Source organism: Xanthomonas nasturtii, from assembly GCF_023337365.3.
Taxonomy (GTDB): Bacteria; Pseudomonadota; Gammaproteobacteria; order Xanthomonadales; family Xanthomonadaceae; genus Xanthomonas; species Xanthomonas nasturtii.
The window spans coordinates 2,927,529-3,158,214 of the sequence record NZ_CP142084.2; the positions used below are offsets into that span (position 1 = coordinate 2,927,529).

191 protein-coding genes, 2 tRNA genes, 3 other RNA genes and 7 pseudogenes (2 of these 203 only partly in view) are annotated in these 230,686 nt (G+C 64.6%); 77 read left to right on the forward strand and 126 right to left on the reverse strand.

What is annotated here, in order from left to right:
• The 5 genes in view from M3O59_RS12745 to M3O59_RS12765 are tightly spaced (at most 26 nt apart) and all read right to left on the reverse strand, a layout consistent with a single transcriptional unit that may run on beyond the window.
• Positions 1-3,635, reverse strand: partial view of a PilC/PilY family type IV pilus protein gene (locus tag M3O59_RS12745; protein ID WP_147308571.1) — the 5' portion only. Its footprint begins 142 nt before the window's first position; only the first 3,635 of its 3,777 coding nucleotides appear in the window; the start codon lies at positions 3,633-3,635; its stop codon lies beyond the left edge, outside the window.
• Positions 3,636-3,644: 9 nt separating this feature from the next.
• On the reverse strand, positions 3,645-4,175 hold the full coding sequence (locus tag M3O59_RS12750; protein ID WP_116906745.1) for a pilus assembly PilX family protein: 531 nt from the start codon (positions 4,173-4,175) through the stop codon (positions 3,645-3,647).
• Positions 4,172-5,137, reverse strand: a complete 966-nt coding sequence (locus M3O59_RS12755) for a PilW family protein (protein ID WP_116906748.1) — start codon at positions 5,135-5,137, stop codon at positions 4,172-4,174. The genes M3O59_RS12750 and M3O59_RS12755 overlap by 4 nt, the downstream gene beginning before the upstream one ends.
• A gap of 26 nt (positions 5,138-5,163) precedes the next feature.
• Positions 5,164-5,682, reverse strand: coding sequence for a type IV pilus modification protein PilV (pilV, locus tag M3O59_RS12760; RefSeq protein WP_116906744.1), 519 nt, complete (start codon positions 5,680-5,682; stop codon positions 5,164-5,166).
• On the reverse strand, positions 5,679-6,221 hold the full coding sequence (locus M3O59_RS12765; protein ID WP_116906743.1) for a GspH/FimT family pseudopilin: 543 nt from the start codon (positions 6,219-6,221) through the stop codon (positions 5,679-5,681). The genes pilV and M3O59_RS12765 overlap by 4 nt, the downstream gene beginning before the upstream one ends.
• Before the next feature lie 139 nt (positions 6,222-6,360).
• On the opposite strand from M3O59_RS12765, the gene M3O59_RS12770 reads away from it, so the two are divergent.
• Positions 6,361-7,398: a sensor histidine kinase gene (locus M3O59_RS12770; protein ID WP_116906742.1), complete on the forward strand. Its 1,038-nt coding sequence runs from the start codon at positions 6,361-6,363 to the stop codon at positions 7,396-7,398.
• A 7-nt stretch (positions 7,399-7,405) separates the two neighbouring features.
• Here the strand turns inward: M3O59_RS12770 and ppnN are convergent, their stop codons facing one another.
• The 5 genes from ppnN to grxD all read right to left on the reverse strand — a co-directional run bounded on the left by ppnN (position 7,406) and on the right by grxD (position 14,418).
• A complete protein-coding gene (ppnN, locus tag M3O59_RS12775) occupies positions 7,406-8,791 on the reverse strand; it encodes a nucleotide 5'-monophosphate nucleosidase PpnN (protein ID WP_116906741.1) in 1,386 nt (461 codons plus the stop codon).
• Positions 8,792-8,897: 106 nt separating this feature from the next.
• Complete coding sequence (locus tag M3O59_RS12780) at positions 8,898-12,143, reverse strand: TonB-dependent receptor (protein WP_116906740.1); 3,246 nt, start codon at positions 12,141-12,143, stop codon at positions 8,898-8,900.
• Between the two features lie 618 nt (positions 12,144-12,761).
• Complete coding sequence (locus tag M3O59_RS12785) at positions 12,762-13,361, reverse strand: YhgN family NAAT transporter (protein ID WP_064633195.1); 600 nt, start codon at positions 13,359-13,361, stop codon at positions 12,762-12,764.
• Complete coding sequence (locus M3O59_RS12790) at positions 13,358-14,101, reverse strand: SDR family NAD(P)-dependent oxidoreductase (RefSeq protein WP_116906739.1); 744 nt, start codon at positions 14,099-14,101, stop codon at positions 13,358-13,360. Before M3O59_RS12790 ends, M3O59_RS12785 begins: the two co-directional genes overlap by 4 nt.
• The gene (gene grxD, locus M3O59_RS12795) at positions 14,098-14,418 is read right to left on the reverse strand and encodes a Grx4 family monothiol glutaredoxin (protein ID WP_064633191.1); all 321 of its coding nucleotides are present in this window, start codon (positions 14,416-14,418) and stop codon (positions 14,098-14,100) included. Before grxD ends, M3O59_RS12790 begins: the two co-directional genes overlap by 4 nt.
• Before the next feature lie 121 nt (positions 14,419-14,539).
• On the opposite strand from grxD, the gene M3O59_RS12800 reads away from it, so the two are divergent.
• Positions 14,540-15,118 carry a superoxide dismutase gene (locus tag M3O59_RS12800; protein ID WP_116906738.1) on the forward strand — a complete coding sequence of 193 codons (579 nt, stop codon included), beginning with the start codon at positions 14,540-14,542 and terminating at the stop codon, positions 15,116-15,118.
• 246 nt (positions 15,119-15,364) lie between these two features.
• Here M3O59_RS12800 and M3O59_RS12805 read toward each other — a convergent pair whose 3' ends face one another.
• Together M3O59_RS12805 and purE are read right to left on the reverse strand one after the other, a co-directional pair.
• Positions 15,365-16,510 carry a 5-(carboxyamino)imidazole ribonucleotide synthase gene (locus tag M3O59_RS12805; RefSeq protein WP_064633187.1) on the reverse strand — a complete coding sequence of 382 codons (1,146 nt, stop codon included), beginning with the start codon at positions 16,508-16,510 and terminating at the stop codon, positions 15,365-15,367.
• Entirely contained in the window at positions 16,507-17,010 is a 504-nt protein-coding gene (gene purE / locus M3O59_RS12810; protein WP_116906737.1) for a 5-(carboxyamino)imidazole ribonucleotide mutase, read from the reverse strand. The genes M3O59_RS12805 and purE overlap by 4 nt, the downstream gene beginning before the upstream one ends.
• Positions 17,011-17,068: 58 nt before the next feature.
• Here purE and M3O59_RS12815 point away from each other — a divergent pair, with 58 nt between their 5' ends.
• The 3 genes from M3O59_RS12815 (at position 17,069) to M3O59_RS12825 (ending at position 19,340) form a co-directional block, all read left to right on the forward strand.
• Positions 17,069-17,338: a Trm112 family protein gene (locus M3O59_RS12815; RefSeq protein ID WP_064633183.1), complete on the forward strand. Its 270-nt coding sequence runs from the start codon at positions 17,069-17,071 to the stop codon at positions 17,336-17,338.
• Positions 17,339-17,352: 14 nt separating this feature from the next.
• Positions 17,353-18,219: a carboxylating nicotinate-nucleotide diphosphorylase gene (gene nadC / locus M3O59_RS12820; protein ID WP_116906736.1), complete on the forward strand. Its 867-nt coding sequence runs from the start codon at positions 17,353-17,355 to the stop codon at positions 18,217-18,219.
• Between the two features lie 62 nt (positions 18,220-18,281).
• The gene (locus M3O59_RS12825; RefSeq protein ID WP_116906735.1) at positions 18,282-19,340 is read left to right on the forward strand and encodes a DUF2272 domain-containing protein; all 1,059 of its coding nucleotides are present in this window, start codon (positions 18,282-18,284) and stop codon (positions 19,338-19,340) included.
• 221 nt (positions 19,341-19,561) lie between these two features.
• Here M3O59_RS12825 and M3O59_RS12830 read toward each other — a convergent pair whose 3' ends face one another.
• From M3O59_RS12830 to tpiA, 26 genes are all read right to left on the reverse strand, one after another.
• Positions 19,562-20,920, reverse strand: coding sequence for an IS5 family transposase (locus M3O59_RS12830; protein ID WP_249061114.1), 1,359 nt, complete (start codon positions 20,918-20,920; stop codon positions 19,562-19,564).
• Between the two features lie 548 nt (positions 20,921-21,468).
• Entirely contained in the window at positions 21,469-23,583 is a 2,115-nt protein-coding gene (gene pnp, locus M3O59_RS12835) for a polyribonucleotide nucleotidyltransferase (RefSeq protein ID WP_064633861.1), read from the reverse strand.
• Between the two features lie 169 nt (positions 23,584-23,752).
• The gene (rpsO, locus tag M3O59_RS12840) at positions 23,753-24,013 is read right to left on the reverse strand and encodes a 30S ribosomal protein S15 (protein WP_005991399.1); all 261 of its coding nucleotides are present in this window, start codon (positions 24,011-24,013) and stop codon (positions 23,753-23,755) included.
• Between the two features lie 156 nt (positions 24,014-24,169).
• Complete coding sequence (gene truB / locus M3O59_RS12845) at positions 24,170-25,096, reverse strand: tRNA pseudouridine(55) synthase TruB (RefSeq protein ID WP_116906571.1); 927 nt, start codon at positions 25,094-25,096, stop codon at positions 24,170-24,172.
• 79 nt (positions 25,097-25,175) lie between these two features.
• A complete protein-coding gene (gene rbfA / locus M3O59_RS12850) occupies positions 25,176-25,568 on the reverse strand; it encodes a 30S ribosome-binding factor RbfA (protein WP_116906570.1) in 393 nt (130 codons plus the stop codon).
• Positions 25,569-25,684: 116 nt separating this feature from the next.
• Entirely contained in the window at positions 25,685-28,396 is a 2,712-nt protein-coding gene (gene infB, locus M3O59_RS12855; protein WP_181920639.1) for a translation initiation factor IF-2, read from the reverse strand.
• A gap of 95 nt (positions 28,397-28,491) precedes the next feature.
• Positions 28,492-30,003 (reverse strand): transcription termination factor NusA, encoded by a 1,512-nt coding sequence (gene nusA, locus M3O59_RS12860; protein ID WP_064633856.1) that lies wholly within the window; start codon positions 30,001-30,003, stop codon positions 28,492-28,494.
• 4 nt (positions 30,004-30,007) lie between these two features.
• On the reverse strand, positions 30,008-30,598 hold the full coding sequence (rimP, locus tag M3O59_RS12865) for a ribosome maturation factor RimP (protein WP_064633853.1): 591 nt from the start codon (positions 30,596-30,598) through the stop codon (positions 30,008-30,010).
• A gap of 197 nt (positions 30,599-30,795) precedes the next feature.
• Positions 30,796-30,872: transfer RNA gene (locus tag M3O59_RS12870), tRNA-Met, on the reverse strand.
• A 203-nt stretch (positions 30,873-31,075) separates the two neighbouring features.
• Complete coding sequence (gene nuoN, locus M3O59_RS12875) at positions 31,076-32,536, reverse strand: NADH-quinone oxidoreductase subunit NuoN (protein WP_116906572.1); 1,461 nt, start codon at positions 32,534-32,536, stop codon at positions 31,076-31,078.
• Between the two features lie 36 nt (positions 32,537-32,572).
• Entirely contained in the window at positions 32,573-34,075 is a 1,503-nt protein-coding gene (locus tag M3O59_RS12880; RefSeq protein WP_064633850.1) for an NADH-quinone oxidoreductase subunit M, read from the reverse strand.
• 20 nt (positions 34,076-34,095) lie between these two features.
• Complete coding sequence (gene nuoL / locus M3O59_RS12885) at positions 34,096-36,255, reverse strand: NADH-quinone oxidoreductase subunit L (RefSeq protein WP_116906568.1); 2,160 nt, start codon at positions 36,253-36,255, stop codon at positions 34,096-34,098.
• A 7-nt stretch (positions 36,256-36,262) separates the two neighbouring features.
• Complete coding sequence (gene nuoK / locus M3O59_RS12890; RefSeq protein WP_005914274.1) at positions 36,263-36,568, reverse strand: NADH-quinone oxidoreductase subunit NuoK; 306 nt, start codon at positions 36,566-36,568, stop codon at positions 36,263-36,265.
• Positions 36,565-37,227 carry an NADH-quinone oxidoreductase subunit J gene (locus M3O59_RS12895; RefSeq protein WP_181920640.1) on the reverse strand — a complete coding sequence of 221 codons (663 nt, stop codon included), beginning with the start codon at positions 37,225-37,227 and terminating at the stop codon, positions 36,565-36,567. The genes nuoK and M3O59_RS12895 overlap by 4 nt, the downstream gene beginning before the upstream one ends.
• 4 nt (positions 37,228-37,231) lie before the next feature.
• Positions 37,232-37,720, reverse strand: coding sequence for an NADH-quinone oxidoreductase subunit NuoI (nuoI, locus tag M3O59_RS12900; RefSeq protein ID WP_002810206.1), 489 nt, complete (start codon positions 37,718-37,720; stop codon positions 37,232-37,234).
• Positions 37,721-37,723: 3 nt separating this feature from the next.
• A complete protein-coding gene (gene nuoH / locus M3O59_RS12905) occupies positions 37,724-38,815 on the reverse strand; it encodes an NADH-quinone oxidoreductase subunit NuoH (protein WP_064633846.1) in 1,092 nt (363 codons plus the stop codon).
• Positions 38,812-41,046: an NADH-quinone oxidoreductase subunit NuoG gene (nuoG, locus tag M3O59_RS12910; protein WP_116906567.1), complete on the reverse strand. Its 2,235-nt coding sequence runs from the start codon at positions 41,044-41,046 to the stop codon at positions 38,812-38,814. Before nuoG ends, nuoH begins: the two co-directional genes overlap by 4 nt.
• Positions 41,043-42,377 carry an NADH-quinone oxidoreductase subunit NuoF gene (gene nuoF, locus M3O59_RS12915; protein ID WP_011259746.1) on the reverse strand — a complete coding sequence of 445 codons (1,335 nt, stop codon included), beginning with the start codon at positions 42,375-42,377 and terminating at the stop codon, positions 41,043-41,045. The genes nuoG and nuoF overlap by 4 nt, the downstream gene beginning before the upstream one ends.
• A 3-nt stretch (positions 42,378-42,380) precedes the next feature.
• Positions 42,381-42,908 (reverse strand): NADH-quinone oxidoreductase subunit NuoE, encoded by a 528-nt coding sequence (nuoE, locus tag M3O59_RS12920; protein WP_116906566.1) that lies wholly within the window; start codon positions 42,906-42,908, stop codon positions 42,381-42,383.
• Positions 42,905-44,212: an NADH-quinone oxidoreductase subunit D gene (locus M3O59_RS12925; protein WP_064633843.1), complete on the reverse strand. Its 1,308-nt coding sequence runs from the start codon at positions 44,210-44,212 to the stop codon at positions 42,905-42,907. The genes nuoE and M3O59_RS12925 overlap by 4 nt, the downstream gene beginning before the upstream one ends.
• Positions 44,209-44,961, reverse strand: a complete 753-nt coding sequence (locus M3O59_RS12930) for an NADH-quinone oxidoreductase subunit C (RefSeq protein ID WP_116906565.1) — start codon at positions 44,959-44,961, stop codon at positions 44,209-44,211. The genes M3O59_RS12925 and M3O59_RS12930 overlap by 4 nt, the downstream gene beginning before the upstream one ends.
• Positions 44,962-44,997: 36 nt before the next feature.
• Positions 44,998-45,552 (reverse strand): NuoB/complex I 20 kDa subunit family protein, encoded by a 555-nt coding sequence (locus M3O59_RS12935; RefSeq protein WP_010371165.1) that lies wholly within the window; start codon positions 45,550-45,552, stop codon positions 44,998-45,000.
• Positions 45,543-45,899 (reverse strand): NADH-quinone oxidoreductase subunit A, encoded by a 357-nt coding sequence (locus M3O59_RS12940; RefSeq protein ID WP_003485539.1) that lies wholly within the window; start codon positions 45,897-45,899, stop codon positions 45,543-45,545. The genes M3O59_RS12935 and M3O59_RS12940 overlap by 10 nt, the downstream gene beginning before the upstream one ends.
• A 102-nt stretch (positions 45,900-46,001) precedes the next feature.
• Positions 46,002-46,086, reverse strand: a tRNA-Leu gene (locus M3O59_RS12945).
• Between the two features lie 49 nt (positions 46,087-46,135).
• On the reverse strand, positions 46,136-46,609 hold the full coding sequence (gene secG, locus M3O59_RS12950; RefSeq protein ID WP_116906564.1) for a preprotein translocase subunit SecG: 474 nt from the start codon (positions 46,607-46,609) through the stop codon (positions 46,136-46,138).
• A 33-nt stretch (positions 46,610-46,642) separates the two neighbouring features.
• Positions 46,643-47,398, reverse strand: a complete 756-nt coding sequence (gene tpiA / locus M3O59_RS12955) for a triose-phosphate isomerase (RefSeq protein ID WP_116906563.1) — start codon at positions 47,396-47,398, stop codon at positions 46,643-46,645.
• Positions 47,399-47,510: 112 nt separating this feature from the next.
• Here tpiA and M3O59_RS12960 point away from each other — a divergent pair, with 112 nt between their 5' ends.
• Together M3O59_RS12960 and M3O59_RS12965 are read left to right on the forward strand one after the other, a co-directional pair.
• Entirely contained in the window at positions 47,511-48,311 is an 801-nt protein-coding gene (locus M3O59_RS12960; protein WP_116906562.1) for an SDR family NAD(P)-dependent oxidoreductase, read from the forward strand.
• A 95-nt stretch (positions 48,312-48,406) separates the two neighbouring features.
• Positions 48,407-49,804: a hypothetical protein gene (locus tag M3O59_RS12965; protein WP_116906561.1), complete on the forward strand. Its 1,398-nt coding sequence runs from the start codon at positions 48,407-48,409 to the stop codon at positions 49,802-49,804.
• A 51-nt stretch (positions 49,805-49,855) separates the two neighbouring features.
• Here M3O59_RS12965 and M3O59_RS12970 read toward each other — a convergent pair whose 3' ends face one another.
• From M3O59_RS12970 to M3O59_RS12980, 3 genes and pseudogenes are all read right to left on the reverse strand, one after another.
• Positions 49,856-50,284, reverse strand: a complete 429-nt coding sequence (locus M3O59_RS12970; RefSeq protein WP_116906560.1) for a group I truncated hemoglobin — start codon at positions 50,282-50,284, stop codon at positions 49,856-49,858.
• Complete coding sequence (locus M3O59_RS12975; RefSeq protein WP_116906559.1) at positions 50,284-51,156, reverse strand: DUF3034 family protein; 873 nt, start codon at positions 51,154-51,156, stop codon at positions 50,284-50,286. The genes M3O59_RS12970 and M3O59_RS12975 overlap by 1 nt, the downstream gene beginning before the upstream one ends.
• A pseudogene (locus M3O59_RS12980) lies at positions 51,153-53,030 on the reverse strand (putative bifunctional diguanylate cyclase/phosphodiesterase); the annotation flags it as partial. The gene M3O59_RS12975 and the pseudogene M3O59_RS12980, both read right to left, overlap by 4 nt.
• A 100-nt stretch (positions 53,031-53,130) precedes the next feature.
• Here M3O59_RS12980 and M3O59_RS12985 point away from each other — a divergent pair.
• The gene (locus tag M3O59_RS12985) at positions 53,131-54,141 is read left to right on the forward strand and encodes an IS630 family transposase (protein ID WP_082925906.1); all 1,011 of its coding nucleotides are present in this window, start codon (positions 53,131-53,133) and stop codon (positions 54,139-54,141) included.
• Here the strand turns inward: M3O59_RS12985 and M3O59_RS12990 are convergent.
• From M3O59_RS12990 to accD, 5 genes and pseudogenes are all read right to left on the reverse strand, one after another.
• Positions 54,137-54,628 (reverse strand): annotated as a pseudogene (locus M3O59_RS12990) (sensor histidine kinase N-terminal domain-containing protein); the annotation flags it as partial. The gene M3O59_RS12985 and the pseudogene M3O59_RS12990 sit on opposite strands and share 5 nt — an antisense overlap.
• Positions 54,625-55,287: a methylamine utilization protein gene (locus M3O59_RS12995; protein ID WP_372367097.1), complete on the reverse strand. Its 663-nt coding sequence runs from the start codon at positions 55,285-55,287 to the stop codon at positions 54,625-54,627. The gene M3O59_RS12995 and the pseudogene M3O59_RS12990, both read right to left, overlap by 4 nt.
• Before the next feature lie 233 nt (positions 55,288-55,520).
• On the reverse strand, positions 55,521-56,459 hold the full coding sequence (locus tag M3O59_RS13000) for an isopenicillin N synthase family dioxygenase (protein WP_064633822.1): 939 nt from the start codon (positions 56,457-56,459) through the stop codon (positions 55,521-55,523).
• A gap of 124 nt (positions 56,460-56,583) precedes the next feature.
• A complete protein-coding gene (glmM, locus tag M3O59_RS13005) occupies positions 56,584-57,933 on the reverse strand; it encodes a phosphoglucosamine mutase (RefSeq protein ID WP_116907000.1) in 1,350 nt (449 codons plus the stop codon).
• Positions 57,934-58,066: 133 nt separating this feature from the next.
• Positions 58,067-58,951 (reverse strand): acetyl-CoA carboxylase, carboxyltransferase subunit beta, encoded by an 885-nt coding sequence (gene accD / locus M3O59_RS13010; protein ID WP_064633818.1) that lies wholly within the window; start codon positions 58,949-58,951, stop codon positions 58,067-58,069.
• Between the two features lie 452 nt (positions 58,952-59,403).
• Here accD and M3O59_RS13015 point away from each other — a divergent pair, with 452 nt between their 5' ends.
• Positions 59,404-60,324, forward strand: a complete 921-nt coding sequence (locus M3O59_RS13015) for an IS110 family RNA-guided transposase (RefSeq protein WP_373418974.1) — start codon at positions 59,404-59,406, stop codon at positions 60,322-60,324.
• A gap of 152 nt (positions 60,325-60,476) precedes the next feature.
• Here M3O59_RS13015 and trpA read toward each other — a convergent pair whose 3' ends face one another.
• The 3 genes from trpA to trpB are packed head-to-tail and all read right to left on the reverse strand — an operon-like array spanning position 60,477 to position 63,021.
• Complete coding sequence (gene trpA, locus M3O59_RS13020) at positions 60,477-61,295, reverse strand: tryptophan synthase subunit alpha (RefSeq protein WP_116906388.1); 819 nt, start codon at positions 61,293-61,295, stop codon at positions 60,477-60,479.
• Positions 61,292-61,807: a hypothetical protein gene (locus tag M3O59_RS13025; RefSeq protein WP_249047029.1), complete on the reverse strand. Its 516-nt coding sequence runs from the start codon at positions 61,805-61,807 to the stop codon at positions 61,292-61,294. Before M3O59_RS13025 ends, trpA begins: the two co-directional genes overlap by 4 nt.
• The gene (gene trpB, locus M3O59_RS13030; protein ID WP_116906386.1) at positions 61,804-63,021 is read right to left on the reverse strand and encodes a tryptophan synthase subunit beta; all 1,218 of its coding nucleotides are present in this window, start codon (positions 63,019-63,021) and stop codon (positions 61,804-61,806) included. The genes M3O59_RS13025 and trpB overlap by 4 nt, the downstream gene beginning before the upstream one ends.
• A 105-nt stretch (positions 63,022-63,126) precedes the next feature.
• Between trpB and M3O59_RS13035 the strand changes: the two genes are divergently transcribed.
• Positions 63,127-64,065, forward strand: a complete 939-nt coding sequence (locus M3O59_RS13035) for a LysR family transcriptional regulator (protein WP_249047028.1) — start codon at positions 63,127-63,129, stop codon at positions 64,063-64,065.
• 152 nt (positions 64,066-64,217) lie between these two features.
• On the opposite strand, the gene M3O59_RS13040 is transcribed toward M3O59_RS13035, so the two are convergent.
• The 8 genes from M3O59_RS13040 to prmB form a co-directional block, all read right to left on the reverse strand.
• The gene (locus M3O59_RS13040; protein WP_249047027.1) at positions 64,218-64,886 is read right to left on the reverse strand and encodes a phosphoribosylanthranilate isomerase; all 669 of its coding nucleotides are present in this window, start codon (positions 64,884-64,886) and stop codon (positions 64,218-64,220) included.
• On the reverse strand, positions 64,883-65,656 hold the full coding sequence (truA, locus tag M3O59_RS13045; protein WP_064634124.1) for a tRNA pseudouridine(38-40) synthase TruA: 774 nt from the start codon (positions 65,654-65,656) through the stop codon (positions 64,883-64,885). Before truA ends, M3O59_RS13040 begins: the two co-directional genes overlap by 4 nt.
• A 173-nt stretch (positions 65,657-65,829) precedes the next feature.
• Positions 65,830-66,237: a VOC family protein gene (locus tag M3O59_RS13050; RefSeq protein ID WP_116906384.1), complete on the reverse strand. Its 408-nt coding sequence runs from the start codon at positions 66,235-66,237 to the stop codon at positions 65,830-65,832.
• Positions 66,234-68,186 carry a type IV pilus assembly protein FimV gene (locus tag M3O59_RS13055; protein WP_457853302.1) on the reverse strand — a complete coding sequence of 651 codons (1,953 nt, stop codon included), beginning with the start codon at positions 68,184-68,186 and terminating at the stop codon, positions 66,234-66,236. Before M3O59_RS13055 ends, M3O59_RS13050 begins: the two co-directional genes overlap by 4 nt.
• 200 nt (positions 68,187-68,386) lie before the next feature.
• Positions 68,387-69,412, reverse strand: coding sequence for an aspartate-semialdehyde dehydrogenase (locus M3O59_RS13060; protein WP_064634127.1), 1,026 nt, complete (start codon positions 69,410-69,412; stop codon positions 68,387-68,389).
• Between the two features lie 85 nt (positions 69,413-69,497).
• Entirely contained in the window at positions 69,498-70,571 is a 1,074-nt protein-coding gene (locus M3O59_RS13065) for a 2-hydroxyacid dehydrogenase (RefSeq protein WP_116906382.1), read from the reverse strand.
• A complete protein-coding gene (gene aroC, locus M3O59_RS13070; protein ID WP_116906381.1) occupies positions 70,564-71,667 on the reverse strand; it encodes a chorismate synthase in 1,104 nt (367 codons plus the stop codon). Before aroC ends, M3O59_RS13065 begins: the two co-directional genes overlap by 8 nt.
• Before the next feature lie 10 nt (positions 71,668-71,677).
• Positions 71,678-72,604: a 50S ribosomal protein L3 N(5)-glutamine methyltransferase gene (gene prmB, locus M3O59_RS13075; RefSeq protein WP_116906380.1), complete on the reverse strand. Its 927-nt coding sequence runs from the start codon at positions 72,602-72,604 to the stop codon at positions 71,678-71,680.
• An 80-nt stretch (positions 72,605-72,684) separates the two neighbouring features.
• Between prmB and M3O59_RS13080 the strand changes: the two genes are divergently transcribed.
• Both M3O59_RS13080 and asd read left to right on the forward strand, forming a co-directional pair.
• On the forward strand, positions 72,685-73,335 hold the full coding sequence (locus M3O59_RS13080) for an SCO family protein (RefSeq protein ID WP_064634131.1): 651 nt from the start codon (positions 72,685-72,687) through the stop codon (positions 73,333-73,335).
• A complete protein-coding gene (gene asd / locus M3O59_RS13085) occupies positions 73,332-74,180 on the forward strand; it encodes an archaetidylserine decarboxylase (RefSeq protein ID WP_116906379.1) in 849 nt (282 codons plus the stop codon). Before M3O59_RS13080 ends, asd begins: the two co-directional genes overlap by 4 nt.
• Positions 74,181-74,548: 368 nt before the next feature.
• On the opposite strand, the gene M3O59_RS13090 is transcribed toward asd, so the two are convergent.
• Entirely contained in the window at positions 74,549-76,132 is a 1,584-nt protein-coding gene (locus M3O59_RS13090; RefSeq protein ID WP_064634133.1) for a transglycosylase SLT domain-containing protein, read from the reverse strand.
• 294 nt (positions 76,133-76,426) lie between these two features.
• Here M3O59_RS13090 and M3O59_RS13095 point away from each other — a divergent pair, with 294 nt between their 5' ends.
• The 3 genes from M3O59_RS13095 to M3O59_RS13105 are packed head-to-tail and all read left to right on the forward strand — an operon-like array spanning position 76,427 to position 78,477.
• Complete coding sequence (locus M3O59_RS13095) at positions 76,427-77,932, forward strand: helicase HerA-like domain-containing protein (RefSeq protein ID WP_116906378.1); 1,506 nt, start codon at positions 76,427-76,429, stop codon at positions 77,930-77,932.
• Between the two features lie 24 nt (positions 77,933-77,956).
• Positions 77,957-78,199, forward strand: a complete 243-nt coding sequence (locus tag M3O59_RS13100; RefSeq protein ID WP_147308532.1) for a hypothetical protein — start codon at positions 77,957-77,959, stop codon at positions 78,197-78,199.
• Entirely contained in the window at positions 78,181-78,477 is a 297-nt protein-coding gene (locus M3O59_RS13105) for a hypothetical protein (RefSeq protein ID WP_116906377.1), read from the forward strand. Before M3O59_RS13100 ends, M3O59_RS13105 begins: the two co-directional genes overlap by 19 nt.
• Before the next feature lie 202 nt (positions 78,478-78,679).
• Here the strand turns inward: M3O59_RS13105 and nudK are convergent, their stop codons facing one another.
• A complete protein-coding gene (gene nudK, locus M3O59_RS13110; RefSeq protein WP_116906376.1) occupies positions 78,680-79,279 on the reverse strand; it encodes a GDP-mannose pyrophosphatase NudK in 600 nt (199 codons plus the stop codon).
• Positions 79,280-79,701: 422 nt separating this feature from the next.
• On the opposite strand from nudK, the gene M3O59_RS13115 reads away from it, so the two are divergent.
• Positions 79,702-80,976: a DUF4013 domain-containing protein gene (locus M3O59_RS13115; RefSeq protein WP_116906375.1), complete on the forward strand. Its 1,275-nt coding sequence runs from the start codon at positions 79,702-79,704 to the stop codon at positions 80,974-80,976.
• A 60-nt stretch (positions 80,977-81,036) separates the two neighbouring features.
• A non-coding RNA gene (locus tag M3O59_RS13120) (sX9 sRNA) lies at positions 81,037-81,113 on the forward strand.
• Between the two features lie 242 nt (positions 81,114-81,355).
• Here the strand turns inward: M3O59_RS13120 and M3O59_RS13125 are convergent.
• Entirely contained in the window at positions 81,356-82,822 is a 1,467-nt protein-coding gene (locus M3O59_RS13125) for a rhomboid family intramembrane serine protease (RefSeq protein WP_064634138.1), read from the reverse strand.
• 108 nt (positions 82,823-82,930) lie between these two features.
• Between M3O59_RS13125 and greB the strand changes: the two genes are divergently transcribed.
• On the forward strand, positions 82,931-83,437 hold the full coding sequence (greB, locus tag M3O59_RS13130; RefSeq protein WP_116906374.1) for a transcription elongation factor GreB: 507 nt from the start codon (positions 82,931-82,933) through the stop codon (positions 83,435-83,437).
• 154 nt (positions 83,438-83,591) lie between these two features.
• Here greB and rimO read toward each other — a convergent pair whose 3' ends face one another.
• Positions 83,592-84,965 (reverse strand): 30S ribosomal protein S12 methylthiotransferase RimO, encoded by a 1,374-nt coding sequence (rimO, locus tag M3O59_RS13135; RefSeq protein ID WP_116906373.1) that lies wholly within the window; start codon positions 84,963-84,965, stop codon positions 83,592-83,594.
• A 183-nt stretch (positions 84,966-85,148) separates the two neighbouring features.
• Between rimO and M3O59_RS13140 the strand changes: the two genes are divergently transcribed.
• The 4 genes from M3O59_RS13140 to M3O59_RS13155 all read left to right on the forward strand — a co-directional run bounded on the left by M3O59_RS13140 (position 85,149) and on the right by M3O59_RS13155 (position 87,006).
• Positions 85,149-85,811 carry a dienelactone hydrolase family protein gene (locus M3O59_RS13140; protein ID WP_116906372.1) on the forward strand — a complete coding sequence of 221 codons (663 nt, stop codon included), beginning with the start codon at positions 85,149-85,151 and terminating at the stop codon, positions 85,809-85,811.
• On the forward strand, positions 85,808-86,245 hold the full coding sequence (locus M3O59_RS13145) for an HIT domain-containing protein (protein ID WP_064634142.1): 438 nt from the start codon (positions 85,808-85,810) through the stop codon (positions 86,243-86,245). Before M3O59_RS13140 ends, M3O59_RS13145 begins: the two co-directional genes overlap by 4 nt.
• Positions 86,246-86,272: 27 nt before the next feature.
• Positions 86,273-86,440 carry a LiaI-LiaF-like domain-containing protein gene (locus M3O59_RS13150; protein ID WP_005994260.1) on the forward strand — a complete coding sequence of 56 codons (168 nt, stop codon included), beginning with the start codon at positions 86,273-86,275 and terminating at the stop codon, positions 86,438-86,440.
• A gap of 380 nt (positions 86,441-86,820) precedes the next feature.
• A complete protein-coding gene (locus M3O59_RS13155) occupies positions 86,821-87,006 on the forward strand; it encodes a LiaF transmembrane domain-containing protein (protein ID WP_064634143.1) in 186 nt (61 codons plus the stop codon).
• Between the two features lie 161 nt (positions 87,007-87,167).
• Here M3O59_RS13155 and dcd read toward each other — a convergent pair whose 3' ends face one another.
• Both dcd and apbC read right to left on the reverse strand, forming a co-directional pair.
• Positions 87,168-87,737: a dCTP deaminase gene (gene dcd, locus M3O59_RS13160; RefSeq protein ID WP_055850006.1), complete on the reverse strand. Its 570-nt coding sequence runs from the start codon at positions 87,735-87,737 to the stop codon at positions 87,168-87,170.
• 96 nt (positions 87,738-87,833) lie between these two features.
• Positions 87,834-88,685 carry an iron-sulfur cluster carrier protein ApbC gene (gene apbC, locus M3O59_RS13165; protein WP_064634144.1) on the reverse strand — a complete coding sequence of 284 codons (852 nt, stop codon included), beginning with the start codon at positions 88,683-88,685 and terminating at the stop codon, positions 87,834-87,836.
• A 332-nt stretch (positions 88,686-89,017) separates the two neighbouring features.
• On the opposite strand from apbC, the gene M3O59_RS13170 reads away from it, so the two are divergent.
• The 5 genes from M3O59_RS13170 (at position 89,018) to M3O59_RS13190 (ending at position 102,418) form a co-directional block, all read left to right on the forward strand.
• The gene (locus M3O59_RS13170; protein ID WP_116906371.1) at positions 89,018-92,008 is read left to right on the forward strand and encodes a TonB-dependent receptor plug domain-containing protein; all 2,991 of its coding nucleotides are present in this window, start codon (positions 89,018-89,020) and stop codon (positions 92,006-92,008) included.
• A 365-nt stretch (positions 92,009-92,373) separates the two neighbouring features.
• Positions 92,374-95,424, forward strand: coding sequence for a TonB-dependent receptor (locus M3O59_RS13175; protein ID WP_116906370.1), 3,051 nt, complete (start codon positions 92,374-92,376; stop codon positions 95,422-95,424).
• A gap of 202 nt (positions 95,425-95,626) precedes the next feature.
• Entirely contained in the window at positions 95,627-97,768 is a 2,142-nt protein-coding gene (locus M3O59_RS13180; RefSeq protein WP_116906369.1) for a M13 family metallopeptidase, read from the forward strand.
• A gap of 368 nt (positions 97,769-98,136) precedes the next feature.
• Positions 98,137-100,233 carry a M13 family metallopeptidase gene (locus M3O59_RS13185; protein ID WP_116906368.1) on the forward strand — a complete coding sequence of 699 codons (2,097 nt, stop codon included), beginning with the start codon at positions 98,137-98,139 and terminating at the stop codon, positions 100,231-100,233.
• 169 nt (positions 100,234-100,402) lie between these two features.
• Complete coding sequence (locus tag M3O59_RS13190; RefSeq protein WP_116906367.1) at positions 100,403-102,418, forward strand: M13 family metallopeptidase; 2,016 nt, start codon at positions 100,403-100,405, stop codon at positions 102,416-102,418.
• Positions 102,419-102,621: 203 nt separating this feature from the next.
• On the opposite strand, the gene M3O59_RS13195 is transcribed toward M3O59_RS13190, so the two are convergent.
• The 7 genes from M3O59_RS13195 to M3O59_RS13225 all read right to left on the reverse strand — a co-directional run bounded on the left by M3O59_RS13195 (position 102,622) and on the right by M3O59_RS13225 (position 109,905).
• The gene (locus tag M3O59_RS13195; RefSeq protein ID WP_064632743.1) at positions 102,622-103,320 is read right to left on the reverse strand and encodes a rhomboid family intramembrane serine protease; all 699 of its coding nucleotides are present in this window, start codon (positions 103,318-103,320) and stop codon (positions 102,622-102,624) included.
• A gap of 40 nt (positions 103,321-103,360) precedes the next feature.
• Positions 103,361-103,768, reverse strand: a complete 408-nt coding sequence (locus M3O59_RS13200) for an MGMT family protein (protein WP_064632824.1) — start codon at positions 103,766-103,768, stop codon at positions 103,361-103,363.
• 100 nt (positions 103,769-103,868) lie between these two features.
• Positions 103,869-104,789: an IS110 family RNA-guided transposase gene (locus tag M3O59_RS13205; protein WP_249061058.1), complete on the reverse strand. Its 921-nt coding sequence runs from the start codon at positions 104,787-104,789 to the stop codon at positions 103,869-103,871.
• Positions 104,790-105,326: 537 nt separating this feature from the next.
• Positions 105,327-106,697, reverse strand: coding sequence for a glutathione-disulfide reductase (gorA, locus tag M3O59_RS13210; protein WP_116906230.1), 1,371 nt, complete (start codon positions 106,695-106,697; stop codon positions 105,327-105,329).
• Positions 106,694-107,944: an NAD(P)/FAD-dependent oxidoreductase gene (locus tag M3O59_RS13215; protein WP_249046279.1), complete on the reverse strand. Its 1,251-nt coding sequence runs from the start codon at positions 107,942-107,944 to the stop codon at positions 106,694-106,696. The genes gorA and M3O59_RS13215 overlap by 4 nt, the downstream gene beginning before the upstream one ends.
• Positions 107,945-107,951: 7 nt before the next feature.
• Positions 107,952-109,196, reverse strand: a complete 1,245-nt coding sequence (locus tag M3O59_RS13220; RefSeq protein ID WP_116906232.1) for a DUF418 domain-containing protein — start codon at positions 109,194-109,196, stop codon at positions 107,952-107,954.
• A gap of 229 nt (positions 109,197-109,425) precedes the next feature.
• A complete protein-coding gene (locus tag M3O59_RS13225; protein WP_064632751.1) occupies positions 109,426-109,905 on the reverse strand; it encodes an FKBP-type peptidyl-prolyl cis-trans isomerase in 480 nt (159 codons plus the stop codon).
• A gap of 109 nt (positions 109,906-110,014) precedes the next feature.
• Here M3O59_RS13225 and M3O59_RS13230 point away from each other — a divergent pair, with 109 nt between their 5' ends.
• Complete coding sequence (locus tag M3O59_RS13230; RefSeq protein WP_064632826.1) at positions 110,015-110,557, forward strand: C40 family peptidase; 543 nt, start codon at positions 110,015-110,017, stop codon at positions 110,555-110,557.
• Between the two features lie 109 nt (positions 110,558-110,666).
• Positions 110,667-111,416 (forward strand): C40 family peptidase, encoded by a 750-nt coding sequence (locus tag M3O59_RS13235; RefSeq protein WP_249047022.1) that lies wholly within the window; start codon positions 110,667-110,669, stop codon positions 111,414-111,416.
• 431 nt (positions 111,417-111,847) lie between these two features.
• Here the strand turns inward: M3O59_RS13235 and M3O59_RS13240 are convergent, their stop codons facing one another.
• From M3O59_RS13240 to M3O59_RS13250, 3 genes are all read right to left on the reverse strand, one after another.
• On the reverse strand, positions 111,848-112,339 hold the full coding sequence (locus M3O59_RS13240; RefSeq protein WP_064632756.1) for an acyl-CoA thioesterase: 492 nt from the start codon (positions 112,337-112,339) through the stop codon (positions 111,848-111,850).
• A 243-nt stretch (positions 112,340-112,582) separates the two neighbouring features.
• Complete coding sequence (locus M3O59_RS13245; RefSeq protein WP_147308520.1) at positions 112,583-113,419, reverse strand: class I SAM-dependent methyltransferase; 837 nt, start codon at positions 113,417-113,419, stop codon at positions 112,583-112,585.
• A 7-nt stretch (positions 113,420-113,426) separates the two neighbouring features.
• Positions 113,427-114,767 carry a dicarboxylate/amino acid:cation symporter gene (locus M3O59_RS13250; protein WP_249054677.1) on the reverse strand — a complete coding sequence of 447 codons (1,341 nt, stop codon included), beginning with the start codon at positions 114,765-114,767 and terminating at the stop codon, positions 113,427-113,429.
• Between the two features lie 143 nt (positions 114,768-114,910).
• On the opposite strand from M3O59_RS13250, the gene M3O59_RS13255 reads away from it, so the two are divergent.
• From M3O59_RS13255 to M3O59_RS13275, 5 genes are all read left to right on the forward strand, one after another.
• A complete protein-coding gene (locus M3O59_RS13255) occupies positions 114,911-116,617 on the forward strand; it encodes an alkaline phosphatase (protein WP_249046283.1) in 1,707 nt (568 codons plus the stop codon).
• A 139-nt stretch (positions 116,618-116,756) separates the two neighbouring features.
• Positions 116,757-118,061: a tRNA lysidine(34) synthetase TilS gene (gene tilS / locus M3O59_RS13260; protein ID WP_116906236.1), complete on the forward strand. Its 1,305-nt coding sequence runs from the start codon at positions 116,757-116,759 to the stop codon at positions 118,059-118,061.
• A gap of 31 nt (positions 118,062-118,092) precedes the next feature.
• Positions 118,093-118,353 carry an exodeoxyribonuclease VII small subunit gene (locus M3O59_RS13265; RefSeq protein WP_064632765.1) on the forward strand — a complete coding sequence of 87 codons (261 nt, stop codon included), beginning with the start codon at positions 118,093-118,095 and terminating at the stop codon, positions 118,351-118,353.
• 1 nt (position 118,354) lies between these two features.
• Positions 118,355-119,230, forward strand: coding sequence for a polyprenyl synthetase family protein (locus M3O59_RS13270; protein WP_116906237.1), 876 nt, complete (start codon positions 118,355-118,357; stop codon positions 119,228-119,230).
• Positions 119,231-119,691: 461 nt separating this feature from the next.
• The gene (locus M3O59_RS13275) at positions 119,692-120,789 is read left to right on the forward strand and encodes a M35 family metallo-endopeptidase (protein ID WP_064632770.1); all 1,098 of its coding nucleotides are present in this window, start codon (positions 119,692-119,694) and stop codon (positions 120,787-120,789) included.
• A gap of 66 nt (positions 120,790-120,855) precedes the next feature.
• Here the strand turns inward: M3O59_RS13275 and M3O59_RS13280 are convergent, their stop codons facing one another.
• Together M3O59_RS13280 and pmbA are read right to left on the reverse strand one after the other, a co-directional pair.
• On the reverse strand, positions 120,856-121,245 hold the full coding sequence (locus tag M3O59_RS13280; protein WP_064632772.1) for a DUF4870 domain-containing protein: 390 nt from the start codon (positions 121,243-121,245) through the stop codon (positions 120,856-120,858).
• A gap of 227 nt (positions 121,246-121,472) precedes the next feature.
• Positions 121,473-122,840: a metalloprotease PmbA gene (gene pmbA / locus M3O59_RS13285; RefSeq protein ID WP_116906239.1), complete on the reverse strand. Its 1,368-nt coding sequence runs from the start codon at positions 122,838-122,840 to the stop codon at positions 121,473-121,475.
• A gap of 201 nt (positions 122,841-123,041) precedes the next feature.
• On the opposite strand from pmbA, the gene yjgA reads away from it, so the two are divergent.
• The gene (gene yjgA / locus M3O59_RS13290; RefSeq protein WP_064632776.1) at positions 123,042-123,620 is read left to right on the forward strand and encodes a ribosome biogenesis factor YjgA; all 579 of its coding nucleotides are present in this window, start codon (positions 123,042-123,044) and stop codon (positions 123,618-123,620) included.
• A gap of 256 nt (positions 123,621-123,876) precedes the next feature.
• On the opposite strand, the gene tldD is transcribed toward yjgA, so the two are convergent.
• Positions 123,877-125,322 carry a metalloprotease TldD gene (gene tldD / locus M3O59_RS13295; protein ID WP_064632779.1) on the reverse strand — a complete coding sequence of 482 codons (1,446 nt, stop codon included), beginning with the start codon at positions 125,320-125,322 and terminating at the stop codon, positions 123,877-123,879.
• A 97-nt stretch (positions 125,323-125,419) separates the two neighbouring features.
• On the opposite strand from tldD, the gene M3O59_RS13300 reads away from it, so the two are divergent.
• The gene (locus tag M3O59_RS13300; protein ID WP_249047018.1) at positions 125,420-126,169 is read left to right on the forward strand and encodes a DUF6065 family protein; all 750 of its coding nucleotides are present in this window, start codon (positions 125,420-125,422) and stop codon (positions 126,167-126,169) included.
• A 120-nt stretch (positions 126,170-126,289) separates the two neighbouring features.
• Here M3O59_RS13300 and M3O59_RS13305 read toward each other — a convergent pair whose 3' ends face one another.
• From M3O59_RS13305 to M3O59_RS13315, 3 genes are all read right to left on the reverse strand, one after another.
• Positions 126,290-130,216 (reverse strand): YhdP family protein, encoded by a 3,927-nt coding sequence (locus M3O59_RS13305; RefSeq protein WP_249047017.1) that lies wholly within the window; start codon positions 130,214-130,216, stop codon positions 126,290-126,292.
• Between the two features lie 141 nt (positions 130,217-130,357).
• On the reverse strand, positions 130,358-131,857 hold the full coding sequence (gene rng, locus M3O59_RS13310) for a ribonuclease G (RefSeq protein WP_064632783.1): 1,500 nt from the start codon (positions 131,855-131,857) through the stop codon (positions 130,358-130,360).
• The gene (locus tag M3O59_RS13315; protein ID WP_064632831.1) at positions 131,857-132,429 is read right to left on the reverse strand and encodes a Maf-like protein; all 573 of its coding nucleotides are present in this window, start codon (positions 132,427-132,429) and stop codon (positions 131,857-131,859) included. Before M3O59_RS13315 ends, rng begins: the two co-directional genes overlap by 1 nt.
• Positions 132,430-132,579: 150 nt before the next feature.
• Between M3O59_RS13315 and M3O59_RS13320 the strand changes: the two genes are divergently transcribed.
• On the forward strand, positions 132,580-133,314 hold the full coding sequence (locus M3O59_RS13320; protein ID WP_064632786.1) for an SIMPL domain-containing protein: 735 nt from the start codon (positions 132,580-132,582) through the stop codon (positions 133,312-133,314).
• 368 nt (positions 133,315-133,682) lie between these two features.
• Positions 133,683-134,357, forward strand: a complete 675-nt coding sequence (locus M3O59_RS13325) for an energy transducer TonB (protein ID WP_373419015.1) — start codon at positions 133,683-133,685, stop codon at positions 134,355-134,357.
• Positions 134,358-134,568: 211 nt separating this feature from the next.
• On the opposite strand, the gene rlmH is transcribed toward M3O59_RS13325, so the two are convergent.
• On the reverse strand, positions 134,569-135,039 hold the full coding sequence (rlmH, locus tag M3O59_RS13330; protein WP_064632790.1) for a 23S rRNA (pseudouridine(1915)-N(3))-methyltransferase RlmH: 471 nt from the start codon (positions 135,037-135,039) through the stop codon (positions 134,569-134,571).
• 121 nt (positions 135,040-135,160) lie between these two features.
• Between rlmH and M3O59_RS13335 the strand changes: the two genes are divergently transcribed.
• Both M3O59_RS13335 and M3O59_RS13340 read left to right on the forward strand, forming a co-directional pair.
• Entirely contained in the window at positions 135,161-135,316 is a 156-nt protein-coding gene (locus M3O59_RS13335; RefSeq protein WP_372368174.1) for a twin-arginine translocation signal domain-containing protein, read from the forward strand.
• Positions 135,317-135,352: 36 nt separating this feature from the next.
• Positions 135,353-135,877 carry an alkaline phosphatase PhoX gene (locus tag M3O59_RS13340; RefSeq protein WP_373419016.1) on the forward strand — a complete coding sequence of 175 codons (525 nt, stop codon included), beginning with the start codon at positions 135,353-135,355 and terminating at the stop codon, positions 135,875-135,877.
• Here the strand turns inward: M3O59_RS13340 and M3O59_RS13345 are convergent.
• The 7 genes from M3O59_RS13345 to M3O59_RS13375 form a co-directional block, all read right to left on the reverse strand.
• Positions 135,828-136,970, reverse strand: coding sequence for a J domain-containing protein (locus tag M3O59_RS13345; RefSeq protein WP_116906243.1), 1,143 nt, complete (start codon positions 136,968-136,970; stop codon positions 135,828-135,830). The genes M3O59_RS13340 and M3O59_RS13345 overlap by 50 nt on opposite strands.
• Positions 136,971-136,980: 10 nt before the next feature.
• Positions 136,981-137,391: a ribosome silencing factor gene (rsfS, locus tag M3O59_RS13350; RefSeq protein WP_064632795.1), complete on the reverse strand. Its 411-nt coding sequence runs from the start codon at positions 137,389-137,391 to the stop codon at positions 136,981-136,983.
• 56 nt (positions 137,392-137,447) lie between these two features.
• Positions 137,448-138,134 carry a nicotinate-nucleotide adenylyltransferase gene (gene nadD, locus M3O59_RS13355; protein ID WP_249047030.1) on the reverse strand — a complete coding sequence of 229 codons (687 nt, stop codon included), beginning with the start codon at positions 138,132-138,134 and terminating at the stop codon, positions 137,448-137,450.
• A gap of 146 nt (positions 138,135-138,280) precedes the next feature.
• Positions 138,281-139,309, reverse strand: coding sequence for a DNA polymerase III subunit delta (holA, locus tag M3O59_RS13360; RefSeq protein ID WP_064632800.1), 1,029 nt, complete (start codon positions 139,307-139,309; stop codon positions 138,281-138,283).
• 20 nt (positions 139,310-139,329) lie between these two features.
• The gene (locus M3O59_RS13365; protein WP_064632802.1) at positions 139,330-139,971 is read right to left on the reverse strand and encodes an LPS-assembly lipoprotein LptE; all 642 of its coding nucleotides are present in this window, start codon (positions 139,969-139,971) and stop codon (positions 139,330-139,332) included.
• A gap of 575 nt (positions 139,972-140,546) precedes the next feature.
• Positions 140,547-143,189, reverse strand: a complete 2,643-nt coding sequence (leuS, locus tag M3O59_RS13370; RefSeq protein WP_249047016.1) for a leucine--tRNA ligase — start codon at positions 143,187-143,189, stop codon at positions 140,547-140,549.
• Positions 143,190-143,261: 72 nt separating this feature from the next.
• Positions 143,262-143,873 (reverse strand): DUF998 domain-containing protein, encoded by a 612-nt coding sequence (locus M3O59_RS13375; protein ID WP_116906246.1) that lies wholly within the window; start codon positions 143,871-143,873, stop codon positions 143,262-143,264.
• Positions 143,874-144,078: 205 nt separating this feature from the next.
• Between M3O59_RS13375 and trxA the strand changes: the two genes are divergently transcribed.
• From trxA to M3O59_RS13395, 4 genes are all read left to right on the forward strand, one after another.
• On the forward strand, positions 144,079-144,939 hold the full coding sequence (gene trxA, locus M3O59_RS13380) for a thioredoxin (protein WP_064632810.1): 861 nt from the start codon (positions 144,079-144,081) through the stop codon (positions 144,937-144,939).
• Between the two features lie 222 nt (positions 144,940-145,161).
• Complete coding sequence (locus tag M3O59_RS13385) at positions 145,162-145,611, forward strand: DUF4442 domain-containing protein (protein WP_064632812.1); 450 nt, start codon at positions 145,162-145,164, stop codon at positions 145,609-145,611.
• A 179-nt stretch (positions 145,612-145,790) separates the two neighbouring features.
• Positions 145,791-146,033 (forward strand): DUF378 domain-containing protein, encoded by a 243-nt coding sequence (locus tag M3O59_RS13390; protein ID WP_064632815.1) that lies wholly within the window; start codon positions 145,791-145,793, stop codon positions 146,031-146,033.
• 138 nt (positions 146,034-146,171) lie between these two features.
• Positions 146,172-147,077 (forward strand): peptidylprolyl isomerase, encoded by a 906-nt coding sequence (locus M3O59_RS13395; protein WP_116906253.1) that lies wholly within the window; start codon positions 146,172-146,174, stop codon positions 147,075-147,077.
• 31 nt (positions 147,078-147,108) lie between these two features.
• Here the strand turns inward: M3O59_RS13395 and M3O59_RS13400 are convergent, their stop codons facing one another.
• On the reverse strand, positions 147,109-147,996 hold the full coding sequence (locus tag M3O59_RS13400) for a DMT family transporter (RefSeq protein ID WP_064632819.1): 888 nt from the start codon (positions 147,994-147,996) through the stop codon (positions 147,109-147,111).
• A gap of 170 nt (positions 147,997-148,166) precedes the next feature.
• On the opposite strand from M3O59_RS13400, the gene M3O59_RS13405 reads away from it, so the two are divergent.
• Together M3O59_RS13405 and M3O59_RS13410 are read left to right on the forward strand one after the other, a co-directional pair.
• On the forward strand, positions 148,167-149,159 hold the full coding sequence (locus M3O59_RS13405) for a LysR substrate-binding domain-containing protein (protein ID WP_116906247.1): 993 nt from the start codon (positions 148,167-148,169) through the stop codon (positions 149,157-149,159).
• A 533-nt stretch (positions 149,160-149,692) separates the two neighbouring features.
• Entirely contained in the window at positions 149,693-150,613 is a 921-nt protein-coding gene (locus M3O59_RS13410; RefSeq protein ID WP_249062522.1) for an IS110 family RNA-guided transposase, read from the forward strand.
• A gap of 61 nt (positions 150,614-150,674) precedes the next feature.
• Here M3O59_RS13410 and M3O59_RS13415 read toward each other — a convergent pair.
• The 3 genes and pseudogenes from M3O59_RS13415 to M3O59_RS13425 all read right to left on the reverse strand — a co-directional run.
• Positions 150,675-150,899, reverse strand: a pseudogene (locus M3O59_RS13415) (IS5-like element ISCARN85 family transposase); the annotation flags it as partial.
• On the reverse strand, positions 150,896-151,957 hold the full coding sequence (locus M3O59_RS13420) for an IS630 family transposase (protein ID WP_330462187.1): 1,062 nt from the start codon (positions 151,955-151,957) through the stop codon (positions 150,896-150,898). The gene M3O59_RS13420 and the pseudogene M3O59_RS13415, both read right to left, overlap by 4 nt.
• A gap of 48 nt (positions 151,958-152,005) precedes the next feature.
• Positions 152,006-152,547: pseudogene (locus M3O59_RS13425) on the reverse strand (IS5 family transposase); the annotation flags it as partial.
• 353 nt (positions 152,548-152,900) lie between these two features.
• Here M3O59_RS13425 and M3O59_RS13430 point away from each other — a divergent pair.
• The 3 genes from M3O59_RS13430 to M3O59_RS13440 all read left to right on the forward strand — a co-directional run bounded on the left by M3O59_RS13430 (position 152,901) and on the right by M3O59_RS13440 (position 155,039).
• Positions 152,901-153,215, forward strand: a complete 315-nt coding sequence (locus M3O59_RS13430) for a metalloregulator ArsR/SmtB family transcription factor (RefSeq protein WP_064634723.1) — start codon at positions 152,901-152,903, stop codon at positions 153,213-153,215.
• Between the two features lie 117 nt (positions 153,216-153,332).
• Entirely contained in the window at positions 153,333-154,667 is a 1,335-nt protein-coding gene (locus tag M3O59_RS13435) for a DUF2867 domain-containing protein (protein WP_249047195.1), read from the forward strand.
• Positions 154,668-154,745: 78 nt separating this feature from the next.
• Positions 154,746-155,039 carry a hypothetical protein gene (locus M3O59_RS13440; protein WP_064634722.1) on the forward strand — a complete coding sequence of 98 codons (294 nt, stop codon included), beginning with the start codon at positions 154,746-154,748 and terminating at the stop codon, positions 155,037-155,039.
• Between the two features lie 119 nt (positions 155,040-155,158).
• Here M3O59_RS13440 and M3O59_RS13445 read toward each other — a convergent pair.
• The 3 genes from M3O59_RS13445 to M3O59_RS13455 all read right to left on the reverse strand — a co-directional run bounded on the left by M3O59_RS13445 (position 155,159) and on the right by M3O59_RS13455 (position 156,602).
• Positions 155,159-155,234: non-coding RNA, sX9 sRNA (locus M3O59_RS13445), on the reverse strand.
• A 160-nt stretch (positions 155,235-155,394) separates the two neighbouring features.
• Complete coding sequence (locus tag M3O59_RS13450; protein WP_116906249.1) at positions 155,395-156,207, reverse strand: DUF4349 domain-containing protein; 813 nt, start codon at positions 156,205-156,207, stop codon at positions 155,395-155,397.
• Positions 156,204-156,602 (reverse strand): GFA family protein, encoded by a 399-nt coding sequence (locus tag M3O59_RS13455; RefSeq protein ID WP_116906250.1) that lies wholly within the window; start codon positions 156,600-156,602, stop codon positions 156,204-156,206. The genes M3O59_RS13450 and M3O59_RS13455 overlap by 4 nt, the downstream gene beginning before the upstream one ends.
• A gap of 339 nt (positions 156,603-156,941) precedes the next feature.
• Between M3O59_RS13455 and M3O59_RS13460 the strand changes: the two genes are divergently transcribed.
• Both M3O59_RS13460 and M3O59_RS13465 read left to right on the forward strand, forming a co-directional pair.
• The gene (locus M3O59_RS13460) at positions 156,942-158,747 is read left to right on the forward strand and encodes a DUF885 domain-containing protein (RefSeq protein WP_064634719.1); all 1,806 of its coding nucleotides are present in this window, start codon (positions 156,942-156,944) and stop codon (positions 158,745-158,747) included.
• Between the two features lie 324 nt (positions 158,748-159,071).
• The gene (locus M3O59_RS13465; RefSeq protein WP_373418975.1) at positions 159,072-159,992 is read left to right on the forward strand and encodes an IS110 family RNA-guided transposase; all 921 of its coding nucleotides are present in this window, start codon (positions 159,072-159,074) and stop codon (positions 159,990-159,992) included.
• A 339-nt stretch (positions 159,993-160,331) separates the two neighbouring features.
• Here M3O59_RS13465 and M3O59_RS13470 read toward each other — a convergent pair whose 3' ends face one another.
• The 5 genes from M3O59_RS13470 to rraA all read right to left on the reverse strand — a co-directional run bounded on the left by M3O59_RS13470 (position 160,332) and on the right by rraA (position 166,878).
• On the reverse strand, positions 160,332-162,164 hold the full coding sequence (locus M3O59_RS13470) for an ABC transporter ATP-binding protein (protein WP_249054424.1): 1,833 nt from the start codon (positions 162,162-162,164) through the stop codon (positions 160,332-160,334).
• Positions 162,165-162,367: 203 nt separating this feature from the next.
• Positions 162,368-162,964 carry a plasmid pRiA4b ORF-3 family protein gene (locus M3O59_RS13475; RefSeq protein WP_249054423.1) on the reverse strand — a complete coding sequence of 199 codons (597 nt, stop codon included), beginning with the start codon at positions 162,962-162,964 and terminating at the stop codon, positions 162,368-162,370.
• 332 nt (positions 162,965-163,296) lie between these two features.
• Entirely contained in the window at positions 163,297-164,562 is a 1,266-nt protein-coding gene (locus M3O59_RS13480) for a cation:proton antiporter (protein WP_064630685.1), read from the reverse strand.
• Between the two features lie 196 nt (positions 164,563-164,758).
• Entirely contained in the window at positions 164,759-166,354 is a 1,596-nt protein-coding gene (locus M3O59_RS13485) for a serine hydrolase (protein WP_181920489.1), read from the reverse strand.
• A 23-nt stretch (positions 166,355-166,377) separates the two neighbouring features.
• Positions 166,378-166,878 carry a ribonuclease E activity regulator RraA gene (gene rraA / locus M3O59_RS13490; RefSeq protein ID WP_064630558.1) on the reverse strand — a complete coding sequence of 167 codons (501 nt, stop codon included), beginning with the start codon at positions 166,876-166,878 and terminating at the stop codon, positions 166,378-166,380.
• 412 nt (positions 166,879-167,290) lie between these two features.
• Between rraA and M3O59_RS13495 the strand changes: the two genes are divergently transcribed.
• Together M3O59_RS13495 and M3O59_RS13500 are read left to right on the forward strand one after the other, a co-directional pair.
• Complete coding sequence (locus tag M3O59_RS13495) at positions 167,291-168,124, forward strand: DUF72 domain-containing protein (protein ID WP_064630560.1); 834 nt, start codon at positions 167,291-167,293, stop codon at positions 168,122-168,124.
• A 349-nt stretch (positions 168,125-168,473) separates the two neighbouring features.
• On the forward strand, positions 168,474-169,421 hold the full coding sequence (locus tag M3O59_RS13500) for a DMT family transporter (protein ID WP_116905397.1): 948 nt from the start codon (positions 168,474-168,476) through the stop codon (positions 169,419-169,421).
• Between the two features lie 29 nt (positions 169,422-169,450).
• On the opposite strand, the gene M3O59_RS13505 is transcribed toward M3O59_RS13500, so the two are convergent.
• The 4 genes from M3O59_RS13505 to M3O59_RS13520 form a co-directional block, all read right to left on the reverse strand.
• A complete protein-coding gene (locus tag M3O59_RS13505; protein WP_116905398.1) occupies positions 169,451-170,521 on the reverse strand; it encodes a GGDEF domain-containing protein in 1,071 nt (356 codons plus the stop codon).
• A gap of 276 nt (positions 170,522-170,797) precedes the next feature.
• Entirely contained in the window at positions 170,798-171,520 is a 723-nt protein-coding gene (locus M3O59_RS13510; RefSeq protein ID WP_064630566.1) for a pseudouridine synthase, read from the reverse strand.
• 141 nt (positions 171,521-171,661) lie between these two features.
• Positions 171,662-174,070, reverse strand: coding sequence for a putative bifunctional diguanylate cyclase/phosphodiesterase (locus M3O59_RS13515; protein WP_147308461.1), 2,409 nt, complete (start codon positions 174,068-174,070; stop codon positions 171,662-171,664).
• A 264-nt stretch (positions 174,071-174,334) separates the two neighbouring features.
• Positions 174,335-176,263 carry a DEAD/DEAH box helicase gene (locus tag M3O59_RS13520; RefSeq protein ID WP_064630568.1) on the reverse strand — a complete coding sequence of 643 codons (1,929 nt, stop codon included), beginning with the start codon at positions 176,261-176,263 and terminating at the stop codon, positions 174,335-174,337.
• Between the two features lie 172 nt (positions 176,264-176,435).
• Here M3O59_RS13520 and M3O59_RS13525 point away from each other — a divergent pair, with 172 nt between their 5' ends.
• From M3O59_RS13525 to M3O59_RS13540, 4 genes are read left to right on the forward strand one after another with little or no spacing between them, the layout of a single operon-like run.
• Positions 176,436-176,933, forward strand: coding sequence for a sigma-70 family RNA polymerase sigma factor (locus M3O59_RS13525; protein WP_116905399.1), 498 nt, complete (start codon positions 176,436-176,438; stop codon positions 176,931-176,933).
• Positions 176,934-176,962: 29 nt separating this feature from the next.
• Positions 176,963-177,619 (forward strand): hypothetical protein, encoded by a 657-nt coding sequence (locus M3O59_RS13530; RefSeq protein WP_116905452.1) that lies wholly within the window; start codon positions 176,963-176,965, stop codon positions 177,617-177,619.
• Positions 177,620-177,655: 36 nt separating this feature from the next.
• Positions 177,656-177,898, forward strand: coding sequence for an RNA-binding S4 domain-containing protein (locus M3O59_RS13535; protein WP_116905400.1), 243 nt, complete (start codon positions 177,656-177,658; stop codon positions 177,896-177,898).
• Positions 177,895-178,215: a hypothetical protein gene (locus M3O59_RS13540; RefSeq protein WP_116905401.1), complete on the forward strand. Its 321-nt coding sequence runs from the start codon at positions 177,895-177,897 to the stop codon at positions 178,213-178,215. The genes M3O59_RS13535 and M3O59_RS13540 overlap by 4 nt, the downstream gene beginning before the upstream one ends.
• A 26-nt stretch (positions 178,216-178,241) precedes the next feature.
• Here the strand turns inward: M3O59_RS13540 and M3O59_RS13545 are convergent, their stop codons facing one another.
• The 4 genes from M3O59_RS13545 to M3O59_RS13560 form a co-directional block, all read right to left on the reverse strand.
• Positions 178,242-178,643, reverse strand: a complete 402-nt coding sequence (locus M3O59_RS13545) for an MAPEG family protein (protein WP_116905402.1) — start codon at positions 178,641-178,643, stop codon at positions 178,242-178,244.
• 25 nt (positions 178,644-178,668) lie between these two features.
• A complete protein-coding gene (locus tag M3O59_RS13550; protein WP_116905403.1) occupies positions 178,669-179,220 on the reverse strand; it encodes a DUF4019 domain-containing protein in 552 nt (183 codons plus the stop codon).
• Between the two features lie 173 nt (positions 179,221-179,393).
• Complete coding sequence (locus M3O59_RS13555) at positions 179,394-179,648, reverse strand: hypothetical protein (RefSeq protein ID WP_064630581.1); 255 nt, start codon at positions 179,646-179,648, stop codon at positions 179,394-179,396.
• A 76-nt stretch (positions 179,649-179,724) separates the two neighbouring features.
• Positions 179,725-180,984, reverse strand: a complete 1,260-nt coding sequence (locus tag M3O59_RS13560; protein ID WP_116905404.1) for a COG3904 family protein — start codon at positions 180,982-180,984, stop codon at positions 179,725-179,727.
• Positions 180,985-181,251: 267 nt separating this feature from the next.
• Between M3O59_RS13560 and M3O59_RS13565 the strand changes: the two genes are divergently transcribed.
• The 4 genes from M3O59_RS13565 (at position 181,252) to M3O59_RS13580 (ending at position 186,133) form a co-directional block, all read left to right on the forward strand.
• On the forward strand, positions 181,252-182,715 hold the full coding sequence (locus M3O59_RS13565) for a DNA-3-methyladenine glycosylase 2 (protein WP_116905405.1): 1,464 nt from the start codon (positions 181,252-181,254) through the stop codon (positions 182,713-182,715).
• Complete coding sequence (locus tag M3O59_RS13570; RefSeq protein ID WP_116905406.1) at positions 182,712-183,257, forward strand: methylated-DNA--[protein]-cysteine S-methyltransferase; 546 nt, start codon at positions 182,712-182,714, stop codon at positions 183,255-183,257. Before M3O59_RS13565 ends, M3O59_RS13570 begins: the two co-directional genes overlap by 4 nt.
• A gap of 36 nt (positions 183,258-183,293) precedes the next feature.
• On the forward strand, positions 183,294-184,610 hold the full coding sequence (locus M3O59_RS13575; protein WP_116905407.1) for an alkaline phosphatase family protein: 1,317 nt from the start codon (positions 183,294-183,296) through the stop codon (positions 184,608-184,610).
• 134 nt (positions 184,611-184,744) lie between these two features.
• The gene (locus M3O59_RS13580; protein ID WP_147308462.1) at positions 184,745-186,133 is read left to right on the forward strand and encodes a chloride channel protein; all 1,389 of its coding nucleotides are present in this window, start codon (positions 184,745-184,747) and stop codon (positions 186,131-186,133) included.
• Positions 186,134-186,235: 102 nt separating this feature from the next.
• Here M3O59_RS13580 and M3O59_RS13585 read toward each other — a convergent pair whose 3' ends face one another.
• Positions 186,236-186,418, reverse strand: a complete 183-nt coding sequence (locus M3O59_RS13585; RefSeq protein ID WP_008571876.1) for a 30S ribosomal protein THX — start codon at positions 186,416-186,418, stop codon at positions 186,236-186,238.
• A 301-nt stretch (positions 186,419-186,719) separates the two neighbouring features.
• A complete protein-coding gene (locus M3O59_RS13590) occupies positions 186,720-187,130 on the reverse strand; it encodes a MerC domain-containing protein (RefSeq protein WP_064630591.1) in 411 nt (136 codons plus the stop codon).
• 163 nt (positions 187,131-187,293) lie between these two features.
• On the opposite strand from M3O59_RS13590, the gene M3O59_RS13595 reads away from it, so the two are divergent.
• From M3O59_RS13595 to M3O59_RS13620, 6 genes are all read left to right on the forward strand, one after another.
• Positions 187,294-189,360, forward strand: a complete 2,067-nt coding sequence (locus tag M3O59_RS13595; RefSeq protein WP_116905408.1) for a TonB-dependent receptor — start codon at positions 187,294-187,296, stop codon at positions 189,358-189,360.
• Between the two features lie 390 nt (positions 189,361-189,750).
• Positions 189,751-192,132, forward strand: a complete 2,382-nt coding sequence (locus M3O59_RS13600) for a TonB-dependent receptor (protein WP_116905409.1) — start codon at positions 189,751-189,753, stop codon at positions 192,130-192,132.
• Between the two features lie 877 nt (positions 192,133-193,009).
• Entirely contained in the window at positions 193,010-194,791 is a 1,782-nt protein-coding gene (locus M3O59_RS13605) for a S8 family peptidase (RefSeq protein WP_181920496.1), read from the forward strand.
• Between the two features lies 1 nt (position 194,792).
• The gene (locus M3O59_RS13610) at positions 194,793-195,407 is read left to right on the forward strand and encodes a hypothetical protein (protein WP_116905411.1); all 615 of its coding nucleotides are present in this window, start codon (positions 194,793-194,795) and stop codon (positions 195,405-195,407) included.
• Positions 195,408-195,658: 251 nt separating this feature from the next.
• A complete protein-coding gene (locus M3O59_RS13615) occupies positions 195,659-197,443 on the forward strand; it encodes a S8 family peptidase (protein WP_249054421.1) in 1,785 nt (594 codons plus the stop codon).
• Position 197,444: 1 nt separating this feature from the next.
• Positions 197,445-198,041 carry a potassium-transporting ATPase subunit C gene (locus M3O59_RS13620; RefSeq protein WP_064630604.1) on the forward strand — a complete coding sequence of 199 codons (597 nt, stop codon included), beginning with the start codon at positions 197,445-197,447 and terminating at the stop codon, positions 198,039-198,041.
• 219 nt (positions 198,042-198,260) lie between these two features.
• On the opposite strand, the gene M3O59_RS13625 is transcribed toward M3O59_RS13620, so the two are convergent.
• Entirely contained in the window at positions 198,261-198,461 is a 201-nt protein-coding gene (locus M3O59_RS13625) for a hypothetical protein (protein WP_064630606.1), read from the reverse strand.
• Between the two features lie 305 nt (positions 198,462-198,766).
• On the opposite strand from M3O59_RS13625, the gene M3O59_RS13630 reads away from it, so the two are divergent.
• Together M3O59_RS13630 and M3O59_RS13635 are read left to right on the forward strand one after the other, a co-directional pair.
• A complete protein-coding gene (locus M3O59_RS13630; protein WP_373419017.1) occupies positions 198,767-198,880 on the forward strand; it encodes a hypothetical protein in 114 nt (37 codons plus the stop codon).
• A pseudogene (locus tag M3O59_RS13635) lies at positions 198,850-199,135 on the forward strand (helix-turn-helix transcriptional regulator); the annotation flags it as partial. The gene M3O59_RS13630 and the pseudogene M3O59_RS13635, both read left to right, overlap by 31 nt.
• 140 nt (positions 199,136-199,275) lie before the next feature.
• Here the strand turns inward: M3O59_RS13635 and M3O59_RS13640 are convergent.
• Complete coding sequence (locus tag M3O59_RS13640) at positions 199,276-199,749, reverse strand: (R)-mandelonitrile lyase (RefSeq protein ID WP_064630612.1); 474 nt, start codon at positions 199,747-199,749, stop codon at positions 199,276-199,278.
• A 413-nt stretch (positions 199,750-200,162) separates the two neighbouring features.
• On the opposite strand from M3O59_RS13640, the gene M3O59_RS13645 reads away from it, so the two are divergent.
• Positions 200,163-200,239: non-coding RNA, sX9 sRNA (locus M3O59_RS13645), on the forward strand.
• A gap of 3 nt (positions 200,240-200,242) precedes the next feature.
• Here M3O59_RS13645 and M3O59_RS13650 read toward each other — a convergent pair.
• Genes M3O59_RS13650 through M3O59_RS13665 form a run of 4 tightly spaced genes read right to left on the reverse strand, consistent with a single transcriptional unit; the run spans position 200,243 to position 206,797 of the window.
• The gene (locus M3O59_RS13650) at positions 200,243-200,914 is read right to left on the reverse strand and encodes a TetR/AcrR family transcriptional regulator (RefSeq protein WP_064630614.1); all 672 of its coding nucleotides are present in this window, start codon (positions 200,912-200,914) and stop codon (positions 200,243-200,245) included.
• On the reverse strand, positions 200,907-202,412 hold the full coding sequence (locus M3O59_RS13655; protein ID WP_064630616.1) for an efflux transporter outer membrane subunit: 1,506 nt from the start codon (positions 202,410-202,412) through the stop codon (positions 200,907-200,909). The genes M3O59_RS13650 and M3O59_RS13655 overlap by 8 nt, the downstream gene beginning before the upstream one ends.
• Position 202,413: 1 nt before the next feature.
• Positions 202,414-205,557 carry an efflux RND transporter permease subunit gene (locus M3O59_RS13660; protein ID WP_064630618.1) on the reverse strand — a complete coding sequence of 1,048 codons (3,144 nt, stop codon included), beginning with the start codon at positions 205,555-205,557 and terminating at the stop codon, positions 202,414-202,416.
• Positions 205,558-205,573: 16 nt separating this feature from the next.
• Positions 205,574-206,797, reverse strand: coding sequence for an efflux RND transporter periplasmic adaptor subunit (locus M3O59_RS13665; RefSeq protein WP_116905413.1), 1,224 nt, complete (start codon positions 206,795-206,797; stop codon positions 205,574-205,576).
• Between the two features lie 130 nt (positions 206,798-206,927).
• On the opposite strand from M3O59_RS13665, the gene M3O59_RS13670 reads away from it, so the two are divergent.
• Entirely contained in the window at positions 206,928-207,548 is a 621-nt protein-coding gene (locus M3O59_RS13670; protein ID WP_064630622.1) for a TetR/AcrR family transcriptional regulator, read from the forward strand.
• A gap of 111 nt (positions 207,549-207,659) precedes the next feature.
• Here M3O59_RS13670 and M3O59_RS13675 read toward each other — a convergent pair whose 3' ends face one another.
• From M3O59_RS13675 to creB, 9 genes are all read right to left on the reverse strand, one after another.
• Complete coding sequence (locus M3O59_RS13675) at positions 207,660-208,154, reverse strand: transcriptional repressor (protein ID WP_064630624.1); 495 nt, start codon at positions 208,152-208,154, stop codon at positions 207,660-207,662.
• Between the two features lie 15 nt (positions 208,155-208,169).
• Entirely contained in the window at positions 208,170-209,573 is a 1,404-nt protein-coding gene (gltX, locus tag M3O59_RS13680; RefSeq protein WP_116905414.1) for a glutamate--tRNA ligase, read from the reverse strand.
• Positions 209,574-209,641: 68 nt separating this feature from the next.
• Positions 209,642-210,733, reverse strand: a complete 1,092-nt coding sequence (locus M3O59_RS13685; RefSeq protein WP_064630628.1) for a DUF3616 domain-containing protein — start codon at positions 210,731-210,733, stop codon at positions 209,642-209,644.
• A gap of 168 nt (positions 210,734-210,901) precedes the next feature.
• Positions 210,902-211,786, reverse strand: coding sequence for a carbon-nitrogen hydrolase family protein (locus M3O59_RS13690; RefSeq protein WP_064630630.1), 885 nt, complete (start codon positions 211,784-211,786; stop codon positions 210,902-210,904).
• A gap of 47 nt (positions 211,787-211,833) precedes the next feature.
• Positions 211,834-212,445: a GNAT family N-acetyltransferase gene (locus tag M3O59_RS13695; protein WP_064630632.1), complete on the reverse strand. Its 612-nt coding sequence runs from the start codon at positions 212,443-212,445 to the stop codon at positions 211,834-211,836.
• A 34-nt stretch (positions 212,446-212,479) separates the two neighbouring features.
• On the reverse strand, positions 212,480-212,902 hold the full coding sequence (locus M3O59_RS13700) for a hypothetical protein (protein WP_116905415.1): 423 nt from the start codon (positions 212,900-212,902) through the stop codon (positions 212,480-212,482).
• A gap of 7 nt (positions 212,903-212,909) precedes the next feature.
• Entirely contained in the window at positions 212,910-214,229 is a 1,320-nt protein-coding gene (gene creD / locus M3O59_RS13705; protein ID WP_116905416.1) for a cell envelope integrity protein CreD, read from the reverse strand.
• Between the two features lie 428 nt (positions 214,230-214,657).
• Positions 214,658-216,118, reverse strand: coding sequence for a two-component system sensor histidine kinase CreC (creC, locus tag M3O59_RS13710; RefSeq protein ID WP_116905417.1), 1,461 nt, complete (start codon positions 216,116-216,118; stop codon positions 214,658-214,660).
• A 48-nt stretch (positions 216,119-216,166) separates the two neighbouring features.
• A complete protein-coding gene (gene creB / locus M3O59_RS13715; protein WP_181920490.1) occupies positions 216,167-216,871 on the reverse strand; it encodes a two-component system response regulator CreB in 705 nt (234 codons plus the stop codon).
• Between the two features lie 202 nt (positions 216,872-217,073).
• Between creB and M3O59_RS13720 the strand changes: the two genes are divergently transcribed.
• The 3 genes from M3O59_RS13720 to mfd all read left to right on the forward strand — a co-directional run bounded on the left by M3O59_RS13720 (position 217,074) and on the right by mfd (position 222,931).
• Positions 217,074-217,982 (forward strand): 23S rRNA (adenine(2030)-N(6))-methyltransferase RlmJ, encoded by a 909-nt coding sequence (locus M3O59_RS13720; protein WP_064630640.1) that lies wholly within the window; start codon positions 217,074-217,076, stop codon positions 217,980-217,982.
• Positions 217,983-218,361: 379 nt separating this feature from the next.
• Positions 218,362-218,904: a GNAT family N-acetyltransferase gene (locus M3O59_RS13725; RefSeq protein ID WP_047697449.1), complete on the forward strand. Its 543-nt coding sequence runs from the start codon at positions 218,362-218,364 to the stop codon at positions 218,902-218,904.
• Between the two features lie 562 nt (positions 218,905-219,466).
• Positions 219,467-222,931: a transcription-repair coupling factor gene (gene mfd, locus M3O59_RS13730; protein WP_116905419.1), complete on the forward strand. Its 3,465-nt coding sequence runs from the start codon at positions 219,467-219,469 to the stop codon at positions 222,929-222,931.
• Between the two features lie 66 nt (positions 222,932-222,997).
• On the opposite strand, the pseudogene M3O59_RS13735 reads toward mfd, so the two are convergent.
• Positions 222,998-223,731 (reverse strand): annotated as a pseudogene (locus M3O59_RS13735) (hypothetical protein).
• Positions 223,691-226,834, reverse strand: a pseudogene (locus tag M3O59_RS21155) (hypothetical protein); the annotation flags it as partial. The pseudogenes M3O59_RS13735 and M3O59_RS21155, both read right to left, overlap by 41 nt.
• 664 nt (positions 226,835-227,498) lie before the next feature.
• On the opposite strand from M3O59_RS21155, the gene M3O59_RS13745 reads away from it, so the two are divergent.
• The 3 genes from M3O59_RS13745 to M3O59_RS13755 form a co-directional block, all read left to right on the forward strand.
• Positions 227,499-227,828, forward strand: a complete 330-nt coding sequence (locus M3O59_RS13745) for an STAS domain-containing protein (protein WP_116905422.1) — start codon at positions 227,499-227,501, stop codon at positions 227,826-227,828.
• 18 nt (positions 227,829-227,846) lie between these two features.
• A complete protein-coding gene (locus M3O59_RS13750; RefSeq protein ID WP_116905423.1) occupies positions 227,847-229,850 on the forward strand; it encodes a chemotaxis protein CheA in 2,004 nt (667 codons plus the stop codon).
• A gap of 68 nt (positions 229,851-229,918) precedes the next feature.
• A protein-coding gene (locus M3O59_RS13755; RefSeq protein ID WP_147308465.1) for a methyl-accepting chemotaxis protein crosses the window boundary here: on the forward strand, positions 229,919-230,686 show its beginning. The gene runs 1,389 nt beyond the window's last position; the window shows 768 of its 2,157 coding nt (coding positions 1-768); its start codon is at positions 229,919-229,921; its stop codon lies off the right edge, out of view.

The window sequence follows — 230,686 nt, forward strand, 5'->3', positions numbered from 1 at the left end:
CCAAGATTGACCGAGCCGACTGGTATCTTACTTCCATAGCCTGCAGTCAACGTGTCGTCGTCAAACCTGCCGTTGCCATTGACATCGAAGTACGAAACCCTAGTGCTAGTACCGGTGAACGCATCCAGGGAGTTCAAGTATCCTGCGCCATCAGGTGTACATGCACTCGCAGTCGGTATTGCGCTGGAGAATGTAAGAACATCACGACGAAGCTGCGCCCCACTTACCACTCTTTCCCCCTCAGCCAGCTGATTAGGAGGGGTCAGAAGATCGACATACCATCCTTTCGAAGTAGTAGGCAAAACAGCATTTGGTTCAAATGAGCGCCTTGTTCCATCGATCAAAAGCAATGTGCGTGACGTCAGATTAGCTCCATCACCAGAACGGCGTTTTACGGTTCCGTCCTCCACAAAGCCATAGATGCTCTGGACAGCCCTACTGGTCATGTCGCCTGTCGTCATCAGTCGACCAGTACCAAAAAATATCCAGGTCTTGAATGTCGTTGGATGCATTGCAATTGTGATACCACCGGTGATCGGCTGCCGCTCGGCGGGGTTCGCCCCCGTGTAGGTGGCGCTAAAGATCGGAGCACTCCCGGACACGCCCCACCTAGCCGTTGTCGCTGCAGACAGATCGAACTTCCAAACGTTTCCAAGCAGGTCGCCCGCATAAACATAATCAACGGTGCCGCTACCATCCGAATCCCAACCAACTGGCTCGGACAATCCATTTGAATCGGCGCTATCGGTTACAGCGGAGCCAACATTGGTATCGATCTTTTTGATCAGAGCACCCGTATTAATGTCGTAAAGGAAAAGAACGGCACGGCCATTTGTACTATTGACGCCATTGCTTACGACAATGGCCGCACTACCATCATTTAGCTTGGCTATGAAAGGCTTTCCTTGTACAAGTCCCATATCAGCATCATTTCTTCCGACTTCCCATTTGAAGTTACTCACACCGAAGGTGGCCGGGTTCGTAACGTCGAGAGAAAAAACACCCTTCCCCCCCTTCCCAAGGGCGCCAAACAAGAGGTTCTTATTCGGAGTTTGGGTACGGTCGGAAACAATAATCGGCCCATCGACAAAAAACCGATGACCATAATCCGGGCGACTTAGAGACCCCAACTCACTCCAATTAATACTATTGGGAATAAATCCAAACAGCTCTACACCATTTTCAGCATTAAACGCATGCAACATGCCATCATTAGCACCTACATAGAGCGTATTTGTATCTTTGACATACGCAGGGGAAGAACTGACCACATCGCCAAGAAGATGAACTCGGTTACGCAAAGTGCCCTGATTTTGTAGCTCAAGCGAGCGATTACCTGCTAGGTATGCTGCATTGTCTGCCCCTGTTACGGGATAATTACTTACCCCCGTTCTAGTCAGATCCGCAATTTGCTGCGTAGTAGCCGCGGCGGGAAATATAAGCCCGGCGGCTCCATCCGAAGTAAAAACCTTCCTATTATTTACAGGAATGTTTTGAGACGCGGCCCAGCTCGCTGCAGTGGCAATTCGACTGTTGGTAATTGCGTACGACGCCAACTCACCCGACCAAACACCCGATACGTAAGTGGCTTGATAGAGACGGGTATCTGCATTGACCGATGTTGAATTTGCGGAAACATTTGAGAACGAGCCTGTCCGCTGTACGACGGCATCCAATGCTGCCCGCAGGCCACGAGTAAACTGATCTGGATCGCTTGCAGCAACGAATCTACCACGCCCATTCACCGAGGCATGCCACAAGTCATCTATGGTCGTGACCGTATTGGCGGTGGGAGCCCCCCAAGAGCGCGTTCCATCAGTGAGACCAGGAAGGTCGGTATTTGGGTTAAGTCTACCCTTCAGTCCAATTGAAATACCAAAAGTCACCATATGCTGCCAGAACCCGGGGTCGGCCGCCGTAGTCGGGACGATGTTACTCATATCCGTACGTAAATCTTGCTTCCAATAACGCATGGCGACGTCTGCGAGCGTGTTGGAGGACTCGTCACTATAAGGTGCAACAGCTTTGTACGTATAGGTCGGGGAGTTTGGATCCGGTCGAGCAATAGCAGCGCCGTCAGTTCCATCCTGATTTCCACCGGAACTGAAGTTGTCATCCCCGTTCCAGTACCCATCAGTTGTCAGGATCGTAAAATTTTGACGACACTGCAGTTGATTCGACCCTGTTTCCGGACCATATGGACCATTTGCGCTATCATTAGAATAATATAATCCGGCATTATTGAGCGCACTACGAAGCGGCGTACCATCACGGGCGGTGGCACCAAAAAGCCGATTAAACCAACGTGCACGATTATTATTTGCCCCAGAGACCCCCCTGGGGTTATCAAACAAGCCCTGATTGTAAGCAACGGGAATCGGCACCGACTGAGTCGGCCAATTGCCGGTCGCATTATCCCCATTGCGACCCCAAATGGTCCTAAAGCCGACGCGCACATCCGATCCCAGCCCATTAAACGCTGCCGCCGCACCACCTTTTGCAGTCTTCGTACGTGTACGGTAATACGAGTACCATGTGGCAAAGTTTGACCGCTCAGCTGCCACGTTCCGGCCAGTTGGCGTTGCGTACGTACAGTTTCGCCATCCCCAGCCAGACGTCGTAGTATCACAACCCGCTGATTGCTCACCGTTATTGTCGTTAGAAATATTATAACTATATCCGACGGAAACACCTGAATAGTTTGAGCCTCCGTAGATCAATACACTGTATGCGCCAGCCTGCGGGGTTGCAAACGTGCAAGTCTCGGAATTTCCTTCATTCGCTTCACTACAATCAGCTGAATTCGTCCTTGCCTGCGCATTCCGCCTAACGTACAGATCCGCGCACCTCAAATCCCTGCCACAAGACACGGTACTCCGCACGCTTATGATTAAATTTGTTGCATTGGCCGGCACATTTATAGAATAATAATTGCTACTTGCAAAATTAGCGCGCAAGCCGCTGACCAGTACGCCGTTAGTAGAGGATGTGGTAACTACGCCTTCGAGACGCTCACTTCGTACGATACTGTCATTTGTCAAAATTTGATAGCGATAATACTGCCTAACATCTGAAAGGTCAGTAGCATTACTTTTAGGCATATAGAATGTCTGGGTCGATCCACTTAGATCCACCGTTGGACTAGTCGTATCTGCCTCAGTATTTTGAACAAAAAAAGCGCTACTGTACGCGGATTCCATGGTTGTTCCGCCAGCTAATGGAGCACCGGTCGAGTCTACCCAAGGCCTATAATCCGTGTTTGGATTGTAGTATATCGTGTTTGTAACATAATTCTGGTCATAAATTGCATTTGCCCTGACATCTGTCGTCAGGAAACTATTATCTCGAGATGTATTATCACCTGTTGGTGAGCTAGTGACATTGCCCCCGCTCATATTCGTAATATCCGGGTTATACATATAGCGCCACTCCATTGATCCCGAGTCGTCAAGAACAAACAGGAGATTGGGCGGAACACGAGCAGCCGTTGTAAGCGGCGATGTTGGCAACGTGATGCCGGCATTTACTGGAATAGCGAGCAGGGTGGCAAAATAGGCACACGCGACCGGCGTGGCTCGTGAAAGCAAGCGCCGCCAAACGGAAACAGGCTGGCGTCCAGATTGAATAGCTGACATGACGCCCCCTTATTGAACAATATAATTAGTTTGCAACATCACTGTTGCCCGACCGTCTGTGGCGGCTAATGCAGTAACTCGGAAGCGCGGCGCAAGGCACTGTCCATCCAGCGGAAACTTGCGATCGCAGCCCGGCCATGTCGGCGCTTCGCCCATGTACTCAATAATGTACCGGGCATTTGGTGTTGGGATTGCGTCTTCAGCAAGATTATTTGTGGCACTTCGCCATCCGTTGAAGCTGGTATCCAGCCACCGATCTGCAGCGGCAGCAACAGGGATAGCACATATCCCGTTTGCACAGCCGCTTGATGGCACCGAACTGACTGCCGTGGCATTTGCAAGCGCCTCACCTTGTCGTAGTGCAGATTCCGCCGCCTGAAAACCCAGACTACGATCGTAGAGATTTGCGCTCATACGCTCTTCCAGCGTGGTCGTACGCAACACTGCCAGGCCAAGCAATGTCATCAGCAGGAGAAGGATCAAAACGACAATCAGCGATGCTCCACTCTGATGCGATATAGGATAGATACCCCTATTCATGGGTTGCGATTCCGTAAACTAACGATGTGAATCAACTGGCGCTCAATCCCACCCTCAGCACCTACCGACCCTTCGGCATTTGAAATACTCAATGTGATGCGTGCTGCCGTTACATTTGCCCAGTCGCTCACACTTAGAGCACTGGCGGCCTGATAACTAGCTTTTCCATTCACAAGGTAGAGCAGGCCAAGATTTTTTACACCCTCCGCAACCTCTTGCGTTGTAACAGTTCCATTTGCTGTCGCGACTTGTTGAAACAGGGCTGGTCCACCAGTACCGTTCCCGATGTACCAACGCGATGCATGCAACCTCACCAGCACGGAGTTTGGAGCGGTATACGCAAACTTCGTCCCGGCACTACAATCAAGAGGCACGCCCAAGCCCAACGTGCAGTTACCCGGTGTTCCTGCCAAACCGTGCGATATATCCTTCCCGCTAACAGCGGAAACCTGGAAGATCGAAGCCTGCCTTGCGTTACACACTACTGCAATGTCGCCCACACCAATTCCGTGACTGGCGACGTTAACGGTAAACGTACCGGCCGCCGTGTCGTGGGTAGTGATGGTAGTGACATTTTCGTCTGCTGCAAATAACTGCACGGCCTCAGTGCCATCAACACGCTGCGCCGCCGATGTTCCCGTAGCAAGATCGACGATTGACTGACTTGAAGAATAGCCCTGAAATGCATCACCCCATCGATTTATATTACTCCACCAACTTGCATTATAATTATTCAAAACATTCGAGATAGGCAAGTTATTGACACAGGGATTTCCTGCTGCTTCACGAACGTCGCGCGCCATCAATTCGAACGCTGTACGAACTCCCTCCTGAACCCGACCAAGACTTTCAGTTGCGCGATACGTTCGACTATTCGAAAGAAAAATTCCGATTGCAGCCCCCACCACAAGCAACCCAAGGACCATTGCTAGCATCAACTCTATCAAACTGAAGCCTGACACGCAGGTCCTCCTTATCGAACTCGCGCTCATAGCTGCACCTTGGTAGAAAAAACTTCTGCGTTGGAACCTTGCGCTATTACACCTGCTGCTGCATTAGTGGCGCGACTATCGTTCCAACGCAGAGAGATTTTGCATATATCACTTGCACAATCGATCTTTCCACATACATCAGTATCCGAGGCCCCTTCCACTCCAAGTGTGCTGCGCCACCCCTTTATCCAGGCAGCCTGATCGAGGGCAGCCAATGAACCGGAACCATTGGTTGTACACAGAAAATCGGCGGTGTTGTATGCCCCGGCAAGCGCTGCCTGACGGTTTGCGCGCATTGCGTCCAGAACGGTATAGGTTGAGATAACAGCCTGACTACGTTCAAGCGAGCTTTGACTATTGCGCAGCGCCGTAGCTTGCATCGCGGCAATGCCAAGCAGTCCAATCGCCATAATCAAGACTGAAATCATCACCTCGATCAGAGTGGCCCCTGTCTCACATCTGGCGTTATACACAGACCCACGTGAAGCGTTTTGATTGACGCTTGAAATGATCATTTGCAATTTCCGGCCTGCTTCTTCACCAACATACGAGTACCACTGACCAAACTGACGACTCGAGTATTTTCCGCAGGACGTGTCGTATCAATACAGAACGTTATAGCTGCCTTGGAAAGCAAGCCATCTGCTGCTCGCGCCAATCCATCAGAACCGAATGTAACGGCGGACACATCAGCCGCCACCTTTACCGATGCAGGACCAGCGACGTCGCCAAGCACTTCTCCGTCGCCATCGACCCGAGTTATCCAGCGGTTCCAAGTCATAGCCCCGGAGCAGTTCACTCCATCACTCGACGCACAGAGACTCACCTTACGATTGAGTCGAATTGATTCGGATCGAGCATGTTGCAGCGATGCCACCATGGAATTAGCCTGAGTGGTCAAGCGGCTGCTGTTGATGAGGGAATTGAAACTTGGCGCTGCAATCGCTGCCAGAATAGCGAGGACGGCGATAGTCACAAGCAGCTCTATCAACGTGAATCCACTCGCAAGCGATGCGAGCATATGAGACTTGCGGCGAAAACCGGAAAGATGCATCGGAGATCCCCATCCCCATAGTGACGACGTCTACAGTAAAGCCCAGGAGCGCACGAGCACAGCAACTGCCGACGGGCGGTTAGACTGCCAGCGCGAACGGCTGGCCAGTCGCGAACCAATTACCTGCCAAGTGAACAGTATGCTGAACTCTTCAGCCTCAACCGCCCCTGACGTTATTGCACCATTGGACCTTCTCTTGCAGCCACGCGTAATCGCGTCGGTAATTATGACCGGAGAGATGCTAGCTGCCGTCCTCGCCCTGGCTCCCGGCATTCGGGAGAACCGGTGGATCTATTTTGGGCTGACCTCACTCTTGATTCAGTGGATAAGCATATTGACGCTTGCAACACTGCATGCTTTGCGACATCGATTGCAACCGTTGCGGCCGAACACGATCGCGAACCTCTCACTTGCCGCGCTACTTGCAGTAACTGGAGTTGCCTGCTTCTTGGTCTGGGTACTCTTCGGAAATTTATTGAGCACTGTTGGTGGCAGCTGGTGGGCCTTGTGGCTGCAGGTGAACGGGATTGCACTCGCTGTCGGCTTACTGGGTCTAATGGCATTTCAGAACCACTGGAGAGCTCAACAGATGGCGATCCGCGCGAAACAGGCCGAGCTCGACGCCTTGCAGGCAAGAATTCACCCACACTTCCTATTCAACACGTTGAACACAGGCGCAGCCTTGGTACATCAGCGTCCGGAAGCTGCCGAACGCCTTCTACTAGATCTATCGGATCTCTTCCGCGCAGCGCTTGCTGGCCCAAGCCAAATTCTGCTTGAGCAGGAGCTATCCCTGACAAGACGTTACTTGGAAATTGAGCAGTTACGATTCGGCTCACGCCTAAATGTAAAATGGCAACTGCCGTCACCACTGCCGCTCGTGCTCCTACCCACGCTTGGCATCCAGACGCTCGCCGAGAATGCCATCCGTCACGGCGTGGAGCCGGCGACTGAAGGAGGTACTGTAACCTTGTCCGTTGCCACAACCAGCGGCCAGTTGCAGATTCAGATCACCAACAGCTTGCCAAGTGCATCGTCAGTCAGTAGTAGCGGCCACCACATCGGATTAAACGCAGTGCGTAGCCGGGTTGAGCAGCTGACAAACGGAATTGGAAGAGTTCATACGGAGATAAAAGATGGTCGGCACTTTGCGACCATCCATTTGCCATACGCATGAGTCAGTTCTAAGTCACCACCCGATAACAAGGCCGGTAATCCCCCGAGATCTTCATCCGGCGCTGTTCGACAAAGCCGCGCAGGAGTTCGTCCAGAGCCTGCATGATGTCGGGGTCTCCGTGGATCTCGAAGGGGCCGAATTCCTCGATGCGGCGCATGCCGTCTTCCTTCACGTTGCCGGCGACGATGCCGGAGAAGGCGCGGCGCAGGTCGGCGGCTAGTGCTGGTGCCAGGCGGCCGTGGTGCAGGTCCAGGGCGGCCATGGCTTGGTGGCTGGGCTCGAACGGCTGCTGGTACTCGAGCGGGATGTGCACGGACCAGTTGAAGTAATACGAGTCCTTTTGGTCCTTGCGGTGCGCGCGCACCTCGTGGATGCCTTCGGCCATGCGGCGCGCGACGGCGACCGGGTCGCCGACGATGATCTCGTAACGGGAGGCGGCGGCATCGCCCAGGGTCAGGCGGATGAAGCGGTCGATCTGCTCGAAGTACAGCGCGGCGATGGTCGGGCCGGTCAGGATCAGCGGGAACGGCAGAGCTGCATTTTCCTCGCGCAGCAGGATGCCGAGCAGGTAGAGAATTTCTTCCGCAGTGCCGACGCCGCCCGGGAACACCAGGATGCCGTGACCGATGCGGACGAAGGCTTCGAGGCGCTTCTCGATGTCCGGCATGATCACCAGGTGGTTGACGATCGGGTTCGGCGATTCGGCGGCGATGATGCCGGGCTCGGTGACGCCGATGTAGCGGGTGTGATGCTTGCGTTGCTTGGCATGCGCAATGGTGGCGCCCTTCATCGGGCCCTTCATCGCGCCCGGGCCGCAACCGGTGCAGATATCCAGCCCACGCAGGCCGAGCTCGTAGCCTACTTGCTTGGTGTAGAGGTATTCGTCGCGCGAGATGGAATGGCCACCCCAGCACACGACCAGATTGGGGTCGGACGGCTGCAGGATGCGCGCATTGCGCAACTGGCCGAACACTGCATTGGTGATGCCTTCGCTGGTGTCGAGATCGGCGCGCTGTGCTTCGAGCTCGATGGCCATGTACGCAAGGTCGCGCACGACGGCAAACAACAGCTCGGCCACGCCGCGGATGATCTCGCCATCGACGAAGGCCATCGCCGGTGCGTTGCTCAGATCGATGCGGATGCCGCGGTCCTGCTGGTTCACCTGGATATCGAAATCCGGGTACAGATCGCGCGCAGCGCGCGGGTCGTCCGAGGCACTGCCACTGGTGAGCACGGCCAGCGCGCAACGGCGCAACAACTCGTGCATGCCGCCGCTGGATGCATCGCGCAAGCGGGCCACTTCCGCCTTGGACAGCACGTCCAGGCCACCGCGCGGATAAATCCGCGCATCCACCACCGGCAGCGCCCGTGCTGCCGTACTGCTGAGTTCCATAGCTTGCTCCTGTCGTGTCTGCGCGACTTTAGCGTACTCACCCGCACAAAAGAAAACGGCCGGGAGACCCCGGCCGTTTTTGCAAACCTCGACACGCTAGCCAGCGTTAGAACTGGTAGCGGAAGCCCAGCTGCAGCGCCCAGCGGGAGATGCCACGATCGTCGTAGACCGTGGACTGGTCCGGCGTATTGAAGCGGTAGACGTACTTGCCAGTAGCCGCATCGACGCCGCCGTATTCCACCACACCACGCATGCCCGGGAAACCGTACTCCTCGACACGGCCCCACTTCTTGTTGAGCAGGTTGCCCACGTTCATGACGTCAAGCCAGAGGGAGGCCTTGTTGCCCTTGAAGAAGCCGGGAATTTCCTGCTCGATATGCAGGTCGAACTGGTTGATCCAGGAGTTACGTGCGCCATTGCGTTCGGCGACCTGACCACGACGCGCGGCCAGATATTCGTTGCCTTCGATGTAGTTCCAGAACGCCTGCTCTTCTCGAGCGGTACCGAACAACACATCGCCACGGCCGGCGGGGATATACAACAGGTCGTTCAAGCGACCGTCGCCATTGGCGTCGTTGTCGAACGCATAGCTGTACGGGCGACCATTGCGGCCCTGGTAAATCAGGCCCAACTTGGTTTCATAGTCGCCGAAGAAAGCATGCTTCCAGTTCAAGGTGCCGAGAATGCTGTTCTTCACTTCGTACGCAGCGGTCGAGGCGACGTTTTCGTTAGCCTGGAAGACCGCATTGTTGCCCAACTGCGAACCCGAGGTCGAACTGGTCAGGCCGCTGACTTCGTCGGCATCGGTGTAGGTGTAGTACAGGCCCCACGACCAATCGCCACCATTGAAAGGCTTGTTCAGACCGACGGTGAAGCTCTCGCTGCCGCCCTTATCTGTAGGACGCGCAATGATCGCATCGTTGAAGCGAGGATCGCGCGAGCCGCGAGCGTCAACCGACGAACCGGTGCCACGCAGACATGCTGACGGAGCGCCCGCACCTGTCGGATTGCGGCCGTCGTCCAGCCAGCAAGCCGGATTCAAGCCCGGGGTATTCCAGTACAGATTACGGCCGTCCTGGCCCACTCGGGTGGTATTGCCCAGATTGAGCTGCTGGTAATAAATCGCTTCGTTGACCTGGGTTACCACCGCTTCGGCCGACGCTACGATCCCGTACCAAGGCAGTTCGGTATCGAATGCTAAGTTGGCCTTCCATACCGACGGCTGACCCAGCTTGCTGTCGACGAAGTCGACGGACTGCGTAGCGCCATTCAACGAACCATTACCGATCGGCTGGTTATTGATGTCAGGCGTGAAGCGGATGCCATTGGTGTTCACCAGCGTCTGGCTGGAGAAGTTGTAATCCGTGTAAGCCAGACCGGTGTTGGAGTACGGATTGGACAACCACACGGTTGCCGCAGCACCCTGGAACAGGCCCACGCCGCCGCGCAACTGGGTGGGGCGATCGCTGTCGAAGGTGTAATTGAAACCGAAGCGCGGCTCGAACAACCCATTCCCGTCGATGGTCTGGTCGTTGCGGAAGCCGAACAGCGTCGACGCGGTTGCGTTGTAGGCCGGGCTGTTCTTGACCATCGGCTCGTCATAACGCACACCGAACGTCAGCGTCAGGTTGTTGTTGACGGCCCAGGTATCCTGCAAGAACACGCCGACATTGCGCATGCCCCAGTTCGCCGCGATGTCGTCGATGTTGCCGCTGTTGGAGCGCGAATAACGGTAGTTCAGCGGGCGATTGGCGGCGTAGTCGGCAATCGAGTTGAACGTGTAGGAACCGAAAACACGCTGACCAAACAGATTGAACAGGTCGTTGTCTTCATAGTCGAAGCCGAACTTGACGGTGTGGTCGTTCAAGAACAACGTGCCCGCAAAGAAGGCATTCCACGTTTCGGTGCGCAGTTCGTTGGCCTGGGTGCTCTGCTCGGTGCCCAGATTGACGGTGTTGTTGCCGATACGCACCGCTACGGCCGGCAGCTGCGAGGCCGCAGTGCGCACAGCGGAGTAGTCGCGGTACGACACCTTGGCTTCCGTGGAGAACGTGTCCGTCCAGTCACTGAAAAGCTGCGCCGTGTACGTCTTGAGGCTGAAATCACGGACGTAGTGAAACGAATTCAGCGACAACGCCTGATTGCCGAAACCATTGAGATTGGCGGTGCTCTGCTCGCTCTCGCCGTAACGAAACGACGCACGGTGCTTGTCGGAGATATTCCAGTCGAGCTTGAAGCCCTTCTCTTCCGAGTCCGAATCCAATGCCGGCAGTGCCAAGGTTCCAGGATCGAAGCCATAGACATTGCGCGAGATGTCGATGATCTGATCGACCTGCGCCTGCGAGATACCGACGATATTGCTCTCGCCCGACCCCAGGGGACCGTAGCCGGAAGCGCCGGTGAACACGCCCTTGCCCTTGTACTTTTCGTAGTTGGCGAAGAAGAACAGCTTGTCCTTGATCACCGGGCCGCCCAGGGTCAAACCGTACGTGGTTTCGTTGTCAAACAGCTGCGGACGGATGTCGTTCTGGTTCTTGCCAGACCAATCGTTCTCGCGATAGGTGCCGTAGACCGAGCCGTGGAATTCGTTGGTGCCGGACTTGGTGACGGCATTGATTACGCCGCCGGTGGCGCCGGTGATGGTCACGTCGTAGTTCGCTACGTCGACCGAGATTTCGTCGATGACATCCATCGAAAATGGCTGACGCGGAGTAGGCAGACCGTTGGATTCAAGGCCGAACGCATCGTTGGTGCTGATACCGTCAACGCGAATCAGGTTGAAGCGCGGATTCTGGCCGCCCACCGAAATCTCGTTACGCGCCTTGTCGGTCTGCGCCACACGCGGATCCAGACGCACGTAGTCCTGCAGATTGCGGTTGATCGACGGCAGCGATTCGATCTGCTCGCGGGTCACGTTGGTGCCGGTACCCATCTTGTTGGCGCTGAACAGTGCCGAGCCGTAATCGCCGCCGATGGCCTGCACAGCACCCAGCGTGGTGACGTCACCGCCCAGGGATGCGTCGACGCTGTTGACCTGATTGAGGTTGAGATATACGCCCTCTTCGGTCTTCGTGCCTTCACCCGACTTGGTAATCGTGATCGTATACGGCCCGCCCACACGCAAGCCGCGCGCGCTGTAGCGTCCGCTGGCATCGGTGGTGGCGCGGCTGACCGTGCCGGATTCGACGTGGGTGATCGTCACTTCGGCATTCGGCACCGGCTGGCCGCCGCTGCTGGTGACCAAACCAGCGACGCCGGCGGAGGTGCTCTGGGCAAAGACAGGGGCAGCAGCGAGTGCGGCGACCAGGCCAAGCGTCAGCTTGGACATGCGAAGACAGCGGGGGTGGGTCATTTCGGTAGCCTCGATACAGGTTGGGCAGTGACAAAAAGGCGCAGTCAGCCCAACCGTTCCCGGGGTGGGCTGCCGATGATCTGGGGTCCCTTGCCGCGCGGCTGGTTGCTGCCGCAACGGTTAACAACAGATTAACACGCTAAGGCCTGATTGTGACGGCGGTGTGACAAACTTCGCGCACTGCAACATGAACTGCGCATGTGAAGGCGTAAGCGCCAGATTGCGCAAGGTCGTAGCAGGAGGGAGACGTGTGTCGCGACTTGAGCCGGCTGCTTGGCCGGGAAGCGGGTTCGGCCTTTTAGCGCAAATCGATTGGTCCATTGCCTGTACGCCGTAGCTGTGGACGCCGCATGTCGAACCAGATTGCGAAGATGACACTTCGCTTCAACCCGGCTGCGATGAGGGAGGCCATCAAGAACGGTAGCCAGCGCCGGTACCTGCGTCATCTGCGGCATGCATCTGCAAGCCCCAGCATGCTGCCTCAATCTCGCTGTGACACTCCCGCACTGGGTGCGAATCGCACCAGGGCAGCGAGCACGGGACGCAGACCAATCCAACTGCTGCAAGGCACCGGCCGCATGCCGTGGAACCCGAAGCAGCCCTCCTCCTGCAGCTACCCTAGATCGACACCGGCAGCTTGAAATACGTCCCCAGCCCGTCCAGGAACATCTGCACCGAAATCGCCACCAGCAGCATGCCCATCAGGCGCTCGATGGCCGTCAGTGCGCGGTGTCCCAGCAGTTTGTACAGCAACGGTGCGGAGGCCAGGATCGACGAGGCGCCGATCCAGGCGATCATCAACGCCAGACTCCAGTCCCAGAGCCGCGTGGGCTCGTTGCTGCCCATCAGCATCACGGCAGCCATGCCGGACGGGCCGGCCACCAACGGGATAGCCAGCGGCACGATGAAGGGCTCGCCATCGGGGATTTCGCCCATCAGGCCTTCCGGCCGCGGGAAGATCATGCGGATGCCGATCAGGAACAGCACGATGCCGCCGGCGATCGCTACCGACTCCTGGCGCAGGTGCATCAGCTCCAGCGCGTACTTGCCGCCCCACAGGAACGCCATCAGCACGACCAAGGCGATCAACAGTTCGCGCGCAAGCACGAAACGCTGGCGCTTGGGCGGCAGCGGCTTGAGCACGCTGAGAAACACCGGGATGTTGCCGAGCGGGTCCAGGATCAGGAACAGCAGCAGCGCCGCAGAGAGAATGGTCATGCTGAAGGGCTCCAGATCACACCGCGATGCGCCACACCGGCATCCGACAACAGGCTGACGCACGCTGGGGCGTAACGCGCGGCGTCGACCGCGTCGCTGTCTTCCTGATGCGTGAAGGCGCGTGCGCGTAGTGCGGTGCGCATCGGGCCGGGTCGCAGGCCGCTGACACGGACCGGGCCAGCAGCAGTTTCATGGTGCAGGCTGGTGATCAGACCACGCTGCGCATGCTGGGCGGCGCCATACGCGCCCCAATAGGCCTGGCCAACGCGCGCGGGGTCGTCGACTACAAATACCACCGCCGCGTCTTGCTGTTGCCGCAACAGCGGCAGGCAAGCTTGCGTAAGCCACGCACGCGCAGTGAGGTTGACATGCACGCTGCGTGCGAAATCCGCAGGCGCGGCGAGTTCGGCCGGGGTCAGGCCGGCAAAGTCGGCAGCGCAGTGCAGCAGGCCATGCAGGCCACCGAGCTCGGACTGCAGTCGCTGTGCAAGCGCGGCGTAGTCGTCGGGCGTGGCGCCGGCAAGATCCAGCGGATACAGCAAAGGCTCCGGCCCCAGCGCGGCGACTGCGTCGTAAACGCGCTCCAGCGGGCGCAGCTTGCGGCCAAGCAAGACCACCGTGGCGCCTGCAGTAGCGCAGGTCTGCGCCGCGGCGGCGCCAAGACCGCCGGCGGCGCCGCTGATCAGCACTACGCGGCCAGCCAAGGCAGCGGTCTCTGACTGCAGCTGCGCAGAACTCACGGCTGGTACGCCTCGCTGACAATGCGCTTGAGCTCGCCGGCTTCGAACAGTTCCAGCGTGATGTCGCAGCCGCCGATCAGCTCGCCATGGATGAACAATTGCGGGAACGTCGGCCAGTTGGAGTAGCGCGGCAGATTCGCGCGCACTTCGGGTTCTTCCAGCACGTTGATTGTGCGCAGCTGGTCGGCGCCGGCAGCCACCAGGGCCTGCACGGCGCGACTGGAAAACTCGCACATCGGGAACTGCGGGGTGCCTTTCATGAACAGCACGATGGGGTGTTGTTCGACTTCGGCCTGGATCCGTTCCATCACCGGCATTGGACTCTCCTGACTGGGAGCGGCAGGCCCGACCGCCGGGTCGGATAGACTTCCGCAAAGGCGCGCATTGTAAGCCTTCGGCGCGACCTGTCGCCGCCCTCCCTTCGCTGCCACTGACATCATGCCGATCGAACACGTTGCACTGCCCTATTCCCGCGCCGCCCTGGAGCCGCATCTGTCGTCGGCAACGTTGGAGGCGCATCACGGCGTCTGTCACCGCAGCGAGGTCGAACGGCTCAACGCGCGCATCGAAGCCAGCGAGTTTGCCGAGCTGACGCTGGAGGAGATCATCGCGCAGGCGCAGGGCACGTTGTTTCAGCTCGCCGCGCAGGTGTGGAACCACAATTTCTATTGGCAGTGCCTGCGACCGCGCGGCGGCGGCGAGCCGCTTGGACGGCTGGCCGACGGCATCGCCACATCGTTCGGCGATTTCGTGCACTTCAAGCAGGAATTCAATCGCGTGGCCTTGGGCACTTTCGGCTCGGGCTGGGTATGGCTGGTGCAGCGCCCGGACGGCACGCTGGCGGTGGTCGCCACGCCCAACGCCTCCACGCCGCTCACCGGGCCAGACACCCCGCTGCTCGCCTGCGACATCTGGGAGCACGCCTATTACCTGGACTACCAGCAGGATCGCGCGCAGTACCTGGACGCGTTCTGGAAACTGATCAATTGGGATTTTGTGGCAAGCCGGCTGGGCTGAGCGCTCGCACGCTCGCAGAAGATGAGACGTTGCTCACATGCTGCGACGTTTCGGCCCAGCACCAATGCAGTCTTCCGGCTCGTCGACGGAACGCAGGGACGATGAGCGACGCGCTGCGTAACCGGCTGGGCGGCGACGAGCGAGGGCTCGTTGCCGTGTCTAGCGTCTCAAACGCAGCACATCCGGCGCCATCGCAGCCACCAGGCCACCCAGCGCTGAAACGCTGTCGTCAGCGCGCTATGCGCATCACGCTTCGTTCAAGCGCGCAACCACCGGCCGAACTTGCGCATCGCGCTGCAGCGCTGTGCCTGCGTCGCTCACTGCCGCCGCGAGCGCCTGCGCCGTCTCCGCGCGCAGTGTTGCGTGTCCCACCTTGCGTCCGTCGCGCGCCTGCTTGCCGTAGTCGTGCCAATGCCCGCCGGGCACCGCCAGAAACGCCGCGGCGTCCGGCATCGCACCCAGCCAGTTGAGCATGCAGGCCTGGCCGCGCATCGCCGTGCTGCCCAACGGCAAGCCAAGCACAGCCCGCACATGATTTTCGAACTGCGAGGTCTCGGCGCCTTCGATGGTCCAATGGCCGGAGTTGTGCACGCGCGGCGCCATTTCGTTGGCCAGCAGCTCACCGTCGCGCACGAACAATTCGAGCGCAAACACACCCACATAGCCGAGTTTTTCCGCCACCGCACGCGCATGCGCTTCGGCCAAGGTCTGCAGTGCCGCATCCACCCGTGCCGGCGCAAGGCTGGCCGACAGCACGCCGTCCACGTGCCAGTTTTCGGTCAAGGGCCAGGCGCGGAATTCGCCATCGCGCCCGCGTACCGCGACCACGCTGACCTCGCGCTGGAACGGCACGAAGGCTTCCACGATCAATCCGACCTTGGCCGCCTGCGCGCCCAGTGCGTCCCACGCTGCATCGGCATCGGCAAGCGTCTTGATGCGGAACTGGCCCTTGCCGTCGTAGCCGAAACGACGCGTCTTGAGCACGCACGGCGTGCCGATGCGCGCGAGCGCCGCGTCCAGACCGGCGCGGTCGTCGATCGCTGCGAACTCCGGCACCGGGATGCCGAGTTCGCGGAACAAGGTTTTTTCGCTGAGCCGGTCCTGCGCAACCGCAAGCGCAGCCGGACTTGGAAACACCGGCACCTGCGTGGCGAGCTGCTGCGCGCTGGTGGCCGGCACATTTTCAAAATCGAAGGTGATCACATCCACCTGCGCGGCGAACGCGGCAAGTGCGGCGGCATCATCAAACGCGCCGACCTGCAGCGGCGCCACCTGTGCCGCGCAGGCATCAGCCGCCGGGTCGAACACCGCAAAGCGCACGCCGAGCGGCGCACCGGCCAGCACCAGCATGCGCGCCAGCTGGCCGCCACCAAGAATGCCGACGGTGCTCATTGGCGCGGGTCGTCGCTGGCCATGACATCGTCGGTCTGCTTGGCGCGGAACTGCGCCAGCGCCTGCCCGATCTGCGCCTGCTCGGGTGCCAGCATGGCCGCGGCGAACAACGCCGCATTCGCTGCGCCCGCATTGCCGATGGCAAAGGTGGCCACCGGAATCCCGGCCGGCATCTGTACGATCGACAGCAGCGAATCCATGCCGTTGAGCGCCTTGGACTGCACCGGCACGCCAAGCACCGGCACCGCGGTCTTGGCGGCCAGCATGCCCGGCAGATGCGCCGCGCCGCCGGCGCCGGCAATGATCGCGCGCAGGCCGCGTTCGCCAGCCTGCTCGGCATAGGTGAACAACACATCCGGCGTGCGATGCGCCGAGACCACCTTGACTTCGTACGGCACGCCCAGCGCGTCGAGCTTCTGAGCTGCGTGTTGCATGGTGTCCCAATCCGAACGGGAGCCCATCACGATGCCGACCAGCGGCGCGGAGTGGTTGGAGGTCATGGCCCTGCCCTGCGGTAAAGACGTATTCTAGCCAATCTCCACGCAAGACAAGACTTCGATGGATCGCAAACTGCTCGACCTGCTGTGCTCGCCCGACACCCGCCAGCCGCTTTCGCTGCTCGACGGCAAGGGCCTGGAGGCACTCAACACCGCCATCGCTGGCGGAACCCTGCAGCGCGCCGATGGCACCGCACAGACCCAGCCACTGCGCGAAGCGCTGATTACCCGCGACCGCAAGCAGATCTTCCGCGTCGACGATGGCATTCCGGTGCTGCTGGCCGAAGAGGCCATTGCCACCACGCATATCGCCGACTTCCCCGAAAAGTGAGCCCGCCCGTGTGCATGAGCGTGCCGGACGCGCCGCCTGCCGAATCGATTGAGGCCGATGTGGCGCGCGCGCTGGCCGAAGACGTCGGCAGCGGCGATGTCACCGCCGCGCTGCTGCCCGACCAGGCCGACAGCGCCTACCTGCTGTGCAAGCAGGATGCGGTGATCGCCGGCCGGCCCTGGTTCGATGCCACGCATCGCGCGCTGGACCCGCAGGTGCGCATCGACTGGCAGGTGCACGAAGGCCAGCACGTCAACGCAAGCACGGTGCTGGCGCTGCTGCAGGGCCGCAGCCGCAGCCTGGTCAGTGCCGAACGTACCTCGCTCAATTTCATGCAGACGCTGTCGGCCACGGCCACCACCACCGCTGCGTATGTGGCTGCAGTGGCCGGCACGCACACCCGCATCCTGGACACGCGCAAGACGCTTCCGGGTCTGCGCGCCGCGCAGAAATACGCCGTACGCTGCGGCGGTGGCGACAATCACCGCATCGGCCTGTTCGACACGGTGATGCTCAAGGAAAACCACATCCGCGCCGCCGGATCGTTGAGCGCGGCGGTGCATGCCGCACGCGTGCAGCAACCGCAGCTGCCGCTGGTGGTCGAAGTGGAAACGCTGGAGCAGCTGGGCGAAGCATTGCAGGTCGGTTGCACGCGCATCCTGATCGACGACTTCGACCAGGCCATGCGCCGCGAGGCCGTGCGTATCGTTGCCGCCCTACCGAGCGAACAGCGCATTCCGCTGGAGGTCTCCGGCAGCGTGGATCTGGCCGGCATTCGCGCGATTGCCGAAGACGGCGTGGACTGCATTTCCATCGGCGGGCTCACCAAGCACGTGCAGGCGGTGGATCTGTCGCTCAAACTCGGCCCGCCGCCGGCTTGATTTCACGCATGTACGCAGGCAGCTCTGTCAGCCTGCTGCGATTGTTCTGTGCAGGACCTGCGATGACCGTAAAACCTTGGCCGTGGCTCTGCCTATTGTTGGCAGGATGGGGAAGCAGCGCAGCAGCTGCAGAAGTCTGCGATATGCCGCCGCGGTTCGGCACCAGTCCCGCCGCGATCGCCATCGTGCGCAGTGCCTGCAACGAGCACCGTTTGTGGCAGCACCCGTTTATCGATGCCAAGGGCCGTCTTGCCAGCCTGGGCGTGACCGAAGCCGAGTCGGGTTATCTCGCCGATCACGGTGTGGTGGCCTGGCAGCGCGTTGCAGGCTATTGGCGCGACAGCGGCACACTTGCCTCGATGGGCGGCCGCCCCGGTGCATCGAGCTGCGCGGCACTGGATGGAACCCGCTACACCACCAGCGACTGCCGCGCATTTCTGATCGACAACCCGTGGTCGGCCGCTTTCATTTCCTGGGTGATGACACAGTCCGGGCTGAGCGGTTTTCATCGCTCCGCACGCCATCTGGATTACATCCGCAGCGCCTACAACGACGGCGCCACCGGCCCTTACCAGTTCACCGATCCGGCAGTCGAAAAACCCGCGCCCGGTGACATGCTGTGTCTGCTGCGCGGCCGCAGCGTGGCGCTGGGCTACGCGGGTCTGAAGGCTACGCTGGGTGGCAGCGCACCGATGCCGTGGCAATCGCACTGCGATGTGGTGGTGGCCGCCAACGTCGGTGGCGATCGCACGCTGTATCTGATCGGCGGCAACGTATTCAATACGGTGATGATGCGCAAGATGCCGTTGGATCGCGCCGGCCGCGTGGTATTGCCGACGCCGCAATCGGATAGCAATCAGGATCAGAACGAAGACAGCCTGGGCATTGCAAGCGAATGCACGCCGGCACACGAAGAACTCTGCGATTTCAATCGTCGCGATTGGGCCGCACTGCTGAAACTGCGGCCTGATGCGGCAATGGTCGCACCGCCACCGACGGCGCCGCTGCCGGCACCCGGCACCACGCCCGCAGAACAAACGATGCCGCCAGGCTTTCCACGCGTCGTGCCGCCGCGCCCGGAAACGCAACCTGCGCCGACGCAGCAACAGCAGCCTGAGTAAAGCCGGGTTCAAAGCCCCTCTCCAGCGGGAGAGGGGTTGGGGTGAGGGTACGGGGCGAAGCCCTTTTTCGCTCCCACTCCATGTGGCTTTGCACGCAGCTTCATCCGGCGCTGCGCGCCCCCTTCTTCCGAGATGAGCAGGAATCAAAGCCCTTCACCTGCAGGAGATGGGTGGGGTGAGGATGCAGGCGAAGCCACTTAGTCGCCCCTGAAAAATCCCCTTCAAGCACCAAAGGTCAGCGGCGACCGGTGCACCAGGCTCAAGGATGCCCCTGCCATCGCCTGCAACCAGGCACGCAAAAAGGCGATCCAGCGCATCAGCCAGCGCAGGTTGTAGCCGGCGGCGCAGCCGAGCACGTGTAGTGCATCGCCTTGGGCACCCTTTAGATAGCAGCGATTCAAGCGGCAGTCCTGTTTCAGATGTCCAATCACCGGCTCCACCGCTTGCCGGCGTTTGATCCAGCTCCATTGCCGTCGTGTCAGCGTCTTGGCCTTGCCGCGATGCAGGATCTGCACGCCATCTACCTCACGTCCGCGATACCCCAGGTCCACGATCGCTACCTGCGGGGTCACATTCACATCCTGCAGCAACCCACGCGTCTGCTCCAGCTGCTCGGCCAACGTATCGCCGTCGTAAGGATTGCCGGGAAAACTGCGCGCGCCCACGATCAAGCCTTTGCGCGCACTCACCGCAATGCCGACCTTGACGCCAAATTCGTAAGGTGTCCTCGCCTTGCCCTTGCTCATGCATTCCACTTCCGGCGCATGCAGGGCGTAGAGCTTTTGCTTGTCCTTGGGGCGTTGTGTCAACACCCGTTGTGCGCGTTCCAGCCAGACACTGATGCGCTCACGCACCAAGGGGTCCAGCTTGCGTTGCAGATCGCGTAATACGCGTCCCAGGAGCGTGCGTTGGCGTCGCAGCACCTTGTGCATGCGCTTGAACTGGCGCGCATGCGCATAGCGCCCGGCCTTGCGGCTCAAGACCGGGCCTTGCCGCGCATAGGTCTGTCGTAGTGCGATGCCGTGGCGCTTGGCCAGCAGCACCAGCTTCTTGCGCGCCACCTCCAGCAGCCGGCTGTCGGTGGGATGGGCGATCGCCTTTTCCTGCACGGTGGTGTCCACGATCACCCGCGACAACTCGCGTGCATCCACCGCCTTCATCGCATGCGCGGTGTTGATCGTGTGCGCCAATAGCTCTTCCATGCCCGCTTCGCCCAGACGCTGTCGCCAACGTGTCAGGGAACTGGGATCGCACGGCAAGCAGGTCTGGAATACCACCTCGCCGGTGAAGAACTGCCAGTACGGATTTTCCAGCCAGCGCGCGCATACGGCCTCGTCGGACAGGTCGTAGGCGTGCTTGAGGTAGAGCAGCCCGGCGATCAGACGCATCGGCAGGCCGGGCCGTCCGCCGCTGGCAGTTGTGGCCGGCAATCGCGGCAATAGCGCCTGCTCCAACGCACTCCACGGCAGCCGATGGCTCAGCTGAACCAGTGGATGGCGCAGGTCGATCTGGTTTTCCAGACGCGAACGAAACAACTCATCGGCAGGCAACTGCTCGGCGGCAGGACGGCGTGTACGCATGGGCGAAAACTGCCAGAAACCAGCGCGTACAGTAACGAAAACTGGCAGTTCCAGCACGCCGAAAATGCGGGGGACGCCCTGCAATGGATGTGGTTTGGGGGTTTTTCAGGGGCGACCACTTACATTTCGAACATCACAAGGCTTTGCACGTACCCTCATCCACCCCTTTGGGGCACCTTCTCCCGCAGGGAGAAGGAATCAAAGCCCCTCTCCTGCGGGAGGGGTTGGGGTGAGGGTACGGGGCGAAGCCCTTTTTCGCTCCCACTCCATGTGGCTTTGCACGCAGCTTCATCCGGCGCTGCGCGCCACCTTCTTCCGAGATGAACAGGAATCAAAGCCCTTCACCTGCAGGAGATGGGTGGGGTGAGGATGCAGGCGAAGCCACTTACATTTCGAACATCACAAGGCTTTGCACGTACCCTCATCCGCCCCTTTGGGGCACCTTTTCCCGCAGGGAGAAGGAATCAAGCGCACAACAAAAAAGCGGGCCGAAGCCCGCTCTTTCGTCATGCATCACGCGTCACGCGTGATGCATCAGCCAGCAGCGATTACTCGGCCGAAGCCGGCACGCCCTCGCCTTCTTCCACTGCCTTGATCGACAGACGGATACGGCCCTGCTTGTCCACTTCCAGCACCTTGACGCGCACCAGATCGCCTTCCTTCAGCTTGTCGCCGACCTTCTCCACGCGCTCGCTGGAAATCTGCGAGACGTGCACCAGGCCATCCTTGCCCGGCAGGATGGTGACGAACGCGCCGAAGTCCATGATCTTGGCGACCTTGCCTTCGTAGATGCGGCCCGGCTCCACGTCCGAGGTGATCTGCTCGATACGCGACTTGGCAGCTTGCGCGGCGATCGCGTTGACCGAGGCGATGATGATCGTGCCGTCGTCCTGGATGTCGATCTGCGTACCGGTTTCCTTGGTGATCGCCTGGATGGTCGAGCCACCCTTGCCGATCACTTCGCGGATCTTGTCCGGGTGGATCTTAATGGTCAGCAGGCGCGGCGCGTAGTCGCTCAGTTCCTGACGCGGGGTGGTCAGGGCATGCGCCATCTCGCCCAGGATGTGCAGACGGCCGGCCTTGGCCTGCTGCAATGCCTGCTTCATGATCTCTTCGGTGATGCCTTCGATCTTGATATCCATCTGCAGCGCGGACACGCCTTCGGCGGTACCGGCCACCTTGAAGTCCATGTCGCCGAGGTGATCTTCGTCACCCAGGATGTCGGAGAGCACGACAAAGTCGTTGCCTTCCTTCACCAGACCCATCGCGATACCTGCGACCGGCGCCTTGATCGGCACACCGGCATCCATCAGCGCCAACGAGCTGCCGCAGACCGATGCCATCGACGAGGAACCGTTCGATTCGGTGATTTCCGAGACCACGCGGATGGTGTACGGGAATTCTTCCAGACTCGGCATCACGGCGAGCACGCCGCGCTTGGCCAGACGGCCGTGGCCGATTTCGCGGCGCTTCGGCGCACCGAAACGACCACACTCGCCCACCGAGTACGGAGGGAAGTTGTAGTGGAACAGGAAGTTCTCTTTGTACTCGCCCGAGACGGCGTCGATGACCTGACCGTCGCGTGCGGTGCCGAGCGTGGTGATCACGATCGCCTGCGTTTCGCCACGGGTGAACAGTGCCGAGCCGTGGGTACGCGGCAACACGCCGGCCTTGGCGCTGATCGGGCGCACGGTATCCAGTGCACGGCCGTCGATACGCACCTTGGTGCTCAGCACCGAGCCACGCATGGTCTGGTATTCCAGCTCGCCGAATTCCTTGGCCAGATCACCGGAAGCCCAGCCTTCGATCGTGGCACGCGGCGCCAGCGAACCCAGCACGTCCTTCTTGATGGCCGAAATCGCATCGCGGCGCTGCAGCTTGTCACGCACCTGGAAAGCCGACGCGAGCTGCTCGCCCACCGCTTCCTTCAGCGCGGCGATCATGCCCTCGTTCTTCGCCGGGGCCACCCAATCGGACGGCTTGGTGCCGGCTTCGACGGTCAGCTCGTTGATGATATTGATGACCTTCTGCATCTCGCGATGGCCGAACGTCACTGCGCCCAGCATCACTTCTTCCGACAGCAGCTCGGCTTCGGACTCGACCATCAGCACCGCATTTGCGGTACCGGCCACGACCAGCTCCAGCTGCGAATCCTTCAGCTCGGTCACGGTCGGGTTGAGGATGTATTCGCCATTCTTGTAACCGACCTTCGCCGCAGCGATCGGGCCGTTGAACGGGGTGCCGGCCAGCGACAGCGCGGCCGATGCACCGATCAGCGCGGCGATATCGCCGTCGATGTCCGGGTTCATCGACATCACGGTGGCGATGATCTGCACTTCGTTCTTGTAGTCCTCCGGGAACAGCGGACGGATCGGGCGATCGATCAGGCGCGAGATCAACGTTTCCTTCTCGGTCGCGCGTCCTTCGCGCTTGAAGAAGCCGCCCGGGATGCGGCCGCCGGCATAGAACTTCTCCTGATAATCGACCGTCAGGGGGAAGAAGTCCTGCCCTTCGCGCGCGCTCTTGGCGGCGACGGCGGTGACCAGCAGTACGGTGTCGTCGAACTTGACGATGACGGCGCCGCCTGCCTGGCGAGCGATTTCGCCCGTCTCAAGAGTGACGGTGTGCTTGCCGTACTGGAAGGTTTTGGTGATTTTTGCCACGGAGGTTTTTTCCCTTAGGTGTTGCTGTCTGCGTTGGACCGTCGTCGACCCATGCCGAGAACGGGCGGCCGGGAGGCTCCGGCCCAAGAATGCGTGTTGCCAGTAACGTAGTGCGATTGACCAAAAACAAAACCGCGGCGCATCGCTGCGCCGCGGCGGTAGGACTCGATTAGCGGCGCAGGCCGAGCTTCTCGATCAAGGACTTGTAACGATCGTTGTCCTTCTTCTTCAGGTAGTCGAGCAGGCTGCGGCGACGGTTGACCATCTGCAGCAGGCCACGACGGCTGTGGTGATCCTTCTTGTGGGTCTTGAAGTGACCGGTCAGCAGCTCGATGCGCGCGGTCAGCAGAGCGACCTGCACTTCCGGCGAACCGGTGTCCTGGGCGCTGCGCTTGTTGTCTTCAATAACTTTCTGGGTGTCGACAGACATGATGTTTTCTCGATAGATGCGTGGTCGACAGGAACGTGCGTGACGCACCGCCGGACTCGCCGTTTGCTCAGGATGAGCGCGCTTGGCGCTGAGGTGCCCCGATCGGGGCCGCGAAATTGTACCGTCGCGCGGCCCAGGGAACAAGTTGACAAAATCTTAACGGCCCAAACTTTCGTTCAGACCATTGAACAACCGCTGCGGCGACAGGCGCCCGTCCGCATCCACCAGGCCCAGGCCCGAAGGGCTTCCGTCGGGTCCGAACACGGCCACCTGGCCCACCGGAAACGCAGCATCGCGCAAGCGTTGCCCCATGCGGAAACGGGCCGCATGGGTCTGATCGAGCACAATCCGCGCAAAATCGACCAGGCCGGCTTCGATCGGCAGCAATAGATCCCGCGGCTCGGTGCCCGCGTCCAGCGCTGCCGACAGTGCCTCCAGTGTGATCATCTGCGGAGCGCGAAACGGCTCCACCCACAGCCGGCGCAGCGATGCGATGTGCGCGCCGCAACCCAGCACCTCGCCCAGATCGCGCGCCAGGCTACGGATATAGGTGCCCGAGCCGCAGGTCACCCGCAGTTGCAGACGCGGCGCGTTGTAACCGAGCACCTCGATCGCCTGCACATCGACCTCGCGCACCGGCGCCTCGATCACCTCGCCACGCCGGGCCTTGGCATACAGCGGCTCACCGCCCTGCTTGAGCGCGGAATAGATCGGCGCCTGCTGTTGAATGCGACCGATAAACGAAGCCAAGGCCGCGCGCAATGCGTCTTCGCTCAGCGCAGGCACCACACGCTCGCGCAGCGGCTCGCCATCGGCGTCGTCGGTATCGGTGGTGACGCCCAGTACCACCTCGGCGTCGTACGCCTTGGCCGAACCAAGCAGCAAGCCGGCAATCTTGGTCGCCTCGCCCAGGCACAACGGCAGCAAGCCGGTGGCCAGCGGGTCCAGGCTGCCGGTGTGGCCGCCCTTTTCCGCACGCAATAACCGGCGCGCGGCCTGCAACGCAGTGTTGGAACTGAGCCCGGCCGGCTTGTCCAGCAACAGGATGCCGTGCAACGGGCGATAGACGATGCGGGGTTTCAAAAGATCGGTGCTCGAATCGGGCGCCGTGGGCGCCCGCGGGAATCAGGGCCGCAGCAGAGGCGGCAGGCCGTCACAGCGCTTAGCGCTGTTCGGCATCTTCGTCGCTGGATGCGGCCTCGGGGCCAATGTCGTCCAGGTCACGCAGCAGGTTGTCGATGCGCTCGCCGCGATCGACCGAATCGTCGTAATGGAAGTGCAGCTCGGGCACATGACGCAGCTTCATCGCGCGTGCCAACTGCGTGCGCAGCTGCCCGGCGATTTCCTTGAGCCCCTTGACCGCTTCGACCGAGCGTTCCTGTTGCAGCGCGGTGACGAACACCTTGGCATGCGCCAGGTCCCGAGTGATTTCGACATCGGAAACGCTGACCGACGGCAAGCCGTGGTCGCGCACGGCCGCGTGCACAATCGTGCCGAGGTCGCGACGCACCTGCGCAGCGACGCGGTCGGTGCGATGGAATGATTTGGTTGGCATGGCCTGGAACCTTTTGGTTCAGGACCCGGAACCGGAGACCGGGAACCCGGAAGAGCAAGCGCCTTCGCTTTCGCTTCTCCCGGGTTCCCGGTCCCCGGTCCCGGGTCCCGTCTTCGTTACAGCGTGCGGGCGACTTCGATACGCTCGAAGCACTCGATCTGGTCGCCGGCCTTGACGTCGTTGTAGGCCTTCACGCCGATACCGCATTCGGTACCGTTGCGCACTTCGTCGACGTTTTCCTTGAAGCGACGCAGCGATTCCAGCTCGCCCTCGAACACCACGACGCTGTCGCGGAGCACGCGGATCGGCTTGCTGCGCTTCACCACACCTTCGATGATCATGCAGCCTGCGACCGCGCCGAACTTGGAGCTGCGGAACACATCGCGAACCTGCGCAATACCGATGATCTCTTCGCGGATTTCCACACCGAGCAGACCGGACGCCACCTGCTTCACCTGGTCGATCACGTCATAGATAATCGAGAAGTAACGCAGATCGATACCGTTGGACTCGACGATCTTGCGCGCCGAAGCATCTGCACGCACGTTGAAGCCGATGATCGTGGCCTTGGAAGCCGCCGCCGAATTCGCATCGGATTCGGTAATGCCGCCCACGCCGGAGTGGATCACGTTGATGCGGATGTCGTCGTTGGACAACGCCACCAGCGACTGCTTGAGCGCTTCCACCGAACCCTGCACGTCGGCCTTGATCACCAGGTTCAACACCTGCTGACCATCACCCTTGCCCATCTGGGCCAGGATGTCTTCCATGCGGTTGCTGGCCGAGGCGACCAGACGCGACTCGCGGCGCTTGGTTTCGCGCTGCTGCGCCACGTCCTTGGCCAGACGCTCGTCGTCGACGACCACGAAGTCGTCGCCGGCTTCCGGCACGCCGGACAAGCCAAGCACCTGCACCGGAATCGACGGGCCCGCCGAGGCCGGCTGATGGCCGGTTTCGTCGAACAGCGCACGCACGCGGCCGTACTGAATGCCGCACACCAGGTAGTCGCCACGCTTCAGCGCACCCTGCTGCACCAGCACCGTCGCGACCGGGCCGCGGCCCTTGTCCAGCGAGGATTCGATGACGGTACCGCTGGCGCGGCCATCGGCCACTGCCTTGAGTTCCAGCACTTCGGCCTGCAGCGAAATCGCATCCAGCAGCGTGTCCACACCGGTACCGAGCTTGGCCGACACTTCGATGAACTGGGTGTCGCCACCGAAGTCTTCGGCCACCACGTTTTCGGCCAGCAGCTCGTTCTTGACCCGCAGCGGATCCGCGCCGGCCTTGTCGATCTTGTTGACTGCCACGATCAACGGAACGCCTGCCGCCTTGGCATGCGCCACCGCTTCCTTGGTCTGCGGCATCACCCCATCGTCTGCTGCAACGACCAGCACCACGATGTCGGTGATCTTGGCGCCGCGGGCACGCATCGAGGTAAACGCGGCATGGCCGGGCGTATCCAGGAAGCTGATGACGCCGCGGTTGGTTTCGACGTGGTAGGCACCGATGTGCTGGGTGATGCCGCCGGCTTCACCCGAAGCGATCTTGGTGCGACGGATGTAATCCAGCAGCGAGGTCTTGCCGTGATCGACGTGACCCATGATGGTGACCACCGGCGGACGCGAGGTGGTGTCGCCCTGCGCGTCTTCGGCATGCGCCAGCAGCGCGTCCTCGAAGTCGGCATTGTCGGCACGCACAGCCTTGTGGCCGAGTTCTTCGGTCACCAGCGAGGCGGTGTCGTGATCGATGCTCTGGGTGATGGTCGCCATGACGCCCATCTTGAACAGCGCCTTGACCACGTCGCCGCCCTTGAGCGCGAGCTTCTGCGCCAGGTCTGCAACGGTAATGGTCTCGCCGATCGCCACTTCACGCACCACTGGCGCGGTAGGACGTTCGAACCCGTGCGGCCCGCTGTTGGCCTGATTGCCACGGCCGTTGTCGTTGCCACGGCGCGAGGACGACGAACCGGGACGACCGGTCGGCTTGCCACGCACATTGGAACGACGCGCGCGATCGGCCGCGGACAGATGCAACTGCCCGGCGAAGCGCTTGGTCGCATCGTCGTCTTCGACACCGGCGACCATGACGTGCGAACCGCGCGTCTTGTGCTTGGCGGCATTGTTGTTACGGTCGTCCGGACGTGCCGGCGTTGCCGGACGCGAGGCCGGCGATGCGCCTGCCGGACGGGACGGACGCGGCGCGGAGGGTGACGACGGCGCGCGTGCAGCAGGCGCTGCTGCAGACGGCGTCGGCGCGGCAGCCACCGGGGCCGGCGCACTGGCAGCCGCAGCGGCTTCCTCGGCAGCCTTGCGCTCGGCTTCTGCACGATCCTTGGCAGCCTGCTCTTCTTCGCGCTTGCGTTGAATCGCTTCGTCGCGCACGCGGTCGCTTTCAGCCAGCGCCTGCTGCTCGTCGAGATTGCGCTGACGCGAGGCGGCGAGCTTGGCCAGGATGTCTGCGCGCTCCTCGTCCGGCGTCATCGGCGCGGCGCGGCCGCTGCCCTCGTTTTCGGATTTCACGTAGGTGCGCTTCTGCCGCACTTCCACGTTGACCGTGGTTTTGGTGCGACCGGCACTGACCGTCACTTCCTGCAGCTTGCGCCGATTGAGTGTGATCTTCTTGGCTGCTTCGCTCGCCGCTTCGGCGGGCGTGTCGGCCTTGCCATGCGTGCGACGCAGGAAGCCAAGCAGTTTCATCTTCTCGGTGCTGGTCACGACCTGGTCGGGACCGCTGAACTTCATTCCGGCCTCGGCCAGTTGAACCAGCAGTTTATCGACCGGCGTATTGACCAGTTCGGCAAGCTTGCGGATGGTGGTTTGCTGCGACATTCGGATCCTATGATCTGGTTGGCGCCCCCTCGCCCAGAGCAAGGGAAGCGCTGATTCTAAGCCCTGATGGGGTCAGGGCGCGGTTCATTGCCGGCTCATTCGCCGCGCTCCAAACGGGCGATCTCCTCGGCGCGGGCTGCCAGGATCAGCGCGGCGGCGCGCTCCTGGGTCAGACCCTCGATGCCGAAGTCGACGATCTCGTCCGCGGCCAGGTCCGACAAGTCCTCGCTGGTGCGCACGCCGTGCTCGGCCAGAGCAAAGGCCGTCTCCTCGTCCATCCCCTCCAGCGCCAGCAGGTCCTCGGTGGGCTGAGTTCCTTCCAGGCCTTCTTCTTCGGCCAGCGCGGCGTTGAGCAACGCATCGCGGGCACGGGCGCGCAGTTCTTCGACGATGTCTTCGTCGAAGCCTTCCACCGCCAGCAACTCGCCGACCGGCACGTAGGCGATTTCTTCGACCGTGCTGAAGCCTTCGGACACCAGGATTGCGGAAATTTCTTCGTCCACTTCCAGGCGATCCATGAACAGCTGGCGCGCTGCTGCCTGCTCGGCCTCGGACTTGGCGGCCACCTGGTCGGCGGTCATCACGTTGAGCTGCCACCCGGTCAGGCGGCTGGCCAGACGCACGTTCTGGCCGCCCTTGCCGATCGCCTGGGCCAGGCGGTCTTCTGCCACGGCCAGATCCATCGAGTGCTTGTCTTCATCGACGATGATCGACTGCACTTCGGCCGGCGCCATCGCATTGATCACGAAATTGGCCGGGTTCTCGTTCCACAACACGATATCCACGCGCTCGCCATTGAGCTCGTTGGACACCGCCTGCACGCGTGAACCGCGCATGCCGATGCACGCGCCGATGGGATCGGTGCGGGTGTCGTGTGCAATCACCGCAATCTTGGCACGGTCGCCCGGATCGCGTGCGCAGGCCTTGATCTCGACCAGGCCCTGGCCCACTTCCGGCACTTCGAGCTTGAACAGTTCGATCATGAATTCCGGCGCGGCGCGGCTGATGAACAGCTGCGGGCCACGCGGCTCGGAACGCACTTCGGCCAGATAACCGCGCACGCGGTCGCCCGGGCGCAACACGTCGCGCGGAATGCCCTTGTCCTTCGGAATGAAGGCTTCGGCATTGCCGCCCAGGTCCACAAAGATGTTGCCGCGCTCTGCGCGCTTGACCACACCGGTGATCAGCTCGCCCACGCGATCGTTCCACGCATCCACCACCTGCTGACGCTCGGCCTCGCGCACACGCTGCACGATCACCTGCTTGGCGGCCTGCGCGGCGATACGACCGAAGTCGGGGTTTTCAATCTGTTCTTCGATGTAGTCGCCCACATCCACGCCGTCGGCTTCCTCGATGGCATCCATCAGACGCACCTGGCGGTCCGGCGATTCCATCACTACATCGTCGGCCACCACTTCCCAACGACGGTAGGTTTCGTAGTTACCGTCCTTGTGATCGATGGTGACGCGTGCCAGCACGTCCTGGTCGGGATAGCGCTTCTTCGCTGCGGAAGCCAGCGCGGCCTCGATCGCATCGAAGATCACTTCGCGCGGCACGCCTTTCTCGTTGGCGACCGCATCCACTACCAGCAAAAGTTCCTTGCTCATTTCGTCACTCCGCGCGCGGCTTGCCAGCCGCCGACTCATTGGATGGTTTCTTCTTCTCGTGCCCGGGTTTTTTCGGGCCGGGCTTATTCGGTTTCTGCGGTGCCAGGCCCAACGCGACCCAGTCGGGCAGAATGCGCGCCTTGTCGATATTGTCGAAGGCGATCTGCACGTCTTTGCCATCGACCGCAAACACTACGGCGCCGGCCTCGGCATCGATGCGCAGGATCGGGCCCTGGAAGCGGCGCCGACCGTCCTGGGCCAGCTTCAATACGATCTTTGCGGATTCGCCGGCATGGCGCGCGAACTGTTCCAGCGTGAACAGCGGACGGTCCACACCCGGCGAAGAGACTTCCAGGGTGTAGTTGCCGCTGATCGGGTCTTCGACATCGAGCTGGGCCGACACTTCACGGCTCACACGCTCGCAGTCGTCGACGTTGATGACACGCTCGGGCTGCTCGGCCAGCGGCACATCGATGTACAGGCGCAATGTGGCGCCACCTGGGGCAGGAAGATATTCCACGCCCAGCAGTTCCAAGCCCAGGGACTCAACCGTTGGACTCAGCAGATTCGCGATTTCGGTCGCTTTTTCGCTCACAGACTGCCCTGATCAGATGATTGCCAGTAGAACCCCGGCAACCGGCAGCAAACTTTCCGGTTCCGGAAAAAACAAGGGGCCCGATGGGCCCCTTGCGTGAAAAAAGCCCGACCTCTCAGGGTCGGCGTAAAGACGGGAACATGCGTCCTTACGATCCAAGAAGTTGAATTACTGCGATAAAGCAACAATTCGAAACTTGGTAGCGGGGGCAGGATTTGAACCTGCGACCTTCGGGTTATGAGCCCGACGAGCTGCCAGACTGCTCCACCCCGCAGCAGAAGCGGAATTATGAAGAACTTGAGCGGCAATTGCAAGCCCTAGTTTTTCATCTGTTGAACAGCGTGGCGGCTGTTCAACGTCGCGGCGAATGATAACCGCAATGCAACAAAAACGAAATAGTAAATGCAGCTTTATTTTAGTCCAGTGCCGCACACGTGGCGTGGAGCACCGCCAGACCTAGGACCGGTCTGCCTTTACTTAAGCAAGGCCAGCGAACGCGCGCTGGCACCACACCATGATCGGGCTCCAGGCCAGGCCAAGGGCCAGCAAGGCCAGCGCATTGACGCCAAGCACGGCGCCCAGCACGCGGTCGTTGTTGGCCGGCAAAGGCTCGCCCACCGGCTCGTCGAAGTACATGACCTTGATGACACGCAGGTAGTAGTACGCACCGATCACAGCGCAAATCACGCCGACCAGCGCCAGCCACAACATGTCGCCCTTCACCGCCGCACCCAGCACTGCCAGCTTGGTCCAGAAGCCAAGGAACGGCGGGATGCCTGCAAGCGAGGCCATGATGCACAGCACCAGCCCTGCCATCCACGGGTTACGCGCATTGAGTCCCTTGAAGTCGTCGATGTTCTCCGCCTCGAACCCATTGCGCGACAGCGCGATGATGGCGCCGAACGACGCGGTGGACATGATGGTGTAGCTGACCGCGTAGAACATTGCCGCCGCATAGCCTTCTTCGCCACCGCCGGCAACGCCCATCAGCAGGAAGCCGATGTGCGAAACGGTCGAGTACGCGAGCATGCGCTTTAGATTGCTCTGCGCAATGGCCATCAGGTTGCCCACCACCAACGACAGTGCCGACAGACCGCCGATCAGCAGATGCCACTGTGGCGACAGCGGCCCCATGCCGACTTCCAGCAGGCGATACGCCATACCGAATGCCGCGAGCTTGGGCGCCGAACTGATGAACAGCGCGATTGGCGCGGGCGCGCCCTGGTACACGTCGGGCAGCCACATGTGGAACGGCGCAGCGCCCAGCTTGAAGGCAACACCGGCGATCATGAAGATGGTGCCGGTCAGCAACAGCGTGCGCTCCTTGGAGCCCTCGATCGCATCGTGGATGCCGGCCAGGCTGAGGGTGCCGGTCGCGCCGTACACCAGCGACATGCCGTACAGCAGCAGACCCGATGCCAGCGAACCGAGCACGAAATACTTCATTGCCGCTTCGGTGGCCAGACCATTGTCGCGGTTGGATGCGACCAACGCGTAGGAGCACAGCGCAAGCAGCTCAAGACCCAGATAGACCATCAGCAGGCTACCGGCCGACGCCAGCAGCATCATGCCCGCAGTGGCGAACAGCACCAACACCGGAATTTCGCCCTGGTAGAGATTGCGCTCGCGCAGGTAGGTCCAGCCATAGACCAGGCTCAGCCCGCTGACCAGCACGATCACGGTCTTCATGACATCGGCCGCAGTGTCGCGAACGAACATGCCGCTGAAGATGTCGCCCTGCCCGCCCGTGCCGGTCGCCAGCAACACCAGCACCACGGCAAGGACGGCAACGGAGAACAGGTGGGTCCAGACCTTGTTCCGCTGGCTCACGAACAGGTCGAGCATCAGCAGTGCGAAGGCGCCGCCGATCAGCACCAGCTCCGGTACGAGCGGAGCCAAGTCAGCGGTGGTCAACGGCGCGAGCGTTGGCGTGGTCATCATCAAATCCTGAAAATCAAAACGTACGGCAAGCGGTCAAAGCTTGGTCGCGGCAATCTGGGTAGCCAGCTTGGCGATCGATGGTTCCATCAGATCGGTCAGCGGCTTCGGATACAGGCCCAGGGCCAGCACGCCGGCAGCGAACACCCCCAGGACGAATGCTTCACGGCCATTGATGTCCTTCAGCTCGGCCACGTGTGCGTTGGCCACTTCACCGAAGAACACGCGCTTGTAGAGCCACAGCGTGTAAGCGGCGGTGATCACCAGCGTGGTCGCCGCAGCGAAGGCAACCAAGGGATGCTTCTGGAAGCTGGCCAGGATCACCATGAATTCGCCAACGAAGCCGCTGGTGCCAGGCAGGCCGGCATTGGCCATGAAGAACAGCATGGCGAAGGTGGCGAACCACGGCATCACGTTTACCACGCCGCCGTAGTCGGCGATGCGACGGGTGTGCATGCGGTCGTAGAGCACGCCGATGCAGGAGAACATCGCACCGGACACGAAGCCGTGCGAAATCATCTGCACCATCGCACCCTGCAGGCCGAGGCGCGCAGCGTCGGTGCTGCCGTACTCGCGCACCAGGGTGAAGGCGATGAACGTACCGAGCGTGACGAAGCCCATGTGCGCGATGGACGAATACGCCACCAGCTTCTTCATGTCTTCCTGCACCAGCGCCACCAGGCCGACATAGACCACCGCGATCAGCGACAGCGCGATGACCAGCCAGGCGAACTCGTGGCTGGCGTCCGGCACGATCGGCAGATTGAAACGCAGGAAACCGTAGCCGCCGATCTTCAGCGCGATCGCCGCCAGGATCACCGAACCGGCGGTCGGCGCCTCGACGTGGGCATCCGGCAACCAGGTGTGCACCGGGAACATCGGCACCTTGACCGCAAACGCGATCAGGAACGCGAAGAAGATCCAGGTCTGTTCCTTGGCGGTGAGCTGCAGCGCATACAGGTCTGCCAGCTGGAAGCTGCCACCCTTCAGATACAGATACACCAGGCCGACCAGCATCAGCACCGAGCCGAGGAAGGTGTACAGGAAGAACTTCATCGCCGCGTAGATGCGCCGCGGACCGCCCCAGACACCGATGATCAGGAACATCGGGATCAGCATGGCTTCGAAGAACACGTAGAACAACATCGCGTCGGTGGCGGCAAAGATGCCGACCGTGACGCCTTCCAGGATCAGGAAGGCGGCGACGTATTGATTGACGCGCTTGTCGATCGAGCGCCAGGCACCGATCAGGGCCAGCACCGTCACCAGCGTGGTCAGCACGATCAACGCGACCGCGATGCCATCCACGCCCAGGTTGTAGCCGATGTTGTAGGCCGGGATCCATGCGTGCAGTTCGATGAACTGCAGGGCGTCATTGGCGGTGTCGTAGCCCAGCAGCGGCAGACTCAGCGCAAAGGTCGCCACCGCCACCGCCAACGATGCCCACCGGGCGGTTTCGGCGTTGCGTAACGCAAGGATCAGGGCGCCGCCGATAATCGGCAGCCAGATCAAGATAGACAGTAAAGGCCAGTTCGACACGTTTTCTTATTCCGTACAGGTCAACGCCAGAAATGCATCAGTACCGCCAACAAGGCGATCAAACCGATGATCATTGCGAAGGCGTAGTGATAGAGGAAACCGGATTGCGTGCGACGCAGCAGATTTGCAGCCAGGTCGATCAGTCGGGCAGAACCATTGACGACCACGCCGTCGACCACATGGGTGTCGATTGCGCGTGACGCCTTGCCAAGGACAACGCCACCACCGGCGAAGCCATTGATCCACAGCTTGTCGAAGCCGTATTTGTTTTCCAGCAACCACACGATCGGCGCGAATGCCTTGCGCGATTTGGTGGCCAGGTCGGGCTTCCACAGGTAGAACAGCGCGGCCAGCAGCAAACCTGCGACCGTCAGGAAGAAAGGTGCAGCGGTCATGCCGTGCAACGCGAACGCAACCGGACCGTGGAATTCTTCAGCCAGCGCACCGACGGTGTCGCGTGCCGGGTCGTAGAAGTCGACGATGCCGGTGAAGAACGAGACGGCCTGGCCCTTGAGCGCGTGCGCCGCATGGTGACCCTGCCAATCGGTGCCGAACAGCATCGGACCAATGGTGAAGAAGCCGATCGCCACCGACGGAATCGCCAACAGGATCAATGGCAGCGTCACCACCCACTTCGATTCGTGCGGTTCGTGGGCACCGTGATGACCATGGCCGTGGTCGTCGTGGCCGTGCGTATCGTGTGCATGTACGTCGTGCGCGTGGACCTGCGCTTCGGCATCGGTGTGCGCGCTGTCGTGATGTGCATGCGTGTCGTGCGCATGGGCATCGCGGAAACGCTCCTTGCCGTGGAAGGTCAGGAACAGCAGGCGGAAGCTGTAGAAGCTGGTGACCAGCACGCCGCCGAGCACTGCCCAGTAGCCATACGTCGCGATCCAGCTATGCGATTCGTGCGCATGGTGTGCGGCTGCCTCGATGATGGTGTCCTTGGAGTAGAAGCCGGAGAAGAACGGCGTACCCACCAGCGCCAGGGTGCCGATCACGCTGGTCCAGTACGTCACCTTCATGTACTTGCGCAGGCCTCCCATCTTGCGCATGTCCTGCTCATGGTGCATGCCGATGATGACCGAGCCGGCAGCCAGGAACAGCAGCGCCTTGAAGAAGGCGTGCGTCATCAGATGGAACACCGCCGCCGAATATGCCGACACGCCCAGTGCAACGGTCATGTAGCCCAGCTGCGACAGCGTGGAATACGCAACCACACGCTTGATGTCGTTCTGCACGATGCCGATCAGGCCGGTGAAGAAGGCCGTGGTCGCACCGATGAACAGGATGAAGTTCAACGCGGTTTCCGACAGCTCGAACAGCGGGGACATGCGCGCGACCATGAAGATGCCGGCAGTCACCATCGTCGCAGCATGGATCAGCGCCGAGATCGGCGTCGGTCCTTCCATCGAGTCCGGCAGCCACACGTGCAACGGCACCTGCGCCGACTTGCCCATCGCGCCAATGAACAGGCAGATGCAGATCAGCGTCATCACGCTCCATTCGTGGCCGGCGAACAGCTGCACCTTGGCATTGGCCATGGTGGTCGCGTTGGCGAACACGGTGGAGTAATCCAGCGAGCCGAACCACAGCAACACGCCAGCAATGCCCAGGATGAAGCCGAAGTCGCCGACGCGGTTGACCAGGAACGCCTTCATGTTGGCGAACACCGCGGTCGGGCGCTTGAACCAGAAACCGATCAGCAGGTAAGACACCAGGCCCACCGCTTCCCAGCCGAAGAACAGCTGCAGGAAGTTGTTGCTCATCACCAGCGTGAGCATGGCGAAGGTAAACAGCGAGATGTAGCTGAAGAAGCGCTGGTAGCCCGGATCTTCTTCCATGTAGCCGATGGTGTAGATGTGCACCAATAGCGACACGAAGGTCACCACCACCATCATCATCGCGGTCAGGCGGTCGACCATGAAGCCGACATGCGCCGAATAATTACCGACATCGAAGAAGGTGTAGAGATTCTGGTTGAACGGGCTGGCGCCCTGCTCCACCAGCTGATACAGCGTCAGGCACGACAACACGCAGCTGACCGCCACACCGAGGATGGTGACGTACTGCGCGCCCTTGCGGCCCACCTGGCGCCCGAACAGGCCGGCGATGATGCTGCCGACCAGCGGTGCAAGCACCACAGCGATCAGCAGACTCTTGGAGAGAGTGATTTCCATCTACAGGTCAGCCCTTCAACGTATCGACTTCGGCCACATTGATCGTGCGGCGCGTGCGGAACAGAGTCACCAGGATCGCGAGGCCGATTGCAGCCTCCGCAGCGGCAACCGTCAGAATGAAGAACACGAACAACTGACCGGCGGTGTCGCCGAGCTCGCGCGAGAACGCGATGAAGTTGACGTTGACCGACAGCAGCATCAACTCGATCGACATCAGCAACACGATGACGTTCTTGCGGTTGAGGAAGATGCCGGCCAGGGAGATGCAGAACAGCACCGCACCCAGTCCAAGCAGGTGGCCCAAGGTAATCAAGACTTCGCCTCCTGTCCGTCGGCCGCATCGCGCTTCGGCGCAACCTGTACCGGCTTTTCAACCGCCATTTTGACCATGCGCAGACGGTCGCCCGCCTTCACGCGCGACTGCTCGCCGGCATTCTGCAGCTTGATGCCGGTGCGCTTGCGCAAGGTCAGCATCACCGCAGCCACCACGGCCACAGTCAGGATCACCGCGGCAAATTCGAATGGCAGCAGGAACTCGGTGTACAGGCTCTTGGCCAGCCAGGTCAGGTTCGAACTGTCGGCGGCTTGCGCCGCTGCGTTGTCAGCCGGGAACGGCGTGGCGCTGCGCGACTTGACGCCGATCAAGGTGACCATCTGCGCCAGCATGGCGACCGCCACGATCACTCCGAGCGGCATGTACTTGACCCAACCCTCGCGCAGGCGGCTGGTGTCGATGTCCAGCATCATCACCACGAACAGGAACAGCACCATCACTGCGCCGACGTAGACCAGCACCAGCGTGACGCCGAGGAATTCGGCACCAACCAGCAACCAGATGCATGCCATCGAGAAGAAAGTGAGGATCAGGCACAACACGGCATATACCGGGTTACGCACGCTGATCACCGCACCGGCGGACACGACCGCGACGGCGGAGAAGGCGTAAAAAGCAATAGTGACCCAGTCCATCATGACCTCAACGGAAGGCGGCATCGGCAGCGCGACGCTCGGCGATCTCGGTTTCGAACCGGTCTCCGATCGCCAGCAGCTGCGGCTTGTTGACAATATTCTCGCCACGCTTCTCGAAGTGATACTCGAGGATGTGCGTTTCGACGATCGAGTCCACCGGGCAGCTTTCCTCGCAGAAGCCGCAGAAGATGCACTTGAACAGGTCGATATCGTAGCGCGTGGTGCGGCGTGAGCCATCTTCGCGCTTGGCCGAGTCGATGGTGATCGCCAGCGCCGGGCACACTGCCTCGCACAGCTTGCAGGCGATGCAACGCTCTTCCCCATTGGGATAGCGGCGCAGCGCGTGCAGGCCACGGAACCGTGGCGACTGTGGGAATTTCTCCATCGGATACAGCACGGTGTACTTGGGCTTGAACGTGTATTTCAACGTCAGCCACAAGCCGCCAAGCAGTTCGAGCAGCAACAGGCTCTTGAAGTAATGGGTGATCTTGTTCATCAATTACACGCCCTTCTGGATCACGCCGTAAAACACCATCAACGCCGTCACTGCGATCCATACGATCGTGAGCGGAATGAACACCTTCCAGCCCAGACGCATGATCTGGTCGTAGCGGTAGCGCGGGAAGCTGGCACGGAACCAGATGTAGGCGCTGGCGAAGAAGAACACCTTCAAAAGCAGCCACGGCCAGCCGCCGGTCCACAACCAGTCAATCCACGGCGATATATCCGCGTTGACCCAGCCCTGGATCGGGCTCAGCCAGCCGCCGAGGAAGAAGATCGAGATCAGGAAGCTGACCAGGATCATGTTGGCGTATTCGGCCAGGAAGAACAGCGCGAATGCACCACCCGAATATTCGACCATGTGGCCGGCAACGATTTCCGATTCGCCTTCCACGACGTCGAACGGCGCGCGGTTGGTTTCGGCGACGCCGGACACCCAGTACACGATGAACAACGGAAACAGCGGAATCAGGAACCAGTCGAAGAAGCCGGAGCTGCCTGCCTGCGCGAACACGATCTGGCTCAGGTTGACGCTGCCCGAGGCGATCATCACGCCGACAAGCGCAAAGCCCATCGCAATTTCGTAACTGACCACCTGCGCTGCAGAGCGCATCGCACCCAGGAAGGCGTACTTCGAGTTGGATGCCCAACCGGCGAGGATGATGCCGTACACGCCCAGCGAAGTCATCGCCAGCAGATACAGCAAACCGACGTTGGCGTTGGACAACACCAGCTTCGCATCGAACGGCACCACCGACCATGCGGCAAACGCAGGCGCCAGGGTCAGCAACGGCGCGATGATGAACATCGCCTTGTGCGCGCTGCTGGGTTGCACGATCTCCTTGAACAGGAGTTTGAACACGTCGGCGAAGGCCTGGAAGATGCCCATGCCCACGTACATCGGCCCGTGGCGCACGTGCATCCAACCGATCAGCTTGCGCTCCCAGACGACGTAGAAGGCCACCGACACGATCACCGGCACGGTGATCAGCAGGATCTTCAACACCGACCAGAGCACCACGCCGCCATCGCCCAGCCCCAGAAACCACTGGTGCAAAGGGTCGACCAGGTTCAACAGCAATTCGTTCATGCAGCCACCACCGTTACACGACCGGCACCGAGCGGCGCGGTTGCGCCATGGCCGGATTCGATCCACACCGTGCCCGGTGCGACGCGCTTGTCCAGCACCACCGGCAGCGTTGCCTTACCGGCATCGGTACCGACCTTGACCATCTGACCTGCCTGGACCTGCAACTGCGCAGCCTGCTCCGGATGCAGCGTCACGCACGGCGCACGGTTGAGCGGGTGCGATTGCAGCGCAGCGGCGCGACGGACGACTGCATCGGTGCGGTAGATCGCTGCAGTCGCAGCGACTTCCAACCCGTTGCTGGCGGCCGTTGGTTGCGCCGACGCCGTCGGGGTCACACTGCGGTTCTGCATGCCGGCGCGCAGGCCGACCAGATCGATGAACTCGAAACCCCGCAGGCCCAGCTCGCCACCAAGTGCACGCAGCACGCGCCAGCCTTCCCGTGCTTCGACCGGCAATCGGCCTGCAGCACGTGCGGTTTGCACGCGACCGTCGAGATTGGTCAGCGATGCATCGATTTCCGGCAACGCGCCGATCGGCAGGATCACATCGGCCACATCGCGCGTCGAGGCACAAGCGAACTGGCTGAAGGCAACGACCTTGGCACCGGCCAGCGCGCTGCGTGCAGCGGCCGCATCGGCAAAGTCCAGGCCCGGCTCGATGCCATACAGCACATAGGCCTGACGCGGCTGAGCGAACATTTCAGCCACGTCGCGCGCAGCGGGCAGCACGCCCTGCGAGACCAGACCGACAGCGTTGGCGCCCTGCGGGATGCGGCACAGCGATGCCCCGGTTGCGGCGGCAAAAGCGCGTGCAGCTGCACGCAGTGCGGCAGCCTGCGGATGATTTTCGACCAGCGCACCGACCACGATCACAGCGCGGCTTGCCGCCTTGACCGCATCGTGCAGCGTGACGTCGTCCAGGGCGCCAGCCAACTGCGACGGCGCCACCACGGCCCGACTGGCCTGGGTGAAGGCGAAATCGAAATCGACCGGGTTGACCGAGTGAATCTGGGTGCGGTTCTGGATGTGCGCCTTGCGCAGACGTGCATGAAGCAACGGCAGCTCGTGACGCACGTTGGTGCCGAACAACACGACCACGTCGGCTTGTTCGATCTCGGCCAGCGGCGTGGCGAATGCTTCGGCCACCGCAGCGTCGGAGAAATCGCGATTGAGCAGACGGTGGTCCAGATTGCCGCTGCCCAGCCCTTCGGCCAGACGCGCGAGCAATGCACCCTCCTCGTTGGAGGTGGACGGGTGCACCAGCACGCCGAGCTGATCGCCGGCGTTGTCACGCAGGATCTGCGTGGCGGCAGCCAGACCCTCGGTCCAGCTCACCTCGGTCCATTCACCGTTGACCTTCTTCAGGGGCTTGATCGCACGGTCTTCGGCGTACAGACCCTGATGCGAATAACGGTCGCGATCGGACAGCCAGCATTCGTTGACTGCCTCGTTCTCGCGCGGCACGGTGCGCAGCACTTCGCCGCGACGCACATGCAGGAACAGGTTCGAGCCCATCGCATCGTGATAACCGAGCGATTCGCGTGCCATCAATTCCCACGGACGCGCACGGAACTGGAACACCTTGTTGGTCAGCGCACCGACCGGGCAGACGTCGATGACGTTGCCGGAAATTTCGGTGGTCAGCGGCTTGCCGTCGTAGGTGCCGATCTGCAGATTTTCGCCGCGATACATGCCGCCCAGCTCGTAGGTGCCGGCGATGTCTGCGGTGAAACGCACACAGCGGGTGCACTGGATGCAGCGGGTCATTTCGGTAGCGACCAGCGGGCCGATGTCTTCGTCCGGCACCACGCGCTTGCGCTCGTTGAAGCGGCTCACCGAACGGCCGTAGCCGAGCGAAACGTCCTGCAGCTCGCACTCGCCGCCCTGATCGCAGATCGGGCAGTCCAGCGGGTGGTTGATCAGCAGGAATTCCATCACGCTGCGCTGGTACTTCAGCGCCTTTTCGCTACGCGTGGTGACCTTCATGCCATCCATCACCGGCGTGGCGCAGGCAGGCGACGGCTTGGGTGACTTTTCTACATCGACCAGGCACATGCGGCAGTTGGCCGCGATCGGCAGCTTCTCGTGGTAGCAGAAGCGCGGGATCGGGATGCCGGCCTTGTCGGCCGCCTGGATGATCATCGATCCCTTCGGCACCACCAGGGACTGCCCGTCGATCTCGACGGTGACATGGTCCGGTGGGACGTTCGGGTTCACTGGTTGGGCGCTCATGCAGCCACTCCGACTTGCGTATCGACGATCGAACGACCGTTGACGATGTAGTACTCGAACTCGTCCCAGAACTGGCGCAGGAAGCCCTGAATCGGCCATGCCGCCGCTTCACCGAACGCACAGATGGTGTGCCCTTCGATCTGGCCGGCAACCGTGCGCAGCTGGTGCAGGTCTTCCATCGTGGCCTTGCCGGCAACGATGCGCTCCAGCACGCGGTGCATCCAGCCGGTGCCCTCGCGGCACGGGGTGCACTGGCCGCAGGATTCCTTGTGGAAGAACTGCGAGATGCGGCACGCGAAACGCACGCAGCAGACGCTGTCGTCCAGTACCACGATGGCGCCCGAACCCAGACCGGTGCCCAGCGCACGCAGGGTGTCGTAATCCATCTGCAGGCCAGCGACCTGGTCGGCCTTCAATACCGGCATCGACACGCCGCCGGGCACCACGCCCTTGAGCTTGCGACCCGGACGCAGGCCACCGGCCATTTCCAGCAATTCGTCGAAGGTGGTGCCGAGCGGCACTTCGAAATTGCCGCCCTTCTGCACGCAACCGGAGACCGAGAAAATTTTCGGGCCGCCGTTCTTGGTCTTGCTCAAACCGAGGAACCACTCCGGGCCATTACGAATGATCGCCGGCACCGACGCATAGGTCTCGGTGTTGTTGATGGTGGTCGGCTTGCCGTACAGGCCGAAGTTCGCCGGGAACGGCGGCTTGTAGCGCGGCTGGCCCTTCTTGCCTTCCAGCGATTCCATCAATGCGGTTTCTTCGCCGCAGATATAGGCGCCAGCGCCCAGCGCACCGTAGATATCGATATCCACGCCGCTGCCGAGAATGTTCTTGCCCAGCCAGCCGTTGGCGTACGCATCGGCCAGTGCCAGCTCGAAGTTTTCGAACGGCTCGTGGTGGAACTCGCCACGCAGGTAGTTGTAGCCCACCGTCGAGCCAGTGGCGTAGCAGGCGATGGCCATGCCCTCCACCACCGAATGCGGGTTGTAACGCAGGATGTCGCGGTCCTTGCAGGTGCCCGGCTCGGATTCGTCCGAATTGCACAGGATGTACTTCTGCATCGTGCCCTTGGGCATGAACGACCACTTCAGCCCGGTCGGGAAGCCTGCGCCGCCACGGCCGCGCAGGTTCGATGCCTTGACCATTTCGATGACGTCGGCCGGCGCGATCTTCTCTTCGAGGATCTTGCGCAGCGCGGCGTAGCCACCGGTTTTCAGATAGCTCTCATACGACCACGGGGTGTCGTAATGCAGGGTCGTATAGACGACCTGATGCGGCAGCGGCGCCGGACCGACCGGGCCTGAGGGTGCGTGATGATGTGCCATGTCTTATTCCAGCCCGTCCAGCAGCGCGTCGACCTTCTCTTTCGTCAGGTGCTCGTGATAGTGGCCGTTGATGACCATCATCGGCGCTGCAGAGCAGGCCGCCAGGCACTCTTCTTCGCGCTTGAGGTAGACGCGGCCATCGGCCGTCGACTGCCCCAGCTTGCAACCCAGTTTCTTTTCCGCATGCGCCAACAGATCTTCGGCGCCATTGAGCCAGCAACTGATGTTGGTGCAGAACGCCACGTTGTGGCGGCCGACGCGCTCGGTCTCGAACATCGAGTAGAAGCTGGCGACCTCGTAGGCCCACACTGGCGGCAGTTCCAGGTACTTGGCCACACCGACGATCAATTCGTCGGTCAACCAACCCTGGTTCTGCTCCTGTGCAGCATGCAGGCCCTGCAGCACCGCCGAACGCTTGCGATCGGGCGGAAACTTGGCTATCCAATGGTCGATGTGCGCGCGCGTCTTGTCGCTCAGCACCACCTGCGGATCGACGTCGCGCGCCGCTTCGAAATTACCCGTCGCCTTCATCGGTCAACCTCACCGAAAACCAAATCGTAAGTACCGATCATCGCCACGACGTCGGCCAGCAAATAGCCACGCACCACGGCGTCCATCGACGACAGATGCGCAAAACCCGGCGCGCGCAGATGCACGCGGAACGGCTTGTTGGCGCCATCGGACATCAGGTAGCACCCGAACTCGCCCTTGGGCGCTTCGACCGCGCTATAGGTTTCCCCGGCCGGCACGCAGTAGCCTTCGCTGAACAGCTTGAAGTGATGGATCAGCGCTTCCATGTCGTCCTTCATGCCTTCGCGGCTTGGCGGAGCGACCTTGAAATTGGTGACCATGACCGGGCCCGGATTGGCCTTCAGCCACTTCACGCATTGCTTGATGATGCGGTTGGATTCGCGCATCTCGGCCACGCGCACCAGGTAACGGTCGTAGCAGTCGCCGTTGGTGCCGACCGGGACATCGAACTCCACCGCATCGTATTTGGCGTACGGCTGCTTCTTGCGCAGATCCCACTCGATACCGGAACCACGCAGCATCGGACCGGTCATGCCCCAGGCACGCGCCAGATCAGGGCTGATGATGCCGACATCGACGGTACGCTGTTTCCAGATACGATTATCGGTCAGCAGCGTTTCGTATTCATCCACGCGCGACGGAAAGGTGTTGGTGAAGTCTTCGAGGAAGTCCAGCATCGATCCTTCGCGCGCCGCATTGAGCTTCTTCAGCGCCCCGCCCTTGTGCCAGCGCGACTCCTTGTACCTCGGCATGCGATCGGGCAGATCGCGGTACACGCCACCGGGACGATAATAGGCTGCGTGCATGCGCGCGCCACTGACCGCCTCGTAGACGTCCATCAATTCTTCGCGCTCGCGGAATGCATACAGCATCACCGCCATCGCACCCAGATCGAGCGCGTTGGAGCCCACCCACATCAGGTGGTTCTTGATGCGGGTGATCTCGTCGAACATGGTGCGGATGTACTGCGCACGCTCGGGCGCTTCGATGCCCATCAGGGACTCGATCGCGCGGACGTAGGCGTGTTCGTTGCACATCATCGACACGTAATCCAGGCGATCCATGTACGGAACCGACTGGTTGAACGGCTTGGATTCGGCCAACTTCTCGGTGCCACGGTGCAGCAGCCCGATATGCGGATCGGCGCGCACCACGGTCTCGCCATCCATTTCCAGGATCAGGCGCAGCACGCCGTGCGCCGCAGGATGCTGCGGGCCGAAGTTCATCGTGTAATTGCGGATTTCCTGCTTGCTTTCGGCAGGATTGCTCGCGAAGGCATCGGTTGCCTGGCGGAACTCACTCACTTGGCAGTCTCCGACTTGCCCACTTCACCGGCGGCAGTCTCATAACGGGCATCGTCGCGAATCACGCGCGGCACGCCGACGCGCGGCTCGACCGAGGTCACCGGCTCATACACCACGCGTTTGCGCTCATCGTCGTAACGCACTTCGACGTTGCCGATCAGCGGGAAATCCTTGCGGAACGGATGGCCGACGAATCCGTAGTCGGTCAGGATGCGGCGCAGATCCGGGTGGCCATCGAACACGATGCCGAACAGGTCGAAGGCTTCGCGTTCGAACCAGTTCACGCCCGGCCAGATATCGGTCAACGAGGCCACCACCGGCACCTGCTCGTCCGGTGCGTAGCAACGCACGCGCAGACGCTGGTTGTGCTGGTAGGAAATCAGCTGCGCGACCACTGCGAAGCGCTGCCTGGGCATGTGCTGCGGCTGCGCGCCAGTGGAACTTTCCTGGCTGGGAAATTCGCCCCAGGCGAAACGACCGACGGCCTTGCCCTCGACGCCGCGACTGAAGCCCTGCGACGACACGTCGGCGGTATCCCACTCGTCGCTGCCGTAGCCCAGGTAATCGACGCCGCACAGGTCGCTGAGCTGTTCGAAACCGAGCTCATCGCGCAGCGCCAGACAGGTGGCGTGCCAATCGGCCGCAGCGACTTCCAGCGTCACTTCGCCGCGCGGCAATGCCACGGCGATCTGCGCAGCGGCGAAACGTGCCGCAAGTCGGTCAGTGAAGGAGGATGCTTGCTCTGCCATGGGGGCTTGGCTGCTCTCGGTAGAAGAAGACGGGTGTCAGCGCGCGATGGTCTGGGTACGCCAGATCTTCTTCTGCAGCTGCAAGATGCCGTAGACCAGCGCCTCGGCGGTCGGCGGGCAACCGGGAACGTAGATGTCCACCGGCACGATGCGGTCGCAACCGCGCACCACCGAATACGAATAGTGATAGTAGCCGCCGCCATTGGCGCAACTACCCATCGAGATGACCCACTTCGGGTCCGGCATCTGGTCGTAGACCTTGCGCAGCGCAGGGGCCATCTTGTTGACCAGCGTGCCGGCCACGATCATCACGTCGGACTGGCGCGGCGACGGGCGGAACACCACGCCGTAACGGTCCAGATCCAGGCGCGATGCGCCGGCGTGCATCATCTCGACCGCACAACAGGCCAGACCGAAGGTCATCGGCCACATCGAGCCGGTGCGCGCCCAGTTCAGCAGCGCATCGACGCTGGTGGTCACGTAGCCCTTTTCGAGCAACGGGTTTTCGCCTTCCGGGCGCAGGATGTCTTCCACCCGGCCTTCCGGCATCGGGTTGGTCATCAGACGATCCAGGGTCTGAATCACTCCCATTCCAGCGCTCCCTTCTTCCACACGTAGATAAAGCCGAGGAACAACATGCCGACGAACAGACCCATGGTGACCAGCGAACGTGCGCCGATCTCCATGAACACCTGCGTCCACGGCACGATGAAAATGATTTCCAGATCGAACACGATGAACTGGATCGCGATCAGGTAGTAGCGCACATCGAACTTCATGCGCGCGTCTTCGAAGGCTTCGAAGCCACACTCGTAAGGCGAGAGCTTGCGCGGGTCCGGACTACGCGGACCGAGGAATCGACCGACCAACATCAGCACGATGCCGATACCGGTGGCGACGATCAGAAACAGCAGACTCGGCAAATATTCGGCCAGCACAGCGATTCTCTCTTGCCTCTGCCCGCACGCGCCGCGTGCCGGCATGGGGTATGGACAGGCCCCGCGCGCGACAAGCAATGCGCAGGAACTGCAGCCAAACAATGGTGCCCAAGAGGGGACTCGAACCCCTACGACCTAAGTCGCTACCACCTCAAGGTAGTGCGTCTACCAATTCCGCCACCTGGGCATACGTTGCGCCGCTGGGCATCCCAGTGCGCAGCGTATTGTAACCGGCTTCAGCGTTTTTGTGCTGCTTCTGAAGCGTTTTCTTCGCTTGCCGCAGGCGCCGGCTGCGCCGGTGCGGACTGCACCGGTGCCGCTGCCGGTGCAGCGGCAGGAGCCGGATGCGACGGAGCGGTCGGAACGCCACCGGCAGCCGGAGCCTGCGGCAGCGGCTGGGTCAGCTCGCCGGCAGCAGCCGGAGCCGGCGTTGCCGCCTGCGACATCACGCCCAGGTTCTGGTCGGTAGGACGGGCGCCGTGCGTGGCGTACCACGCCATGAACAGGCTGATGCTGAAAAACACCACGGCCAGCCATTTGGTCGACTTGGACAGGAAGTTCGACGCACCCTGCGAACCGAACACGGTGCCCGAGGCGCCGGCACCGAAGCCGGACCCGGCCGCCGCACCTGCACCACGCTGCATCAGGATCAGCGCAATCATCGCCAGGGCGACCAGCACGTAGACCACATTGAGGATCAACATCAGCATTTCGAAATCCGTCCCCGGACAAAACTTAATGGGTTAGCAAGCAGCCGCCGCGCGTGCGATGGCCAGGAAATCTTCGGCAACCAGTGATGCGCCTCCGACCAGCCCGCCATCGACATCGGGCTGCGCGAACAGCTCGCCGGCGTTATCGGGCTTGACACTGCCCCCGTACAGGATGGGCAACGAATCGGCAATTCTAGCATCCGCCTTCGCGACTTCGCCACGCAGGAAGGCGTGCACGGCCTGGGCCTGCTCCGGGCTGGCGGTGCGGCCGGTGCCAATGGCCCAGATCGGTTCGTAGGCCAGCACTGCGCCCGCGAAACCGTCACTGCCAACCAGCGCCAGGACCGGTTCGAGCTGGGCACGTAGGATTGCCTCAGTCTGGCCGGCTTCACGCTGTTCCAGCGATTCGCCCACGCACAGCACCGGAATCAGCCCGGCATGCATGGCGGCGGCGAACTTGCGCGCCACCAGCTCGCTGCTCTCGTGGTGATACTGGCGGCGCTCGGAATGGCCGACCAGCCCATAGCCGGCACCGACATCGACCAGCATCGAGGCCGATACCTCGCCGGTATAGGCGCCCTTTTCGTTGCTACTGACGTCCTGGGCTCCGAACGACAGGTGATGTGCCTCGAAATCCTCGATCAGATCACCGAGGTAAGGCAGTGGCGGCAGGATGACGACGTCGACACCCTCCAGGGGCATGTGCGCGGCGACCTGGGCCACCAGTTCGGTGGCGAAGGCGCGGCTGCCATGCAGCTTCCAATTTCCAGCTACGATCTTTCGACGCATCAGGCGCAGGTTCCTGAGTTGAAGACAGCCGACAGAATAGCCCATGCCCTGCCGGCAACCGGCACACTTCTGTCCGCCGCATGTCCCACTCCTTCCCAAACAGGAACCTGCCATGTCCGTTTCACCTGTCTTTGCGCTGATCACCGGCGCTTCCAGCGGCATCGGCCGCGAGATTGCGCGGGCCTACGCCAGACGCGGCGTGCCACTGATCCTGACCGCGCGCCGGGTGGACCGGCTGCAGGCATTGGCCGAGGAATTGCGCAGCGCGGTGCGGGTGGAAGTGCTGCCGGCCGATCTGGCCGACCCTTCCGCGGCCGCAGCGCTGGCGGCGCAGATCCAGCGCAATGAATGGACCGTGGGCACCCTGGTCAACAACGCCGGTTACGGCGTGCCGGGCCGTTATCTGCACAGCGACTGGGCCACGCATGCGCGCTTTCTGCAGGTGATGGTGGGCGCGGTGTGCGAGCTGACCTGGCGGCTGTTGCCGATGATCCGCGCCAGCGGCCAGGGACGTATTCTCAATGTGGCGTCGTTCGCGGCGCTGACGCCAAGCGCCGATGGGCAGACCCTGTATGCGGCCAGCAAGAGCTTCATGCTGCGCTTCAGCGAATCGTTGGCGCTGGAAAACGCCGATTGCGGCGTCAAGGTCTGCGCGCTTTGCCCCGGCTTTGCATGGTCGGAATTCCACGATGTCACCGGCACGCGCGAGGCAATGTCCACCCTGCCCGCCTGGACCTGGCTGCAGGCCGACGCAGTAGCCGACTATGGAATCGCCGCACTGGAACGCGGCCAGGTGCTGGCTGTGCCGGGCTGGCGCTATCGGCTGGTCAATGCAGCGCTGCGCCTGCTGCCGCATGCATTTGCATTACGCCTGATGGCGCGCGGCTCGCATCGGGTGCGACCGCTGGAGTAAGCGCACCAAGAACTCATAAGTAAGAGATGCCGAAGCGACGTGCGCGGCCCGAAGGCCGCCGCGTGACATCACCATCCAGGACAAGACCAAAAACAATGACCAGTTTCGACACCGCACCAGTGCATGCACCAGCGGCAACACGCAATGATTCACAGGCACTTCCATTCATTGTTGCTGCAGCAATTCTTTTCACAGTCCAACTGATCATTGATGCGAGGGAATTTACAGGCGATGCTGGCGCTTACTGGGCACTAAGCTCAGCGATCATCGACGGCACCTTCCCGCAAACAATCAGGGGCTACGCCTACCCGCTCCTGCTGACCCCTTTCAGGCTTGTCTTCGATCACTCACAGCCGGCAGGGCTACTATTTCTAAAAATAGGGCAATCGATCGGATATGCCTACGCATTTTCCATATTAATCCCGAATCTCTACAGGTCGATATTTGGCGCAAAGCTCTCTACAGCAAGCAGACTCATCCCATCGATCTTGATTGCATCAGTATTCCCAGGGTTGATTTCCTATCCCCTGAGCGATGCACCATCACTTGGATTGATGGCACTGGCCCTGTACATCACGGTGAAGTCGATCAGGTCAAAGTCATTCTATGGGTTGTTCGCAGCGGGAGCGATCTGCTATCTGACATACAACATCAGAACCATCTATCTGTTTTCATTCATTGCCCTCGCTATCGTTGTCACAACGTTTTTTGCCAAGGACATTCAGCGCAGGGCTGCTGCGCTCACGATCTTTTTAGCGGGCTCGCTGCTGAGCGCTTTGCCGCAGATGGCAATCAACTACACACACCATGCCACTGTGTCGCCGCTTTTGGTGACCGATGTCCGCGGCGCATCACTTTTTGCCAGGCAGCTGACTTGGGGCATGGTCGTTGACAGGTATGAGACCTACATTGACCCCGGCACCGGAAAGGCAACTCCGACCTTTTACGCCAACAAGCGCGGCGCGGCGGTACTGCAGAAGAATGGCGGATTTATCGCCAACCAGTCTTTCACGAAGATATTGACGATGATGGCGAACCACCCAGTCACTTTCGCTCAAATCTATTTGCGCCACATCGCCTCAGCGCTCGATGCCAGGGATGGAGAAGTTTATACAAAGCAACCATCAGCCGATAAAAATCCACGCTCGGTCCTTTTTCTCATCATCGTCACCTTTGGCATCACTCAGTTGGGAAAGGCGATCTTTTTTGCGTCATCCCAAGCGTCAGTGAGTGCCAGGATGCTACACACCTTGACCTTGCTCGCGCCTTGCATTGCCATCATTCCTGGCGCAATCGAGACTCGATTTTTTCTCCCCCTCTATTGCCTGGCTTATTGCGCATTGGCTTTTCAACAAATCAGCAGAAGGGCACTCGTCGTCCAACTGGGGATCGCGGCGATCCTGACGGCAGGCATTTATTCCTTCGCTGCCGACTCCGTTAAAAGTCCGATTCATGCCCGCCCCGAGTCATACGTCCTCGGCAACCCCGGTTGAGTTGGCCATGATTGCCAGGCAACGCGCAGCACCGCACTCGTTTGATGCCACTCAGTGATTGACGATCTCTCCGTGCATCGTGGCCAGCCGTGCCAACAAGCGGTTCTGGGTGCGACGCGGAATCTTGCGCTGGTCCATTGCCCAGTTCAGATCTTCGACCAGGGCGTTGAAGTCGCCTTCGCGGATGGACAGGTGCGCGTGCGCCTGCTGCATCGATTTGACGGTGTCCGGGCAGGGACCGTCGGCGATGTGGCAAAACTTCTGTATCAGGCGCTCGTTGAGCATGACGATATTGACGCGTGCGAATGTGTCGACGATGCGCTGGTCGTCGGCGATGCGCGAGAGCATGGTTTCCACCAGGGCTTCGATGCCGGCCTGCCCGCCCAGTTCGTCGTATAGCGTCTGGCGCGGCTGGGTGGTGGCGCAGGCGCCTGTCAGGCCCAGCATGCACAGCAAGGACCAGCGCAGCCATCGGTTCATCAGAACGCCACCTGCAGGGAGAGATAAGGGCCGCGCTGGTCGGTCAGCGTGGCGATATCGCCAAGATCGGCCCAGGCAGCAGTCAGCGAGACGTGCTTGCTGGGGAACCAGGCAACGAATGCATCTGCCCACGCCTGCTCGCGCGCGAAGCCGAGGTTGTCCGGTTTGCCCCGATATTCCACACCCACCGCCCAGGACGGCGACAGCACGACGGCGGCGCTGACTTCGGGAACCAGACGATAGCTGTTGCGGCGGTCGCCACCGAAACCGAGCAGGCCGGTCTGGTTGGCGCGCGTGGCGCGCACTGTGCCGTTGAGCAACAGTTGATACCCGCCCGCGCCCTGCAGCAGCAAGCGGCTAGCACTGATGTAGACGTCGGTACCGTGATCGTCGCGCGCACCGATCGCCAACGGCAAGCTGCCGTCGCGCAGGCGTTTGTATTGCACGCCCACACTGACCTGCGGTCCGCGCCCGTAGACCAGGTCGCCATACACGCGCAGCTTGGCGCCAAAGACATCCTGGCCGAGCGCATTCCACGGCAATGCCAGGCGATCCTGCAGCGTGCCCAGGTCCAGACGCTGGCGGGCCAGCGACAACTCCAGCCGGTTGCCCACCGTCAGCGCAGCGCCCTGCACATCGAGCCGGTAGTCGCCGCTATCCACATGCGTGGCAAAGACAATCGTGCCGAGTTCGTCGCGCGTGCCATAGCCGGACAACGTGGCCGACGGCACGATGCCGCCGCCGCTGCTGCCTTCGATCATCGAGACGCCGCCAGTGGCGAGCAGACGGCCGTCGCCGGCCATTGCGTGCAATGGCGCGAACGCGCCAGCAACTGCCGCAGCGCTCAATACGACACGCCAACCCGGGCTCATTGCTGCACGCCTGCGTGTGCCGTCGAGGTCATGCCGAGTTGGCGCATGCACCACGCCACCAGCGGCGCTTCTTCCAGTGGCGGCGAGTACAGATAGCCCTGCACCATGTCGCAGCCATAGCCGCGCAACAGCGCCAGTGCCGTTGTGTTTTCCACGCCTTCGGCGATCACGCTCAGGCCCAGGTTATGCCCCAGATCGATCGTGCTGCGGACGATAAAGGCATCGTCGGTGCCTTCAGCCAACTGCATGACGAAACTCTTGTCGATCTTCAATTCGTTCACCGGCATGCGCTTGAGTTGGGCCAACGAGGAATAGCCGGTGCCGAAGTCGTCGATGGACAAACGCACGCCCACGCTGCGCAACTGATGCAGCATATGCAGCGCAAATTCCACATCGCGCATCAAGGCACTTTCGGTCAATTCCAGCGTGACCGAGTGCGCCGGCACGGCGTGGTGCTCCAGGCGGCCACGCACGAAGTCGGGCAAGCCGGGGTCGGACAGATCGAGCGCAGACAGGTTGATCGCCATGCCCAGCTCCAGCCCCTGCTTGCGCCACTGCGCCTGGCAGCGCAGCGCCTCATCCAGCACGTACCGGCTGAGCGGATAGATCACGCCGGAGTGTTCGGCGAGCGGGATGAATTCGTCCGGGCCGATCGGCCCGAGTACCGGGTGATGCCAGCGCACCAGCACTTCGACCTGTTCCACCTGATCGCTGCGCAGACAGATCTTGGGCTGGAAGCGCAAGGTGAGCTCGTTGCCGCCGATGGCCTGACGCAGATCGCCGGTGAGGCGCAGACGCCGCAGATGCTGCTCGTCCTGGCCCATGCGGTACACGCTGGCACCGATGGTGGTTGTGGTGCCAACCTGCCTGCGTGCGATATCGGCGCGGCGCAACAAGGTATCCGGGTCGGCGCCATGCTCGGGAATCAAGGCGATGCCGATGCTGGCTTCGAGCTGGATGCGCGCCTGCGGCAATACCAATGGGCGGCGCAGCTGCTGCAGCAGGCGCTGCGCATCCTGCTGCACGCTGGCTGCATCGGCTTGGGCAACGACCACCATGAATTCATCGCTACCCAGCCGGCCGACCAGGTTGGGCTCTTGTACGACATCGACGAGCCGGCACCCGGCTTCCACCAGCACCTGGTCGGCAAAGTCGTGGCCCAGGCTGTCGTTGAGTTCCTTGAAGCGCTCCAGATCCAGGATCAGCACCGCGGCGGTACCGCCGGAGGCCACGGTCTGTTCCACCACCTCCTTCAACCGCTCCAGTAACCAGATGCGGTTGGGCAAGCCGGTCAAGGCGTCGTGCCGCGCCTGATGCAGGATGTGCTGCTCGCGACTGGCGATCTGGTGCTGCATGTGTCCGAAGCTGTCGGCCAGCTCGGCCAGTTCGCGGCCGGGCGGCACCTGCACCGCGGTGTCGTAATCGCCGCGCTGGATGCGCCGTGCGGCCTGCACCAGTTGCGCGACCGGCTTGCTCACGCTGCGCGCCAAGAAGATCGCCACGCCCAGCGCAGCCACGGTTGCCAGGCCGGCGAGCAGCAGGATGCGCAGTTTGAGGATGCGATACGGCGCAACGGCGCGATCCAGCGATGCCTGCAAGGCCACCCGCACGTGGCTGTCGCCCTGGATCGATTGCAACCTGATCAGATAGCGCGACTCGCCCAGCGTCAACGGGATCGATGCCGCCTGCACTTTCTCGGCTGCGGGCAGTTGTTGCGCAAACTCGGCGCGCGCCGGCGCCTCCAGGGTGGAGGCCAGCACGCGCATTGGTGGGCCGTCGGTAAAAAAGGTGGCATCCAGCCCGGTGGTGCTGCGGAAATCCTGCGCCAGGCTATCGCCGGATTCGTTGCCGATCGCGATCCAGCCGACCCGGCTAGTCCACTGAATCATTGAAATCGGATGCATGATCCCCAGTTAGTGTGTCATGCAAAGAACGAAGCTGACGATCCAACAGCGTGCTGAATTGGAGGCGGTGATGCGCAAGCGTCACGGCAACGCCGCTTTGGTGCGCCGCGCGCGGTGTGTTGTGCTTTGGAGCGATGGAGAACGTCGAGTCCACATACGCACTAAGCTTGCCTGCAACGACGCATTCGTCTCGAAGTGGACGGCGGCGTTTGAGGCGCAAGGACTGGCCGGGCTGGTGTCGGTGCATCCTGGGCGTGCGCCGAAGATACCGACGGCCAAGCTGGAAGCGCGTGTGCTCAACCGCACGCTCAAGCACAAGCCCAAAGACGGTTCGACGCACTGGAGCAGTCGCAAGCTGGCTGCCGAGCTGGGCAATGTGTCGTTCTCGGCCGTCCAGCGCATTTGGCGCAAACACGGCGTGCGTCCGCATCGGTTGGACACCCACATGGTCTCCAACGACCCGGAGTTTGAGACCAAGGCCGCAGACGTGATCGGCCTGTACCTGGACCCGCCTGCGCACGCGGTGGTCTTCTGCGTGGACGAAAAGACCGCGATCCAGGCGCTGGACCGCAAGGACCGGATGCTTGCATTGGCACCCGGACGCGCGCAAAGCCACGGATTCGAATACAAGCGTAATGGCACACTGAGCCTGTTCGCCGCGCTCAATACGGGCACTGGCGAAGTGCTGGGCAAAACGGCAGCTCGTCACACCAGCGAGCAGTTCGTGACCTTCCTCGAAGAGGTTGTCGCCAGTCAGTCCAACGGCCGGGACATCCATGTCATCTGCGATAACGTCAGCAGCCACAAGACGCCGCTCGTGCATGCGTTCCTGGCCGAGTACCCCCGCGTTCATATGCACTACACCCCCACCTACTCGTCATGGCTGAACCAGGTCGAGAACTGGTTCGCCCGCATCCAGCGTGATGTCATCACACGCGGGGTTTTCTCCTCAGTCAAAGACCTCGATAAGAAGCTCATGCGCTACATCCGCCAGTACAACAAAAACCCAAAACCGCTGAAATGGACCTTCGCTGATCCAACTCGACGCATCACATCCGATTCCTCGGATTCAGTGCACTAGGCGCCAGCACCTGCACCACCGCAAGCCGCACGATGTGCTCATCGAGTGCCACCACCCCCACTGCGTGTCCGTCGCGCTGGGCCTGTTGCAGCAACGCCTGCACCGCACGCAATTGTTCGGCCTGCGGCAGATCGGCCAGGCCGGTCAAAAATTCGCCATCCGGCGACAGCAGCAATGCAGTCTGTGCCGACATGCGCGCGGCATGATTGCGCAAGGCCGATTGCATGGTGGGCACGTCGCCACTGGCCACGGCGGCGCGGAAGCCGAAGTCGTCGGCCAGTACCGATGCCGACTGCAGCAACTGTTCGTCGCGACGCACGTTGATGCGTTGCCAGACCCGCTCGCCGATCTCCAGATCTTCGCCAAGCTGCGCCTTGACGCTGCGTTCGGTCGCCAGCTGCACGGCAATGAACGTCAGCGCCTGGGTGGCAAGCACGACCAGGACCAGCAAGGCGGCGATGCGGGTATGCAGGCGCATGGCCTTCATGGGCGCGGCTTTTTCGGGTCGGCGTTGCGGAACTTGTCCTGCAGCGCGCGCACGCGCGCATCCGGCGGTGCCACGGCGGGTGCGGCGCCAGTGGTCTGCAAGGTGACGCGGCGCTGCACGGCATCGCGCGCGATCACCAGTGGCTCGCTGCTCGCGGCGCCCTTGATGCGCGGATGCCAGACGCGCAGCGTGTAATTGCCCGCAGGCGCCTCGATCTGGGCGCGACCATCGCTGCCGCTCTTGCCGAAATACGGCGTCTCCAGCACCACGATGTACCCGAGCATCCAGTCGTGGATATTGCAGCCCACGGTCACCAGGCCAGCCTGATCGAACCGGACCGGCGTCGCGGTAGTGCCTTGGAACAGCGGCAATTCGAAGCGTTTGGCCGGAGAGAACGAATAGACCTGATGGCGGATCTGGTCGTTGTTCGGAAAGCGCACCAGGGTGCCGGCGCGCACCGCCAGCACCGCAGGCACGAACTGCGAGTTGACCTGATCCATTTCCACGGTCTTGGCTGCACCCGGCGGCGCAGCAGGCCGCGCCGGCTCCAGGCTCACGACCGCATCGACCAGCACCCCACCGGCATCGGCGACGGTCACGCCGACCGACGCGGCCGTCACTGGCCCTGCGGCTGCATACGCCAGCAGTACGCACGTCACACTTACTCGTTTGAACCACCGCATCCGTACGCGCCCCCACCTCGTGCAATCGGCAGCGGGCGCCAGGCGAGTCCGACGTCGCGCTAGAGATCAGACTGGGTTATCGGCGCGAGTGAACGCAAGCTTTAACCAGACGCGAGCGGAATTTCATGAGTGGTTGTGTGGCAATTGTCACCACCGTTGTTGCGAGCGCGGCTATTCGCTGCGCGCAACGCGCCCCATTACGCACTGGATTACTTCAGCTTGATCTCGCGTAGGCGCTCTTCCAGGAAGCCATGCGCCGTGATCGGCGCAGGATAACGGCTGGGGTTGTCGGCGGTGATACACGACGGCAACACGTCGATGAGGAAATCCGGATTGGGGTGCAGGAAGAACGGCACCGAATAGCGTGGCTGGCGCGCCTGCTCGCCCGGAGGATTGACCACGCGGTGGATGGTGGACGGATACACGTGGTTGGTGAGGCGTTGCAGCATGTCGCCGATATTGACCACGATGGTGTCGGCATCCGCCGTGAACGGCACCCACTCGCCGTCGTTGGAGCGCACTTCCAGGCCGGCCGCACTGGCGCCGACCAGCAGGGTGATGAAGTTGATGTCGCCATGCGCACCGGCACGCACGTTGGGGATGTCGTCGCTGGTGATCGGCGGGTAGTGGATCGGCCGCAGGATCGAGTTGCCGTTGTTGGTCTTGTCGACGAAATAGTCCTGCGGCAGGCCGATATGCAGCGCCAGCGCCGACAGCACGCGCGAACCGAGTTGATCGAGCTGCTGATACAGCTGATAGCCGCGCTCGCGGAAACCCGGCACTTCGCTGGGCCACAGATTCGGCGCCATCACCGCACGGTACGGCGAGTCGTCCGGGATCTCGCGACCGATATGCCAGAACTCCTTCAAGTCGAAGTGCTTGGAATCCTTGGCGGTTTCCACACCGAACGCGGTGTAGCCGCGCGCGCCGCCGCTGCCTTCCACGTGATAGCGGCGCTTGACCTCTTCCGGCAACGCGAAGAACGCCTTGAACACCTCGTAGGCGGCATCGATGTCGGCCTGGGCGATGCCGTGATTGCGGATGCCGGCAAAGCCCCACTGCCGATAGGCCGCTCCGATCTCGGCGACGAAGGCGTCGCGGTCGGTGTCGAAACGGGTGATGTCCAGGGTGGGGATGCGCGCGCTCATACGGATGTCTGCAGTCGAAGTCGAAAAGGTCGAGAGAAAGCCCGCCGCTCAGATCAGCAGGCGATACAACAGGTAGAACGTCGCAGCCTTGGCGATGACCACGCAGACGCCAATGACGATTGACTCACGCCGCGTCACGCACCGCACCTGAGAGTCGGTCGAGTGTGTCCTGCATCAGGCCGGCGTCGTCGGCTTCCACGGTCACGCGCACCACCGGCTCGGTGCCGGACGGGCGCAGAAACGCGCGGCCGCGACCCTGGACAGCGGCTTGCGCCTGCTGCAACGCCTGCTGCACGTTGGCCGCTTCCACGATGGCCTTGGCCGCGCCGCCGTCCAGGCGCACGTTGACGGTCTTCTGCGGCACCTTGCTCAGGCTGCCGAGCGCCTGGCGCAGGCTGTGGCCATCGCGGCTCAGCGCTTCGAGCACCTGCAACGCACTGACGATGCCATCGCCGGTGGTGGCGCGGTCCAGGCACAGCAGATGGCCGGAGGTTTCGCCACCCAGCGTCCCGCGGCCTTCGACCAGCGCCTGATGCACATAGCGGTCGCCGACCTTGGCACGCTGGAACGGGATGTTCAGCGCCGCCAGCGCCTGTTCCAGGCCGTAGTTGGTCATCAAGGTGCCGACCACGGTGCCGGTGAGCCGGCCACTGGCCTGCCAGGAGCGGGCAAGCACATACAGCAGATCGTCGCCATCGACCGGGTTGCCCTGGTCGTCGGCCATCAGCACGCGGTCGCCGTCGCCATCGAAGGCGATGCCCAGATGCGCACCGCTCTCGCGCACCTTGGCGGCGAGATTGTCGATATGCGTCGAGCCGACGCCGGCATTGATGTTGAGCCCATCCGGCGCGGCACCGATGACAACCACCTCGGCGCCCAGCTCACGGAACAGCATCGGTGCAATGTGATAGGTGGCGCCGTGCGCGCAGTCCAGTACCATCTTCAGGCCGTGCAGGGTGAAGCCACGCGCCACGCTGGCCTTGCAGAATTCGATGTAGCGGCCGATCGCATCGCGGGTGCGGATGGCCTTGCCCAGACGCTCGGATTCCACGGTATGGAATGGCTCGTCCAGTGCCGCTTCGATCGCCGCTTCCGTGGCGTCGTCGAGCTTCTCGCCTTCGGCGGAGAAGAACTTGATGCCGTTGTCGTAATGCGGATTGTGCGAAGCGCTGATGACCACGCCCGCGTCGGCGCGCAGTGTGTTGGTCAGGAACGCGATGGCCGGGGTCGGCATCGGGCCGATCAGCTGCACGTCGGCACCAGCGGCGACCAGGCCGGCTTCCAGCGCCGCTTCGAACATGTAGCCGGAAATGCGGGTGTCCTTGCCGATCAGCACCAACGGGCGCTTGCTGCGGCCCTGGGTGAGCACGCGGCCGAGCGCATTGCCCAGGCGCAGCACGAAATCGGCCGAAATCACGCCCTGCCCGACCCGACCGCGAATGCCGTCGGTGCCGAAATATTTGCGAGCGCTCATGGAGCCGGGACCGGGGACCGGGGACCCGGGATCCGGGAGGAGCAGACGCAGCGGCGAAGCGGTCTGTGCCAGGCCGCGCTTTTCCCGGGTCCCCGGTCCCCGGTCCCGGGTCCCGCCAGCATCACCATCACCCTCACGCCACCGCCTCCTGCGGATGCGGCTGGCGCATCATCATCGCGGTGAGATCGGCGATGCGGTCGCGCATGTCGCGGCGGTCGCAGATCTGGTCGATGGCGCCGTGATCGAGCAGGAACTCGGAGCGCTGGAAGCCTTCCGGCAACGTCTCGCGCACGGTCTGCTCGATCACGCGCGGGCCGGCAAAGCCGATCAACGCATGCGGCTCGGCGATGTTGATATCGCCCAGCATCGCGAACGAGGCCGAGACGCCACCGGTGGTGGGATGGGTCAGCACCGAGATGTACGGCAGGCCGGCTTCGCGCAGGCGGCCGAGCGCCGCGGAGGTCTTGGCCATCTGCATCAACGAGAACAGCCCTTCCTGCATGCGCGCCCCGCCGCTGGCGGAGAAGCACACGAACGGGCAGCCCACTTCCAGCGCCACTTCGGCCGCGCGCGCAAAGCGCTCGCCGACCACCGAGCCCATCGAGCCGCCCATGAAGGCGAAGTCGAATGCGGCGGCAACCAGCGGGTTGCCCTTGAGCGTGCCGCGCATGGCGATCAGCGCGTCGTATTCGCCGCTGGCCTTCTGGCTGGCCTTGATGCGCTCGCCGTAGCGCTTCTGGTCCTTGAACTTGAGCACGTCCACCGGCCCGAGCTGGGCGGCGATTTCGGTGGTCGCGGTCTCCGGGTCGAACAGCGAGTTCAGGCGCGCGCGGGCGCGGATCGCCATGTGGTGGTCGCACTTCGGGCACACCTCGAGGTTTTCTTCGAGCTCCGGGCCGTACAGCGCGCTACCGCAGTTGCTGCACTTTTCCCACAGCCCCTCGGGGACGCTGCGCTTCTTGGCCGGGGTGTTCTCGGTGCGGATGCCGGAGGGCATCAATTTGCTGAGCCAGCTCATGCGTGTATGACAATCCATGCAGGGCGGCCTAGCGGGCCGCAGAGGGGCGACAGTCTAACGCAGCGCCCCAGGGTGGTGCAGCGCGCGCCGGACATGGCAGGTTGCCGTTGTGGCACAGCGTTGTGGTGCAGGCTGTTGAGCGATGTGAAGCAGGTTGGCTTGCTGTGGGGCGCTGCTTGTTCCATGGCCGTCGACACGTTCGCTCAGCACGACGCGGCTTCGCCCGTACCCTCACCCCAACCCCTTATCTCTTGGCGATCTGCCAGATTAGGTGTCGAGAGCCGGCGTGGTCGACCGATAACCCACAGGTCTAAACAACCGCGGGAGAGCGAGGTCGCCACGCCGGGATCTCCTGGCAAACGCCCGAACAGTTGCTGGAGTTGGCACTCGTAACGATCAGGCTGGGCAGCCCAGGAGAGCTCTCGACCCTTGGAGCATAGCGGAGTTTTTCCATGGCATACGGCGTAGGTATCGATGTCAGCAAGCAGTGGTTGGATGTGCATGTGCATGGCTGCAAAGGCGAACGGCGCTTCCCCAACACGGCGGCAGGTCTGCGCCAGCTGCGCAGCTGGCTGGGACACATGGAGCTGCACCAGGTGGTGCTGGAGGCCACGGGCGGCTACGAACTGGCAGCGCTGGATGCGCTGCATGTGGCCGGCCTGCCGGTGGCGCGTGTGAACCCTCGCCAGGCGCGTGACTTTGCCAAGGCCATCGGCCAACTGGCCAAGACCGACACATTGGATGCGCGTGTGCTGGCGCAGATGGCGATGGTGGTATCACTCACGCCCTACCAGCCGCTGGAAGGCTGGCGCCGTCAGCTGCGCGAGTACCAGCAGCGCCGCACGCAGGTGTTGGCGACGGTGCAGCAGGAGCGCCAGCGGCTGTCTCAACTGACCGATGTGTGGCTGCGCAAGCGGGCGCAGGCCGGCGTGCGGCAATGGCAAAAAGAGCTGGCGGAGCTAGATGCGCGCATCGCCCAACAGGTGGCTGCACGAGCCGAGCTGGAGGTGCTGGTCCAGGTCAAGGGCGTCGGCCCGGTGCTGGTCGCGACCTTGGCGGCGCAGCTGCCCGAGCTGGGCCGTCTCACCGGCAAGGCGATCGCCAAACTGGTCGGGGTGGCGCCGCTGGCACGCGACAGCGGCACGTTGCGCGGTGCCCGCAGCATCTGGGGAGGACGCGCCTGCGTGCGGCAAGTGCTGTACATGGCGGCGCTGGTGGCGGTGCGCTTCAACCCGGCCCTGCGCGAGTTTTACCAGCGGCTACGCACGCAGGGCAAAGCGGGCAAGGTCGCCCTCGTGGCGGCGATGCGCAAATTATTGGTCATCCTCAACGCCAAGATGCGAGATCAACTGGCGGCTAGCGCCGCCAGTTGATCAAGACAGTTGCTCTCCCGCAGGAGAGGGGCTTTGATTGCGTCTCTCATCGGACATCGTCCTTCTATGCGGGGGAGAAGCTGCCACGCAGGGGCGGATGAGGGTGCCGGCGTAGCCACATGCATCCACGCGAGAGAACCCTTGATCTGGTCTCAGGGGTGATCCAGCGCCTGGCGTAACGGGGCCAGGAACGCCTCCGCGCGCTCGCGCGCACTGCGGACGTCGTCGGCTTCGGCCAGGGCCGCGACCAGGGCGCTGCCTACCACCACGCCGTCGGCATCCACGGCCATGGCCTTGGCGCTGGAGGCGTCCTTGATGCCGAAGCCGGCCACCACCGGTGCGCCGGCACGCTGGCGCAACTGACGCAGGCGGTCGCTGGCGGCATGGGTGTCGAGCAGGTTGGAGGCGCCGGTGACGCCGGCAAAGCTGACGTAGTAAAGGTAGCCCTGCGCCGTGCTGCACAACATGTCCAGGCGCTGCTCGCTGGTGGTCGGCGATGCCAGCGCAATCAGCGCCAGCCCGACCTCGCTGAAGATGTGGCGGGTTTCGTCCGCCTCTTCGGGCGGCAGGTCGACCAGCAGCAGGCCGTCCACGCCGGCGGCGACGGCGGCTTCGGCAAACCGCCGCGTGCCGTGGATCTCGATCGGGTTGAGGTAGCCCATCAACACCACCGGGGTAGTGGCGTCTTCGCGACGGAACTCGTGCACCGCTTCCAGCACATAGGCCAGGCCGGCACCGCGGCCCAGCGCGCGCTCGGAGCTGCGCTGGATGGTGGGTCCGTCGGCCATGGGGTCGGAGAACGGCACGCCCAGTTCGATCACATCGGCACCGGCACGCACCAGCGCATGCATCACCGGCACCGTGGCTTCCAGCGAGGGGTCGCCAGCGGTGATGAAGGGAATGAGTGCCTTGCGGCCGGAGTGGCGTAGCGCGTCAAACCGCGCGGCGATGCGGCCGGGCAGACGGCTCATGCGCCCCCCTCCACCAACTGCACGGCGTCCCAGGTTCCCCAATACATCGCTCTCACGCTGCCTTCTCCCGTTTCATAGCGAACCGCGAACCCGCTGTGCGGGTCGCACCAAGTCAAATAACGATCGTTGCCGCCAGCGTCGCCGTCGTGATGCGGTTCGGCGCGATAGCCTGCCGGCAGACGCGCACGCGCCGCAGCTTCGCTATCGCCGATGGCGATGCCGAACGGACCAAGCGTTCCGGCGTCGGTGACGTCGAAGCGGACGACGCGCCCGTCCTGCAGCATCATCGACACGCCGGCGGGAAGCAGCCCCGCCTCCACGTAGTCGCAGTGTTCGATCGGGCCGGAATTGAAGCGCTTCCAGGCCGCTTGCGGCGCAAGCTCGGCAAAGCGCTGGCCCACGCGCACCGGGCCACTGCGATCCAGCGCGGGCGCCGCCGCGGCGACGGCCAGCGCAGACGCAGACAGCAGCATGAAGCCACCGACCAGGCTGCGCATGCGCCGTTCGATCACAGCGCCAGCCCTTCGCGCGCGGCGATGGTGTGCACGTCCTTGTCGCCACGCCCGGACAGATTGCACAGCACCAGCGCGTCCTTGGGCAGCTCGCGCGCCAGCTTGATCGACTGCGCCACCGCATGGCTGGACTCGAGCGCCGCCAGAATGCCTTCGGTATGCGCCAGCAGATGGAAGGCGGCCATCGCCTCGTCGTCGGTGATGCCCTGATACACCGCACGGCCGCTGTCGGACAGGAACGAATGCTCCGGGCCCACGCCGGGGTAATCCAGGCCGGCGGAGATCGAGTGGGTTTCGGTGATCTGGCCGTCGTCGTCGCAGATCACGTAGGTGCGGTTGCCGTGCAGCACGCCGGGGCGCCCGGCGGCGATCGATGCCGCGTGGCGACCGGTGGCGATGCCGTCGCCGGCCGCTTCGGCGCCGTAGATCTTCACGCCGGGGTCGTTGAGGAAGGCATGGAACAGGCCGATCGCATTGCTGCCGCCGCCGACGCAGGCGCTGATCGCATCCGGCAGCCGGCCGTAGTCCTGCAGCATCTGTTCGCGCGCTTCGCGTCCGACGATCGCATTGAAGTCGCGCACCATGCGCGGATACGGGTCGGGCCCGGCCACGGTACCGATGATGTAGAAGGTGTCGCGCACATTGGTCACCCAGTCGCGCATCGCTTCGTTGAGCGCGTCCTTGAGCGTGGCCGAGCCGGAGGTCACCGGGATCACCGTCGCGCCCAGCAGCTTCATGCGGTAGACGTTGATCTTCTGCCGCTCGATATCGGTGGCGCCCATGTAGACCACGCATTCCAGGCCCAGGCGCGCTGCGACCGTGGCGCTGGCCACGCCGTGCTGGCCGGCGCCGGTCTCGGCGATGATGCGGGTCTTGCCCATGCGGCTGGCCAACAGCGCCTGGCCGATGGTGTTGTTGATCTTGTGCGCGCCGGTGTGGTTCAGGTCTTCGCGCTTGAGCAGGATCTGCGCCCCGCCCACTTCGCGGCTGAGCCGCTCGGCGTGGTAGATCGGGCTGGGCCGGCCGACGTAATGCTTGAGGTCCTTGTCGTACTCGGCGATGAAACTCGGATCCTGGCGCGCCTGGTCGTAGGCGGCCGCCAGTTCCTGCAGCGGGCCGATCAAGGTTTCGGCGACGAACCGGCCGCCGAACTTGCCGAAGTGGCCGGCAGCATCCGGATAGGCGTGAAAGTCACTGATGGGCTGGGCCGACATGGGAATCCTCTGCAGCGATGTGTCATACGAGAGGCGCTACTTTAGCGCAGCCGCGGGGTGCGATAAATCGATAAGATTGCCGCAACCTGTGACCTGGAATCACACATGAGTGTTTCACTTCCCCCGCTGGCGGCACTGCGCGCGTTCGAATCTGCCGCGCGCCTGCAAAGCGTCAGCCGCGCCGCCCAGGAACTGCATGTGACCCACGGCGCCATCAGCCGGCACGTGCGTTCGCTTGAACAGGTGCTGGGCACCGCGCTGTTCGCCCGCCAAGGCCGCGGCCTGGTGTTGACCGCGGCCGGCGTCCGCCTGCGCGATGCCACCGGCGAAGGCTTCGGGGTCATCGGCCAGACCTGGGCGGCGCTGCAGCGCCCGGCCGCCGAGTCGCCGCTGGTGCTGGGGTGTTCCGGCAGCCTGCTGGCGCGCTGGGTCATCCCGCGCCTGGGCCTGCTGCAGCACGACCTGCCGGACCTGCGCCTGCACCTGTCAGCCAGCGAACAGGCACCCGGCCCGGATCTGGACGGCCTGGATGCCGCCCTGTTGCTGGACACCCCGCCGTGGCCAAGCGAGTGGCAGGTGCATGCGCTGGGCGTGGAATGGATCGGCCCGGTGCTGAGCCCGCAGTTGGCAGCGACATTGCGGATCGACAGCAACGCACCGGCCACGCTGGGCGATCACGCCCTGCTGCATACCCGCTCGCGCCCGCAGGCCTGGCCGGAATGGGCGCAGGCGCATGGTCTGGCACCCGAGACCTTGCGCTTCGGTACGGAATTCGAACACCTGGTGTATCTGCTGGAGGCCGCTGCTGCGGGCCTGGGGATCGCGATCGCACCGCAGCCGCTGGTGGCGGCGGATCTGGCGGCCGGGCGTCTGCTGGCGCCATGGGGATTCACTGCCACCCACGGCCGCTGGGTGCTGTGCGCCGCAAAGCGCAACCCTGACCCACGCATCGAGCGGCTGGCGGGCTGGTTACGTGGTGCACTGGCCGAAGATCAATTGCCGACGCAGGCTCCGGACACTGCGCGCGTGCCAGCGCAGCCATAAGCAAACGCGGCATTTTAGGAACAAACGGATGAGTAATTGGTAGCCGGGAAAACGAGCAATCAAGAACAATTTATGGCGGTATAGAGCCTTCTACAGCAACGGAGCGAGCAGCGAGCTCCGATTCCCCAATCACGATTCCCAATTCCCGAAACTCACGACATCTCGTGACAATCCGCCCGCCGCACTTCTTCGACGAACTTGCGCATCTTGTGCCCGTCCTTGATGCCGGGCGCCAGCTCCACACCGCTGGAGACATCCACCCCCCAGGGCAAGGTGGCCACGATGGCGTCGAACACGTTGTCGGCGTTGATGCCGCCGGCCAGCAGAAACGGGCGATGCAGTCCAGTGGGCAAACGTGACCAATCGAAGGTCTTGCCGGTGCCGCCGCCCGCTCCCGGCGCATGGCTGTCGAACAGGAAACCGGCGGTATTCGGGTAAGCCAATTGCAGGGTGCGCGCATTGGCATCTTCGCCATTCACCCCGGTGTTGCCCATCGGCACTGCCTTGAGATACGGCAGATTGAAGCTGCGGCAGAAGGCGTCGTCTTCTTCGCCGTGGAATTGCAGCAAGGTCGGGCGCACGGTGCGCACCACTTCGCGCACTTCTTCCTTGGAGTTGTTGCGGAACAACGCCACCACATCGACCATCGGGGCGGTCGCCTGGCGCATGGCGCGCGCCTCGGCCGGTGCCACGCGCCGCGGACTGCCATGCGCAAAAATGAAACCTACCGCGTCCACACCCAGCTCGCCGGCCAGCCGGATATCGCCGGCGCGGGTCATGCCACAGAACTTGATACGGGTGCGGTACAGCGATCGATTCATTGGGTCACCTCAGCAGGCAGATGCCACTCTGCAGGATACAGAGGCCCGATAAATACCAGACCTTGTGGCGGCGCTGTCGGCCCGGCAACTGTGCGGTCGCGCCCAGCGAGCAACGTCGCGACCCAGTCAGCCGGCTGCTCGCCGGTTCCGACCAAAATCAGCGAGCCCACAATATTCCGCACCATGTGATGAAGGAATGCATTGGCCTGGACCTGCACCTCCACCACTTCGCCGATGCGCTGCACGTGAATGGCCTGCAGGTTACGGCGCGCGTGCAAGGCCTGGCACTGCACGCTACGGAACGCGCTGAAGTCGTTCTCGCCCAGCAAGGCCTGCGCTGCCGCATGCATGGCATCGGCATCGAGCGGGCGACGCTCCCAACTCAAGGTCTGCCGGTACAGCGCCGGGCGAATCTGCCGATTGAGCAGGCGATAGCGATAACGACGCGCGCGCGCGGAAAAACGCGCGTGGAAATCCTCTGCCGCCGGCACGCACCAGCGCACCGCGATCGCCGGTGGCAGCCGCGCGGTGGTGCCCAGCATCCAGCCACGCGGTTCGCGGCGCGCATCGCTGTCGAAATGCACCACCTGGCATTCGCCATGCACGCCCGCGTCGGTCCGCCCGGCGCAGACCACCTGCACCGGCGCATCGGCAACCGAGGACAACGCCGCCTGCAGGCTCGCCTGCACGCTCGGCCCGCCATGCTCGCCCAATTGCTGCCAGCCCTGAAACTCGCTGCCGTCGTACTCCACGCCCAGCGCGTAACGCATCGGTACCTGCCTGTCTGTGAATCGATGAAATCCGCGCACCGGCCGTGCCGGCCACGCCATCGCAGGCGCCGGTCGGCACGCCCCCGCCGCTGCGGAGAAACGCAAGTGTACGAGCAGCCCGCTGCGATGCCGAGCAGCGGCGACGCGCGTGCAGCCGGCGCGCAGCCGTGTGGTCAGTCGTTGGATGCGAGGCTGCGTTCGGACCACACGGCCAGCGTGGTGCCGCCGGGCTCGCGGAAATGAAAGCGGCTGCCGCCGGGGAAGCCGAACACCGGCTTGACGATCTCCCCGCCGGCAGCCTGCACGCGGCCGAGGACCGGCGCCAGGTCGTCGGCATACAGCACCACCAACGGGCCACCTTCGGCCGGCACTGGTGCAACTGCCCGGTAGAAGCCACCGTCCAGGCGGCCGTCGTTGAAGGCCAGGTAATCCGGCCCATAGGCCTGGAATTGCCAGCCGAACACCGTTTCGAAAAACGCGCGGCTGGCGTCCGGGTCGACCGAGGCGAATTCCAGGTAGTCGATCCGACGCTCGCGTGCGGCGTTTTCGTGCGGAGCGAGGCGGTCGATGGCCGGGCTCATGCCAGACGTTCCAGCAGCTCGGCGGCTTCGGCGCGGGTGGCCTCATCGCCAGTGGCGGCGACTTCCAGCAGCAGGCCGCGCGCGGTGTCCTTGTCGCCCAGGTCCATGTAGGCCACCGCCAGTTCCAGACGATCGCGTCCGGCCGAGGCGAATTCCCGGCTGGCCGAGGTGCTGGGCGCAGCAACCGGCGCTGCAGGCGCGTAGTCGAAATCCAGGCTGTTCTGCGTGGATACTGATGCGGGTGGAGCAGCAGAAGGATCTTCGCTCGGCGTGGGTGCGAGGTCTGCGTGGCTCGGCTGCAACGCGTCGGGCGCCGGGTACGGCGAGGGCTCGTCAACGGGCGCGGTGTGCTGCGGCTCGGCCGCTAGCACCGGTGGCGCGGCCCGCAGCGCGCGCCAATCGTCGCTATTGAGCACCACTGGCGCAGCAGCCGGCTCGGCCAGTAGCGGCTCGCGACGCAGCACCCCGGATAAAGGTTGTTGCACTTCATGGGAGCGCTCGTCGTCGCGCAGGTCGGCCTGTTCGAATTCGCTCTCGTGCACCACGTCGCGTTCGCTGGGCTCGGTGGCGTGTTCTTCTTGCGGCTCGGCGGCCCGCCCCGGTGCGCCAGGCGGCACGAAGTCGAACTGCCGGCGTGGCAACGGCGGCAGCGGCGAAGGCTTGCGACGACGCGCGGCCAGCCACGCCACCACCGCAACGACGATCAACACCAGCCCGCCGATCAACCACAACGGGAAACCGCCGCCCTGTTGCGCAGCCGCCGGCGTTTCCGACAGACGCTTCTGCGCGGCCGCCAGATCGGTGTCCTTCATCGCGATCAGCGCTTGCTGTTGCTGCTTGAGCTTTTCCAGGTCGGCCACGCGGGTGCGCAGATCCTGCAATTCCGCATCGCGGGTGGCGATGTCTTCCTTGGCCTGTTGCAACTGTTGATTGGCCGCCATCTCGCCCTCGCCTTCGGCACTGGTACCGGACGTGGCGCCGGCGGTGTTGGTCTGACTCGCCACTGCAGGGGCGATTTCGAGCCGCGCACCGGCACCGGCCGCAGCGGCAGGCGCTGCGGGCGATGGCGTTGCAGCGGCGGTGGCGCCGGCTTCGGCCGGTTGCGGCACTGCCGAACGCGCCTGCCGCCATTGGGTGGCCTGCTCGCGCACCATCACCGCGGCTTCGGCGGCGCCGACCTGCGCCAGCGTGTCTTCCTGCGGGGTACGCAGCACTGCACCCTGCTTCAGGCGGTTGATGTTGCCGTTGATGAAGGCGTCCGGATTGGTGCGCAGCAAGGCCAGCATGGTCTGGTCCAGCGAATGTCCGCTGGAACGCGCCACCACCGCGGCGATCTCCGACAAGGTTTGACCCGAGCGCACTGCCGGTAATGCATCGCCGGCCGGCGTGGCAGACGCCGCCGACGCAGTGGCGGTTGCACGCGTCGCAGGTTCGGCTCTGGGGTTGTCTTGTGCGGCGCGGTCGGCGCGCGGCGCGACCGCCGGCTCGCGCGCAATGGCGTTGCTGGCACCGGCGCGCGGCGCTTCGATGGCCGGCTCGGCGATTGCGGCAGCGGTGTTGGGCGTGTCCACCAATGCGGAATATTCGCGCACCAGCCGGCCCTGGCCCCATTCGACTTCGATCAGGAAGTTGATCGCCGGCTGGTCGACCACCTGGCTGCTGGTCACGCGGATCACCGCACGCCCGCGCGCGTCCTGCGCGAACTGGAACTGCAGATTGCTGACCAGGCCTCGCGGACGTTCCAGACCGACCCGCGCGAACGTGGTGGCCGATGCCAGCGCAACGCGCGCCTTGTCGAGCTCGCCCGGCTCGTTGGAGATGACCGGAATCTCGGCCACCAGCGGCTGCCCGGGCTTGGACAACACCCGGATGTCGCCCAACCCCAATGCCATGGCAGCGCCGCTGCATGCCATCAGCAGCAACGCACCTATCCCTTGTATCGGACGCATCGCGCCCCCGCCCCTATGTTTCATGCGCATCAATATAGCCGCTGGATGAGCGAAAAAGTCGGGCACCCCGTGCAGAGCGCACAAGCCGTCGCAATGCGACATCCATGCGTCAGGTCATCGGTAGGAGCGCGCCTGTGCGCGATGGGGCTTCACCGGGAGAGCCTCATCGCGCGCAAGCGCGCTCCTACACAGCCGACGGATCAACCTTCCTGTGCGACCAGTTCGGCCAGTTGCACGGCGTTGAGCGCAGCGCCCTTGCGGATGTTGTCGGAGACGATCCACAGATTCAGACCACGCGGGTGCGAGAGGTCCTCGCGGATGCGGCCGACGAACACTGCATCCTTGCCGGAGGCATGTGTGACCGGGGTCGGATAGCCGCCGGGCTTGCGCTCGTCCACCACTTCCACGCCGGGCGAGGCTGCGAGCAGCGCGCGCGCCGCGTCGACGGTGATCTTGTCGCGGGTTTCGATCGCCACCGCTTCGGAGTGGCCGTAGAACACCGGCACGCGCACTGCCGTCGGGTTCACCTGGATGCTGTCGTCGCCGAGGATCTTGCGGGTTTCCCACACCAGCTTCATCTCTTCCTTGGTGTAGCCGTTGTCCTGGAAGTCGTCGATGTGCGGGATCAGGTTGAAGGCGATCTGCACCGGGAAGCGCTGTGGGTCGATTTCCTGGAAGCTCAGCAGCTCGCTGGTCTGCTTGCCCAGTTCTTCCATCGCCGAACGCCCGCCGCCGGACACCGACTGGTAGGTCGCCACGTTGATGCGCTCGATGCCGTAGGTGCGGTGGATCGGGCCCAACGCCACCAGCATCTGCATGGTCGAGCAATTGGGGTTGGCCACGATGCCGCGCGGGCGCTGCTTGAGCGCTTCCGGGTTCACTTCGGAGACCACCAGCGGCACGTCGTCGTCGTAACGGAACGCTGAGGAATTATCGATCACCACCGCACCGGCCGCGGCGAACTTGGGGCCGTATTCCTTGGACACGCTGCCGCCTGCGGAGAACAGCGCGATGTCCACGCCGGTGGGGTCGAAGTCGGCCAGATCCAGCACATCGACCTTGCCGCCATTGAATTCCACCTGCCCGCCGGCCGAACGCGACGACGCCAGCGCGTACAGGGTGGCGACCGGGAAATTGCGCTCGGCCAGGATGCTCAGCATGGTCTCGCCGACAGCGCCGGTGGCGCCCACGACCGCGACGTTGAAACGACGGCTTTCGTTGCTCATGAGGTTTGTCTTTATCGAAAAGGGGAAAAGAGGAAGCACTGCGCGCTGGGTTCGGGGAACCTCCAAAGCTGGCCGCGGAGGTTCCCTATCGTTTGGTCCAGATGGTGCCGGTAACGCCGGTTTTTTTCGCGGCCGCACCGGTGCCGCCCTGTTTGGCAGCGGCCATCGCGTCGGCATTGAGCGCGCTCGGCGGATGGCCGGCATTGGGGCCTTGGCCCAGCGCGGCGATCAGGTTGTCCACTGCCAGCTGCACCATGGCACGGCGCGTGGCCAGGCTGGCACTGCCGATATGCGGGGTGAGCACCACGTTGCGCAAGGCCAGCAACTCGGGACGTACTGCAGGTTCGCCCTCGTAGACATCCAGGCCGGCACCGGCCAGGCGCCCATTGGCCAACGCATCGGCCAGCGCCAGCTCATCGACGAGGCCGCCGCGCGCGATGTTCACCAGCGTGGCGGTGGCGCGCATCTTGCCCAGCGCCGCCGCATCGATGATGTGGTGCGACTGCTTGGTGTACGGCAGCACCAGCACCAGGTGATCGGACTGCGCCAGCAAGGTGTCGAAATCCACGTAACGCGCACCCACCGCCTGTTCGGTGGCGGCCGGCAGCTGGCTGCGGTTGTGATACAGCACGCGCATGCCGAAGCCGTGCGCACCGCGGCGTGCGATGCCCTGCCCGATCCGGCCCATGCCCAGGATGCCGAGCGTGCTGCCGTGGATATCGGCGCCGAGCATGGTCTTGAACGACCACTGCCCCCACTGCCCGTCGCGCAGCCAGCGCTCGGCTTCGGTGATGCGGCGCGCGGTGGCCATCAGCAACGCGAAGCCGAGATCGGCGGAGGTTTCGGTGAGCACATCGGGCGTGTTGCTGGCCAGGATGCCGGCCGCACTCAGTGCATCCAGATCCAGATTGTTGTAGCCCACGCCGACATTGGCGATGGCGCGCAGCTGTGGCGCCGCCGCGATTTCGGCCGCGCCGATACGCTCGTTGAGGGTGATCAGGGCACCGTCCAGCGATGCCAGTTGCGCGGCCAGGTCGGCCGGCGAATACGCGCTGGCGCGCTGCGTGGTGGTCAGCTCGAAATGCTCGCCCAACTGCGCCACGACATCGTCGAACAGCGGCTGGCTGACCCACACCTTGGCGCGCCGCGACTCAGACATCGATCTGACCGGGAATTCGGGGCGACACCTCGCCGACATCGCCGCACTGGGCGCGATGACGCAAGGCCTGGTCCATCAACACCAGCGCCGTCATCGCTTCGGCGATCGGGGTGGCGCGGATGCCCACGCAGGGGTCGTGCCGGCCGGTGGTGATCACATCGACCACGCTGCCGTCGGCATCCACCGTGGCGCCAGGCAGGCGCAGGCTGGAGGTGGGCTTGAGCACCATCGAGGCGGTGATCGCCTGGCCGGTGGAGATGCCGCCCAGAATGCCGCCGGCATGGTTGCTGAGAAAGCCTTCCGGGGTGATCAGGTCGCGGTGTTCGGTGCCCTTCTGCGCCGCGCTGGCGAAGCCGTCGCCGATCTCCACGCCCTTGACCGCATTGATGCTCATCAAGGCGGCAGCCAGTTCGGCATCGAGCTTGCCGTAGATCGGCTCGCCCCAGCCTGCCGGCACGCCGCCGGCCACCACGTCCACGCGTGCGCCGACCGAATCGCCGGACTTGCGCAGCGCATCCATGTAGCTTTCCAGCTCCGGCACCTGCGCGGCATGCGGCCAGAAGAACGGGTTGTCTTCCACCGCATCCCAGTCGAAACCGGTTGGGCGGATTTCGCCCAGCTGCGCTAGAAACCCGCGCACCAGCACGCCGTAGCGCTGCTTGAGCCACTTCTTGGCGATGACGCCGGCAGCCACACGCATGGTGGTTTCGCGCGCCGACGAACGTCCGCCACCGCGGGGGTCGCGGATGCCGTACTTCTGCCAATAGGTGTAATCCGCATGGCCGGGGCGGAACTGCTGGGCGATGTTGCTGTAGTCCTTGCTGCGCTGATCGGTGTTGCGGATCAGCAGCCCGATCGGCGTGCCGGTGGTGCGGCCTTCGTACACGCCGGACAGGATCTCGATGGCGTCGGCCTCGCGGCGCGCGGAGGTGTGCCGGCTCTTGCCGGAGGCACGCCGTTGCAGATCGTGGGTGAATTCTTCCGGCGCGATTTCCAGGCCGGGCGGGCACCCGTCGACGACGCAGCCGATGGCCGGCCCGTGCGATTCGCCGAAGGTGGTGACGGTGAACAGCTTGCCGAACGAATTGGCACTCATGCGCGCAGGCTCATCGCTGCGCGGCCAGCCCGGCGATGCGTGCGCCGTGTGCGATCAACTCGCGGCATTCCACCGCGAAGATGCCCATCTGCCCGACCTTGAACTCGACCCAGGCCAGATCCAGTTCCGGCAGCAGCTTGATCAGATGCTGCTCGGATTCGCCCACCTCGCAGATCAGCAGGCCGTCTTCGCTGAGGTGCTGCGGCGCATCGCGCAGGATCTTCAGCACCAGGTCAAGACCGTCGTCGCCCGCACGCAGGCCGAGCTCGGGCTCGTAGGAATACTCCTGCGGCAGCGCGTCGGTCTCGTCGTTGGTGACGTACGGCGGGTTGGTGACGATCAGGTCGTACTGGCGGCCCACCAGGCCGGTGAACAGGTCCGACTTGAGCAAGGTGACGTTATCGGCATGCAGCCGCGCCTTGTTTTCGGCAGCCAGCGCCAGTGCGTCATCGCTGATGTCCACCCCATCCACATCCCAGTGCAGGTTGTAGTGGCCCATCGCAATGGCAATGCAGCCCGAGCCGGTGCACAGGTCCAGCGCGCGGGTGACTTCGCGGCCGCCCAGCCAGGGCTCGAAGCCGGCTTCGATCAGCTCGGCGATCGGCGAGCGCGGCACCAGGGCGCGCGCATCGCTCTTGAAGTTCAAGCCGGCAAACCAGGCCTCGCCGGTGAGATACGCCGCCGGCACGCGCTCGCTGATGCGGCGCTCGAACAAGCCCAGCACCTGCTCTTTTTCCGAGCGCAGCAGACGCGCCTGGCCGTAGGCCGGGCCCAGATCGTGCGGCAGATGCAGGCTGTGCAGCACCAGCTGGGTGGCTTCGTCCAGCGCGTTGTCGTAGCTGTGGCCGAACGTCAGACCGGCTGCGTTGAAACGGCTGGTGCCGTAGCGGATCAGGTCGATGATGGTGTGCAGTTCGTCGGCCGCGGCGGCAGTCATGGCAACAACTAAAGAAGATGTGGCCCCCGATTATAGAGGTCGGATCGGTATCATGAGCGTCCGTTGCACTGGAAACCGCCATGTTCAATCGCAATACCGGCATCGTACTGCTGGTGGCGCTGGCCGCCGGCCTGGGGTTGTTGCTGGGCCAGAAGTTCTTCGGCGGTGCGCCCCGCTCGCCCTGGCCGCCTACCCAGACCATCACGTTGTACCCGCAGCCTCGCCCCCTGCCGCAGTTCAGCCTGCGCCAATCCGATGGCACCCAGCTGGTGTCTGGCGAACTGAAGGGGCATTGGACGCTGGTGTTCCTCGGCTTCACCTTCTGCCCGGATGTCTGCCCGACCACGCTGACCGACTTGGCCGTGGCGCAACAGCAATGGGAAAGCATTCCGGATGGCTTGCGCCCGCGCGTGTTGTTCGTCTCGGTGGACCCGCAGCGCGACCTGCCCGCACGGCTGGGCGAGTATGCCCACGCTTTCCACAAGGACACGCTGGCGGCCACCGCAGACGTGCCGGCGCTGGAGCGCTTTGCCACTGCGCTGGGCTTGGTGTTCCAGAAAGTGCCGGGCAAGAACTTCGATCAGAACCCCAACGACTACAGCATGGATCATTCGGCCGGCATTGCCGTGCTCGATCCGCAAGGCCGCCTGGCCGGCCTGATCCGTCCGCCGCTCGACCCGAAGGCAATTGCCGCCGATCTCCAACAGCTGACCAAGGTAACCGCACCGTGAGTCTCGTCACTTCCCTGACCTATGTGCTGCCGCACCGGTTGCTGTCTTCGCTGGCGCGCGCGCTGGCCTATTCCGATACGCCGTCCACCAAGCAGTGGCTGATCGACACGGTGACGCGCAAGTTCGGCGTGGATCTGAGCGAAGCGCAGCAGCCTGACCCGCGCGCCTACCCCACCTTCAATGCGTTTTTCACCCGCGCCTTGAAGCCCGGCGCACGCGTACCCGATGCCGACCCTGCTGCCCTGCTGATGCCGGCCGACGGCCGCGTCAGCCAGCTCGGCCCGATCGAAAACGGCCGCATTTTCCAGGCCAAGGGGCAGTCGTTCACCGCCGCCGAGTTGCTCGGCGATGAAGCGGCCGCAGTGCCGTTCAACAACGGCCTGTTCGCCACCGTATACCTGTCGCCCAAGGACTATCACCGCGTGCACATGCCGTGGACCGGCACCCTGCGCGAAACCGTGCACGTGCCCGGCCGGCTGTTCAGCGTGGGCCCGGATGCCGTGCGCAATGTGCCGCGGCTGTTCGCGCGTAACGAGCGCCTGGTGTGTCACTTCGACACCGAGTTCGGCCCGATGGCGTCGGTCATGGTGGGTGCGCTGCTGGTGTCCGGCGTGGAAACGGTCTGGAGCGGCGTGGAGATTCCGCGCTATGGCGATCGCATCACGCGCAAGGATTACCGCGGCAAGGGCATCGTGTTGGAACGGTTTGCGGAGATGGCCAGGTTTAACTACGGCTCGACCGTGATCGTGTTGCTGCCGCCGGGTGTGGCCACGCTCGATGGTGCACTTGCTGCCGAGACATCGGTGCGGCTGGGGCAAGCGCTTGCGCGTCGTCAGGTGAGCTGATCGTCGCGGCGCGCTGACAATACCCGCTGCGATACGTATGACGACAGCGCTGTGTCGTGGCGGGTCTTCCCGTGATTGGGCGTTCTCGATAACGCGCCGCGCACCAGCGCGTTTCACGCCAAATGCGGCGATCGGCAATTGCGGCTAGCGATGCCGGATGCAGCGATGCCTTTGCAGGAGCGGGCTTGGCCGCCATGAGGCCTTCCCGATGACGTTTCGTGCGCAGGCGCGTTTCGCGCTCCCAGCCTCCGATTCAAGGCGCGCCCGCTTACCCCGGAGCTACCGGGACGGCGTCATTGCGGCCGGGGCCGCTCCTACCGGAGTCAGGCCCAGCCCGCAGCTCGCCAAGAAGCTACCACGCGCGCAAGTCAGCGATCGCAGCCCGCCAGCTTGATGCTCTGCCCCCGCTTGAGCGCATACGACGGTGCCTTCAAGCCATTGGCCTTGGCCAGCTGCTTGATCTCGCACTGGTACTTGTTCGCGACGCGGCCGAGCGTGTCGCCCTTGGCGATGGTGTAGCTGCGCACCTGCCTGGCCTTGGGCTTGGCGACGGCCGGCTGGCCGGTGGCCACGGTGGTCGGCACGCCGGCCATCTGGCTGACATCGCCCACCGCCACGCTGGGCACGTACTCGGGGGCGCTGCTGCTACGGACGATTGCGCTGTTGAGATCGGCCGTGATCAGGGTCCGCGCCAGGTCCGCACGCGGGCCGCTGACGCAGTAACGCGTGTACAGGCTGGCGATGCGGTTGGTGGCATTGATGACGGTGCCGGCCGGAATCCAGCCGTCGGATTCGTAACGCGGGTTGAGGTTGCGCAACGCGCGCATATAACCGTCGCGCGTGCCCATGCTGCCCAGGCAGATGGTGAGTTCGTAGATGGTGGTAGACTTGGCCAGCTTGAGCGTGGCCGGCTGCGCGTCGAGCTTGGCGAAATCCACGCCGTACTGGCGCGGGTGCAGGAAGATCCAGGCCGCGGCGATCACCATCGGCACATAGTCCTTGGTTTCGGCCGGGAACTGGTTGTAGACGTCCTGCTCCCAGAAGCCGCGCCCACCGGTCTGCGTGAACACGCGCGCGGCGCGGCCTTCACCGCCGTTGTAGGCGGCCAGTGCCAGCTCGATGTTGCGATTGAGCCCGGCCATGCGCTCGTTGAGGTATGCGGCGCTGGCTTCGGCAGCGCTGCGTGCATCGAAGCGGGTGTCGAAGCCGGTGCCGTCCGGGCCCAGCCCGAAGCGACGCCCGGTGGCCGGCATGAACTGCATCAGCCCGGCCGCGCCAGCGCGCGAGCTGGCGTGCACCTTGCCATTGGATTCCTTGGCCATGATGCCGAACAGCAGCGCCTCGGGCAGGCCGCGCTTCTGCCATTCCGGCCACATCACCCCGCGCAGGTTGCTGTAGTTTTCGTAGCTGGTCAGCAGCGCCGGACGCATGTCGGTGAGCCAGCGGCGGATACCGGCCTGCACGGCCGGGTTGTACTGCACCATCTTGTCGAACTCGTGGCGCTGGTCGTTGAGCAGCGTGGCGGCGCGTGCGGCCTCGGGCACGCCGTTCGCTGCCGGGCCGAGATGGTCCGGGTCGGCTTGCAGCAGGGTGTCGTCGTCTTCCGGATCTTCAGCGGCCGGCGCCTCCGCATCGGCGCGCGCCTTGAGCAGACGCTTGTAGGTGGCCAGCTGATTGGCGACCAGGCAACCGCGCTGCTTGATGCAGGCGTCGATGACGTCTTCCATGTCCTCCAGTGCGGCATCGCCTTCGGCGGTGCCCTTGGGGTCGGAGTTGTTCACCAGCACCAGCGCATCGCGGTAACGCTTTTCGGCGGCGGCCATGCGGGCATCAAGCACGGCAGCCTTCTCCGTGTCGCGTTTGGAAATGGCGTGGGCGGCGGGGACGACAGACATCAGCGCCACCACAGCCAGGACAGGCCATGGGCGCAAAACAAAATGAGCGAGCGGCATCGGAGACAGTGCAGCGGAAAGGCAGGCAGGGTAGCCGCCGGGGCGACACCGGGGCAAGGCGGCGGGGTCGCCGGGGTCAGTGGGCCGTTAGCTTGGTCGGGCGACCGCTGCCCGCAGCCGCTGTGGATCGGCTGGCCGCGGCGATGGCGTGACCGGGCCTGCGGCAATACCGCGGCGTGCGCATTTGCGGCTGGTTCGATCCAGGCCGCTGCGCCGCAACCTGCTGATTTACCCACCGGCCTTGCCCGCCGGGATTGGCCGCTAGAATCCGCACTTTCCCACCGGATCTGCGCAATGGCCTCGTTCCCGCTCGGCAAACGCGTCACCGACGACATCGCGGTGATGCTGGAAGGACGCTTCGGCAACCGCCACGGGCTGGTGGCCGGCGCCACCGGCACCGGCAAGACCGTGACCCTGATGACCCTGGCCGAAGGCTTTTCGCGACTGGGCGTGCCGGTGTTCCTGGCCGACGTGAAGGGCGACGTGGCCGGGCTGGCCGTGGCCGGCAATGGCGCGCCCGGCGTGTTGCAGCGCGCAACGGAAGTGGGCATCGCCGACTACGCGCCAGCCGCCAGCCCGGTGGTGTTCTGGGACCTGTACGGCCAGCTCGGCCACCCGGTGCGCACCACCGTCAGCGAGATGGGCCCCACCCTGCTCGCGCGCATTCTGGAACTCAACGACACCCAGTCCGGCGTGCTCGACATCGTGTTCAAGCTGGCCGACGACCGCGGCTTGCTGCTGTTGGACCTGGACGACCTGCGCGCGCTGCTCGCGCTGGTGGTGGAAGAGCGCAAGGAGCTCTCCACCAGTTACGGATTGGTATCGGCGCAGTCGGTGGCCGCCATCCAGCGCGCCTTGCTGCGCCTGTCGCAGGACGGCGGCGAACAGTTCTTCGGCGAGCCGGCGCTGGAACTGGCGGAACTGATGCGCGTGGCGCCCGATGGCCGCGGCGTGATCGGCATCCTGGCGGCCAATCAACTGGTGCTCAAGCCGAAGCTGTATTCCACCTTCCTGCTATGGCTGCTGTCGGAACTGTTCGAAAGCCTGCCCGAGGTGGGCGACCTGGACCAGCCCAAGCTGGTGTTCGTCTTCGACGAGGCGCATTTGCTGTTCGACGATGCGCCGGCGGCGCTGGTCCAGCGCATCGAGCAGGTGGTGCGGTTGATCCGCTCCAAGGGTGTGGGCATCTATTTCTGCTCGCAGTTTCCCGACGACATCCCGGACAACATCCTCGGCCAGCTCGGCAACCGCGTGCAGCATGCGTTGCGTGCCTACACCCCGCGCGACCAGAAGGCGGTCAAGACCGCAGCGCAGACCTTTGCCGGCAATCCCAAGCTCAATGTCGCCACTGCCATTTCCAGCCTGGGCACCGGCGAGGCGCTGGTGTCGCCACTGCAGGGCAAGGGCGTGCCGGCGCCGGTGCAACAGACCGTGATTGCGCCGCCGCGTTGCCGCATGGGTGCGATCACCGCGCCCGAACGCGCCCAGGTCCGCGCCGCCAGCCCGGTGGGCACGCGTTACGACACCGCCATCAATCGCGAATCGGCTTCCGAACTGCTCGCGCGCCGCGTCGAAAAAGTGGCCGAACACAGCGCCTCACCACCCGCCCGCACCCGCGAAGACGACGACGCGCAGGACAGCGGCTTCGGCCAGGCAGTCAAGGACGCGGTGTTCGGCACCGGGCGTCGCCAGGGCATGCTGGAAACGATGGCCAAGCAGACCTCGCGCACGGTGGGCAACAAGATCGGCCAGCAGATCGTGCGCGGGATTTTCGGCAGTATTTTTGGTGGGAAGCGCTGAGTGCAACACTCAAGAGGAAGCGCCATGAGCAAGGATGCAGTGAAGACCCTACCGTCCTGCACGATCGCCATCGCGGTTGTCGTCGCAAGCACGGCCTTAGCTGAACAAACAAACCCGAGTGATCTATGGCCTCTACAGCGTCAGCAGCTGCTGACCGGTACGTACACAGGGCAGCTCAGACCCTATACGCAAGGCTGCCTGATTGTCAGCGCCGAGCTCTTTCTCTCGATGCCGACTCCAAACAGAAAATGCAGCGCTATAGGTTGAAAACCTTCTGCATCGCTGGCGGCCAACTGAATGAACCACCGCGGACGATTACCGGTTCCTGGAACATGGACGAGACGAGCGGCAGCTGTCTGATACTCAACTTCATGGACGTCAACGATCCGATGGTCGGACCGAACATTTACGGGTTTGTCGTGGAAGAGGCCCCTCTCTCTTCAGACCACGAACGCCCCACTTTCCTTCTCGCTCAGGACGGCCATAACTGCCACAGTGGCAGATCACCAGAATACGACGACAAGGTGCTTAAGAGAGCGCGCTGATTACTGCTCGCATTCTTAAATTCGCGCGAAGAGCTGCAGGAATGATAAGCGGGATTTTTAGTGGCTTGGCCGTTACGGCTGCGCCCTGCAGCCCGCCTGCGCGGTGGCATGCAGGACGCTTGATTTCGTAGCTTTTGCCGGCTGCAACGCAGTGAACACACCTTCCGGCACTGCCCGCGCTCAAGGGATGTTCATATGCCGCCTACCCCAGCACGTCATGCAACTTGGCGTACTGCAGCAACATGATCGTCTTGGCATCGGCGATTTCGCCGGCAGCAATCATCGCCAGCGCAGCGTCGAGCGACAGCTCCAGCACCTCGATCTCCTCGCCGTCTTCTTCGACCCCGCCACCGTCGCTCACCTTGTCGGCGTCGAAGTATTCGCCGACGAAGAAATACAGGCGCTCCGTGACCGAACCCGGGCTCATGAAGGCCTCGAACACCTTGCGCACATTGTCGATGCGGTAGCCGGTTTCCTCTTCGGTTTCCTTGCGAATGCAGGTCTGCGGATCATCCATATCCAGCAGGCCGGCGCAGGCTTCGATCAGCATGCCGTCCGCATTGCCATTGAGTAGCGTCGGCAGGCGGAACTGACGGGTCAACATCACCGTCTGTTTGACGCGGCTGTAGAGCAGGATGGTGGCGCCATTGCCGCGGTCATACGCCTCGCGCGAGAGAGTCTGCCAGCGGCCATCCTTGCGCTGGAAATCGAAGGTGACCTTGCGCAGCACGTACCAGTTGTCTGACAGCACATCGAAGCTGCGAATGCGAACCTGCGGGGTGTCGGCGACTGATGGATTCAAGCAAAACTCCTTGCGATGGTTGGGGGGAGAAGGCCGCGCCCTCGCGATGCCACGCAAGCGCGTACCGCCTGCAGCGAGGTCGCCACAGGGCGGGCAACCGACCGGTAGCGAACCATATGTTCTGCACAGGAGTCCATGTGCGCGGCCGTTGGTCATGATGGCCCACCACCCGCCCGTCGCAATCAGCGCAATCAGCGGAAGGCATGCACCTGTCGGCACCATCGCGTGTCCTCGGACGGCCGCCCATGCAGGCCCTGCTTCCGCCGGTCGACCGAGATCCTGGCAGCGCCGCTGAAGGCGTGCGTGCCGCAGACCACTGACCTCGCCCAATTCCAGCTCGCCGCAAGCAGACGCGACATTCCAATTGCGCCCGCCCGCGCATCGCTCCACAATCCCTTCACATCACACGCTTGGGGAGCGTCATGGAAGACCGTTTTCGCGCACGCAAGGTTGCCGCGCATGCTGCGCCTGCACCGTTCTGGACCCGCATTCCGGCGATCGCCACCTATCCGCTACGCGGCTCGGCGCTGTATGCGCTGATCGCGCTGACGCTGTGCAGTGCGCTGCTGGTGTTGCCGGGCATCCTCAAACTCGTGGTCATGGGCGTGCTGGGCATGGCGACCTACACCTACGCGTTCGACATCCTTCGGCATACCGCCGATGGCCAGCCCGATGCGCCCCGGCTCGGGTATGACAGCTTCGACAGCGCGGTATTGCGCCTGATCCTGCTGGCGTTCGCGCTGGGCATCGTGATCGGCGTTGCCGCCGCGCTCGCAGGTAAATTCGGGCTGACCATCGCCTATCTGGGCGCCATGCTGTTGTTGCCCGGCATGCTGATCTCCCTTGCCATCGACGGCAGCCTGCGCCGGGCGCTCAACCCGGCGGTTTCGATCGATATGGCGCTGCGTATCGGCTGGCCGTATCTGGCCGCCTACGGCCTGCTGTATGTGATCCAGGGCAGCGGCACGGCGGCGGTCTTTGTCGCACTCAAGTACCTGCCCCCGCTGGTGCGCGAGGCAGCGGTGATGATGACCTCGATCTGGACCCTGTTCGCCAGTTTTCATCTGCTCGGGTATCTGGTGTACCAATACCACGAAGAGCTGGGATACGTGCCCAGCGGCGGTGCCGCGCACGAACGCGCCGACCCGGACCAGCGCCTGCTCGACGAGGCCGAGCAGTACGTGCGCGACGGTCATTCCGCAGAGGCGTTCCAGGCCTTGCGCGGTGCAGTCCGCTCGCGCGCGGTGAGCCTGGCAGTCCACGAGCTGTATCAACGCCTGCTACGCCAGCATCACAGCAACGACGAGCTACGCGAGCATACCCGGCAATACATCAACCGCTTGCTGCAGGAAAAGCAGGAGCGCCGCGCACTCGCGTTGCAGCGCGAAGCGCTCGACAGCGACCCCACATTCACTCCGCTCCTGCCCGAACACGCCACGCTGCTCGCCGAGCGCGCCAAGATGGCCGGGCAGTTTCAACTCGCGACCGATGGGCTGCTGGCCGCCATCGCCGGCTGGCCGCGCGATCCGATGCTGCCGAGCTGGTCGCTGGATGCAGGCCTGATGCTCGCCGAGCGTTTCGGCCGCGATGCGCAGGCACGGGCCATCCTGCAAAACGCCGCGGAGCATTGCGACGATGCCGCGCAACGGACAAAGCTGGACGCAGCGTTACGGGCGGTGGCGATCCAACCGGCTTGACGCTGCTAACAAGCCGACTGTGCTCACCGCCAGGCGGAAGCGACCGATGCTCGGTGCGGCGTGGACCACTCGTAGATTTCGGTTCCTTCGCGCCGTACACACTTCAGCTGACGACTGCTCGCTACGTTTTGTTAGCCGCTCCTGGCGCATCTCACAAAATTCCGCCGTAGCCGCAAGCCGGCGGGCGGCCCGCACTCAGCACCGGTTTGACGCGCATCACCAAGCACCTCCACAGCCGCAAGGGGGGCGTGGCCTGCTCTCAGAACGGCTAAATTCCACTCTCACCGAGCAGCGCTCGATGGGTTTGGCTAACGGCTCTTGATGCGGCTTCAAACGCCCGACATCGACACCCCGGAGACCACACGCACACGCGGCGCCTTCAGCCATTTTCGAGCAAGAAGCGCGCCTTGACCGCCTGCCCCTGCTCCGGAAATTGATCGCGCACCAGCTGCAACACCCGCGTGCGCTGTTCGTCGGCCTGCAGTTCGCCGTGCCGTAACGCCAGCACAAACCAGTGCTGCGCCAGCTCGGAACGCGGCGCATCGATGCCGCACTCCTTCAACGAACGCTCGGCATCGGCCAGCAGCCCGTTACGCAGGCACGCGTCGATCAACGCCATGCGTGCCGGCAGCGCAACGGCAATCCCGTCCTTGCTCAATTCTGCTGCTACGCCCAGCTGGACGCGTGTCTGTTGCGCGCTATGGCTGGCCAGGTGCAGCAGCGTCTGCGCGTGGCGCAGGGCTTCCTGCGTGCGCCCGGCGTTGCGCGCAACCCGATAGCGGGCCAGCGCGACATCGGCACTGTGCGGGGTCTCGCTGGCCAGCTCGGCGAGCAGCCGCTCGGCTTCAAGGTTCTCCATGCGGCCCAGATGGCGCTGCGCACGCTCCCAGCGGTCGTCCACCTGTGCGGCGAGGTCTTCGTCCATGAAGGCCGGGCGGGTTTGCCGCACCGCCACCAGCAACGCGCCGAGCAGCGCACCGCTGATCAACCCGCCGGCATGCGCTTCGAACGCGACAGCGCCGTTATCGCTACCCAGCAGGCTGTACAGCTCCCAGCCCAGCCACAGGGGCAGCAGCAAGATCGCCGGGCCGCGTGCGTAATTGAACACCACGAAAAACCAATAGAAAAACCGCACCCGGCGCCGCCCCCAGACCACGCAGAACGCTCCCATCAAGGCGGCAATGGCACCGGACGCGCCCAGCCCGCCACCGGGCTCGCCCCAGCGCCACCACAGACTTGCTGCGCTGGCGCCAAACCCGCCCAGCAGATACAGCAACAGGAACCAGCCGCTGCCGATCGCCCCTTCCAGCAAGGTACCCAGCGCCAGCAGAAACAGCATGTTGCCGAGCAGATGATCGAAGCTGCCATGCAGGAAGGTGGCGCTCAGCATGCGTGCCGGCGACCACTCCGAACTGCGTTGCAGATGACGCAGCGTGAACACCTTGGACAGGCGGGCATCGTAGGGCGCACGCAGGCCGCGCCATTCGCGCATCTGCGCTTCGTCCTTGAACAGCGTGCCGCCGCGCAAGACCTGCGCAAAGGCGACATCGTGCATCGTCAGATGCGCCAGATACGCGATGCGCTGCGGCGCTGGAACGCTGTCCGGCTTGCCCTGCCGCGCGGCACGCAGTCTGGGATCGGTGGTCTGCGCCAGATAGCGCGCGTGCGCCTGCGCCTCCAGCGTGCCCAGCCCGGACTCGACGTAGTAATGCACGGCGTTGTCGACCAGCCCGTCGTCCTTGCGCTGATAGCCCAGATAGACCGCGACATTGACCAGCACCAACAGCAGCGTCACCCAGGGAATGTTCTGGCGCGACCAGGGTTTGTGCAGCGGCATGAGCAACATGACGACATCCGTGTCCGAGAATGGCGCAAAGCTTCGCCGGGCGGCGGCAGATGCGCAAGCAGCCCGTGCGCGCTAGCATCGCGCCCCCCGCTGTCCGACACACCGCCCATGAGCCGCTGGCGCCCACCTGCCGAAAAAAGCACTGCGCTGATCACGCCCGAGGGCCATGCCCGCCTCAAGGCCGAGCTGGAAGACCTGTGGCGCGTGCGGCGGCCCGAGGTGGTCCGCGCCCTGGCTGCGGCCGCCGCGGAAGGCGACCGCTCGGAAAATGCGGAGTACACCTATCGCAAAAAGCAGCTTGGCGAGATCGACCGCCGCGTGCGCTACCTGAGCAAGCGCCTGGAAGCGTTGCGCGTGGTGGACACCGCACCCACTGACCCGCAGGCGGTGTTTTTCGGTGCGCAGGTGGAGCTGGAAGATGCCGATAGCGGCGAGCTGTTGCGCTATCGCATCGTCGGCTCGGACGAAACCGACGCTGGCCTGGGCTGGATCAGCATCGATTCGCCGTTGGCGCGCGCGCTGCTGAAAAAACGCGTGGACGACGAGCTCGACGCGCAGCTGCCGTCTGGCAAGCACAGCTTCGTGGTGGTGTCGGTGGATTACACCGGCCAGTAGCCGTGTGATCGCATTCCGCTGACGCTCGGCGGCCGGGGTCAGGATGACCTTGGCGCGTGCAGGAGCGCACTTGTGCGCGATGGAGCGTTATCGATAACGCCTCATCGCGCACAAGTGCGCTCCTACCGAGCGACGCGTACGAACCAGCGGCCAGTCACACCATCTGCAGATTCAACGACCGCCCTTGCTGGATCGCGCCATTGGCCGGCAGCCCATCGCCGAACAGGTCGTGCTCGTCGCTGTCGGTGATTTCCACCTCGACCAGGTCGCCCACCTTCAACTGGAGCTCGCCGCCGTTCTGGATATGCACCAGGCCATCGATTTCCGGTGCATCGGCGCGTGAGCGTGCCACTGCGATATCGTCTTCGATCAGGTCGACCAGGCATTGCTGCACGCTGCCAATCTTGGCCTCCAGGCGCAACGCGGAAATCTCCGCCTGCTTGGCCATGAAACGCGCCAGCCGCTCCTGCTTCACTTCTTCCGGCACCGGGTCCGGCAATGCGTTGGCGCTGGCGCCGTCCACCGGCGAATACGCGAAGGCACCGACGCGGTCGAGTTGCGCCTGATCCAGGAAGTCCAGCAAGGACTCGAATTCGGCATCGGTCTCGCCGGGAAAGCCGACGATAAAGGTCGAACGCACGGTGATCTCCGGGCACATCGCCTTCCAGCGCTGCACACGTTCCAGGGTTTTTTCCACCGCACCCGGGCGCTTCATCAACTTGAGGATGCGCGGGCTGGCGTGCTGGAACGGGATGTCCAGATACGGCAACAGCTTGCCTTCGGCCATCAGCGGAATCACATCGTCCACGTGCGGATACGGGTAGACGTAATGCAGGCGCGTCCACACGCCCAGTTCCGACAAGCCTTCGCACAACGCCTTCATGCGGGTCTGGTACATGCGGTCGCGCCAGGGACGCTCGGCGTACTTCAGATCCACGCCGTAGGCGGAGGTGTCCTGCGAGACCACCAGCAGTTCCTTGACCCCGCCACGCACCAGCCGTTCGGCTTCGCGCAGCACTTCATCCACCGGGCGCGAGACAAGATCGCCGCGCATTGAGGGAATGATGCAGAAGCTGCAGCGGTGATTGCAGCCTTCGGAAATCTTGAGATACGCGTAATGGCGCGGCGTCAGCTTGATGCCGTAGTCCGGCACCAGGTCCACGAACGGGTCGTGACGCGGCGGCAAGGCGGCGTGCACCGCTTCCATCACGCTTTGGTAGTCCTGTGGGCCGGACACCGCCAGCACCTGCGGGTAGGCCTCGCGGATCTGCTCGGGGCGTTTGCCCAGGCAACCAGTGACGATGACCTTGCCGTTGGCGTTCATCGCCTCGCCGATGGCGTCCAGTGACTCGGTCACCGCCGAATCGATGAAGCCGCAGGTGTTGACCACCACCACGTCGGCGGCGTCGTAGCTGGGCACGATGTCGTAGCCCTCCACGCGCAGCTGGGTGAGGATGCGTTCGGAATCGACGAGCGCCTTCGGGCAGCCAAGGCTGACGAAGCCGACTTTGGGGTTCAGCTGGGACATGGAAGCAGGGGCCTGGGAAACGGAGCGGCCTGGGGCCTGGGCAGGGTCAATTATAGCGGCGTGCGGGCAGCGCTCTGAACCGCCGCGCCTCGTCAGCCAGGTCGGCTTTGCAAAACCCTCACTTTTCACACTGCCGGTCCGGTCGATAATGCGCGCCTCCCCCGCTGCACATCAGGAATTCCCATGGGTCACTGGACCACGCTCGACACCCCCGACGGCCAGGTTGCCGCCTGGCACGCAACGCCCGCTTCCAGCCCGCGTGGGGGCCTGGTGGTAATTCAGGAGATCTTCGGCGTCAACGAACATATCCGCGCGGTGGCCGATGACTACGCCGCACGCGGCTACGAAGTACTGGCACCGGCCTTCTTCGATCTGGAAGAAAAAGACGTGCAGCTGCCCTACGACCAGGAAAGCGTCCAGCGCGGTCTGGCCCTGGCCAATGCGGTGGGCCTGGAGCGCGCGGTGGAGGTGGTGAAATCCGCCGCCACGCTGTTGACCCGCGCCGGCAAGGTGGGCACGGTGGGCTATTGCTGGGGTGGCTCGGTGGCGCTGCTGTCGGCCATCCGTCTGGGCCTGCCTTCGGTGAGCTATTACGGCGGCCGCAATACCCAGCTGCTGGACGAAACCCCCAAGGCGCCAGTGATGTTCCACTTCGGCGAACGCGACGCCAGCATCCCGCCCGAGGCGATCCAGGCCCACCGCGAAAAACTGCCGCAGATGGAGACCTTTGTTTACCCGACCGGGCACGCCTTCAACCGCAGCATCGACCCCACCCACTACGATGCCGACAGCGCCGAGCGTGCATTGGAACGCACCCTGGGCTTTTTTGCAGCGCATCTGGGATGAGTGCGCCCGCATCCAGCCCCGCTGCAGCGGGCGAATTCCAGCTCGATGCGCGGCTGGCCGCCGACAGTGTGTTCGTCGCCGACGGCCCGCTGTCGCAGGTGCGGCTGATGGACGATGCGCGCTTCCCGTGGCTGGTGCTGGTGCCGCGGGTGGCCGATGTCAGCGAGTGGATCGATCTGGATGGCGGCCAGCAGCGTCTGTTGCTGGCCGAAATCAACCAGCTCTCGCAGCTGCTGCGCCGCGAACCTGCGGTGAGCAAGCTCAATATCGGTGCGCTGGGCAATATCGTGCAGCAGCTGCACGTGCATCTGGTCGGCCGCCATCCCGGCGATGCGGCCTGGCCCGGCCCGGTCTGGGGCAGCGGCAGTGCGCAGCGCTTTGCGCCCGAGACGCTGCAACGGCATGTCGCTGCGTGGGCGCAGCGGCTACGATAGGCGCCTGTCTTTCAACCAGTCTTCCGCATGAAATCCAATGTCGTCGCCGCGCTGATCCTGATCCTTGTGGGCCTGTTGTTTCTGGCCAACAACCTGGGCTGGACCAATCTCAGCCTGGGCAAGCTGATCGCCACCTGGTGGCCGGCCGCGCTGGTGGCCTGCGGCATCGGCATGCTGTTCGGGCGCGGAAAATAGGCGCGGCCGGGAAACGGGATTTGGGATTCGCAACAGCGGCGCCTAGGTGCTGATGGCTAGCGTGACCGTTCTGCGGCGGCGACATGGCGCCTGCCCTTCTCCCCTCGGGAGAAGGTGCCCCGAAGGGGCGGATGAGGGTACGGGCGAAGCCTCGTGCATTCGACGAAGCGTTCTGATCCAACACTATTTCCTGATATTGCAACGACCATGACCATCGCGTCCGTGGTCGTTACCGCGTTCGCCATGATGACGAAGCACGATCAATGCGCACCCGCCAGCAGCGCGACATGACGACTGTCACCCGCAACTGTTGACTTCCGGCACCTGATCGGCGGGGCCATCGCGCGCAGCATGGCCTCACACCCAACGAGGACGCCGCCATGCATTACCGACTGACTTCCGGCCTGTTTTTGATCGTCATGAGCGGAATGTTCCTGCGCAACAATCTTGGCCTGAGCCGCATCGACCTGGGCGACGGGATTGCGGCGTGGTGGCCCTTGTTGGTCATCTGGGCCGGCGTCCACCAGCTGATGTGGCGCCGCAAACCGGTCCTGGCAATCAACTGAGCTGCGGGCCAGAAGCGCTGGCGATAGCGACCCCGCATGCTGTGTGCAATGCAGGCGCGCGACGCATCCCGTGCACCGCACACCCTTGACATGGCCTCATCGCATCACGGCCCTGTTGCAGCCGGGCGCCGACGCGCTTGCGTCGACACCCATGCATCGCATCACGTGCGCGGCAGGGTCACGCCGGTCTGGCCCTGGTACTTGCCGCCGCGATCCTTGTACGAGGTCTCGCACACCTCATCGGATTGGAAGAACAACATCTGCGCCACGCCTTCGTTGGCGTAGATGCGCGCCGGCAACGGCGTGGTGTTACTGAATTCCAGCGTCACGTGACCTTCCCACTCCGGCTCCAGCGGGGTCACGTTGACGATGATGCCGCAGCGCGCGTAAGTGCTCTTGCCCAGGCACACCACCAGGGTGTCGCGCGGGATGCGGAAATATTCCACCGTGCGCGCCAGCGCGAAGCTGTTCGGCGGAATGATGCAGACATCCGATTCGACATCGACAAAACTGCCCGGATCGAAGTGCTTCGGATCCACGATCGTCGAGTTGATGTTGGTGAAGATCTTGAACTCGCGTGAGCAACGCACGTCGTAGCCGTAGCTGGAGGTGCCGAAGCTGACGATGCGCTGCCCGGCAGCGTCGTGCTTGATCTGGCCGGGCTCGAACGGCTCGATCATCGCGTGCTGCTCGGCCATGCGCTTGATCCAGCGGTCGCTCTTGATGCTCATGCGGTGTTCCTTGAAGACGGAAGGCGGCGGGCCGAGCGGCCCGCGCGAAGACGGCGAATTCTAGCAAGCGGCCGGCATCGACGGCCGGCCGGCGTATTACAGCAGCGATGCCGAAATCGGAATGCTGGCGCGCGGCCGCTTGCCCAGTTCCTCGGCCAGGCGCGTGGCAGCGGCCAGATAGGCCTGCGCCGCTGCCGACGCTGGCGCGGCCACCACGATGGGCTGGCCGGCATCGCCCTGCTCGCGGATCGCGATCTCCAGCGGCAACGACCCCAGCAACGGCACGCCGTACTGCGCGGCCATGCGCTCGCCGCCGCCTTCGCCGAACAGATGCTCGCGATGGCCGCAGTTGCTGCAGGTATGCACCGCCATGTTTTCGACGATGCCGAGCACCGGCACCTCGACCTTTTCGAACATCTTCAAGGCCTTGCGCGCATCCAGGGTGGCGATGTCCTGCGGTGTGGTGACGATCACCGCACCGGCCACCGGGATCTTTTGCGACAGGGTCAGCTGGATATCGCCGGTGCCGGGTGGCAGATCGATCAGCAGGTAGTCCAGGTCGTCCCACAGGGTGTCGTTGAACAGCTGGGTCAGGGCGGACGTCGCCATCGGCCCGCGCCAGATCATCGGGGTGTCCTGATCCACCAACAGGCCGATCGACATCGCCTCGATCCCGAACGCGCGCAAGGGCTCGATCGACTTGTTGTCCGGGCTGTCCGGTCGCCCGCTCAGGCCCAGCATCGCCGGCACGCTGGGGCCATAGATATCGGCATCCAGCACGCCCACCCGCGCACCCAGCTGGCGCAGCGCCAGCGCCAGGTTTACCGCAGTGGTGGACTTGCCCACCCCGCCCTTGCCCGAGCCCACCGCAATGACATTGCGGATGCGCGGATGCGGGGCGAGCGCGCCCTGCACTGCATGTGCGGCAATTCTGCGTTCGCCGCTCATGCGTCGCGGCCCCGGGTTGCACCCGCGGCGGCGCGCACGTGCTGTTTCAACTTCATCGCCATTGTCTACCCGTTTCATCGTATGCAGCACGCAGCCACTGCCTGACCGTGCGCTTGCGAAGCGGTGCAGTTTACCGGCTCGTGTCCAAATCGCCGTACATGCCCGGCTCTACCGCGATATCCAGTCTCGATGCACGCGCGTGTCAAACACCGACATATTTCACAATTGTGGACACAAGATTAAGGGATTGTTACGTTAGAGATTCAGTTCAGCTAGCGCTCAGCGAGCCCAGCCGTTACCCCGAATCGTCAGTACAGGAATCCGCAAAGATCATGTCGAGTCGTCTCCCGCAACGCACCCGTCGTCATCGTTTGAGCGCCGCCTTGTTGGCCGCGCTGGTCGCACCGGCCGGCCACGTTGCCGCGCAATCGGAAAATGGCGTCGCCCCCGGCACCACCGATCTGGACAAGGTCACCGTCACCGGCTCGCGCATTGCGCGTACCGGTTTCGTCACCCCCTCCCCGGTCACCGCAATCACCTCCGAAGAAATCCGCGCCACCGGCGCGACCACCATCAGCGACCTGATGGCACGCATGCCGGCGCTGGCGCCGAGCTACACCCTGGGCAATTCCACCCGCTTCATCGGTACCGCCGGCCTGGGCCTACTCGACCTGCGCGGCATGGGCGTGGACCGCACGCTGGTGCTGGTCAACGGCCGCCGCCATGTGGGCTCAAGCCCGGGCTCGACCGCGGTGGACGTCAACACCATTCCGGTGGAATGGGTCGAGCGCGTGGAAGTCATTACCGGTGGTGCGTCGGCCGTTTACGGCGCCGATGCGGTGGCCGGCGTGGTCAACTTCATCCTCAAGAAATCGTTCACCGGCTTCGAGACCCGCGCACAGACAGGCCTGGCCGATGAAGGCAATTACAACCGCTCGTTTGCAAGCTTCTCTGCCGGCACCGACTTTGCGCAAGGCCGCGGCAACATCGCCATCTCGGGCGAATACAGCAAGCAGGATCGCTTCGGCCGCGGTAACCGCGCCATCGGCCGCGAGTACCTGGTCAGCGTGCAGAACCCCAGCTTCGATCCGAGCCGCCCGCCAAGCGAGAGCAACCCGCAGACCGTGCTCAGCGGCCCGGGCGGCAACCACGGCACATCCTACGGCGGCACCTTCAACCTGGGCACGTTCGACTTCCGCAACCCCGCCACGTACGGCAACCGTTATCTGTTCAACGACGACGGCAGCTTCCGCCGCAACCGTTACAACGGCACCGTGGTGAGCAACACCTCGTGCGTGGATTGCGATTTTGCCGACCTCAACGCGGTGGCCGACCTGCAGCCCGGCTTCGACCGCAAGAGCGTCAATACCATGATCAACTTCGAGCTCAGCGAAACCCATCGCGTGTTCTTCGAAGGCAAGTACAGCGAAACCGATTCGGAATTCTTCGGCCAGCCGGCATTCGACAGCTCGCTGCGCGTGCGCCGCCAGAACCCGTATGTCAGCCCCGAACTGGGCGCGCTGATGGATTCGCGCGGCGCCACGCAGATCCTGATGAACCGCTTCAACGTCGATGCCGGCCGCCGTGGTGAAAACATCGAGCGCAAGACCTACCGCGCGGTGCTCGGTGCCGAAGGCAACGTCACCGACAACTGGACCTACGACGTGTCTGCCAACTACGGCAAGACCACGGTGGACCGCCTCAACCTCAACAACCGCATCAACGAGCGCTGGCAGGCCGGCATCGATGCCGCGCGCGATGCCAACGGCAATATCGTTTGCCGCACCACCCTGGATCCAAGCGCGATCAACCCCAACACCAACCGCGTGTATTCGGCACTGGCGCGCGAAGGCTGCGTGCCCTTCAGCATTTTCGGCAACGGTGCGGTCACCCCGGAAGCGGCTGCGTGGTTCAACACCACCGCGCGCTCGCAGGCCAAGATCCAGCAAACCGTGTTCAGCGCCTCGGTGGCTAATAGCAACCTGCTGTCGCTGCCGGCCGGCGACATCGGCATCGCCGGCGGCGTGGAATACCGCAAGGAGCAAAGCGAGGAAGTCACCGACCCATTGGCCGCATCGGGCGTGACCTTCCTCAACGCCATCCCCAACAGCGGCGGCGAATACAACGTCAAGGAAGTCTTCGTCGAAAGCACCATTCCACTGCTGGCCGGCCTGCCGGGCGTGGACCGGTTGGCGCTGGATGTGGCGGGCCGTTACTCGGACTACAGCAGCATCGGCTCGACCAAGACCTGGAACATCGGCCTGGACTGGACCATCATCCCGTCGCTGCGGTTGCGCGGCACGCTGGCGCAGGCGGTGCGTGCGCCCAGCATCGGCGAGTTGTACGACTCGCAGAGCGAAAACTTCGCCACCATCAACGACCCCTGCAACTACCTGCCCACCAATACCAATCGTCCGGGCACGGCCGGCGATGTCGGGTTGCGTCAGGCCAATTGCAGTGCGCTGGGCGTGCCGGTCGGCTGGATCGACACCTACACCGCCAGCCGCCCCGGCGTGAGCGGCGGCAACCCGAAATTGAAGCCGGAGCGCGCGCGCAGCCTGTCCTACGGCCTGGTCTGGCAGCCGGAGTTCTTCGAAGGCTTCGGCATGTCGATCGACTACTGGCGCATCGATCTGCGCGATGCCATCGGCGCCGTGACGGCCGAAACCAATGCGACGCGTTGCGTGGATAACCCCGGCGGCATCGGCAACAGCTTCTGCGGCTTCGTGCAGCGCGCACCGCTGGGCGGCTTCACCGACCCGCAGGGCCGCATCTATCCCGAGCACAGCATCATCGGCTGGCAGGCGCTCAACGAAAACCTCGCCCGTTCGCGGCGCGTGGGCGTGGATCTGGAAATGGATTACCGTTTCCAGATTGGCCAAGGCAACACCGTGCTGCGCTTTGTCGGCACCCGCCTGATCCAGTCGCGCGAGTGGGTATTCCAGGACTTTCCGCAGGAATACGACGAGTACGTGACCTACGTGACCGACCCACGCTGGCGCGCGCAGTTCCAGACCAAATACAACTGGAACGAATGGCGCGCCTCATGGGACATGAACTACGTGGACGGCAACCTACGCGTGACCCCGGAAAGCTACAACAGCAACCCGGGCTCGGCCAGCCCGATCAAGAACGGTTCGTACGTCTACCACAACTTCCAGTTCGGCTATCAATTCCCCGGCTCGAAGATCGACGTCTACCTGGGCATCGACAACGCCTTCGACAAGGATCCGCCGCGTAACTACTTCGGCTCGGACCTCAACTCCGCGTTGTACGACAACGTGGGCCGGTTCTTCTATCTGGGGACGACCGTGAAATTCTGATAGCTGCGTGAGCGTAGAAAGAGCCCCGCGTGTCGGGGCTTTTTTTTTGCGGGTTCGGCGAGCCTGGGACATTTATCCGCCTCTGCATAAAGCAGATGGCGGTCGAGCTAGCTTGGTTGAGCTGGCTGCAATCTTTATCGAACGTAACCATTAACTCGAACATGCAGTCGAGGTTGTTTGTTTGCATGTGCGCCCGGCCGGGATTCTGTGCCGACTTCCTCGCTTCCTGTGCGGATTTCCATTATTTCATTAACAAATCGTTGTAAATGCTTGCACTGCCGCGCAGACATTCATTACGTTCGGGTTAAGGCCATCCGACTCCCCGATGACCGCCCCTTATCCGCACTCCAGTTGAAAGGTCAGGAATGAGCAATCAGTTTCGTCGCCAGGTCCTCAAGCGCACCGCCCTTGCCGTCGTGCTCGGTGCTTGCCTAGCCAACGGCGCGGTCTATGCGCAGAGCACCACCGGCAGCATCTACGGCAGCGCTCCCTCCGAAGCGGGCAGCACCATTGTCGTACAGAGCGACACCGGCCTCAGCCGCACCATCACCATCGACGCCACTGGCCGCTATAACCTGGGCTCGCTGCCGGTGGGCGCCTACACCGTCACCCTGAAGCGCGGCGACCAAGTCGTCGATACCCGCACGAACGTGCAGCTGCGCGTCGGCTCGGGCACCGAAGTCTCGTTCGCTGGCGCAAGTGCTTCCGGCAGCAACGCAGATGCAACCACGCTCGGTGCCATCACGGTGACGGCCGCAAACGCACCGAAGATCGATGTCAGCTCCACGTCGTCACGTTCGGTCATCACTTCCCAGCAGCTTGCGATCCTGCCACTTGGACGCAGCGCCGAAGCAATCGCGCTGCTGGCACCAGGGGCCGTCGCAGGCAGCGGCGCGTTCGATAACGGCTCGCGTTCGGTCGTGTCGTTCGGCGGCGCAGGCGTCACCGAAAATGCGTACTACATCAACGGATTCAATGTCAGTAATCCGCTCAGCAACCTGGGTGGCGTGAGCTTGCCGTATGGCGCCATCGACCAGCAGGAAACCTACACCGGCGGTTACAGCGCGCGCTACGGTCGCTCGACTGGCGGCGTGATCAATCAGGTGGGCAAGCGCGGCACCAACGAATGGCACTTCGGCGCTCAGGCCGTGTGGGAGCCCAAGGCACTGGCAAGCTCGCCCGAAAACGTGCGCTTCCCCAACAACACGCTGCCAGCAGATTTCGAATACACCAATCCCGACCAGCCTGGAACGCTTTACCGTAGCCGCAAGGACGACGCAGCCAACCGTACTGTCTATAGCGCTTACGCGGGCGGACCGCTGATCCAAGACAAGTTGTTCGTGTTTGTTGCCGGCGAATCCGACAAGACCGATGGCGTGTCCACCAACTCCAGCGCAGCAAGCGTCCTGGGGCGGAACAACTACTCCTACAGCGCGCCGAAGTTCTACGGCAAGATCGACTGGAACATCAACGACAGCAACATCCTGGAATACACCCGCATCGAAAGCACCGATCGTCGCGCGGGCTACTACACCGATTTCGACTACGACACCTTGTCCGGCGGTGGTCGTAGCGGGACATTCGCCGATGCCTACAAGATCAAGGACCGTTACGACATCTTCAAGTACACCGGTTATCTCACCGATGACCTGACCTTGAACGCCACCTGGGGCCGTAGCCGCCAGGACAATCTGCAGAGCAATCCGTACGTCTCCAACCTGCCTTACCTGCAGAATGTGACCAATCAGGATCCTGCACTGACCGGCGGTGCGCCGATTACCAACGATCAGGCAAGCAGCCGCACCAAGGCCGATCGCCCACAGAACAAGACCCGCAGCCTGCGGCTTGAACTCGAATACCGGCTCGGTGACCACGACCTGACCGCTGGCGTGGACAACATGTATTTCAATGCGTCTGACGAGGGTGTTCGCACCACTGGGCCTGGATACCAGTGGTTGTTCGCACGGCAGTCCAACCCGGCTGTCGACATCCGTCCTAGTCTGGGTGTCGGCCCATCGGGCGGCAATGGCTACTATGCGCAGCGCCGTATCTTCACCACGACCACCAGCATGGCCGTCGAGCAGAAGGCGTACTACCTGGAAGACCGCTGGCAGGTCAGCGACAAGTGGCTGGTCCTGCTGGGCATCCGCAACGACAAGTTCACCAACTTCAATAGTGCCGGCGCTCCGTACGTTGACAGTGGCGACCAATGGGCACCACGTCTGGGCGTGAGCTGGGATGTGTTCGGCGATTCGTCGCTGAAGCTGTATGCCAACCTCGGGCGTTACTACCTGGCGCTGCCAAACAGTGTTGCAGTGCGTGGTGCGTCTGCCTCCACCTACACCGACGAATATTTCGCGTATAGCGGCTTGGATGCAAACGGAGAGCCGACCGGCTTGAGAGCGCTGGGCCCGGGCCCGGTCTCCTCGAACGGCGAATACGGCCAGACGCCCGACCCGAATTCGTTCGCACCGAGCGATCTGAAGTCTCAGTACCAGGATGAGTTCCTGATGGGCTTCGAAAAGACGCTCGGCGAGAAGTGGAACTCGGGTGCAAAGGTGACCTATCGCAAGCTGCAGACCGCGATCGACGATGTCTGCGATACAGGCCGGATCGCCGACAAGCTCGAAGCCGGTGGCATCGACGCCTCATCGGTCGCCATTCCTGGTTGCGTGATGTTCAATCCTGGCGAAACCAACACCTACAACCTGACCAATGTTGACGGCTCGGGCCGCACGCAGGTGCGCATGTCTCAGGAGGATTGGGGATTCACCAGCGGTGCCAAGCGTAACTACGTGTCGGTCGACTTGTTCCTGGAACATCCATTTGACGAAAAGTGGTTCGGCCGCGTCGATTACACCTGGTCGCATCTGTACGGCAACACCGAAGGCCAGGTGAAATCCGATCTGGGACAGGCTGACGTTTCCAAAACGCAGGATTGGGACTCGGCAGAGCTGATGTACTACGCAGGCGGAAGTCTGGCCAATGATCGCCGCCATCAGTTCAAGGCATTCGGTGCCTATCAGTTCACACCGGAATGGATGGCATCTGCCACAGTGCGCGTGTTGTCCGGCACACCCAAATCGTGCTTGGGCTATTTCGGTGAGGGCGAGCAGGATCCGATCGGCTATGAGTCGGCCTACCACTATTGCGCCGGTTCCCCTTCGCGTCCGGGCGACGCAGGCCGCACGCCTTGGCTGACGAATCTGGACCTGGGCGTGACCTATCGCCCGTCGTTTGCCGATCACAAGCTCGCCATCGGGCTGCAGGTCTTCAACGTACTCAACGACCGCGATGCCACCCGTGCGGAAGCGGTGTACGGGGATGACCGTTACACGGTGTCGAACACGTATGGCATGGGCACCTACTTCAACCCACCGCGGTTCGTTCGTCTCTCTGCGGCTTATGACTTTTAAGCGCAGCATTCGGAACTAGAACACGCACTTCACCACGGCCCCGAAAGGGGCCGTTTTTTTAAGTGCGACTGCTGGTGCAGCTGCTTCGCAGCCCGCCTCCCGACCATCTACACACCCCGCACCCATGACCTCCGACACCATGCCATCCGGCTGGCGAGGCGTAGAGTGCCGGCCACGGCCCTGGCGACGGGGCTTCCCATTGATGCTTCTGGAGTCCTTTGTGATTCGTACACCTCATCTGTTGACGTTGACCCTGGCCGTAGCCACCGCGCTGAGCGCTTGCAAGAAGTCTGAAGACGCCGCGCCTGCCGCCCCCGCGGGCGACACAGCGGCAACCACGTCCGCTGCACCCAAGACGCTGACCCTGGACCAGAGCAAGCTGCCGGCGGTGAACCAGTTCACTGCGGCCGATCTGGATGCAAACGGCAACGCCTGCACCGATCTCAATGCCTACGCCAACGCCAAGTTCCTGGCTGCCAACCCGGTGCCGAGCGACCGCACCAGCTGGGGCGCATTCGAGATGCTCGACGAGCGCTCCAACGCCATCCAGCAGCAGTTGGTGGAACAGGCCGCCGCCGACAGCAAGGCGACCGGCGTGGAAAAGATCGTCGGCGACCTGTGGTCCACCGGCATGGACGAAGCCAAGATCAATGCCCAGGGCATCGCGCCGCTGAAGCCGGAACTGGCCGCCATCGACGCCATCAGCGACCAGACCAAGCTGGTGGGCTATCTGCGCAGCAGCGCCGCGAAGGGCCACAACGTTCTCTTCAGCTTCGGCGCCGAGGCTGACTTCAAGAAATCCAGCCAGAACATCGCCTACGCGATGCAGGGTGGCCTGGGTCTGCCGGATCCTGAGTACTACACCAGCGCCGGTAACAAGGCCAAGCTGGAGGCCTACCAGGCGCATATCGCCAAGGTGCTGGAACTGTCCGGCGTCACTGCAGCCGATGCCGCCGCGCAGGCCAAGCAAGTGGTCGCGTTCGAAACCCGCCTTGCCAAGGTCTCCAAGACCAGCACGCAACTGTCGCGGGATGCCTCGCTGGCCTACAACCCGATCTCGCCGGCCGCTGCCGACACGCTGACACCGAACTGGTCGTGGACCGAATTCTTCACCTCGCAGGGCGTGGCCACGCCGGAGATGTTCTCGCTGGCAATCCCGGCCTTTCATCAGGAAGTGAGCAAGATGATCGCCGACACCGATCCGGCGATCTGGCGCGCTTACCTGCGCTTCCACATCGTCGATGGCGCCTCGCCGTTCCTGAGCCAGCCATTCGTGGACGAGAACTTCGCGTTCTACAACAAGACCATGCGCGGCCAGAAGGAAATCAAGCCGCGCTGGAAGCGCGTGCTGGCCACCATTAACAGCAAGGCCGGCGAAACACTAGGCCAGATGTACGTCAAGGTCGCCTTCCCGGCCGACTCCAAGGCCAAGATGGAAACCCTGGTGAGCAACCTGCGCACCGCGTTGAAAGCGCGCATCGAAAAGCTGGACTGGATGAGCCCGGAGACCAAGACCAAGGCGATCGCCAAGTGGGAAAGCTTCACGCCCAAGATCGGCTTCCCGGACAAGTGGCGCGAATGGAACGGCCTTGCCACCAGTCGCGATAGCTACCTGGGCAATGTGCTGGCCGCGCAGGAATTCAACTACAAGTGGAACCTGTCCAAGATCGGCAAGCCGGTGGACAAGACCGAATGGGGCATGAGCCCGCAGACGGTCAATGCGTACTACAACCCGCTGCAGAACGAGATCGTGTTCCCGGCCGCGATCCTGCAGCCACCGTTTTTCGACCCGAACGCACCGGAGGAAATGAACTACGGCGGCATCGGTGCGGTGATCGGGCATGAGATGACCCACGGCTACGACGACCAGGGCAGCCGCTTCGGTGCCGATGGCAACTTCATCCCGGATCCGGGCTGGTGGACGCAGAAAGACCTGGACGCGTTCAAGGCACGCACCGGCAAGCTGGTGGCGCAGTTCGACAGCTACCGCACGCCGGCCGGTGACAAGGTCAAGGGCGATCTGACCCTGGGCGAAAACATTGCCGACCTCGGCGGCCTCAACACCGCCTACGACGCGATGAAAACGGCCACCGCCGGCAAGGACGACCCCAAGACCGACGGCATCACCCGCGACCAGCGCTTCTTCCTCAACTGGGCCACGGTGTGGCGCCGCAATTTCACCCCCGAAGAACTCGTCGTGCGCCTGAAGACCGACCCGCACGCACCGGCCAACTTCCGCGCCATCGGTGCGCCGTCGAACATGCCGGCCTTCGCCGCCGCGTTCTCGTGCAAGGCCGGCGATGCGATGGTGCGCCAGGGCGACCGGCAGGTTGTGATCTGGTAACTGCGCAATCGCTGTAAAAAAATGCGGGCGGCGATCGAAAGATCGTCGCCCTTTTTTTGGGAACTGCAGCGTGAGCAGCGAGATCCCTTCACGCGTCCGATGCAGGGCCTGCGCCGTGGGTTGGCTGTGGCCGCGTATCAGTCGCCAATCTCATTGCCCTACAAAGAGTGTTTGCACCCGAACACTGACGTTTACGACGTCACTCTTTGGCTTCAAACAGCCGTGTTCTTGTGTCTTCTGCGCGCCCTCAGAGCCTCTCTGGCGCAACAGCCACTTGCGTTAAATACAAGTCTCAACAAAGCTCAAGCGCATGCGCCAATACGGTTGCGCCCGCCTATCCTCGGCGCTCCTTCCCGCGACCTTCCCCCATGTCAGCCATCAAGACGTCGACACTCGCCCTTGCCCTGCTGGTCGCACTGGCGGGCTGCAAGCGCACATCCGACGACAACAGCGTGCAGACGCAGGCCGCGCCGGCGCCCACTGCGACCGCCCCCCCATCCAAGCCGGCCTTTGATATCGGCCAGCTGGACACCGCGTCAAGCGCGTGTACGAACCTGGATAGCTTCGTCAATGCCAAGTGGGCCAAAGCCAATCCGATCCCACCCGACCAGACCAGCTGGGGGGTGTTCGACGAACTGCTGGAAAAAAGCCTGGCCACGCAGCGACAGATTGTCGAAGCCGCTGCAGAGCAGGCAGACAAACAATCCGATCCCCTGACCCGCAAACTGGGCGTGCTGTACGCCTCGGGCATGGACGAACGCGCCATCGAAGCAGCCGGCTACGACCCCATTCGTCCGCAGCTGGAGGCGATTGCCGCACTCAGCTCCAGCACCGCGATTGCCGACTACATCACCAAACGCTACGCAGAAGGCGACGCACTGGTGTTCAACTTCGGTGCCGGCCCCGATTTCCGCAAGGCCGAACAGCAGATCGCGTTTGCCCAGGAAAGCGGCCTGGGCCTGCCGACCAGGGACTATTACACCGCTGCGCAATACGCTCCCATCCGCGCGGCCTACCTCGCCTACATTGCCAAATCGTTCGAACTCACCGGGAGCGATGCCGACACGGCCAAACGCCAGGCCAACGACGTCATGGCGCTCGAATCGCGCCTGGCTGCTGCATCGCTTGCGCCGACCGACGCTCGCCAACCCAAGAATCAATACCACTTCCTCAGCGTTGCCGATGCCGACAAGATCACACCGCACTTTTCGTGGACAACCTTCTTCGCCGCACAGGGCGTGGATGTCGGCCCCGGCTTCTCGCTATCGCAACCACGCTTTTTCGCGGCATTCGATCAACAATTAGCCACCGCGCCGGTGGCGCAGTGGCAGGCATATCTGCGCTTCCACACCATCGATGACGCGTCCAAGCAGCTCAGCAAGGCATTCGTCGATAACAATTTTGCCTTTTATGGAAAGACGCTGTCCGGGCAGCCCGAACAACGGCCGCGCTGGAAGCGCGTTCTTGGCGCGGTCAACGGGGCCATGGGCGAAGGCCTGGGCCAACTGTACGTCGCCAAGGTCTTCACGCCCGACACCAAGCAACGCGCCGCAGAATTGGTGGACAACATCCGCGCCGCACTCAAGACACGGATCGAGCACGTCGACTGGATGAGCGAGCAGACCAAGGCCAAGGCCTTGGCAAAGTGGGAAACCTTCCTGCCCAAGATCGGTTACCCGGACACGTGGCGCGACTGGTCCGGGCTGGAAATCGTGCCTGGCGCGTATTACCGCAACCTGCAGGCCGCGGAAAAGTTCAACTACCACTACGACATTGCGCAGATCGGAAAACCCACCGATCGCAAGCGCTGGACGATGACGCCACAGACGGTCAACGCGTACTACAGCCCCCAGACGAACTCCATCAATTTCCCGGCCGCAATCCTGCAGCCGCCATTTTTCGATGCCAACGCGGATGACGCGCTGAACTACGGCGCGATCGGCGCGATCATCGGCCATGAGGCGTCGCATGGTTTCGACGATCAGGGCAGCCAATTCGATGGCGCGGGCAACAATGTCAATTGGTGGACGCCGCAGGATCGCAAGGCCTTCGAAGCGCGCACCGATTTGCTGGTCAAGCAATTCGACGCCTATGTGCCGCTGCCGAACCATCCAACCCTGCACGTCAACGGCAAGCTCACCCTGGGCGAAAACATCGCCGATCTGGGCGGCATCAACATTGCCTACGATGCCTTGCAAACCGCACTGCGCGAGCATCCCGAGCGCGCACAGACGATCGACGACTACCGCCCGGAACAACGGTTTTTCCTGGGCTTTGCACGCAACTGGCGCGAGCAGATCCGCGAACAGCAGCAGCTGGTCTATCTGGCTTCGGACCCACACTCGCCGTCCAACCTGCGGGCCATCGCCTCGCCGTCCAACATGCCGCAGTTCGCCCAGGCGTTCTCCTGCAAGGCAGGCGATGCGATGGTGCGCGCCGACAAGGACCGCGTGGTGATCTGGTAAGCGGCTGCAAGCGCTTCCAATGCGATAACACCGCACAGGCCCGCACGCGCGGGCCTGTCGCGTTCATGCAAACGGCCGGTAGTGCTGACGAACGGCCGCGCCCGCCCGCCTGCGCGGCACGCAGCCTTGCTAAACTCCGCCGACTTTACTTTGGCCACCCTTCTTCTCGATGCCCACCATTCGTCCGCTTGCCCTCGCTCTTGGCTTCAGCCTGATCTCGCTGCTGTCCGCCCCCGACGCCGACGCCGCTCGCAAGAAGAAGGCCGCAGCGCCCAAGGCCCCGGCGGTCTCGGCGGCCTGCACCAATTTCTACGACTACGCCAACGCCAACTGGCTCAAGGCCAACCCGGTGCCGCAGGCCGGCGCCGTCACCGCGCTGGGCCAGTTGTCCGAGCGCGCCCTGCAGCAGCAGCGCGAATTGCTCGATGCATCGATGAAGGCCCCGCAGGGCAACGTGCAGAAGCTGCTTGGCGATTTCTGGGCCAGCGGCCTGGACGAAGCGGCGGTCGAAAAGGACGGCTCCAACCCGATCGCCCCTCTGCTTTCGCGCATCGACGCGATCAAGAAGGCCAAGGACGTCCCCGCTTCCATCGCCGCATTGCATCAGGTCGGCATCCCGGTCGGCTTCAACTTTGGCCCGGACGTGGACCTGAAGGCGCTCGATCGCCACATCGGCTACTTCATGCAGGGCGGCATGGGCCTGCCCGACCCGGCCTTCTACACCCGCACCGACGCCGACACCCAGGCGCTGATGGGCCGTTACCGCGCCTACGTCAAGCAGATCCTGGCGCTGACCGGCACCCCGGCCGACAAGCTCGAAGCCGATGCCGCCTCCGTGCTGCAGATCGAAACCGCACTGGCGCGTAGCGCACAGTCGGTGCAGGGCATCAACAACCCGTTCAACAACTACGCCCCGATCGCCACCAAGGAGCTGACCAAGCAGTACAAGAACCTGCGCCTGGCCGACTTCCTGGAGGCGCAGGGCGTCAAGGACGATCTGGTGTCGATGGCCGACCCGGCCATGTTCAAGCAGCTCGACAGCATGATCGTCAGCATCAAGCCGGAGCAGTGGAAGGCCTACCTGCGCTGGCGCGTGGGCGATGCCATGGCGCCCTACCTGTCCAAGAGCTTCCACGATGCCGAGTCCCAGTTCCGCGGCCGTCTGCTGCGTGGCGACGCCTTGCCGCCGCAGCGTTGGCAGCAGGTGCTGGATGCGATCAACGTCGCTGCCGGCCCGATGCTCGGCCGCGAGTATGTGGCGCGTTACCTGAGCAGCGACACCCGCCGCCAGGCCGAAGCCATCGCCGACCAGGTGCGCGACGCGCAGCTGGCCGCGCTGGAGCGCACCGGCTGGGGCAATGGCGAAGCGGTGGCCGAAGCCAAGGCCAAGCTGGCTGCGATGAAGATCGAAGTCGGCGCACCGCGTCGCGATCTGGACTACACCGTGCAGCCGATGGGCCGCGGCAGCTTCGGCGGCAACATGCTGATCGCCTCGACCTGGCGCCACCGCGAAGAAATGAAGCGCATCGGCAAGGGCAACGCCGACCGTCGCTGGGACGTGTTGCCGCAGCAGCCGGCGCTGGCTTACGACATCGCGCAGAACCGCCTGATCGTCACCGCTGCCGTGTTGCAGGCACCGGTGCTGAGCACCGGCAGCATCCCGGCGGCCCAGTACGGCGCCTACGGTGCGCTGGTCGCGCACGAGCTCACCCGCGCGATCGACGCCAAGGGTTCGCTGGTCGATGCCAAGGGCGAGCTGCGCAGCTGGTGGACGCCGGCCGAAAAGACCAGCTGGACGCTGCTCACCGGCAAGGTGGCCAATCAGTTCTCGGCCTACCCGTACCCGGGCGTGCCCAACGCCAAGGTCAATGGCGCGCAGACCGCCGAAGAGAACCTGGCCGACCTGGCCGGCGTCGAACTGGCCTGGCAGGCCTTCAGCAAGGCGCAGCCGGCAGCGACCGAGGCCGACAAACAGGCGTTCTTCACTGCCTGGGCCGGCTTGTGGGCACAGCAGTTGTCGCCCAACGAAGCGGTGCAGCGCGCAAGCGCCGACATCCGCGCACCGGGCCAGTGGCGCACCAACGGCCCGCTGTCGAACCTGCCGGAGTTCGGGGCAGCGTTCACCTGCAAGCCGGGCCAGCCAATGCAGCGTGTGGATGCGGACCAGATCAAGATCTGGCGCTGACTCAAGCGTCTGGTCATCCCTGGCAATCAACCCGTCACCACTGGCAACAAAAAAAGAGCGCGGATTCCGCGCTCTTTTTTTTATGTCCACCGCCTTCCCCGATCACGCAGGAGCGGACCAGGCCGCGATGGACGTAACCGATAAAGCCCCATCGCGGCCAGGGCCGCTCCTACGACGCAGTGCAGCTCCGGTGAGTGGCCGACTCAGCGCACCACGCGCAACGGCGGCTTGCGGCCCTTGCCACCGCCCTTGCGGCCACCGTTGCCGCCGAACGGCGACTGGCCGCGCCAGTAGCGGATCATCAACCAGCCGAACAGCATGCCGCCCAGATGCGCGAAGTGCGCCACGCCCGGCTGCCAGCCGGTTGCACCCAGGAACAATTCGATCGCGCCGAACACGATCACGAAGGTGCGCGCCTTCATCGGAATCGGTGGGAACAGCAGCATCACGCGCTGATTCGGGAACAACATGCCGTAGGCCAGCAGCAAGCCGAACACACCGCCCGACGCACCCACCACCGGCGCACCGCTTTGCGTGAACCAGGCCATCAGCAGCTGGCACACGCCGGCACCGGCCACACACACCAGATAGTACGTGAGAAAGCGCTTCTGGCCCCAGGTCTGTTCCAACGGCGCGCCAAACATGAAAAGCGCCAGCATGTTGAAGAACAGGTGGTTGAAACCGCCATGCAGGAACGCATAGGTCAGCAACTGCCAGGGCATGAAACTGGCGCCCAGCGAAAACGCATCGAAGCCGTTGGAGATCGGCCACAGCATCAACGACGACAGTGCCGTGTCGGACGGCAGCACCCCGGCGCCCAGATCGCCCAAGGCCCACTGCAACAGGAACAAGCCGATATTGGCGATCAACAACGCTTTGGTGACGGGGGGCAGTTGGGGCATGGCGGCCTCCTTCGGAATGCCCCCGATGATAACGGCAGGCTTATGAAGGCGCCCACACGGCCGCATCCAACCGCTGCGCAGCACTGGCCCGGCGCACACGCCCCCGCGCTACCTGCACGCCTTCGGCGCGTAACCGCTGACACTGCTCGCGATAGCCTGCCGAGCCTTCGGGCAGGGCGATCCGGCCGTCGCTGCGCAACACGCGGTGCCAGGGCAACTGTGGGTCGTCATTGCCGCTGAGCACGCGCGCCACCAGCCGCGCCCGTCCGGGAAGACCGGCACGCAGTGCGACTTCGCCGTAGCCGGCCACCTGGCCAGAAGGAATTGCACGGATCACCGCAACAATGCGCAGTCGCGCCTGCTCGCTGGAAAGTGCTTCCGCCTTGAGAGCGGCACGCCCAGCGGGAGTGGCACATGGATGCGACGCTGGCAGGCGGGCTTTGGACATCGCGCAAGCATGCCAGCTAATGGGCACGCCATTGCGCACCACCCTCCCACGCGAAGAGAAGCGAAAAGCCCCTCTCCCCTCGGGAGAGCAACTGTCTTGATCAACTGGCGGCGCTAGCCGCCAGTTGATCTCGCATCTTGGCGTTGAGGATGACCAATAATTTGCGCATCGCCGCCACGAGGGCGACCTTGCCCGCTTTGCCCTGCGTGCGTAGCCGCTGGTAAAACTCGCGCAGGGCCGGGTTGAAGCGCACCGCCACCAGCGCCGCCATGTACAGCACTTGCCGCACGCAGGCGCGTCCTCCCCAGATGCTGCGGGCACCGCGCAACGTGCCGCTGTCGCGTGCCAGCGGCGCCACCCCGACCAGTTTGGCGATCGCCTTGCCGGTGAGACGGCCCAGCTCGGGCAGCTGCGCCGCCAAGGTCGCGACCAGCACCGGGCCGACGCCCTTGACCTGGACCAGCACCTCCAGCTCGGCACGTGCAGCCACCTGTTGGGCGATGCGCGCATCCAACTCCGCCAGCTCTTTTTGCCATTGCCGCACGCCGGCCTGCGCCCGCTTGCGCAGCCACACATCGGTCAGTTGAGACAGCCGCTGGCGCTCCTGCTGCACCGTCGCCAACACCTGCGTGCGGCGCTGCTGGTACTCGCGCAGCTGACGGCGCCAGCCTTCCAGCGGCTGGTAGGGCGTGAGTGATACCACCATCGCCATCTGCGCCAGCACACGCGCATCCAAGGTGTCGGTCTTGGCCAGTTGGCCGATGGCCTTGGCAAAGTCACGCGCTTGGCGAGGGTTCACACGCGCCACCGGCAGGCCGGCCGCATGCAGCGCATCCAACGCTGCCAGTTCGTAGCCGCCCGTGGCTTCCAGTACCACCTGGTGCAGCTCCATGTGTCCCAGCCAGCTGCGCAGCTGGCGCAGACCTGCCGCCGTGTTGGGGAAGCGCCGTTCGCCTTTGCAGCCATGCACATGCACATCCAACCACTGCTTGCTGACATCGATACCTACGCCGTATGCCATGGAAAAACTCCGCTATGCTCGAAGGGTCGAGAGCTCTCCTGGGCTGCCCAGCCTGATCGTTACGAGTGCCAACTCCAGCAACTGTTCGGGCGTTTGCCAGGAGATCCCGGCGTGGCGACCTCGCTCTCCCGCGGTTGTTTAGACCTGTGGGTTATCGGTCGACCACGCCGGCTCTCGACACCTAATCTGGCAGATCGCCAAGAGATAAGGGGTTGGGGTGAGGGTACGGGGCAAAGCCACCCACAGAAATCGATCAGCGCGGTCAGTCGTCATTCGACGCCAAGTGACGCGACAGCCAATGTTGGACATCACAGCGAGCTGGATCGATACGTCGCTTGTACCGACCCTCACCCCAACCCCTCTCCCGCAGGGAGAGAGGCTTCGATCGTTCTCCAATCTGGAGAAGGCGGCGCACGGCGCCGGGTGAGGCTACGACGGCAGTGAACTTCGCAACCTGCCCTTGATCGAAGCTTAGGCACCACCAGCTTGCAATCACCCAACAATCCGCAACGGCGACGCTACTCCGCAACCCAACCCTCAATGCATCAACACGATCTCTTCGGACGAGGTGGGATGAATCGCCACGGTCTCGTCGAAGTCGCGCTTGGTCGCGCCCATCTTCACCGCCACCGCAAAACCTTGCAGCATTTCCTCGGCGCTCTCACCCAGCAGATGCACGCCGACCACGCGTTCCTCTTCGCCTACGCACACCAGCTTGAATAGGCTGCGCTGCGGCGCGTCGGCCAGTGCGTGCAGCATCGGGCGAAAATTGCTGCGATACACGCGCACCGCGCCGTTGTAACGTGCGCGCGCCTGTTCTTCGGTCAGCCCGACCTGGCCAAGCGGCGGATGCGAAAACACCACGCTGGGGACGCCGTCGTAGTCCATGCGTGCATCGGGCTGGTTGCCGAACAGCCGGTCCATCAGCTTGCGCCCGGCCGCAATCGCCACCGGCGTCAGCCCGACCTTGCCGCCCACATCGCCGATCGCATGAATATTCGGCACGTTGGTGGTCTGGCCGTCGTCCACCACCACCTCGCCCTTGTCGCCAAGCGCGACTCCCACCGTCTCCAGGCCCAGCCCGGCGGTATTGGCGCGGCGGCCTACTGCCAGGAACACCTTGTCGAAGACATCGTTGCCCTGCTCGCCCGGATGCTTCGGATGACCATGCACGCGCAGTGCCCCGTGCGCATCGCGCTCCAGCGCCGTGGTGGTGAAACCGAAATGCAGCCGCACCCCCAGATGCCGCAGGTTATCGGCCAGCTGCAGAGTGAGCTCGGCATCGAAGCGCTCCAGCAAACGCTCGCCCTGCACGAACAGATGGACGCGGCTACCCAAGGCCTGCAACAGCCCGGCGATTTCTACCGCGATATAGCCGCCGCCGATAATCGCAACCTGCGCAGGCGCATGACAGAGGTTGAAGAAATCGTCGGAGACTTCACCATGTTCGGCGCCATCCACATCCGGGCGCAGCGGGTACGCACCGGTGGCGATCACGATGTGCTCGGCGGTCACCGGCACGCCGTCGCCACCCATGATGGTGTGACGGTCCTGCAACACGCCGCGCTGCGGGATCAGCACCACCCCGTCTTCATTGAGACGGCGCCGATAACTGGCGTGGATGTTGGCGATGTATCCCTGCCGATGCGTGACCAGTTCCTGCCAGGCCAGCGTCGGGCGCGGCACATCGAATCCCAGTGCACCTGCCAACTCGATCTTGCCGGCCAGATCGGCCGCCAGCCACATCGCCTTCTTCGGCACGCAGCCCAGATTGACGCAGGTGCCGCCCAATTCGTTGGGCTCCATGATCGCCACCCGCGCGCCATGTTTTGCCGCGCGAAATCCGGCGGCCAGGCCGCCGGAGCCGCCGCCCAGAATCATCACGTCGTAGTCGTAACGCGCCCTCATGCGAAACGCTCCGCCCGGTAAGGATGCGGGTCCAGCGCAGGTGCGCGGCCCGTGATCAGGTCGGCCATCAGTTGTCCGCTTGCTGTGCTCATGCTGATGCCGAGCATGCCATGCCCGGCCGCGAGCCAGACGTGAGGATGCCCAGGCACTGCACCCAACACCGGCACGTCGTCCCAGGTCATCGGCCGCCATCCGTACCAGCGTTCGATCACCGCAGGGCCGCGCGGCGCATGCAGGTAGTCGGCCGCTGCACGTTCCAGTGCGGCCAGGCGCGTGGCGTTGAGCTGCGTATCGCGCCCGGAAAATTCCATCGTGCTGCCGATCCGCAGGCGATCGCGCCACGGCACCACGAACACCCAGCGATCCTTCAGTACCACCGGGCGGCGCGGCATCAGCGCCGGCGCACTGTAGGTGATCGAATAGCCTTTGCCAGCCTGCACCGGCAAGCGCAGACCGAGTTGCCCCGCCAGTATTGGCGACCATGGCCCGGTTGCGATGACCACCTCGCGCGCAGCATGCTTGCCATGCTCGGTCTGCACGCAGCTGCCAACGCCATCGGGCACGATTGCCTGCACACGGCAGTGCGCATCGATCACCACACCGCGCGCGCGCAGCACCCTCGCCAGCTCGGCGGTGTAACGCTCCGGGCGCAGATGCGCATCGCCGGGGAAGTGGATCGCGCCGGCAATGCCATCGCGAAATGCGGGGTCCTGGCGCACATAGTCCGCACCATCGATCAGCTCGGCCTGGATGCCCCATTGCGACAACAGCGCACATTCGTCGCGGTACTGCGCAAAGCGGCGCGCATCGCCGAACACGTAATCCAGCCCGTCGGTGCGAAACTCGCAGTCCAGCGCATACCGCGCAACCCAGTCATCGAAGCGCTGCCGCGCATCGTGCAACAACGCCGCGCGCGCCTGCGCACTGGATTGCCAATCGCGTGCATTGCAACGCCGTGCGAAGCGCAGCAGCCAGTGCCATAACCCGGGGTCCAGACGTGGCGGGATATACAACGGCGCATCCGGGGTGAGCATCCATTTCATTGCCTGCGCAATCATGCCGGGCGCCGCCAGCGGCGGTGCATGGCTCGGCGTGATGGTGCCGCAGTTGCCGTACGAGGTTGCCGCACCGGGCGCACCGGCATCGAGCACACGTACCCGCCGGCCCGCCTCGACAAGGGCCAGTGCGGTGGCCAGGCCAATCGCGCCCGCACCGATCACCACCACATCATCGCGGGCACCACGCATGCTGGCGCTACCCGGTGCGTGCCGTGCCGCGACACATCGGCGGCAGCTGCAGGTAGGTCAGGCTGCGCCACAACCATTCCATCGGCCCGAAGCGGAACCAGCGCAGCCAGCAATGGCTCAGCAGTATCTGCAGCACGAACAACGCCAGCGCCAACGGCAATTGCCACACACGCGGCAGCTGTTCGAAATAGCCTAGCCCGTAGCCGGAGAAGATCGCGGTGCACACCAGCGATTGCAGCAGGTAGTTGCTCAACGCCATCCGCCCCGCCGGCGCCAGCCACGCCAGACGCGGTGCCAGGCGCACCACCCACGCGGCATAGCCCAGGCTCATCAACGGCCCGGCAATCAGCGACAGTGCGAACGCGCCGGACAGGCGCAGGTCCAGCCGCGCCGGATCGATCCACGGCTCCAATGCATAACTTGCCAGCATCACCCCCAGCCCGAGCGGCAACAGGCCATAGCGCAGCGTTGCAAACAGGCGCGGGAAGCGCTCGGGCGCGGCGATCGCGCCGCTGCGTACGAACCAGCTGCCGAGCAGGAACATGCCGAGCATGGCCGGGCCGTTGATGCTCAGGCCGGTCATCGCCTCCTGAAAGTCGTGCCAGCGCTGCAGCGTCGCTTGCAGATAGGTGCCGCTTCCGAATGCGACGCGCTGCGCTTGCACAGTCGCCAGCGCCTGCTGCGAAGCGTCGGCCATGGCGGCCTTCCACTGCAGCGCGGCCGCTGGATCGGCCTGCGCAATCTCGCCTGCCACGCCATACAACAGGATCAGCCCAGGGGCGCACAGGTATACCAATGCAGCCAACCACGGCAACGTCACTGTCGGCACGCTGCGCGCGCTCAGCAGCAGTAATGCCAGTAGCGCATAGGTCACCAGAATATCGCCGGACCACACCAGCAATGCGTGGGCGAGGCCGATCGCCAGCAGCCCAAGGGTGCGACGCAGATACTGGCCGAAAAACGCGCGCCCAGCCTGCGCTGCGCGCTGCGCCATCATCGCAAAACCCATCCCGAACAACAGCGAAAACAGCGTATAGAACTTGCCTTGCACGAAGACGTAGACCAGCGCATCGGCAAGCCGGTCGGCACCGTGCCAGTGCGGCTCGACGCCGGTCATGGCCAGATCGAGCGGCCCGACGAAGGCTTCCATGTTCATCAACAGGATGCCCAGCAGCGCAAAACCGCGCAGGACGTCCAGCACGACGATGCGCTCGGCCGCAGCAATGGGGAACAGCACGTCGCGGGATGTCATCACGGCTCGGCAATCAAGTGCGGCGGCGCGCGCCGCAGAATGCAAACGGCCCGCCGATGAGGCAGGCCGTCAGGAATCGCAATCACGCAGGATGGGTGGCGAGCTGGAGCGACAGACAGAAATCCACCACCGGCGCATGCCACATCGCCGTGCCCGTGTAACGGCAGGCACCGATTGCGCACGCGCGCCATGTCGATCTACTGCTGCGCCACCGCGTTCCTGCACGACCTCAGTGGTGATGACCGCCGTCGCCATGCACATGGCCGTGGTCGCGCTCTTCCGCGGTGGCTTCGCGCACGTCGATGATTTCCACGTCGAAATGCAGATCCTTGCCGGCCATCGGGTGATTGAGGTCCACATCGACCACGCTCATGCCGACCTTCTGCACCGTCACTGCGCGCGGGCCGAAATTGGTCTGCAACACGACCTGGGTGCCCGGCACCAGCTTGGTGGCGCCGAAATGCTTCTTGGGCACGCGCTGGCTCAGGCCTTCGCGGTATTCGCCGTAGGCTTCGGTGGCATTGACGTCCACGCCGAAGCTCTCGCCGGCTTCCTTGTCCATCATGGCCGCTTCCAGGCCCGGGATGATGTTGCCGTGGCCGATCATAATCGCCAACGGGTCACGCTCCTTGGAGCTCTCGATCGGCTCCTGGCCGATCTCCGAAACGGTGTAGTGGAAGCGGACGACGCTGTCTTTTTCGATCTTCATGCCTGGCTCTGAATGGGCTGCCCGGTGGCAGACGGTGGAGGACGGCTTGTCGGCCGCCGGGTGCGCCGCCATCATGGCGACCTTTCGAACCGCCCATTATCCCGGCTCCATGCATATCACGCCAGTTTTCGCCGCCCGCGCCCGGCGCGCCGCGGCCAGCTCGTTGCTGGGCCTGCTGCTGTTGGGCGGTTGTTCGTCGCCACAGCCGGTCCGGCGCCAGCCTGCGCCGCCGCCTACAGCGCGCGCGTGGCCGCAGGTACCGCCTGCCGACCCGGCCGCTGCCAACAACATCCTGATGCGCGCACTGGGGCTGGTGGGCACGCCATACCGATTCGGCGGCAATACGCCGGAGACCGGCTTCGACTGCAGCGGGCTGGTCGCCTATGTCTACAAGGACGTGCTGGCATTGGCGCTGCCGCGTACCTCGCGCGAGCTGGCCGCAATCCAGGGCCCACCGATCCCGCCGGAGCGACTTGCCACCGGCGATCTGGTGTTTTTTGGCTCCGGCGGCAGCGTGACCCACGTCGGCATTTATGTCGGTGAAGGACGCTTCGTCCATGCCCCCACCACCGGCGGTACAGTCCGCCTGGATTTCCTCGACGGCGCCTACTGGCGTGACCATTATTCAGGTTCAAAGCGTGTTTTGCACTGATTTGTGACGCACGTCACAAGTCATAAAACGGCAAGTTAACTTTTTTTGAACGTAACGATTCGTTCACCAAGGCATCATCCCGTATCGACAGCAGAATTGTGATTCCCGCGTGACGAACGACGAACAGATCAACACTGGCGCCGCACCGCTTCCGCCCCGGAAACCGCTCCGCCTGCTATGCGCCACCGCTCTCTGGCTTGCAGCACTTCCGGCATTGGCGCAAACCGCCAATAGCACCCCATCCGCTCCGCAGACGACCACGCCAGACAGCGCCGTCGCCGCCGAGAAAGCCGCAACCCGCAGCCGCGCCGACGCCGCTGCCACCGCAACACTGGCCGCCCTGCTTCCGCACCTGGCCGCCAATGACGCTATTCCCCTGATGGACCGCTCGGCGATGTTCGCCGGCGACATCAGCCGCCTGCTTGCCAACTACGACGTCTCGCAGAGCGCAGCCAATGCCGCCCAGAACGCCGTGGCGGACAGCCGCGTGCAGGTGATCCTGCAGCGCGCCATGGCCCTGCTCGGCACCCCGTACGTGTGGGGCGGCGAGTCCACCGAAGGCTTCGACTGCAGCGGTCTGGTCGGCTATGTGTTCAAGACCGCGCTCGGTATCGACCTGCCGCGCGTCTCGCGCGACATCGCCCGCGACGAATCGGCCGAACTGATCAAGGACCCGACTGCGCTGAAGGCGGGCGACCTGGTGTTCTTCGGCAAGCGTGGCCGCATCGATCATGTCGGCCTGGTGGTCGGCGACGGCAAGTTCCTGCATGCGCCCAGCCGCGGCAAGGATGTGCGCGTGGATTCGCTGGCCAGCGGTTACTGGAGCGAGAAATTCATCCAGGCGCGTCGGGTGCTCTGACCTGCACTGCGCCAGCTGCGCTGGTTTCGGCGCTCCGTGGGCTCACCTGGATGCCAGGGACGCAAAGGCGCTTCGATTGCCACTGCGTCGGTCGCGTGACAACAAAAGCCGCGGCGATCCCGCGGTTTTTGTCGTTTGGGGCGTGAGGCAGTTCTGAAACAGACGCCCGCAAGCCTGGAAGCCTCTTTGCCTCCGGGCGAGGAGTTGGGGCGAGGGGACGGCGGCACGGATGGCGCAGTTGGCATCACAGCTACATGGACGCCAGCGCAGTCACATGCAGCGCCACATGCCGTGCGCACCGCAGCCGAAAAGTCGCCTGGCGACCAGGCACCTTCATCCACTGCCTGTGGGCACCGCGCGTCTGTATCGCGGTGTGGAGGCATCGCGCCTGCCCTTCGGCACACAGTGCCGAGAGGCCAACGGCCCCGCAGCTACCGCGACCTATCGGCCTGATAATGGGCCATGGTGTCCTCGATGCCCTTGCTCAACTCCATCACCTTGAGCGCGTATTCGGCCAGGCGCTGATCTTCCGGGGTGTCGGGGCGCCAGGACGGCACCTCCACCGGGCTTACGCCGTCGGGGTCCATCGCCACGAACACGATGATGCAGTGGGTGCACAAGCGCGAATCGCCGCCCATCGGGCTGCGCGCCCGCACATCGATGGCGAAATGCATGCTGCTGCGGCCGGTGTAGACCAGCTTGGCCGACACCGCCACCAGATCGCCGATCCGCACCGGCGCCACGAAGCGGATGCCGCCCACTGCCACGGTGACGCAGTAATGCCCGCTCCAACCGCTGGCTGCAGCGAAGCCGACCTGGTCGATCCACTTCATCACCACACCGCCATGCACCTTGCCGCCGAAGTTGACGTCGCTGGGCTCGGCCAGAAACCGAAATGTCAGATCACGCTGTTGGCCAATCACCGCCCGCCCTCGTCAATGGATGAGCTGGAAGTGTGCCATGTGGGTGGAAGCCTCGGCATACCTGCAACCCGATCGCCACGCCGGGCGACATGGAACACGCAACAGACATCGGCACGCGTCAGCGCACTGTCCATGAACCAGACTCGGGATATTTCGACGTTATCGCGCCAGCCGGAAAAGCAGCATCGCCGAATAACCTGAGTCACGCTGCTGCGCGTTATCGGACAACCTCGACACGCACCCTCAACCGCCACTCACTCCAAGGTTGTCCCGCTTGCGCAGACACAGCCACGGGAAATGCGGCTGCGGCAGCCGGAGCATCTTGCGCGCACGCGCACTCCAGCGGCGCGGGTCGAACAACCACTGCACCGCAAAGCGGTCGAAGGTGGCGTAGGTGTGCTGGTGGTAGTGTGCGGCCAGCTCCGGAACGCCCAACTCGGTGAAATAGCGCAGGCTGCGCGCTGCACTTTCCTGGCCGCGTTGCGGCGTGGCGTAGAGCGGGCTGTCGAGAATATGCAGCTCGCCATCCTCGGGCAGATGGGCAAGCAGGCGTTCGATCAGTGCGGCGGGGTCGGCAAAATACTGCACGCAGGCCGGCAGCACGATGACGTCGAATACGTCGCGAGGCAGCGCGACGGTGTGGATGTCGGCAGCGACGAAACTCAAACGCTCCTCGTGGCCGAACACGCGTGCGGCCTGGCTGAGTTCGGTGCGATTGACGTCGATGCCGCAGACATCGCGCTGCAGCGACTGCGCCAGCAATTGCGACAGCCAACCATTGCCGCAACCGAGTTCGAGGATGGCGCCCGCACTCGCGCGCGCCTGCAGATGCCGCACCAGCAAACCGCTGGACAGCGCGCGTACGCGCCATTCCAGCGTAGTGCCCAATTTGCCGCTCGGACGCGGCAGGCTGCGCACCTGCGCATCGCTGTAAAGCCGGCCTTCCTTGCGCCGGATTTCCAGATAATGCTGCGCGAAGGGGTCGTCAGCCAGGCCGCGCTGCACGAATACGCCATCGACACTTTCCAGCTCGGGCAGCTGCTGCAGCCGTTCGCGCAGCATGGGAAATCCGGCACGCATCGGCACCTCAGCGCAGCGGCTTGGCACTGTCGGCAGGCGGATCTTCCAGCCCGACATTGCTCGACGCCGCGTCGTAGATGCGCTTGTCGAGCAAGCCGGTTTCCTTGGCCACCAGCACCGGCACCAGCATCTGCCCGGTCACGTTGGTCATGGTGCGCATCATGTCCAGGATGCGGTCGATGGCATACAGGTAGCCGATCACTTCCAGCGGCAGGTTCGCCGCGCTCAGCACCACCGTGGCCATGATCACCGCCGTGCCCGGCACGCCGGCGGTGCCGAAGCTGCCGAGTACCGAGGCGATCAGCACCACGAAATACTGGTTGGCGGTCAGCGGCACGCCGGTGTATTGCGCAATGAACACCGCGCACAAGGCGGGGAAGATCGCGCCGCAGCCGTCCATCTTGATGCTGGCGCCCAGCGGCACCGCGAATGCGGCGTAGTCCTTGCTGACGCCCAGGTTGTGGGTGATCGAACGCATCGCCACCGGCATTGCCGCAAAGCTCGATGAACTCACGAACGCCACCTGCATGCCGGGCGCCGCGCCGCGGAAGAACTTCCACGGGTTGAGCCCATGCGCAAGCAACAGACCGCTGTAGACCACCAGGATATGGATCGCGCAGGCCACGTAGAGCGCCAGCACGAAATTGCCGAACGGCAGCAGCTTCGCAAAGCCATAGCTGCCGACCAGGCTGGCGATCAGGCCGAAGGTGCCGAGCGGGGTCATCTCCAGCACGAAGCGGGTGACCTGGATCATGATCTCGCTCAGTTGCCCGGCGAGCTTGCGCGCCTCGGCCACCCGCTCGCCGAGCTTGACCATGGCAAAGCCCAGCAGCGCCGCGAAGAAGATCACCGGCAGGATCGAGCCACGCCCCGCCGCCAGCACGGTTTCGCCAGCCGCATTGGTCTTGGTGCCGATGCCGGTCAACGCGTAGAACGGATTGGACGGGACGACATCCAGCAGCACCTTGATCGGGCTGGGCACATCGCGCGGCGTCCAGGCCGAATCCACGCTCAAGCTGAAATGGCCGGCGCCCGGCTGCATGATCGTGCCCACCGCCAGGCCCACGCCCACCGCCAATGCCGCGGTGATGACGAACCACAAGAACGTGCGCCCGCCGAGTGCGGCGACCGACTTTTGCCCGTGCAACGACGAGATCGCATTGATCACCGCGAAAAACACCAGCGGAATCGCAATCATCTTGATCAGGGTGACGTACAGATCGCCAAGTGGGCCGAACCACACATCGGCCGCCGGGCCCATTGCCGCACCGGCCAGCGCGCCCAGCACGAAGCCGGCCACCACGCGTTGCCAGAACGGAATGCGCAACCAGGCCGCAACCAGTTTCATGTCGTCGAATCATCCGGGGGGAGAGTGCATGCACCATAGCCCAGGCCCGCGCTGCCCGCGAGACCACCACTGGAACAGCGCTGTGTCATCGGTGTGACACCAGCCATCGCGGCATAATGGGCGCCGATTCAGCCACGAGTTCGATGCCGATGCGTTACCGCCTGCCTGCCCTCGCCGCCCTGACCACGCTGTGCGTCGCCGCCTGTGCCTCCACTGCCGGAAGCAGCGCCTCTGCCCCCGCGGCGGTCAAGGTCGACGTGCCGCCAGTGACCCATCCGGCCGGCGAGACCCCACAGTGGTGGTACCGCTCCGGCGCGGCGCGGGCGGCCGGCAACGGCGCCATGGCGGGCAAGGCGCGCAACGTGATCCTGTTCCTGGGCGATGGCATGAGCCTGACCACGGTCGCCGCTGCGCGCATCCTGGATGGCCAGCGCAAGGGCGGGCCCGGTGAAGAAAACCTGTTGTCGTGGGAGCAGTTCCCGGCCACCGCCTTCAGCAAGACCTACAACACCGATTCGCAGACGCCGGATTCGGCCGGCACCATGACCGCGATCACCACCGGTGTGAAGTCGCACATGGGTGCGATCGGGGTCAGCAGCGGCAATCGCAGCGACTGCGCCGACAGCTTGAACAAGGGCCTGTTGAGCTGGTTGCAACTGGCCGACAGCGCCGGCATGGCCACCGGCATCGTCACCACCACGCGCCTGACCCATGCCACGCCCGCGGCAACATATGCGCATTCGCCAGACCGCAACTGGGAAAACGACACCGACCTGCCCGAGTCCGCACGCACCGCCGGCTGCCAGGACATCGCCCAGCAATTGCTGTCCACAGCCCGCTACGGACGCGGCCCTCAAGTCGTGCTGGGGGGAGGACGCAGCCAGTTCCAGACCGTGCAGGAGCGCGACCCGGAATACGACGACAAGGTGGGTCTGCGCCTGGACGGCCGCGATCTTGTGGCCGAGTGGAAGCAGGCGCACCCGCAGGGCGCCTATGTGTGGAATGAGCAGCAACTGAAAGCGGCAGCCGGCGCACCGGCGCTGCTGGGGCTGTTCGAACCGGACCACATGCAGTTCGACCATGACCGCAACCGCACCCCGCAGGGCGAGCCCAGCCTGACCGAGATGACCCGCACCGCGATCCAGTCGCTGTCGCGCGACCCGAACGGTTTCGTGCTGATGGTCGAAGGCGGCCGGATCGACCACGCCAATCACGCCGGCAACGCCTACCGCGCGCTCGATGAAACCGTGTCGCTGTCCGATGCGGTGCGCGCTGCCGTGCAGACCGCGCCGCCGGACACGCTGATCATCGTCACCGCCGACCATTCGCACACGCTCAACTTCGTCGGCTACCCGGTGCGCGGCAACCCGATTCTGGGCAAGGTGCGCGGCACCGGCGGCGAAGAAGGCGACCGCAGCCAGTTGGCCACCGATCTGGCCGGCCAGCCCTATACCACGCTCAGCTACGCCAATGGCCCCGGCTATACCGGCGCCAGCAACGCGCAGCCGGCCGGCTCGAAGAAATACCCGCACGAACCCAGCAGCAGCCAGCCGGCCGCCGGCCGCCCGGACCTGACCCACGTCGACACCGAAGCGCCCAGCTACATGCAGGAATCGCTGGTGCCGACCAAGTCAGAAAGCCATGGCGGCGAAGATGTCGGTATCTGGGCCACCGGCCCGGGCAGCGCGGCGTTCCGCGGCACGCTGGAAGAGAACGTGATCTACCACGTCATCGTCCAGGCCACCCCGCGCCTGCGCGAGCGCCTGTGCAAGGCCGGCACCTGCGATACCGCCGGCGTGCCGGTGGACCTGCCCAAGCCGACCACGTTCGAGGCTGCGGCCAGGCGCTGATGCGCGGGCTGCAGCGCGGCGATGGCAGGCAGATGACGCGCCCGCAGGCAACGCGCCGGGCCGGTGGCCGCTTGGCAGCCACGCAGCACGTGCAACGCCGGCCTACCCAGCACGCAGCATTCGCCGCTGGATCGCGCCGGTGCTGACCGCCACCCCGCTGCAGCTGCCCGCCACCCCGCCCGGCCCGGTGCTGCTGGCCTACAGCGGCGGAATGGACTCCAGCGTATTGCTGCATCTGATCGCGGCCATGCCGCGTTATCGGCAGGCCGGATTGCGCGCGCTGCATGTGCATCACGGGCTGCATGCCGATGCCGACGCCTGGGCCGCGCACTGCCAATGCAGCTGCGATGCGCTGCAGGTGCCGCTGCAGATCGTGCAGGTGCGGGTTGCACGCGACAGCGGCCTTGGCCTGGAAGCGGCGGCACGCAATGCGCGCCACGTCGCTTTCGCGCGGGCACTTGGCGCTGGCGAGTGGCTGGCGCTGGCCCACCATCGCGACGATCAGGCCGAGACCTTTCTGCTGCGTGCACTGCGCGCCGCCGGCCCGGACGGGCTGGCGGCGATGCGCCCGCAACGGCCGTTCGCCAACGGCACGCTGTGGCGCCCGTTGCTGGCGCACGCCCGCGCCGAGTTGCTCGCCTACGCGCATGCGCAGGGATTGCGCTGGATCGAAGACCCCAGCAACGCCGATCCGCGCCACGACCGCAATTTCCTGCGCACCCAGGTGCTGCCGTTGCTGCAGCAGCGTTGGCCGCAGGCAGCCGACGCGCTGTCGCGCAGCGCGCAACTGAGTGCCGACGCCAGCGCACTGCTCCTGCAGGACGATCTGGCGCTGTTGCCGGGCATGCGGACAGCGAGCGGCGCGCTGGATCTGCAACGGCTGCGCGCGCAGCCGGCCGCACGCAGGTCGCGCCTGCTGCGCGCCTGGGTGAGCACCTCGCATGCGCCACCGCTGCCGGCCCAGGGCGTTGCCGCACTGGAACGCGAAATCGACAACACCGCCGCAGACCGGCAGGCCTGCTTTGCGTGGCAGCAGGTGGAAATCCGTCGTTGGCGCCAATGCCTGTTTCTGCATCGCCCGGTTGCGGCCTGGCCGCCACACTGGCAAGCACAGTGGGATGGCGCGGCGCCGCTTCACTTACCCGACGGTGCGCAGCTGCAGTTGCGCGGCGCGCCCGGCCTGCGCTTTGCGCAACCGCTGACGGTGCGTGCGCGCCAGGGCGGCGAGCGCATCGTGTTGCCGCAGCGCGCGCATTCGCATCAACTCAAACACCTGCTGCAGGCGCTGGACCTACCACCGTGGCACCGCGAGCGCCTGCCGATCCTGTGGGACGAGGCGCATGTCCTGGCAGCTGGCGATCGCATCCTCTCCGCGGCCCTGAGCGAGTGGTTGCAGGCCAACGCCGCCACACTGCAATGGCACGCCGATGCCGATGCGAATTGACCCGCCTGCGTGCGCGCCGCACACTTTAGCGATGGCCAAGAAGTCCTTGAACGAAACATCCCCGGTTGCCCGCTTCGAACAGTCGCTGGAAGAACTCGAGCAACTGGTGCAGAAAATGGAAGTTGGCGACCTGAGCCTGGAGCAGTCGCTCACGGCCTACGAGCGCGGCATAGGCTTGTACCGCGATTGCCAGCAGGCGCTGGAACAGGCCGAACTGCGCGTGCGCCTGTTGACCGACCCCGCCCGCCCCGAGCTTGCCGAAGCCTTCGAACCGCCGACGCTGGACGGCTGAGGTGAGTTCGGCGCTGTTCGAACACTGGATCGCCCGCAACGAACGCAGCCTGGAGGCCGGCTTGCCGAGCGCTACGCTTGCGCCGCAGCGTCTGCATGCGGCGATGCGCCACGCAGTGCTGGGCGGTGGCAAGCGCATACGCCCGCTGCTGGTCTACGCAAGCGGCGCACTGTTCGGTGCCGCTGAAGATCAGCTGGACACCCCTGCGGTGGCGGTGGAATTGATTCACGCCTATTCGCTGGTGCACGACGACTTGCCGGCGATGGACGACGATGCACTGCGGCGCGGTCAGCCCACCGTGCATATCGCCTTCGACGAAGCCACTGCGATTCTGGCCGGCGATGCCTTGCAGACGCGCGCCTTCGAGTTGCTGGCTGCGGCACCGGTCGGCGCAGAGCTGCGCGTCGGCTGGATGCAGAGCCTGGCGATCGCTGCGGGCGCGGCCGGCATGTGCGGTGGCCAGGCACTGGATATCGATGCGACCGGGCAACTGCAATCGCTGCAGGATCTTCAACGCATGCATGCGCTCAAGACCGGCGCGCTGATCCGCGCGGCGGTGCGGATGGGTGCATTGACCGGCGGCGCTGCGGTTGCCGACCAGCAACGCCTGGACACGTTTGCCGATGCGCTGGGCCTGGCCTTCCAGGTCCGCGACGACATCCTGGATGTGGAATCGAGCTCGGCGCAGCTGGGCAAGACTGCCGGCAAGGACGCGGCGCAATCCAAATCCACCTACCCCGCCCTGCTCGGGATGGATGGCGCCAAATCGAAATTGGCCGAACTGGCCACGCGCATGCACGACATCCTGCAGCCCTACGGCCAACCCGGCCAGACACTGGCCACCCTGGGCCGGTTCGCAGTGGACCGCGCGCACTAGACACGGTTGGCAACGCCACAGCGCGCCGCAGTGAGCGGGTGCGGCGATGCCCGAATCGATCTCCGACGCAGTCTGCGGCCATGGCGCGCCATTCGCCCATACGGCCACACATCGACCACTGGCGAAAGAAAACCGGACACGCGGGACATGATTTGCGCACTCCGTGCGCCAGCGCACGGTCAACTGCTGCACGCTGGGGCACCAGCTGGAGAGCTTTGTCACAGATTGCAAATTTTCTCGCGCGGGTTTGTGTCAGGCGCTGACACACGCCAGTTGCGCCGTCATGACACGCGCCACACTTTAATGATGAATTATCAACATAGGTGATGTTACGGACAACGGCATAGGCGCGATACAAACAAAAATATCTGTAATTGAACGACTTGTCGCGCCCGCTCGTCCTGCCTAGGTTTGGGTTGCCCGCATCTGCGGACATCCCCCGACCACATGGAGAGTCACTGGTGAAGAATGTTTTTCTCGCATCGTTTGCAGCAGGCACGCTTGCCGTTGTTGGCGTGCTCGGTTCGGCGCAGGCGCAGTCCGTGCGCGGCCCGGTTCCGTTGACCATCGAACTGTCGCCAGTGGCCGATCAGGCTGGCCGTCATCAAGGCAAGATCGCCGTCACCGTCACCAATAACGGCAGCCAGATCGCACGCGTGCCGACCTACCAGCTGCCGCTGAAGTCGCTGGACAACGGCATTCTGGAAGTGAGCCGCGATGGCACGCCAGTGGACTACACCGGGCGCTTGGTCAAGCGCGGCCTGCCCAAGGCAGCCGACTTCACCATCCTGCAGCCGGGCCAGAGCGTGAAGGGTGAGGTCGATCTGGCCGGCGCCTACGACCTGTCCACCAGCGGCAACTACACCATCCAGGTGCGTTCGACCCTGCAGTACGCCTCGCTGTCCGATGGCAGCCTGATGAAAGCCGCCAACGGCCTGCCGGCGGTGGCCACCAGCACCCCGCTTACCGTCTGGCTGGATGGCGCACGTCGCGGCGTGCAGCGCCAGCTCGCGGTCGGCCCGACCGCCGTGGTGAATGGCATCAACTACCTCAACTGCAGCACCACCCGCACCAATCAGGCCGCCAGTGCCGTCACTGCCGCGCGCAACTACTCGCAGAACTCACGCAATTACCTCAATGCCGGCAGCACCGGGGCGCGTTACACCACCTGGTTCGGCGCTTACAACGCCTCGCGCTACAGCCGGGTCAGCTCCAACTTCGTCAACATCGACAATGCGCTGGACCAGAACAACGGCCAGCTGACGATCAACTGCAGCTGCGAAGCGGATCTGGCGGATGCCTTCGCCTACGTCTATCCGAACCAGCCGTACGAGATCCACGTGTGCAACGCCTTCTGGAGCGCGTCGACCACCGGCACCGACTCCAAGGCCGGCACGCTGGTGCACGAGACCAGCCATTTCACCGTGGTGGCCGGCACCCAGGACCGCGTCTACGGCCAGTCCGGCGCGCGCAGCCTGGCGATCAGCAACCCGGCCCAGGCGATTACCAATGCCGACAGCCACGAGTACTTCGCCGAAAACACTCCGGCGCAGAACTGATCCAGCCATCGTCTGAAACGACAAAGGCCCGGCAGCGATGCCGGGCCTTTGCGTCACGCGGCCAGATTACTTGACCAGGCGCAGCGTGAACGGATAGCGGTAATACTCGCCGTTATTGGCCTTGACCGCGGCCAGGATGCAGAACACCAGGCTACCGATCCATACCAGGGTGGGCAGGAAGGACAGAATGCCGAACGACACCATGGCCAGGATCACCGCCACGATCATGGCCAGGGTCACCGAGATCTGGAAGTTCAACGCCTCCTTGGCCTGATCGGTGGCGAACGGCTTGGACGGGCTGGCGTCCTTGCTGATCAGCCAGATCACCAGCGCGCCGACGAAGTAAGTCACGATGCCCAGCAAATGTGCGGCCAGCGCCAGGGTGCGTTCCTCCGACGGCGTGCTGGTGCCGATCGGCGGTGGCGGCGGTGCGGCGTGGGTGTCGAATTCGCTCATATGTCTCCCCGAACATGATTGTGGTGCGGCGGACTATAACAACGATTCAGCTAGCCACCAGTGTGGGCCGCCATGGTCTCTCACGGCGGCCGGTCCGGTCCGTGCAGTGCGCACCACCCGGACCCGACGTCCCCACCCACTACATGGCAAGACGGACGCCTGCATGATTCATGCGTCACTGCGCCCGAGCGCAGGCGGCGCATTGACCCGGCACACGAACGCCGCGCTCAGCTATCGCCCGCCACGGTCATCCGGTTGACCAGAACCGGGCCGATCTTGACGTGCGACCGAGGATCGACATCGCTGCCCACCGCTTCGATGCCGGCGAACATGTCGCGCAGGTTGCCGGCGATGGTCAGGCCATCCACCGGGTAGGCGATGGCACCGTTCTCGATCCAGAAGCCGCCGGCACCGCGCGAATAATCGCCGGTCACCGGGTTGACGCCGTTGCCCATCAGTTCGGTCACCAGCAGGCCCCGCGACATGCCGGCAATCATCGACGCCAGATCGCCGGCGTTGGCGGTGACCTGCAGGTTGTGCACGCCGCCGGCATTGGCGGTGGTCTGCAAGCCCAGCTTGCGTGCCGAGTAGCTGCCCAGCACATAGCGCTGCAGCACGCCATCGGTGATCAGTGCGGACTGCCGCGTGGCGACGCCTTCGCCATCGAATGCGGCAGAGCGCAGCCCGCGGCGCAGATGCGGCAGTTCTTCGATGGTGAACCAGTCCGGGAACAGCTTGGTGCCGACGCTGTCGAGCAGGAAGCTGGCGCGGCGATACAGCGCGCCGCCGGAGACCGCACCGAGCAGATGACCGACCAGCGAGCGCGCCACTTCCGGGGCGAACAGCACCGGCAACTGGCCGGTGGGCAGCGAGCGCGGCTGCAGACGCGCCAGGGTGCGCTCGGCGGCATGGCGGCCAATGGCCTCCGGCGCTTCGAGGTCTTCGCGCGCCAGGGCGCTGCTGTACCAGCCGTCGCGCTGCATGCCGTCGCCCTGCCCGGCAATCAACGCGCAGCTGATCGAATGATGGGTGCCGCGTTCGCGGCCGATGAAGCCATGCGAGTTGGCGTACACCGACAGGCTGAGCCCGGTGCTGGCCGAGGCGCCGTCGGAATTGCTGATGCGTGCATCGGCGTCGCGGCCAGCGCTTTCGCAGGCCAGCGCCAGGTCGACTGCGGTGTCGGCGTCCAGCGCCCACGGATGCCAGCTGTCCAGCTCGGGGAACTCGCGCGCCATCAGCTCCGGGTCGGCCAGGCCGGCGGCCACGTCGTCTTCGGTATAGCGGGCGATCGCGCAGGCCTGCGCAACGGTGGATTCCAGGCTGGATTCCTGCAGATCGGCAGTGCTGGCGCTGCCCTTGCGCTTGCCGAAGTACACCGTGACCGCAATGCCGCGGTCGCGGGTGGATTCGACCGTTTCCACATCGCCGAGCCGCACATTGACGTCCAGGCCGCGCTCTTCGCTGCAGCTCACCTCGGCCTGGGTGGCGCCGGCCGCGCGTGCGCGCTCGAGCAGGCGCTGCGCGATGTCGGTGAGCGCGTCCAGGCGCTGCAGGCTGTCGTCGGTGACACGGACTTCGGAGGAGAGTGCGTTCAATGCTTTATCCTTGGGAACGCGGATCCGTCCGCGAAAGCCCGGCCAACCGTGGCCGGAGTGTTTGATGTGGATGCGGATCCGTCCGCGAACGCTCGGCCGTTCCTGGCCGCAGTGTCTGAATTGAGTGCGGAGTATTCCGCCGGCGTCCGGCCGTTCAAGGCCGGAGATGTTCTATCAACCAAGTTTCGGGATGTAGTGGCAATGCGCGGACGCGATGAACAGACCGGTGAATTTCGCGGCGCCAGCCGTAGCCAGCAGCGGCGCGAGGCGCTGGAAATTTTCGACCTGGGCGAAAAGCTGGTGGCGCTGACCCCGGCGCAGCTGGCCAAGTTGCCGGTGCCCGAGTCGCTGATCCCGCATATCGAAGAGAGCAAGCGCATCACCTCGCATATCGCGCACAAGCGGCAGCTGGCGTTTCTGGCCAAGCACATGCGCCGCGAGGACGATGAAACCCTGGCAGCGATCCGCGATGCGCTGGATGCCAACAGCGACACCGCGCGCCGCGAAGTGGCGGCGATCCATCGGGTCGAACGCTGGCGCGAGCGCCTGCTCGCCGAAGGCGACGTCGCACTGGCCGAACTGCTGGAAGCCTACCCGGCCGCCGACCGCCAGCAACTGCGTCAGCTGGTGCGCAACGCGATCCACGAACGCGCCAAGAACAAGCCGCCGCGGGCCTACCGCGAACTGTTCCAGGTGCTGCGCGACCTGTCTCACGAGCAGGGATTGGAGAGTGGGGATTCGGGATTGGACGACGACCAGGACCTGGAAGACGACGAATAGCACCTGGCGGCCGCAATCGCCGAGCCGCTCAACCAGTGCCTCCGCCGCTGCCAACCGCGGCAGCATGCGTCCACCATCAGCAACCCGGGTAGGCGACACCTGAGCGCCGAGGATGCTGCGCGCCTCTACCGCCGCGCTTCCCAATGCTCTGATCCCGCATCGCGGCTTCAAGACCGACGCAGCGCAGGGCACGGCCACATGGCGCCCCGCTCCTGCCGTTGCGAATCCCCAATCCCGATTCCCGAATCCCCGCATCTCAGGCCTGCGTTCCGCCAACCGTGATGCCGTCGATCAACAGCGACGGCTGGCCGACGCCGACCGGCACGCTTTGCCCATCCTTGCCGCACACGCCCACGCCTTCGTCCAGTGCAAGATCATTTCCGATCATGCGCACCTTCTGCATGGTCTCCGGGCCGTTGCCGATCAACGTGGCGCCCTTGACCGGTGCGGTGACCTTGCCGTCTTCGATCAGGTAGGCCTCGGTGGCCGAGAACACGTACTTGCCGCTGGTGATGTCGACCTGGCCGCCGCCGAAGTTCACCGCGTAGATGCCCTTCTTGACCGAGCGGATCATCTCTTCCGGGTCGTGCTGGCCGGCGCGCATGTAGGTGTTGGTCATGCGCGGCATGGTCAGGTGCGCGAACGATTCGCGGCGGCCGTTGCCGGTGGGCGCCACGCCCATCAGACGCGCGTTGTGGGTGTCCTGCATGTAGCCGACCAGTACGCCGTCTTCGATCAGCGTGGTGCATTGGGTCGGGGTGCCTTCGTCGTCGATGTTGAGCGAGCCGCGCCGGCCGTCCAGGGTGCCGTCATCGACGATGGTCACGCCCGGCGAGGCCACGCGCTCGCCCATGCGCCCGGCGTAGACGCTGGTGCCCTTGCGATTGAAGTCGCCTTCCAGACCGTGGCCGACCGCTTCGTGCAGCAGCACGCCCGGCCAACCGGGACCGAGCACCACCGGCATCACGCCGGCCGGCGCAGGAATCGCGTCCAGGTTGACCAGCGCCTGGCGCAGCGCTTCGCGCGCGAAATCTTCCGGGCGCCCATCGGCGAATAGCTCGGCGTAGCCGTAGCGCCCGCCGCCGCCGGAATAGCCGGATTCGCGACGCCCGCCCTGTTCGACGATCACCTGCACGTTCATGCGCACCAGCGGACGCACATCGGCTGCCAGCACACCATCGCTGCGGGCGATCAACACCGTGTCCACACCACCGGACAGGCTCACCATCACCTGCTTGACGCGCGGGTCGGCAGCGCGCAGGTACTGGTCGATGCGGCGCAGCAGGTCCACCTTGGTGGCGCTGTCCATGTCGTCGATGGGATCGGTGGCCGGGTACAGCGCGCGGCCGTTGCCGCGCACCAGCGAACGGGTGGATTGCGCCCCGCCCTCACGCGAGATCGCGCGCGCGGACTGCGCGGCTTCCAGCAGCGCATCGCGATGGATGTCGTCGGAATACGCAAAGCCGGTTTTCTCGCCGGCGATCGCGCGCACGCCCACGCCCTGTTCGATGGAATGCGCACCGTCCTTGACGATGCCGTCTTCCACGCTCCAGCTCTCGCGCCGCGAATGCTGGAAATACAGATCGCCGAAGTCGATGCCCGGGCCCAACAGGGCGCCGAAGGTGCGGTCGAGATGGCCGGCGTCCAGGCCGGAAGGAAGCAGCAGCCGGGTTTCGGCCAGAGTGAGAGCGTTATCGGTCATGTGGTCAGGATGGGGCCCGCGCGCCGGGGAGACAAGTCGTTCGGCTGAACATGCGGCGCCGCTATCACTGCCGCCAGCTCTTATCGATCGCCCGCGCATGAAGTTCATCGCCCACGTTCTGGATGGCCACACGCTGGACATCCGCCCCGCCCCGCATGAGCGCGCGTGGATGGACGCCACCCACCAGCGCTACGCCTACCGTTGCCTGCCGCTGGCGATCGCCAATGCGCATGGTTCAGAGCTGCTGTGCCAGTCCGGGTTCGACGCCAGCTGGGACGGCGGCGACGCGCTGGCGGCGATCACCATCAACGCTGATCCAGACACGGTTGCACCGGCGATCAGCCACTTCGGTCATGGCGTGCTGACCTTCCACGTGCCCTGCCTGTTCCGCACCGACACCGGCATCGATCTGTTCGTCACCGGGCCCTTGAACCGGCCCAAGGACGGCATCGGCGCGCTGAGCGGGCTGGTGGAAACCGACTGGAGCCCGCACACCTTCACCATGAACTGGCGCTTCACCCGGCCCGGGCGGGTGCGCTTCGAGGCAGGCGAGCCGTTCTGTCATCTGTTCCCGCTGCAACGGCAGTTGATCGAACAGGTGCAGCCGCAGTGGAAGCCGCTTTCCGAAACGCCGCAGCTGGCGCAGCAACATGCCGACTGGACGCACAGCCGTACGCGTTTTCTGGATGCACTGCCGGATGCGCGTTCGGCGGCGGCGCGTGAAAAATGGCAACGCGGCTACTTTCTGGGCGTACCCGCGCCTGGGCAGCCGCCGACGCCTGGGCACCGCTCGCGGCTGCGCTTGCCGATGTTTACGCGCGCCGACAGCGACAGCCCGGCCGAATGAATGCCGCAATGCGTCGGCATGCACGGCGTGCCAGCTGCCGCGTGTGCCGCATTCGATCAATTCAAGGGTTGAGAGCCCAATAAGCACCGACGCTCGCTAACGCGCACGCAATCCGGTGCGTCAGCGTGGCGACCGACCGGGCGGGCGTGGCGTGCCTGGCATTGCGGTTGGTGCGGCCGGTTTGCCCGGCGCACGCTCGCGCGCTTCGCGCTCCACCACGTCCACCTGCGGGTCTTTCCACGGCCCGGTGACGTGATAGGTCTTGGCTCCGATCGCGCCCAGCGGTTTGCCCAGCACCGCATTGGCCGCCGCGCCCACCGCCGCGCCGACCGGGCCGCCGGCCACCGCGCCGACCACGGTCAGCAGGTTGCCGGCCTTCGGGTTCACGTCCACGGTCTGGTCGAAGGTCTGCGCGCGCAGGTCGGTCTGGCCGCGGATGGCGATGTCCGCAGCCGGGCCTTCGATGCGGATGGCGTCGGTCCGTGCGAAGCCCTCGCCGAAGCGCACTTCGCCGGCCAGCTTGTTGAAGGCCAAACCCTTGGAGAAGAAATCGCGGAAGTCGAACATCAGCCGGCGCGGCAGCTGCGCCACGCTGAGCAGGCCGAGCACGCGCCCGGCGCCCGGGTCCACTTCCAGCAACTGGCCGTTGCGTACGTCCACGCGCAGGTTGCCGTCCAGCGAGCCGAGCGCGAAGCCGGTCGGCGAGCCCTGCCAGCCGGCATTGAGTTCCAGCTGGCCTTCGCCGCCGCGCAGCTGGCCGCCCAGGGTGAGGTTCTGCAGCAGATTGCCCAGGTTGCGGCTGTCCACGCGCGCCGACAGACGCGTGCTGGCCGCAGCGCCCTTGCCGCGCCAGGCGCCGGTCAGGCCGATGTTCTGGTCGTTGGAGCGCAGCTGCAGCTGGTCCACCTGCATGCCATCGGTGAGTCGGCTGCTGCGCAGGGTGGCCGCGCCGAGAGTCATCTTGCCGACCTGCAGATCGTCGATATCCAGCGCCAGCGGCGGGATCGAGACCGGGTCGAATTCGGCCACCGCGCGGCGTGCAGGTTCCGGCAAGGCGCCGGCCAGCGGGTCGCCGGGCTCGGGCGCAACCGGCTCGGCAGGCGCTGCCACCGGCTGCCAATGCACCGTCTTCAGCGTGCCCTGCACCGTTGCACCGTCGGCCGTGGGAACAGTGAGCTGGCCGGCCAGCGAGGGGCCATCCAGCGTCACCGCCACCGCATCGCGGGTGGGGCGCAGGCGCAGGCGCGTCTGCGGGAATACGCCACCGATCATCAGCAGCCGGTCCGCCTGCACGTCCACCTGCTGCAGCGGCACCGCGTCTTTCTTGGGAATGGCCGGCTGGCCGGGCAGCGGCGGCATGTCCGCATCGCTGCTGCTGCGCGCCAGGCTGATCCAGTCGATCGCATCCAGCGAGGCGGTGCGGCCGGTGACCACCAGCCCGTTGGCCGGCGGCCGTTCGGTCACCGTGTCGGTGCCCATCACCACGCGCACGCCGGTCCGCTCGCCGTGGCTGCTGGCCTTGAGCGCCACCAGCTTGCCGAAGGCCACATCGATATCGCCATCGCCCACCGGCAGCGCGACCTTGACCTGGGTGTCCAGCGGTTGGGGGGCGGCCTTGTCCAGCGGTGCGGGCAGATCCAGCGTGGTGCCGACCAGGTCCGAGCGCAGCGTCAGCATCGCATTCGCACCGGTCTGCCCTGGCGGCGGCAGCGGCACATCCACACCCACCTGCCAGGGCGCGCTGCCGTGCACGTACGGGCGCAGCCATTCCATCTGCGGTGCGCGGTCGAACAGTTCCTTGGCATCCAGGGTGGCGCCAAGCCGCGCCTCGAAGGCTTGCCTGGGGTCGTGCACGAAGCCGCCTGCACGCAACGACAGCTCGCCGCTGCGGCCCTGGTGCTGCACGCTCAACTGCTCGGCGGCGAAGCCGGTGTCGCGGTACTCGGCCTGCCCACTGACCTGGTCGAAGGCCAGATTCCAGCGCGCGTCGGCCAGCTGGGCGCCCTGCAAGGCCACCGTGCCTTGCAGATGGCCGCCCACACCCTTGGTACGCAATGGACGCAGCAGATCGAAGCTCACCGCAGCCGGCCCGGACACGGTGAGGTTGCGCAAGGTGTCGCCATAGCGCCGCTCCAGCGGACTCTTGCGCAACGTGCCGAGCAGTTGCGCCGCATCGGCCTGGGTGGAAGCGCGCACATAGAGCTCGGAGGTGGCGAAGCTGGCAATGCCGGCGTCCAGGCTCGCGATCGGCGTGCCGGCAAGATCGCCTTTACCCTGCAGCGAAAAACCGTTGCCGATGAAGCGTAAATCGGCTTGCACCTGCTCCATTGCCGGCCAGTCAGGGCTGAAGCGGATCACGCCATCGCGGATCTGCCCGAATGCTTCGAAGCGCCCGTCGTTGGTGTCGAACGGCCACTCGTCCAGATCGCCACTGATCAGGCCGGTGCCGCCGGTGACGGTGCCGCCGGCCACCGCCATGTCCAGCCAATCGATGGCGGCCTTGCTCAACTTGGAGCGGATCCAGAACTTGCGTGCCACCGGCAGCGCCACATCGTCCAGCTGCGCGGCCAGCTGCATACGCGGGCGGCTGCCATCGTTCTGGAACCACAGCCCGCCGCGCACGTTGGCGCCGTATTCCTTGGCCTGCACGCGAAGCGCCGCGGTGGCGACCTGCCAGCCAGTGCCTTCGCGCCAGCCGACGATCTTGCCGGCCAACTGGATCTCATGCACCACGCCGAAACCGGTCGGCCAATCGAAGCGCAGCGTGGCGTCGGGCGCGGTGTCCAGTTCCACGCCTTGCGCATCGCCATCGATGTTGCCGCGCAGGCCGCTGATGCCCGGCGAATTGCCCACCGGCAGAAACCCCAACTCTTCGATCCGGGCCTGCGCCCGTAATGCACCGCCCTGCTCGCCGGCGATCTGCAGGTCGGCCACGCGCAGCTGCGGTTTGGACAGGCTCAGCCAGCGCCGCACGCCGGGCGACAACCGTTCGCTCAACGCGGCCGCAGCGATCAGGCCCGAGACGTCCACCTGTTTGCCCACCACCGCATAGTGGCGCCCACCGGCAATGCTCAGCCCGTCCAAGTGCTGCAGCGTTGCCGCCTGGCCCAAGCGCAGCAGCGGCGCGTCCACCCGCCAGCCACCTTCGATGGTCTGCCAGCGCGCGCGCGCCTGCAGTCGTTCCCAGGTCAGCGTGCGGCGCGCGGTTTCGTCCGGCAGCGCGGCCCCGGATAGGCGCAGTTGCTGCAGGTCGGCATCCACGGTCACCGCGGCGATCCGGCGTGCGCGCAGTTGCGCCCAGGCCTGCAGCCGCCCGCCACCGCCATCCACGCGCATATCGCCGAACTGCAGCAGCGACGCCCATGCGGACAAGTCGGCGGGGTCGGCCTGCGCGTAGACGTTGCCGTCGCCACTGTCGCGGTCGAATTCCAGCACCGCCGTCAGCGGCGCACGCTTCAGATCGATCCAGCTGCGGCTACCCACCTTCATCGTGGAGCCGTTCACGCGCAGACGCAGATCGATGCGCGGCAGCCTGGTCTCCAGGCCGATCGACGGCGCCACCACCTGCAAGCGCGCGTCGGCCAACTGGATCTCGCCCAGGCGGCGCAGTGCCTCCAGCGGGTCGGAATGTCTGGCACTGGGCAGGCCCTGCACCGACCACACCCCGTCGTCGCTGCGCCGCAAGGTCAGCGCCAAACCACGCAGGCGTACTTCGGTCAGCGAATGGCCTGGCAACAGCCCGGCATACATCGCCAGCAACACCTCGGCCTGACCGATGCGCACCTCTCCTTGCGGGCCGATGCGCAAGCCATCCAGACGCAACAGCGGACCACGCCGGGTCCATTCGGTCTGCAGCCGATCGAACGCGATCTGCTGACCGGCGCGCTGGCTCAGCCACTGCGCGATCTGCTGCGGGTGTTCTTCGGCCAACGGCAGCGCCTGGCTGGCCGCGCCCACCAATAACGCAAGCGCCACCAGCGCAAGCGCGCTGGCAGTGATCGCATAGCGGCGAAACAGACGCAGACGGCGGCGCAGCGGGGTGGGCATCAGGAGCGGGGATTAGGCATTGGAGATTCGGGATTCGTCGCAGCAAGACCGCATGCGGTCACTTCAAGCGCCATTGTCGGCAAGCCACGCTACCAGAGGCGGCTTTGACCAATCCCGAATCCCGATTCCCCAATCCCGGCCTCACAGCAAAACCACATCGAACTGTTCCTGCAGATACTGGTCGTCGGACTGGAAGCGGATGCTCTTGCCGAGGAACTCTTCCAGCTCGGCCACTGCCGCCGACTCTTCGTCGGTGATACGGGCCACCACTTTGGACGAGGCGATCACCAGCAGTCGCGCGGCGTCGAACTGGCGCACGGCGCGGGTGATCTCGCGGAAGATCTCGTAGGTCACCGTTTCGGCGGTCTTGATGGTGCCGCGCCCGCCGCACTGGCCGCAGGTCTCTGAGAGCTGACGCTCGAGGCTTTCCACGGTGCGCTTGCGGGTCATCTCCACCAGGCCCAGCGGCGAGAACTCGTACACGGTGGTCTTGGCATGGTCGCGTGCCAACGCCTTTTCCAGCGTGCGCAGCACCTGCCGGCGGTGCTCCGGGTCGTCCATGTCGATGAAGTCGATGATGATGATGCCGCCCAGGTTGCGCAGCCGCAGTTGCCGCGCCACCGCCTGTGCGGCTTCCAGATTGGTGCGGAACACGGTCTCTTCCAGATTGCGCTGCCCCACGAACGAGCCGGTATTGACGTCGATGGTGGTCATTGCTTCGGTCTGGTCGATCACCAGATAGCCGCCGGACTTGAGCGGCACCTGCTTGTTCAACGCGCGCCCGATCTCGTCCTCGACCCCGTACAGGTCGAAGATCGGCCGGTCGCCGTTGTACAGCTCCAGCCGCTCGGCCAGCACCGGCATGTACTTGGCGACGAACGCCTGCAGCTGTAGGAAGGTCTCGTTGGAATCGACCTTGACCTTCTCCACATCGCGCCGGATCAGGTCGCGCACCGCACGCAGCGGCAGGCTCAGGTCTTCATAGATGATGCTGCACGACGGCGCTTCGCGACCGCGCCGCTCGACCACATTCCAGACCCGCGACAGATACGCGATGTCCTCGGCCAACGCTTCGGCCGGCTGGCCTTCGGCATTGGTGCGAATGATGTAGCCGAACCCGCCATGCTGGGCCGACACCTCGCTGACGATGGTCTTCAGCCGCAGGCGCTCGGCCTCGTCCTCGATCCGTGCCGAGACCCCGACGATCTTGGATTGCGGCAGCAGCACCAGATAGCGCGAAGGGATGCTGATCTGCGTGGTCAGCCGCGCACCCTTGGTGCCGATCGGGTCCTTGACCACCTGCACCACGATGTCCTGGCCGTCGCGCAGCAACTCCACGATCGGCACCGAAGCGGCCGGCGGCGGCGGAATCGGGGTTTCTTCGGTGTCGACCACGCTGGCCGGTGCCGGCGCCGGGCGGATCACGTCGTTGGCGTGCAGGAACGCGGCGCGCTCCAGCCCCACTTCGACGAATGCGGCCTGCATGCCGGGCATCACCCGCTGCACCTTGCCCTTGTAGATGTTGCCGACCACGCCCCGGCGCCAACCGCGCTCGATATGCAATTCCTGCAGCATGCCGTTCTCGATCACCGCCACACGGGTCTCGCGCGGGGTGACGTTGACCAAAATCTCTTCCGACATCAATGCGCTCCGAAGGCTGTGAGCAACTGCGAGGTGTGATGAAGCGGCAACCCCATCACGCCGGAATAGCTCCCGGACAGATGGCGGATAAAGCGTTCCGCGCGTCCCTGGATCGCATACGCACCGGCCTTGCCCATCGGCTCGCCACAGGCAGCGTAGGCGGCGATCTGCGCGTCATCGAGCGTGTCGAAGGTGACTTCCGAGACCACCAATGCCTGCGCCGGGGCGCGTTGTGCACAGACTAGAACCACCGCCGTGAGCACCTGGTGGGTGCGCCCGGACAACACGCGCAACATCGCGACCGCATCGTCCACATCGACCGGCTTGCCGAACACGCGCTCGCCCAGGACGACCTCAGTATCGGAGCCCAGCACGATGGCGTCGGGGTCGCTGGCCTGCACCTGCGCCAGACCGGCAAGTGCCTTGTCCAGCGCAACGCGTTGCACGTACTGCCCGGGCGATTCGCCGGCCGCGCGCAGCTCGGGCACGTCCAGTTGCAGCGTCTGGAACGGCACGTCCAGGCGTTGCAGCAGTTCTTGTCGGCGTGGTGAGCGGGAAGCGAGATAGAGCATCCGCCCAGCATACCTGTTGGCTGCACTCGCCCGCTTGTTTTGCGAACCCGCACGGCGCTTGCGCATGCCCGCGATGGGCCGTGGTCGCACCCGACTCACAACCCATTCATCGGCATCCCAACACGCTCGCCACACAGACAAGGAGATCTCATGCGTACCTCCCTCAAGCCGTTGTTGCTGGCCCTGTCCATCGCTGCCGGAACCGCCATGACCGCTCACGCCCAGACTGCCCCGAGCTACACCATCCCCAACGACGCCACCCTGCTCAACGTGTCGGCCGAGGCGGAAGCCAAGCGCGTGCCGGATATCGCCACACTGTCTGCCGGCGTGGTCACCCAGGCTGCCGACGGCAACGCCGCCATGCGCCAGAACGCCGAACAGATGAGCAAGGTGATGGCCGCGGTGAAGGCTGCCGGCATCGCCGACAAGGACGTGCAGACCAGCGGCATCAACCTGAGCCCGCAGTACACCTACAAAGAAAACGAGGCGCCCAGGATCAACGGCTACCAGGCCAGCAACACGGTCAACCTCAAGGTCCGCGACATCACCAAGCTGGGCAAGGTGCTCGACGCCCTGGTCGCCCAGGGTGCCAACGACATCAATGGCCCCAGCTTCTCGATCGACCAGCCCGAACCGGTGTATGACGAAGCCCGCGTTGCCGCACTGAAGAAGGCGCAGACCCGGGCAGAAACCTACGCCAAATCACTAGGCCTGAAGGTGCGCCGCATCGTCAGCATCTCCGAAGGCCGCAGCGGCGGCGGCGTCCGTCCGATGATGATGGCCGCCTCGATGCGCTCGGCCAAGGCCGAGATGGACACCCCGGTGGCCCCGGGCGAAAGCACACTGTCGATCAATCTGGATGTGACCTTCGAGCTGGGTCGCTGAGACCGATCGATCGTTGCATGACCGACATGATTCTTGAATTGCCAAGGCCGCAAACATCGGCAACTGATCAGTCGCCGATGTCTAATGAGCGCGGCTAGATCTCCGCCAAGCAATTCAGAGCGTTACGAGTGAGCTGAAACTCGGGTCTAAACCATTGGCCATCGATGCATTCAAGCTCGTGTGTGCTGAAGATTTTCTTGCTTGTTGATCAAGAAGTCGCGGAAAAGTTGTTCAGCCGCTCCAGGGCAGCAGTACAGCCTGCCGGGAAGACTTGCGCTCCTGCAGAGGTCGCGGTAAACCTACGCCACCGGATGGTGATGTGCGTCCGGGTCGCGCTGGTCCTTTCCGCAGTTCCGTTCTGGAGGTGGATGATGGTTCGCACGCAATCGCAGGTTTCTTCCCGTCCTCTTGGCATCGACAGCTCGCGCGTCCTGGCGATGAGCACCGCCGTGGCGTTGCACCTTCTGGCCGGTGGCTTGTTGTTGATTCCGCTCTCGCATCGGGCGATTCCGCAGCAGACCGCGCCGAAAGAGCGGTGGCTTATGCCGGTGAGTATTCCGACCCCGCCGCCACCGGTGGTGTTCCCAGTCAACGTGACGTTCAAGCCGAAAACACATTCACCCACCAAAACGATACCGGTACCGGTGCAAACCGCGGTGATCACTCAGGAGCCCGTTGTCGATCACGCAGCGTTTGCCGTTCCGGCAACGGTCTCCGACGTCGTCGCAGAAAGCACCCCCACGACAGCTGCGCCCAGCGGGCCGATCGAAGCAGGCCAATTGCAGTATTTGAATTCGCCAGCGCCGAGCTACCCGGCGGCCGCATTGCGGGCAGGCCAGCAAGGCACGGTGCTGCTGCGCGTGCTGGTCGGCACCGATGGACGCCCGACCGAAGTGAGCGTGCAGACCAGCAGCGGCCATCGGGTGCTGGATCTGGCCGCACGTAGCCAGGTGCTGCGTGGCTGGCGCTTCCAGCCGGCGATGCAGAACGGCCAGGCCGTGCAGGCGTATGGCTTGGTGCCGGTGAGTTTTTCGTTGAATTGATGAGTGGTCGAACGCGGTGGCCCGGTCGTCGGGTCACCGCAGTCTTCGATGTGTTGCACGGGCATCGATCCATCCCTCCTGGCGCAAGGTCATGGTCTGGATCGCCGCGCGCAATCAGGTTCGGTAGCCATTCCTGCGCCGGCCAACCGCTGTCAGCCTGCCTCAGCCAGCACCGTTACAGCCATGTCCAGAGCCACCACGCGCCCGCCACTTATGCGCGGTGATACGGATGATTGGCCAGCATCGCTGCGGCGCGATACAGCTGCTCGGCGACGATCAGGCGCACCAGCATGTGCGGCAGCGTGAGCGGGCCGATCGACCAGCTTTCGCTGGCGCTTTTCAGCACGTCGGCCGAATGCCCTTCCGGGCCGCCGATCAGAAACGCCAGGTCGCGCCCCTGCCCGCGCCAATGTTCCATGCGCTGGGCCAGCTGTTCGGAACTGAGCGGACGCCCCGGCACATCGAGCGCCACCACGCAGGCATTTTTCGGAAGCGCGGCAAGCACACGGCGGCCTTCGTCGTCGGTGGCGCGCTGCGCATCGCGGCCCTTGCCGCGCAGGCCGGGTTCGATCTCGACGAGCTCCAGCGGCATCCAGTGCGAGAGCCGTTTTTGATATTCGGCAAAACCTTGCGCCACCCAGGCAGGTGCGCGCTCGCCGGTGGCGATGAGTCGGCATTTCATCGCGACATGATATCCGCCTCACAGCCTGGGCAGTCGGTGGCGGTGTGTCGTTGCGTGTCATGGTGTGATTACAGCCGGCAATTAGTGTCGTTCGACCACCCAGCCGCGCAGGAGTCGTTCGATGCCGATTTTCGATCCCGCCCGCCGCCAGGTTCTCAAGGGCAGCGCCGCCGTCATGGCCGCTGGCGCCCTTGGCAGCTTGAGCGCCTTGCAATCGCGCCAGGCCCAGGCCGCCACCTCACCGTCCTCGCGGCCTGTCCCGGTCCCCAGCCGCTAGGGCCCGCTCGCACCGGTGGCCGACCAGGGCAACGGCATGCCGTTGCTGCAATTGCCACGCGGTTTCAGCTACCGCTCGTTCGGCTGGAGCGGCGACCGCATGGACGACGGGCAGCCCTGCCCCGACCGTCACGACGGCATGGCCGTGGTCGGCCTGCGTCGTCCCGACTGGCGACCGGGCAGCGATCCGCTGCGCGCTCTGGAATACGTATTGACCCGCAACCACGAACGCGCCGCCGGCCAGCCCGTTCCGCGCACCGGCCATGTACGACACCGGCATCGCCAGCCAGCAGGCCGGTCAGTCGTAAGTGTCCGGCCACGATCTGCCGGTCGTTGGCCGGCAGTCGTTGTCGCCCTAGTCGCTGGCCGGCCGCTGAGATGGCCGCTGTGCGGCTGTCTTTATGGGTGTATCGAAAAAACAGCGATGCCGGACGCACCAGATGTTGCGCCCGGCATCGCTCAGGTGGCCTGCGGTATCGGCCGATTTCCGCTGGTTGGCGAATGCGTGCCGGTCAGAACCAGGGCGCGCCGGGCATGCCGGTCATGGCGGCCTGCAATTTGAGCCAGCGCTTGACCGCTGGCGCATCGCGTAGTGCATCCACCATCCGTCGCTCATGCCGCACGTCGTCGAGATCCCGGGCGACATCACGTTTGTAGCGAGTCAGCAGTGCATCCAGCCGCTCAGGCTTGGGCTGCGTCGGCAGATCCAGATCGTACGTGTAGCAGAACTCCATCGCGTGCTGAACGAGCTGGTCTTTGAGTTCCTTGCACTGCCGGTGGAGCTCGCGGTTGTATTCCTGCAGGCGCACCGGGTTGATCGCATCCACACCCTTTGCATCCAGTAGACCGATCTCGGCCTGCAGTTCGAGCAGGCCAAGCAGATCGTTGGACTTGTAGGCAGCATTGAGGCGTTGCATAAGCGCAGTGCGCGCGCTGTGATCGTCCGCGTCGGTCGCCCGATCCGGGTGCAGGCTGCTGGCGAGTTTGCGATACAACTCACGCAGCGGAGGCAGTTCGGTCGACACCGCTGCAGCTTTTTTGGCAGAGCGACGACGGCTGGCGCCATGTTGCTGCTCGGTCTGGGCGCGGGCGTGTTCGGCCTGTGCCTGTGCCTGTTCCAGACGCGCGTTGACTCGCTCGAAGAGTTCTTCGGGCGAATCCACACCAGCCACCTCGTCCGAATCCAATCCATACAACTCGCCGATGACGTGTTTCATCATTTCATCGGATTCGGCCATCTCTTCGTCGTAGCCGATCTCGCTGTGCCGCTCGTAAAGGTCCTTGAGTTCGACATGACCGGTTTCGATCAACGGGCCGGCCAGCTCACAGATCTCATCCGACAAGCGGCGACGATCGGTCTTGCTCAACTTTACCGAGGCATGCACGCGATCCAGCGCCTGGATCTGCTCGATCTCCAGCGCGCGCTGCTGCTCAAACAGCGGCAGCACCTCGGCGTGATAGCGAGCACGCCAACGCTCGACAGCATCGCGCCAGGCATGCAGCTGCGCGCGATGTTGCTGCAGATCGCGCAATAGCCGGTCGAAGCGCTTGCGCGCAGGCGACAGCGTGTGGGCGCTACCTGGTTGCCGGCTCAGCTGCTGAAGTGCCGGTGAAACCGGCAGCGCGGAAGGAGAAACAACGGGTTTCTTGGGCATTGCGGCTCAATTACTCGGCGTCGGCAGAGAGATCTTCATCGGGACGCTGATCGCCCACGGTCCACAACCGTTCCAGCGCGTAGAACTCGCGCACGCGCGGCAGCATCACATGCACCACCACATCGCCCAGGTCGACCAGCACCCACTCGGCTTCGCGCTCGCCTTCCACGCCCAGCGGCATCACATCCAGGCGCTTGGCGAACTTGACCACTTCGTCGGCGATCGATTTGACGTGGCGGGTCGAGGTGCCCGACACCACCACCATGTAGTCGCAGACGCTGGACTTGCCGCGCACATCGATCTCGACCACGTCCTTGGCTTTCAGTTCTTCGACAGCCTCGCGCACGGTGGCCAACAGGGCCGGCACGGACGGCGGCGGATTCGGAATGGAGGTCTTGATGACTTGGGCTTGGCTGGTCAAAGCGGCAACTCGATGGAATTGGCGTGAATTATAGGCCGGTCCGGGCGGACGCGTGTTCAGCTAGCCGGCCGGGCGCTGCCATACAGGCCTTCGCGCTGAATCAATCCGGCCACCGGCGGCGGCACCAGCGCCTGCCAGGCACCGCCCGCAGCAATGCGCGAGCGCACGGCGCTGGCCGATTCTCCGCGCAACGGCTGATGCAGCAGATACAGGCGGCCCGCCGGCGCCGCGACCAGGTCGTTCGCGCTGGCGACCCGGCGGCCCTGCACCGCCGCAGCCAGCTGCGGCGCTTCGGCCAGCTCCAGCGCGGTGCCCGGACGTGCGGCCACCACGAAGTGCGCCAGCCCGAACAAGGCCTCCCACTGATGCCATTGCTCCAGCCCGACGAAGGCATCGGCGCCGAGCAGCCAGGCGATCGGGGCGCTGGGGCCAAGTTCGGCACGCAGCTCACGTAAGGTGTCCACGGTGTAGGACGGCGCATCGCTATGCATGGCGCGCTGCAGTTCGCGGGTATCCAGCACTAGGCCGGGGCGATCGGCAAGCGCCAGCTCCAGCATTTGCGCGCGCTGCGCGGCGGTGGCGCCGGGCGCCGGGCGATGCGGTGGGTCGGCCGCCGGGATCAGTTGCACGCGCGTCTGCAGCTCGTCGCGCGCCGCGCAGGCGATCGCCAGATGGCCGAGGTGGATCGGGTCGAAGGTGCCGCCGTAGTAGAGATGGAGCCGGGACCGGGGATCGGGGACCAGGGAACCGGAAACCGCAACAGCAGGGCTCTGGGGCTGCGGATCAGGCTGTGGCCGTGGGCTTGCGACGCTGCCAGCAGCCTCTGCCCCTCCGCTTTCCCCGGTCCCGGGTCCCCGTTCCCTGGTCCCGGCTCCACCACCAACCCCCTTCACGCCAACAATCTCACCGCGCGGGCTTCGGCGACGGCGACCAGCAGGCGCTCCAGGCCGACCCAGGCGTCGCCGTCGGCGCGGCCCTTGGCCATGCGATCGACCAAGCCGGCTTCGGCGACGAAGCGCTCCCAGCGGCGCGGTTCGGGGTGGCGTTGCAGCGCGCGCTTGAACGGCGCCTGGCGCGACTCCCACAGCCCCTGCGCCTTCATTTCGGCAGCTAGGTTGCCGCCGTTGGCCTGCACCTTCGCCAATGACGCAGTGCGCAGCAGTTCCTTGATCAGGATCGGCATCAGCGCGGCCACTGCTTCGCCTTCGGCGCGCAGGCCGGCGAGCATGCGGACCACCGCGGCCGGCTGCCCGGAAAAGGTGGTTTCGGCCAGGCGGAACACGTCGTAGCGCGCGGCATCGGCCACCAGCGATTCCATCGCCTCCAGATCCAGTGTCTTGCCATCGGCGAGCAAGGCGAGCTTGTCGATTTCCTGCGCGGCGGCCAGCAGATTGCCTTCCACGCGCTCGCTCAGGCGCTGCACGGCGGCCGCGTCGGCGCGCAGGCCGTGGGCGCGCAGGCGGCGCTCGATCCAGTCGGACAGTTCATGCGGCTTGATCGCCCAGGCCACGGCAATGGTGCCGATGCGGCCGACGGCCTCGGCCCACTTGCCCTGGTGCGCCTTGCTCCAATCGTTGGCAGTGATCAACAGCACCACATCCGGCGGCGGGTTGGCGCAGAAACGGGTGATGACCTCGGCGCCGTCCTTGCCCGGTTTGCCACTGGGCAGGCGCACTTCCACCAGCCGGCGCGGGCTGAACAGGCTGGGCGCGTTGAAGCTGGCGTCCAGCTGGTTCCAGTCGAAATCGCGGCCGTCGGCATCGAACACTTCGCGCTCGCCGATGCCTTCGGCGCGCGCGCGCGCGCGCACTGCATCGGCCGCCTCCAGCACGCGCAAGGTTTCCGGGCCTGCGATCAGATAGACCGGCTGCAACGGCTGGTTGGACTGGCCGGCCAACTGCTCGGGGCGAAGTTCCATAACTTAAAAGCGGACGCGGCTTAGTTACCCGAGGTGGGCGCGGGCGGCAGCGAGGCCGGTACGCTCGATTCAGGCGTGGTCGGCTGCACTGGCGGCGTGGGAGCCTGCGGCAACGGCGCGGTTGGCGTGCTTTCCAGAGGTTCGCCGCGCTTGGCGCGCGCGCGCACCACGCTGTCGATGCGGCGCAGGATCGAGGCCGACATGTCCTTGCGCAACTCGTCGGCCAGGATCTCGCGCTCGGTCGCGGTACCGGTGGCATCTACCGGCGGCGACACGTAGTCGCGCGACAGCTCGATCACCTGCTGCGGCACCAGCACCGCGCCGTTGGCGGTGGTGACCGAAAAGATCGCTGCGTAGCGCAGGCTGTATTCCTGCGCACGGCCCTGGCTGTCGATGGCAATCGGCAGATCGCCCCAGCGCTCGGACAACACCTGCAGCTGCGCAAAGCCGGTCTTGGCGTCTTCATCGGCCAGCGTAGCGCCAGCGGCTCTAAGGCCACGCCGCAACAGCTTGGCCAACTCGCTGTACTGCACTGCGGACTGCACCTTCACTGCCGGTGTGTCGGGCGGCAACGCCAGCGAATTGCGCAGATGGAAGCCGCAGGCGGTAAGGCTCGAGGCGAGCACGAGAGACGCAGCGAAGGCAGTAGGGAATCGAATCATGGGCACAGTCTGGATGAGCGCCCCGGCGGCGGCAACAGGCGGCTAGCCTGCCCGACACCGCGTGAACGGGGCTTGAGAGGCGCCGCATCAAAGATGCGGCGACAAATATGGCAAACGCGTCGCCACGCGCCATTGCAATGAATTGCCATGAACCAATGCGGAAACTTCACTCCACACGTCGCCACGCGCCAGTGAAACGAAATACCGGGAACCATCGCGGGAAGCCTACCGACGCGTCGCTCCACGCCAATGCAGTGCCTTGCCGGAAGCCGTCGCACAAACCCCACCAGCGCGCCCTCACGCACCAACGAAATGCAAAAACCAAGACCACCACTGCCCTGCCCTGTGGGTTAAGGCGCAGTGCAGTGCATCGCCAGACCCATCGCAAAGCACACCCGCGCTTCGGCATGCGGGCGCAGGTTCGCCAGCGACGGCAGCTGCTGCGTCCCTGATGCCTTGCTACGCGCTGCCACACCAACCGTGGAGAAACGCCTTGGCAACCGCATGAACGCCGCGCTGCGCCGATCCGACGCACTGCCCGGACCGGCGAAGACCACCCGACGTCTCAGCAAGGCTTACCCCGCCACGATATTCACGATCTTGCCCGGCACGATGATGATCTTGCGCACGCTCAGGCCCTCGAGAAACTTGGCGGCGTTCGGCTCGGCCTGCGCCAGCGCTTCGATCTGTTCGCGGGTTGCATCGGCAGCCACATCGATGGTGCCGCGCAGCTTGCCGTTGATCTGCACCGCCAGGGTCACCGCATCGCGCACCAGCGCGCTGGCATCGACCTGCGGAAACGCGACATCTTCCAGCAGCGTCTCGCCACGGCCCAGCACCTGCCACAGCGCGTGGCTGGCATGCGGGGTGATCGGGTTGAGCAGCAGCACCATCGCTTCCAGCGCTTCCTGGCGCACCGCGCGGCCCTGGTCGCTGGCGTCGTCGAACTTGGCCAGCGCGTTGGACAGTTCCATCACCGCGGCAATGGCGGTGTTGAAGCTGTGGCGGCGGCCGTAGTCGTCGTTGACCTTGCCGATGGTTTCGTGGGTCTTGCGGCGGATCGCCTTCTGCTCGGCGCTCAGGCTGGCGGCATCCAGCGCGACTGCTGCGCCCTCGCCCACATGCTTGTGCACCTGCACCCACAGCCGGCGCATGAAGCGCGCCATGCCATCGACGCCGGCCTCGTTCCACTCCAGCGACTGCTCCGGCGGGGCGGCGAACATCGAGAACAACCGCACGGTGTCGGCGCCGTACTTGGCCACCATCGACTGCGGGTCCACGCCGTTGTTCTTGGACTTGGACATCTTCTCGGTGCCGCCGATGTGCACCGGCTGGCCATCGGCGATCAGCAGCGCGCCGGTGACGCGGCCGCGCTCATCGCGCTGGATCTCGACATCGGCCGGATTGATCCAGTCCTTGCCGCCGTTGTCGGCATCGCGATAGAAGGTGTCGGCGATGACCATGCCCTGGGTGAGCAGGTTGGTCACCGGCTCGTCGCTATCCACCAGCCGCGCGTCGCGCATGAGCTTGTGATAGAAGCGGAAATACATCAGGTGCAGGATCGCGTGCTCGATGCCGCCCACGTACAGGTCGGCCGGCATCCAGTAATTGGCGCGGCGGTCGACCATGTCGCGTGCGTTCGGGCTGGTATAGCGCGCCACGTACCAGCTCGACTCCATGAAGGTATCGAAGGTGTCGGTTTCGCGCTCGGCCGGGCCGCCGCAGTCCGGGCAGGTGGTCTTGCGCCAATTCGGGTCGGTCTTGATCGGCGAGCCGGTCCCGGCAAATTCCACGTTTTCCGGCAGCACCACCGGCAGCTGGTCTTCCGGCACCGGCACCGCGCCACATTTGGCGCAGTAGATCACCGGAATCGGGCAGCCCCAGTAGCGCTGGCGGCTCACGCCCCAGTCGCGCAGGCGGTAGTTGATGCGGCGCTGGCCCTGGCCCTTGCGCTCGAAGCGCTCGGCCAAGGCTTCGAAGGCGCCGCCGAAATCCAGCCCGTCGAACTCGGCCGAATTGATCAGCTCCAGCGCGCGGCTCTTGTCGGTATACCAGTCGCGCCACTGGGTGACGTCCCAGGTCTGCTCGTCTTCATTGCGCGGCTCGCGCAGCTTGACCACCTGCACGATCGGCAGGGCGTACTTGTTGGCGAATTCGAAATCGCGCTGGTCGTGGCCGGGCACGGCCATCACTGCGCCGGTGCCGTAGCCCATCAGCACGAAGTTGGCCACCCAGACCGGCACCTGCTCCCCGCTGATCGGGTGCACGGCAGTCAGGCCGGTGGCCATGCCGCGTTTTTCCTGGGTTTCCAGCTCGGCTTCGGAAACGCCGCCGTGCTTGAGCGTTTCCAGCAGCGCGGCCAGCTCCGGGTTGGATTTGGCCGCGTGCAGCGCCAGCGGATGCTCGGCGGCGATCGACACGAAGGTCACGCCCATCAGCGTGTCCGGGCGGGTGGTGAACACACGCAACGGGTCCAGCGGCGCACCGTTGGTGTCGCGCACGTCGAACTGGATCTCCAGCCCTTCCGAGCGGCCGATCCAGTTGCGCTGCATGGTCTTGACTGAATCCGGCCAGCCGTCCAGCTGGTCCAGGCCGTCGAGCAATTCCTGCGCGTAATCGGTGATGCGCAGGAACCACTGCGGAATCTCGCGTTTTTCCACCAACGCGCCGGAGCGCCAGCCGCGGCCGTCGATGACCTGCTCGTTGGCCAGCACGGTCTGGTCGACCGGGTCCCAGTTCACCACCGCATTGCGGCGGTAGGCCAGGCCCTTGCGCATCAGCCGGGTGAACATGCGCTGCTCGTGCACATAATAGTCCGGCGTGCAGGTAGCGAACTCGCGCGACCAATCGATGGCGTAGCCCAGCGATTTGAGCTGCCCGCGCATGTGTTCGATGTTGGCGTAGGTCCACTTGGCCGGCGCGGTCTTGTTCTTGATCGCGGCATTTTCCGCCGGCAAGCCGAATGCATCCCAGCCCATCGGTTGCAGCACGTTGTGGCCGGTCATGCGCTTGTAGCGGCTGACCACATCGGAAATGGTGTAGTTGCGCACATGCCCCATGTGCAGCGCACCGGACGGGTACGGCAGCATCGACAGGCAATAGAACTTGGGTTTCTCCGAGTTCTCGTCGACCTGGAAGGCGCGGGTGGCATCCCAGAACTGCTGGGCGGAGGTTTCGACCTGCTGCGGGTCGTAGACGTTCGGTTCGACGGTGGACATTGGGAGCGGATGCTCGGGCGGTGCAAAGCGGTACAGGGTACCGCAGTGCAGCAGGTGCACCAAACCGTCGTCTCAGGCGGCGGACTTTGCCGGCCACGCCCAGGCCGCCACCGCCAGCCACCCCACCCAGGCCAGAAACGCCAGCCGCTGCGCAATGGCCTGGCGCAGCAGGCCCGGCGGGCCGAACGCCAGCACCGCCACCAGCAGCCCTGCCGCCAGGCTCAGCCAGGCCAGCATGCGGGTATTGCCACCGTTGAACAGGGCCGCGGCCATCAACAACATGGCGGGCACAAAGGCCACCGCCCACAGCAACCAGGCGGTGGCATGGGCCTGACTGGCACGGCCATCCAGATCGGCAGGGTCCAGCGGCAACATGCCCATGCCGAGAAAGGCCAGCCCGGCCAGCACGATCAGCTGCCCGCCCACGCGCAGGCTCCAGCTGGCCTTGCGCGGCATGCGCGTCAGCAGGCTGACCCCGGTGGCCATCCCCAGCGCGCCCACCAGCACGAACGCCAGCAGATTGAAGCCCAGCGCATGCGGCACGCCGTGCGCGCCCAACAGCGCAACCGGGTGGCTGGCCTGCAGATAGCCCGGCAGCGCGGCACCGAAACCGGCAAGCGCCAGCACGAAGACCGTCGCGGCGATCAAGCCCATGTAGCGCTGTGCGCTGTCGGTGGTTGCCATTGCCCTGCTCCAACGCGGGGCGCGATGCGCCGCCAGAACGCGGCATTGTCGTGCCGGGCGGGCGCGGCGTGAACCCCCGACGCTGCCAGCGCAGCGCTGCAGGCGGCCACGCCGGGCGCCGAAGCGCGGCATTGCGGCTAGGCTTGTGTCAGCCGTGTTTGCCACCATTACCTCCCACTGTTGCCGCACTCACTTCTGGAAGCCCATGTCCGACACGCCGCATGTATTCGATGCCACCACCGACACCTTCGAGACCGAGGTCCTGCAGAAATCGCTGACGACACCGGTACTGGTGGACTTCTGGGCCACCTGGTGCGGGCCCTGCAAGTCGCTGACGCCGATCCTGGAAAAGTTGGCTGGCGAATACAACGGCGCCTTCGAGCTGGGCAAGGTCGATGTGGACAAGGAACAGCAGATCGCCGCGGCATTTCAGATCCGCTCGGTGCCGACGGTATTCCTGGTCAAGGGCGGCGAGATCGTCGACGGCTTCCCCGGCGCGATGCCGGAAGGCCAGGTGCGCGAATTCCTCACCCAGCATGGCGTGCTGCCGGCCGAGCCGCAGGTGGTAGAAGAAGAGCTGCCGTTGGCGCCGCTCGACCCGCAGGCGCAGGCCGCAGCGCTGCGTGAGGCCATCGCTGCCGAGCCGGACAAGGACGAACTCAAGCTGGACCTGGCGTTGGCCCTGCTCAAGACCGGTGACACCGCCGAGGCCGAGCAGTTGATCGACGCCCTGCCCGCCAACCTGGCCACCGACGACCGCGCGGTGCGTGCCAAGGCGCGGCTGAGCTTTGCCAACGTGCTCAAGGACGCCCCCGACGCCGGCGCGTTGCAGGCCAGCGTGGACGCCAATGGCGCGGACCTGCGCGCGCGCCACCTGCTCGGTGTGCGCCACCTGCTCGACGGCAACGACGAAGCCGCGTTGGACCAGTTCCTGGAGATGCTGCGGCAGGATCGCGCGTTCGAGGACAACCTGCCGCGCCGCAGCCTGATCGATGCGTTCCGCGTGATCGAAGACGAAGACCTGGTCGGCCGTTATCGCCGCAAGATGTCGGCGCTGGTGTTCTGACCGCCCATGGCGCTGCGGCGCCACATCGGCACGCAGGAGCGGCCCCGGCCGCGATAAGGCAACGCCGCTGATCGCCGATGGAGGCTTCACCGGCAACGTGCCGTCGCGGCCAGATCTGCTCCTAAGAACACGGGCGGCTGGCCCGATGTGGATGGGCCAACTCCATCCATACGCATGCGAATGTTATGCTGGCACCCGCCCTCGCCAAGGAACCAGGCCCTTATGCGCGCATCGCTGTTCAAGTTCGGTCTCAATCTGTGGCCGCCGTTCCTGTTCGCCGGCATCCACGTCACCGTGCTGTCGGCCGACTACCGTTTTGCGCGCGTGGAACTGCGCCAGCGCCCCTGGAATCGCAATTACGTCGGCACCCATTTCGGCGGCAGCCTGTTCGCAATGACCGACCCGTTCTGGATGCTGCTGACCATGCACAACCTTGGTCGCGACTATTACGTGTGGGACAAGGCCGGCAGCATCGAATTCGTCAAACCCGGGCGCGGCACGGTGACCGCCGATTTCGTCATCGACGACAACGTGCTGACGCAACTGCGCAACGCCACCGCAGGCGGCGAGAAACATCTGCGCTGGTTCGAAAACGACGTACACAACCGCGATGGCGAGGTTGTCGCACGCGTGCGCAAGCAGCTCTACGTCAAACGCAAACCTGCGCGTTGATCGCGATACCGACGCTGCGCGGGTTGCAGATCGCGTGTGCCGCGGCAGGATCGGTTGAGCGGGCGTCCGCGTCATGTGAGCGCACTGTCTGCATTGCACGCATCGCGGCGACAACGCTCACGGGACATTGCCCGCCGCATGCGGACTCTGGGGTCTCCCAACCCACATGGAATGCTTTCATGAAAGCGATCAACATCATCACCCTGGTGCTTCTTATCGTCGGCGGATTGAACTGGGGGCTGGTCGGTCTGTTCCAGTTCGATCTGGTGGCCGCACTGTTCGGCGGGCAGGACGCGCTGCTGTCGCGTGTGGTCTACACGCTGGTCGGCATCTCCGCGCTGTGGCAACTGGTGCCGCTGTTTCGCAACAACCACGGCGCCACCGAGCATCACACCAGCCCACACGTGCGCAACACCCCGTAAGCACACGCTCGCGGCAGGCATTCGTTTTTCGGCATGACGCCGGCGCAGCGCGTCGGCGTCATGTTGTGTGTCACCTGCGCTTTGCGTCCGGGCGCCTGGTCGGCAAGAATCGCAGGCACCTCCCTGCTGGCTGCCTTCATGCTCCTGCGCACTGTTGCTTCCGCCTGCCTGCTCGCTCTGCTGTTACCCGCAGCCGCCCACGCGGCCTACCGTAGCCCGCAACAGATTCTGGACAGCTCGCCGGCCAGCGCGTGGCGTCTGCTTGACCCGGAGCGCACGCTGTACCTGGAACTGGATGCCGGGCGGGTGATCATCGAACTGGCGCCGCAATTTGCGCCCCAGCATGTGGGCAACATCCGCACGCTGGCGCACGAACGCTTCTGGGATGGGCTGAGCATCTATCGCTCGCAGGACAATTTCGTGGTGCAGTTCGGCGACCCGGATGGCGAGACGCCGGGCAAGGCCAAATCGCTGGGCTCGGCCAAGACGCATCTGCCGGCCGAATTCGAACGCGCATCGCAGGGTCTGGATTTCCAGCGCCTGCCCGATAGCGATGGCTGGGCGCCGCAGGTGGGCTTTGTCGACGGCTTCCCGGTTGGCCGCGATAACGCCACCGGCAAGACCTGGCTGGCGCATTGCTACGGCACCCTGGGCGCCGGCCGCAACAACGACGAAGACAGCAGCATCGGCGCCGAGTTGTACGTGGTCACCGGGCAATCGCCACGCCAGCTGGACCGCAACATCACTGTGGTCGGGCGCGTGGTCAAGGGTATGGAATTGCTCAGCGTGACCCCGCGCGGTCCCGACCCGATGGGGTTTTACGACGACCCTACGCAACGCGCGCCGATCCGCGCGATTCGGCTGGCCAGCGAAGTGCCTGCGCCCGAGCGCACACCGCTGCAGTTGCTGCGTACCGACAGCCAGACCTTCCGCGCTGTGGCCGAGGCGCGCCGCAACCGCAAGGACGACTTCTACAAGCGCCCGGCCGGGCATATCGATCTGTGCAATGTGCCGTTGCCGGTGCGGGCACCGCCTGCTGGTTGAATCGGGAATCGGAAAAGCGAAACGCGCTCGCTTAGCGGGCGCGTTGGCTGAAGGCGACGCTGCCCAGGATCAGCACCGCGGCGACCAGCATGGTCCAGGTCAACGGTTCGCCCAGCAGCGACCACGCCAGCAATGCACCGAACACCGGCACCAGATAGGTCACCGTGGACGCACGTGCCGGGCCGATGCGCTGGATCAGCCGGTAATACATCAAGAACGCCAGCCCGGTGCAGACTACGCCCAGCGCAGTGGCGCAGGCCCAGGCCACCGCCGGCACCGGCGTGGCCGGCCACTGCCACCAGGCCAGCGGCGCCAGCAACAACGCACTGCAGCCCAGCGTGGAGGCCGCCGAGGCGGCCGGCGGCAAATCGCCCATATGGCGCTTCACCAGGTTGTAGCCGATGCCATACAGCAGCGAGGCGGTTGCGCCGGCCAGCGCCGCCGGCCCGACACTCAAGCCGGCGGATTTGCCGGTAGCCAGCACCAGCACGCCGATAAACCCCACCAGCAACGCCAGTGCGCGACGCGTGCCGATTCGTTCGCCGAAAAACAGGAACGCGATCAGCGCGGTAAACAGCACCGTCATCGCGTTGCAGATCGCCCCGACTGCCGCCGGTGCATGTTGCGCGCCCCAGGCGAACAGCAGGAACGGCAATGCCGAATTGAGCACACCGATCGCCGCCAGCATCGGCCAGCGATGCAACGGGAAGCGTTCGCGTGCCAGCCACAGGAATGGCAGCAGCACCAAGGCGCCCAGCGCCAGCCGAATTTCCACCAACACCACGGTGCCGAACCTGGGCGCTGCCACGCGCATGAACAGGAACGAGCAGCCCCACACAATGCCCAGAAACCCCAGCTCAAGCGGGGTGCGCCATGCGCGCGTTGCAAGCTCCGGCTGCATCGACGGCTGCGCGCTCATGGCCGTGCTCCTGCACTGTGCCGCAGTGCGATGAAACGGCAGAAGACAGCATCCGGCAGGCAGGGGCACATGGCACGATCATCGCGATGGGATGACGCAGCATCGGTTGCCGCTACGGGCGCGACAAGCGCGTAGTATCGGGGCGAGCCACAAATCTCACTCATGCCTCGATGAATCTGCGTCCGACCCTGTTGCCTGCGCTGGGCGTGTTTGCGGCCGCCGCCCGCCATCAGAATTTCGCCCATGCTGCCGAAGAGCTGCACCTCACCGCCAGCGCGGTGAGCCACCACGTGCGCAAGCTCGAAGCGCTGCTGGGTGCCACCTTGTTCCAGCGGCTGCCGCGCGGGGTCAAGCTCACCGCCGAAGGCCGTCAGCTGGCCGATGCGGCCACCGCCGCACTGGCCGAAATTGCCGCTGTGGCTGGCAACCTGTACCCGCGCGAAGACGCCATACCGCTGCGCGTGACCACGCTGCGGTCGCTGTCGTATTGCTGGCTGTTGCCGCGGCTGCCGCGCTTTTGTCGCGCCTATCCGCATATCCGCGTGGACCTGCAATCGGACGCGGCGTTTTCGCGTTTCGAAGACGGCGGCCCGGATCTGGGCATCCGCTACGGACAGGGCGCGTGGCCCGGATTGACCTCGCACCATCTGATGGATGACGAACTCTTCCCCGTGGCCTCGCCCTCGTTGCCGGAAGTGGCCGCGCTGCGCACGCCGGCACAGATCGCGCAGTTGCCGTTGTTGAGCGACATGTCGCCGCAGGGCTGGCGTGACTGGTTCCGTGCCGCACAGGTGCGCGGCACCACGCTGCCGCCGATGCACACTTTCAACGACAGCACCGACGCCATGCGCGCGGCGGTGTACGGCCTGGGCGCGGTGTTGGCACGCAAGCACATCGCCCAGCCCTACCTGCAACGTTACGAACTGGTGCGCCTGCCCGGCCCCACGCTTAAGGCGCGCTACGCGTATTACATCGTGCACCCCAGCCACCGCGCGCTCAGCCCGGCAGCGGCATTGTTCATCGACTGGCTCAAGCGCGAAGCCCTGGACGAACGCACCCCGATGCCGGCACTGCCTGCCGAGTTGGTCGCGTTGCCGCCGAGCGATGGCGTGCACGAGCGGCGGGGGCGTCGAAATTCGCGCAAGGCATCGGTTGCGGATTGAGGTAGCCCTGAAATCTTGGCAGTTACGTGAAAAATCGCTGTCTCTTCTTCCTGCGGGACAGGCCCCCGTTATGGGGAGAAGGTGTCCCGAAGGGGCAGATGAGGGTGCGAGCAAAGCCTGGTGGAGTCTGGACGCGCGCGTGGCTTCGCGCCGTACCCTCACCCCAACCCCTCTCCCGCAGGGAGAGGGGCTTTGTTGCACCAGAGAATCTAGATTCCCTTCTCCCCCCGGGAGAAGGTGCCCCGAAGGGGCGGATGAGGGTGCGGGCGAAGCCTGGTGGAGTCTGATGGCGCGCGTGGCTTTACCCGGTGCCCACCCCAACCCCTTATCTCTTGGCGATCTGCCAGATTAGGTGTCGAGAGCCGGCGTGGTCGACCGATAACCCACAGGTTTAAACAACCGCGGGAGAGCGAGGTCGCCACGCCGGGATCTCCTGGCAAACGCCCGAACAGTTGCTGGAGTTGGCACTCGTAACGATCAGGCTGGGCAGCCCAGGAGAGCTCTCGACCCTTGGAGCATAGCGGAGTTTTTCCATGGCATACGGCGTAGGTATCGATGTCAGCAAGCAGTGGTTGGATGTGCATGTGCATGGCTGCAAAGGCGAACGGCGCTTCCCCAACACGGCGGCAGGTCTGCGCCAGCTGCGCAGCTGGCTGGGACACATGGAGCTGCACCAGGTGGTACTGGAAGCCACGGGCGGCTACGAACTGGCAGCGTTGGATGCGCTGCATGCGGCCGGCCTGCCGGTGGCGCGTGTGAACCCTCGCCAAGCGCGTGACTTTGCCAAGGCCATCGGCCAACTGGCCAAGACCGACACCTTGGATGCGCGTGTGCTGGCGCAGATGGCGATGGTGGTATCACTCACGCCCTACCAGCCGCTGGAAGGCTGGCGCCGTCAGCTGCGCGAGTACCAGCAGCGCCGCACGCAGGTGTTGGCGACGGTGCAGCAGGAGCGCCAGCGGCTGTCTCAACTGACCGATGCGTGGCTGCGCAAGCGGGCGCAGGCCGGCGTGCGGCAATGGCAAAAAGAGCTGGCGGAGCTAGATGCGCGCATCGCCCAACAGGTGGCTGCACGAGCCGAGCTGGAGGTGCTGGTCCAGGTCAAGGGCGTCGGCCCGGTGCTGGTCGCGACCTTGGCGGCGCAGCTGCCCGAGCTGGGCCGTCTCACCGGCAAGGCGATCGCCAAACTGGTCGGGGTGGCGCCGCTGGCACGCGACAGCGGCACGTTGCGCGGTGCCCGCAGCATCTGGGGAGGACGCGCCTGCGTGCGGCAAGTGCTGTACATGGCGGCGCTGGTGGCGGTGCGCTTCAACCCGGCCCTGCGCGAGTTTTACCAGCGGCTACGCACGCAGGGCAAAGCGGGCAAGGTCGCCCTCGTGGCGGCGATGCGCAAATTATTGGTCATCCTCAACGCCAAGATGCGAGATCAACTGGCGGCTAGCGCCGCCAGTTGATCAAGACAGTTGCTCTCCCGCAGGGAGAGGGGCTTTGTTGCACCAGAGAATCTAGGGCCTGTTAACACATCCGAAGTCCATCAACGACAAGGATGAAGCTTAAGAATCCGAGGAACATGACATCCAGCTTTTCGAAGCGCGAGAAAATCCGGCGGTAGCCCTTCAAGCGACGAAACAGCCTCTCCACTTCGTTGCGCCGCTTGTACATTTCTCGGTCGTACTCCCAGGGCTCGACCCGATTGGCTTTTGGCGGGACCACCGGGACGTAGCCAAGATCAAGCGCTAGTGCACTGAATCCGAGGAATCGGATGTGATGCGTCGAGTTGGATCAGCGAAGGTCCATTTCAGCGGTTTTGGGTTTTTGTTGTACTGGCGGATGTAGCGCATGAGCTTCTTATCGAGGTCTTTGACTGAGGAGAAAACCCCGCGTGTGATGACATCACGCTGGATGCGGGCGAACCAGTTCTCGACCTGGTTCAGCCATGACGAGTAGGTGGGGGTGTAGTGCATATGAACGCGGGGGTACTCGGCCAGGAACGCATGCACGAGCGGCGTCTTGTGGCTGCTGACGTTATCGCAGATGACATGGATGTCCCGGCCGTTGGACTGACTGGCGACAACCTCTTCGAGGAAGGTCACGAACTGCTCGCTGGTGTGACGAGCTGCCGTTTTGCCCAGCACTTCGCCAGTGCCCGTATTGAGCGCGGCGAACAGGCTCAGTGTGCCATTACGCTTGTATTCGAATCCGTGGCTTTGCGCGCGTCCGGGTGCCAATGCAAGCATCCGGTCCTTGCGGTCCAGCGCCTGGATCGCGGTCTTTTCGTCCACGCAGAAGACCACCGCGTGCGCAGGCGGGTCCAGGTACAGGCCGATCACGTCTGCGGCCTTGGTCTCAAACTCCGGGTCGTTGGAGACCATGTGGGTGTCCAACCGATGCGGACGCACGCCGTGTTTGCGCCAAATGCGCTGGACGGCCGAGAACGACACATTGCCCAGCTCGGCAGCCAGCTTGCGACTGCTCCAGTGCGTCGAACCGTCCTTGGGCTTGTGCTTGAGCGTGCGGTTGAGCACACGCGCTTCCAGCTTGGCCGTCGGTATCTTCGGCGCACGCCCAGGATGCACCGACACCAGCCCGGCCAGTCCTTGCGCCTCAAACGCCGCCGTCCACTTCGAGACGAATGCGTCGTTGCAGGCAAGCTTAGTGCGTATGTGGACTCGACGTTCTCCATCGCTCCAAAGCACAACACACCGCGCGCGGCGCACCAAAGCGGCGTTGCCGTGACGCTTGCGCATCACCGCCTCCAATTCAGCACGCTGTTGGATCGTCAACTTCGTTCTTTGCATGACACACTACCTGGGGATCATGCATCCGATTTCAATGATTCAGTGGGCTAGTTGGCGCGTCTCATTGCCTTCGTAAGCACGATCCATCAACAAATGAATCGGTCGCTCCACAGGCCCAAGGTGTTCAAGCAACGTGCGGCCCGCAGGTGCGTCATGGGCGTTGCCAGGCGTCAATCCGAACGTGATCGCTGTTCGAGCATCTGCGGCAACCATATGAATCTTGGTATTCCATCCGCCGCGCGATTTACCGATGGATTGTGGGCCGTTTTTTTTAACGCACCAGTCCCATCCGGATGCACCTTGATGCTGGTGGAGTCCAGCGAGACCGCCTCGATTTTGATGCGCACGATTTGGGACTTCTGCAGTTCAGCGAACATCCGGTCCAGCACACCTGCCTTGGCCCAACGGTTCATGCGTGTGTACACCGTGTGCCAATTGCCAAAGCGCTTGGGCAGGCCGCGCCATTTGCAGCCATGCTCGGCAACATAAAGGATGGCATTGACCACTTGCAGGTTGGTCATGCCGACATTGCCGCGCTGCCTCGGCAGACACTGTTCGATGAGAGAAAATTGTGCGGGTGTGATTTCCATGCGCAATAGTTTAACCGCTCAGATCATTAGTGTTAACAGGCTCTAGATTCCCTTCTCCCCCCGGGAGAAGGTGCCCCGAAGGGGCGGATGAGGGTGCGGGCGAAGCCTGGTGGAGTCTGATGGCGCGCGTGGCTTTACCCGGCGCCCGGCGCCCTGCCCCCGCTCCGTGCCCGGTCCGCGCTAGCAGCGCGGGCGCGTCAAAACACGCGCCATTGGCGCACAAGCCTCGCCTCGGCGCCCCGCAGGAAAGAGGCGATCAACAAGCCCGAGCAATACGGCAATCAGAAATCGCTTGACAGCCACGCCCATTAAAATAATTAATTAGCTAATTCGTTAATTATCTAATCCCATCCATGTCCATCGACCGCATCTTCGAAGCGCTGGCTTCCAGACCACGCCGGGAAATCCTGGCCTACCTGTCGGCACAGGAACTGACCGCCGGGCAGATTGGCGAGCGGTTTGCGATGAGCGCGCCGGCCATCTCGCGCCACCTCTCGGTGCTGTCTGCGGCCGGGCTGGTCAGCAGCGAGCGACGCGGCCAGTTCGTGGTGTACCGGCTGACGCCCGACAACATGGTCAACACGCTCAGCGGCTTCGCCTTCGAGGTCTGCCCGAAGGCCGGCCCGCTGCAGCGCGAGTCGCGCAAGCGGGCCAAAAAAACCCCTTAACCCCTTCACCGACTTCTGCTGCGAGGACATGCCATGGACCACCAACGGATCGTCGCAGAAACAAGTTTCCCGCGTGTATCACTCCCCTCCTACAGCGGCGGCCGCCCGGTGGAAGTAATGCTGATCGCGCAGCTGGACCCAGGCGCAGGCGATAGCCTGATCGCGCAGACCGGCGAACGTCAGCGGCACCACCCGGCGCACCACGATGCCTTGGACGAACCGTCCGTGCAGCTCTCCGCACCGGATTTCGGCCATGACGATCGCGCGTCGCTGTTTTCGTTTTCGGTCGGGCCGCAGGGGCACCCGTTTCACTGCCATGCCGGCAATCGCGTGTTCACCGCCATCACCGGCAGCGGCGGTGCGCGATTGCGCTTTTCCAACGCCTCGCCACAGCAGCTGCAGCAGGATCCGCAGGCATTCCTGCACGCATTGCGCTATGTGGACATACCGGGAGACAGCCTGTTCACGGTGCGCTTCGGTGGCGGCACCTGGCATCAGTTCGCGCCTGCGCAGGGGAATGCGGCGCATTCGGCCTTCTTCGCGCTGTCCTGCCATCCGGACGAAGCCGGCGGCAGCTTGAGCCACGCGCAACAGGCCCTGGTCACCCAGGGCACGGCGACCATCGCCAGCTTGACCGAGCTGCTGCCGGCCCCCGTCGCAGCGCTACTGCAGTCCGACGCCTTCCGCGCCGCCGATGTGCCCAGCGTGGCGCTGTCGCTGCACGCCAAACCGCAGAGCTGGCAGCAGCGCGCCTGCAGCCGCGTGCGCCGTTGGAGCGGGCGTCTGCGCCAACTTCCGCCGCGCACACCTCGTCCCGGTTTTGTCGCCACCCGCGTAGCGCCATTGCGGATCCGCTCGCTGCAGGCGCTGCCGGCCGATGCGTTGTTGCGCGGGCAACTGGGCGACCAGGTGCACTTTCAAGACACCCATCAGCTGCGCCTGGACACGCGCCATCTGCGCACCGACAGCCTGCCGGACCTCATGTGCGATCTGCTGCAGGCATTCGTCGACCAACCACCGGGCGGCGTGAGCGGGTTGATGCGCTTGCGCAACCTGATGGTCAAACCGCTGGGGCTGCGTACCTCGCATCTGGGTTGCCCGGTGTCTTCGTTGCTCGATCCGAGCGCAGCGCAACGTTTCGCCGGGCGCTTCCCGGTACTGGCACAACGCAGCGATGCCGACGGGCAGCAGGTGCAGGTCGTGCTGGGTGCCGACGACAAGCATCTGCGCTTCCGTTCGTCGGTGGCGTTGCGCCGGGTCGGCATGCACGAGATCGAGCTGACCATGGCCACGCAGGTGAGCTGCCGCAACTGGTTTGGCCGCATCTACATGGCCTGCATCCATCACGCGCACCATCACTACATCATGCCAACGATGCTGCGCACAGCAGTGCGGCGCCTGCTGCACTCCGACACGCTGACAAGCGAGGCATGGCCGACGCAGCCTGCGTGAAGCGGGCACCGCGCACCATCACCTCGTTTTGTCTTGGCGATGCCTAGGCTTGATGTCCCCAATCCCCAGGACACTCCCATGCCTACCCTTCGCATGCGTATCACCGGCACCGACGACGACGCACGTGCCATTGCCAATCTGCTGCAAAGCATCGAAGGCATCGAGCACGTCGAAGAAGTGGATGACCTGATGCCGCATCTGGACGACGAGGATTCCAGCTCGGCCGGCCTGTCAGACGATGAAGGTCCGGGCAGCCACGAGTTCGAAGTGGAAGCCGGCAACGAAGCCACCGCACAGAAGGTGCGCGACGCGGTGCAGGAGCTGGCCCTGCAGCTGGACGTGTTTGTGGAATACGAAGTCGACGAAGGCTGAGCTGCGTTGAGCCTCGTTGCACAGATGTTTGCTGCCTGGTTCAATCGCGCTTCTGCACTGACGTACGTCATCGCCGTATCTGCGTGCCGCGCCGATACGGCGGCTTTTGTATGAAGAGCGGCTGACAAACCGTAGCGAGTGGTCGTCAAGTGGTGCGCGCGACGCGCTCATGATCCGGGTGTACTGGTGGTACATGCCGCAGAAACACAGACCGCGCCAACGTGGCGTTCGCGTAGTGGTCGAGCAGTAGTTTTGTTGGCTGTTCCAGGCCTACGCAACACACGCGCGCCGCCAGCAGTTTTACAGATCAGTTAACCCCGCAGCTGCACAGCAGTGCCGGGCAGCTGCGGGTTCTTCAAGGCATCCGGCGGCGACGTGCGCGCCAGCGCCATGCCTGCAGCAGCAACCAGCCGGCAAATACTGCGACCACCGCCACCGGCAGCAGCGCCGCCACTGCGCGGATCACGAACGCCACGCTGCTGGAAAACACCTGGCCGAACTCTGCGGTCGCTTGGGCAATCTCGCCCCTGCCCTGCTCGCCGCCGGTACTGCGGAAATTGAGCGTCAGCAACTGCGTGCGCACGCGGCGTTGTTGCTGCGCTGCCTGTTGCTGGGTCTGCTGCGCTTCGGCTTCGATCTCCGCCAGCCGCTTGGACAAGGCCAGCAGATCGGTCACCGCCAGATCGCGGCGCTGTTGCAATTCGAGCAGGCGTGCATGTTCTTTTTGCAGCCGTGCCTGGGCCAGGCCGGTGTCGGCAATCTGCTGCGCCAGGTCTTCGGCACGGGTGCTGCGCGCGGCAACATCGCCGTGTTGCCCGGCCAATTGCACCATCGGCTCGATCCCGTCCGGCGCCAGGCGCACGCTGACGCGTCCGTTGGGGTCGCGCCCGCCTTCCTGCTCCACCGCCAGCAAGGCGCAATCACCGAACTGCGCGCTCTGGCAGGCCGTGCGCACTGCGGCAATGCGCTGGTCGATCTGGTCGGCGGGCAGTTCGATGCGCACGTCGTGCTCGTAGGCCAAGGCATTGCCAGACGAGGCGAGCGGTGCAGGCGGCGCCGCCGGCGCAGCACCGCCGTCTGCCGCCATCTCCGCTTGATGCTTCGCACAACCGCAGAGCGCCCATCCGAGCAACACCAGCGCGGCATACCGCCGCATGGTGCGGCTCATCGGCTGGCTCCATCAACCGCGTGCACCTGCAGCCCGGTCAGCTCCAGAGCCGGCAGGCAACGCACGTTGACGGCAACGCCCATTTCGCCGGTTTTGGGGTTGAGGCCTTCGCTGAAGGGCGCGATGCCGCACTGCGGGCAATGATGATGATCGATATGCTGCTGATTGAAGCGGTAGCTGCCCACCGCTTCCGGTTCGGCGCGCAGCTGCAGCTGCGAACGCGTGCCGAACCAGAGCAAACCGCCGCGTCGGCGGCACAACGAGCAGTTGCAGTCGTAGACCTCGGTGATGGGTGCTTCGGTCTGCAGATCGAACGCGATGCGTCCGCAATGACAGCTACCGGCGTAGTGCATGTGATCCTCCTCGGAACAGGCCACCGTGCAGGTGGCAGGCATGATGTGACGTGCGCGCCGCCTGGTTGGCGGGCGGCGCCCGGGAACCGGAGTGTACGAGCGATCGCTCCCGTAACGCGCGCCGTCCTGTGCACCGGGCGGTTGGCGGCAGTGTCCGGCTGGCAGGGCAAACGGCTCCCGAAACGTAGCGAGCAGTGGCCCGATGGGCGTGCACGGCGCGCTCAGGGCCGCAGTGTGGGCGCGGCAGATGCCGATGCCTGGCCGCGGCCGTGCCCGCCTGGCGATGAGCGCCTTCGTTTTGTTGGCTGCTCTACACCAGTGGTGGATGCGCGCACACGCGCAGATGCCTATGCTGGCGGTTTGATTCCACCAGGACCCACAATGCATCAACGCCTGCTTGTCCTTGCCCTGATCGCCGGCCTCAGCGCCTGCCAGCAACAGCCCGAATCGCCGCAAGCCGGCACCACCGCTGCTACCGCCCAGGACGCACAGACCCCGGATGCGCGCTTTGCGGCGTTGTCCAAACAGGCGCTGGACACCTGGATGCAGCTGTCGCCGGTGACCGCCACCCAGACCGGCGACCACCGCTTCGACGCGCAGATCGACGATCTCAGCACGGCCGGCCGCCAGCGCAGCCTGGACGCCGGCAAGAAGCTGCTGGGCGAACTGGAGGCCATCGACGTGGCCACGCTGTCGCGCGAGAACCAGGTCGATGCGGCGATCCTGCGCAACCAGCTGCAGTCGGAAATCTGGAATACCGAAGTGCTGCAAAGCTGGGCCTGGGACCCGCAGGTTTATAACGGCCTGGCCGGCAGCGCGTTGTACGGACTGATGGCGCGCGAGTTCGCGCCGCTGCCCGAACGCCTTGCCGCAGCCACCCAGCGCATGGAAAAAATCCCGAGCATCTTTGCGCAGGCGCGCGAGAACCTGGACCCGGCGCGCGTGCCGAAGATCCACGCCGAAACGGTGGCCAAGCAGAACAAGGGCATCCTCAGCATCGTCGATACCTTCATCGCGCCCAACATCGGCCAGCTCGGCCCCATCGAAGCGGCGCGCGCGCAGGCGGCCATCGACAACCTGCGCAAGGCAGTGGCCGAGCAGCAGACCTGGCTGGACACCGTGCTGGTGCCCAATGCCAAGGGCGACTTCCGCGTCGGCGCGGAAAAATACGACCAGAAACTGAAATTCGCGCTGCTGTCGTCGCTGTCGCGTGCCGATATCAAGCAGCGCGCCGAGTCCGAACTCAAGCGCGTGCGCAGCGAAATGTATGGCATCGCGCGCACCGTGCTCAAGGACAAGCCCGGCGCTCCGAAGTTGCCGGAATCGCCCAACGACGACCAGCAGCAAGCGGCGATCGAAGCAGCGCTGGAACTGGCCTATGCCGACAAGCCGGCGCGCGACAAGGTGGTGGACGCCGCCAAGGCGGCGCTGGCGCAATCCACCGAGTTCGTGCGCCAGAAAGATTTGATGACACTGCCGGATTCGCCGGTGGACATCATCCTGATGCCGGAATTCCAGCGGGGCGTGGCGGTGGCGTATTGCGATTCGCCCGGCCCGCTGGACAAGAATCTGAAGACGTTCTATGCGGTGTCGCCGATTCCCGACGACTGGAACGACAAGCAGGTCGATTCGTTCCTGCGCGAATACAACACCCGCATGATCCATCTGCTCAGCATCCACGAGGGCACGCCGGGCCACTACCTGGAAGGCTGGCATTCGGCCAAGTTCCCCTCCACGCTGCGCGCGGTGCTGCGTTCGGGCATGTTTGCCGAAGGCTGGGCGGTGTACACCGAGCGCATGATGCAGGAGCAGGGCTATCTGGATAACGACCCGCTGTTCCACCTGGTGCAGCTCAAGTTCTACCTGCGCACCATCGCCAATGCCATCCTCGACCAGGGCGTGCACGTGGACGGCTGGGATCGCGACAGGGCGATGCACCTGATGACCCACGACACCTTCCAGCAGGAAAGCGAAGCGGCGGGCAAGTGGGTGCGTGCGCAGTTGTCGTCCGCGCAGCTGCCGACCTACTTCGTCGGCGTGCAGGAACATCTGGACACGCGTAAGGCAGTGCAGAAGAAGCTGGGCCACAGCTTCAATCTGAAGGCCTATCACGACAAGATGCTGTCCTACGGTGCGCCACCGGTGCGCTTTGCGCGCGAACTGATGCTGGATCAGCCGATCGAGTGATGAATCCCCTTTTCCCATCGGGAGAAGGGGCCCCGAAGGGGCGGATGAGGGTACGGGCGAAGCCTCGTGTAGCCCAACTGGCGAGTGGCTTCGCTCCGAACCCTCACCCCAACCCCTTATCTCTTGGCGATCTGCCAGATTAGGTGTCGAGAGCCGGCGTGGTCGACCGATAACCCACAGGTCTAAACAGCCGCGGGAGAGCGAGGTCGCCACGCCGGGATCTCCTGGCAAACGCCCGAACAGTTGCTGGAGTTGGCACTCGTAACGATCAGGCTGGGCAGCCCAGGAGAGCTCTCGACCCTTCGAGCATAGCGGAGTTTTTCCATGGCATACGGCGTAGGTATCGATGTCAGCAAGCAGTGGTTGGATGTGCATGTGCATGGCTGCAAAGGCGAACGGCGCTTCCCCAACACGGCGGCAGGTCTGCGCCAGCTGCGCAGCTGGCTGGGACACATGGAGCTGCACCAGGTGGTGCTGGAGGCCACGGGCGGCTACGAACTGGCAGCGTTGGATGCGCTGCATGCGGCCGGCCTGCCGGTGGCGCGTGTGAACCCTCGCCAAGCGCGTGACTTTGCCAAGGCCATCGGCCAACTGGCCAAGACCGACACCTTGGATGCGCGTGTGCTGGCGCAGATGGCGATGGTGGTATCACTCACGCCCTACCAGCCGCTGGAAGGCTGGCGCCATCAGCTGCGCGAGTACCAGCAGCGCCGCACGCAGGTGTTGGCGATGGTGCAGCAAGAGCGCCAGCGGCTGTCTCAACTGACCGATGCGTGGCTGCGCAAGCGGGCGCAAGCCGGCGTGCGGCAATGGCAAAAAGAGCTGGCGGAGCTAGATGCGCGCATCGCCCAACAGGTGGCTGCACGAGCCGAGCTGGAGGTGCTGGTCCAGGTCAAGGGCGTCGGCCCGGTGCTGGTCGCGACCTTGGCGGCGCAGCTGCCCGAGCTGGGCCGTCTCACCGGCAAGGCGATCGCCAAACTGGTCGGGGTGGCGCCGCTGGCACGCGACAGCGGCACGTTGCGCGGTGCCCGCAGCATCTGGGGAGGACGCGCCTGCGTGCGGCAAGTGCTGTACATGGCGGCGCTGGTGGCGGTGCGCTTCAACCCGGCCCTGCGCGAGTTTTACCAGCGGCTACGCACGCAGGGCAAAGCGGGCAAGGTCGCCCTCGTGGCGGCGATGCGCAAATTATTGGTCATCCTCAACGCCAAGATGCGAGATCAACTGACGGCTAGCGCCGCCAGTTGATCAAGACAGTTGCTCTCCCGACGGGAGAGGGGCTTGCCACTGCAGACGAATGAAGAACTGCTTGCGACCTTCTCCCGCCGGGGCATTGTCCCCCTTCATGGGGGAGAAGGTGCCCCGCATGGGCGGATGAGGGGCGCCTCGCAAGGTTGTCACCGCCTGCAAGGCCGAACGCATTGCCACGCGCATTCAGAAGTGACACACCAAGTGGCTTCGCCCCGAACCCTCACCCCAACTCCATCTCCCGGCGGGAGAGGGGCTTGTGTCGCAGTTGCTAACGTCTTTCTGGCACGCTGCGAACACGTACTTCCCTGCCACGCTGTGCGTGCGAACAGCTTTCCATCACGCATCCGCAGCAACGAATCCACCGGTCTGCCGCGCCCATAGCCGCGCGTACAGGCCGCCATGGGCGATCAGTTCCGCGTGCGTGCCCGTCTCGACAATGCACCCGCCGTCCATCACCACCAGCCGGTCCATGCGCGCGATGGTGGAGAGACGGTGCGCAATCGCGATGACGGTCTTGTTGCCCATCAGGGCATCCAGGCTGTCCTGGATCGCGGCTTCCACTTCCGAATCCAGTGCCGAGGTGGCTTCGTCCAGGATCAGGATCGGCGCGTCCTTCAACAGCACCCGCGCAATCGCAATGCGCTGGCGCTGACCGCCGGAGAGTTTGACCCCGCGCTCGCCCACATGCGCGTCGAAACCGCTGCGGCCTTCGCCGTCGATCAGCGTGTCGATGAAACTGTCGGCGCGTGCCTTGCGCACTGCATCGAGAATCTGCGCCTCGCTGGCCTGCGGCCGGCCATACAGCAAGTTGTCGCGGATCGAGCGATGCAATAGCGAAGTGTCCTGGGTGACCAGGCCGATCTGCCCGCGCAGGCTTTCCTGCGTGACTGTTGCGATGTCCTGCCCATCGATCAGGATGCGGCCCTGCTCCAGGTCGTATAACCGCAGCAACACGTTGACCAAGGTGGATTTGCCAGCACCGGATGGCCCGACCAGGCCGATCTTCTCGCCGGCGCGCACCTGCAGATCCAGCCCGGCAATCACGCCGCCGCGCTTGCCGTAATGAAAGTGGATGTGCTCGAACTGCACCTGCCCCTGGGTCACCCGCAGCGGCACCGCATGCGGTGCGTCCTGCACCTGCACCGGTTGCGAGATGGCCTGCATGCCGTCCTGCACGGTGCCGATGTCTTCGAAGATGCCGTTCACCGTCCACATGATCCAGCCGGACATGTTGTGGATGCGGATCACCAGACCGGTGGCCAAGGTGATTGCGCCCACACTGATCTGGCCGCGGCTCCACAACCACAGCGCAAGCGCGCAGGTGCCCACGATCAGGAAGCCGTTCGCCACTGCGATGGCGGTATCCATCGCGGTGGTCACCCGGGTCTGCCCGCGATGCTTCACTGCCAGCTCGTCGATGGCATCGCGCACATAGGCCTCTTCGCGGCCGGCATGGGCGAACAACTTGAGCGTGGAGATATTGGTGTAACCGTCGACGATGCGACCGGTCGCCTTGGAACGCGCATCCGATGCGACCCACGCACGCGCCTTCATGCGCGGCACGAAGAATGCCATAAGCGCCACATACACCACCAGCCAGATCAGCAATGGTGCCATCAGCCAGGGGTCGGCCTGCGCGAACAACCACAGCGCACTGCCGGTGTAGACCACGATGTACCAAAGCGCATCCACCATCTGCACGGCCGATTCGCGCAACGAGGTGCCGGTCTGCATCACCCGGTTGGCGATGCGCCCGGCGAAATCGTTGTTGAAAAAGCCCAGGCTCTGGCGCACCACATAGTTGTGCATCAGCCAGCGCGAACGGTTGCTCAAGCCGGGCACGATCGCCTGATTGACCAGCAGGTTGTGCAGGCCGGTGAACAACGGCCGCGCCACCAGCGTGATCACCGCCATCCAGATCAGCTCGCCCGCGTGGCGACGGAAAAAGTCGGGCCCCGGCTTGTCGGACAGCATGTCGACGATGCGGCCGAGGAAGTCGAACATCGCCACTTCCACCAGCGCCAGCAGCAGCCCGGCGATCAAGGTGGCCAGCAATATCGGCCATAACGGCCGCAGATAATGCAGATAAAAGCGCCACACGCTGCGTGGCGGCATCTCCCGCTCGATGGGCGGGAAGATATCGATCAGGGATTCGAACCAGCGGAACATCGCAGACACTTTCGGGAAAAACCGGGCAGTCAGGCTAGCCGATCGGGCGTCAAGCTGCAGTGGCGCCGGTGTCGGACGGTCGCATCAGCACACGCGTGGCAGGCCGCGATGCACGCGACAGACAACGCGTCTGCCGCATCGATTCCGCCTGCCGGCGCCATGCATGGCCCAGCCCTCACCGCATGTGGTGAGGGTTCAACCGCTCACTCGCGGACACGCGCAAGCAGGCGATTGACCTCGGCCAGATCGAAATGGCCCGGATCGAAGCGCCCACCCAAGGTGGCCAACTCCTGCACGTGCTGGGCATGATCCGGGTCGGCGATGATCTGCAGCAGTGCCTGGTAGGCCTGGAGGCCTTGGCTGTTTTCCGGCGGGCAGGCATTGGCGCCGTCCAGGCAGCGCGCCACACGCAGGCCGGCATCCGGCGGCAGGATCGCCTCGACCTGCACGCGGTGCTGCCAGCCGGCCCCGGCACCGTAGAAATAGTCGAACCATTCCAGCTCGCCCACCGCACTTTCGACGCTGACGCGGGCGGCGTGCTTGAGCCGGGAGCGCTCCGGCACATCCAGCCCGGCTTCGCCATAGCGGCCGCCGCCCAGGTCGAATTCGTACGGATGCACCGCATTCCAGCCCATCGCCGCCTGCAACACGCGATGCAGCGTGGCCAGGCGCACCGCCCCCGTCACCTGCACGCGCCGCCAGATCAGCGGCGTGCTGTCCACCAGCGACACCTGCAGCTGATAGACCGGCGAAGGTGCTGGCAGCACCGGCTGTGCAGCTTTCTTTTTTGCTTTGGTCATCGTGTCTTGGCTACCTGTTTGCACCGCAAGTATGCAGCGACGCGCGACCGGGCGCATTGCCACGCACTGGACACCGCAAATGCGCGCGCTGCCGAGGGCGATCCTGCGTGCAAACGTACGCAAGTGGAACAGCTCGGTCACCTAGCCTGGAGGCTGACACGTCAGCGCCACAGCACAGCGACACGATACTGCGCAGATGCCCGCAAGCAGCGCGACACCGCATACGCCAACGCGCCTTCTGTGCCTCGCATCCCAGCGAGCATCAAGGTCTCGCTGTACCCCATCGAAGCAGTCATGCCGCAACCGCTGACAGCGGCATCGATGAAGACCCCTCAGCGCTGCTGCAAACTCGGCACCGCATCGCTCACGTTGGCGTGGCGGCGCATGATCCAGTTGAACAGCGGCGTAGCCATCAACGTGGACAGGATCGCCATCAGCACCAGCACCGAGAACAGGCCTTGTTCGATCACCCCGGCCTGCAGGCCGATATTGATGATGATCAGCTCCATCAGCCCGCGTGCATTCATCAGCGAGCCGATCGCCATGGCATCGCGATTGTTCTCGCCGGTGGCACGCGCTGCGGCCCAGCACGCCACGCCCTTGCCGATGAACGATGCGGCCAGGATCGCCACGCCGGCCAGCATGATCTGCGGCTGCAGCAACACGCTGAGCTGGGTCTTCAAGCCCGAATAGGTGAAGAACAACGGCAGCAGCAACACCACCACGAACGGCTGCATCATCTCGCGCAGCTTCTCGGTCAATGCGCCCCTCGGCAGGCAGACACCGAGCAGGAAACCGCCGAACACCGCATGGATACCGATCGCATCCATCGCCCAGGCGCTGAGGCAGAACAGCATCAGCACCACCGCCAGCACACTGTTGCTGAGCGGCTGGCCCGGCACTACGTGATCGGCCAGCCGCGTGAGCAGATGCCGGCCGACGAAAATCATGAACAACGCATAGCCAACGCCGCCGCCGATGGCCAGGTAGGCACTGCCCCAACTGCCGCCGAAGCTGGCCAGCACCACGGCCAGGATGCACCAGGCGGCGGCGTCGTCGAACGCGCCGGCGGTCAGTGCCAGCGTGCCCAGGGGGCTATTGGTCAGACCGCGCTCGTGGATGATGCGCGCCAGCATCGGAAATGCGGTGATCGCAATGGCCGCGCCCAGGAACAGCGAGGCTTCCATCAGCTTGGCCTTTTCCGAGAATAGGCCGTCCACGTCGAGCAGCCACGGGCACATGGCGAACGCCAGCGCAAACGGCACCGCGATGCCGGCCAACGACACGCTCATCGCACTGCGATAGCGCGCGCGAAAGTGGTCGCTGCGGAAATCGGTCCCGACCAGGAACATGTACAGGCCCACGCCGAATTGCGCGAATACGTACAGCACGTCCATGGTCTGCTTGGGGAACAAGGCTGCCTGCGCGCCTGGCGCCAGCAAGCCGAACAAGGACGGCCCCAACATCACGCCGGCAATCATTTCGCCCACCACCTGCGGTTGCCCCAGGCGCTTGGCCAGCATGCCGACCAACCGGCACACCAGCAGGATCGCTGCGGCCTGCAAAAAGAAGTACACCGACATCTGCGGAGTGGTCATGCGTGCTGGGACATCCTTGAGAAGTGCGCGGATCATAACGAGCAGCGCCGGTGGGTGGTAGCAGCGCGGCTGTTGCAATGGCGGCAGCCCAAACGTTATGTCGCTCTACAAAGACCCGCCGACGTCATCGGTGGCAGGCGGGTCCACGAAACAGCGGGCGCGATAACGCTCCCTGTCACACCGTCTCAAGCGCATGTCACTTCGACGCGGCCGAGGCTTCCCGCACCGGCGTCAACACCAGGTCCTGAAAATCGAAACTGAAATCGGTCAGCGGCGAAATCGGCTCCATGCGCATCTCGCGCACCGCGCCATCGGGCGTCAGTGCGAAGTTGACGAAGGCATCGGCGTTCAACGAACGGTCGTCCCAGCGCACGATAAAGCTGTCGTGCTGCCAATGCTCCAGGGTGCCGACCAATTGCGCTGTCTTGGAAAACTGCAGACGCAGGCGCTTGCCTTCCTGGCGAATCACCACATCGCCATACCAGGGGTCGCGATAAGTCGCCGCATAACCGCGTAGCGGCAATGACGGCGTCGAGCGTGCAACGCGTGCGTCCTGATGCTTCTTCCAGCTGCTGTCGGCCTCGCTGTCTGCCTTGGCCACGGCCTTGGCGTACGCGTCGGTCCAATCGGTGCTTGGAACCTGCAGGAACGCGTCCAGCACCTGCAGCGTCACCGCATTGAACGCCGCGCCCACTTCCTGGTTGGTCAACACCACCACGCCCAGTTTCTGATCCGGCACCAGCGTCAGACGCGACACCATGCCGGGCCAGCCGCCGGTATGCCAGACCAGGCGATGGCCGCGGTAATCGCTCAGGCTCCAACCCTCGCCGTAACCGGCGAAGTTCGGCCGCGCCGCGGCAAGCTCGGGCACCGGCGCCTCGGCGATCGGGATCGGTGTGATCATCGACCACATCTCCTGCTGGCGCTTGGCGCTGAACAACGGTTTGCCATCGGGCAACATCCCGCCAGCCAGTTGCACATTCATCCATAGCGCCATGTCGTGCGCACTGGAATAGATGCCGCCGGCCCCGGAGTTGTTGGACCAGGTCAGCGGCGCCACCGTGCGCAGGTCGGTGAAGTCGTACTTGGCGTGCCCTACTGCGGCGTTATCGCCGGGCTGCAGATGGTCGGCATTGAAGCGTGTGCCGTGCATGCCCACCGGGCCGAAGATGCGTTGCTGCAAGAACGCCGCGTAGGGTTGCCCGGACACCTGCTCGATCACCTTCTGGGCGACCGCGTAAAGGATGTTGTCGTACGCGTAGCGGTCGCGAAAGCCGCCCTTCAGCGGCACCCTGGCCAGGCGCTGCACGACCTCTTCGGTGGTGTAGCTGGTGGTGGGCCAGAACAATAGATCGCCTGCGCCCAGACTCAGGCCGCTGCGGTGCGCCAGCAGATCGCGGACACGCATTTGCCCACTCACATACGGGTCGGACATGCGAAACCACGGCAGGTGGTCGATGACCTTGTCGTCGAGCGAAAGCTTGCCTTCGTCGGCCAGAATCGACAGCGACGCGGCAGTGAATGCCTTGGTGTTGGAGGCAATCGCAAACAGCGTGTCGGCCTGTACCGGCGCAGGCTTGCCGGTCTCGCGCACGCCGTAGCCGCGCTCCAGCACCACCTGGCCGTCCTTGACGATGGCCACCGCAATGCCGGGCACATCGAACTGTCTGCGCACGCGTTCCATCTGCGCATCGAACTGCTGCATGCCGGCGGGAAGGTCGGCCGCGTGCGTTGTCGTCACCAAGCTTGCCATCATCAGCACGCCCCCACTCAGCCATCGGTTCAAGGTCACTGCGTCACCCTCAGGGTTTTCGGTCAGATCGATTCGCTGCCACCATCCAGCGACAACGGTTGCGGCGCCACCAGCACACCAGTGGCATCGGCATACAGCCAATGGCCCGGCACGAAGGCCACGCCGGCAAAATTCACCGGCACCTCCACATCGCCCAGATCGCGCCGTTCGGTGCGCCGCGGGCAGGCCGCCAGCGCCAGCACCCCCAGCGGCAGGGTGGCCAGAATGTCCACATCGCGCACGCAGCCGTGAATCAGCACGCCGGCCCAGCCGTTAGCGACCGCGTTGGCGGCGATCTGGTCGCCCAGCAGCGCATGCTTCAGCGAGCCCTGCCCGTCCACCACCAGCACGCGACCATCGCCCGGCGTTGCGGCCAGCTCGCGCACCCGCGAGTTGTCTTCGAAACAGCGCACCGTGGCGATCGGCCCGGAGAACGCCGTGCGCCCGCCGAAATGACGGAATAGCGGCTCGGCGACGGTCACTTCCGGGTAGCGGTCACATAGATCGGGCGTAGTCCAGGTCATTGGGGCGATCTCGCGCGGCAGAGCTGGCATGGTAGCCGGGTCCGCCCGCGCGCGGGCGGCGAGTGACGTGCCGCACAGGCACGCAGGCGGCGGTAGTGTGCACACGCGGGCAGCACTTCGTTGCGCCCTTGCATGGAGGTTGCCGGCGCGCGGCATCACCTGCGTTGCTTACGGCGTGCTGGCCGTTCTGATGCGCACCCGCGCTGGCGGTGTCCACACGCCAGCCGACAACAGAACAAAGAGACGCCGGTGCGCCACATGCAGGCTCTGCCATTGCATCGCGCAACCGGCAATGCACGCGACGCCACCATCTCAGCGCACCGCGTGCGCCGCCGCTATGATCGGCCCGCGCGCGTTGCCTCCGCTGCAGCACCGGCAATGGCGCGCGCCCCTGTCAGCGAGTATCCACGCAATGACCGATCTGTTCGCTTCCGCCCCGCCCGCCCTCGACGGCATCCACATCGGCATCGGTGGCTGGGTGTATGCACCATGGCGCGCGGGCATGTTCTACCCGGCGGGACTGGTGCAGCGCCGCGAGCTGGAATACGCAAGCCGCCACGTCACCGCCATCGAGATCAACGGCACCTATTACGGCACGCAGAAGCCGGCCACCTACGCAAAGTGGCGCGATGAAGTACCGCCCGGATTCGTGTTTTCGGCCAAGGCGCCGCGCCGCATCACCCAATCGCGCAAGCTGGCCGGCACCAAGGCACAGGTGGAGGATTTCATCGCCGGCATTGTCGAGCTCGGCGACACCCTTGGGCCGCTGGTGTGGCAATTCGAGCAAGGCCATCGGTTGCAGGCCGACGATCTGGACGCGTTTCTGTCGTTATTGCCCAAGCGGGCAGGCACGCGTGCGCTGCGCCATGTGCTGGAGATTCGCGACCACGACGCGGTGGATACATCGCTGCTGGCCTTGGTGCGTGACCATGGTGTGGCCACCGTGTTCACCGATTCGGAGGAGCATCCGTCGTTTGCCGATCTGTCTACCGACTTCGTCTACGCACGGTTGATGCGCAGCCAGGCGCGGCTGCACGCAGGGTATCCGGCGCCGGCGTTGGCACGCTGGGCAGAGCGTATCCAGGCCTGGCGACGCGGCGACGACCCGGCCGATCTGCCGCATGTGGACGCGACAGCCCCGCCGGCACGTCAGCCACGCGAGGTCTTCGTGTTTTTCATCAGTGCGGCGAAAGAGCGCAACCCGGCGGCGGCGATAGCGTTGTTGAAAGCGCTGCCGCCGGGTTAGTGCGTCGCTGGCGTTGCAGGCGGCTGTGCGTGTGGCAGATGCATCTAGACGATGCTGCGTGTGGATAAGGCGTTGTGGTGTGCGACGACTGCGTAAGTCTCCGGCGTGCCGTTGATCGCTGTGGCCGTTTAGTCACCGATGTCGTGCGGAAAGCTGGAGATGTTTACTGTGATTTGAGCTTTAGCGACTCAGCGGATGGTGCAGGGTTATGGGTAAGCCTCACCCTCACCCCAACCCCTCTCCCGGGGGGAGAGGGGCTTAGTGCGCAGCGGGAACCGAGCTTGCCATTGTCGGCAACGATCCGCTCGCCGCTTGGCGGCGTTGCGCCACTTTTCGGCGACAATGGCGCATGCCCACGACCGACCTGCGCAAGGCGCAACTGCAAATCCATTTCTGCGTGCTGCTTTGGGGCATCACCGCGATCCTGGGCAAATTGATCACGCTGCAGGCGTTGCCGTTGGTGTGGTGGCGCATGTTGATCGTGGTGGCGGCGCTGGCCTTGTGGCCGCGCGTGTGGCGCGGGCTGCGCGGCCTCTCCGGGCGCGTGGTGCTGGGCTATTGCGGCATCGGCGCGCTGGTCGCCTTGCACTGGCTCACCTTCTACGGCGCGATCAAGCTGGCAAATGCGTCGGTGGCGGCGACCTGTATCGCGCTGGCACCGGTATTCACGGCCGTGATCGAGCCGTGGGTGACGCAGCGCCCGTTCCGACCGCGCGAGCTGTTGTTCGGGCTGGCCGTGCTGCCCGGCGTGGCACTGGTGGTGGGTGGGGTGCCGGACGGCATGCGTGCCGGCGTGGTGGTGGGCGCGATCTCGGCGGTGTTCGTCGGGCTGTTCGGCTCGCTCAACAAGCGCATGGTGGCGCATGCCGACCCGCTCACCGTCACCGCGCTGGAACTGGGTGCCGGCACACTGACCTTGACCCTGCTCGCACCGGCGATGCCGCTGCTGCTGCCGGCGTTGCATGGCGATCTACTGGTTGTGCCCAGCCTGCACGATGGCGTGTTGCTGCTGGCGCTGTCGCTGGCCTGCACCTTGCTTCCGTTTGCGCTGGCGCTGGTGGCGCTGCGCCATCTCAGCGCCTACTCGGTGCAGTTGGTGACCAATCTCGAACCGGTCTACGCCATCGTGCTGGCGATCGCGCTGCTGGGCGAACAACGCGAACTCACCCTGCAGTTCTATCTCGGCGTTGCGATCATTCTCGGCGCGGTGTTCCTGCATCCGGTACTGGAACGTCGGCGCAAGGTGGTACACCCGGAATTGCTGGGGACGGCCGAAGCGAAGACGATCGTCAACTGACCTGCACGGCGCACCCAACACACGCCGATCTACTCCAGCGCCACCACCTGATCGCGCCCGCCACGCTTGGCCGCATACAAGGCCTGGTCGGCGCGCTTGATCACCGCTTCCACGCTCTCCTGCGGATGCAGCGTTGCCACGCCGATGCTCACCGTCACCGGCAGCGCGATGGTCATCACCGCAACGCTCTGGCGCAGGTACTCGCACTGCACGCGCGCCTGCAGCAGATCCGCATCGGGAAGCAGCAGCACGAATTCTTCGCCGCCATAGCGGGCGATGGTGCCGGCACCGGCCACATGCGCACGCAACAACGTGGACAGTTCGCGCAGCACCACATCGCCCTGGTCGTGCCCGTGCACATCGTTGACGGTCTTGAAATGGTCCACGTCCAGCAACGCGACCGATAACGGCTGCCCCGCCGCGCGCGTCTGCTCGGTGGCCGCCGCCAGTGCCACTGCAAACGCGCGCCGGTTGGGCAGGCCGGTCAGCGGGTCGGTGCGGGTCTGTTCGACCAGATCGGCGTTCAACGCGTCCATCGCCGCGTAATAGCCGGCCATCTGTTGCTCGTACCAATCGCGCTCGTGCAATTGCTGGCGCAGCTGTTTGCCGGCCAGCCGCAGCTCCAGCAAGTGCGAGGCCTGCCGCGACAATGCCTGCAGGGCTTCGCGCTGGTCCTCGCGCAGATGCGCCGGGGTCTGGTCGAACACACACAGCGAACCCAGCGCCATGCCCTGGCTGCTCACCAGCGGCGCGCCGGCGTAGAAGCGCACCCCGGCACTGCCGACCACCATCGGGTTGTCGTGAAAGCGCGGGTCCAGCAAGGTGTCGTCCACCATCAGCACTTCGTCGGGGCGCAGGATCGCGTGCGCACAGAACGAGATATCGCGTGGCGCCTCGCTGCGCGGCGCCCCGTGCGCAGACTTGAACCACTGCCGGTCTTCGTCCACCAATACCACTGCCGCCATCTGCGTCTCGCACAGCGTGGACGCGATCATGGTCAGGTCGTCGAATGCGCGTTCGGCTGGCGAATCCAGCACCGCGTACTGACGCAACGCGGCGAGCCGTTCGGCCTCGTTGCTCGGCAATTCCGGTTTGATCACTGCCCGCCCCCGCTGGCTGTTATCGGTGAAAGTATGCCGGAGCCCACAAAGCGCCACTACCGGGAGGCGCCCCACGCCGCATGCCTGCGTGCGCACCGTTCAGGCCGGCGTCGGCTCTGTTGAAGTGGCCTGTCACTCCGCGATCCACCGCCCGGCGAGCAGTCGCCACGCAGGTGCGGGCAACGCAGAAACACGGCGATACCGCAATGCCACCTGCCGATTCCGAACACCGGCTACGCCCACCGCGCGACAGCGCGGGCGGCCCGTCAAAGCTGTTTACCAGTCGGTGCGTTGCGGCAGCAGGCCGCGCAGTTCCGCATCGCTGAGGTTGCGCCACTGCCCCGGCTTGAGCGCGGCCAGTTTGATGTTGTCGATGCGCACCCGGCGCAGTTGCGTCACCCGGTAGCCGAACTCGGCGGCCATCAGGCGGATCTGCCGGTTCAAGCCCTGCTCCAGCACGATGCGGAAGCCGAATTTTGCGATGCGGGCAGTGCGGCACGGCAGCGTGGTCTCGTTGTGGATGCGCACGCCGCGCGCCATGCCGCGCAGGAATTCGTCGGTGACCGGCTTGTTGACCGCCACCAGATATTCTTTTTGATGGCGGTTTTCCGCGCGCAGGATCTCGTTGACGATGTTGCCGTTGCTGGTCATCAGGATCAGCCCTTCGGACTCCTTGTCGAGCCGGCCGACCGGAAAGATGCGTTGCTCGTGACCGACGAATTCGACGATGTTGCCCTTGACCGAACTTTCGGTGGTGCAGGTGATGCCCACCGGCTTGTTGAGCGCAATGTAGACATGCTTGCGGCCACCGAGCTTCTTGGCCTCGCGCGTGCGCAGCGGCTGGCCGTCCACCAGCACGGTGTCTTCTTCGCCCACCACTGCGCCAGTGCCGGCGGGCACGCCATTGACGGTCACCCGCCGTTCGCCGATCAGGCGGTCGGCCTCGCGGCGTGAGCAGAAGCCGGTTTCGGCGATGTATTTGTTGAGTCGAGTCGTCATCTGCCAATTATCGGCGATTTAGCGCAGGCCGTGCGCCATGCCAGTTGCCGAGGCCGGCAAGTGGCATGGCGCACGGCCTGCCATCTGCGCGTACACGCGGCATCCGCCTGGCGCTGCGCGTGCCCGTTTGCCGATGCGCTCTTACCCAGACACCGCCACCAGCGCTTGCGGCATGTGGATGAGGTCTTCCAGCGGGCACGGACGGTGCAGGCTGAAGCCCTGCACCTGGCCCACGCCGGCGTCGCGCAGCCCGGGGATATCGGCTTCCGATTCCACACCTTCGGCCACCACTTCGATGCCCAGCGCCAGCCCCACCTGGGCGATCGAATGCACTGCCGCGCGATCCACCGCATCGTGCGCGTAATTGCGCACGAAGCCGCAGTCGATCTTCAACACGTCCACGGTGAACTGCTTGAGATAGCCGAACGAGGCCAGGCCACTGCCGAAATCGTCCAGCGCCACATGGCAGCCGCGCGCGCGCACGCTCTGCACGAAGCGCTGCGCGTGTTCCAGATCGCTGATGACCGCAGTCTCGGTGATCTCCATGCACAGCTTCGGCACCAGCGCCGGGTAGCGCTCGAACAACGTGCAGACGAAATCGAGAAAATCCGCTTGCGCGATCGATTGCGCAGACAGATTGACGTGGCACAGATCCAGCGTCGCGACATGGATCGGGTTGGCCGACAACTGCGCGCATAACGATTCCAGCACATATGCATCGACCATGCGCCCCAAGCCGTAACGCTCCACCGCCGGCAGGAATTCGCCCGGGCTCAGCACCCGCCCGTCGCGTGCGCGCATGCGGACCAACACCTCGTATTGCAGCCGCCCAGGGTCGCTCAGCACCTGAATCTTCTGTGCGTACAGCAGCAAGCGTTGTTCGGCGATGGCCTGCTGCACCGCGCTGATCCAGCCACCGTCGTGGCGGCGCTGCGCCAGCGCCAGATCGTTTTCGTTGAAGCAGCGAATACGGTTGCGCCCCTCTTCCTTGGCTGCATGGCAGGCCAGATCGGCGGCAGTCATCAACGCGTTGACGTCGCTGGCGCCCGCGCGCACTTCCACCACGCCAAAACTGCAACTCGGCGTCAACGGCCGCCCACCCTGATGGCTCCACGGTTGCCCAAGCACGCCGTGCATGCGCTCCAACAAGGCTTGCGCCTGCACCAGATCGGTATTGGCCAACAGGATGGCGAACTCGTCGCCGCCCAGGCGCCCCAACCAATCGCCGGGCCGCAACTGCATGGTGATCACATCGGCGAAATGGCACAGGAATTTATCGCCGACCGCATGCCCGAAGGTGTCGTTGACCAGCTTGAAATGATCCAGATCGACAAAGCACAGCGCGTGGCACACCTGCGGCGATAGCGGCAGCTCGATCAGACGCAGCAGCCGGCGTTCGATTTCGTGGCGGTTGATCAACCCGGTCAGCGCATCGTGACGCGCGTGGAAGGCCACTTCGCCGGCCAGCTCGTGCGCGTGCGAGACATCTTCGATCACCGCCAGCACCAGGGTCGGTTCTTCCGGCCCCGGCTCCACCAGCGAGGCGCTCCAGCGCCCCCACATCACCCCGCCGTCGGCACGCAGGAAGCGCAGCTCGCCGGACTGCAGCAACTTGGGCCAATCGATCATGCCGCGGCTGTCCAGCGCGATGTCGTCCGGATGCATCACCTCGGCCAGCGTGCAGGCCTGCAGCTCTTCCGGCCGGTAATGCAGGATGTTGGCCATCGATGCGTTCGCGTCGAGCACATGGCCGCGCAGATCGAACTTGACCATGCCCAGCGCCGCCTGCTGAAACGCGGTGCGGAAGCGGCCCTCGTGCGACAGCAGGTAATCGCGGATGCGCCGCATCGCCAGCACGCAGGTGGTCAACACCAGCAGCAAGGTCGCCAGGCTGCAGACCACCATCACATCGTGCAGCAGCCGCGCGCAGCGGGTCAGCTGCACCAGGAATTCGGCCGCGTTGCGGCGCATGCGGCCGTCCAGCAGATGCAGTTCGTCGCGCAGTGCCTGCAGCGCGCGCGGGTCGGGCCGGCTGGTGGCCTGCACCGAGGCGGCACGGTCGGCCAGGGCGCTCAGCTGCAGGATGCCGGCGTCGGTGTGCTTCCACAGCGCGATGGCGTCGCCGAGATACGGAAACTGCTGGCCATAGCGATACAGCCGCACCATTTGCGGCACGTCCTGATGGGCATTGCGGCCAGCGGCCAGACCGGCGTAGACCGCGTCCCAGTCGATCACCGGTTGTTCGATGGCCACGCGCGCCGCGCGGTCGCCCAGCGGCACTTCCAGCGCGCGGCAAGCCGCCTGCAGGTCGGCCGGATCGCCGCTACCGAGATAGCGCTCCATCCAGTACACCGATTCCTGCTGGGCGTTGGACCAATGGCTTTGCCCGACGATCCAGGCGGTCGCACCGGACTGGATTTCGATCACCAGCGCCGACACCACCGCCATGCACACGGCGATACCGATCAAGAGCGCCAGAGGAAGCGTGAGCCAGCCACGCACCATGTGCATGGTCTTCCCACTGCCCTTGCCGCGTGCTGCCTGCGCCATCGCCATCCGTCCTTCGCCGCCCCAGTGCGATTCAGGCGCCCACTGGGTGCCTGAAGGCAGTAGCGGCCGCAACGGCCCGGTCTGTATGGCAGTGCACGCTTGGCGGGCTGCGGGTCAGGTTAGCGACGCTGGCTGAAACAGCCTGATCGCCCGCTGGGCGAGGTGCCCGAGCGCTTTAACGGCCCAGCTATGCATCTAAGTGCATAGCGATACTAGGCATCGACGCCGCCTGCTGGCTGCTGCCGCAGGCGACGCCAGCCGTGCTTACTCGCCGCGCGGCTTGGGCGGACCCTTGCGGTGCGGTGCGCCGGCACGGTCCATCGGACGGCCGGGGCCGTTCGGGCGACCGGACGGCTTGCCGCCACGCGGGAAGCGCGGCTTGGACGGCGACGCGGCCGCTTCGCCCTCTTCCAGCTTGCGCATGTTGAGCTGCTGCCCGGACACCCAGACCTTCTTCAGGTGGGTCAGCAGTTCGCGCGGCATGTCGGCCGGCAGATCCAGAATCGAATAATCGTCCTGGATGTCGATACGCCCGATATAGCGGCTTTCCAGCCCGGCTTCGTTGGCAATCGCGCCGACGATGTTGGCCGGCTTCACACCGTGGGTGTGGCCCACTTCGATGCGGTAGCTCTCCATGCCGAACTCCGGCTCGCCACGCGGGGCAACCGGGTCGCGACGCGGACGCTCGCCGCCGGCATCGTCGCCACGCGGCGGACGCGCAGCGCGCTCGCCGTCGGCACGCGGGCCGCGCTCGAACTTGGGCTCGAAACGCGGGCGCTCGCCACGCTCACCGCGGTCATGACGGTCGCCGCGGTCGGCACGCTCGTTGCGCTGCGGGGTGAATTCCTCGCGCGCGCCACGTACCGGCGGGGTCAGCAGAAACGGCGAATCGCCCTGCAGCAGCTTGGCCAGGGCAGCGGCGATCTCGATCGCCGGCACGTTGTTTTCGGTCTCGTAGCGCTGCAGCAGATCGCGGTACATCTCGGTCTGGCCGCCGGCAAGGGTCTCGGTGATGCGGGTCATGAAACGCGCCACGCGGGTGTCGTTGACCGCATCCACGCTGGGCAGCTGCATCTCTTCGATCGGCTGGCGGGTGGCGCGTTCGATCGAGCGCAGCATGCCCTTTTCGCGCGGGGTCACGAACAGGATGGCGTCGCCATTGCGGCCGGCACGGCCGGTGCGGCCGATGCGGTGCACATAGCTTTCGGTGTCGTACGGGATGTCGTAGTTCAGCACGTGGCTGACGCGCTCCACGTCCAGGCCGCGTGCGGCCACGTCGGTGGCGACCAGGATGTCCAGCTTGCCGTCCTTGAGCTGGGCGATGGTCTTCTCACGTGCCGCCTGCTGCATGTCGCCGTTGATGGCGGCCGCGGCCAGACCGCGTGCCTGCAGCTTTTGCGCCAGTTCTTCGGTACCGGCCTTGGTGCGCGCGAAGATGATCATGCCGTCGAACGGCTCGACCTCGAGAATGCGGGTCAACGCGTCCAGCTTGTGCAGCCCGCTCACCCACCAGTAGCGCTGGCGGATGTTGGCCGAGGTGGTGGTCTTGGCCGCGATGGTGACTTCGGCCGGGTCCTTCAGATAGGTCTGAGCGATGCGGCGGATGGCCGGCGGCATGGTGGCCGAGAACAACGCCACCTGGCGCTTTTCCGGCAGCTTCTTCAGCACCGCTTCGACGTCGTCGATGAAGCCCATGCGCAGCATTTCGTCGGCTTCGTCCAGCACCAGCGTCTTGAGCTGGGACAGGTCCAGGGTGCCGCGGTCCAGGTGATCGATCACGCGGCCGGGGGTGCCGACCACCACATGCACGCCGCGCTTGAGCGCGCTCAGCTGCTGTGCGTACGGCTGGCCGCCGTACACCGGCAGCACGCGGAAGCCGGGAATGGCTTCGGCATATTTCTGGAATGCCTCGGCAACCTGGATGGCCAGCTCGCGGGTCGGCGCCAGCACCAGCGCCTGCGGCTTGAGCTGATTCAGGTCGGCGTTGGACAACACCGGCAGTGCGAACGCGGCGGTCTTACCGGTACCGGTCTGCGCCTGGCCGAGCACGTCGCGGCCGGACAGCAGCGCGGGAATGGTGGCAGCCTGGATCGGCGACGGGGACTCGTAGCCGACGTTGGCGACGGCCTTCATCACAGCGTCCGAGAGGCCGAGGTCTGCAAACAGCAGCGGCGCGGGAGATTCTTGGGTCATTGGTAACTCCGGAAGCGCCGCACGGAGCCGGCAGGCGCAAAGCTGCATAGTGTGCCTCCTCAGGCCCCCTGCTGTCGAAATTTTCGTGACAGTCCATTCAGATTGTGAGGAATTGCCCGCCAGCGCGAATGATCCTGCCGTGCCGATCCCCTCACCCGCCCCGGACGGAGCCATGCCCCTGGACACAGACCTGCACACGCGCTTCAGCAGCTTGCTGCAGCAACACCGCGGCATCGTCCTGAAGGTAGGGGCCAGCTATTGCCACGACCGCAACGACCGCGACGAACTGGCGCAGGAAATCGCCAGGCAACTGTGGCGCGCATTTCCCAGCTACGACCGGAGCCGGCGGTTTTCCACCTGGATGTACCGCATTGCGTTGAACGTGGCGATCAGCGATCTGCGCGGCCGCCGCACCTTTGGCGAGCCGATCGCATTGGACGCTGGTGTCGAGCGCATCGCCGACCCACTGGCGCACGACCCCGAGCGCGCGCAGCAGGTGGACGCGCTGCATGCCTTCATCGCGCAGCTGCCGCCGCTGGACCGCGCGCTGTTGCTGCTCTATCTGGACCAGCACAGCTACCGCGATATCGGCGAGGTGCTCGGCATCAGCGAAACCAACGTCGCCACCAACCTCAGCCGCCTGAAAGCCCGCATGCGCGCCGAACGTTGACCCACAGCGATCCGCAACCGGAGCGCGACATGGAACTGGATGACATCGCCCTCGCCTGGCGGTCGCTGGAACAACGCCTGGAGCAACAGACCGCGCTCACCGGCCAATTGCTGGGCGACATGCGCGGCCACGCAGCGCGTAGGCAACTGCGCCCGTTATGGCTGAGCCAGTCGGCGCAGTTGCTGTGCGCCATCGCGCTGAGCGGTGTGACTGCCCACAGCTGGCTCACGTTGGCGGATCAGGCGGCAGCCATCGCCGGAGGAGTGCTGTTGCACGTGTGGTGTGTTGCGCTGGCGATCTCTGCGGCCCGTCAACTGTGGCTGTTGTCGCAACTGGATTTCGCCGGGCCGCTGCTGCAGACACAGCGCGCGCTTGCACAGTTGCGGCGCTGGCGTACGCGTGTCGCGCCATGGCTGGGCGTGGCGTTCTGGGTGGTGTGGGTGGCAGTGGCGGATGCTGCGTGGCGCGCGCTCACCGGCCTGTCGCTGCCGCACGCCTGGTTGCTGGGCAATGGGCTGCTCGGCGTGCTCGGCGTGCTCGGGGGCCTCGCGACCTGGCTGGGCTATCGGCGGCTGCAGCACAACGGCCACCCCTGGCTGGAACGTATCGACACCGCACATGCCGGCCGCAGCGTCGCCCGCGCCGAAACCCTGCTGGAACAGATCGCGCGTTTCCAGCGCGAGTAGGCGGATAATCGCCGCTTCCCTGCCACCGAGCACAGCATGCAATCCCTGGAATTCGACCTGGACGGCGACTACATCGAACTCAACCAGTTGCTCAAGCTGGCCGGCATTGCCGACAGCGGTGGCCAGGGCAAGGCGATCGTGGCCAGCGGCGCGGTCAGCGTCGATGGCATGCAGGAATTGCGCAAGACCGCCAAGATCCGCCCCGGTCAGTTGGTGCAGCTGGACGATGTGGAAATTCGCGTACTGGCGCTTGATCCCGATGCCGAGCCCGGCGAATGAAGGTGATGGAAATCAGCCAGCGCAACAACGCGCCTTCGGCAGACGATCCCAAGCACGACGTCTATGTCTTTTCGATCGCGATCGATTCTGAAAAACCCTTCTGGCTGGAGCAATCCATCCACGGCGGCCATGCCGAGCGTGGCGGCTGCACCATGCTGGCCTTGCACGAGCTGGAAGGCTGGCCTGGCGGCTGGCGCGCGGATGTCACCAAGGCCGGTTGCGCGTGGGTGATTCCGATTCTGGAACAGGCCATGCGCAGCGACGATGCGCAGGCGGCAATCGATGCGATCCTGGCGCGGGTGCAAGCACCAGGTTGAGCCTCATCGCTGGCAGCGATACTGCATCACACGCCCAACAGTGCGCGCACCAGTTTGACGATGCCCCAGAACGACACCACCCAGATGGCGCTGCGCAGGTACGGGATTCCCGCCGCATACACCGGCACATAGGCCACCCGCGCCCACAGATACAACTGCACGGCGAGCGCTGTGTCGGCACTGGTGCGCCCCGCCACGCTTACCGCCAGTACCGCGGCCGCGAAGATCGGAAAGGTTTCCAGATAATTGCGGAATGCGCGGTCCAGCCGTGCCGCGACGCCGGTGAGCGGCTTGGTATCGCCATCGCGCGCGCTGGCGTTCCACTTGGTGCCGCGTTGAGCGGTCATGCCGGCCGAGGCGGCCAGTAATTGCACCAGCCCGAGCACCATCGCCCAGCCCAGCATTTGCAGTTCGATGCTCAGTTGCATGCGTCTCTCCCGGTCGATGAAAACATCACTTCAGCGCCGCGCGCAGGCTGTACCCGGCCAACCGCCAGGTCTTGTCTTCGTCCAGACGGAACGACACCAGCTCGCGCACCGGCTGCTGCGCCTTGGCGAAGCGGGTCGGGAAGCTGACGTTGACGTACAGGCCTTCGGGCACCTGTGCGCCGGGGCCATATTTCACCCGCGTCACCGAGCCCTGCCCGCGCCCGACCACCGAACCCAGCCGGCTGCGTTCGGCGCCGATCTGGCTGACGAAGGCGTCGCGCTTGACGGCCGCCTTGGCCACGCTGGATGCGCCATCCCATAACGAGGCGATCTGGTTGCCATCCACCATCTGTGCCACCCGCAACGCGGCCTGGGTCATTTCGCTGTTCTGCTTGGTCAGCTGCGCCTGCTGCGCGGCGCTGAGTGCCGGTTGCGCTGACGGGGTTCCTGGCGCTGCCGCTGCCGCTGCCGGCTGCGCCGCAGCCGGGCTGGCCGCGCGGTTGCCGGGCTGCGGTTGTTGGGCGAACGCCAGCGCTGGAGCCAGTGCCAACGCGATAACCAGACGGGAACGAAACATGGGACAAGGACCTTGTACGGATCGGACGGAAGGAGGTGGACTGCACACACTGCGGTGCGCAGCGCAGTCTAGGGCGCGCCCTGTGCAACACAAGCACCGGCGGACGTACCACCGGCTGATCTCGAACCAAGGCAGCGCCAACCTGGGGGAGACACAATCGTTTCAAGCCGCTCCTAGACCTCGCCGCCAGGAGCCGGTGGTACAGCCGCCACGCCGCGTGGCCGCCACAGACGCCAGCTGACCCAGAACGCGCGCGCAATCGCGGCAATCAGCGCCACCAGGCTCAGCCACATCGCCAGCGTCGCCGGCCATTGTTCGTGCATGGCGGCAGCGGCCAGACGCAGCAACTCGGCCACACCAAACCCCACCAGCACCAGTACGGCGGACGGCAGGTATGCCAACACAATACCTTTGGTCTTCCCTCGCATACGCCCCCCGGCTCGGTTGTGATGCAGCGACGATAGGCAGCGCGCAGTGCGATACGCGTGAAGCCCGTCGCTGCGCTCAACCTTCGGGGTGCGTCGCCGCTCGCGGGTCGGCCTGGGCGGCATCCTGCGCTGGCGCAGAGTCCGGCTCGGGCGTGGGCGCGACAGTGCCTGCGGCACCGCTCTGCGCCTCGCGGGTCTGCCCTTGGTCGCCCTGCACCTGGCCGGTTTGTGCCTGGCCGTTTTCCGCCGCACCGGCTTGCGCCTCGCCCGCCGGGCTGGCCGGCAGCGCAGCGGCATCGGTTTCGGCCAGCGGGCTTTCTTCCGGGCAGGCCGCATCCGGAAACCCAAAGCGCTGCTTCAAGGAAAGGCCGCAGGCATTGACTGCGTCCAGATCGGCACCCTCGCCCTTGCACGTTTGATCGAAGGCGACCAGAAACGCATCCTTGCGCCGCACGAACGCATCGCCGCACTTGCGCATCTGGCGGATCCGCTCCAGATCGTCCTGCACGGCGTTGGTGCCATCCAGCCCGTATTTGCGCAGCTCGTCCATGGTGAGCAGGCGCAGGCTGCGGTTGGGCACGGTCATCATCAGATCGGCCACCGCCACCGCCACACCGTTGCGCTCCAGATAATCCTTGACGTTGCCGTAGACCTCGCGCAGCTCGCGATTGAGCTCGGCGCGCGAGGTGGCCTTGGAGCTGATCCGCATCATGCGGTGGATGCCGACCTTGCCGGCGACCAGGCGGTTGTCGCCGGCCGCCAGCACGAACACGCAGGCGCTGTGACACACCGAGCCTTCGCGCACCCAGATGGTCCAGTTGGATTCGCCGATGGCGTCGCCGGCGCGGATCGCCGCCTCCACCTGCCCGCCGCTGGAATCCAGGTCCAGGATGCGGTGCGGCAACTTCCATTGCTCGGCCACCGAAGCCAGCCGCCACACCAGCGCGGCGAAGCCGGCGTTGATCTTGCCGGCATAGCGCACCCGCATCAGCCCGGTCTCGCGGCACGGCGCCAGCGCCGCTTCCACACTGGCCCGGTCCAACGCCGGCAGCAGCGTGCCGTCGCCGGCTTCGTGGCTGTAATCGGTCGCGCAACTGATCCAGGCCTGGCCCGATTCCAGCGCCGCCTGTGGCCATCCCGCCTCGCCGGCCTGCGCGCGCGGGCGCGGCGGCGGCGCCACCGGCGCGGGCGTATCCACCGACACCATATGGTCGCCATCGTCGGCCTGCGCGCCGCCGTTCTGCTGCGCCGTTGCGGCATCGGCGGAGGTGCTGGTGCGATCGCACGCCGCCAGCAGAAGCAGACACGCAAGGGACAGGCAAAGCGGTTTCAACATCGGGCGCGGACCATCGAGAGCGTGAGCGGGTTCCCAGTCTAGGGTGGACGCGCATCGTGCCCCGAACCTGACCTTAACCTGGCAGCTCTCAGGCCAGCCCCCAGTGCACCGGCGCTGCGCAGCATCCGCGGCGCATCATGCTCCAGCTCGGGCAACGCTAGATTGCCAACTCGCGCTTTGCGCTTCAGCCGGGCAGGCGGATAACGTGGCCGCAACCCTGTCCGAAAACGGCCAGCCGGTGCCATGGCAAGCGCATAGACTGGCGCCATGCAAACCGCCACGCCCGACCGAACCCAATGCGACCGTGCCCGCCTGGCGCGCGATGCACGCTTCGACGGGCTGTTTTTCACCGCTGTGCGCAGCACCGGCATTTATTGCCGCCCGGTGTGTCCGGCGCCACCGCCCAAGCCAGCCAACGTCAGTTACTACCCCACCGCGGCGGCGGCCAGCGCGGCCGGCTACCGGCCATGCCTGCGCTGCCGGCCGGAGCTGTCGCCGCAGGCGCAGCGGCATCTGGGCGAAGAGAGCGTGCAGCGTGCGCTGGCGATGATTGCCGACGGCGCGCTGCAGGAGCAGCCGGTGCAGATGCTGGCCGATGCGGTGGGTTTGAGCGCGCGACAATTGCAGCGTCAGTTCGTGCAGCAGCTGGGTGCCACGCCGATCCAGGTGCACGGCACGCACAGGCTGCTGCTGGCCAAGCAACTGCTCACCGAAACCGCCTTGCCGGTCACCGAGGTCGCGCTCGCGGCCGGCTTCAACAGCCTGCGCCGCTTCAATGCCGCATTCTTGCAGGGCTGCGGCATGCCGCCGTCGGCACTGCGCAAGCAACATGCCGACGTGCCGGGCGGCGAGCTGACGCTGCGCCTGGGCTATCGCCCGCCGCTGGATCTGCAGGCGATGCTGGCATTTCTGCAGCGGCGTGCGATTCCGGGCATCGAGCAGGTCGATACCGGCAGCTACCGACGCGTGATCGGCGCGCCGGGCAATGCCAGCGTGATCGAGGTCAGTGCGGCGCCGCAGCGTGCGGAACTGCTGCTGCGCATCGGCGCCACCGACCCGCGGCAGATTCCGCAGATCGTGCGGCGCGTGCGCCGGCTGTTTGATCTGGATGCGGACCTGCAGGGCGTGCACGCCACGCTTGCGCCGGAACCGCTGCTGGCCGAGGCGATCGCGCGCCGACCGGGCCTGCGCGTGCCCGGTGGCTGGGACGGCTTTGAAGTGGCGGTGCGTGCGGTGCTGGGCCAGCAGATCAGCGTGGCTGGGGCAGCGACGCTGGCGGCGCGGCTGGTCGACCGCCACGGCGGCCAGCATGCCGACATGCCACCCGGCCTGGACCGCAGTTTCCCCACACCCGAACAGTTGGCAGATGCGCCGCTGGAACAGCTCGGGCTGCCGCGTGCGCGCGCCGCCACGCTGCGTGCGCTGGCATCGGCCTGCGCGCAGGGTCGGCTGCACTTCGGTGCCGGGCAGCGCCTGCCGGACTTCATCGCTGCCTGCACCGCGCTACCCGGAATCGGTCCGTGGACCGCGCAGTACGTGGCCATGCGCGCGTTGTCGCATCCGGATGCGTTTCCGGCCGGCGATTTGATCCTGCAGCAGGTGCTCGGCGCCCCGGAGCGTTTGAGCGAACGCGCCACCGAAGCGCGCTCGCAGGCGTGGCGACCGTGGCGCGCCTACGCCGTGCTGCACCTGTGGCATCTGGCCAACGACCGCAAGGACACCCGCGCATGAGCACATTGCACTACGACACCTTCCCCTCGCCGATCGGCGCGCTCAGCGTGGCCGCCAACGACAGCGGCGTGCACCACATCCTGTTCGCGCAGAACCGCTACGACGCCATCGGCCGTGCGCGCTGGTTGCATGACCCCGATGCACCGCTAGTGCGCGAGGCACGCGAACAGCTGCTCGATTACCTGCATGGCGGGCGACGCAGTTTCGATCTGCCGTTGGCGCCAACCGGCACGCCGTTCCAGCTCAGCGTCTGGCGCACGTTGGCGCAGATTCCGTTCGGGCAGACCTGGAGCTACGTGCAACTTGCGCAGGCGGTGGGGAAGCCGGCCGCCAGCCGCGCGGTGGGTGCTGCCAACGGGCGCAATCCGCTGCCGATCGTGCTGCCCTGCCATCGCGTGATCGGTGCCAATGGTGCGCTGACCGGCTTCGGCGGCGGCCTGCCGAACAAGCAGGCGTTGTTGCAGCTGGAAGGCTGGGCGCCGCGTAACGCCGCGCGCGGCGAGGACCTGTTCGCCGCCGCGTCGGTACTACGCAGTGGCTGACTTCGCGACGTCATCGCTGCACCGTAAACTGGGGGCATGATCGAGCGACGTTTTGCAGTTGCCGCAGCGGCGCTTGCCCTGCTTGCGGCCTGTAGCAGCCAGCCCTCTTCGCGTAGCGCACCCACGGCGTGGCCGACTGCATCTGCATCGGCATCGGCATCGGCGAAGACCGTATCCGCCGGCACGCCGCACACCCTGCTGCTGATCTCCATCGACGGCCTGCGCGCCGACATGCTCGATCGCGGCATCACACCCAACCTGTCGCAACTTGCGCGTGAAGGCGTGCGTGCGCGCTGGATGACGCCGTCGTACCCGTCGCTGACGTTTCCCAATCACTACACCCTGGTCACCGGTTTGCGCCCGGACCACCACGGCATCGTGCACAACAGCATGCGCGACCCGGCGCTGGGCAGCTTCTGGCTGAGCAAACCCGAGGCGGTGGGCGATGCGCGCTGGTGGGGCGGCGAGCCGGTGTGGGTGGGCGTGGAAAAGGCCGGGCAGCATGCCGCGACCTGGTCGTGGCCGGGCAGCGAGGCAGCGATTGCAGGCGTGCGCCCCACACGCTGGCGCCATTACGAAGAACACACCGGGATGGACGCGCGCGTGGACGAGGTGCGTGGCTGGCTCGCTGCATCCGGTGCCGCGCGCAATCGCCTGGTCACGCTGTACTTCGAACACGTGGACGAAGCCGGCCACGATCACGGCCCGCAATCGCGCGAGTACGCCGACAGCGTGCGCGCGGTGGATGCGGCCATCGGCCGGCTGCTGGACGGCATGCAGCGCGATGGCACGCGTGGGCGCACCAACATCATCGTGGTCTCCGACCACGGCATGGCCGAGGTTGCCCCGGGGCACGCGATCAGCGTGGAAGCGATGGCACCGCCGCAGATCGCCGGCGCCGTCACCGACGGCCAGGTGATCGGCTTCGCGCCGATGCCCGGGCAACAGGCCGCTGCCGAGGCCAGCTTGCTCGGCAAGCACGCGCACTACGAGTGCTGGCGCAAAGCGCAGCTGCCGGCGCGCTGGCATTACGGCAGCCATCCGCGCATTCCCGCCATCGTCTGTCAGATGCACGAAGGCTGGGATGCGCTGTTTCCCGACAAGCTCGCCAAACGCGCGCAGCAGGGCATGCGCGGTTCGCATGGCTTCGATCCAGCGCTGCCGTCGATGCGGGCGGTGTTCCTGGCGCAAGGCCCGGACCTGGCGCAGGGCAAGACACTGCCGGGCTTCGACAATGTGGATGTCTACGCACTGATGACCCGGCTGCTGGGTATCCCGGCCGCGCCCAATGATGGCAACCCGGCCACCTTGCTGCCGGCCTTGCGCGTGCCGCCGGCCGCCGGCACCGAGTAGCTGCGGCAGGCAGCGTCAACGAGGCTGCCGCGCATGCATGCGCTTGTCAGTGTCAGTGTCGGTACCGATCCTGCCCGTACAAGGACGCTGTCGCGCGTCGCCGCCATGCATCTGATGCTGATAACGAGGCGGGAATGTGGCGCGCTGCAGACCCGCTTGCCGCCAGGCAATGCGACAATGGCGCAATGTCCGGTTCCAATTCCACGCCGCGTCGCCTGCGGCCGCTGTTGTCAAGCGAAGGCTGGCGTCGTCGCGCTGCACTGTGGGGCGGCGCGATTGCGGTAGCCCTGGTGGCGATCGTGTTCGCCAAGGCCAGCGACGCGGCGTTCCACCTGTTCCAACGCATTACCGCGCACTCGATCTGGTGGGCGTTGCTGCTGACGCCGGGCATTTTCGCGCTGCTCGCCTGGCTCACCTCCGGTGCGCTGCGGCCCACGCGCGGCAGCGGCATCCCGCAGGTGATCGCCGCGCTGGAACACCCGGACCCGGCGTTTCGTGACAACAACCTTTCGCTGGGCGTGTCGGTCGGCAAACTCGCGCTGACCACCTTGTCGCTGCTGGGCGGCGCATCGGTCGGGCGCGAAGGCCCTACCGTGCATGTCGGCGCCAGCCTGATGCATGTGTTCGGGCGTTGGTTCGGTTTTCACGATCCGCGCGAGCTCTCGCACTTTCTGCTCGCCGGCGGCGCTGCCGGCATCGCCGCAGCGTTCAACACGCCGCTGGCAGGCGTGGTGTTTGCGATCGAGGAATTGAGCGGGCGCTTCGAGCACCGCTTCTCCGGCACCCTGCTCACCGCGGTGATCGTTGGCGGCGTGGTGTCGCTGGGCCTGCTGGGCAACTACACCTATTTTGGCAAGGTGGCAGTGGCCTTGCCGCTGGGCCAGGCGTGGCTGGCAATCGCCTTGTGCGGCAGCGTGGCCGGGCTGCTCGGCGGCGTGTTCGCGCGGCTGGTGCTGGCCAGCGTCAGCGGTAAGCCCCGCTGGTTGGGTGCGCTGCGCCAACGGCATCCGGTGCTGCTGGCCGCGTTGTGCGGCGTCGCGCTGGTCGGGCTGGCGCTGGCGTTCGGGCAAGGTGCGTTCGGCACCGGCTACGAGCAGGCGCGCAGCCTGGTGCAGGGGCATGCGGTGGTCGGCCACGAGTTCGGCCTGATGAAGCTCATCGCCAATCTGGTCTCGTATCTGGCCGGCATTCCCGGCGGCTTGTTCTCACCGGCGCTGGCAGTGGGTGCCGGGATCGGCCACAACCTGTCGGTCCTGATGCCCAGCGTGGACCCGCGCACCTTCGTGCTGCTGGGCATGTGCGCCTATCTCACCGGCGTGACCCAGGCGCCGCTGACCTCGGCGGTGATCTCGCTGGAACTCACCGACACCAGCCAGATGCTGCTGCCGATCCTGGCCACCGTGCTGATTGCGCGCGCAGTGTCCGGGCTGGTGTGCAAGACGCCAATCTACCGCGGCCTGGCCGAGCAGTTGCTGGCACCCGCGGCGGCCAGCCAGCCCGCGGCTGCGGAAACAGCGCGCTAGCAACACGCCGCCAGCACCAACGCGCCTGCGTTTGCGCTGATGCCGGACATAAAAAAACGCGGCGCAAGCGCCGCGTTCTGGTGTCGCGAAGCGGGCTGAGGATCAGCCGGCCTTGGCGACGGTCTTCTTGGCGACAGCCTTCTTGGCCGGGGCCTTGACCACGCCCTTCTTGGCAACCGGGGCAGCTGCACCCACCACAACCTTGCTCACCGCGTGCGAACGCGAATTGCCGTAGCTGGCGTTATAGCGCTTGCCCTTGGCGGTCTTACGGTCACCCTTACCCATTTCGTCGACTCCTGAATGTGAATACAAATTCCCGTGCTGGCACGGGTCTGGCGAGATTTGCACCGGCGGTGCCCTCGCGCAAGGCCGACAAGCCTACCACGACGGCCCCGGCCAGCGTAGCCGGGCTGCGCCGCCCGCCTTGCGGAGCCGATCGACGACAGATCAACGCATGCGCTGGCGAGCTGTCGTCAGGTGGGCGTGGATGACGCCGAGGAACCGGCGGCGACACGTGGCCACATGCCGATTCCCGCCGGCGTCCGCGGCCCGTCTGGCGGCTACGCGCCAGTGTTATCAGCTGTCCTCAGTGCGCACAGCTGGCATCGTGCACATGCCCGTGATTCAGGCGCAGGTTGACCAGGTGCGCGATGCCGACCAGGGCGCCGCCCAGCGTCATCACCACCGCATGCGGCACCACCGAGTGGTGCAACGGGTCGTACAACAGGCCCAGCCATAGCAGTGCCAGGCCTGGCAACAGCAGGGCAAGCGCATGCAGCGCCTTGTGCCGGCGATAGCCCAGTACCAGGCTGAGCAGGCCCAGCAACGTCACGAACACCACGATGGCCAGTTCCACCCTGTCGCCCAGCCAGAACGACAGGCCCAGCGACGGCGCCAGCGCAAGCACCAGCGGCAGCACCGCGCAGTGCACGGCGCACAGCAGCGAACCGGTTGCGCCGAAGCGGTCGAGAAGATGGCGAAGGGTCGGTAGAGGCATGACTTCCAGCAGGTGCTCGCGGCGACGTGGAATAATATAACATCTTCCTTGTTCCAGCCCCGCACCACTGCATCGCGCAGCCGTGCGGGTCTCGCCGCCGGCGCAGCAGGCAAGCTGCGCCCTATCATTGATACAAAGTAACACTTACAGAGTCCGGCCCATCATGCCCCCCAGCCTCGCTTCCTCGTTCCGCCGTTCCACGCTCTCGCTGGCCCTGACCAGCCTGCTGACCCCTGCCCTGGCCATGGCCGACGACGTACCGGCCGCTGCCGATGCGCAGACCCCGCCCAGCTCCGACACCCGCCACGCCGCCAGCCCATCCAGCGGCCGGCACATCAAGGACCTTGACAAGGTGGTGGTCACCGCCAGCCCGCTGCGCGATGCGGCCGGCGACTTGAGCCGCCCGGTGGAAGTGCTGGCCGGCGAGCGTCTGGACGAGGTGCGCAGCTCGAGCCTGGGCGAAACCGTGGCCAGCCTGCCCGGCGTGCAGAGTTCCAATTTCGGCCCCGGCGTGGGCCGGCCGATCATCCGCGGCCTGGACGGCCCGCGCGTGGCGGTGCTGCGCGATGGTCTGTCCACCCAGGACGTCTCCACCGTCAGCCAGGACCATTCGCCGGCGATCGAGCCGTTCCTGGCCAACCAGATCGAAGTGCTGAAGGGTCCGTCGACATTGCTGTACGGCTCCGGCGCCATCGGCGGCGTGGTCAACGTGGTCGACGGGCGCATCGCCGAAACGCCGGTGGACGGCTTCGGCGGGCGTGCCGAAGTGCGCTTCGACGGCGGCGACAAGGACGGCAACACCGACATGTTCCGCGTCGATGCCGGCAATGGCAGCGGGCTGTCGATCCATGCCGATGGCGTGTACCGCAACCAGAACGACTACGACACCCCGCAGGGCCGCCAGGCCAACTCCTGGATCGACTCCAAGGTGGGCTCGATCGGTGCCTCGCTGTCCGGCGATTGGGGCTTTGTCGGCCTGTCGGCATCGCGGTTCCGCGACAACTACGGCAACCCGGGCGAGCCGGGCGATCTATCGATCGGCGAGCGCGGCGTGTCGTTGAAGCTGCAGCAGGACCGCTACGACCTCAAGGGCGGGTTGACCGACCCGTGGGGCGAAGGCAGCGCGTTGCGCTACAGCTTCGGTCACACCGACTACGCGCATACCGAATTTGAAGGCGAGGAAGTCGGCACCGTGTTCACCAAGCGGGCCAACGAAGGCCGTGTGGAAGCCTCGTTGACGTTTGGCGGCGGCTGGCAGACCGCATTCGGCCTGCAGGGCAGCGATACCACCTTCCAGGCGGTGGGCGAGGAATCCTTCGTGCCCAAGACCGATACGCGCTCGCTCGGCGTGTTCGCTGTTGCGCGTAACAGCTGGGAGCGCGTCAGCGCCGAAGTCGGCGCGCGCGTGGACAAGGTCAAGTACCAGACCGACATCGGTGTGGACCGCGATTTCACCCCGACCAGCTTCTCGGCCAGTGGCGCATTCCGCTTCAACGAGCAATGGCGTCTGACTGCCAACCTCGACCACGCCGAACGCGCGCCGGCCGAAGAGGAACTGTTCGCCAATGGCCCGCATATCGCCACCCTCGCCTTCGAGATCGGCGATGCGGACCTGAAGACCGAAAAGGCCAACCAGGCCGAGCTGGGCCTGAACTTCCAGAACGATTGGGTGGATGCCAAGGTGGCGGCGTATTACAACCGCTACAACGACTTCGTCTACATCGTCGATACCGGCGGCCAGTGGTTCAACGAAGAAGACAACGACTTCCTGCCGATCCGCCAGTGGACCCAGGCCGATGCGATCTTCCACGGCTTCGAAGGCGAGGCCACCTTCCACCTGGCCAACAACGACAACGGTGCGTGGGACCTGCGCGTGTTCGGCGACACCGTGCGCGCCCGCCTGAGCGATGGCGGCAACCTGCCGCGTATTGCGCCGGGCCGTTTCGGTGCGCAGTTGCGCTGGAATGCCGAGCAGTGGCGTGCTTCGCTCGGTGCGACCCGCACCATGAAGCAGGACAAGGTGGCAGCGAACGAAACGCCGACCGATGGCTACACCTTCGTCGATGCGCACCTGGCGTACCACGTGGACCGCGGCAGCAACGCGTGGGAAGTGTTCCTGGACGGCAACAACCTGACCAACCAGGACGCGCGCGTGCACACCTCCTTCCTCAAGGACGACGTGATGCTACCTGGCCGCAGCGCGTCGTTCGGCATGCGCTTGTTCTTCTGACAGCGGACTCTCTCCCCCGCTGAATGGAAGCGAGGCCGCCTTCGGGCGGCCTTTTTTATGCGCGGTGTAGACGTACCCGTGCGCGCCGCATTGGCGCTGCCCCACGCAGGCAGTCGCGTCCGTCGCTACCCGCGATAAGCGCGACGCAGGATGTGATCGCCGCCACAGCGCAGGCACGCACTGCGTTGCCAGCAACGACAGACCCAAGCCGTAGCTGCTGCGTCGCACAACAGGCTGTGGCGCATCTGGGGTTAAAACTTCATTGCACTGCGCTGACAGGGGGCGCCAAGCGACGCAACAGCGCGGGCGCGCGCATGCACTGCCTGCCGTTGTGTGCGCGCCACTGCGTGGACGGCAGCGTTCTTGCTTCCAGACCAAGGAACCTTGCGCATGCGTTTTTCCTCACCCCGCTACACCCTCTCGCTGGCCATCGCCGCCGTGCTGCTGGCACCGGATGGCCACACGCAGACCGCCGCGCCCGTCGCGGGCTCCCAGGACGCCACCACGCTGGATGCGGTGATCGTCAGCGGCACCGCGCGCTTCAAGGGCCTTGCCAAGCGCGACGCCAGTTTTTCGATCACCACGGCCAGCCCGGAGCAGATCCAGCAGGCGGTACCGCAAAGCACCGCCGACCTGCTCAAGATCGTGCCCGGCGTGTGGGCCGAACCCAGCGGCGGCGGTACGGGTGCCAACATCTTCGTGCGCGGCATGCCGTCCGAGGGCGATGCGCCGTTCGTGACCATGCAGCTGGATGGCTCGCCATTGTTTCCGCCGCCAACCTTGTCGTTCCTGGAAAATTCCACACTGTTCCGCGTCGACGATACGGTCGAGCGCATGGAAGTGCTGCGCGGCGGCTCCAGCCCGATCTTCTCCAATGGCCAGCCTGGCCTCACCGTCAATTTCATCCAGAAAAAAGGCCAGGACGCGCCGGAAGGCAGCGTGCGCCTGACCGGCGGCAACAACGCGCTGCGCCGCATCGATGTGTTCAACAGCGGGCCAATGGGCAATGGCTGGTACTACAGCGTGGGCGGCTTCTTCCGCGAAACCGACGGCGTGCGCGACCCACAGTTCTCCGCCGACAAGGGTGGCCAATTCAGTGCCACCTTGAGCAAGCGCTGGGACAGCGGCGAGCTGTCGTTCTATGCGCGGCATACCGACGACAACAACGCGTTCTACACCGCCATTCCGTTGCTCTCGCGCAATAACGGCAACGATCTGTCCAGCTTTCCCGGCTTGAATGCGCAGACCGGCACCCTGCTCGGCCGCGACTTCCGTAACGTCGATCTGCTGGTCGGGCCCAATGGCCAGACGCTGCGGCGCGATCTGGCCGACGGGCGTGGCGTCAACATCGATGTGTTCGGCGGCGAATGGAACTGGGAAAGCGGCGGCTGGACCGTTGCCGACCGCTTCAACGTGATGAGCGGCAGTGCGCCGACCTATGCGCTGTTCACCGGCGACGCACCGCAACGCTTGAGCGATTTCATTGCAGGTTACGGCAGCGGCGGTAGCGCCAGCTACACCAATGGCGGCGGTGCGGTGGATGCCAATCAGCAGGTGCTTGAAGCCGGTTGGTGGTCGGTGGACAAACGTTTGAATTCCTTTACCAACGACCTGCGTTTGAGCCGCGAATTGTTTGCCGGCAACACGCTCACCGTGGGCGCGTATTACGCCAAGTATTCGTCTGCCGACACCTGGTACCTGGGCAATACCATGCTGCTCACCGCGCAAAACAACGCACGCCGCATCGATGTGACGTTGGACGACGGCCGCCAGGCCACGCGCCAGGGCTTTACCAGCACCGCGTTCTTGAACCTGCGCGCCAACTACGACGGCGAAAACATCGCTGCCTTCGTTGCCGACGAGTGGGAGCTGAGCGAACGCCTGCGCCTGGATCTGGGGGCGCGCTACGAGCGTCAGAGCGTCACCGGCGATGTGCACGACACCGCCAGCGTGGATCTGGACGGCAATCCGGCCACGTTGTACGACAATGCCACCTCGCTGGCGCTGGCAACCACACGGCGCATCGATCAGGACGATGAAGCGTTTTCGTGGACGGCGGGCTTGAACTTCACGCTCGATCAGAACAACAGCCTGTTTGCGCGGGTCAACTCCGGGGTGAAATTTCCCGGCTTCGACAACCTGCGCGATGGACAGAACCGCGTGCAGGAGGTGGATCAATACGAATTGGGGTTGAAGTCCGGCACCAGCGCGTACGACCTCTATCTCACCGCGTTCTACAACACCTTCAAGAACTCGCCGTTCCAGGCGTTTCTGGCCAATGGCCAGAATTTCACCGCAGTCGGCGATTCGCGCGCGCGCGGCCTGGAAGTGGAAGCTGCGGTGCGACCGTTCGGCGGTTTCGAGCTGGCCGGCACCGGGGTGTGGCTGGATGCGACCTACCGCAACTATCGCGAGTTCACCGACAACCAGGTGATGCGCCAACCCAAGCGGCAGTTCCGCATCACGCCCAGTTATTACTGGATGCTGCCGTTCGGCGATCTCAAGCTGTTTGCCACCTATTCCTACATCGGCGAGCGCTTCGCGGATCTGGCCAACAGCCAGCGCCTGCCTTCCTACGACATGCTGGATATCGGCGCCAACCTGCATGTGGGAGAGCATTGGGAGGTGACCGCCAGCGGCAGCAATGTCACCGACACGCTAGGCCTCACCGAAGGCAATGTGCGCGTACCCGGCGCTGCGACCGGCGGGGTGTTCATGGGCCGGCCGATCGCCGGGCGGCAATACCAGATGTCGGTGGCATACCGCTGGTAGGTCTGTACGCGACTGGCCCGCGCAGCGGCGCAACGCTGCTGCGCGGCGCCTTGCAACAAGCCTCGCGCTGCACTTATCGCGATGCAGCCTGTCTTATGCCAAGCGCCGGCGACAGGCGTTGCAATCCTTGCGCAACGCCGCTGCGCGTGGGCGTGCCCGCTTGTATGCGAGATGTGCAGCCCGGTTATGTGATGACAACCATGTCGCAGTGGTCGCCGATGCGAAGCAGAACGACGCATCGCGATGGGTTATTTCAATCGATGCGAGCGCTCTAGCAAATTTTTCGCCCTTATTTGTACGCAAAACTTCGCATGCAACGCATAAATCTGCATACCATCCATAAATTGCGCGATGTGTCACGCAGATGCCCTACATCGCGTGCCTTGCAGGCAAGGATTGCCCCATCTTTAATCGAGGCGTTGACGCTGCAGATGCATCGCCAACATCGGCTGCGTTCAGACGCACAGGGGAGCCGACGAACCACCTGGCCGCATCCACTCCATCGCCGGACCGATGCGCTGTGTAGCTCTCTTGGGATAAACGGACATGACTCCTGTCGCTGCCGCTGTCGCATTGTCTTTTCTCGCCCCCCTGCCATCGCCACCTTGCGGCGGCAGGCCTGGGGCGCTACCCGCCTGCAGGCGAGGTTGCCTGACGGGTGCTTCCTGACCCGGGCGATCGCGCCGGGTCTTCGACTGCAAATACCTCTTCCGGCTCCAACGGCTCGGGCTTCATAGGCGCGTCCCGAGCCAACGGCGCGGCTGCAACGGCCGATCGTGCGATTGGCCAAACGGAGGACCGTGTCGCTTCGACCGCGCCTACCCTTTGACTGGAATCAAACGGAATGAACTCTTTTCGCAGGCAACCCCTCGCGCTGTTGATCGGTGCCCTCGTGATCGGTAGCAGCCCACTTTCGGCGCTGGCGGCAACACCGCTCACGGCTGTCACCGGCAATCCCAGCAATGCCACTACCGCCACCGCCAAATCCGGCGGCAACGACCCCCTGTATCGCTATCAGTGGCATCTCTCCAACCAGGGCCAGGCCGTGATCGGCGACAGCCGCCCGGTGCCCGGCGTGGACCTGGACGTGGATATCCTGCATGGCTTGAACATCCGCGGCCGCGGCGTGCGGGTCGGCGTGGTGGACGACGGGCTGGAGCTACGCCATGAAGATCTGGCCGACAACATCCTGCCCAACGGCTCGTACAACTTTGGCGATGGCTCCCACGATACGACGCCAGTCGACCCGTACAACGGCCACGGCACTGCGGTGGCCGGCATCATCGGCGCCGTTGGCTGGAACGGCCGTGGCGGACGTGGCGTGGCGCCCGACGTCCTGATGGCAGGATTCGATTTTCTTGCGCGTGCATCGTCCAACTCCGAAGCCAGCGTCCGGTATGCCTGGGGTGACGGCCCGGAGGCGCGCAGTATCGATATCTTCAATAACAGCTGGGGCTCGGTCGGGCCGTTGTATTTCGATTTCCCGGTAGAAGAACAACAGTCCTGGGAAGCATTGATGCGGTCTAGCCGCGGTGGGCGCGGCGCCATCTATGTCAAGTCCGCTGGCAACAGTTTCGCGCGGCTGCGTGCGCGCGATGAAAACGGCAACATCGTCAACCTCTGCAGCGAAGAATCACGTGTATTGAAAGTCGGCTGCGCGCTGACCAACGTCGACCCACGCAGTAATCTTCCTGGCACGATTGTCGTCGCCAGTGTGGATGCCACAGGTCAACGCGCCTCGTATTCGTCTTCAGGCTCTGCGTTGTGGGTCTCCGGTCTTGGCGGCGAATTCGGCCGGCAACGCAAGTTCTATCCCGATGCGGCATCCGTGTTTGCGCCGGACACGGCACCGTACGCCTACGACCCAGCCATCGTCACCACCGACCTCAGCGGCTGCGCGGCAGGCGACAACGTTGACGACTCATCAGTCAACAATGCATTGGACGGCAGCAGGTCGAAGATCGATGCGTCGTGCAACTACAACGGCGTCATGAACGGCACATCGGCCGCTGCGCCCACTGTCTCCGGCGTCGCAGCCTTGATCTTGAGCACCAACCCGAACCTGAGCGCGCGCGACGTCAAATACATCCTGGCCAAGACCGCGCGGCAGATCGATCCGTGGCAGCCTGCTGCGGTGTATCAGGGCAGCGTGATCGACCCGGGCTGGATCACCAATGCGGCCGGCCATCGCTTCAGCAACTGGTACGGATTCGGCCTGGCCGATGGCGCCGCAGCCGTTTACGAGGCACGTTACTTCACGCCGCTGCCTGCGGTGCGCGATACCCAATGGGTAGCATCCACCGTCGCCCCGAGCCAGATCGGCGGCCCCGCGCGACCTGCCAAACAACGCATCCGCATCACCCAGGCAATGAAGGTGGAAGGCGTGCAACTGTCGCTTGCCACATCGCATCGCAACCCGACCAATCTGCGCGTGGTGCTGGAGTCGCCCAGCGGAACGCGCAGCTACGTCCTCACCCCGTTCTCGGCACTGGACCAGGCCGTCTATGCGAGCACCGGGTTTTATATCGACCTCACCTCCAGCAACGCATTTCTCGATGAGCGGGCGCAAGGCGTGTGGACGCTGGAAGTCACCGACGTGACCGATCCGACATCCACCGCGGCGCTGCAATCCTTCAAACTTCGCATCCTGGGGCACTGACATGAAGATCACGCTTGCTGTTTCGGTATTGCTCGCTTCCCTGGCCGCCTGCGGCATGGCACACGCAGAACAGTACATGGATGCCCTTGCGCTCAGCGCGGCTGCGACCGGCGATCGCTTCACCTCCGGGCAGGATAGGTTCCGCATGCTGCCGGGGTCGGTGGTCTCCGATCCACTTCCACCCGGGAATGCGGAGAGCGGCGCAGCGCGCTCTGCAAGAACACAAGGCACCACTGTAATGACTCGGCCCATCGGCAAGATCGCCGCGCGCGTGGGTCCCTACGCGGTGCTGCTGGACACACCAGCCAATGCCGCACGCGGCGTGCGCGCGGCCAGCACGGAGCGGAAGCTTGCCGCGGCCGTGAACGAACGCACCGGCCGCGTGGTGCTGGTGCGGCCCCAACTGAAATTGACCGGCACAACGCCAACCAACGCGACTGCGTTGGCGAGCAGCTCGGGCGGACGCATCGTCTACACCTCGACGGTCGATCACAGCGCCGTCATTGCGTATGCCTCGGTCGAACAGGCGCAACGCGCACTGACGTCTCTCCAAGGCAACACGGGGGCCACGCAGTTCTCGCTGGTGGTCAGCCAGGCAGTCATGCAACCGATGTAGGCATCGTGGCCAGGTCTTCCTGCGGCCACGATGCTCGGCGCATCGCAACGCTTGGAAACTTGCGATGTCGCCATCCGGTCGCGGTGCGAGACGCGATGACACAGACATCGAGTTCACCGTAAGGGCTGACAGGCACGGCCCACGCAATGGAGCGCCCGCCGGTCGACCCCACGCATCTGCCGCACGCTGCCTGCATGCATCACCTCGCCGCGTTGGCGACTCCCTTCAGTTCACCCACTGGGATCCTGTTGATGACGACTCTTCTGCAACGGCAATTTCTGTGCTCCGCCACGCTGCTGGTTTTGTTTGGCGATGCCTCCATCGCGCCGGCATCGGCGCAAGGGCCGGCTTCGATTCGCGCGCAACCGCGGGCGCCGGAGCCTGACGACCCGCTGTTTCGCTACCAATGGCATCTGCTCAACAACGGGCAGGACGTGATTGCGGATTCCCGTCCTGTCGCAGGTGTGGATTTGAATATCGAACCAGTGCATGCGCTGGGAATCCGTGGCCAGGGCGTGATCGTGGGGGTGCTGGACGATGGGCTGGATATCCGTCATCCGGATCTGGCAGCCAACGTCGTCCCTGGCGGATCGAAAAACTTCGCCGACGGGTCCAACGATCCAACGCCGCGCAATCCTGGTGAAGCGCATGGCACGGCGGTGGGCGGCATCATGGCGGAAGCCGGCTGGAATGGCATCGGCGGCCGCGGCGTCGCGCCGAATGCGCGGCTCAAAGGCTTCAAACTCTTTGCAGCGGAAGGCATCCCGACCGACTTCGACAGCAATTTACGCGCGTCCTGGGGAGCTGGCGCCGAATCAGGTGACGTGGCTGTATTCAATAACAGCTTCGGTTCGGATCTGACGTTCTACCCCGCCTTCTCGCCCGCTGCCCAGCGCTCGCTCGAACGCTTGATGCGCGGCACGCGCGACGGCAAGGGCGGCGTGTATGTGCAGTCGGCCGGTAATACATTCAACAGTTTTTTCGGCACGAATGCCGCAGGGAACTGGGTCGAGTTGTGCCCTGCGCTGGCCCGTACGCTGGGCATGACCTGCTCCACGCCGGCCACCGACCCAACGAGCAACCTACCGCAGATCATCATGGCCGGCGCGGTCAATGCCAGAGGCGTGCGCTCTTCTTATTCCTCGGCAGGCGCGGCGCTATGGGTGAGCGGATTTGGCGGCGAATATGGGCTGCAACGACGCTACTTCGGCGACCGCCCCATCTCGGCTTACTACGACCCTGGCATCGTCACCACCGACCTGGCCGGCTGCGCTGCCGGCTGGAGTGCCGACAATGCCGACGCCGCACCGGAGAATGCACTGGACGGCAGCAGCTCGCCGATCGATCCATCGTGCAACTACCTGGCCACGATGAATGGCACGTCGGCATCGGCACCGGTGGTGTCCGGCGTGGCCGCACTCATTCTGCAGGCCAACCCCGCGCTCAGCGCCCGCGACGTCAAATACATTCTGGCGACCAGCGCGCGCCAGATCGATCGGGAGCAACCGGTCATCCGCTATCGCGGCAGCGTGATCGAACCGGGCTGGATCACCAACGCCGCCGGTCGTAGCTTCAGCAACTGGTACGGGTTCGGCCTGGTGGATGCGGCCGAAGCGGTCTATCGCGCCTATCGCTTCACACCCTTGCCGCCGCAACGCGATCTGGGCTGGAAAGCGGCGCTTCCGGCAAGTTCGGCCATCGGCGGGCCGAATGCACCGGCAACCTTGCAGCTGCGGCTTGGCGATGCGCTTACCATCGATACCGTGCAATGGTCGATGCAGACCACCCACACCACTCCCAGCAATCTGCAAGTGGTGCTGATCTCGCCCAGCGGGACCCGCAGCCATGTACTCACTCCCTTTCAGACACTGTCGCCGATCACTGAAGGAACCGGGTTCGATATTCCACTCTCCACCAGCAACGCGTTTCTCGACGAGCGCGTGACTGGCATCTGGACGCTGGAAGTCTCCGACATGTCCGATTCGACCACTCCGGCCCAACTGACGGGCTTCAAACTACGCGTTCTGGGGCACTGACATGAAACTAGCGCTTGGTACCACCATCGTTCTGTGCATGCTGACCGGCATGCCCGCCCTGGCCCAGACCAGCATGCAGACGGCGCTGCAGCGCTCTGCTACCGGTGCGCGCTTCATGATCGGCGACACCGATTTCAGACTGGTGCCCGATGCCAGGATCCAGCGGCAGGTGCAGGCACCGCCACCTGACGCGACGCCTGCAATGCGCCGCGCAGGTGCGACTGCCACGGTCGATTCCGCAGCGGCGGTGCGCGTTGGTCCGTATCTCATCCTGCCCGGCGGCGCCGCGACTGGTCGCCGCAGCGGCGCAGCCGGCGCGCAAGACGAACCCGACCTGATGGTGGCCATCAATCAGCGTAATGGCCAACCGGCCGTGGCAGCGCCACGACTGGACATCTTTGCAGGCAATGCCGAGACCATCGCCAGAGTGGCACGGCAGAGCAACGGCACGGTGCTCTCGGCCACGCAGGACGGCAGCGGCATCATCGGGTACGCGTCGGTCCGGGCGGCGCTTGCCGCATTGCCGCGGGTACGTGCCGACCGCGAGGTCGACGATGCATCGCTGCAGCTGATCCAGGGAGTAGCGACCCTGCGCTGAGTGGGCAAGCGCCACGGTCAGGCAGGCGTTGTCTGCAAAGGCGTGACGGGCGTGATCGTCCGGTACGCCGTCACCGCGGACTGTCGTGGAGCCAGCGCTGAGCCAGTGCCGGCCATCGGTCAGCAAGGCGCACTCAGCGTGACCGGTCGCAGCGCCTTCAATCGTATCCCAGCGAAGATGGACGTCGATCGGGCGCTCGGCGCATTGCGCGGCGACAGATCAACTCCCACGCTGCAGGCGTTGACGCAGTGCGCGGCGCTGGGCATCGCTGAGCAGATGCCCGTGCGTGCTCAGCAAACCGACAATCTGCTGATGCGCCAGCTGGGCGCGCCTGGCAAGCTCGGCGGTTGCCGCCTGCTCGATCGCTTTCCAGTCGGCCGGGGTGGAGGGAGCAGCAAGGGATCGGGGTTTCGCAGCCATAGACGATCCGAACACCGGGAACAGGCCGCAAGGATACGGAATCTGCGTGAGCGATCGATCAGCGGCAGCTGCATGCTGTCTGCCGCATTGGCCGAATATGCGAGCGCCCGTGCCATTGTCGCGCCTGCCACTGATGGGCGCACCACGGCGTTCCTTGTAAGGATCGCGATACCGCGGCTGTGCCGCACAGCGCCAGCGCACGAGCGTCCCGCATGCCTTTTGCCACTGCCGACCTGACCGACATCCTGCTGCGCCACGCACCCACGGACGGCATGCACGCCACGCCGATCGCCGGCTTGCACGTGATGCGCAGCTCGATCGCCGCAGATGGCATCCCCACCGTCTACACGCCGATGCTGTGTCCGGTGGCGCAAGGCCGCAAGGCCGCATCGAGCAGATCGCCGACCTGTCGGCGATGAGCCGTTCCACCTTCCACGCGCATTTCAAGACGGGGACCTCGATGACGCCGCTGGAATACCGCCCGCATCTGCGCGTACACGAGGCGCGCCGACTCATGGTGGCCGAAGCGCTCACGGCCGCAGATGCGGGCTTTCGGGTGGGATATGAAAGCGCATCGCAGTTCAGTCGCGACTACGCGCGCATTCTCGGCGAGTCACCGGCGCGCGCTGCACAACGCTTGCGCCAGTACGCCCGATGCGACGGAAGTTGCGTGAGCGTGCCGGCCTGACCGAGCAGGGGTGACCTGCCGCGGCCGCATGCGTCGCGACAGGTCACCGCCTCCCCCGGCAGCGATATCGATGTGTGGCGCTGCGCACCGGACACGGCAGATTGCCACGCCAACGTTGTTGCTCGCTCAGTCGCCCTTGTACTGCGCCTCGCTCACCTGCTCCAACCAGGTCACCGGCGAGCCGTCCACTGCCTCGGCAATGGCGATATGCGACATCGCCACAGTGGCATTGGCGCCATGCCAATGCTTGACGCCCGGCGGAATCCACACGATATCGCCCGGGCGGATCTCCTGCGCCGGCTTGCCCCACTCCTGCACGCGCCCGGCGCCGGTGGTGACGATCAGGGTCTGGCCCAGCGGATGGGTATGCCACGCGGTGCGTGCGCCCGGCTCGAAGGTAACGGTGGCACCGCTTACCCGTGCAGGCGCATCGGCCTGGAATGGTGCATCGATGCGCACCTTGCCGGTGAAATACTCCGCAGGCCCCACCGCCGATGCCGCCCCGCCCGCCTTGCTCACCTTGATCGGCTTGTGTTCTTCGCCGCCGGGCACGGCAGCGGCCATCATCGACAGCGACATTGCAGTAGCGAACAGATTCATTCCGGTGCTCCTCGATTCGACTAGCCACTGTAGCGCGCTTGCCTGCCGCTATTACCTTGCCGCCACGCATGCACTTCGACGCACAGCGCATCAATCGCGCGATGCCCAATTAGCCGATGCAGCGGATGGAAAGAGGCAGTGCCGAGGTAGTGGTGCACTCATCTCTTTCTGCCGTAGCGGCCGAGCTGGCGCGGCACACATGCAGCGATCTGCGGCTGCCCGCCACGGCGGTCTGCTGCCGCGCACTCGATAGAGACGGACGTGAAGTAAAACCATCCGTGGATGGGCAACGGCCGTGCGGGCGCGCGACACAGCGTTCGCAGGAATGCTCCCTGCAGGCCCCTGCACCCAAGCGCCGCTAACAAACCTGCTGCGCGCACCGCCAGACGGGCGCGGCCGGTGCTCGGTGCGGCATGGACCACTCCTGCACTGCACTTCTGAGCGCGCCATCCACACCCACCCGACGACTGCTCGCTACATCTTGTTAGCCGCTCTAGAACCCGCTGGGCACCTCGCGTTTCCGGTCGTTCCCGTCCAGTCCCGAACCTGGGCGATACGCACGCAGGAACAATGCCACCGCGCCGCTGACATACGTATCCAGTTGCAACGCGTGCGCATCGTCGCGCATGGCGGCATTGGCCGGCCATCCGGTGATCAAGCCGAAGAAATGCACCGATGCATCCGGCAGGTCGTCGATCACCAATGCGCCGCGTTGCACCTCGCGCGCCAACAGCGTGCGCATCATGCTGTCGTAACGCTCGAAGCACAGCGTCCACATTTCCTCGCGCATCTGGCTGGGCAATAGAGGCGGGCGCACCAGGCCATACGCGGTGTCATCCAGCAGGCTGCTGGCAGACACGCGCAGCACCGCCTCCGCGACCCCAGCCAGGCGTTGCTCCAGCGGCCCGTGCAGATCCAGCAAGGTATTCCAGCGATTGGGCGCGGCGTGCGCCAGCGCTTCCAGGGTGGTGCGGAACAGCACCTCCTTGGACGCGAAATGCGCATACACGGTCGCCTTGGACACCCTCGCGCGCTCGGCGATGGTGTCCATGCTGGTCCTGTCGAAGCCGTGCTGTTGAAACAGCGCGCGTGCCGCCGCCAGGATGGCGCCACGTTTGTCGTGTGGCGCACGCCTGGGCGCAGCGGACGGCGCGTCGTCATCCACGTGGCGGCTCCGCTGGTGGGGTCGCAGTGGCAGTCGGCGCAGCCGATTGCAGCCAGCCGCCACCCATCGCCTTGTAGAACGTCGCCAGGTTGGTGAAGCGCGACAGCTGCGTGGTGATCAGCGTCTGCTGTGCGCTGTACAGCGAACGCTGCGCATCCAGCGCCTGCAGATAGCTGTCCACGCCGCGTTCGAAGCGCGCCTGCGACAAGCGATAGCTATCGGCGGTTGCGTCGACCAATGCCTGTTGCGCCTGCAATTGCCGGCCCAGCGTGTCGCGCTGCGCGAGCGCATCGGACACTTCGCGGAACGCGCTCTGGATCGCTTTTTCGTACTGCGCCACTTCGATAGCGCGGTTGGCCTTGGCCATGTCCAGATTGGCGCGATTACGCCCGGCGTTGAAGATCGGCAACGTCAGCGTGGGCACGAAGCTCCAGGCGCGGGTGCCGGAATCGAACAGATTGGACAGACTGGTGGTGGAGGAGCCCCGCGATGCGGTCAGGCTGATGCTCGGGAAGAACGCCGCGCGCGCCGCCCCGATATTGGCATTGGCCGCACGCAAGTTGCGCTCGGCCTCCAGAATATCCGGGCGTCGTTGCAGCAACTGCGACGGCAACCCGGCCGGCACGCTGGCCAGCACGTTGCCTTCCACGCTAGCGCCATCGGGCAAAACGCGCGGCAGTAATTCCACCGGCACCTGCGTGCCCACCAGCAACACCAGGGCATTGCGGTCCTGCGCCACCTGCGCGGTGTAGCGCTCCACATCCACGCGCGCGGTTTCCACCGTGGTCTGCGCCTGGCGCAAGGTGAGCTGCGAAGCAACGCCCAGTTCGAAGCTGCGTTGCTGCAAGCGATAACTATCGCTCTGGCTGGTCAAGGTGGACTGCGCCAGTTGCAGCAACTGCTGATCCGCCGCCAGCGTCAGATAGGCGGTGGCCACTTCGGCTACCAGGCTGATGTGCGTGCTGCGGCGAGCCTCGGCGGTGGCCAGAAACTGCTGCAGTGCCTGTTCTTTCAGGCTGCGCACGCGCCCGAACAGATCCAGCTCGTACGCACTGATGCCGATGTTGGCGCTGTAGGTGCGAAACACCTGCGGCTGGCCCGGAATCGCCAGTTCCGCTGGTGTGCGTGCGTTGTTGGAAGTGCCGGTGCCCTGCACGGATGGCAGCAACGCAGCGCGTTCCACCCGGTACTGCGCACGCGCCACTTCGATGTTGAGCGCGGCCACGCGCAGGTCGCGGTTGTTCTCCAACGCCAACGCGATCACCTGCTGTAGCGCGGGGTCGGTGAACACCTGCCGCCAGCCGATGTTGGCGATGTCCATCGCCTCACTCGTGCCGGCTTCGGTGGTGTCGCTGGCGTTCGAGGCAATCGTGATATCGGTGCCGGCAAAACGTTCCGGCACCGGCGCGTCGGGCCGTGCATAGCGCGGCATCAGCGTGCAACCAGACAGCACGCTGGCTACCGCGATCGCGGTCAATGTCATGCGAATCGGTTTCATCTCAGTGTCCTGTCGGTTGCGGGGCGGGCGAAGTGGGCTGGGTGCGGCGCTTGAACAGGCCCATCACCAAGACGAAGAACAAAGGTACGAAGAAAATCGCCAGGATCGTGCCGGACAACATGCCGCCGATCACGGCAGTACCCAACGCATGCTGTGCGCCTGCACCGGCACCACTGCCGAGCACCAACGGCACCACACCCAGGACGAAGGCCAGCGATGTCATCAGAATCGGACGCAAGCGCATGCCTGCCGCCTCCAATGCCGACTCGATCAGACTCTTGCCGCTTTCATGCAGCTCCTTGGCGAATTCGACGATCAGGATCGCGTTTTTCGAGGCCAGACCAATCGTGGTAAGCAAGCCCACCTGGAAGTACACATCGTTCATTTTCCAGGTCAACATCGCGCCCAGCAGCGTGCCGAACACACCCAGCGGCACCACCAGGATCACCGAGAACGGAATCGCCCAGCTTTCGTACAACGCGGCCAGACACAGGAACACGATCAGGATCGACAACCCGTACAGCAGGCCGGTCTGGCCGGTCGAGGATTTCTCCTGCCGCGACAACCCGGTCCACTCGAATCCGATCCCCGGCGGCAACTTGGCCGCAGCCGCTTCCACGATCTGCATCGCCTCACCGCTGGACGCCGCACCCGGCAGCGCCATGCCCAGGATTTCCACCGATGGCACGCTGTTGTAGCGCTCCAGACGTGGCGAGCCTGATTGCCAGCTTGCGGTAGCGAAGGCATTGAACGGCACCATCGTGCCGGCGCTGTTGCGCACGAACCAGCGGTCGATGTCCTGCGGATTCATGCGGTACGGCGCGTCGGCCTGCAGCATCACCTTCTTGACGCGCCCCTTGTCGATGAAGTCGTTGACGTAAACGCTGCCCCACGCACTGGAGAAGGTGTTGTTGATGTCGGCAATGGACACGCCCATGGCCTGCGCCTTGTGCGAATCGATCTCCAGCTTGAATTCGGGCGTGTCTTCCTGCCCGTTCGGACGTACCGCCACCAAGCGTTTGTCCTGCGACAGCTCGGCCAGCAGCTGATTACGTGCCTGCATCAACGCCTCATGACCGAGATTGGCGCGGTCCTGCAGCATCAGGTCGAAACCGGTGGCATTGCCCAACTCTGACACTGCCGGCGGTGCGAATGCGAACACCCTGGCATCGCGTATGCCAGCGAAGAAGGCACCCGCCTTGGCAGCAACATCGGTGACGCTCTGGCCCTTGCCGGTGCGCTCGTCCCACGGCCGTAACTTGACGAAGGCAAAGCCCACATTCTGGCCGGTACCGGCAAAACTGAATCCGGACACCGCAAACACGCCGGCGACCGAGTCTTTTTGATCGACCAGAAAGTGATGCTCCACCTGCTTGAGCACCTTAGCGGTGCGCGCATCGGCAGCACCGGGCGGCAGCTGCACCAGCACGAACAAGGTGCCCTGGTCCTCGTCCGGCAAAAAACCCACCGGCAATTTCATGAAGCCGAAGACCACCAGCGCCAGCAGCGCCGCATAGGCGAGCATGTAGCGCCAGCCCTTGCCCAGCATGTGCCGCACCACGCCCTGGTAGCCGTTGTTGCCGCGATCGAATACGCGATTGAACCACCCGAAGAAACCGGTGGTGGCCAGGCCATGACCTTTTTCCACCGGCTTGAGCAAGGTGGCGCACAAGGCCGGGGTCAGGATCATCGCAACCAGCACCGACAAGGTCATGGCCGAGACAATCGTGATGGAGAACTGCCGATAGATCACACCGGTGGAGCCACCGAAGAACGCCATCGGCACGAACACCGCCGCCAGCACCAACGCCACACCGACCAGCGCACCGGAGATCTGATCCATCGATTTGCGCGTGGCTTCCTTGGGCGAGAGGTGTTCTTCGCCCATCACCCGCTCGACGTTTTCCACCACCACGATCGCATCGTCCACCAGCAGACCGATCGCCAGCACCATCGCGAACATGGTCAGGGTATTGATGGTGAAACCGAACACCGCCAGCACGCCAAACGTGCCCAGCAACACCACCGGCACCGCAAGGGTGGGGATCAAGGTGGCGCGGAAGTTCTGCAGAAACAGATACATCACCAGAAACACCAATACCACCGCTTCGATCAGCGTATGCACCACCTGCTCGATGGAGATACGCACGAACGGCGTGGTGTCGTATGGCTTTTGCACCTTCATGCCGGGCGGGAAGAATTTCTCCTGTTCTTCCAGGCTTTTATCGATCGCACGCACCGTATCCAGCGCGTTCGCACCGGTGGCCAGCTTGATCGCCAGACCGGCCGCCGGCTTGCCGTTGTAGCGGCCCACCGTGTTGTAACTCTCGCTGCCCAGTTCGATGCGTGCCACATCGCGCAAGCGCACCTGCGAGCCATCGGACTGCGTGCGCAGCAGGATGTTTTCGAACTCCTCGGCGGTCTTCAGCCGGGTCTGCGCGGTGATGGTGGCATTGAGTTGCTGGTTGGGCACCGCCGGCAGCGCGCCGAGCTGGCCGGCCGAGACCTGCGCGTTCTGCGCCTGGATCGCGGTGCGCACATCCACCGGGGTCAGGCTGAAGTTGTTTAACTTATTGGGATCCATCCACACCCGCATCGCGTACTGCGAGCCGAACAAGGTGGTGTCGCCCACGCCTTCGACGCGGCTGATGGTTTCCTGCACGTTGGCAGCCACGTAATCGGACAGGTCCGAGTCGCTCATGCTGCCGTCTTCGGACGTGAAGGCCAGCACGTTGAGGAAGTTGGTGGCCGATTTGGTCACCGTGACGCCTTGCTGCTGCACTTCCTGCGGCAACAACGGTGTGGCCAGCGACAACTTGTTCTGCACCTGCACCTGCGCGGTGTCCGGGTCGGTGCCGTTTTCGAAGGTCAGGGTAATGGTCACCGCACCACTGGATTCGCTGGTGGAGGCCATGTAGCTGAGGTGATCCAGCCCCTTCATCTTCTGCTCGATGACCTGGGTGACGGTGTCTTCCAGCGTCTGCGCCGAGGCGCCCGGGTAGTTGGCGGTAATGGCAACCGCGGGCGGAGCGATGCTGGGGTATTGCGCAATCGGCAGGGTGGCGATGGACAGGATGCCGGCCAGCATCACGATGATGGCCAGCACCCAGGCGAAGATCGGACGATCGATAAAGAAACGTGCCATGACGTGTGATCCCGCCTCAGTTGGCCGCACGCGGTGCGGTCGGGGCGGAAGGGGTGCCGGCTGCATGAGCGCCCGCAGTCGCGGGCGTGCCCTTGGGCTGCCACGGCACGGTCTTGACCTCGATGCCATCGCGGGCGCGCGAAACGCCTTCCACCACCAGGTGCTCGCCGGTCTTCAGGCCGCTGCGCACCAGCCATTGGTCGCCGACCTCACGATCGGTTTCCAGCACGCGCAGCTGCAGCTTGTGATCGGCACCGACCACAAACGCGGTCGGCTTGCCAGCGCCATTGCGCAAGACCGCCTGCTGCGGCACCAGCACGCCCTGCTCCTTGACGCCTTCCTGCAGCACCGCGCGCACGTACATGCCCGGCAACAGCTCGGCGTTCGGGTTGGGGAACACTGCGCGCAGGGTGATCGAGCCGGTGTTCTGATCCACGGTGACGTCGGAGAACGCCAGGTGCCCCTGCAGCGGATAGGTGCTGCCGTCTTCCAGCAGCAGCGACACCTTGGCCGCGCCATCGCCGGCCCGTTCCAGGTCGCCGCGCGCCATCGCCTGGCGCAGGCGCAATACCGCACTACTGGGCTGGGTGACGTCGATGTAGATCGGGTCCAGTTGCTGGATGGTGGTCAGCGCATTGGCCTGGTTGGCAGTCACCAGCGCGCCCGGGGTCACGCTGGAGCGGCCGATGCGGCCGGAGATCGGCGCATCCAGCCGGGCGAACGCCAGGTTGATGCGCGCGGTCTCCACGCTGGCCTTGCCTGCCGCCACATCCGCCTTTGCCTGGCCCAGCGCAGCGTCGGTGTCGTCGCCTTCCTGCTGGCTGATCGCCTTGATCCGGGCCAGCTCCTTGTAGCGCTCGGCCTTGAGCTGCGCCGTGCGCAGGGTTGCCTCGGCCTTGGCCAGCGTGGCCTGGGCACTGGCATAGCTGGCGCGGTACTGGGCCGGGTCGATCTGGTACAGGGTCTGGCCGGCCTTGACGTCGCCGCCTTCGGTGAACTGGCGCGACTGCACAAGACCGCCCACCTGCGGGCGAATTTCGGCAATCAGGTACGGAACGGTGCGCCCCGGCAATTCGGTGGTCAGCGTCACCGGCTGCTGCTTGACGGTCAGCACGCCCATTTCCGGGGTGCCCTCCTGCGGCGGCGGGCCGCCCGGCGGGCTGCCGCAGGCGCTGAGCAGGGCGGTGGCGGAAACGGCAACAGCAAGCAACGACAGGCGAAACGAAGCATGGGCACGCACGGGCGGGTCTCCAACGGGAGTGATGATGGTTAAATCTAAACGGTACGGTTCGGTATCCTAATAAGCTCATCCGTAGCCGTCAAGCATTTCTGCCCAGTCGGTATACTTATGGATTACGTAGGAGAACCTGATGCGGGTCAGAACCGAAGAAAAGCGCGAGGCCATCATTCAGGCCGCCAGCGAGGTGTTCCTCGAGATGGGCTTCGAAGGCGCGTCGATGTCGCAGATCGCCGCCCGGGTCGGCGGCTCCAAGCGCACGCTGTACGGCTATTTCTCGTCCAAGGAAGAGTTGTTCGTGGCCTTTGCCAAAGACATGTCCGACCGCTACATCGACCCATTGCTGGACGCGTTGTCACAAAGCAGCGGCCCCGTTGCGGAAACCCTGCAGCGCTTTGGCGAGGACATCCTCAGCTTCCTGTGCGCCCCCAGCTCGATCACGATCTGGCAGACCATCATCGGCGTGTCGGGACGGTCGGACGTGGGGGCGCTGTTCTTCAATGCAGGCCCCGAAGAAGGCGTGCAACGCATGGCCGACTTCCTGCAGACGCAGATGGATCGCGGCGTGATCCGCTGCGCCGACGTCCTGATCGCGTCAAAGCAGTTCGCCGCGCTGCTGGAAGCGGAAACCCTGATGCCCTGCCTGTTCGGCGCGCTCAAGGACCCCTCGCCCGAGTATTTGCGCAAGGCGACGCGACGCGCGGTGGATCTATTCCTGGCCGGCTATGGGTGCAAGACCGCCGCCGCGGCGTGATGTGCGGTGGCGTCGTTCGGTAGCTTGCAGAGCGCATCCATCGGCAGCGGAGTGCGCGCGTGTGTGTCTATTGCCGCCAGGTCGATAAATCGCCTGTTTCCCAGGCGATCGTCACTCCGCCACCGCGCACTTGGCGCACAGGCCGTGCACTTCCAGCGTCTGCGCCTGCGGTTGGAACCCAAGCGCCTTGGCGCGGGCTTCCAGTTGCGACACCACATCGCGGTCTTCCAGTTCCACTGCACTATGGCAGCGGTCGCAGATCAGGAACGGCACCGAATGCTGGGCGCTGTTGGGGTGGTGGCAGGCGACGAAGGCGTTGACCGATTCGAGCTTGTGCACGAAGCCATTGGCCATCAGAAAATCCAGTGCGCGGTACACCGTGGGCGGCGCATCGGCGCCGACGCCCTTGCCTTCGCGCACCCAGTCCAGCAGCTCGTAGGCCTTGACCGGCTTGCCGGCATCGGCGATCAGCCGCAGCACGTTGGCACGGATGGGCGTCAGCCGCAGGCCGCGCTCGCTGCAGGCACGCTCCACCGCGCGCACGAAGCCGTTGGCGTCGTCGACGTGGTGGTGCGGTGCAGTGCAGGCGTGTTCGTTGGTTTTCATCACAGGCTCCGGCGGTCAGCCCGCTCCGATCTTGATGAGTGCCGCATCGATGCGTTTCAAGGCACCCTCGCGACCGGCCAGGTAAACCGTCTGCGAAATGTCCGGGCTGACCTGGGTGCCGGTGATGGCCACGCGCAGCGGTTGGGCGACCTTGCCCATGCCCAGTTCCAGCGCTGCGGCCGCGTCGTGCAGCGCCGCCGACACGCTCTCCACGCTCCACTCGCTCAGCGCAGCGAGCATCTCGCGCGCCTTGCCCAGCGGCGCTTCCGCACCCAATTTCAGGTGCTTGATCACCGCCGCTTCGTCGTAGGTTTCCAGCGGCTGGTACCAGACTACGGCCTTTTCGGCCATTTCTTTCAGGGTCTGCACGCGCTCGCGCAGCGCCACCACCACATCGGCAGCGGCCGGGCCGGCGGCGATGTCCACACCCAGCTTGGCAAGCTGGTATTCCAGCTGCGGGGCGATGCTGGCCGGGTCGTCGGTCTTCAGATAGTGCTGGTTGACCCAGCCGAGCTTGGCCATGTCCAGGCGTGCGGCCTTGGAATTGACGTCCTTGACGTCGAACAGGTCCAGCAATTCCTGCGGCGTGAACAGCTCCTGGTCGCCATGCGACCAGCCCAGGCGCGCCAGGTAATTGATCAACGCATGCGGCAGATAGCCGGCGTCCTTGTACTGCATGACGTCGGCCGCGCCGGTGCGCTTGGACAGCTTGGCACCCTGCTCGTCCAGGATCATCGGCATGTGCGCGAACCTGGGCACCGGCGCGCCCAGCGCTTCATAGATATTGATCTGGCGCGGGGTGTTGTTGATGTGGTCGTCGCCGCGGATCACCTCGGTGATGCCCATGTCCCAGTCGTCCACCACTACCGCGAAGTTGTAGGTGGGAAAGCCGTCCGGGCGGAAGATCACCATGTCGTCGAGCTCGCTGTTGGCGATCTCGATGCGGCCCTTGATCAGGTCCTCGAACACCACGCTGCCGCCGACCGGATTCTTGAAACGGATGACCCGGTTGGGGTCGTCGCGGTACGGCAGGTTCTGCTCGCGGGCGGCGCCGTTGTAGCGCGGTTTTTCCTGCCTGGCCATCGCCGTTTCGCGCATGGCGTCGAGCTCTTCGCGGGTTTCATAGGCGTAATAGGCCTTGCCTTGGGCCAGCAGCTGCTCGGCGACCTCCTGATAGCGGGCCACGCGTTGGGTCTGGTAGATCGGGCCTTCGTCGTAGTGCAGGCCCAGCCACTCCATCGCTTCCAGGATGGCGTCGATGGCCGCCTGGGTGCTGCGCTCGCGGTCGGTGTCTTCGATGCGCAGCACGAATTGCCCGCCGCGGTGGCGTGCCTCCAGCCAGCAATACAGGGCGGTGCGGGCGCCGCCGATGTGCAGGTAACCGGTGGGGCTGGGGGCAAAACGGGTGCGGCAGGTCATGGAGCGCTCGGCGAAACGGGACTGCGCCGATTTTACCTTGCGCAGCGTGGCCCTGCCCGGCCCACTGCTCAGCGGTTGCGCAACAGGTCGCCGTACACCACGCAATCGCCGCCGCTGCGCGCCGCGCCCGGGGCGTCGTACAGCACCAGCCAGGTAGGAATTTGGCCGGCCAGCTGCTTGGGCAGGTTGCAGATGGCCTCGGCGCGGTCGCTGTCCTTGCCGTGCGGCAGCACCGCCGATTCCAGAAAGTCGTGCTGAAAGCGCACCGGCGCGCGGTTGGCGGCCAGCACGCTGCGCGCATCCGGCCACTTGAACAGCCGGATCTCGCCGTTCAGCACCATGGTCGGCCCGGCCAACAGGTACAGATCGTCGCCGGAGTAATGCAGGTCGCGCACCCCCAGCCCGCCCAGCTGCAGGAAATGCTTGCGCAGCAGCGTGCCGTCTTCGTCCAGCGGCGCCAGGCGCAGATGGTCGCCATGCGCCTCCACCTGGATTTCCAGCAGCGCCGACCAGCCACGCAGCACCGGCCCGCGCAGGCCCAGCAGCAAGCGTTGACCATCGACCACGATGCCTTCGATATCGAAACCGTTGTCCTTGCCGGGAATCTTCAGAAACGGGCCGAAATGTGGGTCGTCGGCCAGCAGTTCGGTGAGCTGGTTGTTCTTTGCATCGCCCTTGAGGCGCAGCGCACGGCGGCCGTCGGCGGCTTCGCGCACCAGCTGCGGGCTGCCGTCTTGCGCGTATTCGATGGGCAGGCAGGCCAGCAGGCGGCGGTTGGCGTCGAGCTTCAGCTTGGTCAGGCGTTTGGCGTTTTCGGCGTCGTCGCGGCCGCGCTTGGCGTTCTTGCGTTTGCTGCCGTGCGAGCCGATCACCCACAGAAATCCGTCCGACAGCCCCATGCCTTCCAGGTCTGCCTCTTCGCCATTTTCGCCCGGCAGATCCAGCAGCTCGGCCAGCGCAAAGCTCTGCCCTTCGCCGAAGCGCAGCGTCTCGCGCTGCACCGGGTCGAGCTTGCGCAGCCGGTCCACCGCGCAGGCTTCGTCGCCGGCCACCCACAGCCAGTCGTCGGTGAACGCAGCACCGGACAGGTTGCTGTGCACCAGCGCACCGGGCGCAAATTCGAGCCGGACGCTATGCGGAATGAGGGTTTTCTTGGCCATGGGAACCTGGTGGGTGGCGTTGCAAAGGGTGAGAGTGGCGAAGACAGCGTAGCGCGGTGCCCCGTTGAAGGACGGCGCGGACACGTTGCAGCGTACACGTAGCAGGTGCGATCGCGAGTACCGACTGCGTCCGCGACGCTGAGCATGAACCTCTGAGGGCCGCACCTTTCAGGCGAACGTGGCCAGCGTGGCGCGCGCGATGCGTGCACCCAACTGCCCATGCCAATCGCGGTCGTTGGCGACTTGCGCGTGTGCGCGGCTGGCTTCGAATGCGTCGAAGTCCAGCTCCGCAACCGCCCACAGCGCATCGCCGTGCGTTTGCGCCAGTACGCCATCGGCGGGAAAGCCGACATCCATCGGGGCAAACACCGCCGCCTCGCCGGTGTTGATGTCCAACGCAGGGCTCCAGGGCGCTTCGCCGGCGGTCACCGATTGCGCCACAAACACGCGGTTTTCCAGCGCGCGCGCCAGGCAGCCGATGCGCACGCGCATGGCACCGGCGGCAGTATCGGTGCAACTGGGCACGATCAGCAGCCGCGCACCGGCCTCGTACTGCGCGCGCACCGGCAGCGGGAACTCGCTGTCGTAGCAGATTGCAATGGCTGCGCGGATGCCGTCCAGGTCGAACACCTTGAGCGCATCGCCCGGCTCGATCAGCCCGGTGGCTTTTTCGAAACCGGTGAGCTGCAGTTTGTCTTGCCAGCCATGCAGGCCCTCGGGGGTGAACCAGTCGCTGCGATTGCGGTAGCGGCCATGCCCCGGATCCAGCAGAAAGCTGCCGGCGATCAGGTGCACCTGATGCTGGCGCGCCAGGCCGGCAAACAGCTCCAGCCACGGCGCGCGCAGCGCCTGGATGGCCGCAAACGATTCGGGCAAGCCGGCGGAAACATGCGTGCCGAAGGTCGCGCCCAGCTCCAGCGACAGGTATTCGGGCAGCACCACCACCCGCGCACCGGCCGCGGCAGCCTCGCCGACCAGGGCCGACTGGTGCGTGGCAAACGCGGCGAAATCGGCGGGTTTGCCGATCGGGTATTTGGCGACGGCGATTTTCATCTGGTGGCCTTATTGCTGTGGATCGATAGAGAACGAAGGTGGATCAGTCACTGCGACAACGCACGTGTCCACACACTCAAGCTGTGGTCGATCTGCCCGTGGTGCAACTCCGCCCATTCCAGCTGCACGCGCATGCCCGGTTGCGGCGCGTAGCCGCGTTTGCGCCAGAACGCATCGTTGGCGCGGTACTCGGCTGGCTTGCGCGGGTCGTCGGGCGCACGTTCCACCGAACAAAACGCCGTCAGTGCGAAGCGCCCCAGCCTGCGCGCATGCGCTTCGCGCCGGTCGAAAAATGCATGCCCGATCCCCTGACCACGATACGCAGGCAGCAGCACCGATTCGCCGAAATAAAACACGCTGGCCGGGTCGATGCCGGCAGCGCGGAACGGTGCGTGGAACGCGGCGCCATCGTCGAGCAGCGGCAAGCCGGTGGATGCGCCGATCACCGCGTCGCCATCGCGTGCCAGCACGAACACGCTCTCTGGCGAGGCCGCATAGGCCGCCAGATAATCGCGTTCGTAGCCGGCATCGCCTTCGTACAGATACGGCCAGGCGCGGAACACCGCAATGCGCAGCTGCGCCACCGCATCCAGGTGCGGCAGCACCTGCGTGCCGCACACCGTTTCGACAATCAGGGATGAGCCAGTCATGCCGGGCATGGTAAGCCAGCCCGGCGTGCCTGCAGTGCCCCGCTCACCGCAGCCAGCGGCCATGGGGCGCAGCGCCGGGCTCGGGTTGCTGCCATAACAACCACACCACCGCTTCTTCGGTGGCCAGCAGCACCCCGAGCAGCGCATCGGTGCTGCGCGCCCAGTAACTGCCGTTGCTCAGCCTTTGCCAGTGCCCGTAGCTGCGGGTACGCGCCTTGCTGGCCGGGGTGTGCTGCTGCGGTGCGGCCTGCAAAAAGGCGTGGCCGCCGACGCGCAAGGCCTGCGCGGTATCTGCGTGCATCTGCAAGCCCACTACGCCGCGGCGTCCATCTCGGTGCAACGGCAAGGCCGACAGCGCCGAGCGTTCCCAGGGCTGCGGCAGCGCTGCCGGAAGCAGCGCCACCGTGTCGATGCCGGCCGGCAGCAAGCGCTGGGCGCGCCGGTGCAACTGTGCATGCGCCATCATGCCGGCCTCAGCGCAGGCTGTTGCCAAGCTCGTACCAATCGAGCTTGCGGGTCACCCACATGATGCTGGCCAGGATGCCGAACAACAGCAACGAGCCCATCAGCAACGCGTTGTCTTCGGAGATCAACAAGCTGTAGAGCACCGCATACAAGGCGGTGAGCAGCACCGAAAAGCCAGCCGCACGTACCCAGCTGCGCAGCACCCCGGACAGATAGAAGAACTGCAGCCCGATACACGCTGCCGCCGAGATCAGATAGGCCTGCCAAAATGCGATGTGCTCGGACAGGCTGAGCAGCAGCAGGAAGAAGATCGCCAATGCCAGGCCCACCAGCAGGTACTGCAACGGGTGGATCGGCAGGCGCTTGATCAACTCGAACAACACGAACGCCACAAAGGTCAGCACCACGAACAGGATGCCGTACTTGCTGGCGCGGTCGGCCTGGGTATACACATCCACCGGGTCGACCAGGCGCACTTCCAGCGTATCCAGCGACGCCTGGCTGGATTGCAACTGCGTCTGCGCACCGGTAGCCAGCGACGACAGCGACCAGCTGGCATCGAAGCCCTTCGGGCCGATGCTCGGCGCATTCGGCAGGAAGCGGCCGCCGAAGGAGGGGTGTTGCCAGCTGGAGCGCAACGCAATCTCGTTGTTGTCGGCGATCGGTGCGATGGCCAGCCGGCGCGTGCCGTCCAGCACGAACTGCATGTTCACCACGTTGCCGTCCTGCAGCCGGCCGGCGACCGGGTCGGCCAGCGGGCTCAGTTGGGCGTGGATGCCTGCCGAGCGATCGGCCAAGGCGCCTGCGCCGCTTTCCAGCGCCAGGGTGCGCCCATCGACCTGCAAGCGCGGCGTGCCGACCAACCCGCGCACGTCGGAAATACCGATGGCCAAGTGCGGCTGGCCATACACGCGGGTCGGAGCGGCCGCGTAGTCGAAGGGGTCGTATTCGGCATGCAGGGTGGCTTTCCAGGAATACACCTGCACCCGGTACAGGCCCACCTCGCGCACCGAGGGCACCATTTCGCCGATGAGTTTCAGGCTACGCGGTGTTTGCAGCAGCGCACCTTCGCGCTTGCGCCAGACCTTGCGCTGGTTGCCCTGCTCGTCCGGCTCGGTGACCTGCACATCTTCGGTGTACGGCAGCACCCGCACCGGCGCGATGAACTGCTGTTCGCCCGCCTTGCTCTGCGCCACCCGCTCCACCGCCTCGTCGCGGTAGCGGGCGCGGTCCTGCACGGCGCCACGGATCAGCAACAACGGGATCAGCAGCAGCAGGATCAGCCCGCCGATGGTGGCGAACCGCAATAACAGTTTCAGGGATTTCATCGGCCATCCTCAGATTGGGAGGTGGCCAGGGTGCGATGCGCCGGTGTCGGGGGTTTGAGGCGAATTTGAAGCCAATGTGAAGTGGGAGCTCAGCCGGCGAATCCCCGTGCCTTGCTGCAACTGGAGGGCTAACAAAGCCTGGCGAGCGCTCGCCTGTCAGTGAGTGCAGTGGTTTTGTCGGCCAAATCTTTGTGGATGCAGTCGCACGTCCAGATCAAACGCTGAGTGGGTCGAACGCGCGATGCCTCACCAGATAGTTGCCGGCTGTTTTATCGAAAGCCATGCGCACCGACCATCGTGACTGGTCCTTGCCCGCCCACCGTCGCGGGACCTTACGCGGCATGGATGCCGCGTAAGAGCTACAAGGACGTACTTGCAGCGTGTCCCGCGATGGTGGGCGGACAAGGGCCCTGCAGCCAGGCCGCAGATCAGCCAGCCGGCAGCCGCAACGTCGCCACGGCACCGCCACCGTCGCGGTTGTCCAGCGTCGCTTCGCCGCCGTGCAGGCGTGCAACTTCGCGCACGAACGGCAAGCCGAGCCCGGAACTGCGCTGCCCGGTCTGCGGACGGGCCAGCGAGTAGAAACGTTCGAACACCCGCTCCAGCGCGTAATCCGGCACTCCGCTGCCGCGGTCTTGCACCGACACCTGCAATTTTTCAGCGTGCAATTGCGTGCAAAGGTGCATGGTGCTGCCTTCCGGCGAAAACGCGATGGCGTTTTCAAGCAGATTGATCAGCGCCTGGCGCAGCAGAAACCCGTCGCCGAGCACGTAGTGCTCGCGCGCTGCATCAGATGTGACACCAGATGCGACATCGATCTCCACCCGCACCCCGGCCGCTGTCGCGCGTGGCAGCACGGCATCCACTGCTGCCTGCAGCAAGCCAGCCACCGCGATGCGCTCACGTTTTTGCAACCAGCCGTGCTGCTCCACCTCGGCCAACGCCAGCAACTTGTCGATGGTTTCGGTGAGCCGCTGCTCCTGCGCACGGATGCTGGCAACGAAGTGCTGGCGATCGGCCTCCGGCAGTGGCTCGGTCAACAACTCCGACGCACCGCGAATCGCCGCCAGCGGGCTCTTCATCTCGTGCGTCAGCGACTGCACATACTGCTCCACGTAGGCCTTGCCTTCCAGCTTGCGGCGCATGGATTCCAGCGCCTGGCCCAGATCGCCGATTTCATCGCCGCGCGGCTTGGGCGGCGGCACCGGAATGCCGGCGCTCACCGCCTGCGCATAGCGATTGAGCCGGCCGATGCCGCGCATCAGCCACCAGGTCATCGCGATGCCGATCAACGCGGAAATGCCGATCAACCAGGCGCCGCGCTGCAGGATGTTGCGCTGGCTGGCTTCGATAAACGGGTCGATGCTGCGGTTGGGCTGCGCCAGGGTCAGCACGCCGATCAGTTGCTTGGGGTCGTCCGGCGCGTAGATCGGGGCGGCCACATGCATCACCGTTGCGCTGGGGTCGCCGTCGATTTCCGGGCTGGAACGCGCGCCGTATTCGCCGCGCAAGGTGCGGTAGACATCGTTCCAGCGCGAATTGTCGCGGCCCACCTCGCGGCCCAGCGAATCGAACACCACCACCCCGCGCGCATCGGTGACGGTGACGCGGTAATCCACGTTGTTCTTGCGGAAGCGCCACACCCACGCCTTGGGGTCGCGCTGCTGCGCCCTTGCCACGTTGCGCGCGAAGCTGCCATCGGCAAGCGTGCCGGCAGCCAGTTCACTGCTGGCGATTTCCGCCAGCACGTTGGCCGCATCCACCAAGGTGGACTCCATCGCCTGGCGCACGCCCGGCTTGACCTCGTTGACGAACACGCGCATCACGAAAAACGCGGCCAGGCCCACGATCAGGAAGAAGCCCAGAAACAGCTTGAGGCCGAGCCGCATGTCAGCGCGCAGCCTCGCTCAGGTCGCCACGTGCGTGCCGGCCCATGCCTACAGTTCCAACGCGTAGCCAAGGCCACGGTGGGTGCGGATCGGGTCGGCCGGCACACCGGCCAGGCGCAGCTTGCTGCGTAGCGTCTTGATGTGGGTGTCGACGGTGCGGTCGGCGCTGTCGGCGCTGGCATCCCAGCCGCGGTCCATCAGCTGCGCGCGGCTCAGGATCGCACCGGGACGCTGCAGCAATGCCGACAGCAGCGCGTATTCGTAACGGGTCAGCGGCAGCAAGGCATCGCCGTAGCGGATGCGGCTGCCCTCGCGGTCGATCGCAAAGGCACCATGCGGCTGCCAGCCCGGCTCGGCCGCCGCAGCCACGGTGCGCCGGCGCAGGCGTGCGCGCACGCGCGCCACCAGTTCGCGTGGCGAGAACGGCTTGGCCATGTAATCGTCGGCGCCCAGCTCCAGCCCGAGCACGCGGTCGATCTCGTCGTTGCGCGCGGTCAGGAAGATCACCGGCACCTCGCTGAAACTGCGCAGCGTGCGGCACACCTCGAAGCCGTTGATGTCCGGCAGGCCCACGTCGAGCACCACCACATCGGCCGGGTCGGCGCGCAGCCGCGCCAGCGCATCGCGGCCCAGCAGGCAATGTTCGGGCGCATAACCCTCGCTGCGCAGCGCATACAGCACGGTATCGGCAATGGCGGCTTCGTCTTCGACGACGAGCACGCGGGCAGGAGATTCGGACATGCCGCGCAGCATAGCTGCATGCCGGCGCAGCCTGTAGCGCCATCGCGGCATTGCAGATGCACTGCGCGGCAAGCGATGGCCGCTGCTGGCAAGGCGCCCAGCGGCAACGCCATGCCACGCCGCCATGTGCGTCAGCATCCGGCGCGCCGGCTGCCCAGGCCGCATCCAGACCTGCAGACCTGCGCAAACCAGCGCGCCCGCTTACACTGCCGCGATGAACTATCGCCACGCCTTCCATGCCGGCAACCATGCCGACGTGCTCAAGCACATCGCCCTGCTTGCCCTGATCGACACCCTCAAGCGCAAGGACACCCCGTTCTTCGTGCTCGACACCCACGCCGGGCGTGGGCGCTATCAGCTCGGTGGCGAAGAAAGCCGCAAGACCAACGAAGCCGATGCCGGGGTGATGCGACTGATGGCCGAGGCGACCTTGCCCGACGTGGTCGAGCGCTACCTGCGCGCGGTGCAGGCCGACAACCAGGCCGTCGCTCGCCCGGCCACGCCCGGCCAGAAGCCCACACGCCCCACCGCCGGCATCCAGCTCAATTACTACCCCGGCTCGCCACTGCTGGCCGCGCAGGCGCTGCGAGAGCAGGACCGCATGGCGTTCTGCGAATTGCAGCCGGACGAAGCCGAGGCGCTCAAGGGCCTGTTCGCCAAGGACAACCGCGTGCGCGTGCATGCCGGCGATGGCTATGCAGCCATCCGTGCGTTTCTGCCGCCACGTGCCGGCGAAACCAAGATCGGCCGGGGGCTGGTGCTGATCGACCCGCCCTACGAATCGCAAGACGCCGAATACCAGCAGATCATCCACAGCGTGCGCGAAGTCCTGGCGCGCTGGCCGCAGGCGATCTGCATGGTGTGGTACCCGATCAAGCTGCGCCGCAGCCTGCAGCCGTTCATGCGCAAGGCCGCCACGTTGCCGGCCAAGTCGGTGCTGGTTGCCGAGCTGCAGGTACGCCCGGACGACTCGCCGCTGCGCCTGACCGGCAGCGGGCTGTTGATCGTCAATGCGCCCTGGCAGTTCGACAAGGTGCTGGCGCCGGCGCTGCCGGTGCTGAAGAAGCATCTCGGCGAGCCCGGCGCCTCGACCCGGCTGGAATGGCTGCGCCAGGACGCGTGATGCGGCGCCGCGCACTTCTCTGGCTGCCGGGAACAGCAAGGCGGTAAGGCGCTGCAGGATGGCCGACGCGCTGCAGTCGCTCATCGGCGCACCGTGCCAAGTGCTGCCACCGCGTGGCACCGATGCAGCGCAACCAGTGGCCTGCGTCTTCGCTGCTCCAGGGCTAACGTCAACCTGGCCGGACGCGCACCTGCGGCGCAGCCACGCTGCCGGCAGCCGGAGCCAACCGCCAAGCTCACGACCGGCTCACGGCTCAGCTCGTTACAGTTGTGTGGGAAGCACTGCCACCTCCTGTCGGCCCCCGACGCTGCACCGGATTCATTCACGGTTGCGCGCCGGGCTGGTGCCAGAATCTTCCGATCTTCAAGGAACACCGGTCATGGCCATTCGCAATCGCATGCCTCCGTGGCATGAAAACTTCAGCCTGCCCAATGGCCGCACCCTTCTGCTCCGCCCGATCCGTCCCGAAGACGGCCCGCCGCTGCAAGGGGCATTCAGCCTGTTGGGTCCAGAGGAAATCCGCGCGCGCTTCGTGCGCTCCTCCGCCGAAATCACCCCGGAGATGGTGCAACGCCTGACCCATCCCAACCCCAAGAGCGAGATCGTGCTGGTTGCCGCCGAACAGCTGCCACCCGGCGAAGCGCTGGTCGGCGCGGTCGCCCGCGCCGCGTTGGTGCCGGGCACCCGCCAGGCCGAATACACCATCCTGGTCAGCAGCTTCGTCGCCGGCCAGGGCCTGGGCCGGCAATTGATGCGCAAGCTGGTGAAGTGGGCGCGCCGCAAATATCTCGACTGCCTGTTCGGCGACGTGCTGCAGAGCAACGTGCCGATGCTGCAACTGGCCGAGTCGCTGGGCTTCAAGCCGCAGGCGCACCCCGATTCGCCGGAGCTGGTGCGGATGGTGCTGGAGCTGGATGCCTGAGGGGCTGGGATTCGGGATTGGGGATTAGGGATTCGTCGAAGCGGCTCGGCTGCTCGTTTGCTGCAGGGCCCTTACCCGCCCACCATCGCAGGACACGCCGTGAATCCGTCCCTGGAGGCTCTGGCGCGGCGTCCATGCCGCTCAAGGTCCCGCGACGGTGGGCGGGCAAGGACCAGTCAAGTTGGTCGGTGCTCAGAGTTTTCAGAACAGCGATCAGCAGATCGGCGACGCGGTGTCTTCGCTCTTCAGTAAAACCACCGACCAACTGTCTGGCGCGGTGTCCTCGCCGATTGCGGGACCGTTGGCGGCATGGATGCCGCCACCGAGCCCCCATGGACGGGTTAACGGCGTGTCCCGCAAGCGGTGAGGGCACCGCGTACTCGACCAGCGCGGCTTTGGACTTTCCAGGCCCCACAGAGAGCCGCAAACAACACAGATGCATGACCTCGCAACCGCTCGCGAGGCCTGTACCCCCGACGCGCCGTCGTGCACACACCGTCCAAACCACCTTTCACGCCGGATGGACCGGCCGCGGCGAGGGCTCTGATAAAATTATGGGCTGATGCCGTCGCCTACCTTCCCCTCTCCGCCGCTGCCCAAGTCCGGCCAGCTCCGCGCCTACTGGCGCGACCCGTCCTCTCCGACTGCGCTGGCGTGGTCGATTGCGCGGGCAGCCGAGGCGCATGCCGGCCCGCTGCTGGTGATCGCCCGCGATAACCAGAGCGCGCACCAGATCGAAGCCGACCTGCATGCCTTGCTCGGCGAGCACTCCGCGCTGCCGGTGGTGCCGTTTCCCGATTGGGAAACCCTGCCCTACGACCAGTTCAGCCCGCACCCGGAAATCATCAGCCAGCGTCTGGCCGCCCTGCACCGCCTGCCCGGCCTGACCCGCGGCGTGGTGATCGTGCCGGTACAGACCTTGCTGCAGCAGCTGGCCCCGCTGAGCTACATCGTCGGTGGCAGTTTCGACCTCGCCGTCGGCCAACGGCTGGACATGGATGCGGAAAAACGCCGCCTGGAAAGCGCCGGTTACCGCAATGTGCCGCAGGTGATGGACCCCGGCGATTTTGCGGTGCGCGGCGGCCTGCTCGACGTGTTTCCGATGGGCGCAGACACGCCGTTGCGCGTTGAATTGCTGGATGAGGATATCGACTCGATCCGCGTGTTCGACCCGGAATCGCAGCGCTCGCTGGACAAGGTGCACGCGGTCAAGATGCTGCCCGGCCGCGAAGTGCCGATGGACGACGCCAGCGTTGAACGCGTGCTGGCCTGCCTGCGCGAACGCTTCGATGTGGATACCCGCCGCAGCGCCCTGTATCAGGATCTCAAATCCGGGCTTGCGCCCTCGGGCATCGAGTATTACCTGCCGATGTTCTTCGCCAAGACCGCAACGCTGTTCGATTACCTGGACAAACGCGTGCTGCCGGTGATTGCGACCGGCGTATCCAATGCCGCCGATGCGTTCTGGACCCAGACGCTGAATCGCTACGAGCAGCGCCGCCACGATGTGGAACGCCCGCTGCTGCCGCCGGACGAGTTGTATCAATCCCCGGACACGCTGCGCGAACGGCTCAACAAGCTGGCGCGCATCGAAGTGTGGGCCAGCGATCACGCGCGCATCGATGACGCCACCCCGCTCGGCGACCAACCGTTGCCGCCGCTGCCGGTGGCCGCGAAGGACGCCCCGGCGGGCCAGGCACTGGCCTCGTTCCTGAGCCATTACCCTGGGCGCGTGCTGGTGGCCGCCGATTCGGCCGGCCGCCGCGAAGCCTTGATGGAAGTGCTGGCCGCCGCGCAGTTGAAGCCGGAGGTAGTGGCCGACGTGCCGGCGTTCCTGGCCGGCACGCTGCGTTTCGGCATTACCGTGGCGCCGTTGGAAGATGGCTTTGCACTGGATCAACCGCAGATTGCGCTGTTGACCGAGCGCCAGCTGTTCCCGGAGCGGGCCAATCAGCCGCGCCGCACACGCCGGGTCGGGCGCGAGCCGGAAGCGATCATCCGCGATCTGGGCGAGCTGTCCGAAGGTGCGCCGATCGTGCACGAAGACCACGGTGTGGGCCGCTACCGCGGCCTGATCGTGCTCGATGCCGGTGGCATGCCCGGCGAGTTCCTGGAGATCGAATACGCCAAGGGCGACCGGCTGTATGTGCCGGTGGCGCAGCTGCACCTCATCAGCCGCTACTCCGGCGCTTCGGCCGAGACCGCGCCGCTGCATTCGCTGGGCGGCGAACAATGGACCAAGGCCAAGCGCAAGGCGGCCGAGAAGGTACGCGATGTGGCCGCCGAACTGCTGGAAATCCAGGCGCGACGCCGTGCGCGTGCGGGCCTGGCATTGCAGGTGGACCGCGCGATGTACGAACCGTTTGCGGCCGGCTTTCCGTTCGAAGAAACCGCCGACCAGCTTGCCGCCATTGATGCCACGTTGCGCGACCTGGGTAGCAGCCAGCCGATGGACCGCGTGGTCTGCGGCGATGTCGGCTTCGGCAAGACCGAGGTCGCGGTGCGCGCTGCGTTTGCTGCCGCCAGTGCCGGCAAACAGGTGGCCGTGCTGGTGCCCACCACGCTGCTGGCCGAACAGCATTACCGCAATTTCCGCGACCGTTTCGCCGATTACCCGATGAAGGTGGAAGTGCTCTCGCGCTTCAAGAGCACCAAGGAAATCAAGGCCGAACTGGAGAAGGTGGCCAGCGGCGATATCGACGTCATCATCGGCACGCATCGGCTGTTGCAGCCGGACGTGAAGTTCAAGGATCTCGGCCTGGTCGTGGTCGACGAAGAACAGCGCTTCGGCGTGCGGCAAAAAGAAGCGCTCAAAGCGATGCGCGCGAATGTGCATCTGCTCACGCTCACCGCAACCCCCATCCCGCGCACGCTCAATATGGCCATGGCCGGGCTGCGCGACCTGTCGATCATCGCCACCCCGCCGCCGAACCGGCTGGCGGTGCAGACATTCATCACTGCCTGGGACAACACGCTGCTGCGCGAAGCATTCCAGCGCGAGTTGAGCCGTGGTGGGCAGCTGTACTTCCTGCACAACGATGTGGAAAGCATCGTACGCATGCAGCGCGATCTGTCGGAGCTGGTCCCGGAAGCGCGCATCGGCATCGCGCATGGGCAGATGCCCGAGCGCGAGCTGGAACGGGTGATGCTGGATTTCCAGAAGCAGCGCTTCAACGTGCTGTTGTCGACCACGATCATCGAATCGGGTATCGACATTCCCAACGCCAATACCATCATCATCAACCGCGCCGACCGCTTCGGCCTGGCCCAGTTGCATCAGCTGCGTGGCCGCGTCGGCCGCTCGCATCACCGCGCCTATGCGTACCTGGTGGTGCCGGACCGCCGTTCGATGACCTCCGATGCAGAAAAGCGCCTGGAAGCGATTGCGTCCATGGACGAGCTGGGCGCCGGCTTCACCCTGGCCACGCACGATCTGGAAATTCGCGGCGCCGGCGAATTGCTGGGCGAAGACCAGAGCGGGCAGATGGCCGAGGTCGGTTTCAGCCTCTACACCGAACTGCTGGAACGCGCGGTGCGCAGCATCCGCCAGGGCAAGTTGCCCGATCTGGATGCCGGCGAAGAAGTGCGCGGCGCCGATGTCGAATTGCATGTGGCGGCGCTGATTCCGGAGGATTATCTGCCGGACGTGCATACGCGCCTGACGCTGTACAAGCGCATTTCCAGTGCACGCGATCCCGATGCGCTACGCGAATTGCAGGTGGAAATGATCGACCGCTTCGGCCTGCTGCCGGATCCGGTCAAGCACCTGTTCGCCATTGCCGAGCTCAAGCTGCAGGCCAACGCCTTGGGTGTGCGCAAGCTGGATCTGGGCGAAAACGGCGGGCGGCTGGTGTTCGAGGCCAAGCCGGCGATCGACCCGATGACCATCATCCGGATGATCCAGAAACAGCCGAAGATCTACACCATGGATGGCCCGGACAAACTGCGCATCAAGCTGCCGATGCCCGAAGGCGCCGACCGGTTCAACGCGGCGCGTGGATTGTTGGCGGCGTTGGCACCGGGGTAAGAACACGACGCACGCCTGCCAATATCGGGAGCGCATGCCCCGCACGCCGGCATTACTGGCCGGCTTTTATTGCGGAGTAGAGGTGCGAAGCACGATCACCCGATACTGACCTCTATCGCCATAGCGCGCGCCCTTCTTCTCGACCTCCGCGCATAGCCTGTCTTTGCCGCAGGGAACCAGATTGGCGCGGATCACACGATCCAGATAGGCGACTTCTGCCCGGCGCTGCGCGGCTTCGGCCAGGATCGGTTTGGCTGCGATGACCGCGTAAGACCCACCACCCACGGCCATGATGGCCCCAACGACCATGGCGAAGAGGCCGATCCACATGCGGCGTTGGGCAGTGGTTTCCAGGCTGCGCTGTGCCTGCGCGTAGCGTTGGGTGGCCTGCTGAAGCGTCTGTCCCGCAGCGGCCATCTGTTTGTTGAACCGCGCGGCTGCCGGTTCAAGTGTCTGCTCCAACGCCTGATGGCTCAATTGCGTCAGCCGCGGGAGCGCGTTCTCCAGCACCCGGTTGATGCGCTGATCGGCGTTAGTGACTGCGCTCTGTAATAGCTGCAGCTGTTGCCGGACCAGATCTTCCAGGCGTTGCTCTGCTTGCTGTTGCGTGGCAATCAAGGTTGCCATGACATCGATCGCTTCCCGCAATGTCTGATTGGATGCCTTCAACGCGGCGTCGGCATCGACCACTACAGCTCTGCCCTGCATCTCCATCGTGGTGTTCCTCTCAAAAAATCGATGCGCTGTACGAGCGGCCGGTCACCCACCGCCACCGCCTCCACTAACTGCACCACCTGCACCACCACCTCCTCCGCCATCGCCACCACCCCCATCACCCTGCGGTCCGCCCTGCATCATGGGTCCGTGGGCGAACTGCGGCAGCGTCATCACCATTACCGGGCCACGGCTGGTTTGCACTTCTGCTGGCATGTCCATTGCCAGCGCCTGATGTGCGGTTACCTGTTCCTGTGCTTCCTGCATGGCCTTGGCTTCCAGGTGTTCACGGCCGCGCTGGATCAAGGCATGGGTGCTGGCGCTGTTGGCGATCCGCTTCAAGGCTTCATCGATCGCCAGGTCGTTCTTGGAGTCGATGGCATAGATCAGATCGTTGACGTCCGAATTCTTGCTGATAGCCCTACGCCTGGGTTGCAGTCCATCGCTCTGCTCGCTGCCTGTCTGCGCAATAGCGGTATCTGCATCTGTTCGGGAGACGGCGCCTTGGGAACTGGAAGCGATTTTCCTCAGCGCGGAGGGGCCATCCGGGTCGTATCCGTCACGCAATTCCAGCGCCGTATACGGTTGTTGACCGCGTGCGATGCGCGCTTGCCGCGCTTGTGAGATGCGGTTTTCTGTCTCAAGATCCTGTTCGAGCTGGACGCGCAACGCACGCAATTTTTGTAGCGTTGCCTGCCACGATTCCGGGCTTCCAGGTGCTGGGGCAGCGGGTGCGTCCTGCTCCACAGTCTGGGCGACCGAGGGCACCTGGATTGCCGGAGCTACGCTTTCAGGCGAGTCGGCAGAGCGATCGGCACGGTCTTCTTTCAGTGATTGCCCAACAGTCTGCGTGAGGCGGTTCTGCGATGACATTGCCGCCGAATTATCAAGAGCTTCCATCGCTTGCCACTGCGACGTCGGCGTGTGTTGCGCGTTGTTGTGCTCAGCTGCCATCGGTGTGGCGAGCGATCGCGGCGTTGGTGCGCTGGTCATCTGAGCCAGGTGCGCGTGTGCGGGGTCATTGGATTGTTGCGCAGGCACATCGTGCCCAGCAACCGACGCTGGCGCCGTCGGCAGCTGTTGCTCGCGCACAATTGCATCATGTTGCGGATATGCCGATGGTTCATGCGCGATCGCAGCGGTTTGCGCGTCGCGTTGTTCCGTGTCGCGGGTGCGCTGTTCTCGCGTCTGTTGGCCGAGTGTATGGGGCTGCGCCATCTCGGCTGCCTGCGATTGCCCATGCGATACCTGCTGCTGCGCCTTCGTCTGCGCGTGGGTGTGCGTTTCGTGCGCTTGCATGTTCTGCACTTCAAGTGCCGGCTCGGGCTGCTGCGCGTCTTGGGTCTGGTGCTGCACCTGCTGAGCAACTTGATGTGCGCGTGGCTCCTGCTCGGGCGTTACAGCGTCCTTGGCATGCAGCGGCTGTTGCTCAGGACTGCGAGCGTCCTGAACCTGCTGCTCCTGGGCGTGCTTTTGCACTTGCTGGGCCTGAGCTATTTCCTGTTCCCGCTGCTGGTTGTCCTGGGCCTGACGCTCCTGCACCTCCCGCTCTTGGTGTTCGCGCTGCTGCGCCTGGTTTTGCCGATCCAGCACCGCGTGTGCCTGCAGCGCTTGTTCGCTCTGCGAGCGGCCTTCACGCTCGGGCTGTGCCTGCTGGATGTGTTCGCGCACCTGCGCGGCGTGTTGCGCTTGCGCAAGACGCTCTTGTTGTTCGAGTTCCTGCCGCGCCTGCGCCACGCGTGCCGCCTGCGATCGCGCCTGCAGATCCAGCACCAATTGCGGGCCGGACGATGCGTTGGCGCTCGATGCATCGCCGTTGGCCGAGCCATCCGATGCGTGCCCCGTGGCGGTGAAGTGAAGTGCCGGCTGGTCCGGCGAGGCCGGCTGCGTCTGTTGCGCCCGCACCTGCTGCAACGCCTGACGGATGTCCTCACTGCTGGTGACTGCGGCAAGACGGTCCACCCCATCGGCATCGCGTTGAAAATGCGCGATCGGGCTATCGGCACCAAACGCACCGGTGGGGCCGCGTTGAAGTTTCATCGAGCCATCGCCGGCAAGGCCATGTGCCGCGCGCGTGCGCTGCGTCGCCAGATCGATCGCCTCGCGCCACTCCGGCTTCAGTTCGGTGCCAGTGATGCGGTAGCGATACAGCGTTTCCTCGCGCTGCAGGTCCTGGGCAGACGGCGGGGTTTGCGCAAGCACCGCAACGGCCTGGGCATGTTCGGCCAGCGCCGGTTGCAGGAGCGCGCGGGTGGTGTCCAGCTCCAGCGCCACATTGCCTGACGCAGCGCCACTCGCGCCGGTCCAGCGGCCGTCGGCATCGCGGCGATACTGCTGCCCGTCGGAGGCGGTGAGGGCGTCTGGATTGGGCAGCGCTTGGCGGAGCGTGTCCGACAATGGCAAACCGGCCGCCGCCCAGCCGCTGCGCTGATACGCCAGCTCATAGCGTGCGGCAATCGCGCCGGGGCTGTTGGCGATGTTGCCGGCGATCACTTGCTGCGCTTGTGCGTCCAGTTCCGCTGCGCGCGGTGGCGGTGCGATATCGGTACGGTAGACAGCGCTGTCGGCGTCTGCGACCACACCGCTTTGCACCGTGCGCCGCCATTGCCCATCGTTGGGATCGCGCGCCCAATCGGCCGCGCTCAGGCTGGGCGGATCGCTGGCGCTTGCCGGCAGGCGATACGGATTTTGCGGTGCGGGCGCATCTTTGAGCGCCAGCGCGGCAGCGGCGTTGGTGGCCTGGTAGTTGAGTTCGCGGGCTTTGGCGTAACTGGCGACAATCTGCGTGGTGGTGGGGTTGTCGATGCCATCGTTGCTGGTGTCGGCTTGGCCTTCGCGCGTCCATGCAGTGCCGTTGAACGACCACTGCGTGCCGGCGCGGTCGGTCTGGTTGTAGATGGCGCGGTTGTCGAGCAGGTCGGCGGCCTTCTCGCCGGCCTTGCTCATCACGTAGGCATCGGCGGCGATCAACGCCATCGGGCCAGCGCCAGATGCACCCAGGGCATACGCAGCAGCCGTTCCGCCGGCCCAGCCACCGACGTTGCGGCCGGCGAAATGCGCAAGCTCCGATTGCGCGGCCAGTGGGTTGCTTTGCGAGAGCAACGTGGCGATCTTCTCGCCTGACGCTTGCGCCTCGTACAGCGTGGCGGCCACGCCCAGCGCGCCAGCGGCGCGCACGCCAGAGCTGGCGAGCATCGGTGGTGGGTAGGGACGGATTTCCAGCGTTGCGGCATCAACAGACTGCGACAGCCGAGCGATGAAGGCATCGCCATTGGTGGAGATGGCCGTGTCGATCAGCGCCGTCCGCTGAAACGGCCGTGCGCTCTGAAGCATGTGCGCCAACTCGCTACGCAGCGCTTCGGGCGCTTGTACGGGGGATAGTGGCAACCTCGCCTGCACCTCGCAAGGATGCGTCGATCGCATTGCGGTCACTGGGCAAATTGAATCGAATGCGATGCGGAATTTTCGCTAAAACCCATCGCGTCATTCACTCCAGGCGCGCCACGTAAGCTGCTTGCCTCATGCGCCTTATCTGCAGCGACGCTGCAGATCGCCCTGCCGCAGGCATTAAAGATTTCGGCCGAAATGCGGCTATCTGTCCTGCAGGACTGTCCGGGACATTCGCCTCCTGAGCCTGCTTGCGACAAAGCTGAGCAGTTAATGCCCAAGCGGTGACGTGCTTCGCAAATCCGTCATCGCGCTGAATTTTGCCTAAATATTTCGATTGGGCGCCGATATCTGCTTAGACCGGCATGTCCGCGTGCGCAGAGTTGCCCACGCAAGCCCACGCCGCAGCGACCTTTCCCCGCGTCATGGCACGCATCCGTGCGTCATCGCATCGCTTGAGGCATCAATGAACACCCCACTGTCCGATCTACCCGCACCGCTGACACTCGCCCTGGAGGGCGAGATGACCATTCGTCGCGCGGCCGAGCTCAAGCCGTTGCTGCAACCGGCCTTGCTGCATCCGGGTGGTTTGCATCTGGATCTGGGCGCGGTCAAAGAGATCGATACCACCGGCCTGCAATTGTTGCTGGCCACCAAGCAGGCGATCCAGGCCGATGGCCGACCGTTTTCGCTGACCGATTCCAGCCGTGCGGTGGTCGATGTGATCGAACTGCTCGGCCTGCTCGAAGCCCTGTACCCGCATGCGGTTGCCGGCATCGGCGAACGCATCCACTAACGGACTGGTGACGCGCGCATGGACATGAACCAACTGATGCAGACGTTCCTGGCCGAGAGCCGGGACCTGCTTGAAGACATGGAACGCCACCTGCTCGAAGCCGAGCGTGGCGAGTCGTCGCCGGATGCGGTCAATGCCATCTTCCGCGCCGCGCACACCATCAAGGGTTCCGGCGGCCTGTTCGACCTGCCGCAGTTGGTCGGCTTCACCCATGTGGTGGAAAGCGTGCTGGACCTGGTCCGCGACGAAGCGCTCACGCTCAGTTCGGAACTGATCGGGCTGCTGCTGGTGTGCTGCGACCATATCCACGCGCTGGTGGAAACCGCCGCAGACCCGAGCCACGCCGACCCGGCCGCACTGGCTGCCGAAGCAGAGCCACTGCTGGCGCAACTGCAGACCTATCTGCAAGGCAGCGCCTGCGGCGTGACCGCAACCGCCATCCAGCACAGCACGCCGGAAAAACAGAGCGGTTACTGGCGCATCACGCTCAAACTATTCGCCGACGCGCTGCGTTTCGGCAACTCGCCGCTCAAGCTGATCCGCAATTTGCGCAGCCTGGGCTCGGTCGAAGCGATCAGCACCGATCACAGCCAGCTGCCGAGCTTTGAAGAGCTCGATCCGGAAGCCAATTACTTGGGTTTCCAGATCCTGTTGCGCAGCGATACCGACCGCGCCGCGATCGAAGAAGTGTTCGAATTCGTGCGCGAAGATTGCGATCTGGAGGTCGTGGCAGTGCCCGCACCGACCGACATTGCCGCCATTCCCGAAAGCGCGCCTAAAGCTGTTGCAACGGCACCGATTGCCAGCGTGCTGGCCGCAGTTCCCGCACCCGCACGCCCCGCAGCGGATGCAGGCGCACGCAACAGCGATGCGCGCTCCATTCGCGTGGATGCCGACAAACTCGATCGCATGATCGATCTGGTCGGCGAACTCATCATTGCCGTGTCCAGCACCAACGCCAATGCGCAACGCACCGGCGATGCGCAATTGCTGGAATCGGCCTCGATCCTGGCCGGCCTGGTCGAAGACGTGCGCGAAAGCGCATTGCAGCTGCGCATGGTCAAGATCGGCGGCACCTTCAGCCGCTTCCAGCGCGTGGTGCACGATGTTGCGCGCGAACTGGACAAGGACATCGCGCTGGTCGTTGCCGGCGAAGACACCGAACTGGACAAGTCGGTGGTGGAAAAAATCGGCGACCCGCTCACCCATCTGGTGCGCAACGCAATGGACCACGGCATCGAGCCGGCCGATGTGCGCGTGGCGCGCGGCAAGCCCGCACGCGGCACCGTCGGGCTCAATGCGTATCACGACTCAGGCAGTATCGTCATCCAGATCACCGATGACGGCGGCGGCTTGAACCGCGACCGCATCCTGGCCAAGGCACTCGAACGCGGGCTGATCGAACCCGGCCGCCAGCCCACCGATCGGGAGGTATTCGCGATGATCTTCGAACCGGGCTTTTCCACCGCAGAAAAGGTCACCAACCTCTCCGGCCGCGGCGTGGGCATGGACGTGGTCAAGCGCAACATCACCGCATTGCGCGGCACGGTCGACATCGACAGCACGGCCGGCGTGGGCACCACCATTTCGGTGCGCTTACCGTTGACCCTGGCCATCATCAACGGCTTCCAGGTCGGTGTCGGTAAATCGGTGTTCGTGGTGCCGCTGGACGTGGTGGAAGAGTGCGTGGAGTTCACGCCCGACTACACCAGCGACTACATCGACCTGCGCGGCAGCGTGCTGCCATATGTGCGTCTGCGAGAGTTGTTCGCACTCGGCGGCAAGACGCCCGCGCGCGAAAGCATCGTGGTGATCCGCCAGGGCGCGCAGCGTTTCGGCCTGGTCGTGGATACCTTGCTGGGCGAATGGCAGACGGTGATCAAGCCACTGTCCAAGGTCTTCGCGCAGGTCAAAGGCATCAGTGGCTCGAGCATTCTGGGCAGCGGCGATGTCGCGCTGATTCTGGATGTGCCCAGCCTGATTCAGCAGTTGCACCCCAACCAGGACGCGTTGGCGGCCTGAGCGCTCGCAGCATCGCTATCGCACGAACCGCGTCGTTTGTCGTTACCTGACCCCAGGAAGCCACCGCCATGTCACACCGTCTCCCGATCGCCACACAGTTGTGGTTCACCGCCGCGCTAGCCGTCGCCCTGCCCGTTGTGGTGGTCGTCGCCGGCTCTACATTGACGCTGTCGCACGCGGCCTTGCTGGGCGCCAGCATCGCCGCCGCATTGGTCAGCGGCGCCTTGCTGGTCTGGGCAATATGGATCGCCAGCGACTCGCTGGTGCTGGCCAGCACCACGCTGGAGGCGTTCTCGCGCGGCAACTTCGATATCGCCCTGCCGCAGACACGCGACGAGCGGGCCGGCGACGTGCTGCGCGGCCTGCGCAAGGTGCAGAGCGGCATCCGCCACGTCAACGAAGAGATCAACCGCGTCTCGCGCGAACACGATGCCGGGCAGATCGAGGCGCGCATCGACGTGGCGCGCTTCGACGGCGATTTCCGCACCCTGGGCGATGGCATCAACCGCATGGTCGCCAGCCATATCGCAGTGAATAAGCAGGCCATGACGTGCGTGGCCGAGTTCGGCCGCGGCAACTTCGCCGCCGAGCTGGAGCGCCTGCCGGGCCAGAAAGCCTTCATCAACGACGTGGTCGACCAGATCCGCGGCAATCTCACCGGCCTGGTCGCCGAGGTCAACCGCATGTCGGCCGAGCACGACGCAGGCGATATCGATGTGGTCATCGACACGCAACGTTTCACCGGCGATTTCCGCCGCATGGCCGAAGGCATCAACGCAATGGTGGCCAGCCATATCGCGGTCAAGAAGCAGGCCATCACCTGCGTGGGCGAATTC

Bases quoted from the DNA above. Each gene is read 5' to 3' on its own strand.
- M3O59_RS12750 (WP_116906745.1), bottom strand. From the start codon at position 4,175: ATGAATAGGGGTATCTATCCTATATCGCATCAGAGTGGAGCATCGCTG.
- pilV (WP_116906744.1), bottom strand. From the start codon at position 5,682: ATGATCATTTCAAGCGTCAATCAAAACGCTTCACGTGGGTCTGTGTAT.
- M3O59_RS12765 (WP_116906743.1), bottom strand. From the start codon at position 6,221: ATGCATCTTTCCGGTTTTCGCCGCAAGTCTCATATGCTCGCATCGCTT.
- M3O59_RS12770 (WP_116906742.1), top strand. From the start codon at position 6,361: ATGCTGAACTCTTCAGCCTCAACCGCCCCTGACGTTATTGCACCATTG.
- ppnN (WP_116906741.1), bottom strand. From the start codon at position 8,791: ATGGAACTCAGCAGTACGGCAGCACGGGCGCTGCCGGTGGTGGATGCG.
- M3O59_RS12780 (WP_116906740.1), bottom strand. From the start codon at position 12,143: ATGACCCACCCCCGCTGTCTTCGCATGTCCAAGCTGACGCTTGGCCTG.
- M3O59_RS12785 (WP_064633195.1), bottom strand. From the start codon at position 13,361: ATGACCATTCTCTCTGCGGCGCTGCTGCTGTTCCTGATCCTGGACCCG.
- grxD (WP_064633191.1), bottom strand. From the start codon at position 14,418: ATGCCGGTGATGGAACGGATCCAGGCCGAAGTCGAACAACACCCCATC.
- M3O59_RS12800 (WP_116906738.1), top strand. From the start codon at position 14,540: ATGCCGATCGAACACGTTGCACTGCCCTATTCCCGCGCCGCCCTGGAG.
- M3O59_RS12805 (WP_064633187.1), bottom strand. From the start codon at position 16,510: ATGAGCACCGTCGGCATTCTTGGTGGCGGCCAGCTGGCGCGCATGCTG.
- purE (WP_116906737.1), bottom strand. From the start codon at position 17,010: ATGACCTCCAACCACTCCGCGCCGCTGGTCGGCATCGTGATGGGCTCC.
- M3O59_RS12815 (WP_064633183.1), top strand. From the start codon at position 17,069: ATGGATCGCAAACTGCTCGACCTGCTGTGCTCGCCCGACACCCGCCAG.
- nadC (WP_116906736.1), top strand. From the start codon at position 17,353: ATGAGCGTGCCGGACGCGCCGCCTGCCGAATCGATTGAGGCCGATGTG.
- M3O59_RS12825 (WP_116906735.1), top strand. From the start codon at position 18,282: ATGACCGTAAAACCTTGGCCGTGGCTCTGCCTATTGTTGGCAGGATGG.
- M3O59_RS12830 (WP_249061114.1), bottom strand. From the start codon at position 20,920: ATGCGTACACGCCGTCCTGCCGCCGAGCAGTTGCCTGCCGATGAGTTG.
- rpsO (WP_005991399.1), bottom strand. From the start codon at position 24,013: ATGTCTGTCGACACCCAGAAAGTTATTGAAGACAACAAGCGCAGCGCC.
- rbfA (WP_116906570.1), bottom strand. From the start codon at position 25,568: ATGCCAACCAAATCATTCCATCGCACCGACCGCGTCGCTGCGCAGGTG.
- infB (WP_181920639.1), bottom strand. From the start codon at position 28,396: ATGTCGCAGCAAACCACCATCCGCAAGCTTGCCGAACTGGTCAATACG.
- nusA (WP_064633856.1), bottom strand. From the start codon at position 30,003: ATGAGCAAGGAACTTTTGCTGGTAGTGGATGCGGTCGCCAACGAGAAA.
- nuoN (WP_116906572.1), bottom strand. From the start codon at position 32,536: ATGACCACGCCAACGCTCGCGCCGTTGACCACCGCTGACTTGGCTCCG.
- nuoL (WP_116906568.1), bottom strand. From the start codon at position 36,255: ATGGAAATCACTCTCTCCAAGAGTCTGCTGATCGCTGTGGTGCTTGCA.
- M3O59_RS12895 (WP_181920640.1), bottom strand. From the start codon at position 37,227: ATGATGGACTGGGTCACTATTGCTTTTTACGCCTTCTCCGCCGTCGCG.
- nuoI (WP_002810206.1), bottom strand. From the start codon at position 37,720: ATGAACAAGATCACCCATTACTTCAAGAGCCTGTTGCTGCTCGAACTG.
- nuoH (WP_064633846.1), bottom strand. From the start codon at position 38,815: ATGAACGAATTGCTGTTGAACCTGGTCGACCCTTTGCACCAGTGGTTT.
- nuoG (WP_116906567.1), bottom strand. From the start codon at position 41,046: ATGAGCGCCCAACCAGTGAACCCGAACGTCCCACCGGACCATGTCACC.
- nuoF (WP_011259746.1), bottom strand. From the start codon at position 42,377: ATGGCACATCATCACGCACCCTCAGGCCCGGTCGGTCCGGCGCCGCTG.
- nuoE (WP_116906566.1), bottom strand. From the start codon at position 42,908: ATGAAGGCGACGGGTAATTTCGAAGCGGCGCGCGACGTCGATCCGCAG.
- M3O59_RS12930 (WP_116906565.1), bottom strand. From the start codon at position 44,961: ATGGCAGAGCAAGCATCCTCCTTCACTGACCGACTTGCGGCACGTTTC.
- M3O59_RS12935 (WP_010371165.1), bottom strand. From the start codon at position 45,552: ATGGGAGTGATTCAGACCCTGGATCGTCTGATGACCAACCCGATGCCG.
- secG (WP_116906564.1), bottom strand. From the start codon at position 46,609: ATGCTGATGTTGATCCTCAATGTGGTCTACGTGCTGGTCGCCCTGGCG.
- tpiA (WP_116906563.1), bottom strand. From the start codon at position 47,398: ATGCGTCGAAAGATCGTAGCTGGAAATTGGAAGCTGCATGGCAGCCGC.
- M3O59_RS12960 (WP_116906562.1), top strand. From the start codon at position 47,511: ATGTCCGTTTCACCTGTCTTTGCGCTGATCACCGGCGCTTCCAGCGGC.
- M3O59_RS12965 (WP_116906561.1), top strand. From the start codon at position 48,407: ATGACCAGTTTCGACACCGCACCAGTGCATGCACCAGCGGCAACACGC.
- M3O59_RS12970 (WP_116906560.1), bottom strand. From the start codon at position 50,284: ATGAACCGATGGCTGCGCTGGTCCTTGCTGTGCATGCTGGGCCTGACA.
- M3O59_RS12975 (WP_116906559.1), bottom strand. From the start codon at position 51,156: ATGAGCCCGGGTTGGCGTGTCGTATTGAGCGCTGCGGCAGTTGCTGGC.
- M3O59_RS12985 (WP_082925906.1), top strand. From the start codon at position 53,131: ATGCGCAAGCGTCACGGCAACGCCGCTTTGGTGCGCCGCGCGCGGTGT.
- M3O59_RS13000 (WP_064633822.1), bottom strand. From the start codon at position 56,459: ATGAGCGCGCGCATCCCCACCCTGGACATCACCCGTTTCGACACCGAC.
- glmM (WP_116907000.1), bottom strand. From the start codon at position 57,933: ATGAGCGCTCGCAAATATTTCGGCACCGACGGCATTCGCGGTCGGGTC.
- accD (WP_064633818.1), bottom strand. From the start codon at position 58,951: ATGAGCTGGCTCAGCAAATTGATGCCCTCCGGCATCCGCACCGAGAAC.
- M3O59_RS13015 (WP_373418974.1), top strand. From the start codon at position 59,404: ATGGCATACGGCGTAGGTATCGATGTCAGCAAGCAGTGGTTGGATGTG.
- trpA (WP_116906388.1), bottom strand. From the start codon at position 61,295: ATGAGCCGTCTGCCCGGCCGCATCGCCGCGCGGTTTGACGCGCTACGC.
- trpB (WP_116906386.1), bottom strand. From the start codon at position 63,021: ATGTCGGCCCAGCCCATCAGTGACTTTCACGCCTATCCGGATGCTGCC.
- M3O59_RS13035 (WP_249047028.1), top strand. From the start codon at position 63,127: ATGAGTGTTTCACTTCCCCCGCTGGCGGCACTGCGCGCGTTCGAATCT.
- M3O59_RS13040 (WP_249047027.1), bottom strand. From the start codon at position 64,886: ATGAATCGATCGCTGTACCGCACCCGTATCAAGTTCTGTGGCATGACC.
- truA (WP_064634124.1), bottom strand. From the start codon at position 65,656: ATGCGTTACGCGCTGGGCGTGGAGTACGACGGCAGCGAGTTTCAGGGC.
- M3O59_RS13050 (WP_116906384.1), bottom strand. From the start codon at position 66,237: ATGAGCCCGGCCATCGACCGCCTCGCTCCGCACGAAAACGCCGCACGC.
- M3O59_RS13055 (WP_457853302.1), bottom strand. From the start codon at position 68,186: ATGCGTCCGATACAAGGGATAGGTGCGTTGCTGCTGATGGCATGCAGC.
- M3O59_RS13060 (WP_064634127.1), bottom strand. From the start codon at position 69,412: ATGAGCAACGAAAGCCGTCGTTTCAACGTCGCGGTCGTGGGCGCCACC.
- M3O59_RS13065 (WP_116906382.1), bottom strand. From the start codon at position 70,571: ATGTCTGAGTCGCGGCGCGCCAAGGTGTGGGTCAGCCAGCCGCTGTTC.
- aroC (WP_116906381.1), bottom strand. From the start codon at position 71,667: ATGAGTGCCAATTCGTTCGGCAAGCTGTTCACCGTCACCACCTTCGGC.
- prmB (WP_116906380.1), bottom strand. From the start codon at position 72,604: ATGACTGCCGCCGCGGCCGACGAACTGCACACCATCATCGACCTGATC.
- M3O59_RS13080 (WP_064634131.1), top strand. From the start codon at position 72,685: ATGTTCAATCGCAATACCGGCATCGTACTGCTGGTGGCGCTGGCCGCC.
- M3O59_RS13090 (WP_064634133.1), bottom strand. From the start codon at position 76,132: ATGCCGCTCGCTCATTTTGTTTTGCGCCCATGGCCTGTCCTGGCTGTG.
- M3O59_RS13095 (WP_116906378.1), top strand. From the start codon at position 76,427: ATGGCCTCGTTCCCGCTCGGCAAACGCGTCACCGACGACATCGCGGTG.
- M3O59_RS13100 (WP_147308532.1), top strand. From the start codon at position 77,957: ATGAGCAAGGATGCAGTGAAGACCCTACCGTCCTGCACGATCGCCATC.
- M3O59_RS13105 (WP_116906377.1), top strand. From the start codon at position 78,181: ATGCAGCGCTATAGGTTGAAAACCTTCTGCATCGCTGGCGGCCAACTG.
- M3O59_RS13115 (WP_116906375.1), top strand. From the start codon at position 79,702: ATGGAAGACCGTTTTCGCGCACGCAAGGTTGCCGCGCATGCTGCGCCT.
- M3O59_RS13125 (WP_064634138.1), bottom strand. From the start codon at position 82,822: ATGTTGCTCATGCCGCTGCACAAACCCTGGTCGCGCCAGAACATTCCC.
- greB (WP_116906374.1), top strand. From the start codon at position 82,931: ATGAGCCGCTGGCGCCCACCTGCCGAAAAAAGCACTGCGCTGATCACG.
- rimO (WP_116906373.1), bottom strand. From the start codon at position 84,965: ATGTCCCAGCTGAACCCCAAAGTCGGCTTCGTCAGCCTTGGCTGCCCG.
- M3O59_RS13140 (WP_116906372.1), top strand. From the start codon at position 85,149: ATGGGTCACTGGACCACGCTCGACACCCCCGACGGCCAGGTTGCCGCC.
- M3O59_RS13145 (WP_064634142.1), top strand. From the start codon at position 85,808: ATGAGTGCGCCCGCATCCAGCCCCGCTGCAGCGGGCGAATTCCAGCTC.
- M3O59_RS13150 (WP_005994260.1), top strand. From the start codon at position 86,273: ATGAAATCCAATGTCGTCGCCGCGCTGATCCTGATCCTTGTGGGCCTG.
- M3O59_RS13155 (WP_064634143.1), top strand. From the start codon at position 86,821: ATGCATTACCGACTGACTTCCGGCCTGTTTTTGATCGTCATGAGCGGA.
- dcd (WP_055850006.1), bottom strand. From the start codon at position 87,737: ATGAGCATCAAGAGCGACCGCTGGATCAAGCGCATGGCCGAGCAGCAC.
- apbC (WP_064634144.1), bottom strand. From the start codon at position 88,685: ATGAGCGGCGAACGCAGAATTGCCGCACATGCAGTGCAGGGCGCGCTC.
- M3O59_RS13170 (WP_116906371.1), top strand. From the start codon at position 89,018: ATGTCGAGTCGTCTCCCGCAACGCACCCGTCGTCATCGTTTGAGCGCC.
- M3O59_RS13175 (WP_116906370.1), top strand. From the start codon at position 92,374: ATGAGCAATCAGTTTCGTCGCCAGGTCCTCAAGCGCACCGCCCTTGCC.
- M3O59_RS13180 (WP_116906369.1), top strand. From the start codon at position 95,627: ATGCTTCTGGAGTCCTTTGTGATTCGTACACCTCATCTGTTGACGTTG.
- M3O59_RS13185 (WP_116906368.1), top strand. From the start codon at position 98,137: ATGTCAGCCATCAAGACGTCGACACTCGCCCTTGCCCTGCTGGTCGCA.
- M3O59_RS13190 (WP_116906367.1), top strand. From the start codon at position 100,403: ATGCCCACCATTCGTCCGCTTGCCCTCGCTCTTGGCTTCAGCCTGATC.
- M3O59_RS13195 (WP_064632743.1), bottom strand. From the start codon at position 103,320: ATGCCCCAACTGCCCCCCGTCACCAAAGCGTTGTTGATCGCCAATATC.
- M3O59_RS13200 (WP_064632824.1), bottom strand. From the start codon at position 103,768: ATGTCCAAAGCCCGCCTGCCAGCGTCGCATCCATGTGCCACTCCCGCT.
- M3O59_RS13205 (WP_249061058.1), bottom strand. From the start codon at position 104,789: ATGGCATACGGCGTAGGTATCGATGTCAGCAAGCAGTGGTTGGATGTG.
- gorA (WP_116906230.1), bottom strand. From the start codon at position 106,697: ATGAGGGCGCGTTACGACTACGACGTGATGATTCTGGGCGGCGGCTCC.
- M3O59_RS13215 (WP_249046279.1), bottom strand. From the start codon at position 107,944: ATGCGTGGTGCCCGCGATGATGTGGTGGTGATCGGTGCGGGCGCGATT.
- M3O59_RS13220 (WP_116906232.1), bottom strand. From the start codon at position 109,196: ATGACATCCCGCGACGTGCTGTTCCCCATTGCTGCGGCCGAGCGCATC.
- M3O59_RS13225 (WP_064632751.1), bottom strand. From the start codon at position 109,905: ATGAAGATCGAAAAAGACAGCGTCGTCCGCTTCCACTACACCGTTTCG.
- M3O59_RS13230 (WP_064632826.1), top strand. From the start codon at position 110,015: ATGCATATCACGCCAGTTTTCGCCGCCCGCGCCCGGCGCGCCGCGGCC.
- M3O59_RS13245 (WP_147308520.1), bottom strand. From the start codon at position 113,419: ATGCGTGCCGGATTTCCCATGCTGCGCGAACGGCTGCAGCAGCTGCCC.
- M3O59_RS13250 (WP_249054677.1), bottom strand. From the start codon at position 114,767: ATGAAACTGGTTGCGGCCTGGTTGCGCATTCCGTTCTGGCAACGCGTG.
- M3O59_RS13255 (WP_249046283.1), top strand. From the start codon at position 114,911: ATGCCGATGCGTTACCGCCTGCCTGCCCTCGCCGCCCTGACCACGCTG.
- M3O59_RS13265 (WP_064632765.1), top strand. From the start codon at position 118,093: ATGGCCAAGAAGTCCTTGAACGAAACATCCCCGGTTGCCCGCTTCGAA.
- M3O59_RS13280 (WP_064632772.1), bottom strand. From the start codon at position 121,245: ATGAGCGAATTCGACACCCACGCCGCACCGCCGCCACCGCCGATCGGC.
- yjgA (WP_064632776.1), top strand. From the start codon at position 123,042: ATGCGCGGACGCGATGAACAGACCGGTGAATTTCGCGGCGCCAGCCGT.
- tldD (WP_064632779.1), bottom strand. From the start codon at position 125,322: ATGACCGATAACGCTCTCACTCTGGCCGAAACCCGGCTGCTGCTTCCT.
- M3O59_RS13300 (WP_249047018.1), top strand. From the start codon at position 125,420: ATGAAGTTCATCGCCCACGTTCTGGATGGCCACACGCTGGACATCCGC.
- M3O59_RS13305 (WP_249047017.1), bottom strand. From the start codon at position 130,216: ATGCCCACCCCGCTGCGCCGCCGTCTGCGTCTGTTTCGCCGCTATGCG.
- rng (WP_064632783.1), bottom strand. From the start codon at position 131,857: ATGTCGGAAGAGATTTTGGTCAACGTCACCCCGCGCGAGACCCGTGTG.
- M3O59_RS13315 (WP_064632831.1), bottom strand. From the start codon at position 132,429: ATGCTCTATCTCGCTTCCCGCTCACCACGCCGACAAGAACTGCTGCAA.
- M3O59_RS13320 (WP_064632786.1), top strand. From the start codon at position 132,580: ATGCGTACCTCCCTCAAGCCGTTGTTGCTGGCCCTGTCCATCGCTGCC.
- M3O59_RS13325 (WP_373419015.1), top strand. From the start codon at position 133,683: ATGATGGTTCGCACGCAATCGCAGGTTTCTTCCCGTCCTCTTGGCATC.
- rlmH (WP_064632790.1), bottom strand. From the start codon at position 135,039: ATGAAATGCCGACTCATCGCCACCGGCGAGCGCGCACCTGCCTGGGTG.
- M3O59_RS13335 (WP_372368174.1), top strand. From the start codon at position 135,161: ATGCCGATTTTCGATCCCGCCCGCCGCCAGGTTCTCAAGGGCAGCGCC.
- M3O59_RS13340 (WP_373419016.1), top strand. From the start codon at position 135,353: ATGCCGTTGCTGCAATTGCCACGCGGTTTCAGCTACCGCTCGTTCGGC.
- M3O59_RS13345 (WP_116906243.1), bottom strand. From the start codon at position 136,970: ATGCCCAAGAAACCCGTTGTTTCTCCTTCCGCGCTGCCGGTTTCACCG.
- holA (WP_064632800.1), bottom strand. From the start codon at position 139,309: ATGGAACTTCGCCCCGAGCAGTTGGCCGGCCAGTCCAACCAGCCGTTG.
- M3O59_RS13365 (WP_064632802.1), bottom strand. From the start codon at position 139,971: ATGATTCGATTCCCTACTGCCTTCGCTGCGTCTCTCGTGCTCGCCTCG.
- leuS (WP_249047016.1), bottom strand. From the start codon at position 143,189: ATGTCCACCGTCGAACCGAACGTCTACGACCCGCAGCAGGTCGAAACC.
- M3O59_RS13375 (WP_116906246.1), bottom strand. From the start codon at position 143,873: ATGGCAACCACCGACAGCGCACAGCGCTACATGGGCTTGATCGCCGCG.
- trxA (WP_064632810.1), top strand. From the start codon at position 144,079: ATGTCCGACACGCCGCATGTATTCGATGCCACCACCGACACCTTCGAG.
- M3O59_RS13385 (WP_064632812.1), top strand. From the start codon at position 145,162: ATGCGCGCATCGCTGTTCAAGTTCGGTCTCAATCTGTGGCCGCCGTTC.
- M3O59_RS13390 (WP_064632815.1), top strand. From the start codon at position 145,791: ATGAAAGCGATCAACATCATCACCCTGGTGCTTCTTATCGTCGGCGGA.
- M3O59_RS13395 (WP_116906253.1), top strand. From the start codon at position 146,172: ATGCTCCTGCGCACTGTTGCTTCCGCCTGCCTGCTCGCTCTGCTGTTA.
- M3O59_RS13400 (WP_064632819.1), bottom strand. From the start codon at position 147,996: ATGAGCGCGCAGCCGTCGATGCAGCCGGAGCTTGCAACGCGCGCATGG.
- M3O59_RS13405 (WP_116906247.1), top strand. From the start codon at position 148,167: ATGAATCTGCGTCCGACCCTGTTGCCTGCGCTGGGCGTGTTTGCGGCC.
- M3O59_RS13410 (WP_249062522.1), top strand. From the start codon at position 149,693: ATGGCATACGGCGTAGGTATCGATGTCAGCAAGCAGTGGTTGGATGTG.
- M3O59_RS13420 (WP_330462187.1), bottom strand. From the start codon at position 151,957: ATGCAAAGAACGAAGTTGACGATCCAACAGCGTGCTGAATTGGAGGCG.
- M3O59_RS13430 (WP_064634723.1), top strand. From the start codon at position 152,901: ATGTCCATCGACCGCATCTTCGAAGCGCTGGCTTCCAGACCACGCCGG.
- M3O59_RS13435 (WP_249047195.1), top strand. From the start codon at position 153,333: ATGCTGATCGCGCAGCTGGACCCAGGCGCAGGCGATAGCCTGATCGCG.
- M3O59_RS13440 (WP_064634722.1), top strand. From the start codon at position 154,746: ATGCCTACCCTTCGCATGCGTATCACCGGCACCGACGACGACGCACGT.
- M3O59_RS13450 (WP_116906249.1), bottom strand. From the start codon at position 156,207: ATGAGCCGCACCATGCGGCGGTATGCCGCGCTGGTGTTGCTCGGATGG.
- M3O59_RS13455 (WP_116906250.1), bottom strand. From the start codon at position 156,602: ATGCCTGCCACCTGCACGGTGGCCTGTTCCGAGGAGGATCACATGCAC.
- M3O59_RS13460 (WP_064634719.1), top strand. From the start codon at position 156,942: ATGCATCAACGCCTGCTTGTCCTTGCCCTGATCGCCGGCCTCAGCGCC.
- M3O59_RS13465 (WP_373418975.1), top strand. From the start codon at position 159,072: ATGGCATACGGCGTAGGTATCGATGTCAGCAAGCAGTGGTTGGATGTG.
- M3O59_RS13470 (WP_249054424.1), bottom strand. From the start codon at position 162,164: ATGTTCCGCTGGTTCGAATCCCTGATCGATATCTTCCCGCCCATCGAG.
- M3O59_RS13475 (WP_249054423.1), bottom strand. From the start codon at position 162,964: ATGACCAAAGCAAAAAAGAAAGCTGCACAGCCGGTGCTGCCAGCACCT.
- M3O59_RS13480 (WP_064630685.1), bottom strand. From the start codon at position 164,562: ATGACCACTCCGCAGATGTCGGTGTACTTCTTTTTGCAGGCCGCAGCG.
- rraA (WP_064630558.1), bottom strand. From the start codon at position 166,878: ATGACCTGGACTACGCCCGATCTATGTGACCGCTACCCGGAAGTGACC.
- M3O59_RS13495 (WP_064630560.1), top strand. From the start codon at position 167,291: ATGACCGATCTGTTCGCTTCCGCCCCGCCCGCCCTCGACGGCATCCAC.
- M3O59_RS13500 (WP_116905397.1), top strand. From the start codon at position 168,474: ATGCCCACGACCGACCTGCGCAAGGCGCAACTGCAAATCCATTTCTGC.
- M3O59_RS13510 (WP_064630566.1), bottom strand. From the start codon at position 171,520: ATGACGACTCGACTCAACAAATACATCGCCGAAACCGGCTTCTGCTCA.
- M3O59_RS13515 (WP_147308461.1), bottom strand. From the start codon at position 174,070: ATGGCGCAGGCAGCACGCGGCAAGGGCAGTGGGAAGACCATGCACATG.
- M3O59_RS13520 (WP_064630568.1), bottom strand. From the start codon at position 176,263: ATGACCCAAGAATCTCCCGCGCCGCTGCTGTTTGCAGACCTCGGCCTC.
- M3O59_RS13525 (WP_116905399.1), top strand. From the start codon at position 176,436: ATGCCCCTGGACACAGACCTGCACACGCGCTTCAGCAGCTTGCTGCAG.
- M3O59_RS13530 (WP_116905452.1), top strand. From the start codon at position 176,963: ATGGAACTGGATGACATCGCCCTCGCCTGGCGGTCGCTGGAACAACGC.
- M3O59_RS13535 (WP_116905400.1), top strand. From the start codon at position 177,656: ATGCAATCCCTGGAATTCGACCTGGACGGCGACTACATCGAACTCAAC.
- M3O59_RS13540 (WP_116905401.1), top strand. From the start codon at position 177,895: ATGAAGGTGATGGAAATCAGCCAGCGCAACAACGCGCCTTCGGCAGAC.
- M3O59_RS13545 (WP_116905402.1), bottom strand. From the start codon at position 178,643: ATGCAACTGAGCATCGAACTGCAAATGCTGGGCTGGGCGATGGTGCTC.
- M3O59_RS13550 (WP_116905403.1), bottom strand. From the start codon at position 179,220: ATGTTTCGTTCCCGTCTGGTTATCGCGTTGGCACTGGCTCCAGCGCTG.
- M3O59_RS13555 (WP_064630581.1), bottom strand. From the start codon at position 179,648: ATGCGAGGGAAGACCAAAGGTATTGTGTTGGCATACCTGCCGTCCGCC.
- M3O59_RS13560 (WP_116905404.1), bottom strand. From the start codon at position 180,984: ATGTTGAAACCGCTTTGCCTGTCCCTTGCGTGTCTGCTTCTGCTGGCG.
- M3O59_RS13565 (WP_116905405.1), top strand. From the start codon at position 181,252: ATGCAAACCGCCACGCCCGACCGAACCCAATGCGACCGTGCCCGCCTG.
- M3O59_RS13570 (WP_116905406.1), top strand. From the start codon at position 182,712: ATGAGCACATTGCACTACGACACCTTCCCCTCGCCGATCGGCGCGCTC.
- M3O59_RS13575 (WP_116905407.1), top strand. From the start codon at position 183,294: ATGATCGAGCGACGTTTTGCAGTTGCCGCAGCGGCGCTTGCCCTGCTT.
- M3O59_RS13580 (WP_147308462.1), top strand. From the start codon at position 184,745: ATGTGGCGCGCTGCAGACCCGCTTGCCGCCAGGCAATGCGACAATGGC.
- M3O59_RS13585 (WP_008571876.1), bottom strand. From the start codon at position 186,418: ATGGGTAAGGGTGACCGTAAGACCGCCAAGGGCAAGCGCTATAACGCC.
- M3O59_RS13590 (WP_064630591.1), bottom strand. From the start codon at position 187,130: ATGCCTCTACCGACCCTTCGCCATCTTCTCGACCGCTTCGGCGCAACC.
- M3O59_RS13595 (WP_116905408.1), top strand. From the start codon at position 187,294: ATGCCCCCCAGCCTCGCTTCCTCGTTCCGCCGTTCCACGCTCTCGCTG.
- M3O59_RS13600 (WP_116905409.1), top strand. From the start codon at position 189,751: ATGCGTTTTTCCTCACCCCGCTACACCCTCTCGCTGGCCATCGCCGCC.
- M3O59_RS13610 (WP_116905411.1), top strand. From the start codon at position 194,793: ATGAAGATCACGCTTGCTGTTTCGGTATTGCTCGCTTCCCTGGCCGCC.
- M3O59_RS13615 (WP_249054421.1), top strand. From the start codon at position 195,659: ATGACGACTCTTCTGCAACGGCAATTTCTGTGCTCCGCCACGCTGCTG.
- M3O59_RS13620 (WP_064630604.1), top strand. From the start codon at position 197,445: ATGAAACTAGCGCTTGGTACCACCATCGTTCTGTGCATGCTGACCGGC.
- M3O59_RS13625 (WP_064630606.1), bottom strand. From the start codon at position 198,461: ATGGCTGCGAAACCCCGATCCCTTGCTGCTCCCTCCACCCCGGCCGAC.
- M3O59_RS13630 (WP_373419017.1), top strand. From the start codon at position 198,767: ATGCGCAGCTCGATCGCCGCAGATGGCATCCCCACCGTCTACACGCCG.
- M3O59_RS13640 (WP_064630612.1), bottom strand. From the start codon at position 199,749: ATGAATCTGTTCGCTACTGCAATGTCGCTGTCGATGATGGCCGCTGCC.
- M3O59_RS13655 (WP_064630616.1), bottom strand. From the start codon at position 202,412: ATGAAACCGATTCGCATGACATTGACCGCGATCGCGGTAGCCAGCGTG.
- M3O59_RS13660 (WP_064630618.1), bottom strand. From the start codon at position 205,557: ATGGCACGTTTCTTTATCGATCGTCCGATCTTCGCCTGGGTGCTGGCC.
- M3O59_RS13670 (WP_064630622.1), top strand. From the start codon at position 206,928: ATGCGGGTCAGAACCGAAGAAAAGCGCGAGGCCATCATTCAGGCCGCC.
- M3O59_RS13675 (WP_064630624.1), bottom strand. From the start codon at position 208,154: ATGAAAACCAACGAACACGCCTGCACTGCACCGCACCACCACGTCGAC.
- gltX (WP_116905414.1), bottom strand. From the start codon at position 209,573: ATGACCTGCCGCACCCGTTTTGCCCCCAGCCCCACCGGTTACCTGCAC.
- M3O59_RS13685 (WP_064630628.1), bottom strand. From the start codon at position 210,733: ATGGCCAAGAAAACCCTCATTCCGCATAGCGTCCGGCTCGAATTTGCG.
- M3O59_RS13690 (WP_064630630.1), bottom strand. From the start codon at position 211,786: ATGAAAATCGCCGTCGCCAAATACCCGATCGGCAAACCCGCCGATTTC.
- M3O59_RS13695 (WP_064630632.1), bottom strand. From the start codon at position 212,445: ATGCCCGGCATGACTGGCTCATCCCTGATTGTCGAAACGGTGTGCGGC.
- M3O59_RS13700 (WP_116905415.1), bottom strand. From the start codon at position 212,902: ATGATGGCGCATGCACAGTTGCACCGGCGCGCCCAGCGCTTGCTGCCG.
- creD (WP_116905416.1), bottom strand. From the start codon at position 214,229: ATGAAATCCCTGAAACTGTTATTGCGGTTCGCCACCATCGGCGGGCTG.
- creC (WP_116905417.1), bottom strand. From the start codon at position 216,118: ATGCGGCTCGGCCTCAAGCTGTTTCTGGGCTTCTTCCTGATCGTGGGC.
- creB (WP_181920490.1), bottom strand. From the start codon at position 216,871: ATGCTGCGCGGCATGTCCGAATCTCCTGCCCGCGTGCTCGTCGTCGAA.
- M3O59_RS13720 (WP_064630640.1), top strand. From the start codon at position 217,074: ATGAACTATCGCCACGCCTTCCATGCCGGCAACCATGCCGACGTGCTC.
- M3O59_RS13725 (WP_047697449.1), top strand. From the start codon at position 218,362: ATGGCCATTCGCAATCGCATGCCTCCGTGGCATGAAAACTTCAGCCTG.
- mfd (WP_116905419.1), top strand. From the start codon at position 219,467: ATGCCGTCGCCTACCTTCCCCTCTCCGCCGCTGCCCAAGTCCGGCCAG.
- M3O59_RS13745 (WP_116905422.1), top strand. From the start codon at position 227,499: ATGAACACCCCACTGTCCGATCTACCCGCACCGCTGACACTCGCCCTG.
- M3O59_RS13750 (WP_116905423.1), top strand. From the start codon at position 227,847: ATGGACATGAACCAACTGATGCAGACGTTCCTGGCCGAGAGCCGGGAC.